The following is a 196,516-nucleotide window of genomic DNA, read 5'->3' on the forward strand; positions in this document are numbered from 1 at the left end:
GCAGGAATCGGTACCTGAGTGCGTGCCCAAGTTCAGTGCCTTCGATCCCTTCGATCCCGATGCCCTGGACACGATCGATGTGGCGTTCCCGTTCTGGGTGAAACCGATCAAATCCCACTCCTCGCAACTGGGGTTCGAGGTGTCCACGCCCGACGAGTTCGCCGCCGCGACCAAGCGCATCCGGGCCGAGATCGGCCGGATCGCTGACCCGTTCGATCAGGCCCTGGCCCATGTGGATGTGCCTGAGCAGGTCCGCGCGGCCGGCGGCCGAACCTGCCTGGCCGAACAGATCGTCACCGGTGTTCAGGCCGCCCCCGAGGGGTCGATGTTCGGCGGCGAGTTTCACGTGCACGGCGTCTTCGATATGCGCAAGGACGCCGCCGGCCACAGCTTCTCCCACCTCGACTATCCCGCCGCGACGGTGCCGGAGCCGGTGCAGCAGCAGATGATCGAGATCACCGAGCGCTATCTGCGTCACACCGGATACGACAACGGCTGCTTCAACTCCGAATTCATGTGGGACGAGGAAACGGGGAAACTGTGGTTGATCGAGATCAACACCCGTATCTCGCAGTCGCACAGTGACTTGTTCGCCAAGGTCGACGGCGTCTCCAACCACTCCGTCGCCATCGACGTCGCCCTGGGTCGCCGACCCGAAATGTCGCACCGTGAGGGCGAATTCGCGGTCGCGGCGCAGTGCATGGTGCCCCGATACGAGGACGGCGTAGTGACCCGAATCCCCGGACCGGAAGAGATCGCCGCCCTGCGGGAGCGCTTCCCGGGCACGGTGGTCCAGATCGATGTCGCGGTCGGTGACCGCCTCTCGGAACTGTCCGACCAGGACAGCTACCGATACAAACTCGCCACCCTGTACATCGGCGCCGCCGATCACGACGCCCTCGAGCAGCGCTACCAGGACTGTCTCGAGGCCCTGCCGTTCGAATTCGAGGAGGTCGCCTGAGTGCACACGGTCGAATCGTTCCCCTACGAGGTCCGAACCACCGAAAACGTCTTCATCCCGATGCGCGACGGCACGCGCCTGGCGGCTCGGCTGTGGCGGCCGGTGACCGACGAGGCCATGCCCGCCGTGTTCGAATACATCCCCTACCGCAAGCGCGACATCACCCGCGCGCGCGATTCGGTCAACCACCCGTACCTGGCCGGCCACGGCTACGTCTGCGTGCGCGTGGACCTGCGCGGCAGCGGTGACTCCGAGGGCGTACTGCGCGACGAATATCTCGAGGCCGAGCACGACGACGCCTGCGACGTCATCGAATGGCTGGCCGCGCAGCCGTGGTGTGACGGCAACGTGGGCATGATGGGCATCTCCTGGGGTGGCTTCAACAGTCTGCAGGTCGCGGCCCGCCGCCCGCCCGCGCTGAAGGCGATCGTGAGCGCTTCGGCCACCGAGGACCTCTACGTCGACAACATGCACTACATGGGCGGCTGCCTGCTCTCGGACAATCTGTCCGAGGCGACGGTGATGTTCGCGTTCAACAGCCTGCCGCCGGACCCCGCGATCGTGGGGGACCGGTGGCGCGAGATGTGGCGGGAACGCCTGGCGGGCAGCGGTTTGTGGATCGAGCAGTGGCTCGAGCATCAACATCGCGACGACTATTGGAAGCGAGCCTCGGTCAATGAGGACTACAGCGCCGTGCAATGCCCGGTACTGGCTGTCGGCGGTTGGGCCGACGGCTACACCAACGCGATCTTCCGACTGCTCGAGCATTTGCAGGTGCCGCGTCGCGGGTTGATCGGCCCGTGGGGTCACAAGTACCCGCATCTGGGTGTGCCCGGACCGGCGATCGGGTTCTTGCAGGAGATGGTCCGCTGGTGGGACCACTGGCTCAAGGGCCGCGAGACCGGAATCATGGACGAGCCGATGCTGCGCGCCTGGATGCAGGACAGCATCTCGCCACACCCGTCCTACGCCGACCGGCCCGGCCGCTGGGTCGGCGAAAAACAGTGGCCCGCACCGGATATCGCGCCGCGCCGATTCGGGCTCGGCCGACATTCCCTGTCCGAGGACCTCGGCGCGGAGGAACCGCGCACGTTGTCGGTGCAGTCGCCGCTGAGTGTCGGCATGTTCGCGGGCAAGTGGGCATCGTATGCGGCAACACCGGACCTGCCCTCGGATCAGCGGGAAGAGGACGGCGGTTCCCTGGTCTTCGAAACCGACGCGCTGGCGGAGACCTTCGAAGTCCTCGGCCTGCCGGCGCTCGACCTCGAGATCACCGCCGATCGGCCGAACGCGATGGTGGCGGCCCGGCTCTCCGATGTCGCGCCCAACGGCGAGGCGACCCGGGTGACCTATGGCCTGCTCAACCTGTCCCATCGGGACGGCAGCGCGGCGCCGGAGCCGCTCGAGCCGGGCCGGGTGTACCGGGTGCGCGTGCCGCTGAACGGCCTGGCACATTCCTTCCCGCCCGGGCATCGGATCCGGCTGTCGGTGTCCTCGTCGTACTGGCCGCTGGCATGGCCCTCACCGGAACCGGCGATGCTGACGATCACCACCGGGCGCAGCGCCCTGACCTTGCCGCACCGCCCGGCCCGAGCGGACGACGATCGGCTGCGCCCCTTCGATCCCCCCGAAGGCGCACCCGAAGCCGCCGCCGCCCAGATCGAACCCGGCAAGCACCACTGGAAGGTCGAACGCGACCTGGCCAGCGGCGTCTCCACCCTCGAGATCGAGAACGACCAAGGCACCCTCGCACTCGACGAGGTCGGAACCCTCGTGCGCGGCGCGACCACAGAGTGGTTCAGCTCGCGCCACAACGATGTCGGCTCGGTGCGCGGCGAAACCCGCACGGTGCGCCGGTTGGAGCGCGACGAGTGGCGCACCGAGGTCGTCACGAACACCGTATTGAGTTGTACCGCCGAAGAATTCGTGGTGGACGCCCAGTTGGATGCCTTCGAACTGGAAGCGCCGTCGGCCGATCCGCGGACGGCACGAAAGCGGGTGTACTCCCAGAACTGGCATCGACGAATACCCCGTGATCTGGTCTGATCGGCGACTTGCCGGCGGTGGCGGAGCTCGCGGGCTCGTTTGCCGGGACGCCTGAGGGGAATCTCGATCGCGGGCCCTTTGGACGACGTCATAGAGGAGCACGATGCGGTTGCGGCGAAGTACGCCCTACGGACCTGGTATCCGGCGCGTGGGTCGTGGTCGTGGCTTCAGCTATGCCACCGTCGCGGGCGAGCGGGTCACCGACGCGGAGACGCTCGATCGGATCCGCGCCCTGGTGATCCCGCCCGCCTGGCGCGAGGTGTGGATCTGCCCGCACCTCAACGGTCACATTCAAGCGGTGGGTGTCGATGCCGCTGGGCGTCGTCAGTATCTCTACCACGAGAGATGGCGTCATGATCGGGACGAGGAGAAGTTCGATCGCGTTCTGGAGCTGGCGGCGGGGTTGCCCGTGGTGCGCGAGCGGATTCACGCCGATCTGCGCCGCACCGGCCTGGACCGGGAGCGGGTGACCGCCGTCGCCCTGGGCTTGGTGGACCGAGGTGTGTTCCGGGTCGGCGGGGAGTCCTACGCCGAGGAGAACGGCACCCGTGGCGTGGCGACTCTACTGCGCGAACAGGTGCGCCTCTCGGGTGACGAGATGCAGTTCGATTACCTGGCAAAAGGCGGGATCCGGCGGCGGGTGCGCATCGCGGATCCGGATCTGGCCGGCGCCATTCGCTCGCTGCGTCGCAGCCGATCCGGTTCGCAGCGGCTGCTCGTCTACCGGCAGGGCGCGCGCTACGGCGAGCTGCACGCCGAGGACATCAACGACCGATTCCGGGAACTGGCCGAGTGCGACTGCAGTGCCAAAGATCTGCGGACCTGGCACGGCACCGTGCTCGCCGCTGCCGGTTTTGCCGCCGCCGACCGCCCGGACTCGCGCCGGGCGCGACAGGCTGTCGAACGCGAAGTGATCACTAATGTTGCAGCGGCGCTGGGCAATACGCCCGCTGTCGCGCGCGAATCCTACGTCGACCCGCGGGTGCTGGAAGCCTTCGAGCGGGGCTCGACGATTTCGGCGGCCGTGCGCAGAGCGGCGGCCGCGGACTCGGACCAGGAGAGTCAGCGCATCGTGGAGCGAGCGGTGATCCGGCTGCTGCGCGGCGCGCGCAAGGGCTGAGACGGCCCTGTCCCTATTGGTAGCTGACAGTTTGGAGCGAACATGAAGGCAGTGACGTGGCAAGGCAAGCGCAAGGTCGGCGTCGAGACCGTGCCCGATCCGCGGATCGAAGCGCCGACCGACGCGGTGATCCGGGTGACCTCCTCCGGCATCTGCGGGTCGGACCTGCACCTCTACGAGGTGCTCGGCGCCTACATGAGCCCGGGTGACATTCTCGGGCACGAGCCGATGGGTGTGGTCGAGGAGGTCGGCCCCGGCGTGCGCGAGCTGGCGGTGGGGGACCGGGTGGTGATCCCGTTCCAGATCGCGTGTGGTTCCTGTTTCATGTGCGGGCAGGGGTTGAGCACCCAGTGCGAGACCACCCAGGTGCGCGAACAAGGCAGCGGGGCTGCGCTTTTCGGCTATTCGAAGCTCTACGGCCAGGTTCCTGGCGGGCAAGCGGAATACTTGCGGGTCCCGCACGCCGACTTCACCCACATCAAGGTTCCCGAGGGCCCGCCCGACAGCCGTTTCCTCTATCTCTCGGATGTGCTGCCGACTGCGTGGCAGGCGGTCGAATACGCGGCGGTGCCCAAGGACGGCTCGCTGACCGTGCTGGGTCTAGGACCGATCGGTGACATGGCCTGCCGGGTGGCTGCCCACCGTGGGATTCGGGTCATCGGCGTCGATCTGGTGCCGGAACGGTTGCGCCGAGTCGCTGAACACGGGATCGAGACCATCGATCTGACCGCGATCGATCAGCCCGTCGGTGACGTGGTCCGGGCGCTGACCGAGGGGCGGGGGACCGACTCGGTCATCGACGCGGTGGGCATGGAGGCGCACGGTTCCCCGATCGCCTCGATCGCGCAACGCGCAGCCGGCTATCTACCGGATGTACTGGGGCAGAAGGTGACCGATGTCGCCGGCGTCGACCGATTGGCCGCGCTGCACAGCGCGATCGACATCGTGCGCCGCGGCGGCACGGTCTCGCTGATCGGTGTGTACGGCGGCATGCTCGACCCGATGCCGATGCGTGTGCTGTTCGACAAGCAGATTCAGTTACGGATGGGGCAGGCCAATGTGAAGCACTGGGTGGATGACATCCTGCCGCTGCTCGGGGATGATGACCCTTTGGGTGTGCAGACGTTCGCTACCCATCGGCTGCCGCTCGATGCCGCGCCCGAGGCCTACGATTTGTTCCAGCGCAAAGCCGACGGCGCGGTCAAGATCGTGCTCGACCCCGCCCTCTGACGAGTCTTCTACCGTCAGTGGCCTCGCTGATCGGTAAGAGCCAGGCCTTCCTTGGCTTCGACGCGCCGGTGCTCGAGCAATATCCGCGCGATCCCCGAGCGGTTTCGCCGCCGTCTACCGTCCGGACTCGCGCCGGGATCGACAGGTGGTCGAATGCGCGGTGATCGCGAATATAACTGCGGCGCTAGGCAATACGCCCGCTGTCGCCCGCGAATCCTGCGTCGGTCCGCGGGTGCGGGAGGCCTGCGATCGGTCCTGAGCCCGAGAGATGTTTACCTGCCATCACTTCGGGCACAGCGGATCTGCGTGACGTTCTATCGCGCATGCGATGGAGAAGTATCCGAGTGAGGCGAACCGAATGGCAGCAGACCGCGGCGGCCCAACCTCTGACGGGGTCGAGGGCAGCGAATTCCGGGCGACCCGTGATGAGGGTGTGGGGGTCACCCCCACCGGAGCGCGTCCCGATCTCGATCCGAACGAGCCGAGCAGCCCGGCCGAGTTGTCGAAGCCTTCGCTGCTGGCGGTGGTCAAGCGGGCCGCCAAGCAGTTCCAGCGCGACAACCTGACCGATCTGGCCGCCGCGCTGACCTACTATGCGGTGCTCTCGATCGTTCCCGGCCTCATTGTGCTGGTTTCGTTGCTGGGCTTGCTGGGTCCGAACGCCGCCGAGGACCTGATGAATCAGGCACAGCAGATCGCGCCCGGCTCGAGTGCCGAGTTCGTGCGCACATTGATCACCCAGGCGCAGTCCAACAAGGGTTCCGCCGGGCTCGGCGCGATAGTGGGTCTCGCGGTCGCGCTGTGGTCGGCGTCGGGCTATGTGGCGGCTTTCATGCGTGCCTCCAACGTCATCTACGGCATCGGCGAGGGACGCCCGTTCTGGAAGACCACTCCGATCCGGCTCGGTGTCACCGTTCTCGCGGTAGTCCTGCTGCTGATCAGCGCGGTGATCGTCGTCGCGAGCGGACCGGTCGCCCAGCAGATCGGGGAGTTCCTCGGTGTCGGGGAAACCACGGTGACGGTCTGGAATATCGCCAAGTGGCCGGTGCTGTTCATCCTGGTGTCGGTGCTGCTCGCGGTCCTGTTCTGGGCTAGTCCGAACGCCAAACAGGGTGGCGTGAAATGGATCAGTCCCGGCGGTGTCATCGCGGTTCTGATCTGGCTGGTCGTTTCGGTGCTGTTCGCGGTCTACGTCGCCAACTTCTCGTCCTATGACAAGACCTACGGCGCGCTCGCAGGTGTCGTGATCTTCCTGGTCTGGATGTGGCTGACCAACATCGCCCTGCTGCTGGGCGCCGAGATCAACGCCGAACTCGATCACGGCAAAGCCATCGCCGGGGGACTGCCCGAACACGTGGAGCCCTTCGCCGAGCCGCGCGACACCCGCAAACTCGATGACGCGGACAAGGGCGCGATCGAGGACGCGCAGTCCGCGCGGCGAGTGTGACACTGCACTCCTGGGGTCGCAGACCTGCCGCGAACGATCCACTTCTTCGTCCCGTATCTGCTCTTCGAGTGCGGCCGCCCGGGTCTTGCGCTCACCTGCTGTCGATGTTAAAAAATCATCTATGCCAGATGGCAGAGGTTATCTGTCGTCGCCAGGCACTGTTGCGAGAACTTATTCGACCGAGAACCGGAGAAGAATCGTGACCACATCTGTGCGGGCCCGCCGAGGCCACCATCCCTCCCATACGACCCCGCGCCAAAAGGCCGGCAACATAGCCGATTCCGAGGATTTTGCAGTGGTGCAGTGGCCTGAGCCCAGCCCGCTGGCCGAGTGGTGGAATGAGATCATGCAACCCGTCCGGTCCTGACTACGCACGTGGCATCGCTGCTCATGGCCGCGATGCTTATTGCTACCTCGTGACATCACACTCGAGGTGAGTTATCCCCATTCACGGTCAGGGCAACGTGTACCGATTGACGCCAACGACCGCGGGTATGCGGCCGATGTCAGGTGTTGTCGCCGTGCCGGAAGGTGAATGACTGTGTCAGAGCATGGAAGTGGACCCCGCGAGGGAGTCGAAGGTGTCGTCGAAGACGTGAAGGGCAAAGCCAAGGAGGCCGCCGGCGTCGTCACCGGAGACGAGAACCTCAAGGGTGAGGGGCAAGCCCAGCAAGACAAGGCCGAGTCTCAGCGAGAAGCCGCGGGCAAGGAAGCCGCAGCGGAGAAGGCGCGCGCCGAGGCCAATGTGGACGAGGCGCGGCAGGCCGGCCATCAGCATGATCGGTAGCCGGGAATAGCGTGAAGGTATCGGGTCGGACGGGACATGTCCGGCCCGACACCGCCGACCGGAAACCCTCTCCGGTGAGTGTCGAGCGGCGTGCCCGGGGCGGGGTTTGATCGGTTCATGACCGCATTCGCACCGAAATACCTCGCGGTGAGCGTCGCAGCCTCGGCGAGTTGCCTGCGATATCGAGTGCGGCACCCGGTAATTCGTGTCCGTGCCGGCCCATCTGTCGGCGCCACTCATCCAGCGCCGAGTAGACGAGCACGTTCGGGCTCGTGGTCATCAGCAGGTCGGCGCAGGCGCTGAGCCGGGCGGTCGATCAGGTGTGATTTCTAGCCGTGGGCGATAGCCGACGGTTGGCTCCCGGCCGCTGTCGATGCCACTTTCTCGACGAGTGACCGCTAACCAACGGTTGTCGGTCTCACGGCTGCGTGCACCGTACGAAAAGAGACGATCAACGAAACCTGGTAGGAGTGGCAGATGATCGATTGGACCGCGTTCGTTCCCGCGGCCTGCGCCCTCTCGCTGATACCCGGCCCGAACCAGTTGCTGAGCGCACGTAATGCGGTCTGCTACGGCGTTGCGGCGGCCGCGTTCGCGCTTCTCGCGCGGTTCGCCGTTTTCGCGATGATGGCGATTGCGGTGGCTTCCGGCTTGGGTACGGTTCTCACTCATTCGGCAGTAGCGTTCGTCATCGTCAAATGGGCAGGCGCCGTCTACCTGATCTATCTCGGTCTGAGACTGCTGTGGTGCGCCCGAGGCGAGCTCGGTACCAACGATCGCGCCATTGAACGGGAGGTTCTGCCTCTTCGAATTCGAGTGTGGCGGGCGATGCGTCAAGAAGTTGTGGTCGCCGCAACCAATCCCAAAGCGATGTTGCTGTTCGCCGCGTTCTTGCCGCAGTTTCTGACCTCCGACATCGACTGCGGCGGATTGCTGCTCATTCTGGCCGCCGCTTACATCGGCATCGAGGCCGTGTCTGCCGTCGGTTACACGGTTTTGGGTGGATTGTTGGGCACGCTCGCCATGACCGCTCGCGCTCACCGCTCTCTCGATAGACTCACCGGCACAGCGTTTATCGGCTTCGGCGGCTATCTCGCCACCGCGCAGCGGGCGTAGTCTCGCATCGACGCGATGCCACTCACGACTGGTCATACTCGATCGAATGAGACGGCCCACCAACATGTTTGACCGTGGACACCGGTGGCGGGGTAAGGGACGGGCGGTCGCCGCGATTGTGATCGTGTTCGCGGTCAACGGCCTCACCCTCGGGTCGTGGGTGTCGCGTGTACCCGCCGCGCGCGACACCCTCGACCTGACCACAGCCGAGATGGGCGTGCTACTGCTCGCCCCGGGAATCGGCACGCTGATCGGATTACCGCTGGGTGGACATCTTGTCGCCCGCGTGGGGCCTCGAAAGGCTTTGCTGCTCGGTGCGGTGGGCACGACGACAGCGTTGATCGCGATGATCAGTGGTCTGGTAGGCGCTACCGCACCCGTCGTCGCATTCGGACTCGGTCTCTACGGCGTAGGCATCGGGCTGTGGGACGTCGCCATGAACGTCGCGGGCGGGCGGCTGGAGAAACACAGCGGCCGGCCATTGCTGCCGATGCTGCACGCCAGCCTCAGCCTGGGCACGATCATCGGCAGCGGCGCCGGGGTGATCGCCTCCGCGACGTCGGTCTCGGTGGCGACACAGTTGATTCTCACCGCGGTACTCGCCGTCGCAGGCGTACTTTCTGCGGCTCCCTCTCTGCCCCGCGGTGGTCCAGAGGCGGATTTGTCGTCGCGGGCCGACGCGCAACACGGGAAAGTCTCGCTCATCGACGCGTGGAAAGAACCGCGCACCGTGTTCATCGGGCTGACGGTGCTGGCGTTCGCGCTCTGCGAAGGGATCGCGAGCAACTGGCTCGCGCTCGCGCTCGTCGACGGCCATCACCGGTCCGAAACGATCGGAGCGCTGGGATACGCGATCTTCATCGTCGCGCTCACTCTGGGACGTGGCGGGGGCAGCGTGATCATCGAGCGCCTGGGCCGTGCGGTCACGCTGCGGGTGCTCGCTGTAGTGGTCATCGGCGGCGCATTGTTGGTGATCTACAGCAACCATCTGGTGCTGATCATGTTCGGTTGTGCGCTGTGGGGTCTGGGGACCTCGCTCGGATTCCCGGTCGGTATGAGCGCCGCCGCTGACGAGACGGCCGATGCTGCGATACGGGTGTCGGTGGTTTCGTGGATCGGTTATGGCGCGTTCTTCTGCGCTCCGCCCGTCGTCGCCTATCTGATCGAGCGCTTCGGTCCGCTGCCGGCTTTGCTCAGTGTTGTCGTTGCCAGCCTCATCGCAGTGGTCACCGCCCACAGCACGCGCCCTCTCGCGCAGATCAAGGACGCCGACCAATCTGTTCGCTGACCGATTCGGCTCACCCCCTGACAGAGCTAATGGCGAGATGTCGAGTCGTTAAGCCTCGCTACTCGTGGCTTTCACGAGCCCTTATGACGCGGGAGCGCTCAGTGGATTCGGAACTGGGCTTTTGCCATAAACCTGGCCGGGGAGGGGGGATAGGGTAGATCGTCGTTGGCGCGGTAGGGACGTTTCGGTGCAGTTCGGCAAGCGCGAGAAGCCTTCTTCGACTTCACCTTCGCGCCGCGCCGAAGCGCCCCGAGCGCTGCCAGCTCGGCGGGCCCGAGGATTGCACCGCATCGGCCGAGATCAAGATCGCCGACTCGTGGGGCGACGCGGCCTGGGGCTGCGCCATCGATGTCGAGGAAGCGCTGCTCAACGTGCGGTCGGTGTTCATCGCCAGTGAAGAACTCGGTGGGTTGGCCGCCGACGTCAACCGCTGACCTGACGATTGGTCCGCTGGTGAGTTCGTCCGCGTCACCTCGTTCGAGGTATCAACGTCTCTGGGTTTGATCGCGGAGTTGCTGCAGCGTGCGCGACAGGATCCGGGAAACCTGCATCTGGGAAACGCCAAGGGCCGCACCGATTTCCGACTGCGATTTGTCTTGCCCGTAGCGCATTGCGAGCACTGCTATTTCGCGTTCGGCGAGAGCGCTCAGTAGCGGTGCGGCAGATAGTGCGTCATCGACCAGGGTGTATCCCTTTTCTTCCACGGGCAGCGTCTCGCCCAGGGGCGTCGAGGTGTCCCCGGTGCCGTCGGTGGGTAGCAAGGTGTCGAGGGAGTTGGTGCTGAAGCAGTTGCCGGCGATCAGCGCTTGGGTGATCTCGGTGATGTCGACATCCAGATGCGCGCTCAGCTCGCGGGCGGTGGGTTGGCGTCCGAACTGCTGGAACAGTTGCGGAACTGCGCCCGTGACGTGTTGTTGTAGTTCTTTCACCGCGCGCGGTACTCGCACTGCCCAGGCGTGGTCGCGGAAGTGTCGCTTGACCTCACCCATGATCGTGGGGATTGCAAACGACAGGAACGACGCACCGTTGTGCGGGTCGAACCGGTCTACCGCCAGGACCACGCCTACCGCCGCGACCTGGGACAGATCGTCGAACTCGACGCCACGACCGGAGTAGCGGCGGGCGATGTGTTCTCCGAGCGGCAGGCACTTGCCGATGATCACTTCCCGCAGTCGTGCTCGTTCGGGACAATTCAGGGAAAGTCCGGCGAGCTTGTCCAGCCACGGTTCGATGTCGTCGTAAGGATCTGCCGCGTTGCGTCGCGGGACTCGGGGCGTTGGCACTCGAGAACTGGACATGTCGATCCTCACTACTGCAATAGGTTGCGGCTATTGAAGGAGTGTCCGGCCCCGCAGGGCTGGCCTGATGGGTTGAGCGCATCGTGGCGCGCCGAGGCGACTTGCAGTGCTTCGGTGTGCGCCGCCGGGCTTGCCCATCCTGTCTCGGGGTGAAGGGGGAATTCCAGCAATGGCGGGATCCGCAATAACATCGTCCACTGATTTTGATACACCTGTGACCGCTACGCAGATGACGCTCGCAGGACGTGGTCGACTCGCGATATTGCTGGCGTGGCGCCCGGGCCACGGCAACTTCCGTAACGAAGCTCGCGCTGGACGATGCCGTCCCAACTACCATCGCGACTGTGACCATCCAGCCCGGGGACCGAGATAACGCCGCCGAGTTGCTCCCACCGCCGAGGCTTCTGGTGGCAGGCCTGACCATGGTCGAATCCGGGCGTTGGCACGAGGGCCGGCTGTGGTTCGCTCACTGGGGCAGCGGTGAGGTGGTCGCGGTCGATCTCGACGGGCGAACCGAGGTGGTCGCGCCCGGTCGCGCCACCATGGGCTGGTCGATCGACTGGCTCCCGGACGGCCGGCTCTTGGTGTCAGGAGAGACGCTGACCCGAGTCGAACCGGACGGGACGACCACGCAGTACAGCGCCCAGGGCGGCAACGAACTCGTCGTCGACTCGGCCGGTCATGTCTATGTCAACGGCGCTGATTTCGACTTCCTGGGCGGCGGGGCGCCCGAACCCGGCTGGATCCGGCTGATCGCTCCTGACGGCAGCTCGCGCGACGTCGCAGCCGACATCGAGTTCCCCAACGGCATGGTGATCACCCCCGACGGCTCACGGCTCGTGGTCGCGGAATCATTCGCCGGACGGCTCACCTCGTTCGACATCGATGCCGACGGGTCGTTGTCGGGTCGACGTACCTGGGCCGAAGGGTTGGGACCGGACGGGATCTGCATCGATGCCGACAACGGCATCTGGTGCCAAACCGCTGATATACCCGATCCGGACGATGACAGCGCCGTCGCGGGAGCGGTGGTTCGGGTGCTCGAGGGGGGAGAGATCACCCATCGCGTCGAGACCGACCTGCCGTGCTTCTCGTGCGCGCTCGGTGGCCCCGAGGGACGCCATCTGTTCTTGTTGTGCAACGAGTTCGAGGGAATCGACCAGCTCGAAGCTGTGCTTGCGCGCCGCAGCGCGCGGATATACGTAGTCGAGTTGGCGGGATGAACTAATCCACCGAGATCGGGCCGGTGGCGAGCTCCGCGGAGCAGTGTGCAGGGGACAACCAGCACCAATTCACGCGACGTGGCAGCATCGCAGGCTCCAGCGGCGGGTAGTAGCCAGTGGGTATGGCGGCTAGACAATCATGGCGATCAGTCCGACCGCGGCCGCCGCGAACAGTGTCACGATGACGATGATTCCGATGATCGCCCCGATGCCGGCCAGGGGGAAGCGATGGCGGGTGGCCGGTTCGGGTGCCGAGAGCCCCGAGGTCTGTGCGGTTTCCGGTGGTGTCGCCCCGGGCGCGACACCACCGCCGGGCTCCAGGTCCGGGGTCTTGGCGGGGTCGGGGTCCATCGAATTCATGTGTCCCTCCCGTCAGTGGTTGCGCAGCTGGTCGATCAACTCGTCTTTGCGTTTGCCGGAATAACCGCGCAAACCGAGTTCCTTGGCCCGCTTGCGGAGTTCTTCGACCGTGCGATCGTCATAGCTGCCCGCACGGCCACCCTTCTTGCCGACGCTCTTGCGACCTTGGGCCGCGGCGGCGTTGGAGATGCGCGCCGCCTTCTGTTTGGAGTCACCTTGCCGACGCAGATCCTCATAGAGTTCCTGGTCTTTGAGGTGGGGGTCCGATGCTGATTTGGGCATCTGCGCTCCTCGGGATCGTGGCTGACTCAGCCGGTCAGTTCTGGAGGTTTTCCGGGTCGGAACCGGGCAGGTCGGCCGGTTGTGGCGCGGCACCGGTGCCGCTCAGATCTGTCGTAGAGCCGCCCTCGGTCTCTTCGAGCGCCGCGTTCAGATCCGCGCGCAGGCGTTGGGCGGCGGCCTGATCGCCGGCGTCTTCGGCGGTGGTGATGTCCTGACGAAGCTGGGCGATGATGTCGGGGGAAACCATGATTCTCCTCGCTGTCCATGGGCCGTACAGTGACGCGCTACCCAAGACCGCCGCCGGCTAATCGCTCCTGACCGAAAAGGTCGCGCGACCGTTGTCGATGCGCTCTGCGGTGTCCTGGCCTCGCGTGGTGTGTTTGCCGGAGATGAATCGCGGTAGTCGGCCAAGAGTTGGCGTCGATCGGCGAGGAGGAGTCCACGATGGGTTTTCCCGAACAGCAGCAGCCGGTGCCGGGTGTCCAGGCCCGGATGAACCCGGTCCCGGATTGTGGTGAGAACAGCTATCGCGGGTCGGGCAAGCTGACCGGCAAGGCGGCGGTTATCACCGGCGCCGACAGCGGGATCGGACGGGCGGTGGCGATCGCGTTCGCCCGCGAAGGCGCCGACGTGCTGGTCTCCTACCTGAGCGAAGACGACGACGCCAAGGAAGTCGCCGCGCTGGTCGAGCAGGCCGGTCGCAAAGCGGTGCTCGTCCCTGGCGACCTGGCCGACGCGGGTCACTGCCGGGCCGTCATCGATCGCGCCGTCGAGGAGTTCGGCAAGATCGACGTGCTGGTCAGTAACGCCGCCTACCAGATGACTCACGAGACCATCGAGGAAATCAGCGACGAGGAGTTCGACCACACCTTCCAGGTGAACGTCGGCGCCTACTTCCGTCTGGTCAAGGCGGCGCTGCCGCACATGCCCGCCGGCGCCTCGATCATCGGCAGTTCTTCGGTCAATTCCGATATGCCATCGCCGACGCTGGCCCCGTACGCGGCGACGAAGGCGGCGATCGCGAACTTCTCCGCGAGCCTGGCCCAGTTGCTGGGCGAGCGCGGGATCCGGGTGAACAGTGTTGCGCCGGGCCCGATTTGGACACCTTTGATCCCCTCGACGATGCCGCAGGAGAAGGTGTCGAAGTTCGGTGACGACACTCCGCTGGGCCGGGCGGGTCAGCCCGCCGAACTCGCCGCGACCTACGTGCTGCTGGCCTCCGAGGACGGTAGCTACATCTCGGGCGCACGGGTCGCTGTCACGGGCGGACGACCGATTCTCTGACAAGACCCGCTTCTCCGATCGCTGACCACCAACCAGGAGGACGAACATCATGGCCGCTCCCACCGCACTCGCGCTGGTCTGCACCTTGCAGAAGTCCCCTTCCGAATCCAGCAGCGAACTCATCGCCCGCCACGTCTTGGACGCCTTGGCCGGAAGCGATGTCAAAGGCGAAATCGTGCGTGTAGTCGACTACGACGTACATCCCGGTGTCAGCATCGACGAGGGTTCCGGCGACCAATGGCCCACGATCCGGGAACGCATCCTGGCCGCGGATATCGTGCTCGTCGCGACACCGACCTGGGTCGGGCACATGTCCTCGGTCGCCCAGCGCGTGCTGGAACGGCTCGATGCGGAACTGTCCGAAACCGACGAGGACGGCCGCCCCTCCATGGTCGGGAAAGTCGGGATCGTCGCCGTCGTCGGCAACGAGGACGGCGCACACAAGATCACCGGCGACCTCTTCCAGGCCCTCAACGACATCGGATTCACCATTCCCGCCCAGGGCAGCACCTACTGGAACGGCGAGGCGATGGGCAGCGTCGACTACAAGGACCTCGATTCCGTCCCGGACGCCATCGCCTCGGCGACGAAGGCGACAGCGCGCAACGCGGCCCATCTCGCCGGCCTGCTCAACACGGGCGGGTACCCCGCTTACGAATAGCCGAGCGGTATGGCGGTGAGGCAGATTCTTGACGAAACATTCTGTTCGCGGGCGTCGGCGTCGACTTGGGCCGCGCCATGACCCGCGCGGTTCGAAGGGATCAGCAAGAGGCTGCGGGAGATCTACGGGCAGAGTTCATCGGCGTTCGCAGGAAACCAACACCAAACTGCGGGTGCTGGCTGCCAACTCCTGGCGGTGGTGGATGGCTTCGACGGTGCCCCGGTCAAGGTTCGTACGCAGTTCGACCATCTACTGCTGACTGTGCACGAACAGCCCGACCCGCCCGACCTTGCTCGGAAGCTGGGAATAGACAGCTCAACGGCAGGCTGATGAGCGTCCGCGCATGCCGCGCGCGACTCGAACCCGCCAAGAGTCGGTGCACGGAAGATCAACGGGCAGAGTGGTTGCCGGCCGCGGGCAGGGAGCCCATGCCTATTTCAGTTAGCATCGGCTTTCGCCGGATACTTCACTCCGGTCAGCCGCTCGGAGGCCTCCCACAACCGCCCTTGCAGCCGATCGTCACGTGAGGCGTGGCTCGATCGCACCAGAGCTGGATAACCTTGGATTTCGAAAAGTCCTGAGGGGCCGTAGTATTCGCTTCCCGCTGCGTTCGGGTCAGTGGCTGCGCGCAGTGTCGGCAGCGCGCCCATCGCGGGCGTCCGGCCGAAGAGTCGGGCGATCGCCAGATTCGGCAATCGGAACGCCGCCGGTGAGTAGCGGAAGACGTCTGTACTCGCACCACCGGGATGGGCGGCCAGGGCCATTGCGGAGGTATCGGCGAGCCGACGATCGAGTTCGTAGGTGAACAGAAGGTTCGCCAATTTCGATTTCCCGTAGGCGTTTCCGATCGGTGCCGCCGGATCGTCGGGATCGATACGACCGAACCGGTGGCCGATGCTGCTGACAGTGACCACCCGTGCTGCGCCAGCGGCTGTGATGCGGTCCAGTAGCAGTCCCGTCAGAGCGAAGTGCCCTAGGTGGTTGATGCCGAATTGCACCTCGAATCCGTCCTCGGTGGTTCCGGATAGCCCGGTCACGCCGGCGTTGTTGATCAGCAGATCGATATGGCTGTGCCGCGAGCTGATTGCTGTGGCCGCGTCGCGGATGGACGCCAGGGAACCGAGATCGAGTTCAGCGGTATCGATCGCTGCCCTGGATGCATTGGCTCGGATGCGGTCGGCAGCGGCCTCGGCTTTGCCGCGATCGCGACAGGCCAGCACGACCTCTGCGCCGCGTTCTGCCAGTGCTGAGGCGGTTTCGAAGCCCAGGCCGGTGTTTGCTCCGGTGATCACGGCAACCCTTCCGGTCAGGTCGGGCATGTCGGCGGTAGTCCACTTGCTCACGGAATCTCCTAATATGAACGGGAAGTTCACATTAAAGTGAACCAATAGTTCATGTTGTGCGCAAGGGCCAGGAGGAACCGATGAGGGGTAGACCCCAGCGCGCGGACGCGCTCCGCAATCGACAGGCGATCGTCACCGCCGCACGAGAACTGGTCATCAGTCATGGGCCCGGCGTCGGGATGGATCAACTCGCCGCTGCCGCAGGCGTCGCGGTGGGCACGCTGTATCGGCATTTCGCGACCAAGAAAGACCTGATGGATGCGATCGTGGACGAGCTCTCGACGACAATCGGCGAATCGCTGGCCGCCTCTCTAGCCCGGGCCGAAGCGAATCCGGGCTCGGCCTTCGAGGAGTTGATCGCACTCCTGCGCAGTGTGGTGCTCGACATGAGTCAGGAGCGTCTTTTCCGGTTCGCCGCCGCCGAGGTGGTCGAGGCGCCTTTTCTGGAGTTACAGACGCGCGGTCGCGCCGTCGTTGATCGATTGGTCGTGCTCGCACACGGTACCGGCGCGCTGTATTCCGACGTCACCAGCGACGATGTGATCCTGCTGCTGGCCACCGCGCCGGCCGAAGACGTCGAAGAGCGACAACAACTTCGGTGGTTGGTGCTGGCCCGCCGGGCACTCACGCCGAATGGAGAACCGGCAGAAGCTTGAGCGCCACGACGCCCCTCGGCCGAGCCGGTGGATCTGTGCTCCGAAGCTGCCACATCTTGGTCCGGTGCCGTACATCGCACTGAGCGCGAGATTTAGTGCAGGCGGTTGCACCTCGGTGTTGTCGTGGCTGCGAAGAACGCAATGGCGGGGTCTGCGGAATCGGTGCGCTACGGGGGAATCGGATTGCGTCGTTCGGTTGCGGACCGACCGGGACACGCCGTACCGGATCGTGAGCGAGTCACGCCTGGCAGGGGATCTGCCGCGGGCGTGCGCGTTCATGCCGCGACGCGCTATCCCGAGTGTCGCGGACAGGTGCCGATGAACGCACTCAAATGCCGATGTGCGGGCACTCCTAGCTGTGCCAGGCGCGCTATGCCCGCTGAACGGGCGGACCGCGGTATCGCTGGGTCCGCCTGTGCTACCTTGCGCACGAATCAGGTTGCGGCGGAGTATGTCCCACCTGGGAGGTTCCAAATGCGCACTGCGCGTGTCTTTTCACTCTTGTTGCTGATGCTGTTCGCCGCGGCGTGTGGGATTCTGTTCGAGGACCCCTTCGAGAAGGGGGACTGCCTGAGAACGCGTGGCAGCGGTAACTTCATCAAGGTGTCCTGCTCCGACGCCGCCGCGGACTATGTAGTGCTCGACCGTTTCCCTATCGATGAGAAACAGATGAGCTGCAGCGTCGCCGGCACCGAGAGGACATACTTCGACGGCGCCACCGGATACGAGTACTGCCTCGGCGATCTGAGTTCCCGCTCCGCGCCAGGTTGAGGAAAGCTCAGCCCACAGCGCCACCCGTCAACCGCTTACGGGTTGATTCGGACCGTGCGAGCCGCAGCCGACCGTATGCACGGTATCGCCGAATGCAGGACGCCGTGGGTAAGTCAGTCCCGGAACCCGCCCCGTCGCAGCACATCCCTGATCTCGTCGAGCCTGGCCATCGCCTCGGGGGGTGATTCCCGGGGCTGGGTAGATAGCCGCAAGGCCGTATCGATCTCGTCGAGCTTGGCCGTCGTCAACACCGTTGCCCGTGCAATAAGCGATTCCGCGGAGACGGTGGTCAGCCAAGTACAGAAGACGACGTCCGGATTCGGGAATGCGAGCCGTACCACGCCTTGATACGGAACCCCCTCAATCGCACCGATCTGCACCTCGATGCCCAATCCGCCGAGATCGATGCCCGATGGCGGCACGACCTGCAACGTCTGGAAGCCCGACGACTCGTCGCCGTCGAGCAACACCACAGGGCGCCGCTCGTCGAACTCGACCCACCAGACTTCTCCGCGTCGCATGCCGCCTCCTTTGAGAATCCCACCGCCAACCCTAGTGCCGTCCCGGACCACTTCCGGTAAGTCATTGAACTGCTCCCGGGGACATGGACGAGGAGTTGAGGCGGCCGAGCCTTTACCGAACGCACTGTCATGCCGCAGAGCGCGATCCTGAAGACCGCGGCGCCGGTCGACGAACGCACTGATCTGCCGAGATGCGTGCCTGCCAGCCCCGCGCAAGAAACCGATCATCGTCGCCATCGCGCCACGACCCGTTACCAGCCAGGGAAGACCTCGCGCGCGCATGTCTAACCGAAGCGAGTACCAGCAGAGCGTGTACTGAGGGAGAGTCCCGCTCCGCGAACCCCAGGAGGCGATCATGACCGTCCGATATTTCCATCACGCTACCGTCCTGCTTCTCGCCGCTCCCCTCGCGCTCGCCGCCGCCCCGGCACCGGCCCAGGCCGAGTCGGGATGTGGGGCCACGCTGCGGTCGTGGACCGGTCCAGCAGATACCGCCAGCTATGAGGGAACCATGGAGTACCAGGGCACCAACCGCTCCGAGAACCAGAAAGAGAACGAGGCCAAGTTCAAGATCGACTTCGTCAAGGGGATCGCGACCTGGAAGGTAGATGTGGAAGGTGACGACTCTGGCCCGACCTTCGAGTACGGCCCCGCCAGCCTGGAGGGACCGGACGTGCTGTATCTCCTTCGTCCGCCCGAAGACGAGCATGGTCTGCCCGAGCTCGAAAAGCAGATCTATGTCACTGCAGACAAATGCGATGGACAGAACAACGTTCAGACAGCCGCGTTCCGGATGGGCCTCTACAAGCGTGTTACAACGGGGGGTATGGAGCGCGTCTCCTAGCTTCCTGGATCGGTCGGTTCCGCGCAGGGCTGGGTCCGGGAAGACTCGAGGGCTGGAGATAGTCGAGCGGCGGTGCTGTCTGTGGCGCGTGGTCGACGACTCGGCCTGTGATCACCCGCCGGTCCTGAGCCGGTTAGTGCGCGTTCATGCGTGCCAAACGTCCGCATCTGCCGCTGGGCGCACCGAGCGAAGCGGTCACGAGGCTGTCCCGGGTAGATGCCCCGGCACCCGCACCAAGCCAAAAGTCATGCGCTGTTGTTCATCGGGCACGACGAATCACCAGCCGGACGTGTTTGCGGAGGTGGTGGTCGAATCCGGCTTAACGTCAGGAGCGCTATGACCCGGGAGGACCACTGTCGAACAGGAGCGAGTCAGCTATGCCCGAAACGTGGGTTCCGATCGATGCGCTCAGTGCCGACAACAGCGTGCTGTTGCTGATCGACTACCAGCCACACATGTACAACGGGATGAGCGGACGCGACCGCGACAACGTCCACCGTGCCGCGCTAGCGCTCGCCCACGCGGCCCGGATTCTCGAGGTGCCCGCGGTGCTGACAGCGCTGAATCCTGCCGGTAACGGTGAGTTCCGCGCCGATATCGCGGCTGCGCTACCCGGCAGTGGGGTCATTGTTCGCAAGGTTCCCGGCTTCGACGCCTTGGCCGACGCGGCGACGTTGGACGCGGTGCGTGCTGCCGGGCGACCCAAGCTGGTGTTGAGCGGGCTGTGGACCTCGATGTGTATGACCTTCAGTGCTCTGCACGCGTTGCGTGGGGGATTCGAGGTCTACGGTGTCCTCGACGCCGCGGGAGATATGTCTGCGCAAGCGCATGATTGTGCGGTGCGACGAATGGTTCAGGCCGGTGTGGTGCCGGTGACGTGGATGCAGGTGACCTCGGAATGGATGGACAATTGGGCCAATCCGAAGTCCGGTGAACTTATCGCGCAGGTCTATGCGGAGTACAACGTGACGATGGGGATGTGAGTCACGGTCGCCATCGACAACCAACCAGCTATGGGCGCTGCTAGCAGGATTCGTCAACCGGGCTGCTCGGCCGAACGAACTGTCATACCGCGGAGCGCGCGATCCTGAAGACCGCGGCGTCGGTCGACGAACGCACTGATCTGGCTCATGAGCGGGCACAAGTCCAGGTGTCACCAGATTTCGAGGACTGGGATGGAGGGTATGACGGCGAGACGGTGCGGCTCGAGCTGACCAGACCTGCGGGATACCATGGCCTGGTGCACGAGGACGATTTGCTCCGTCGCTGGGAAGAACACTGGCCGGCGTGCCCACCGATCGCCCATGCTTTGAAATCGGCCTATCCGGATCGATGGATACGTTTCCACAGTCTGCCGGAATCTAAGCGCTATCCCGATACCGCGAACGAGTATGCGATCGTGCTGGACCGATATAACACAATCCTGGATGAACTCTTCAGTGACCAAGTCATCTACGTCATAACAGCGGATTGGTCCCAAACCCCTCGTCCAGCACAACGTTCCCGCCCTCCCGCGCGCTGGCAACCGGGAGGAGCTCAGTACTGGACATCGATCTGCAACGATGATCCCGATCCTGAGTACATTACGTACACGCACTTGTACTTCGGCCAGACCCCATGGGAGCGTGGCTGTCTCGATGAACTGTTGCATGCCGTCACCGACGAGGTCACCGCTGGCGTTCTGATCACCGATATCGCCCTAGAGCGGATCCACCATCCCTACGACGGTGGATCAGACGTCATCCTGACCACAACTGACGAACGCGATCGGCTGCGTTCCCACCATGCCGAATGGCTCTCATCGCATCCATTAGGGCTCTGAATCGGAATCGAGCAGGCTCCCTTCCCCATCGAACGGGGATGCGGCTCCGGCATCCGCCTCATGCCGCTGTGCGCGCTGAGAGAACCGGCCAGGCCGCGGCCGGCTGAGTGCACTGTTCTGCCGAATTGAGGACTGTTCACGTCTGTGCGGTGAGGGCGGCTATGCACCCTGACCGCTCAGTGACCGGCCTGCGCTGCGGGATTGTTCCAGTCGATACAGACCACGACAGCATCATCGAGTAGATCGGTGCCCTCGTGGTAGTCGAGCAACTCGGTGATGATGGCGCGGGCGGCTTCTGAGGCCGGCAAGTTGCTCGAAGCGCTGATCGCGAGGTCGAGGTTGGTCGTGCCGTATTCGGTTCCGGTGGGCGCCTGCGCAGTGTGTACTCCATCGCTGACGATGACCAGCCGGTCACCGGGCTCGACATGGAAGGCTTGTTCGCGGTAGTTGGTGCCATCGAACATCCCCAAGGGCAGTTGGGCCTCGAACGAAATCAGTTCGACGACGCCCTCGCGCAACCGCAGCGCGCGCGGGGAACCGGCGTCGATCACCCCTACGCGGCCGGTGGCGACCTCGAAGCGCAGCAGCAGGGTCGATACATGCTGCGCGCCCCCGTATTGGGCGTAGAGGGCCTGGTCGGCCAAACAGGCTTGGTCGGCGATGTCGAGGCCGGCCCGGCGCGCGTTGCGCAGGGCGCTGATGGCCAAGTTGGTCAGCAGGGCGGCTCCGATGCCTTGACCCATGCCATTGGAGACGGTGACGGTGAGGTATTCCGCGGAGGTGCTCCAATCGAAGTTGTCTCCGCCGATGGTGTAGGCGGGCTCGAGCTGGCCGCCCAGAGAGTATTCCGTGCGGGCGCAGCCGCGCCCGGGCAGGAGTTGCCATTGCATTTCCGCGGCCAGGCTGAGGCGTTCGCGGCGGCGCGCTTGCAGGTAGAGGTCGGTGTCGCGTTCGGCGACGATCAACTCGTGTCCCAGCATGGTGGCCAGCCCGGCCAGGACTTCGCGTTGGCCGTCGGTGGGCGTGGCCGGGAGCTGCACTCGCAGGATGCCCAGCCGGTCGCCGCGCACGGCGACCGGTAAATGGATCACGACTCCTTCGGCGCCCGGGCCAGGTTCGAGGAGCACTTGCTGTGCGGTGAACGCCCGGCCGGCGGTCGTGGTCCTGATAGGCAGCGGTGTCGCGGTGCGGGGCAGCTCGGTGACCGGTTGCAGCACCGAGAGCCGGTAGTCGGCCAGCAGCAGGTCCACCGAGGTCGCCGCGAAATCGGATTGCAGCGTGGCGCGCATGACGTCGAGCAGTGCGTGGGGGGCGCTGGCGCGCAAGGCTTTCTCGGCGTGGCCGAGGGCGTCGTGGTTGCGGGACATCGGGCCTCCGAGGGTGGGCGAGCCCCCGGGGGCCTGCATTGCTGTGTGGTCGATCGCACCGACGATTGTCGTGCGACACGGGCCGGACGAGATTACCGCGTGCCTGGGGTGTCCCGGGCCGGGGCGACGTGTCACGATAGTGGCATGAGCAGCGCTTCGCGTCCGGATCGGCCCGGGTCCGATCTCGCCGCGACGGTCGAGCAGGCGGCGGCGCGCTTGGTGGCGCTGTGGGGTCAAGCCCAGCAGGATGTCGCGATTCGAGTGTCCCCGTCGCAATTGCAGGCCCTGACCATTGTGCAGCGCCACGGCCAGCTCAACCTCAACGGCCTTGCTGCCGAACTGGACGCGATGCCGTCCTCCGCGAGCCGGCTGTGCGATCGGCTGCAGGCAGCGGGATTGCTCGCCCGCACGGCCAGTCCGGCCAACCGCCGAGAAGTGATGCTCGCGTTGACCAGAGATGGGCAGCGGCTGCTCACCGAGGTCAGTAACACCCGTCGCAGAGCGCTGGCTCAGGTGCTCCAGGGCATGAGTGCCGCTGGGCGTGCAGCCCTGCTGTCGGGGCTGGCGGAGTTCACCGCAAGCGCCGAGCAGAACACCGACCTCGCTCAGCAGGAGCGGCGAGCCTGACAGCGCACTCGGCGCGAATTATTTCCATGCGACAATCGATGCGGTGGTCGCATGTTTGACCTGGTCGAAGCATCAGTGATCTGCCGGGAGCTGTCGCGACCGACTGTGGTCGCTGGTGCCGTCAGTCCGCGAGCTCGGGCGCGTAGTCGGCCCTCTGATGCTGCTCTGGACTTGCCAACCGGCGTGATGGCCGCGCCGAGGATGGCGAAGTCGCGGTTGGCTTATTGATATTTGTCATGCGACAATTATCTGGTGGGTCGCACCTAGTCGATCCCGTGGAGGTGAGATCGGTCGTGAGTTCATCCAGCGCCATCGCGGCGGGAGGCCCGATGTCTCAGCGGTATTCGAACCGCCCATCATGCGAGGTGTGGTGCTTTCCGGAGGAGCTGCCCCCGCGGGTCGTGCTGCGCGGCGATATCGACATCACTGCGAATCTGCAACTCGAGGCGGCCTATCAGAAACTCGAGCCGCTGGCCCCCAGCGACGTCGTGCTGGACTTGGCCGAGGTCACCTTCCTGGGATGCTCCGCATTGCGGCTCGTGGTCGCGTTGACCGCGCGGCTGTCACCGACCGGCCACAAGGTGACCCTTCGGTCGCCCAGCTTGCCCGCCCGGCGACTGCTCGAGCTCGCGGAATTTCTGTAGGCAGCGGTCGGCGTCGGTTTCGCTGTATCGACCAGGTCATCCGGAATTCGCCCGGGAGGTCAAGGATCTCGGTCGGTTCGCGGGGATCCGCGCCGGGCGTGCCCGCACCGGCTGCGATCCGCCTCGCCACTTCCACAGCGAGTTGGGCTGCTGCGGCAGGCGGGCGGAGCACCCGTAGGTCCTCTATCGGTCCGGTGCAGGCAACGCAGAATTCGGCAGGTGATCTTGCCGTATGCGGCGCCTTCGAAGGACTGTCGGCCGGCCCGGCTTCAGCGGTCGACCAGACCGGAGTTCTCGGTTGCTGTGTGGGTGGGCGCCGGTTGTAGTTCGGTGCGCAGCTCGACGGTGGTGCCGTGGCGGCTTGGCTGGATGTGAACCTGATGCATCAACGTGCGCATGAGGGACAGCCCCCGACCGCGATTGGTCTCGGGGACGGTAGTCGGAATCTTCCAACTGCCATCGTCGCTGACGGTAACGTGCAGCACGCCGTCTTCGGCCGAGACCTTTAGCCCTACGGTGCCGCCGGACTGGTGGCGGCACCCGTGTTCGATAGCGTTAGCGCACGCTTCGTCGGTGGCGGCCAGGATGTCAGCCGCCTGGTCGGTGTCGACAGCACAGTCGGCGAGCCATCGCCGCAGCGTCCTGCGCACCTGGACCAGCCGGGTCGGGTCAGCGGGGAAACTCAGGCTCAAGGGCGCTGAGGGGCGGGGATACATCATTGGTCACCTCCCTGGTTAAGGCGCGCATACCCGATTCCGTCACGGACACGCGTGAAACGGCGATCCAAATGCACTCAGCTGCCGCAGAGCGCGCGATCCCGAGAGGCTCTGCCCCGCCTGATGGCGTCGAGGAAGTCCTCTACGAGCCGGTTGTAGGTCGCTGGTTGCTCCATGTTCGGGTAGTGGCCCGCGTCATCGATCATGTCGCGACGGCCGTTGGGAACTGCGTCGAGGAGACGATCCACCGTCGCTATCAGGTCGGGTGAGTCGTATTTGCCGTCGACGGCCAGCACCGGGCATCGGATTGTCTGTGCGCGGATCACGACATCGGCCACGGAAATGTTGTGATCCGGTTCCGGAACAGTATGTTTGGCCAGGGTGCGTGCTGCCATCTGCCGGAGCTTCACCAGTACGCCTGGATCGACCTCGTCCAGCGCACGATCCGGGCCGGCGGCCCAGCACACGAAGGCATCCATCCAGGCGGCGACATCTCGCCGCGCCAGCGCGTCCGCCTGGGCCGTGGCGACCTTTTGCGACCATCGGTCCCGGTACTCGGGTTCTCCGATACCGCGCCCGCTGACGACGAGCCCATCGACCAGCTCCGGATACTCGACCGCAGCATCGATTGCGATCATCGCCCCCATCGAGACCCCTACCAGCACAGCCGAATTCACCTCGAGATGTCGCAATAACGCGACCAAGTCGTCGACCTGACGGAATGGCTTGGTCGCGTTGGCGGATGCGCCGTGCCCACGGGCGTCGGGAACGATCACCCGGCAGCACTGACGGAGCACCGACAGCTGCGGATCGAACATGCTGGAATCCGTGAAGCCCGCATGCAGCAACACCACCGGGGCGCCTTCGCCGCCGGAGTCGCGATAGGTCAAAGTGCCATCGGCGGAGTCGAATCCGAGCACATCAGCAGTGGTGAGCATGACAACCAAGGTGTCATAACCATAGGGGGTTTGACAACTGAGGTGTCACAATTGCGGGGTGGCCGATTCTCTGACACCCGATGAACTCGCCCGACGACTGCGGAAGGTCTTCGCGCAGGTCGGCGTCCTGTACCGGCATGTCTATCGCCGGGTCGAGCAGGAGGCGCTGTCGCAGGGCCTGTCGGTCGGCGTCCGCGCCGTCTGCGAATCGCTGGACGCGAGTGGACCTGCGACCGTTCCGCAGTTGGGACGAACTTTGGCGTTGAGTCGCCAGTTCGTGCAGCGCATGGTCAACGATGCGTGTGCGGCGGGACTGGTCGAGACACGCGAGAACCCGAGGCATCGACGCTCACCCCTGATCGCTCTGACCCCGCAAGGGCGGGCGGCGATCACCGCGACCATCGCCCGCGAGCACGCCGTCCTGCGCGATGTCGGCGGCGATCTCACCGCCGCCGACATAGACATCTGCCTGCGCGTCCTCTACCACCTGGGCCACCCCTTCGTCGAGGACGACCTCTAGGAGTCCACGCTTCCTGCATCGCACGTTCAGAGCTGACGTCTCCCGCGCTGACTTAGTCAGCACGAGTGAGCGATATGCCGCGGAGCGCGCGGCCTGAACCGGCCAGCGAAGGCGCGCGGAAGATCGGCGGGCCGAGGTCTTCTGGACCCGGCCGAACGCCCCCAACTGCCGATTACCGCTCGGTAGAACTCCGTCGGTCCGACATCGAACGACGCCATCGATCCGACGCGGTGTTCGCTCGGGCCTACGCAGGCTAGCCGAGGTCGGTGGTTCCGCTCCGTGCGGAACCGTCGTGCCGGCGGAGAAATTCGAGGATGCGGGGAACCACGATTTCGGTGTTCGCGAAGAACAATCCGTGTCCGAGCCCCGCGTAAACCTCTACCTCGGCCTGGGCCACATTGGTCCGGACACGTTGTCCTGCGACCTCGGCCGGATGGCAGATCTCCGATTCGCCACCGAATATCCACAGCGAGGGGATCGTGATCGATTGCAGGTCGGTGTCTTCGAATACCGTTCCCCACGGCAGATGTCGCTGGTAGCCCAGAGATGCTTTGGCGGCCCGCATCTCCACCTCGGAGATGGGGACGCCGGGCATTACCCACTTGTTCATCCGGGTCATATTTTTCGTGCTGGGCACGATCGCGAACTTCATGATCTGGAACAGGGCGCTCCAGCGCAGTTTGACGACCACGCCGCCTGGTTCGATCACCGTCAGGCTGGCCAGTCGCTTGGCGTTGTGGAAGCCCGCCATGGACGCGTGCCAGCCACCGTCGGAGTAGCCGAGGACATGCGCTCGGTTCGTGTCGAGCCCCGCGAGGACCTCATCGAGCCAGGTCCCGAATTGCGCCTGTTCGGTAATCGGGGCCGTCTGCACGCTCCGGCCCGCCGTGCCGATGGTGTCCAGGGTGTAGACCACCCGGTCGCGGCTCAGTTCCTCGATCACCGGATACCAGCACAGGCCATTGCCGCCGAGCGGATGCAACAAAACCAGCGGCGTTCCCGGTCCGGCGCCGAAGGTGTGGACATGGGTTGTCCCGAAAGACGTTTCGACATCGCACTCGGTGTACGGAATCGGTGAGAGCGCCGCCATCTCGTCGTAGGCGCTCATATAGGCGGCTCGCGCCCTATCGCTCTTGAACCGTCCGATCTTGGCCATCGGCCTCCCCTTCACGCACTTTGGTGATATGAACGTATCACATAGATGGTATGGGCGTACCATGAAGGATCGTGGTGCTCGGATGGGCGGAGGGTGGTGGAGGTGCCTCGGTTGGTGGATCACGAGCAGCGGCGACGGGAGATCACCGATGCCGTGCGCCGGGTCATTGTGGCGGGTGGGCTGCCGGCGGCAACGTTTCAGTCGGTCGCGGCGGAGGCCGGAATCTCGGTGCGTCTGGTGCAGTACTACTTCGGCAATAAGACGGCGTTCCTGCTCGCCACCCATCAGTCGGTGGTCGTGGAGGCGGGAGCGCGGTTCACGCACGCGCTCGAGAGACTCGGCGAAACGGCCGCACCACGCCAAACGGTGCGCGCGGTACTGACCGCGCTGCTGCCCCTGGACGAGGAGCGCCGACAGGAGACCGTCCTACTCGGGGCGTTCAATCAGGCGGCGATGAGCGGACAGGGCATCACCGGTGACGAGCTCGTCGGTGCCCCGATGTTCTTGGCGAATCTGATCACCGCGCAATTGGAGCGGGCCCGAGCGGCCGATCCCTCGCTGGCGGTCGATCCCGAACTCGATGGCGTACTGACGGTGGCCGCCGTGGGTGGACTGTCCCAGGGAGTCGCGGGCGGCTATCACAGTGCGGATCAGGCGGTGGCGCTGCTCGACCGGCTGCTGGACCGACTGTTCGGCCCGCAGGTGGCTGAGCGAATTTCCGTTGCGGCGATGACGGGCGTTCACGGGTAGGTCTTGCCCGCTTGTCGCACCTCCCAAGGGCCGCCGCGTCGACTGAGCGCACTGACATGCCGCAGAGCGCACGTCTCCAACCGGCCAACTGTCGTGCACGCAAGATCAACGGACCGGGCGACTCTCGACGCACGCCACCCGCTAGCTGGCAATTGCACGCCGTGCTGAACTCATGTTCCGGCCATCAATGCCGACATAGCCGAGGACTGCCGAACAGATTCACATTGTCTTCGACGCGGTCTACCTCGAAGGTCCTGAGGTTCTCAGGCCGGGGCGAGCGCTGCGGCGGTACAGGTCAGGGCCATGGACCGGTGCGGGTAGGTCGCGATGGTCGAATCGGTGTGGGTCAGTTGCAGAGGCCGCAGTGCGGCACCGGTGGCTACCACCGCGAACAGAGTGGTGGAACCCGCGAAGCGTTGGGCAGTAGTCAGTGCTTCGACTCCTGCCGATCCCATGTAGGACACGTCGCTCAAATCCACGACAAGGCGAGCCGGACGGGCTTGCAGAACTCGCTGCAGGGCTTGGGTCAGCCGCGGGGCGGTGTGCATGTCCACTTCGCCCGTGACGTCGAGGACTGGCCCGTGCTCGTGGTGGTTGTCGGTGGTGATCGTCAACTTTCTTGCTGTGTGAATCATGGTGGAACTCCTGGTCGCCGTGCCCCCGCCCTTCGCGCCGTTGCCGAATCTTTCCTATGGCGTTCCCGGTTGGGTCGGGTTTCACACCTAACGCCTAACCCCTGCCCGGTGACAGGATGGCTCAACTTCGGAGACGACCTCGGGCGAGGTCTCCCAGTTGAGTTATGTAAAGGCTGGTAGGAGCGGCGCGACGTTCGTAGCTGTGTGGCGGCGCTACGGCTGTGCTGCCCGCAGGTGGGGCCGGTGACCGCTCAGCAAGTCCGGCCATCACCGCGTGGCAGGCGGTGACAATGAGGACGGCCCAGGCCCTCTGGGGACCTGGAGCGCGGTATCGTCCTCGGGACGATGAGGTCGCGGGGTCCGGACGCCCCTCATCGTCACCGATGACGGTAGTTGCTGCGCCCGTGCCGCAAAGCCGATTTGCCGAGATCCGAACGCACTCATCTGCCGCGATCCGTGCGATCCTGAAGGCTGCGGTCCCTGGCCTACGAACGCCCTGATCTGCTGAATCTGGCCGGTTGCCCCCCCGCGATACGCCGTAGCGGTGGTGAGGGCTCCTGGCTGGTGCGGTCACTGTGCCGCGCGGTGCGGCGGTGGGCCTTCCGGCTGCGCTCGCATTGAAGGATGAGTGTCTCACTTTCCCTCTTTGGACAGGAGCGTGGACATGTCCATTTCCAAGATTGTCGGTGTGGTCGTTGCGGCCGGGGTGTTGGCCGCGCCCGCACAGGCAGCCGGTTTCGAACCCCCCGTAGCCGAGCAGGAGCTGTCCACGAAGAGTGCGCTCGCCCTGGACCCCGCGGACGAGCCTGGGCACAATCCGGCACCGCCTCCGGCGCCCGCCGCAGTGCCCGGCACAGGCAAAGCAGATCAAGGACTGGCCGTTCCCTCCAGGAGCAGTCTCACCGTCCCTGGTGAGGACGGCGACAAGGGTAAGGGCAAGGGCGGCAATGGGAAGGGCAAACATCGCACCCTGGGAACAGACTCCGGACTGGGAGAAGGCCAGCGCTAGTGCGGTCTATCGGCAGATCGCGGCCTTCATCGCGACCACCGATGGGGCGTGCGCGAAACTCTCCCGCGAACAGCGAGGCCGGTTCGTCGCGCTGTGCTGGACTGCGCAGATCTACAAGCACTTCCCCGACCCCAAGCCCAGTTACGTCGCTGACTGGGAACAGCTTCTGGACTGGCAGAAGCAGACAGACGCCGACATCTTCGATGCGGTGGAGCGCGCTGCTGCAACCCTGTCATAGAGACGTTGTTCGTGAGACACAGACATTTTTAGAGGCGCAACCGCCGCAGACGGGTCGCTCGGATCTCAGGGCCCGGCTTCGGTGGGTTCGGTCAGGGAGTTGAGGAACCGCTGGAATCGCGGGGTGATCGTCGAGTAGACGGTGTCGCCCTCGCGGTCCGTCGCCGCGGCTAGGGAGATGGTGCCGTGGTGCCAGTGGTAGAGCCACGGGGTGATCGGCCAGGGATCGCGCTCGTGGACCAGGTGGGCAAGGTGGGCCAAGACGGTAGCGGCGCGGATGACGTCGAGATCGGTGATCGGGTAGCAGTAGATGGTCTCTTTGGCAGGGACGATGAACAGTGCACCGGCCGGGCCGGTGACACCGTGAGCGTCGAGCCAACTGGCGTGGGTGGTGAGGTATTCCGGGCCGGTCAGAAGGAACAGTGGTAGGCCCGCTGCCATCGGTTCGATGTCGCCGAACTCCGCCCGGGTGATCTGTACCTGGCCGTCGGCGCGGACATGGTCCTCGGCGAGTGCGAACAGTTCGGTGTCGGTGAGTGCCGGCCAATATCGCAGCCAGTCCCGCCGCACCGGCACGACGGTCTGCACGCCGTCGAGCAGCAGCCGCTGGATCAGCCCCGGCGCCCAAGGGCGAGTCACGTGATCCTCGTCGTCGTCCTCTTCACCGTAGAGCCGAGTTCGGAGCAGGCCACCCACTGCGGCGTAGTCGCTGAGGTCCAGTGGCGCCTGGGTTTCAGCGTCGGCGGCGGTGATGGCGGTGGCGAGGTGGTCGGCCAGGACCGAGACCCAATCGCCGGGTGGTTCGCTGCTGAGGTGGCGGTGCAGGGTGTCCAAAGACACTCGGGCGGTGCTGTCGGGGCCCGAGACCAAGATGGTCGAAGCGCCGTCGGGTCGGTAAGTGTAGCCGAGGACGGTGGCGGCGGTAAACAGGACCGTGAAGAAGTGGCGTGGGTCCATCTCGTAGAGGGCCATCGGTTGTCGCCTCTCGCTCAGTCCAGGAGTGGGGCGTCCCAGCCGAACACCGAGGACCGGGTACCGCCTGCGATGTGACCGAGTGCTGTCCGGCAGTAGGCAATCATCTCCTCGGGCAGTGCGTTATTCGGAAACCATTGCAGCCCAGCACATTTGTCGGGCTCCTGGTTGCAGGGTCGGCCCTGCCAGCGTTCGGCGGTGAAGAAGAACGCGATCCGGCCGCCGGAGGCCGCACTGTGCATGACGTGTTCGAATCGCAGGTCCTCGTGGCCGATCCGGACACCGAGTTCTTCACCAGCTTCGCGTATCGCCGCATCGAGCATTGACTCCCCGGCTTCGAGGTGGCCGGCGGGCAGATGCCATGCGCCGTCGGCGAACCCGGTGCCTTGGCGTTGCCCGAACAACACCTTGTTGCCGCGATGTAGGAGCAGGTGAACATCACCGATCACCGTGTGTCGTTGCGATTGCAGTGGCGTGGTGTGACCCGATGCGGTGATCATGGGTTGTCTTTCCTGTGCGGGACAGAGTATTTCGACGGTGAAGCTGTTGCGATGCTATGGCTTGGGTTGTTGGCGCGGTGCTGGATTGGCCTCGAGCTTCTCGGGCGGTACCCACCCCGCTTGTTCCCATTGGCCCCGGGTCGGGCAGCCGAGTTCGCGCCAACGGCGCAGACAGTCGAGGTGGTGGTCCCACAGCATCGCCCAATACCGGTGGTAGGCGTTGTCGACCACGGCCACCAGTCGGCGCCGCGGGTCGGTCATCAGATCGGTGTAGGGATACCGGATCGACGGGCCGAGGCCATCGCCCCAATCCAGAGCACCGCGTGGAGCATTGATCCATTCGCCCCCGAAGTTGCGCCGCAGTACTTCGCCGAGAAACATGGCGATCCGGTCGGCGCGATCACGACCCTCTGGCAGCTCCAGCAACGTTGGGACCGGTATCCACCACCTCGCCGCGTCCTCGGCGTGGATAAGTCCCTCGCGAGACCATGGATCGGGCTGCGCCACGGCCAAGAGCCCGGACAGCAAGGCGTCGACTGTGGGGTCGACGTCTTCGCGCCATGCGATCCATTCGGCGGTTTGCTGGTCGGCGCGGAACCCCTCGAAGCGTGTTGGACCTTGCACCGGATGACCTCACTTTCCTTGTCGGGCCGGTAGTTTCGACGCTGTGCGCCTACGCGCCGCGTCGGCCCTCGAGGTCCTCGGGTGGCACCCATCCGGCTTGCTCCCACTCGGTCCGCGGCGGGCAACCGAGTTTGCGCCACTCACGCAGATATCGGAGTTGGTCGTCCCACAGCGCCGGCCAGTTCTGCCCGCCCCGGTCCTGGACCGCGCACACGAGGCTGTCACGGACCTCGGTGATCAGGTTGGTGAACGGGAACCGGATAGTCGGACCGAGTCCGTCACCCCAATCCGGGGTGCCGGGAAGGTTGATCCACTCGCCGCGGAACTTTCGACGCAAGACCTCACCGAGGTACATGCCGAACTGGTCGGCGAGCACCAGACGTTCGGGCAGCCACAACGATTTACGGGTCGGGAAAAACCGGGTCGCTGCGAGTTCAGCGTGAACAAGTCCGTCGCGCGACCACGGCTCGTTGCCGACCACCGCCAAGTGCTCGGCCACGAAGGCCGCGACCTCGAAGTCGAGGTTTGCCTGCCATGTAATCCATTGCGGGCTCTGCTGGTCGAGATGGAATTGCTCGCAGCCTTCGTATTCGTAATCGCGGTCGCTCACTGGATTGCCTCACCTTCCTTTGCCGCGTGCGCACGCTGGGCGGAGTTCTGGGTTGTGCAGGTCGAGGGGACGCAGTCGCCGTGCAGCTCGATGGCGCGGGCAGTGTCCCCGCCAACGAAGATCGCAGGGTCGGTGGTGTCGTGTCGGATGACCGCGAGCAGCCGCGCCAGCGCGGCTTCGCTGTCGAATTCCGGGCGACTGTCGTTGTGGTGTTCGAGGACTCGGTCGGCTCGGCGGCTGCCGGCAGCGGAGGAAGGTGCCGCGCGGCGGTCATCGCTGCTCATCTCCTGGAGTGCCGCGCGACTGCCCGGTGTCCAGCCCGCCAGACCGGCGGCGATGCGTCGCAGCAAATCCACTGTCCCAGCGTCTGGTTCGAACACATCCAGTCGCACGAAACGCAACTCCTCCAAGTGCGCGCCCGCGACCCGCTGACCGAGATCGAACGTCATGGCCACACCGCCGCTCTACGACGACCTGTCACAGCACAAGCGCGGATAGCCTTGATGACAGCCAGGCCCGAGGGCCGGAAGCTGTCGAGCGGGCGTTCGATCCATTGCCGGATCTCGTTCGAGCTGACGGTGGGCGAGGGCAGCGCGATGGTTCCGCCGTCCCGGATGACGGACACTTCGATGCGGTACATCTCCGCGAAAACCGCTGCTTCGTAAGGGATGTCAGGACGAACCAGGAACGTCCACCGGTTCGCGCGGAGCTGGGCAAGCACCGGGCCGATGCCTGTGCCGTCCTTGCCCATCCGATTCAGGACATCGCGACCGAGCATGGCTGGCATCGTCAACCCCCACACCTGCGAGGCACCGACCACGATGCGCCCGAGCTCTGGTGGGTCGATCCTGGCGGCGAGGTCGCAGACCTGCCGGTAATAGGTGCACTGGGACCGTGGAGTGTCCCGTCCGATTGGTTGGTCCATCTGAAGACCTCTTGATCGTGTCGGCGGACGAGGGGTGCGCCCGGGTGCCCCCAACTCCTCGGGTGTCATCGGGCAATACCAGATCGATTGGCCCGGGCGCATGACCAGAACACACCCACAGTCGAAAGGGCGCACCCCGAATCGGGTACACCGAATCAGGTTCACCAAAATGCCTGCGCGACTCCCACACCAGGTGGCACGATCTACCCGACGCGGGTATGAACACCCGCCCGAAACGGGGGAGTCAGAATGCCTGACACCGGATCGACCCTGCCGCGCCGCCAACTGGGGCGACATCTGATGGAGTGGAGATCACGAGCGGGACTGTCTCAAGCCAAGGCAGCCCAGCTGCTGGAGATCGGAGCCAGCAGCCTGCAACGGCTCGAGAAGGGACAGAACTCGCGCATCCGTTCCAGAGACATCGTTGCCGCGTGCGACTTGTACGGGGTTCCCGAAGACCTCGCCGATGCTTTGGTCGGTCTAGCGCGCCAAGCGAATGTGAAGAGTTGGTGGCACCAGTACGGCGACCTCATCCCGAAGGACTTCGACGTCTACGTTGGGTTGGAAGCCGCTGCGAACGAGCTGATCTCATACCAGCCTGAGCTGGTACCCGGCCTGCTCCAGACCCCGGAATACGATCTTGCCCTTGTCCGGCAGTTCTCGCCGGACGCATCTGTGGAGGACTGGAATCGGCGGGTGCAAATCAAACAGCAACGGCGGCACATCATTACACGGAAGACGCAACCGGTTCGATTGGATGTGGTGGTCGGAGAAGCAGCGCTTTGGCGGGTGGCTGGAGAGCCGGCAGTTATGGCGGCTCAGCTCAAGCATCTCGCCGATATGTCCACGCGCGACAACATCTCGATACGGGTTCTTCCGTTCCGCGCGGGGTTTCCTGGCGGTCTCTCGATGCCTCCATTCGTGATCCTTGGTTTCGGTGAGACTGCGCCTGGCGAACCCGCGGAGCCGCCGCTCATTTTCCTGGAAGGCGTGGTGGGGAACCTCTACTTGGAGAAGGGCGATGACCTGGAGAGCTTTGAGCGGTCGTACGATCGGATCAGTGAGGCGGCGTTGGACGCCGTTAGCAGTCGGAATCTGTTGCGGCAGGTAGCAAGGGAGCATGAGTCTCGTGAACGTTGACCTATCCATGGCTCACTGGTTCAAGAGTAGCCGCAGCCAACCCAACGGGGAGTGTGTGGAAGTCGCCTTCCTCGATGAGGGCATGGTCGGCGTGCGTGATTCCAAGAACCCGACCGGGCCTGCGCTCGTTTTTACCGCTGGTGAGTGGAGCGCGTTCCTGGCCGGCGCGCAGGACGGCGAGTTTCACCGCCCCTAGTAGGGATAACGAACGCCTGGTCGTCGGCGCTGGAGCGTCGCTGTCATCCGCGGCTGCTGAGGGCCGTTCACTGCGATGAGCTCCCTTCCGCTGATCGCCATACGATGATCTGCGTGCTCTGAGTCGCTCCAGCGACCCCCAGAAGCGAAGGATCCCTACTGTCTTGGCAAACATGGCGACGGGCGCTTTGTGGTTCAGGCGAGGTCCTGGTTCTGGTCTTGGACAGGTGCACCCTATTGTGGCCGGGCGCCTGGAGTGAGATCGACGGGAAGCGATTGCAAGTGCCGGAAGAACACGCTGTGGCGCCAGCTCAATTCACTCGGCGGGACCGCAAGCTCGATTTCGGGGTATCGGTCCAGCAGGTGGGTGAGTGCAGCGGTGGCTTCGACGCGAGCCAGGCGGGCGCCGAGGCAGTGGTGAATTCCGGTGCCGAACGATATGTGTCGGGCCGGGCGGTCGGGATCGAAAGTCTCTGGCAGAGAATTGAATTCGGGATCACGGTTGGCGGCCAGCAGCGAGACCATCAGAAGTTCTCCGCGGGTGATCCGCTGTCCGGACAGATCCAAAGTGGTGTGGGCTTGACGCAGAGTGGCCACCGGCAGTGGGGGATCGGTGCGCAATGCCTCGTCGATGACTGCGTTGAGCCTGGCGCGGTCTGATCGGACGCGCTGCAGCTCCTGAGGGTTGCGCAGGAGTGCGAGCATGGTGGCGAGAATGAGGTTGGATGTCGTTTCGTGTCCGGCGATCAGTAGTAGCGCGACGGTTGACAGGGCTTCCTTAGAGCTGATTTCCCCCGTTGACATCTGCCGGTTCAGAGAGCTGATGAGATCGTTGCGCGGTCGAAGCCGGCGAAGGACAAAGTACGGCACGATCAGACGGACGAAATCGATACTGGCTCTGCGCAGTTCACTGCCGCTCGCCACAGTAACGTCGGACAGGACCGCAGAGGAACGCTCGATACGACGCTGATGGCGGGCCGAGATTCCGAGGATCTCGCAGATCACCGCCACCGGCAATGGGCACGCCAGCGCCGGGACGAGATCGACCGTCGCAGTGGCGGGGTCGATCCTGTCTACGAATTCTTTTGCGAGGCTGTCGATTCGGGGTTGCAGCTCGGTGATAGCGCGGTGGCTGAAGGGATCAGCAGCGGCCTTGCGCAGGCGGGTGTGCTCGGGTGGGTCCGAGCCGAGCATGTGGGTGACGACCCACTCCGTTCCGGAGCGAAGTAGCCGCTGTCGCGGGCTGGGGTCGGTGTCGTCGGCAGATACGCCGAGCATCGTGTCACGCCCTTTGCCGATGCGAGGGTCGGTGAGCACGGCGCGCGCCAAGGCCTCGCTGGTGACCAGCCATCCGTGAACTCCGGACGGGGTGGTGAACCGGTGCAGCGGTCCCTGCTGTTGCACGCGTCGGTAGAAGGCGTGCGGGTCCAGGAAGTAGGTGTCGTCGAAGCGGACGTCGGTGACTGGCATGTGTTCCTTGGGGGCCGCAGTGGTGGGCAGGAAAGGAGCATCATTGGTTATGGCCGAGAAAAGCGTACGTCAGGAGGAACACGCGCGTTCGCCGCAATGGTTGCTTATCGAGGCATTCGGTGAACTGGACGGTAACTACACAATCGTCGATTGGGGTGGTCACCCCAAGGAATTCCTGTCGCTGGACAAGGCGATCAAAGGCGCAGCGCCCAAGATCCGCCAGGCGGTCACCATGGTCGCGCGTTCGCGTGAACCGTTGGTGGCGCGAGGCGGTGGTCGGCATGTGGAGGTGTATCCGCACTTCGCCAGCGGCCGCCTGCACGCGGTTCAGGTGTGGTCAGGCACCGAGGACGAGACCCCGCCGCCACGTCCGCAGGCTGGATCCTGGGACATCAATCTCTCGACTCTGACGGCCCTGGCGAGCCCTGAGTGGGCGGAGATGGCCGACATCCCGGAAGAAGAGCGCGGTCAGGAGCGATCGTTGGCGAATATGTTCGCGCAGGTTCAGACCGATGAGAAGGAACTGATCGCGATGAAGCGCATCATCGCTGCCGTTCCTGGAACCACCCATCAAGGCGTTTGGGCGGTGAATCGTCGTGACGGGAAGAGGTTCCGATCGCATTTCTCCTGCCGTATCTATGAGCAGATCAGCGACGGTGTTCAGCAGCGAATCGCCCGCGGGGTCAGCCAGGAAATCGGCACGGGAGAAGCCAAAGACCCGCAACCACTCGTCCTTCTCGAGCATCGGTTACTCGAGGCCGACACCCCAGCGGGGGAGTATCGAGCGCTCATCAACCTGCGCAATCTGCGTTTGATCCGGTGGGTGCATGGCTCGCCGATTCCCGAGGAAGTCGCCTGGCGCGGAGTCCTGGAGGAGCCAGCGCCTGAGGTCCACCCCGCGGACCGTCCGACGATGATCGAGATGGCCCGTGGACTGGCCAAAGCCAGCACAGCGGGCCGATTGCGGCTGCGCGGTGTGGACGGGAGCTGGATACCGATCGAGGCGTCCGCCAGCTTGGTCGCAATTGATCAGGAGACCACCGCCGCACTTCTGAAATTCAGGATAGATCGCTAGGTATTTGCAGGACTACAATAAGAAATACGCTCCCGTCCATGCGGGAATCCGGCGGTGGTCGGTCACATGTGGTCCACGCCAGGCAGCGGTTGCCGGGTTACACCGGTCGCGACTATTCGCGCTGCCTGGAAGGTCTTGGATCAATGAGCGAGCTATTCGATGAAGCGGTCCGGCATCCTGGATCGACAATGCGGAACCACGGCGGGCATTCGAAGCCAGCTGAAGCACGTACGCCGAGATGGTGGGTTGTCGTCGAGATACTCGACGACTGGAACGAGCCGACGGTGGTTGCCGACGGCAGATACCCGCGTAATTTCGCCACGTTGAAGCGGATGTCGATCGCTCCCGTCGCGCCGGTAGCGCAGAAGTTGAAGACTCTCATCGCGCGCTGTGCTTCCTCGAGACGGATTGTGACGGACAGAGCGGTATTGCAGTCCGGGGTGACGATCGAGATTGCTGCCCGCCCGATCCACGGTCCATATGGAGAGGTCCGGGCTGTCGCTGTGTGGGCGGGAGTCGAAGGTTCTGGGCAACCACCCCCACCGCGAGTCGGCGTCGTGGAGTGGGATGCCTCGATGGTGGTTGCAATGTCGGATGCGGCACGCTCGATGTTGCTAGGCGATCAGTCCTTCCATCGGTTGATGCTTCCGGAGTTGGTGGAGTGTTTCGATCGGCTCGAGGATCGGTCGGGCTTCCTCGAGCTGTTCAGTCTCGCGAAACCCGCCGACAAGTGGGCCGGTTCCGCGACCAGCGTCGGTGGCGGCACCTTGCGCCAGCTGCATCTTGCCGCGCGGACGTGTACCGCTGGCACCAGCCGTGTACGAGCGCTGGTTTGCGATCTGGCGGGCTCTGTCGCCGAGCCTGGATTGGAACTGTACGAGAGCGCGATGCGTCACGTTCCCGTTCCACGTGGCCACGCCTTCGCCTTGGTCGATCTCGACGCCATGGCGGTACACGATTGGCGTGCCAACGAGCATGAACCGATCGCCGGCTGGCGTCATCATCAGCCGCAGTTCCACCCAGAGGATTTGAACCTGATTGTGGCAATCGGGCGCGAGCTGCTTGACGGCACCCGCACGACAGCTCGCCTGCGAGGTCGGCTCCGCTTTCACGACGCCGACGATTGGATCGCAGTTGAGGGCACGTGGACCAGACTGTCCTCTGCGGATAAACGTCAAGCGTTTGTCGATGTCGCAGCGATTCCGCCCGTGCCGACCTCGGTGATCGACACCTGCCCACGTTGTTTGCGAATGCAGAAGGAAGCGTGTTGATCTCGCCAAATCCCTGACATGTATCTCCATGGCAAACCCCTTTGCGGTTCCATCTTTGCCTCCGAGGTGGTCTATTGGATTCGGTCATGTCGATATTTGATATGGGATTCGTGGTGACCGAGCATCTTTCGGAGAAATCTATTGCGCCAATGCGGCGTACGGATTACATTTGATATCAGGCCCCTCGATCTCGGAGGGCATCTCCCCGGCAACTGCCGCTGCGGAACCGGATGACGCGAACCGAACACTCCCCCGCATCGCCTCTTGGTGACGCGCGCATGGCTTGATGCCGGCCCCAATTGGGAGTTTTCGAGTGTGACTCATGTAGCCCTAGCGGGCACCGAAAGCCTTGGTGTTGACAGGTTTTCGGCGGTGCACGGTCGAACGGGAGATCAAGCCATGAAGCTTCTCGAAACACGTACCCGTCTTGCTCGGCTGGTTGGCCATTGCCAACCGGGCGTCGATTGGGACGAAGCGCTGAGCGAGCGATTTGAACGTCTCTACGACGAAATAATCGATGGCGAAAGGCGATTGCGTCGTCACGCCAGGCTGCGTCGCGAGTTCGGCGACGAATAGCAGCCAGCTCTGAGGTAGGAGCGGCAGACGCGCTCGCACTCGGCGTCATCGTCTCACTCACCCTAACAGCCAGCGCTCGGCGCAGTACGTCTGTAGCGCAATGCAATTCATTAAATCTGCCTGGAGGTGGCGCCATGCCGGAGAAGCCTTGTGAGCATTGTGGGCGTATACGCCGTGAAACGGTTCTGAATATTCGCCAGATCAGCGCGAGGACCGGACATTCGCCGGATCGGATCAGGCATCTACGGGTAGAAGGGCATCCGTTGTATTCGCAAGCGTGGAAGGCCGGTGATGCCCGGAATTCGCCATTGCTGCTCGAAGCCTCCGTGGTCGACGCCTGGCTCAAGCCGTACAAGGAACGGGGGTAATCACTATGAAAACCAGCACCTTTGCACAAACCACTACCTACTGGAGCCGCCGACGCGCCCTGGTTCTGCTGACCGCCAGCGCGGTGAGCGCCTCCGCCATCGCAGGGACCGGCGTCGCGGCAGCCAAGGCACCAACAATCACCTCGGCCGGGTGCCCGGCCGTCACCGGCGTGTTCGTCCCGGGCACCTGGGAAACGAACGCCCACGCCGACGACACCCGAGCGGTCGGATTGCTGGGGCCGGTAGCCACCGCATTGACCGAGCAGTTCGGGAAGCGCTTCGAGTTCCGGTTCCCGGCCTACGCGGCCGCAGCGTTCGACGGAATGGCCTACGGCGACAGCAAAGCCACCGGCATCGACGCCGCACGCACAACCATCAGCGACGTCGCCCAACGCTGCCCGGCGGCGAAATTTATCCTGGCCGGCTACAGCCAAGGCGCCGACGCCATCGGCGAAGTCGCGGCCTCGATCGGCTGCCACGCTGACCCTGTCGCGGCCGAGCGGATCCTGGCTGTCGGGCTGGTTGCCGATCCTCGCCATGGGACCGCCGGCGGGAAACTCGTCGGGCCGCCAGTCGAGGGTGAAGGCATCGCCGGACCGCGCCCCAGCGGGTTCTGCGGCCTGTCCGCAGTTACTGCCGAGATCTGCGCCCAGCAAGACAAATACTGCGCGACCTCGGCGGCATCGAATCCGATTCTGGCCACGCTGGGTCGGGTGCTGTCCCAGCCGACCGATAGAGGACAGACCAGCGACGCTCAGGGCGGCGACATCGACCTGACGAAATCGCTGGTTTCGGAACCGGATACGGCCGGGCTGGCCGGGCTGCCGTCGGCGATAGGGAAATTGGTCGGTCTGGCGTCACGCGGTCAGGGGGATCCTGAAGCCTTGTCGAAGTCGGCGACGGAGATCGCCGCCGTCCTCGGCTCCCTGGCGGGATCGGCTACGCGCTCGAACCTTCACGCCCCTCAGCAAACACCGCAAGCGAGAAACGCCCAGCAACTGCCGCCCGACCTGTTGACTGGGTTGTCGCAATCCGACCTGTCCGCGGCGACAGCCGCGCTGGCCGAACTCAGCGCGGGCGTTGGCACCGACCTTGCGGGCTCTGCCCAGCGCGTCACAGAGGCGACTGCGCCGCTGATGGATTCGCTGACCAAGGCCGCACCTGAGGTGTTGGGGCAGGCGAGTCGAGTGCTGGGCCTGGCCAAGCCCTCGGCCCTGCTCGGTCAGGTCACCACCGTGCTCACCCACGGGCTCGAGCTGGCCACGAACCTGCCTGCTGTCGCCGACACCCTCACCAAACTGGCCGCCGCGGTGGTCGACCTCAATATGGCTCTGCCGGAGAAGGTGTCGCTGCTACACCGGTTGTTCCGCGACCTCAACAACAGTTTCGCACCGCTGGTGGCGATGGCAGACGGAGTCGATCTCGGGCTGGTCTCAAAGTTCATCGCGCTGATCCCCGACGCCACTGGTACCGCGCAGATCGCCTCGGTGGTCGTGGGGTTGCTGGAAAATCTGGACTTGGTGGCTTTGGCCCGCCAAGCCGGGCGGCTCCAGGAAGACCTGTGGGCGATCGCGCAAACACTCACCACGACCGGCGATCCCGTCCAGATCACCGCCAAGGTCGCCGCACTGGCACCGACCATGCTCGGGTTCGCCACCCTCGCGCTGAATACCCTGACCGGACAGAAGACTGCGCCCTCGATGGCCGCTAGCACTGCACCGAGCCCGCAGATTCCCGCCGAGGCGGGCGACAGCCAAGCCATCGACGCGCTGGCGCAATTGACCACCGAAGGGCTTACCGCGGCGAACTTCCTGGCTTCGGGCGTGCACCAGGACTATCAGAACTACGTGATCGACGGGCAGCGCGATACTGTGCAGTGGCTGACCGACTGGTTCGCCGCGCGGATCCGGCACGTCACCGGAGGCGTCTGATGGGCGCGCCACTGATCGCGGTCCTGCTGACCGGAGTGGTGGTAGCCGCCGGGATCGTGTTCCTCGGCTCGGACAACACCACCGCGACAGAACCTGGTTGCCTGCCCAACATCCCCCGCACCGCACGACGCGACGCACCGGCCGAGGTGGCCATGCGCAGCCCGATCGCGCCGAGCTCGCTGCCCGGCTACACCGACAGCCAGATTGACATCGCCCGCACCGCGATCGAGGTCGGCCGCCAGCGCGGGGTGCCCGAGCTCGGCGTCACCGCCGCACTCCTGGCCGCCGCGGCGGAAAGCAACTTCCTGAACTACGCCAATTCCACTGTGCCCGAATCACTTCGCTACGCGCACGACGCCGTGGGCTCGGACTACGATTCGGTCGGGCCCTGGCAACTTCGCGCCTCGATCTGGGGATCGGTCGGGATGGCGCAGCTGATGAACCCGCGCTATCAGGCCGGCTGGTTCTATGACCAGCTGAACAAAATTACTGGCTGGCAGCAGATGCCGGCGGCCGAGATCGCCCAAGCCGTAGAACGATCCGCAGTCCCTGGTGCTTACAGCCGTCACGCCGAGCGTGTCACCCAACTGCTGGCAGCGCTCGGGCCCGCCACCGGTGCCGTGGCGGTGGGCTGTGACACCGCCACGGTGGTAACCGACGGGTTCGGCCAGCGAGTCCTCGACGCGGCACATCGATGGAAAGGCTGGCCGTATGTGTGGGGCGGAGGCAACGAAGCCGGCCCCACCTCAGGTGGATTCGACTGCTCCGGCTTGACCCTGTACGCGATCCATGCCGCCTCGAACGGGCGGATCACGCTGCCTCACTACACCCAGGACCAACTGAATCACCCTGAGGCGGTGGAGGTTCCGATTGGGCAACAACGACCGGGGGACTTGATCTTCTTCACCGCGCCCGGTCAAGGCGACTCCCATCATGTCGCGATCTATGCCGGAACTATCGATGGCGTCGAAAGCGTCTTCCACGCAGCGACATTCGGCGTCCCGGTCGACTATGCCCCGCTGGCGCAATGGACCGGAGAACGCTGGGACATCCGACGCTACGGGACAGCGGGTGACAGACAACCGGTAGTCGCTGCTGCGGCGACCCAGCGTGCGCCAACGCCGGCCCGATAGTCGAGGCGACGAGAGCGCGACTCATTCAACCGATTTCGAGGAGGCCGAGCAATGGACGAAGCGAATGTCAGGAATGCGGATGCCGGCGGTGTCGAGGACGAGGAGTACCACGCCGAACGGCCGGTCAACCTCCGTCGCCAACGTCTGCGACCTCAACTCGACACCGTATTGTCCGCGGCTGAGCCTGAACTCGAGCAGGCCATCGATGACTCGGCGATATCCGACCCGTACGGCGTCGGCGACCACGTAGCACCGGTGGTGTCGGAGCAGGAACTCGCCTCTGCTCGTGAGGTGCGCTTGGCGATGCTGCTCGAACCCGCGCCCGGGGTGGAGAACGACCCGGCCCGTTGGGGGTGGCGCGGCACCCTCAACACCCTCGGATTGCGACTCAAACCACCGCTGGCAGGTCCAGAAGTGGCATATCGGCTTGCGGTGCAACGGATTCGCCAGCCCCTGCCTGGCACGTCGGTGATCGCGGTGGCCAACCCGAAAGGCGGGTCGGGGGTGACACCGGCGACGATCGTGCTCTCCGGGCTGTTCGGCCAATTTCGGGGCGGGCAGGTTGTGGCCTGGGATGCCAACGAAGCCTGCGGCACCCTCGCCACTCGCGCGGCGGTCACCGAAGGACCGGAAACGGTATGGGATGTGCTGGCGCACGCCAGGGAACTCTGTTCCCCGAACCGCGATGCCTCCTCGCTCGGCAGAATGCTGCAACGCCAGCCGACTCTGGATGAGGTCCTGGCCTCCGACCAAGCCCCGGCCAGCACCGCGACCCTCGGGCGCGCGGAATGCGCCGCGATCATGGCCGTGCTGCGTCGACACCGGTCCATGATCCTCATCGACACCGGCAACAACGAACGCGCACCCGCCTTCGACTGGGCCATGGAACACGCCACCCAACTGGTGATACCAGTGACCGGTCGCCGCGACAGCGTCGTCGCCGCACTACGTCTGCTCGACGGCCTCGCTCAATCCGGGCGAACAGCGTTGGCGGCCCGCGCGGTCCTGATCTACGCCGACGAACCCGGCATCGCCCACGGGAGCCAAGCGCTGGCGGCGCTGGATCGGGCGGGCGTGCAGCGAGTCATGCGGGTGCCCTACGAGCCCATACTGGCCGACGGCGACCGGATCATGCTCTCGCGCCTGGGCCGCGCCGGGTTGCAGGCATGGGCTGATGTCGCGGCCGCCGTCGCCGACGGGCTCGCCGAAGCACTCGGCACGCAATTGGCACCGATGGAAACCGAATTCGTGCCCGACTCCCGCCTTGCGCTCGGCCAGCGCCACGCCTTCTCTCATCGTCAGCGCCTGGCTTACGCGATGCACGAACCCGTCGAACACCACGACAGCCGCAGGCCAATGCGCGGCTGGGAAAGCGGTGGCGCCTACACCGCGGACTGGTAAACGGCGTGGACGCACACAGTCACACGAGGAATTGCCAGAAGCTTCCCACGACCGATCGCGGGTCCAAACAGATCAGAGGTGCAGCGATGAGCAAACTGATTGCGCTCGAACACATCACCAGGCCGTTGCGCAGCGTCATCGTCATTGGCCTAGCCGCCCTGGGATTAGCGCTGGCGGCGATACCTAGTGCTTCCGCGCAAGACATCCAGAATCCTCTCGACGGGGTGAGCCCGGACTTCGGGTTGTTCTCCGGAACCCTCGACACCACCTGGAAGCGCATCGTGGCCTTCCTGTGGGCGCTGGTCATCATCGGCGCGGCGGTGCGTGTCATCGTCGGCGCGTTCAAGGTCAAACGAGCCAAATCCCGCGGCTACGCGAACGATCTGTCCGAGGGCTCCGAAGAACTACAAGACGCCCTGATCTCGGTGGGGTTGGTGGCCGCGGCATCCCCGTTGGTCGCCACGATCCTGTTCGTCGTCGGCGGATAGCCGCCACCAGGCCATACGACTCTCGCCAGCCTGGCTTTGAAACGCATATCCCGCCCAGCGCGGGTAAGGAGGCACCTGGTCATGAATTGGAACACAAAGGGATTCGGTGATCTGACCCCCGACAACACCGGTCGTTCTCCGGATGGAACACCGACCGGTCGCGGTTCCAAGATCTCGCGCCGAATCCTGATCGCGGGGGTCGTGATGGTCTCGTTGGCGGTGACCGGTCTGTTGATCCTCAACCAGTGCGACCAGGACAGTCCTGCCAGTTCCGGGACGAGCCAGTCGTTGCGCGTGCCCCACGGTCCCACCGCTGTGCGTGACGGTGTCCCGGTCGGCTACAGCCGCGACCGGGAAGGGGCGGCAACAGCGGCCGTGAACACTGTGCAGGCGTTGACGCAGGCACGGCAAGGACGCGTCGCTATGGGCGCGGTCGAATCAGCGCTGATAGCACGCGATCCCGCTCCACGCCTGCGGAAGTGGATCGAGAGCGGCCGAGATCGGAGTGAGGATCCGACCGTGCTCAACGTCGTGCCGGCCGCTGTCACGGTGAGCGGCTACAGCGAGTCTGCTGCTCGCGTGGCTGTGTGGGTGATGGTGGTCTCGCGCTCTCAGATCAATGCGCAAACGCCGATGTCGGTCAACACTGCGTGGGCGACCGACACCGTCGATCTGGTGTGGGAGGACGGCGACTGGAAGGCCAAGGAAGTCGCCTCCAAGACGGGACCCGATCCTGCCGAGTTGACCAACATCACGAAGGACTCGCCCCTCGGTCAGCCGCTCGAAGCCGGCCACTACTCGGTCTATATCAACTGAAAGGGGAGGGCAGCATGAGAATTAGAGAACCGATAGTCCGACTATCCATGGCGGCGCTGTGCGCTGTGTGGCTGGTCGCAACGCTGGGTGCTGGGTTCGCCTCGGCGCAGCCAGCGCAGCCGGTTCCCTCTGGCGCGTTGCCCCAGGGCTTCCCGTCCGACCTGCGCCGATTCGTCGACGGCACGGAGGAATTCCGTTCAGGGCGATGGTTCACCGGGGCGTGCGCGGACCGCGGTGGTGACGTCGGCGCCTACATCAACGAGGTCATGGCAGTCGAAGATCGCCTCATATACTGGGCCGCCACCCCGGAAAAGCGCGAGGAGCTGGTTGGCGGCGAGATTGAGCCTGGGTCCGAGCCGCCGGCACAATCGCTACCGCGGGTGTTCCCAGCAGGTGATACCGCGTTCGCGTTGCCGAGCGCGTGTGCGGACGACCTGAAGCAGTGGACTCAGCCCGCAGAGAACGCTTGGGGTTTCACTTGGGCGGCAACCCCTGATCAGACCTCGCTGCAAGCGATGCGCCGATCTGTCGGGGTTGAGGATTTCGCGTCCGTCCCTTTCGCGGCGTGGACCGACCCATGTGCTGAGCACGGGATGTACTGCAACCACGCCTTCTTCGTCGAATGCAACCGAGCTGACCTTCCGCCCGACGACCAGCAGCGGTGCCTGGACTGGAACCGCGCGGTGGGTCGGCTCTTCGTCGGCACGGCGAAGTGGATCGACCTCAACACCACCTTGGGTGACCGGTTGCGCGAATCGGTATTCGGTGACGTTGTAGCCGCCGGAGCCGCTGTGGTGGAGGCGTTTGCGTGGTTGTGGGATGTCGCGGTGGCGACCGTGCGATTCATCGATGACCCGCAAAGCGTGATCGATGATTGGGCCAACTCGTCAAAGGACAGCGCGGTGGACCTGACGGTGCGTGTGCTGGACGGGTTGTCGGCGACCGGTCGCTTCGACCCTGGCGCGGGCTGGTTTCAACGCTGGTACGCCCTGAGCGCCGGCATCGGGGTCATGGTGATGGGTTTGATGACGTTGCTGGCGCTGTGGCGGGCCGCGGCGAAAGGGCAAACGGTCAAAACCATCGCGGGTGACCTGTTCGCCTATCTGCCGGTGGGCCTGGTGCTGATGTTGTTCGCGCCGATGCTCGCGACCTGGCTCCTGGATGCCGCCAACGCGGCCACCGACGCCATCGTGGCTGCTTCAGGCCCCGAGCAGGGGGTCATGGTCAACAACCTTCAAGAGTTCACCAGCGACCTGACCGACAAGACCCTCGCGGGAGGTGTCTTGGTCGGGCTGCTGCTGTTCCTGCTGTTGATCGTGGCCGTGCTGTCGGTATTCTTCGGCCTGCTCGTGCACCAGGTCGCACTGCCGTGCCTGGCGATCGCGGCCGGCATCGGGTTCGGAATGTGGGTGCATCCGCAGTGGCGCCGCAAAGCGCTGCGTCCGGTGTTGGTGTTCCTGGCTGTCGTGATCTCGAAACCGCTGCTGTTTCTGCTGCTGGCAACCTTGAGCGGGTTGATGAACGCGGCACTGACCAACACCGCCGGACAGGAACAGCTCTCGACGTTGAGCCAATTGTGTTTGGTCATCGTGGCTTTCCTCGTCGTGGGGTTGGCACCGTGGTCACTGCTGAAGTACGCGCCGCTGCTGCCCTCGCGTGCGGACGCGGCGGGATTCGGACAGTCGGGGTCGCTGATGGCCGGTGCGGTCAGCGGAGCCGGGAGTGCGATGGCGTGGCGAGGCAGCAGCGGCCGCGGACTGGGCCATGCAGGCGCCACCGCCGGCCGATCCAGTGGTAGCGACGGTGGCGGTGAGAGCCGCACCAGCACAAGCGATCCCGGATGGCGGACCGCCGGAAGCGGCGACGGTCGCTCAGCGACCGAGAGCCAGCTGGGCAACCGGTTGGCCGCGAATACCAACACCACTACAAGTACGAATACCGCAGCCGCCGGGCGCAACGGCAGAGCTGAAGGCGGCAATCGCGGCGCCCGCACGCTGAAAACTATTGCCCAGGGCGGGAAGGCAGCTGTCGGCACCACCGCGAAAGCGGCGTTGGCGGGCGGCATGATCGCAGCGCCGATCGCCGCGCAAGCTGCGGGCGGTGCGTTGAACAAAGCCCGATCGGTCGCCGAATCCGCGCCTGGCGAAGCCGAGACCGAGCCGGAGGCGAAATGAGCAGCGAAGCACGAACCTTCATCCTCGGCGGCGAAATTGCCCGACGCTCCTGGCTCGGCGTCTCACGCCCAGTGCTGATCAGCTGGGCAATCACCCTGGCCGCCGCCGTCGTGCTCTATCTGCTGACCGGCGGCGCGAGCGGGTCGCTGGCGGTCGCCGCCGTAGTCCTGGCCGTGGTGTTTGCGGCCACGATGGAATGGCGCGACAAACCCTCCTGGGCTGCCCTCCGACTGCACGGCGCCCGCAACTGGTTACGGCGTCGTCGCGGCGAACACCTCTACCGCCACCATGACGATCCCAGCTTCGGTCACCCGCAACAGGATCCGGGATGGGAATTCCCGCCGCCGCTTGGCAACACCGCGCCGTTGCCGGTGGCCGGCACGGGTTTGGACGAGATGTTCATCCTGCGTACTGCCAATCCTGGTGAGCGCACGACCTATTGCACGATCCTCGCCGTCGAAGGCGTCGCCGACGGCCTGCGTGGTGACGCCGCCTACGCCGCGTCCTCGACGGCGTTCGGCATGTTCCTGGCACAGATGGCGCGCACCAGCTCCCATGTCCGCGGGCTACAGCTGCTGCACCGCAGCGTGCCCCACGATATGACCCAGCACACCCGCTGGGCCGAGGCCCGCGTCGCCGAACTCACCGACCTACGCCTTAGGCCCGCGGTCGAGAGCTACGGCGCGCTGATCGACCTCGCGGCCCCGCGCGCCGAGGAACACCGATCGGTAATCGTGCTCCGGATCCCGCAAACCGACGCGTTCATGGCAGAAACCGCCCGCATCGCCCGCACCAAACACGCCACCACCACCGCGGCCATCGCCCAGGTGGTTCGCGATGAAACCGAACGCGCCACAAGGCTTCTCGCCCTGGCCGGCATGGGGAGGGTGGATGTACTGGGGGAGCGGCGAGCATGTGCACTGATCCGCGCGTTCATCAACCCCAGCTTCAAAATCGACCGCCACCGCGACGCCGCCTGGTCCTCATGCTGGCCCACCTACATCGGCGGACGCGACAGCGTCGCCATCGGCATTGACGGAGAATGGCGCACCCGCGTCGGCTCCTTGCCGCCCCGCTCCATCGAACCCGTCCCGCTCGGCCCGCTGTGGCTGGCGCCGCTGCTGACCGGTGTCGAAGCCGACCCGGGCGATGATGAGACGGCGCCGATGCCGACCATTCGCACCGTGGCCGTGCGGATTGATTTCGTGCCCGCCCACCAGGCTCGCGCCGCCGCGCGTGGCGACTTCACCGCCGACCAAGCACGCCGCACGAAAGAGGCCCGCAAAGGCAAGCTCGACGACGGCTCCACCGAAGTCCTCGCTAGCGCCTCGGACCGGCGCCGCAACGACCTCGTGCCCGGCTCGGGACACCATGGCGCGATCTACTCCGCCGCGGTCGCGGTCACCGGCCGCGACCCCGACGACGTCGAACGCGCCTGCTTGCGCGTCACCGAAGCCGCCCAGGAATCCGCTATCGCCGAAATCGACTGGTTCACCGGCGATCACGACACCGCCCTGTTCCTCACCCTGCCCCTCGGCCGTGGCTTGGCCGCCACCCGATACAGCCGCTAGGAGGTGTCGACGATGCCGAAACGACTACACAACAGAATGATGCGTGCACGCCGTGCCGAGAAGCACTCAGCACACTCGGACCCGACCGCGCCGGCCGCGTCATCGGGGACGCTCGCCAGCACTGGCACTCTGATGACGGGTCGTCGTCGGCCGCCGCGGCGGCACCGGTCCCTCGACCGCTACGGCTGGTACGAGCCACGCCCGGAAGGAGCCTGGACCACCACCCGTCAGGCCGAAGCCTGGAACGTCGCCACCAGCCGCCGCCGCTCCCGCCACGACGGGGTGCTGGCTGGGCTGAACACCATCTCTCAAGAGCTCGAGATCGTCGACGCCTTCGCTGCATACGGCAACGAAACCAGCGGCATCAACGTCGTCGTCATCGGCGACATCGGCAACGGCAAGAGTTCCTGGATCAAGACTGTGTGCGTGCTGCGCCAGCTGGTCGCCAACCGCCAGGTCGTCATCCTGGACAAGAAGCCGCAGGCCGGTGTAGGGGAGTACACGCCACTCGCTGCGGCATTGGGTGCGGAAAGCATCCGGTTCCGTGTCGGCGGCAGCGGCGCCTGCCTGAACCTGCTCGACCCCGCCATCAGCGCCCACGGCGACCACACCGGCGGCATCGACGGTGTCGTCCCGGCCGGGCAGGAAGCACTTGTGGTCGCCGTGCTCACCGACGCCATGGGCCGAGAACTCGACGAACGCGAGAAGGCCGCCGTAGGTGCGGGCCTGTTCGCGGTGACCGCCGACGCCCACACCACCGGCCGTGACCCGGTCATCCGTGATCTCGCGATGCGACTGCTCGATCCGGATGCCGGCGACGGGGCCGGGTTCGGGCCGCGCTGGTCCGAGCGTGCGCTGGAGTGGGGTGTTGAGCCCGGTTTGGCGTTGCTGCGCTTAGCCGACCGGGACTTGTGCGGGCTCGTCGATGCACCCACCAGCCCCGCGGTCCGTGCGGCCCTCGACAACCATCCGCTCGTGCACTTCGACCTCAGCGCGCTGCCGACCGAGGGGCCGGCGCTGCGGGTGGTGATGACCACGGCCAACACCTGGCTGGCCAACAAACTCGCCGCCCGCTCCTCCCGCTACCAGCAGACCATCTTGGTGGTGGAGGAAGGCTGGCACATCGCAGCCGGCTCCACCGGCGAAGTGTTTCGCGGCAACGCCAAACTCTCACGCGGACTTGGCCTTTCGACGGTCGCGGCGTTTCACCACCCGGCCGACCAGCCGCCGGATTCCCCGGCACAAGCGTTGATGAGCGAAGCCAGCATCGTGGTCCTGTTCGGCCAAGCCCGCTTCGACGACGCCGCCGAAACCGTGCGCCTCTACCGACTACCTCCGGGCACCGAAGACACCCTGATGCGCCTGGGCCGAGGCCAAGCCTTGGTCAAGATCGGCAGCCGAGACCCGTTCCTGATCAACCACATCCGCTCACCTCAGGAAGTACTGCTCACCGACACTGACGCCGCCATCACCGGCCGACACCACACCGACACCACGCCCCCACTGCGCGCCGCCGATCTCATCGACGCACCCCGAACCGAGGACTTCACGACGGGAACCAACGCGGCAGGGGAGCCGTCGTGACCGGGCGCCGTCGACTTCCCAATCCGGTCCGCAGCGAACCTGTGCTCCCCGCGGGGATCACCCTCGCGGGATACGTGGCCACCACCCTCGCGGTCGGGCTCTGTCTCGGCGGCGGGCTCTCCGGGTTTCTCGCCGGGAACGGGTTCGCGGTTCTCGCGCCCTCGGACTTGACGGCCACGGTAGCGAAGTTGGTCGCGGATCCCGGTTCGCCGGCTGTGGCGTGGCCGGGCGAGCCTCGTCCCGGGCCCGCGTGGTTGACCTGGTTGTGCGTCGGTGTGGTCGCGATTGTGTGGTGCTCGACTGCGCTCATCGTCGTCGACCTCATCGACAGCCGATGGCGTAAACGTCACCGCCCCGGCATGGCCACCACAGCGGACCTGCGCCGCGTCGGACTGGACCGTCGCCGCGCCCGCGTCAAAGCCCGCCACGAGTACCCGGAACTCGGCCGACAGAGCAGATGGTGGCGGCGATGACCGCCCGCTGGCTCCGACGCGGAGTCCGCACCGGCGCGACGATGGAAGCCATCGACGTCGGCGCCCTGGTCGATCACCCCGCCAGCCACGTCTACCTCCAGCACCGCGACGGGGTGATCGTCCACGGCCCCACCGGCGCCGGCAAAACCTGGCGCGTGGCCTACCAACGCGTCTGTGATGCACCAGGATTCGCGCTCGTCACTAGCACCAAAGCCGACCTTGTCGCCGCCACCCTCACCCAGCGCGCCGCCCGCGGGCGAGTCGCGATCTTCGACCCTGAGGGGCTAACTGGCTGGCCTGCGTGCCTGCGCTGGTCACTGCTTTCGGGCTGCACCGACCCGGACACCGCGATCCGCCGTGCGGATGCCGCCGCTCGCGCGATGCCGCTGGAAGGCACCCGCAACGGAGCGTACTTCGAGCAGAAGGCATCCACGATGCTGCGCTGCTGTCTGCACGCCGCCGCTCTGGGCGGGCACGGCATCCGGGAGGTGCGGGTGTGGATCTCCTCTCGCAGCAATCGCACCCCCGTCGACATCCTCGCCGCACACCTGCCGGACTGGGCCAGCGAACTCGACCAAATCTTGTCCTCGGCCAGCGAATCCACCGATGACGTCTTGGCCGCCGCAGCCCGACTCCTCGAACCCCTGGCCTCCCCGAAACTCCTCGAAGCCGTTGACATCGATCCCGGCCTATCCTTCGACATCCAGGAGTTCGTGCTCTCCGGTGCGAACACCCTGTACCTGGTCTCACGCGGCAGCAGCCGCTCGATGGCCCCGTTCGTCGCCGCGCTCGCCGCCGAAGTCCACTACATCGCCGACCGCGCCTCCCAGCGCCAGCCCGGGAAACGTTTGGACCCGCCGGTGCGGCTGGTGCTCGACGAGGTCAACAATGTGGCCCCGATCCCAGATCTGCCTCAGATCATGACCGACTCCGGCGGTAAAGGCATTACCGTGTGGGCTTTCGCCCACAATCAGGATCAGAACGAATTGCGTTGGGGCACAGAAGGTGGACGTGTCCTCGCGCAATCGGCGCCGGCGATGTTGATCCTGCCTGGCCTGCGCGGCACCGATGAACTCGCCGGCCTCTCCCGCCTGATCGGCGAACGCCGCAGCTGGGAAGCGAGCCTGCACCAAGGCGGACGCAGCTACCAACTCCACGACGACACGGTGCTACGCCCCGACGAAATCCGCGAGCTCCCCACCGAGCAGGCACTGCTGCTCTACCGCAACGCCCCCGCCGCTTTGCTGCGACTACCCAGCGTCTGGGAAGTCCCGCACTGGCGCCAGCAAGTCCAGGCGTCGACGGCGCAGTTCGACCAGATCGTCAACACCGAAACAGTGCCGAAAGCGCTCCTCCCGCAACATGATTACGGAGAGACGTCATGAACGTCCGGAAACAGCGCTGGTCGGGCCTGCACCCGGGCCCGTATGTGTGGCGCGAGCTGGACCGGCCGGGAGCGGCGCGGCTGTGGCGAGAACTTACCGAGTGGGTGGATTGGCTGCGCGAGACCTATCAACTCGGCTCCCGCGTCCCCGGCTGCTGGTACCGGCACACGAGCGTGCGCGAAGAACTCACCGCGCTCATGGCCGCCCACTACGCCGCCTACTACTGCGACTGCGACAACCCCGAACTGCCCACCGAGGAACCCATCGCCTGGCACACCCAATGGCTGTGGCCCACCGTAGAACGCCTGGTCCGCAACTCCGACTTCTCCGGCTGCCGACCCGGACTCTGCCGCTTCACCGCACAACCCCAACCCACCCTCGACGGTCTCGACGACTACATCCACGCTGACCTCGACGAACGCGACAACCACGACCTCGACACTGCATAGCCCGTGACCGACCGCCACCAGCAAGGAGTCAAAACCCAGGAGGACCACATGAACGATCAAAACCAAACCCACTGCCGCACAACCGAATCTGAGATGCGCCGCGACTACGATACCGTCTACGCACTGCGTCAAGCCAGCCTGAACGCAGTGACCGCAGTCGAATACGACGAGCTGCGCGATGACGCCGAGCACCGTGAACGCCGCTGGTTGGCCCGCACCGACCGATGGGCAGCCGAGTGGCAATTCCTGGACAATGCTGTGCAAGGGTGGGCTGAGAATCCCGCCGCGATGCGCTGCACGCGCTACGAACTGCTCCGCAACGTCGTATTCGGGCGAACCCCCCTCGAGCAGGTCAAAACCCGAGTCGCGAGCCTGCTGCAAGCCGACCGCCTCACTGGCCGCGGCCGACGCTCCCTGCGCAGCACGCGGCGAACCTGCGGGCCGCTGGCCTATTTCGCCTTCTACCGAGAACTGTTCTGCCACGACGACGATTCCTTTACCGTGCACACCAGCTGGTGGCATGCCCGCCAATGGCTGGGTCAGCAGGCACAAACCCAGTCCAGCGACCGATACGTCGCAGCAGAAATCGTCGCTGTCGACTGCCTCAGCGGCAAGCGCTACCCGCTGATCGAGGCCAACGCAACAACCAACGCCGAACTGGCCGCGGAAATGACGTACTTGAACCGGCTCCTGAGCGACTTCCTCGCCGCGGAGGGCCCCATGCACGCCGAGGTGCGCTACGACGAACTCGCCGGCGCCTACCTCGAAGCGTTCATCGCCGCCAACCACCACGACGCGGGTCTGCACCGGATCGAACATCGTCTGCACGCCGACGACCTGCGTGACCAGGCCCTCGATCTCGCAGCCCGCCTCGGTGTTCCCGCCGCTGACCATCTGAGCGTGCTCGACCACGACACCGCTGAACGCGCTCGAACCACACCCGCACCGCCGACAGGATGGCTCGACGCCTGCACCCACAGGTTCCGCACAGACAGACAGCGTCCGGGGAGCGCGGGATTCTTCATCCGGTACCGCCTATCGACCGGGGCCCCCACGGCCATCCAGCTCGGATGGGACCCAACCAAGCCACAGCGCCCATGGCAGGGACAGGAGGTCCGGCTCGGGCGCGATGGCGCACCGAACGGCCGCCATCGTGCGATCGGTGAGTTCTCCAGTCTGGGCGAGCTGCTACAAAACGTCGAGAACTGGTGCCAACCAACCTATCCCGGCCAATCATCGGCTGTGCGCCTATACGCGGCGCGCCGGCTGAAGGAATGGAGCGACCACCTGGCTGAACTCGAACGCGCAACCACAACCAGCGCGGCGATTCGCGACGCCCTGCAGACCGGTAAACCCTACGAACTGATCCCGAGCCACTGGAGCACCGCCAACCAGCCCGAAGCCGACCCGACTCACCCGGTCGGTGGACCCGACGCAGCCGACTGAGCGGAAATCACACCCTCGTCGCGTCCTCGAGCTTCTGCCTTGTTGCTCGATTCCACTTCAGCACAACTCATTTCGGAGGAAACGCGCAACATCAAAGGAGGCGCAGCTATGGACATCAACGGCGATGCCGACCCTAGGCCCCTCGATGAGAACACGCTACGCGCGGCCTTCAGCCGCCACTACCAACTCTGCCAGAACAGCCTGCACGCACAATCCTTCGCCGAATACGCTCGCCTTCGTCAAGCGGCCGAAAACATCGAAAAACAGTGGGAGAAGGCACCCGGGGGCTGGGGAGCGCGGTGGCAGTTCCTCGCCCGCGAAGTCCAGCGATGCGCCGATCAGCCGGTCCAGGCCCGGGAGAAGCTACACCGATTAGTGCTGGGACAACCTGCGCCAGCATTGAACCTGGTCGAAATGAACAGCGTGTTGCAGGCGGCGAAGTTGACTAGCCGCGACCGTCTGCACGAACGTGAGGCATCAAGTGGCCTGGTCTATTTCGCCTTCTACTTCCAGCCCGACCTCAAAGAGGTCACCTTCGGTCAGCTGACCAGCTGGTGGCGAGCACGCAACTGGCTCGATGACCAGTCTGTTCAACACCCCGATGGCCTCGTCGACGTCGAGATCGTCGCACTGGACTGCGTCAGTGGCGTTGAATACCGGCTGTTGTCTGGGCAAGATATCGCCGAAGACGACCTACACGCCGAACTCGACCAGCTGACCGAGATCCTGGGTGGTGAACGCGAACCCGACGGCAAACCCTTCGTCGATGAACTGCACTACGACGTACTCACCGACCTCTACATCGACGCCGTCACTGCCGCCAACCACCCTCACGTCGGCCAGTACCGCTTGGAGCACAAACTCCACGCCGACGACCTGCGCGACCAGACCCTGGACTTCGCCACCCGGATCGGCCTCAACGCCACCGACCACCTCGCCACCCTCGACCACACCGCGCTGCGCCGGGCCGCGACCACCGCCACACCCGCCACCAGCTGGCTCGACACCGCGGTCCACGACGCACACATCGAACGGCAACGCCTCGATGAGCACGCCTTCAGCATTCAATACCCGGCTTGCACTGAACCGCGGTGCGCGGTCCGGGTCGGATGGAATCCTTCCGACCCGGAACGCCCTTGGCAGGCAGAAGAACTGCGCCAGACCGGAAGTAACGACCACACCGGCGAACTGACCCCGATCGGTCGCTACCGCACACCCGGCGAACTCGTCGACAACCTGGAGCGATGGTCGGCAGGACGCTACGACGATCACGATGGCGCCCACCTGCACTACGCGGCTCGCCGTCTCTACGACTGGCAACACCGCATCACCAAACACGACACACAGATCGACTCGAGCACGGGCATCCGCGACGCCATTCGCGCAGGCGCACCACACAAAATCCGCACCAGCCAATTACCCCGATCCGGCATGCATACCGAGACCGCGACGCCAGCCGAAGCCTCACTCCCGGTCCACGAGACACCAACCTCCTCTCCCGCATCACAAGCCGATCACCAGCAGGCCTCACGGCAGCGACGCAAGCGCGCCCCGCGCCAACCCGGTCGTAACCGACCCCACGGCCGTCGCACCTGACCCCATTGCTAGCTCACCGAGGAGGTAAACCCATGGCCGAACCGGCGAAACCGCCGCTGACCTCCGATGCCACCGCTCAAGCCATCGCAACAATCCGTGCACTCATCGACGCCAAGAAGTTCAGCGCCGCCAAGCAGCAACTGCGCCACGCTCAGAGCCGCGTCGACGAGCCGACCTGGGCAATGATCATCGAGATCGCCACCACCCTGCGCTTCAAAACCCACGAACTCGCACTCGAGAAGCTACGCACCCTGTGGGCGAACAACGAACAGCACCGCCCCCTGATCGAAGCCTGCGTACCGAAAACCGATGAGCACCAACATATCCCACAACCCGCACCCGGGCCGGTGAAGTCGGCCACTGCCTACAGGCTGCCCGCACCGGCCAACAACGCCGAAGCCTACGACGACGAACTCGGCAAAGACGAACGGTCCGACCCCGGAACCCCGCGTGAGGAACTCATCGTCGACCGACGCGACTACGACGAAGACGCAGCCGTCAAAGTACGCTTCGGCCTCTGTGTTTCATGCCGCCTCGAACGCGCCGGCATGGACCATCTCACCCCGCGCCTCGCGGCCGGTCAAGGTGACGACGGACTCTGCGGTCCCTGCCGCGAAGAGGACCGCCCCGGCGTGCCCGAACTACCTGTCGGCCACAGCATCGCAGACGCCGTCGCCGCCCGCATGCACTACCTGACCGAACATCATCCCAGCTCGGGGCTAGGTGTCTACCGCCAAGAATGGCGCACAACCGCGAACCCGCAGGCGCGCAACGCCATCACCACCTGGGTCAAAGCTCAAGGCCACAAGCCGGCACCCCCGGCGGCATCTCCATCGGAGCACGAGACGGCCGACCTCAACGGCCGATGCGTCAGCTGCGGTGAGAACCGCCAGGTCCGCACGAAACACGACCCGGCGTCCGATCGTGACCTCAGCTACTGCGTCGAGCACTACCCCGGACTAGACGGAAAACCCGTTGCAGCAGGAACCATCGGGTTCGATCGGACGTCGCGATTGCTGCGAGCCGACCGTGGCACGACCGGAGAAGGATCGCAGCAAGCCGATGCAGAGCCGGGCAACCGGCGTGCGCGACCGGGTTCTGGAACCCTCAACACCACCGTTTCGGCACCCACCCCTGAGGCGGCTTCGTCTGAGGTTTCGCAACCTGTCGAGACGAGTCGGTCGCGGGCTGACGCCAGTGAGCGTCGGCGTAAGACGCCGCGGCGTCCCGCAGCCAAACCAGTTAGCCGGCGCATTGGATGAGTGGTAGAGCTAGGCAGGATTTGAGAAGGATTCACGCACGGAGCTTGCGCTCAGTACGATCCTGTCTCGACACGGCCGCGACGGACGGTGATTGCAACACCCTCAGGATCGCGCGGGTCGCGGCATTACCGCTCACCCGTCCTGGCTGAAGTCAGCCTGGATGAGCGCGGCTAGGCTGACCAGTTCTACGGTGACCGGCACCATCGCGCCTGCAGAGGCTTGTCGATGAAAGCCGTTCTAACCTCCAGCGCCTTTCTGCGCCATACGAGTCGACCAACCCGCTAGGCCCGAGCCCGAGGACGCCGCCCGCCTTCGGGCGGCCGGTGCGGCGACCCGGCGGCGGGGCTAGGGGGTGTGCGGGATGACCGGCAGGATGATGTGCGAGGGTCGGCCGGTGTCGTGGAAGTTCGTCTGCTGGGTGGTGTACATGGTGACGGCGGTCTGGGCGGGTTCGCCGGTGTTGAGGTTGCGGTCCCAGCGGGGGAAGTTGCTGGAGGTGACGTGCACCCGGATGCGGTGGCCGGCGAGGAAGACGTTGCTGGTCGACCACAGGTCGATCTCGTACACACCGGGCTCACCCGGCGTGTCCTGGATGCGCTGGATGCCGTCGCAGAGGTTGCGCGAGACGCCGTAGGTGCTGACGTCGCACAGCCGCACGACCCAGTCGGTCGAGGGGGCGTCGGTGGCGGCGTGCAGCCGCATACGAACCCGGCCGGTCACCTCGAGGTCCTCGGTGAGCGGTTCGCTGGTGTAGATCAGCACGTCGGGACGTTGTTCGGTGGCGGCCTGGTCGAACTGTCCCGCGGGGTATTCGTTGGCCATGACGAGGTGGCCGCCGCGGGTGCGGACCGGGTCGGCGGGGTCGTAGAGGTAGTGGTCGGGGGTCTGCTCAGCGGTGGGTGGGGCCGGGGTGAGGGTGGCGTCGGCGCCGAGGTACCAGGGGGTGTCGACGGCGCGGGCGGGCGGCCATTCGGATTCGTTGCGCCACTGGTTGATGCCCATGACGAACATTTTCACGGGGGGTCCGGCGTCGGCGCCGTTGTCGATGCCTTTGAGCCAGCGGTCGTAGAAATCCAGTTGCAACTGGTCGAAGCCGATGCCCTGGTGGGTCGAGGCGAGACCGAAGTTCACCTCACCGGCGACGCTGCCCGATCCCCCGGCTCGGATCATGTGGGTCCACGGGCCCACGATCAACCGGGAAGGTTTGCCCAGCGCGGCCATGGCGGTGTGGTTGTCGAGGGTGCCCGCGATCGCCCGGCATGGCACCTTCGCCGCTCACGTCGTCGCGGTCGCTATCGACGCACTCCAATCCGGAGCCCTGCTCGACGCCGCCGGCATCTCCGCCGGAGACGCATTCACCGAACTCGGCGATCTTTTACTCGACGGACTCAGCCGATAGCACCGAACGGCTGTCCCAGTACTCGTGTGAGCTCATCCGGGCAGATCCGTCGTACCACCGTCCCAGTCGGATGAAGCCAGCAGATAGGCAAACGGTCGCGACGAAGATGTCGTCACGGCCTGCGAGGGCCACAGCTCGTCATGGATGCGGAGATCAAGCTCGGTTGGGTGCGGATCCTGCGTCGAGGCTGGCAGGGTGCGGACTGATTCAGCTGCCCGGCGATCGCCGATCACGCCCTGTCTACGCCCTCAATTCGGCAGAGGCGGCCGTTCTGAGCGCAGCGGTTCTGGCCCGTCCGCCACCGCCGCGTGACCGCTTCGCTCAGAAGCGCTCGATGAGCTGTTGCGTTGACCGCCTGAGCCCGCAGGCATTTGCGGACGATTCGGATCTTCCTCCAGATCCGGTCACCGCCCGCGGTTCGCTACTGTTCCGCAACGTGGGTGAAGCTATTCAGGGCATGGCACCGACGAGCCCTGAGTCAGCGGTTCGTCGGCGCTCGATATTCGTCTACGTGTTCAGCACCGGAGCGCTCATCGGAGTGCTCGGCGGCTTGATCGGTCTAGGCGGGGCCGAGTTCCGGCTCCCACTGCTGATCGGGGTATTCGGATTCGCCGCACTACCCGCGGTCATCCTCAACAAGACCATGAGCCTGGTCGTGGTGATCACCGCACTCCCGGCCAGACTGTTCGCGCTGCCCTACAGCGAGCTGGCCGCGCAGTGGAGTATCGCGGTCAACCTGCTCGCGGGCAGTTTGTTCGGCGCGTGGCTAGGCGCGGGCTGGGCGACCCGCATGCATTCACGGACCCTCTACCGAGTATTGGCCGCGCTCCTGGTTCTCATCGCCGCCGCTTTGGCCGCCAGCCACCTCACCGAGTTCGGGCAACTCGACCTCACGCCGTGGGTGCGGGTTGTCGTCACCGTGGCCGCCGGCGTCGGAATCGGCATCGTGGCCGCGCTGATGGGTGTCGCGGGCGGAGAACTGTTGATACCGACGATCGTGCTGCTGTTCGGGGTGGACATCAAACTCGCCGGCAGTCTCTCGCTGATGGTCTCACTACCCACGATGCTGGTCGCGTTCGCCCGGTACAGCCGCGACCAGAGCTTCCAGGTCCTGCACGCCAACATCGGATTCCTGCTCACGATGGCAGCGGGCACGATCGCCGGGACGATCCTGGGTGGGCTGCTGCTCGGCGTGATCCCCAGTGCCGCACTCATTCCCGCCTTGACAGCCCTGCTCTTGCTCTCCGCCCTCAAGGTCTGGCGGCACCGGTAACCGCACCCCGCTATTGCGGCTCGGTCAGCAGTGTCCCGGTGGTCCTGACCTCTCAGAGGACAGATCGTCTCGACCCCTGCGGGCATGAATGGGTGTCTTCTCGGGGTTGCATTCGGTACCTAGGTACAGGCTTAGCCTCGAAGGACAGAGCCCGGAAAGCGGCTCGCAGGCAGTTGGAGGTGCAGGTCATGACCGATGAAGCCGTGATTCGTGTGATCGGTGATGCCGAGTTCGAGACCGCGGTACTCGCCGCGCCAGGCCCGGTGGTGGTCGAGTTCTTCGCCCCGTGGTGCGGGTCGTGCCGCCGACTGGCCCCCATCCTGGATGCCGTCGCCGCCGAGTACAGCGACAGGGTGCGGTTCCTCGAAATCGACGCCGACATCAACCCCGAAACCGTCGCTCGCTACAGAATTACCTCCACCCCGACCCTGATCGGATTCCGCGACGGCACCGACCTCGCCATGCTGACCGGAGCCCAATCCGCGGAAACACTGCGCGGGTGGGTCGCCGAGTTGGCAGGTGCACCTGCTCGGGACGCGGCCGATCTGTTGGAGCCGTCGTGGGTGGCGGTGGATGCGTGCACCCTGCCGACCGAACTACAACCGCTGCGGGTCGCGGAGTTCGACGCGTTGTTCGGCGACGCGCTACGGGGTGTGGACCGGGTCTCACCGACCCGGTTGAGCTTGAACTTCGACGCCACCGCCGAGGACCGGGCACGGGAGCTGGCGGCGCAGGAGTCGGGATGCTGCTCGTTCTTCACCTTCGGATTCACCTCAGCGGGAACGAATCTGGTGCGTATGGACATCGACGTACCGCCTGCGCGAGTCGAGGTACTCGACGGGCTCGCGGCACGAGCGAGTGCGGGCAGGCCGGCATGAGCGGGTTGCGAACCGGGCAGCTCGCCGAGGCCGCCGGGGTCAATATTCAGACGCTGCGCTACTACGAACGCCGCGGACTACTGGCTGAGCCGGATCGTTCTCTGGGCGGGCATCGGCTCTACCCCGAACAGTCGCTCACGGTTCTGCGGGTGATCAAAGCCGCCCAGCGTCTCGGGTTCACCCTCGAAGAAGTCGCCGACCTACTCGAAGCGACCCAGCTCGGAACCAAGCAGCGCCCCGGCGCCGGGTTGCGGGCTCGCGCCGAAGCCAAGCTGGCCGAGGTCGACGCCAAACTCTCCGAACTCACCGCAGTGCGCGAGACCTTGCGCGCGACGCTGCAAGCCGGATGCGACGACCTGCTCGTATGTAGCGAATCACCGTGTTGCCCGGTGCCCTTCACCAGAGAGCCTGCCGCGCCCATCGCTGAAGGTGAGGGCCGTTGTGGCTGCTGAGAACCGTGCCCGCCGCTGGTGGGCCTCCCTCGGGACCGGTGCCGCGATCTGCCTCGCCTGCTGCCTGGCGCCGCTGCTGGCCGCACTCGGGATCGCGGGCGGTGGAGTTGCGCTGCTGAGCTTGTCGTGGCTGGAACCCCTCGGGTTCGCGTTGGTCATCGCCGGTATCAGCGGGCTGATCGGGACCAGGCGCCGCAGTCGTGCACGAGGCTGTGGGGCGGACTGCGGCAGCGCCACCAGCGCAGACGATCCCGCACAAGCCACCGTGACCGGTTGCGGTTGCGCCCGGGCTAACGCTGAGCGGTGATCTCGTAGGCTCACCGACCATGATCGTTCTACGTTCTGTCCTGTTGTTCGCGCTCGCTGCGGTCGCCGAGATCGGTGGCGCCTGGCTGATCTGGCAAGGCGTGCGCGAACACAAGGGCTGGGCATGGATCGGCGCCGGTATCATCGCCCTGGGGCTTTACGGGTTCGTCGCCACCCTGCAACCCGACGCCCACTTCGGGCGCATCCTCGCCGCTTACGGCGGAGTCTTCGTCGCCGGATCACTGCTGTGGGGAATGGCCCTGGACGGATTCCGCCCAGACCGCTGGGATGTCACCGGCGCGCTCATCTGCCTCATCGGCGTCGCCATCATCATGTACGCACCGCGCCCCGCCTGACGACACATAATCGGCAAGAGCGTGCGTTCGTCGGTCGGCGCCGCGGTCCTCAGGATCGCCCGGATCGCGGCTAGTAGAGACTGGTGTCAGGATCAGATCCCGGCCAGGATCTGATCCAGGTGCCCGGTGGGGTGCTCTCTCAGCGGCTGCCCACCGTGCGGTCCCGCCGCCGGCGCGCGTGGAACCGGTCTCGCGGGGCCGCCACTGCGCAGTGCCGTGCCTGGACCGCATCGGTCACCGCAACAGGCCCCGATCGGTCGGACGGGTCCCTAACTTTTCGTGGCACCAACTGGCGATATGTGCTGGGAAGCAGTGACCGGGAGGTCGGAAACGCTGCCATTTCCTCAACCCGAACCGATGAGGGTCGCGCGATTAGCGTTTTCCTTCCATCTCGCATCAACCGGAAAGGGAAGTGGCATGCGCATCGCAAGACTGTTTTCGGTGACCGGAGTGTTCACCGTCGCGGCGGTAGGTTTCCTGGCTGTGCCCGCGGCCGCCCACGCCGCACCACCCGCCTCCGACACCGCACCGTCCACGGTGGTCGAGGGCACCGGCTCTCCGCTCGATCAGCTGTTCTCCGTGATTCCCGGCATGCCGCAGCTGCCCGGCCTGGGTGCGGCCCAGCAGGACAAGCCCGAAGGCGCGCAGGCGCCCAAGAGTCGCAAGTCCGAATCCGAGCCCGCCGACCAGCAGACGCCGAAGTCGAACAAGACCCCGGACGAGCCGGGTGCCCAGAACAGTGCGACCTATGACAGCAGGCCGCGTTATCGCGAGCCGATCCCCGATGACGACGACGAATAAGGCGCTCGAGCTCAGCTAGCGCTAACAGCCGCAGATGCTGGGCCTCGTTCCTGAACGAGGCCCAGCATCTGCCCCTGTGGAGGCGGACCTCCGAACAGGGCTCACCCCGCCCCGGGGCGCAGTGGGCCCGAGAGTCGAGCGGGTAGGTCAGCCACCGATCACCGTAGGGTCGAAACCGCTTCAACGAACACGTGTTCCATGTTCGGTGTCCCCGGGTAACGACGCGCCCACCAGGTATGACTGATGCTGCGGGTGGGGTAGACGGCAGGATCCAACATCCACTCGAGGTAAGGGAGAGCACATGCGCACCACACCTCTGGCCATGGCTGCCGGCCTGGCAGGAATCGCCTCGATGATCGCACTGACCGGCCCGGCCACTGCCGCCCCCGGTGGCGGTGACTGGCCCCGAGTGAGGGGCGGTCAGTCCCTGGTCATCTGCTCGGCGGAGATCGCCACCGACTCCGACCTCGTCGGCCCCAACGGGGAGGGGTGCCGCCACGTGGCAGTCGACGAGAGCTTCGAGGGCCGGCCCGATGACAGCACCCTTTACGGGTGCTTCGACAAGGACCTGGAGGCCCGGAAAGAAAAGATTGCCGCAGAAACAGTCTGTGATTCCGTGTCTATCCTGCCAAATTAGGGCCGTTACCTGCGGGGGCGCAGGCGGGGGTGCGTACCGGTTGACTACGCGTTGCGCGGCTCATCCGATCCGCAGTGTCACCCTTCGGGGATGAATGACCCCTTCGCGAACCGCGGGACGGTGAGGTCGCGGGGGCCGGACGAAGCTCACCGTCGCCGACAGCGATAGGCGCGCTGGCGTCTCGACGTACGTGTTCGAAAAGCGGTTGGTGCCGTCACCGCCGTCTGTCGTGTGAGTGCGGCATCGGTTGTTCGACAGTGTCCTGCTCGGTAGCGAACGTCGGGTCGACCCACTCCGGCCGCTGTTCAACAAACGTGTCGCCACATAATCGGCAGAGTCGGACGTTCTGAGCCGTAGCGCCTCTGGTCCGCCGGCCACCGCGGCATGGCCGCTTCGCTCAGCGCGCACAGCGGCAGAATAGTATGTTCGAACCTCTTACCGACTGGCCGCGGCGCTTGCCGAATCGGTCGACGGGAACAGTCGACCGAGCACAAGATCGAAAGCCAACGGCGCTACCACGATTCGATCAGAGGGACCTCGTGCTCGCGGCGCTGCCATTGCTCAGTGAGGCGAGCGAGCCGATCCGGGTCGGTGATGCCGCGCACGCTCGCGATCTTGTCGTCGCGGACCTCCAGGATCGTGACGCCCAGAACCTGGTCGTCGAGGGTGACGAGCATGGCGGGGCAGCCGCTGACCATGGTGGCGTGGATCGAGGGTGACCCGCCGACGAGTGCGCGTTTGGCCGGAGACGGTTTGAAGGCTCGCAGTGCGTCGGCGAGGCGCTGCGGGGTGGAGTACCGGATCAGCTTGGCGGCCAGGCCCAGCCCGAGTCCGGCGCCGTCGGAGACGCCGGTCGCGTCGGCGGTCAGCAGCGCGATCAGTTGTTCGGTCCGGCCCGAGGAGGCCGCGACGATGAACGCCTCGACGATGCGACGCGCGGCCGCGGGGTCGATGTCGGTGCTGTTGCGGGCGACAGCGATTCGACGGCGGGCTCGGTGGGTGTGTTGCTGACTCCCGGACTCGGTGATGCCGAGAATCTCGGCGACCTCGGCGTGGCTGTAAGCGAAGACCTCACGAAGTACATAGGCGGCTCGTTCGAGGGGCGAGAGCCGCTCCATCATCGTCAGGACCGCGAAGGTCACCGATTCGCGTTGCTCGGCGGTCTCGGCCGGACCCAGCATCGGGTCGCCGTCCAGGAGCGGTTCGGGCATCCACGCACCGACCGCGCGTTCGCGTCGCATCTTGGCCGACCGGAGCCGGTCCAGGGCAAGGTTGGTGACAACTTTGGTCAGCCACGCCTCGGGTACCTCGATGTACTCGCGGTCCGCGTCCTGCCACCGCAGGAACGCATCCTGCACCGTGTCTTCGGCGTCGGCGGCCGAGCCGAGCAGACGGTAGGCAATCGCGGCCAGCCGATCGCGACTGGCTTCGAAACTCGCCACGGTGGCGGTGTCCATGAGCATAGCCATGACCTTATGCAGAGCGGGCGGCTCGGCTGGTGCGCAGGGCACCGACCAGACAGAGCGCCACACCGAACACGATCCAGCCGATCAGGACGGTGATGGCGTGGGTGGCACCGTGTCCGTCGAAGAAGGCGGTCGAGCGCAGCAGTCGCCCACCCGCGCCGGGGGGTAGGAGCTGGCCGAGCGTGCCGGACCAGCCGGGCAGCATTTCCGGCGCGGTCGCGGTGCCCGAGAGTGGGTTGCCGATGAGCATCATGGTGATAGCGCCGATCCCGATTCCGGCGATGCCGAGCAAGGATTCGAGCCCGAGAACGGTCAGGGAGATGGCCGCGACGGCCAGGGCGACCGCGCCGACGTTGGCCAGGTAGGACCCGCTCAGTGAGCCGAACCAGAACTGAAGAATCGCTGCCACAGTCAGGCCGCCAGTCACCGCGAAGGCCAGTGCCCCGGCGATTCGGCGGCCGGTGCCGCGAACAAGCCGGATCAGCAGCACCGCGGCCAGCAGACCACCCATGACCAGCGGCAGGGCACCGGCGGCCAAGCCCGCGCCGCGCGGATCCTCGGCCGGTAGGGCAGCGAGATCGCGCACAGCGACCGGGGTGCCGAGGCCGTCTGCCCGGCCGAGGCCGGTCGCCATGTTCTGCAGGGCCTGGGCGACCGCGGTGCTTGCGGCGGAGGCGAGAATGACTTGCGGTGTGCCGGTGCTCAGGTCGATAGCCCCGTACACCTGCCGATCACGGACGAGGCATTCGGCGGTGGCGGTGTCGGCGACTTCGGTGATCTCGAACCCGCCCGGCAGACGCTGTTCGAGCGCAGTGCGGATCTGCGCGACCGCGGGCGCGGGCCCGGCGACCGCGATCGGCACATCGTGCACCGACGACCGCACCGACGGCCACGCGAAAGCGACCAGTAGTACGCCGGTGATCGCCGTGAGCAGGGCGACTGCTCCGGCCACTGTCGGCCATCGGGTCGGCAGCGTGTTGTTGATGAGCGTCGGGGTCATATCTGCTCCTCGAACAGCCGGGTCGGTCCCGGAGTCGATAGGGGGTGAGTTTGTGCGCGTTGCGGGCGACGTGGCAGCCGGTGATACGGGGGCTTCGACCCGCATCACACTGGTTCGGTCAAGTGGCCTCGTCGGTGGCCGAGCGGCACGCTGAGGGTGTTCGAGGCCAGCCAAATCCGGTTGGCCTCGAACGTGCCCCCCGGTGGCGGCGCCGAGCGGGAGCCGCTATGCGGGAACGGCACTGCGGTCTCGGGTGGCCAAGCGGTAGTTGTGGCTCGGCTTTCCGAGGGTCGGGTGGAAAAGAGCCCACACCGAAATCCACAGGGTCGCGGACTTGACACGCACAGCTGTCCGCCCGGTCAAGGCGCCCGGCTTGGCGCGCGCCTCATCATCGACGATTTGGAACAGCGCGTCCTTGCGGCCGAGGCTGATGTGGTTGGCGTCGTAGGATTGCTTGGACATCGCGATCTTGCGCCCGGTCCTGTCTCCGATGATCGTGGCCGCCGCCTGCCTGCTGGTGGACCCCGCGGTGGCGCACGACATCGGCAACGGTAGACCGTTGTCGCCGATCACGTAGGCGCTGTCACCGGCGACGTAGACATCGCGGTGCGAGACCGACCGCATCTGATTGTCCACGGTGATCTGGCCGTTGGTTTCCACCGCGAGGCCGCTGGCGGCGGCGATCGGATGGACGGCGAAACCGCCCGCCCACACCGTCGCGTCGGAGGCGAACACGGTCCCGTCGACCGCGACCGCCGCGCTCTCCTCGATCCGCTCGATCGGTGTGTGCTCGTGGACGGTGATACCCAACCGATCGAACGTGCGCAGCAGGTGAGCGCGGGCCTTGCCGCCCAGCGAGCCCCCCAGCTCGCCTCGGGTCGCGAGAGTGATTCGAAGTCCTGGACGGGATTCGGCGAGCTCGGTGGCGGTCTCGATCGAGGTCAGATTGCCACCGACCACCAGCACCTGCCCACCTTCGCCCAGCTCGTCCAGGCGGGCGCGCAAGCGCAGCGCGGCGGGCCGCGCGGCCACGTGGAAGGCATACTCGGCAACGCCTGCCACGCCCGGGTCGGCGGCGGTGCTGCCGAGCGCGTACAGCAGCGTGTCGTACCCGATCCGGTCGATGCCCTCGCCGTCGAGCACCGTGACAGTCTTGTGCTCGACATCGATGTCGCTCACCCGGGCTACCCGAAGCCCAATATCGTTGCCCGCGAACACTTCTGCTAACGGCAGGTGGCGAAGTTCCTGCCCGGCGGCGAGTTGATGGTTGCGCAGCCGTTCGACGAAATCGGGTTCGGCGTTGATGACGGTGATCTCGAAGTCGTCGGCGTGGAGCTGGCGTGCCAGGTATGCGGCGGAGAAGGCTCCGGCGTATCCGGCCCCGAGGACGACGATGCGGTGCTTCATGATTCGCTCCTGTCTGGTTCGTGTGCCCCTTGAACGAGACAGCCCCCGAGTTCCTGACAGCCCCAGCCAGTGAGGTGGATCACCTTCTTCGCAGCGCCCGTTCGACTGCTACTTGAGTACGACCGCAACTCGGCATTATCGCTCACTCGTGCTGACTGAAGTCAGCATTGATGGGTGGGCTTTAGAACGTCCTACGCTGATGATCGTGCGTTTGAATCCCTGCTCGGATCAAGGTGGCGTGAGTTATCGGTGGGGTCTGCGTGGCTGACGTGGCGGTGTAGGCCTGCGTCGGTGGCGGCGTTGCGATTGAGCAGCCTGGGTGCGGGATTCCTGCCGCACGGGCTCCTGACTGCTGTCGGGTTTTGGTGGTGATTGCTCCTCTGACGGCTTCGTTGATTGTCTGCGCTGAGCGGAATCGGAGATGTTGAGCTGGCGCTCAGCGGTCTCGATACGGCGGTGCAGTTCGGCTACAAAGTCGATGAGGCTTGAGTCGCGACCGGGGTAGTCGGGGACGCGGTGATGGAGCAGCGATGGGTCGGGCTTTGCGAGACTCGCTGTGGTGCGGTTGAGCTGGCCGACCAGTCGTTGACTGACCTCGTCTGGGGCCGCGAAGTCTGGGTGGGGGAGCATGTGCGCTGTCCTGTAGGCGGCTTGGGCGTAGTCGTTGATCCAGGTTTTGGCACGTGTGCGGAGTTCGAGTGCTGGATCGCGAACCTCGGCCAGTGATTCGCCGTCGTCGGTGTAGTTGTTGGTGGCGATCGCGGTGAGCAGGGTTGCGGTGTCGAGATTTTCGGCGTGCGCGTGTTCGATCACCTCCAGAAGTGATCGCCAATGCCGCGAGTTGCTGGCCAGCCGATACAGGGCTGCGGGCAGTGCGCGGTACAGGTGGTGTTCGGTGTAGCCATCGAGGAGCTCTCGCAGATAGCACCGATAGTCGCCACGCATCCGTTCCAGTCGGGCGCGGCTCGGTAGCTCGGGTTCAGCAGCGACGGTGTCGGGTTCATCGGAGCCGGTCGCAGAGACCGCGGCAGCGACGGGGGGAGTGTCGAGTGCGACAGGGGCTTCGGGGTGCGGCAGAATCGCCTCCGCAGTGGGGCCGAGAATTCGGTGTCGGAGTTCGCGGGCGTAGGCATCGAGTTCCAGATCGGTGCCAGCACAAGTGCTCGGGACCGGCGGGCAGCTCGCACGGTGTGGGGCATCGCGCAGGGCCCGGAATCGTGCTGGGACAGCCCACGCGACATCGGTATTGGCGGCTGCGACCGCGTCCACCACGACGGAGGTTTCTGCCGTAGCGAGGGTGTCAGTGGCGGTGAGGACCAGCGGGTTCGGGGTCACTGGAAGGTGGTCGCGGATCCAGATGTCGGCCCGCGCGCGCAGAACCGCGGCGGTGTCGCGGGCGCCGGCCAGGCTCTGGCCGAGGTCTTGGTAGGTGTTGGTGGCGATCGAGGCTGTGAGTTCGGCGGTGTCGAGGTGGTGGGCATCGGCCAAGGCCAGGGTGTCGAGGAGCTCGCCATATTTCGGGGATTGTTGGGTGAGATGAAACAGATAGACCGGCAGGGTGCGCTCGAGGTGGAATCCGCTGTAGGTGTCGGCCAATAATTTGCGGGCCTGGCGGTAAGCGAGGTGAACTCGCTGATCGGCGCCGGCTTGTTCGGCGCGCATGACATCGTGGGCCGAGAGGTTGTCGTCGTCGCGGGCCAGGACGCGGGCGAAGCAGCGGAAGGGTTCGTGGGGGTCGTCGGGCTGTTGGTCACCGGAGATATCGACCAGGGCGTCGGTGGCCAGGAACATGTGGTTGTTTTCGGTCGCGCGGGTTAAACCGACGTACGCCAAGGCACGGCCGAGGGTTTCGTTGAGCAGAGTGTAGGCGCGGGTGACGGTGATGCCTTGAGCGCGATGGACGGTGGTGGCGTAGCCGAGTTCGACGTGGTCGCGAATGTAGTCCGCCGGCAGAACGACTCGCCCGCGGTGGCTGGTACCGGTCGCGGTGATCGAGCCGTTGTGATGGATGCGGTCGATGCGCCACAGGTCGCCGTTGTCGATCTGGGTGCCTTTCCGGCGTCCGCCCATGATCCGCAGTTCCGGGTTGTTGGCGCGGGTGACGATCAGATCGCCGCGATATCCACAATGGCTGTCCGACAACGCAACTCGGCCTCCGCGATCACTGACCGTGCCGGCGCCGAGGTGGGCGGCTTGGGCCGCGGCGTTGAGGACCGCGACGTCGGCGAGGGTGGCCGCGATCATGATCGCCGAGATTCCGGCACGGGTGTCGGTGAGGTAGCGGTCCAGGATTTCGGCGCGTAGCTGGTCGCTCATGCCGTGGGTGACGCGGCCGCTCGAGTCGTAGAACTCCCACGCTTTTTCGGCATTACCCGCGCGAACGGCGAGGGTGGCAGCGGCTTCCTCAGGGTCCTCGAAGCGCACCAACGCGGTGAGTGCGGGGGAGCGGTTGTCGGCCGCGATGGTGCGGATGATGCCGCCGGCCTCGACGGCGGCGAGCTGTTCAGGATCACCGACGCAGCGGATGACGGCCCCGTGTCGGGTGGCGAAGGTGAGTAGGTCGTCGAGGTCTGCGGTGGCGGCCATGGCGGCTTCGTCGACGAGCAGCATCGTGCCAGCAGCGGCGCCGGTGGGCCAGCCGTAGCGGGCTTGGACGAGGAGTTTGCGGATGGTGCGGGCGGGGGCGTCGATGGCTTTGCCCAATTCGCGTGCCGCGGAGGCGGAGGGTGCGAGGGCGATGACGTTGCGGTCGCTGCGTGCCCAGGCGTCGGCGACGGCTTTCATCATGGTCGTCTTACCGCTACCGGCCGGCCCGATGGCGACCGCCAATTGCGTTCCCGTCGTACACAGGTAGCGCACAATTGCCTGCTGCCCAGCGTTGAGTTCGCGCCCACTACGGCGGGAACGAGCGAACGCTTTGCGCACCGTACGGTCGGGCAAAATCTCGGCCGACGGTGTTCTGGCGGCGTCCATGAGTCGGGTCTCGGCGTCGAGCACGGCTTGGCTGGTCCAACGGGTAGCGCCGGTGACAGTGAAGACCGATTCCCCGTTCGAGCGTGCGAGCGCGGCCGGGATCGGGTCGGGGTCGATGCTGAGCTGCAGACTGTGCTCGTCCCGGATCGTCGCGGTCATGGCCTCGACCGCCTCGCGAAGGCCGGTGTCGTCGTCGAAGACGCAGACCGCGAGCCGGTCCTCGACCGCGGAACGAATGTTGGCCTCGGTCCAGGTGGCGCGTCGGCGCGAGATGATCTCGCAGACCTCGACCGCGATGACGTCCGGCTCATAGATTTCGCGCCGGCGCGCGGTGCAGGTCTGCTCGATCCGTGCCAGCACGGCGTCGTCGGGCCCGTTGGCCAGGGTGGCTCGCAGCGCGGTCACTGCCCGGGTACGCGCGTCCGGTGTGTCGAAGACGCAGTGGCGCAGTTGATGTGCGATGGCGTCGTCGAGCCCGGTCGGGGGAGCGGCCAGCAGCTGTTCGGCGCCACCGAGCGCCACACCGAGGGCGATCACGACCTCGTCATGGTCGAAGGGTCGTGGGGAATCAGGATCTGTGTGCAGGTGACGCAAATGCTCGACGAACTGGACTCCGCGGCGGCCGAAGACGGCACCGAATCGGGCCTCCCATTCGGCGAGCATCGCCCGCAACGTTTTCGGCAGTGGTTTCGCCGAGCGGGTCTCGAGGGTCGCTTGCTGGGCCAACCGGTACTGGGTGACGGTGCCCGGGTTGCGGCCGTGGTGGGTGGTGCGATAGTCGGCGACGAGTTGTTCGAGGCGCGCCACAATGGTTGGGCGGCGCGAGAATTCGTCAACCATCGCCTGGGTGACCCCGATGACTTCCAGGACAGGTTGCTTGCCGCGGCCACGGGCGCGTTCCTCGAATCGGAACCCGAGCCGGTGACCGATCTTCGCGGTGACGGTGGCGTTGTAGCGCGAGGACAGCGACACCGCCGCGGCATACAGCGAGCGCGCGTCCAGCGCCGACCAGGTGCCGTCGACTCCGCAGACCTTGCCCGAAATGACCGCGTGCGTGTGCGGATTCGGGTCCCCGGCCCGGTTGTCGAAGTGGTGGAACGCGGCGATGATCAGCCCGGTCGCGTCGATCTGCATGACGCCGTTGTGGCCGCGCCGGGTCACCGCATAGCGGGATTCGGCAAACGTGAGGACTTCGTGGATGGCTTCGAGATGACACGCCCAGATCTGTTCGCGGATCTCCGGCGAGGCCAATCCCCACAGGATCGAGATCGATTTCGCCGGGGTGAACACGCAATCGAAGCCCGCGACGGCTTTGCGGGAGTTGGCTTTCTCGGCATCGAGTGCGGCCTGGACTTCGGTGGAGTGCGGTGGTCGGGCGAGTTCGGTGGTGAGGTGCTGGTGGGCGGCGTCGGTGCGCAGGACGGTGCGTTCGTCCCAGCTCGGGCGGCGGTGCTCGGTGGCGACGAATCGATCGACCGCGAGGTTGTAGAGGGCGCCGATCGAGGAGGGTTTGCTGGAGAATTCATAGAACATGCGCCCTAGCTGCGCGTCCGCGATTGCCTGCTCGGCGGTTTTCCCCGATGCGATCGCGGCGGCGATTATCGCGTCGGCATTCGGATGTAATCCCTCGCCGAACAGTGCCTGCATTTGTGCTTCGGTGACGTTTCCGGATAAACCGAGTTGAGCCGCGCCGCGACCCATCCACATCCCGGGTGGGGTGCCGTGTTCGGTGTAGTAGGCGGTGAGGTCGCGGGTGCGGTCACGCAGTCGATCCCCGCTGGCCACCTGCATGGTCAGGTACTCATATCCGTCGCCGGCATGGAGACGGTGAAGGGTCATCACCCTTTCCGGAATAGCGCGGAAAACGCCGCTCGTAAATCATTACTCCCGAGTAGGCATGGTGATGCAAGAGGTGTGATCGGTAAAGGAAAGAAACGCCATATGGGGAGTGGGACAACCGATCCGAACAGGATTGCTCACGCGACGGAATGAATGCGATCGTGGAACGACAACGAAATGGAACCAGCAGAGCTGGGAACGGAATGAATTCCTGGCACACGCTCAGCGGCGCGAACGCGCGGCGATCGAGGAGGTGGCGGAATGGAGAAGGTAACCGCACGGAAATGGGCACGCGCGGCAGTGGCGCGACAGCTGGCCGAGGCAACCCAGGCCGCACGCGCCAACGAAGCCGACTTGGTGGAGTTCGGCAAGCATCAGGCGAAGCTGGAGCGGGCCGCCCAGCGCCGGGACACGATGATCGCCGCCGCGGCAACACGATACGAACACGCCGCAGCGGACGCGCGCGCCGCACAAGGTGCCGCGCTGGCGCGCCTGCGTGAGCGGGGGATGGCGGATCAGCAGATCTGCGAGATCACCGGCGTGGACCGAAAGCAGCTGCGTGCACTGCTCGAGGCGGAGACACCCACCCCGGACCGACGGGGTAGGTCAGGGGCGGGTGCGTTGTCGGCGGACGATGATGAGACTGCGGCGGGGTCGGGTCCAGCGCAGGCCGGGCAGGCTGAAGAACCGCAGCGCGATCACCGAGGCCCACGCCCGGTGTTTGAACGCCCACGCCCAATGCCCGGCCAGCCACACCACGACACCGAGACCTAACCAAGCCAGCTTGTCCGGCAGAGCACGCTCGGGCAGGAACGCGATCGCAGCCAGCGAGTCCACAGTCAGCAGGAAACCGCCGATGCGGGCCAGGACGGGGAACGCCCACCACAGCACCAGGCAGGCGAGCACAGCGAAAGCGATGGGGCTGAACAAACCCATGACCGAACTCCTCGGAGGCGTGGACCCTCATAAGGGAAAAAGGGAAGGCATCCGGGCGCGGGCCAGCGCCGTTGCTGGCCCTGCCGACCGCGTTGTCGGTGCCGGACGCTCGGGTGGACAGCCCCGCCGTGGACCCCGGGTCGCGGGGTGACAGCGAGGCCGTGGCCCCGAGACAAATGAGTGGAAGGCCGCGAGTGGCGCGCAGTCTCACTGAGGGTGGAGCGCGGGTGCCGGGCGTGACCTACACGCCCGGCACCACCGATGCCCTAAAACGGAGCCTTGGCCCCAGCCTCGGCGAGCGCGGGCTCGGACTTGGGGCTGCGGGTCCGCTTGCGGGCGCTGGTGCCGGTGGTCTTGTCGGGGGTCCGCTGCTTCTCTGGTGCGGAAGCAGCGGCGTTGGCGGCCTCGCCGATGGCCGCGGTGGCGTAGCGCAGCGAGGGCCCGATCTCATCGGCGATCACCTCGGTCGAGGTGCGGCGCACGTCCTCGCGGTCGGTGTACTCGCGCTGCTGCATCCGCCCGTACACGATCACTCGATCCCCGCGGTCGAGGGTGGCCGCCATGTTCGCGGCCAACTCGCCGAACGCGGTGCAGCGCATGAACACCGTGTTCCCGTCGCGCCATTCGCCGTTGCGGAATACGCGAGTGTTCTGGGCGACGGTGAAGGCGATGAATGCGGACTTCTCCGGGGTGCCCGCGTAGTAGTCGGGAGCCGCGGTGAGGTTGCCGATGACGGTGATGATGATTTCTCCGGCCATGACTGATCACTCCTTGAGGTGAAGGGTTTATTGGTCTCGACCGACAACCCCTCACACCCAGAACGGGTGGTTCTGTGGGGCTGTCGATCTGGGCACGGGTTATCGGGGGTGTGCCGGGCCCGTCAGGGCCGTCGGGGGTTCTGCGGCGCGGGGTGGGGCGGCCTGAGCGTCAGCGAAGGCGCGTCCCCACGCGGTGGCGCAGGTTCATCGGCGGTTCACCCGGCACACTCCTGATCCGCTGGCAACAGATCGACCGCCCCCACAGGAACGCCCAATCCTTTCTCTACCTGAACTGCATTGGGTAGAAACCGCAGGTCATCACAGATTTCCTGGGCTACTCGCTCGTCGGTACGTGAATGCTTATTGGGATTTCAGGTCGTCGGGGAAAGACGCGGAATCGAGATCGCCACCCCGGGGCGTGCTCAATAAACTGGAGTCGCATTCGCTGATTTCCTCAATGCAGTCGCCGACAAGCGGAGGTGGTCGATATGCGTTCACGGCACTATTTCGCGGCAATCGCGACAGCCATCACCTGCACAGTCCTCACGTTCTCGGGTGGCCCTGCACAGGCTCAGCCTCCGCCGGGTCCGGGACAGGCGTGCGCGGTCGAAGGTGCGACAACTCAGGACGCGGCAGGGCGCACGATGTGGTGCAACCCGATGATGACCGGAACCCATGATCTGGTCTGGCAGCTGCGACCCGCCACCGGCTAACGACCGAGCGCCACCGGACGATCGGGGATCTGAAGCCATGGTTTGCCCTAACCGGCCGATCGGGCCTCAGCTGATGGAGACCAATCGATGTGGCGGGGTCGGTCGGCTCCGAGCTTGAATCCGCTGGCGATGGTTCGGTCGGCCTCGGCGGCTGTGAACCCGTCGGTACCGACATGGGCGGCTGCGGCCGATGCCAGCGCCAGGTGAGTGTCGTATTCGTCCAGCTCGCCGCCGGCCACCAATCGGCCCAGCGTCAACGCGGCGCGAAACAGGCAGTTGTTGCGGGTACCGACCTGAGCGCTGGTGACGGCGTGGAGTTCTCTGGTGAGGATGGCCGTGAGGTAGCGGTCTGGCCGGTGCGTCGGCGCGGCCTGTGCAGGGGCAGGCGGTGGTGGGGGCTGGAGCTGTTGGCGCAGCCAACCGGGTAACTGGAGTGCGGGACGCGGGTCCAGGATCCGGTAGCTGCCCGCGGAGGTGCGGGATCCGGCTGCCACGATGTAGCCGCCTCTGCCACGAGAATCGATCCCCGCACCCAGGCGACCTACGGTGCAAGAGGGTGCGTCACCATTGGGGACTCGGTAATACAGGTGTCGGCCGCCCGAAGGGGTGGCCACGGTGTAGGTGAGCAGTGAGCGTGAGGCGTGGGCGGCGCTGGCCAGTTCGCAGAGCAACTGCCAGCTCGCGGGTTCCGCGCCGTGCGCGGTGCGGTGGGCGAGGGTGTCGAGGTCGATGACCAGGAGCCTGCTGGGCTCGGTCGCGATCGCTACGTTGCAGGCCGGGTTGCGTGCCCACCATGCCCGGATCTCGGTCGGATCGGTGCTCGCCTGCTGAGGCCAGTGCTCGACGGCGGGAGTCTTGGCACCGGGATGCAGCGGAAAGACGAACCAACCACGCGCGGCAGCGGCCAGCGCCGCCTCGCGGAGTTCATGAGTGGTCATGATCGAAACTTCTTCCCAGGACATTGGCCGCCGCCCGAGAACCAGCAGAGTGGCGGCGAGGAATTCGAGAAACCACAGACATCCCCGCGCCTCGGACGGCAGGTGATCACGCGCGATCACCTGCCGCCCGAGTACGGAGCTCGCCCTACTTCGGCGTGATGTCGATGCTGTCGGCGGAGATCTGACCGCAGGCCGCGCGTTCGACCTCGTGCAGCTCGTAGCCGAGCTCGGGCAGGAACTCCAGGTAGCGCTTGACTCGGCGGTCGACGTAGCCCCAGCAGTTCTTGCTGGTGGTCGACTCGTAGGCACCCAGGATCAGGCCGAGCAGCAGGACCTGGCAGCGCGCGGGTTTGGCCGATTCGATCGCCTTCTCGAACTCCGGGCGCCACCCTTTGATCCCCAGCAGAATCGTGCTGGCCTTGAACGCGTCGTGGGTGTCGAGCAACGCGGCATCGGCGCTGATCGATTGCAGCACGAATTTGATGGCCGCCGCGAACGAACTTTGCCGTGCCAGCCACTTGGTCAAGAACTCCATGCGCGCCGCCTTGGCAGCCGCCCCCTGCTTGTCGAGTTCCTCGCGCCGCTGCTCGGCCCGGCGAATCGCTTCCTTCTTGGCCGCAGCGGCTTCCTCGGCCAACCGCGCCGCCTCGATACGCCTGGCTTCGGCCTGGGCGCGCGCCGCCTCGGCCTCGACGCGGGCGGCCTCCGCGGCTTCCGGGTCGATCTCGGGCTCCGGGTTCTCGGGGACATTTTCGGGCTCCTGCGTCCCCTCCACGGTCCTCGCGCTGTCCGGCACGCTCACCTGGCCGGCACCCTCGTTGGCGTTGGCGTTGGCGTTGGCGTAAAAGGGGGGCTCGGGTTCCTCGGTAACCGGAGTGGGGATATGCAGTCCGGCGGCTTCGAGTTCGCTGGCGGGCAGGAAGAATTCGGGTTGCCACCGATCGCGGCGCTCGACCTCGCGGGCGTGGCGTTTGCCTTCGGCGGGGGTGCAGTCGGGCTTGCGCTCGGTGCTCCAGTCCACCGTGGCCTCGTCGACGGTTTCGCCGGTCTCACGATCGATGACCTCACCGTCTTCGGCCAGGTCGCAGAAGACGATCCACCGCGTCGGGTCGGCCATCACCTGCTCGATCCCGACGGGCTGATCGTCGGTAGTGAGCAGGTCCTCGTAGTGGAGGTATTCCGGTTCGGCGTCGTCGGGCCACTCGGTGAGCACACCGAGTCCCACGACCGCATACGGCAGTGCGGCGGTGAGCATGGCGCGGGCCGCTTCGCGGTCCTGGCTGATCCGGTGTGCTTGGAAGGAGAAGTCGCTGCGCTGGCAGCTGGTGAGCCGGTTGACGGCCTCGGTGTCGCCGACCGCGTCGTATTCGGCGATCAGCGCTGCCTGCTCGAGGTCGAGTTGCTGGGCATCGACCAGGTTCCGGGCGGTCCGGGACGCGCCGACCTTGCCGGCCAGCTTGATCGCGCCGGTCTTGGTTTGCAGCTCCTCGGCCAGCCGCGTCGCCGACGCGCCCAGATCGAGCGCGAGCGCGATGCCCGCGGCCCGGTCACCGTCGGTGAGCGCGATACGACGGTCGTTGATGGTGATCTGGGAGATCACGCGCTTGATCTCGGCTTCCTTTTTCGCCAATTCGGCGGCGGGCGCGATCCAGACCGGCACCTGCGCGCAATCCAGCGCCAACGCGGTCAGGGTGCGGACCTGGCCGTCGATGACGTAGATGCCGTCGGGTTTGCGTTCGGCCAGGATCGGGACCAGCACACCGTGGCGGCTGATGGAATCCAGGTATTCGGGGTAGTCACCGAGATCGAAGGACTCGCGGACATTGTCGTCCACCCGCAACTCGGCCGGGCTCAGAAACAGCGCCTCGACCGCAGCCGTGACACCCGAGGTGGGTGTCTCATTAGGAATGGGTTGGGTTGGTGTGGTGGATGATTCGAGGTCGGACACCGCGGTGGTGTCGGTAAGAGTCGACATGGGTTGCTCCTCAACGAAATTCGGGCAGGAACCGGGGCAGCCGAGACTGCTGGGTTCCTGCCCGAGAGGTGGGTAGGGGATCGCTGCCCGGACGAGCCGGACAGCATGAGGAAGAGATTGTTAGCGGGTCTTGCGGGGTCGGGGCGTGACGTTGATCGGGTTGAAGCGCAGCACGGCGTCGACGGTGAGCAGGGTCCAGTATTTGCCCTGCCAGTCGGGGCGGCGTTTACGCCAAGTCGTCAGCGCCTTTTTGTCCAGGCGGGTGGTCTCCCCGGCGCTGCCGAGATGGTGACGCCGGTCGAACTCGGCGCGGGTGATGGTGTCGGTGACGGGTTCGGACATGAGGGTGAGAATCCTTTCCTGCGAACGGAATCCGGGAGCGAAGACCCCGGGGGTTGGTCAGGCCAGGGCCATCGCGCTCAGCGCGAGGTCGTCGAGCACGTCGGCGCGGTCGGGGTCGGGCAGGGTCTGGCTGAAGCTGGTGACGGCGTTGGCGATCCCGGCACCGGTGAGCTGCCCGCCGGCCACGAAGTGCGCCAGGATCCCCGAGCGCTCGGACTCGCTGAATCCGAGATTCTTGGCGATGACCTCGATGGTCTTGTCCGGCTGGGTGACCGGTGTCGCGGCGGCGTCTTCGAGTTCGGCGACCCGCTCGCCCAGGAACTGCGGCGAGAGCCACTCGCGGACCTTGTCGCGAGTCTCGGCGGTGATCACCGCCAGCCGTTTGCGCAGCGTGTCCTGGGACCAGCCCACCGCGCCGACATCGAGCTTGTCACCGAGATGGCGCTTGGTGAACGCGAACATCGGCAACGTCAGCCCGTTGCCACAGATCTTGACAACGAGCTCCGGCTTCAACGTCAGCGCGTGATGGCCGGTTTCGCTGTTGGAGAACCGGAACCCGGCGAAGACCACCGGCTCGCTGCCCGGGGCGTAGCCCTGGCCTTCCCCCGCGGCCAACGACCGCAGCGACCCGATCCTGCCCGCGACCCGCTGACGTTCGGCCTCGAGGTCGGGATTGGCGAACGGGTTGCGGTAATCGCGCAGGAAATGCGGGGCCAGCGCCGCCACCCCGGGGGAGTAGACCTTGCACCGCAGCGCGGTGTCGCTGAGATCGCAGGACCGGAACTGGGCCTGCTCATCGGCCTGGCGGATACCGTCCATCACCGCAGTAAGCAGATCGAGATTGTCGACGATGCCGTAGCGGTCAGACAACAACGCCCGCAACACCCCCGGTTCACCAGGGGTGTTGGAGGTGAACAGGCGCAGCAGAAACTGACGCGAGTCCGGCTCGGCAGGGGTGTCCGGGCGCGGGCGGCCGTGCAGCCAGCCGTTGACGTTGGCGTCGTAGAGGTCGGAGCGGTCCTGCTCGCGCAGCTTGCGCAGGTAGCGGACCGGGATATCGAGTTTGGTGGCGATCTGGGAATCGGCCGCGGCGGTCGGCAGGTAGAGGCCGTCGATCGGGGTGACGCCGCGTTCGTCCACGGCGGGCTCGACACCGGACAACTCGATCAGCCCGTCGCGGGCGTGCACCGCCGTGGCCGGAGCGACGACATCGACCTTGGTGGCCTGCTGGGATTCGAGCAAGGTGAGCATGTCACGCAGCCCGACGTGGCGGACAGTCGTAGTGGGCATCGAAAATCCTTTCTGTGCAATGGATTACGAGCAGATGGCACCTGCTCGTGGTGGCGGTGTTATTTGCTGGTTCCGGCCTGATTACGCAGGGAGGTGAGCAGTGCGTAGGCGGCTTCCTCGGCCGCTTTGGCCGTGTGCAGCCGCTGGTAGTGAGCACTGCGGCGGATGGCCATCACCTGGTCGCGGTGGGTGAGCCGTTCGCTGTAGCGGCTCGCGCGCTCGTAGCGGTATTCGGCCACCCGCAGGTCGGTAAAGAACTCGGCCGCGATCGCCTGCACCAGGTCCGACACCGCTTCCCGGGTTTCCTGTGGTTTGCGGATGAGTTCGCGGCTGTAGTCGGTGATCAGATAGCCCGATTCACCGAGCAACTCGATCTGGTGGCCGAAGCGCATCCCGATCCATTCGGGGTAGAACGCGACCGCGCACTCCACCGTGCCCAGCCATTCGCGGTCCAGGGTGAGCCCGAAGCACCGGAACCGGACCGCCGGTCGCGCCTCGCGGTGCCCGTCGACCAGGATGTGGTGCTCGCGCAGATCGACGAACGCCTGGCCCTGCATCGGGACGTCCTCGGTGCGAAACAGCTGGTACGCCGCGCCGTGGTCGATGCAATGCTTGCGCGGAAACTCGGTAAAAGCGGGAACGGACATGAGAAGTCCTCTCTGAGAAGTGAATTCGGATGAACAGACCCCACGCCGCTGCGTCAAGGGCGCGGAAGCGGGATCGGCTGGAGCTCGATCCAGCACGTTCGAATGCGCTGTGGCCGGGGTCGGTGGGGCGCACCACGCACACTCCGGCGAAAGCGAGGACGGTCAAGCCGAAACCCGGACGCATCCCACCCCCGTGGTGCGGGGAAACACGAAACGAGCGGTACCGACAACGGCTTGACCGTGCGCGCCGCCGGGGTAGCGTGCGCCCGCCCCACCGACCCGGTCGCACGCGCCATCCCGCCTGCTTGGGCTATCCCTCGACAGCGATAGTCCTGGCGGGACCGTTGCGCCTGGCTGGCGTCAGTCCAGGTCCAGTGCCAGCTGGGCCGTGGCCCGCGAGTAGAGGCAGTGGACAGGTTCACCGTGATGCTTTCCGGCACAGGTGATCTCGGTGAGGCGGCGCTCGGTCACTTTGAGCTGGTTGCGGGCGAAGCGCTCATGGTCGTCGATTCGGGACTTCTCCAAGGCTTCGTGATTGGCGCTGGCCTCGGCGAGTTCAGGCCACTGCGGGAATCCGGCGACCTGCCACATCCGCAGATACAGCCCCACAGCCGCAGACCGCATCGGACTCATCTGACTCACGTGCAGCAGCGCGCAACAGATTTCAGCCGCCGTGCCCGGACGGGTGTCTTCTCCCGCAGCGACCCGATCGAGCAGTTCGCGGCAGTGCGAGCGATACACGAATTCGGTTTCCATCCGCTGCTGAGTCGGAGTCAGCAGCGAGAAGCTGTGGAAAAGGCGATCGGAGTGCTTGCGGTGCCGGGCGCGGACCTTCTCGATCTCGTCTTCGGCCCATTCCAAACTCTCGAAGATCTTGCCCAGAGCACTGCCGAAATTCTCGCCCAAAAGGGCAGAACAGCCGGCGATGCCCTGCGCGAAGGCCGGAGTGCCACCCAAGCACACGGCGGGGTCGGTCGTGGTCATCGAAAGATTTCCTTCCATGAGAGAAAGCCGCCGCCTCGACGTCGAACACCCACACACCCCGGACACACAGAAGGCCCGTCCGCCGCAACAGCGGCAGACGGGCCTCACCGGTCAAGGCCTGGGTTGGACGCCTAGACGGCGCTTCAGATGGCTGGTAAGTCAGCTGGTCACGGCGTGACGCAGGGCCAGAGCCGTATCGAGATCATCGGCGGTCGGCGTAGCTCCACCGCGCAGATCACATACTGTCCAAGCCACCGCCAGCAGTCCTGCGGCCTGGTGCTCGGCGCAGATCGCGTGCTCGATCAGGGAGGCGAGATAGCGCAGCGTTTCAGGATCGCGACCAACGGCCTCCCGCAGAACCGGTGCCGACACTTCGGCATTCGATACCGCGGCTAACCCCGACCAGCGTCGCCGCGCCGCCCCCCGCGCTCGCGCTACTCGGCCCCGGCCGGGCACCTCGCTGCCTTGGTAGGGCCTCACCGCACCGGGCTCGATCCACACCCGAAGCTCCACCCGGGCCTCGATCTCGGACGGCCACCCCCACCTGTTGCTACCGCAGCGGTGACCGATCCGGTCGCGCTGGCGCGGAGAACAGGTGCACACATGGTCGGTCATGACCAAGTTCAGCGAAGCGGGCCAGACCGGGCGCAGGGTCTGACCGCGATAGTCCTGACTGACCTCGATACTGCGGTGATCGATCAGGTGCGCCAGCACCGGGGTGGCTTTCACCGGGAAGTGGGCAAGCTCGGTGCACACGAGCACACCCCGGTGCGCTCGGATCATCGCCGCCCGCAGAGCTTTCGGTGAAATCGAGTGGTGAGCGTGCACCAGCGGCGCCACCGTCGGCAACGGCGCGACGCGAGTGACCTCCCGCTGCGCCCGCCACATCACCGCATCCAGTGCCTCCGGGGCCCACACCGGATCCAGCAGGGCGTGCACGTAGCCCGCGACCGCCAGCGTCGGCGCATCGACGCCACCGGACACAGCCAGCACGTGGCCACCGGCTGCCGCGACTACGGCCGCCTCACGGACCTTCGGATCGGCCGGAACCTGCACCCACCCGCTGCCTGCCGAGAAGTCCGGGCAGGAGCGGCGCAGCCACCGCACCACCGCGGCCAGGTTCGATGCCAGAAACACCTCGATATCGGTGAACGACGACAGGACACCGGCGTAGGCGGCCGGTACCACGACCCGGGTGAGTCCGGCCCGTTTGGCAGCCCACACGGCCTCGATCAGATCACCGCCGTGCAGGTGCCCATCGACATCGAATTGACCGATGAACACCGTCTCGGCCAACAGTTCCGATGGCACCAGTCCACCAGCGGCCAGGACAGCGACCGCCAGTGCGAGATCGTGCAGGCCGCTGCGCGCGCCGGCGGTGTTGAGCCCGGTCACCTGGATTCGCCGGTGCGGGTATTGCACCTCGCTGCCGATGATCGCCGCCCGGACGCGCTCACACTGCTCCGGCCCGATCGCGTTCGCCGACGGCTCGCGGTCATCGTCGGCGCGAGCGGTGATCACCGCGACGTCGTACTCCTCACCGGTGGCCGCGATCGTCCACGTCCACACCCGCGCACGGGCACCGCTCGGGGCGGTCATCGGCTCGCCTCCGCGACCTCGGCCGCCACACCCCGAAGGCAGGAAAGCTCCGGGGCCGCAACCCCTCCCAGAGCCTCAATGATGTCGTAGGCGCTGGTGACCAGTCGCGCGTCGCCCTCGGCGATGAATCGATGGCAACCCTTAGATGCCTCGGAAGTGACCGGGCCCGGTACCGCGAAGGTCAATCCACCGCAGCGCCCGGCCCACCGCAACGTGGACGCGGTACCCGACCGCAGCCCGGCCTCCACCGCCACAACCCCCGCGCTGAACGCGGCGATGAGCCGGTTGCGGTCCAAGGACTTGGAACGGGTCACCCGCACCCCCGGCGGATACTCACTGACCACCAGACCCTGCTCGGGGATCTGGTCCAGCAGGTCCGCGTGCTGATTCGGGTAAGGACGATCCAGCCCACAGGGCATCACCGCGATCGTCGGTCCGCCGGCCGCCATCGCGCCGTGATGAGCGCGCGCGTCGATGCCCAGCGCGGCACCGGAGACGACCGTCCATCCGCCCTCGGCCAGATCACCGGCGATCTCGGTGGCGACCCAGTTGCCGTACTCGGTACTGGCCCGCGCACCGACCACCCCGACCGCACTCGCGGTCAGAGGATGCAACGATCCGTTGCCACGGACCCACAACGCCAACGGCCTGACATCGCCGGGGTTGTCCGAACCTGACGGCAGGCACGCCAGCGCTTCACGCGGCCATTCCTCGTCGTCCGGCGTCACCAACCGGCCACCGAGACGCTCGACCTCGCCCACCGCGCGGGCCGCGGACTCGAAATCCGCTGCCGTGACCTGGGATTGGCCACCGACGGGTATCTGTCCCGTCGCGACCCGGGTGGCGGCGTTGATCACGCCGATTTCGGTGACGAGGTCGGCCAGCAAGACCGAGGGGCCGGCCGCCGCACACGACAGCAGCGCCCACGCCATCCGGCGATCATCCACGCAGGTCATGACTGTGCTCCCGTCGTATCGGAGTCCTCGAGTTCCAAATGCGCACCCAACTCTGCGGCCACTTCCACGCCGTCGCGGCAGATCTCGCGCATCTCCTCGGTCGTCATCGGCACCGACCAGGCGCGCTCGAGCAGCGGCGCGATCCTCAGATGTGGGTTGGCGAGTTGCGCGGTCCGCAAAGCACGCTGAGCCAGCTCCCGATCGCCACGCATGTAGGCGCTGACCGCCAGCAGGACCGCGGCCTCGGCGCGCGCTACATCCGGCAGCACCGGCACCAACTGTGCCCACAACCGCTCGGCGGCCTCGGCGTGAACGGTCAGCGGCATCGCCACCAGCGCATCCGAGACTTGCGGAACCAGCAGGGCCACACCGATCTCCGCCATCACCGTCATCTTCAACACCTGCTCGCCGGGCCCGGTGATGCTCTGGAGCACCCGGTCGAGTTCGGCGCGGCGGTGCTCAGTCACAGACTTGGTTGCCTCGACGTCCTGGGCGCGCTGGATCACCGCGTTGAGGGCGGTCAAAAAGGCTGCTCCGACCTGTGCCAGGGTGTCGGTGTCGGCGATCGCCAGCGCCTGCCCGGCGGGAGATTCCTGTGCCAGGCGCACCATGTGCACGTCGGCCATCTCGCAGTCTGCGGTCGGGGCCGGCTGGACCTGACCGCAACGCACGGGGCCGAGCAGGGTCCACCACTGGACGCCGGGCTCGATCCGCGGCACCGCCCATGCCCCGGACAAGTCCGTGTCGATGGTCTGGCAGTGTTGCTGGATCGAGGCCAGCAGCAGCCGGGGCCAGCCCTTCTCGTTGCCCGCCGCGGTGGACCAGATGGCGTATGGGTCGACCAGGACGGCGAGTGCGACCTTGACGTCATCTTCGGCGCAGGCCTGGCTGACGCAGCGGGCGATTTTGTTCTCGCACTGATAGATCGGGGTCGGCGGCAGCTCGACGGAGATTGCTTTGATCACCAGCCCGTCCAGCTTCGGCCGCTCCCGCAGTGTCACGATCAGCAGGGCTCGTTCAGGAATAGGATGGCCCAGCAACTCGGGAACCACGGCGATCAGGTGGCCAGGGCTCTGGAAATGCCTCGTCGGATCCATACGCTCTCACTCCTCGAAATAGGAACGAAACCCCGAGAACCCAACCGGCGCAGGGACGCCGTGTTCTCGGGGTGGTGGGCGCATCGCGTCGACATCGGCGGCGTGGTGGCCGGTCAACCGGTCCGCCGGTCCTCAGAGGCCGGATGGTGACTGGTGGTCGTGACCGAGTGGGTCTCGGGGCGGTTGACCGGTCGCGCCGCCGATGTAGCGTTGCGCCCGGCCACCGCCCCGAAAACACGACGACCTTCAATGTCGAATCATTTGTTGGTCAGTCGAATGCGTCGATCGCCCGGCCGTGACGCCAGTTGTCCCACGCCCGGCAGATGGCGGGCCGCGAACCCCCGGCTGCGACGAGAACGCCGTAGGCTTTCCCGAAATCTACCGCCTCGCTGGAACCGATTTCTGCGTGATCGCACCAGCCGCGCGCGTAACCGATTGCCTCCCAACACATCACCCGGGCATACAATGACGAACCGATCGCACGCGCCCATTCCTCGAAACTGGGGACACGATCACCTCTGGCCGCGACGCACGGAATACTCGTCATCGTGGGCTTGTCGCGATCGCTCATCACGACACCTCCGCGGCCCGGACCAACGGACCGAGATCGATCCCCAGATCGGCGGCCATCTCGTGAGCGCTGCGCGCTACGCGGCGCAGCGGTCCCGGGCGCATTCCCGCGCGCAGACCCGACTCCAACAGCCCAGTCATCTTGTGGCCGGGATCCACGAGCAGCGCCGCGTCGAACGCCATCCCCGCGTACGGGCCGTCACCGCGTGCGTACGCGCTGTAGCCCAGCAGGGCCGCGGCATCGGCACGCTCGACACCGGGCAACGCGCGCACCATCGAGAGCCACAGTCGTTCAGTGGCCTCGGCATGCTCGGTGTAGGCCAGGGCGAACAACGCTCCACGCACCACCGGTTCGCGCAGCGCGGGAACTAATTCGGCGATGGCACGGGCACCGGGCGGCTCACCGGCGGAGGTATGGGCGACCTGCCAGAGCACGTACTCCACCAGGGCACGGTGGTAGCCGGCGATCTCGCCGTGGCGTTGTGCTCGGTTGAACCTGTCCTGGCAGCGTGCGATCGCAGCGTCGAGTTCGACGGCCACCCGCGCCGACAGGTCGGGTTCGACATCGAGTCCGGCGCTCAGCTCAGCGCGCGATCGGTGAATCCGGCGCCCGTCGATCTCGGACGCTATAGCAAGCAACGACTCACCTGGGTCCGGCAGTACACCCCCGTCGGTACCGCCCAGAAGGGCCCACCAGAGTTCATTGCCTGCGATTGCCGCGACAGCCCAAGCACCGCCCAGCAATACCTCGTGGGTGGCCAGGGATTTATCGAGAGCTTTGATGAGAGCGGTGTAGCGGGCAGCCCACGGGCGGTGTGGCTCTTGGGGCTTGGGCCCGGCCAGGCGGTCATCGATGATGACCGCGAGTACCGATTCTGCGTGTTCGGCTGCACAGATTTGACCCAGGGACTGCGCGATTCGGGCGGCCAGGCGCTGGCGCCCGCCGGGAGGCTCCAGGTCGTATCGAGCGACCGCGTCGATGATGGGAGTTGTCTCGGGCGAAGTTCTGGTTCGTATTACGGCGATCACGAGTGAGCGCTGCGGGATGAACCCGAGCATTGCCGGTATCGCGGCGATGAGATCGCCTGTGTGATCAATTCGAGCACTGTCGGCCATGATGGCTACTCCTCGAAGAGAAGGAACCCAGAGCGCGGTCGGCGCGAAGCATCAAACGGAGACCGCGCCCGTGGGTTGGTGGGCGCCATCACGCCGACACCGGTGGCGCACAGCGGATGTCAAGCCGCACGCTCTTCGCGGCTTGACACCGCGCGTCCCCGGTGTAGCGTGCATGCCCGCCAACCCATGCGGCGCAGTCTCCAAAGGCGTGTTGACTTCTCGTTCGAACTACCCCGCATTTCGCATGTGCTTGGAAAATCTCTTTCCCGCCTTCGCGAGCGTTGCCAAGAGCTGCGGGGACTCAGCGAATCGGTAGGGCCTGGGCATCCGTGATTATGCGATTCTCCATATGGGACGTAGTTGGTTGTGTGTTCAAAGTATGGATATTCAGAAGCGCTTGGTTATTGTTGATTACCTGAAGCGGTAATCGGAGATTTTGAGTTATCGGAATGAGGTGCCGTACGCAGATCGGAAGGCGAGGTGAGATTATGAACAATGGGGATTTGGAGTCGTTCGGCGAGCATTTGCCAGCGAACCCGGAGGTAACTGACGATGTGGCCCTGCGGGCACGATTGTGCGGGCTGGCGACTCCTGCAGAAGCGGCTGAGTATCTGCGGACCAGCGTGGGCAAGCTTGCCAACGACCGGCATCTCGGAACCGGCCCGTGCTTTGTGAAATACGGTCGCAGGGTTCTCTATCCCTGGTGGTCTTTACGGGAGTTCGTGGAGGTTAATACGATTCGCGGTCGATAGCGCAACGAACCTTTCTGGTCGGGCAATCTCTTGGCTACTTTTGTTGTCTTCTGCTCTTCGCTCGGATTCCGTACTCTCCATATGCGCGGCACTGCCGGATGGCCGGCCGTAGCGGTCAAGCAATTATCGAGCAGGAAGGGAATTGGCGTATGTCTAGACGAGCGCTGCAGCCCGGCGAGCCGGGTGATCCAAGCGAGCCGGAGTGGAATGAAGCCCGGCAAGTTTTTGAAATCCATTGCCGGATCGGTGAACCGAAGCCGTTCAAGCCGACTCTTGTGCGGGCATCCGGCAAGACCAAAAGGCAAGCCAAGGACGCGCTGAAGCAGCGTATTGCCGAGTGGAAGCCCAAAGTAGCACTGGAAGGTAGCTACGACCCGGAGTCCACAGTGGTCGTGGCCGCTCGTGCGTGGCTCAATTCCTACGAGAGGCATCCGAGGAAGCGCCCGCAGAACGGTCGGCCATACCGGATCGAGATCGACCGATCGACCGGCGCCCGAGCCCAGAAAGACAAATTCGTAATCGCCGAGTCAGCGTTGGGGAAAATGAAGGCTGTCGACGTGAAGCCTTACCATGTCCGGCTTCACCTCGAGAAGCTGAACTGGGCACCATCTAAACAGGCGTTCCACAAGTCGATTCTGAGGATGACCTTTCAAATGCTCGTCGAGGATGGTCTGCTGGATTTCAACCCGGCGTTGATGGTGAAGAGCCAAGGTTCGGTACGGCGTCGGCGGAGAGCCGACGGCGAGGGCGCGGTCAATCCGTACTTTTCTGACGAGCCGTGTCCCTTCAAACCTGAGGAGATGCTTCGGTACCAGGCGTTGGAGGCGGCCCGCTTCGGAAAGCGTCAATGTCGGACATGGAAGGGATACCGGGACTACACACTGCTGTCGTATGAGCTGGCAGCGCGGCCCAGCGAAGGACTGGCGGTGCGATGGGACGATGTCAAACTCAGTGCCGGGACGGTGCGCATCGCGGGCACCATCATCGATCGTGAGCTGCGCGTGTGGCAGGTACGTAAGGTGATCGACGACTACCAACTCGCCGGACATGAGATGGTCGTGCGTGCTGACTGGCACGAACTCGACGATGAAGCCGTCGTCCGGATGGTGTTCCGCCAGCCATTCACCAAGACCCGTGATTCGATGCGAACGATCAAGGTCGCGCCGGACTGTCTGGCGATGCTGAAGCGTCGGAAGGTCGCGGCGGAGCCGGATCAAGCGCTGGTCTTTCCGAGCAGGGTGGGCAAGGTCCTGAGCGGCGTGAAGGTGGCTGCTGTGTGGCACTCCCTGGTGAAGGACACGGAGTTGTCATGGTCGACCTTGAAGACATTGCGTAGCACCCGGGCCACGCGGATCGCTGAAGTCCATGGAATCCCCGCAGCGCGGCTGATCCTGGGTCATGACGAGGACTCGGCAATCACGAAGCAGTCCTATGTGAACGTGGAACGACCTGTGGTCGACTTCGCCGACGTTGGGTGAAAACGTTCGCAAAACGTTCACGGGGCCGATTTCGGTGCCGCTCGGTCGAATCGTTGTCAACTTGAGCAGGGCGTGTTGCTCGCAGCCCCACGGAAGTACATGACATGGCTGTAATGTCGAAGAGGTGCAGCGACGAATCATGGGGATCGAGACCGAGTTCGGTGTGACATGCACCTTCCACGGTCACCGTCGGCTGTCCCCCGACGAGGTTGCCCGGTACCTTTTCCGCCGGGTGGTGTCCTGGGGCAGGAGCTCTAATGTGTTCCTGCGCAACGGGGCTCGGTTGTACCTCGATGTGGGTTCGCATCCGGAGTACGCCACGGCAGAGTGCGACAGCCTGCATCAGCTGGTCACCCATGACCGCGCTGGTGAGCGCGTGCTCGAGGAACTGCTGATCGACGCCGAGCAGCGGCTCGCCGAAGAAGGCATCGGCGGCGACATCTACCTGTTCAAGAACAACACCGACTCCGCGGGCAACTCCTACGGCTGCCACGAGAACTTCCTCGTGGTGCGCGCCGGCGAGTTCTCCCGGATCTCGGATGTGCTGCTGCCGTTCCTGGTGACGCGCCAATTGATCTGCGGCGCGGGCAAAGTGCTGCAGACGCCCAAGGCGGCCACGTTCTGCCTGTCGCAGCGTGCCGAGCACATCTGGGAGGGCGTCTCCTCGGCGACCACCCGTTCGCGCCCGATCATCAACACCCGCGACGAGCCGCACGCCGACGCGGAGAAGTACCGCCGCCTGCACGTCATCGTGGGCGACTCGAACATGGCCGAGACCACCACCATGCTGAAGGTCGGCACGGCGGCCCTGGTGCTCGAGATGATCGAGGCCGGCGTCTCGTTCCGGGATTTCGCGCTGGACAACCCGATCCGGGCGATCCGCGAGGTCAGCCACGATATGACCGGGCGCCGCCCGGTGCGGCTGGCGGGCGGCCGGCAGGCCAGCGCCCTGGACATCCAGCGCGAGTACTACACCCGCGCCGTCGAGCACCTGCGCAACCGGGACCGGGACCCGCAGATCGACCAGGTCGTGGACCTGTGGGGCCGCACCCTGGACGCGGTCGAGGCCCAGGATTTCGCCAAGGTCGACACCGAGATCGACTGGGTGATCAAGCGCAAGCTCTTCCAGCGCTACCAGGACCGCTACAGCATGGAGCTGTCCGATCCGAAGATCGCCCAGCTGGATCTGGCCTACCACGACATCAAGCGCGGCCGCGGCGTGTTCGACCTGCTGCAGCGCAAGGGCCTGGCCAAGCGGATCACCGAGGACGAGGCCGTGGACGCCGCGGTGGACACCCCGCCGCAGACCACCCGCGCCAAGCTCCGCGGCGATTTCATCACCGCCGCGCAGGAGGCGGGCCGCGACTTCACCGTCGACTGGGTGCACCTGAAGCTGAACGACCAGGCCCAGCGCACCGTGCTCTGCAAGGACCCGTTCCGCTCGGTCGACGAGCGTGTGGACCGGCTGATCGCCTCCATGTAGTGCAAACCGGGTGGGCGCGCTCGCGGGCGCGCCTACCGTGGTTTCCGTGGATGGTCGCCCGCGGCCAGCTGATGGCCGGAGCGCTTCGGCTCCGGCGGCGGCTCGTTGTCCACCGCGTAGCGCAGCAGCACCCGGCCGTGCGGCCGGGATTCGACGCCGAGACAACGCATTCGCGTGGGCCTGCGGGTGCGCTCCAGGTCGGGGGCGGTGAACATCATCGGCGTGCGCGTGCCGCCGACGGCGATCGGCACGATCTCGGTCTCGATCTCGTCGATCAGCCCCGCGCGCAGCAACGCCCCGCCCAGGCGCGCGCCGCCGGTGGCCACCACGGTGTCCACCGCGAATCGCGCCCGCAGCACTTTCAGCGCCGCCGTCAGATCGACGTGCCGCCGCCCGACCACCAGGTAGGGGATCTCCTCGCGCCGCAGATAGGCCAGGTAGCGCAGCGGCGTCGCCACCGCGACCAGCACCAGCAGATGCCAGCCGGCCATCTCCTCGCCCGGAAACTCCTTGTAGGTCCAGCGCACCCGGCCCCGGCTGTCGGGCACCACGAACCAGCCGGCGCTCGCCTTCGCGCGCACCTCGGCGGGCAGATAGTCCCGGCCCAGCACGTGCGCGGGGAGGTCGGTGGCCGGCAGGGGAGCGGGCGGCTGGTCGTCGGTCACCAAGGATCCGCTGCCCTCCAGCAGCACCTGGGGTTGGTGGCGGCGCAGCAGGTCGAGGTAACCCTCGCCGCCCGCGGGCCAGCGATCGTCCAGCATCAGCAGTGTGCGCGGCGAAACCGCGAGTCTTCCGTCCACCGAGACGACATTGTGGGTAATCAGTCGAGGCCGTTGCATCATCGCCTCCCATCCAGTCCTGGGATACCCGGCACCGGCGGGGCAAACCTGCAGGTGCGGCGGTGCCGCGGCACCTGCGGTCGCGCCCGATCCGTGCGCCGCCGCGCATGCCACCGCCCCGGGCTATTACGCTCTACCGGGTGGCGATATCCAAGGTCGAGCGGCTGATGAATCTGGTCATCGCGCTGTTGTCGACCCGGCAGTTCTTGACCGCGGAGCGGATTCGGGACAGCGTCGCGGGGTACGAGGAGTCCGCGAGCGACGAGGCGTTCAGCCGAATGTTCGAGCGGGACAAGAACGAACTGCGTGACCTGGGCATTCCGCTGGAAATCGGGCCGGTGAGCCGGTATTCGAGCCTTGAGGGGTATCGGATCAACCGTGACGCCTACGAGCTGCCCGAGATCGATCTCAGCGACGAGGAGGCGGCGGCGGTCGCGGTCGCGGTGCAGATGTGGGAGTCGCCCGAGCTCGCGGCGGCCGCCGACAGCGCGCTGCTGAAGCTGCGCGCGGCCGGTATCCACGTCGAAGCCGACGTCGCGGTGACGGCGCCCGCGGTGCCCGCCCGCACCCGCGGCTCGGAACCCGTGCTCGGCAAGTTGCTCGCCGCGGTCGACGCCGGGCAGGCGGTGCGGTTCGAGCACCGCGGCGCGGTCAACGCGCCCTATCTGATGCGTGACGTGGAGCCGTGGGGCGTGGTGACCCGGCACGGCCGCTGGTACCTGGTCGGGCACGACCGCGCCCGCGACGACGTGCGCAGCTTCCGGCTGTCCCGGATCGGCGACGAGGTCACCCCGTACGGCCCGGTCAACACCGTCCGCAAACCCGATGACGTGGATCTGCGCGACATCGTCGATCGCGTCACCAGCCACACCCCGGTCAGCGGATCGGCGACGGTGTGGGTGGCCGACGGTCGCGGCCAGGAGATCCGCCGGCTCGGCCAGGTGCTGGAGGAGCGCGTCATCGGCGAGCGCACCGGCATGGTCGTGCAGGTGCCGATCCGGTCGCGGGATTGGCTGGCGCGCTTGATCACCGGGCTCGGCCCGGACGCGCTGGTGCTCGCACCCGAGGATCTACGCGCCGATGTGGTCGGGCGGCTGCGCTCGGTCTTCGATCGGACGGAGGTCGCGCTGTCATGAGTAGCAGTTCCCGGCTCTCGGTGCGGCTTTCGCGCCTGCTCAACATGATTCCGTACTTCATCGCCAATCCCGGCATCAGCGCCGCCGACGCCGCCGCCGATCTCGGCGTCACCACCAAGCAGCTGATGAGCGACCTGAATCAGCTGTGGATGTGCGGTCTGCCCGGTTACGGCCCCGGCGACCTGATCGACCTGTCGTTCTCCGAGGAGAGCATCGAGGTCACCTTCTCCGCGGGCATCGACCGCCCGCTGCGCCTGACCTCCACCGAGGCGACCGCGCTGCTGGTGGCGTTGCGCTCGATCGAGGACATGCCCGGCATGGTCGATCCGACCGCGGCCCAGGCCGCCATCGCCAAGATCGAGGCGGCCATCACCGGCGGCCGCCCCGCGCCCGACCCCGCACCGCCCACGCCGCGGGCGCAGGGCGGCAAGGACGCCGTCGCGACCGTGCGCGCCGCGCTCGCCGACAAGCGCGCGGTCCAGATCGTCTACTACTCCGCCAGCCGCGACGTGGTCTCCGAGCGGGTCGTCGACCCGATCCGGATCGTGCTGGTGGACAACAACAGCTACCTGCAGGGCTGGTGCCGCCAGGCCGAGGGCGTGCGGCTGTTCCGCTTCGACCGGATCGAGGCGGCCACCGAACTGGACGAGGCGGCCCGCCCGCCCAGCCACGCCACCGCCGAGGCCGCGGCGCTGGACCTGTTCCAGGACGATCCCGCGGTTCCGCTGGCGCGCTTGCTTGTTCGGCCCGACTACGGGTGGGTACTCGACCAGTACCCGATGCACCGGATGGCGGTGCATCCCGACGGCAGCCTGGAGGCGACGATGCGATTCGCCACCCTGGACTGGATGGCGCGCCTGCTGCTCGGTTTCGGCGCCGGGGTGAGCGTGCTCGGTCCGCCCGAACTCGTCGCCGCCGTGCGGGAACGGTCCAACGCCGCGCTCGCCGCCTATGCCGCCGCGGGATACGAGGAGGCCGGCGCGTCGTGAGTTCGGATCGATTACCGCACCGCGTCCTGGTGCTCGGCGCGGGCAGCATCGGTGTGTTCGTCGGGGGCAAGCTGGCCGCGGCCGGCGCCGACGTCACCTTCGTCGGCCGGCCCCGGATCCTCGACGAGATCAGCGCGACCGGTTTGCGGCTCACCGACCTGGACGGCGGCGAGGTCGTGGTCGGCCGTGAGCGCTTCGAGGTCGCGACCGAACCGGACGAGGCGGGGTCCGCCGATCTGGTGCTGGTGACGGTGAAATCCGCGGCCACCGCCGACGCGGTGCGCGCGCTGACCGGCAAGATCCGGCCGGGCACCGTCGTGCTGAGCCTGCAGAACGGCATCGGCAACGACACGATCATCCGCGAGATTCTGCCCACCTGCGTGGTGCTGGCGGGCATGGTGATGTTCAACGTCGTGCAGCATGCCGGGGGCCGGTTCCATCGCGGCACCGCGGGCGACATCGCGATCCAGGACGATCCGGCGCTCGCCGAGTTCCGGGAGCTGTTCGCCCGGTCCGGCCTGGGCTGGCGGCGGTATCCGGACCTGCTGCCGGTGCAGTGGGCCAAACTGCTGCTGAATCTGAACAATCCCATCAACGCGCTGTCCGGACGGCCGCTGCGCGAGCAACTGGGCGACCGGAACTACCGCCGCTGTCTGGCGCTGACCCAGCGCGAGGCGCTGGCCGCGATGAACCGGGCCCGGATCCGGCCCGCGCGGCTCACCCCGCTGCCGCCCGCGTTGATGACGCGGCTGCTGAACGTGCGCGACGGCGTCTTCCGGCGGGTCGCGGCGAAGGTGCTGGCCATCGATCCGGTGGCGCGCTCCTCGATGGCCGACGACCTGGCGCTGGGCCGCAAGACCGAGATCTCGTGGCTGTGCGGCGAGATCGTCGGCCTGGGGGCGATGGTCGGGATACCGACGCCGGTGAACCAGCGGCTGATCGAGCTCGTGGTGGCGGCCGAGCAGGGCGACCGGCGCACCTGGACCGGCGCCGAATTGCTCGAGCAACTGCGGGCCGCGGCCGCGCGCGGACGATAGTGAACGCCTGGCAAACGCCGATTTACCGGGGCGTTCGGCCGGTGGGGCGGCCAAATCTGCCGCTCCGAGTCCGGTAGCATCAGAGGCACCAAAGTCTTCGGAGGTAAATCATGGGTGGTCTCAGTGTGTCCCACTGGGTGATCATTCTCGTTGTCGTCGTGCTGTTGTTCGGCGCGAAGCGGCTGCCCGACGCCGCTCGCGGTCTGGGCCGGTCACTGCGTATTTTCAAGAGTGAAGTCAGCCAGATGCAGAACGAGGGCAACTCCTCGGCGGACGCGCCCCAGCCGGCGCCCCAGCAACTGCCGCCCGCGCAGCCGGTGCACCCGGCCCCGCAGCCGCAGGCGCAGCCCGAGTCGAAGTCGCTGTAGAGCCGGATGCTCGACCCCGGGTGAGTCTCGCTCACCCGGTTCCGTGCTGTTCAGACACAGGGGCCTACTTCACCGATGCGAATCCCGTTCGATCCCCGGCACAGCAAACGCCGGACCAATCCCGACGGCACCATGTCGTTGGTCGAACATCTCCAGGAACTGCGCACCCGGCTGCTGCTCTCCATCGCGGCCGTGATGCTGACCACCATCCTGGGATTCCTCTGGTACTCGCATTCGTTCATGGGTGTGGAGAGCCTGGGTGAGCTGCTGCGCGGCCCCTACTGTGCGCTGCCGGAGTCGGCGCGCGCGGCGCTGAGCCCCGACGGCGCCTGCCGCCTGCTCGCGACCGGGCCGTTCGAGCAGTTCATGCTCCGGTTGAAGGTCGGCTTCACCGCCGGCGTCGTGCTCGCCGCGCCGATCTGGCTGTATCAGCTGTGGGCGTTCATCACCCCGGGCCTCTACGCCAAGGAACGCAAGTACGCGGTCGGGTTCGTCAGCTCCGGCACGGTGCTGTTCGCCGCCGGCGCCGTGCTCGCGTATGTCGTTGTCGCCCATGCCCTGGACTTCCTGCTCACCATCGGCGACAACGTCCAGATCACCGCGCTCAGTGGTACCCAGTACTTCGGCTTCATCATCCAGTTGCTGATCATTTTCGGAGTCAGCTTCGAGACGCCGCTGATCATCATCGGGCTGAACCTGATCGGCGTGCTCACCTACGTCCGCCTCAAGGCCTGGCGGCGCGGAATCATCTTCGGCCTCTTCGTCTTCGCGGCGATCGTCACCCCGCAGGACCCGTTCTCGATGCTCGCGCTGGCCCTCGCGCTGACCGTGTTGTTCGAGGTGGCAGTGCAGTTCGCGCGGGTCAACGATCGGCGCCGGGCGCGCAAGGAACAGGAGCTCGCCGACGACGAGGCCTCCTCGATCGCCGAGCCCGAGACGGTGGCCCCCGCGGAGCCGATCTCCGAACCCGCCGGAAAATCCACGCGACCAGTGTCGGACTACTCCGATACGCTCTGAAATGTGACAGATCACCGGGTGTTTTCAGGCGAGCTGGCAAAGTTTTCCGCCGAGCTGAGCTTCGCCCTCGATCCTTTCCAGCGGGACGCGTGCGCCGCGCTGGAAGGGGGGCACGGCGTCCTCGTGTGCGCGCCGACCGGCGCGGGTAAGACCATCGTCGGCGAATTCGCGGTGCACCTCGCGCTGGCCTCGGGCGGAAAGTGTTTCTACACCACACCGATCAAGGCGTTGTCGAACCAGAAGTTCGCCGACTTCACCGAGCGCTACGGGCGCGACAGCGTCGGTTTGCTCACCGGTGACCAATCGGTGAACCCGGACGCGTCGGTGGTCGTGATGACCACCGAGGTGCTGCGCAACATGATCTACGCCGGCTCCGACGCGCTGCGCGGGCTGTCCTATGTGGTCATGGACGAGGTGCACTACCTGGCCGACCGGTTCCGCGGCGCGGTGTGGGAGGAAGTGATCCTGCACCTGCCCGCCGACGTGCGGCTGGTCAGCCTGTCGGCCACCGTGAGCAACGCCGAGGAATTCGGCGCCTGGATGGAGACGGTGCGCGGCAACACCACCGTGGTGGTGGACGAGACCCGCCCGGTGCCGCTGTGGCAGCACGTCATGGTCGGCCGGCGCCTGTTCGATCTGTTCGACACCAGCTCCAGCGACCAGAAGGTCCTGGTCGACGAGGACCTGGTCCGCTATATCCGCCAGCGCGAGTCCGCCGACCGGGCGAACGGCTGGGCGCCGCGCCATCGCGGCGGCGGCCAGCGCCGCGATTTCCGGCCGCTGCCGCGCCCGGAGGTGCTGGCCAAGCTGGACGAAGAGGGCCTGCTGCCCGCGATCACGTTCATCTTCAGCCGCGCGGGCTGTGACGGCGCGCTGGCCCAGTGCCTGCGCTCGCGGCTGGATCTGAGCCGTCCCGGGGATGCCGCCGAGGTCGAGGCGATCATCGAGAAGCACACCGGCGATCTGCCCAAGGGCGATCTGGAGGTGCTCGGTTACTGGGAGTGGCGCGAGGCGCTGCGCCGCGGGCTGGCCGCGCATCACGCCGGCATGCTGCCCGCGTTCCGGCACACCGTCGAGGAATTGTTCGTGCGCGGCCTGGTGCGGGCCGTATTCGCCACGGAGACCTTGGCATTGGGTATCAACATGCCCGCCCGCACGGTGGTGCTGGAACGCCTGGTCAAGTACAACGGCGAAACGCACGCCGAGCTCACCCCCGGCGAGTACACCCAGCTCACCGGTCGTGCCGGTCGCCGCGGCATCGATATCGAGGGCCACGCGGTGGTGCTGTGGCAGCCCGAGGTGGACACCAGCAGTGTCGCGGGCCTGGCCTCCACCCGCACCTATCCGCTGCGCAGCTCGTTCAAGCCCGGCTACAACATGTCGATCAACCTGATCGACCGGATGGGCGCCGCCGAGGCGCGGGCGCTGCTGGAACGGTCCTTCGCGCAGTTCCAGGCCGACCGCTCGGTGGTCGGGCTGGTGCGCGGCATCGAGCGCAACGAGGGCCAGCTGCGCAAGCTGCGCGGTCAGCTCGGCACCGAGGACGGCGGTTTCCTGGAGTACATCTCGCTGCGCGAGCGGATCAAGCAGCGGGAACGGTCGCTGGAGCAGCAGAAGCGTTCCGATCGGCGCGGCGCGTCGGTGAACTCGCTGGTCCGGCTGCGCCGCGGTGACGTGGTAGCGATCCCGTCCGGGCGCCGGCAGGGGCTCGCGGTGATCCTGGAACCCGATGCGACACCGGGTGATCCGCGTCCGCTGGTGCTCACCGAGGACAAATGGGCCGGCCGGGTGTCGGTCGCCGATTTCCCGGTGCCCGCGGAAGCGCTGGGGCACATGCGGTTGCCGCGCCGGGTCGACCATCGCACCGCCAGCACCCGCCGCGATCTGGCCTCCGCGCTGCGCGGCACCGGTATCGAGGCGCCCGGCCGGCGGCGCTACGACAAGCGCGCCACCGCGGCCGAGGACCGCGAACTCGACACGCTGCGGCGCACCCTGCGCTCTCATCCCGCGCACGGGCGTTCCGATCGCGAGCAGATGGCGCGGATCGGCGAACGCTACAACCGGGTGCTGCGCGAAACCGAGACCATGCGCCAGAAGGTCTCCGCGACAACGAATTCCCTCGCCCGCACCTTCGACCGGATCCTCGGCCTGCTGGAGGAGCGCGGTTTCGTGCACGAGGGCGAGGTCACCGAGGACGGGCGCCGCCTGGCCCGGATCTACGCCGAAGCCGACCTGCTGGTGGCCGAATGCCTGCGCGAGGGCGTGTGGCGGGGCCTGGGTCCGGCCGAGCTGGCGGCCGTGGTGTCGGCGCTGGTCTACGAATCCCGGCAGGAGGGCGGCTATCTCGGTGTCACCGGCCCGACCGAGCCGATTCGGCGCGCGGTCGGCGAGACGGTCACCCTGTGGACCCAGCTGCGCGCCGACGAGTCCCGGCACAAACTGCCGCCGACCCGCGAACCCGATCTCGGTTTCCTGGCCGGGGTCTTCAAGTGGGCGCGCGGCGACGGTCTGGCCGAGTCGCTGCTGGCCAGTGGCGATCAGGGCAGCCCGCTCTCGGCCGGTGATTTCGTGCGCTGGTGCCGGCAGGTCATCGACCTGCTCGACCAGATCCGCAACACCGCCGACGACGTGGAAGTGGCGGGCACGGCGGCCAAGGCGGTGCGCGCGATTCGGCGCGGTGTGGTCGCGGTGGACGCGGCCTAGCCTGGTCGAGGTGGTAACGCGCGCGGCATCGGACACGGTGGATTCGATTGTGATTTGATTTCTTTCGCGTACCGACCGTGGAGTAGTCGCATGGCGACGAGTCTCGCGCGGGGGGCTACCGTATGTATAACGATGCGAGTGGAGGCAAGATGAGCGGCCCTTACGGACCGAACGATCCCGGGGAGGGACGCAACGATCCCACCCAGCACTGGGGAGCGGCGGATCAGAATCCCGGCCAGGCCGGCCCGACCCAGCAGTGGGGTGGCCAGCAGCCGGGTCAGGCACAGCCCACCCAGCACTGGGGCGAGCAGACACCGTCTCCGCAGCAGCAGTGGGGCCAGCAGCAGGGCCAGCAGCAGTGGGGCCAGCAGACCGGTGGCCAGCAGCAGTGGCAGCCGAACACCGGCGGCCAGCAGCAGCAGTCGTGGGGGCAACAGCCGCAACAGGATTGGGGCCAGCAGCAGCAGGGCCAGCAGCAGTGGGGTCAGCAGCAGCAGGGCCAGTGGGGTCAGCCCGCGCAGCCCGGCCAGCAGCTCCCGCAGCAGCAGGCTCCGGCCAAGAAGAAGGGCAAGGGCCTGATCATCGGCCTGGCGCTCGGCGCCGTGGTGCTGATCGGCATCGTCGTGGCCGGCGTGCTGCTGCTCACCGCCAAGGACAAGCTGGATCAGTCCGCGGTGCAGGAGGGTGTGCAGAAGGTGCTCACCGATTCCTACGGCATCTCCGACGTCACCGACGTCTCCTGCCCGTCCGGCCAGCAGGTCGAGGTCGACGCCACCTTCGAGTGCACGCTCAAGGTCAGCGGCGAGCAGAAGAAGGTCAACGTCAAGATCACCAAGGATGACGGCACCTACGAGGTCGGCCGCCCGAGCTGAGGCCACGCGACCGGGCAGCCCCCGCTCCGGCAGGGGCGCCCGGCGGACTGTCTAGGCGGTCCGCGCGCCCAGGGCCGTGATCAGCCGGTTGATCGGGCTTTCGGCGTTGTAGGCGGCGGCGAGCTCACGGAGCCGGTCCGGGTCGGCCGGGGTGGTGGGGAGTAGATCGGGGCGGGACAGCTCGACCTCGGCGTCGCAGACCACGCGGACGACCGGGGCGGCGGCCTTCAGGTACTCGTCGGCGGCACGGAGTTTGGCGCGGATGCCCGCGGCCAGCTCGGCGTCGGGATCCTCGACGGCGGCGACCAGGGCCTCCAGGGAGCCGAAGCGGCTGATCAGGGTGGCGGCCGACTTGTCGCCGATGCCGGCGACGCCCGGCAGACCATCGGAGGCGTCGCCGCGCAGGGTGGCCATATCGGCGTAGGCGCGGCCCGCGTTCGCCAGCGGCACACCGTATTTCGCGGAAACCTCGGCGGGACCGAACAGCTCGGCCTTGGCCAGCCCGCGGCCCGCGTAGAGCACGCGCACGGGCGGGGCCGGGGTGTCGCGGACCAGTTGCAGTAGATCGCGATCGCCGCTGACGACGACCACCTCGTCGGTGCCCTCCCGCGTGGCCAGGGTGCCCAGCACGTCGTCGGCCTCCAGGCCCGCCGCGCCGCCGGTGGCGATGCCCGCCGCGGCGAGTACCTCGAGAATCATCTCGACCTGCGGTGTGAGCAGATCCGGCACCTCCTCGGCGCCGTCGGCGGCCGCGGTGGAGGTATCCAGGCGGTGCGCCTTGTAGGACGGCACCAGATCGACGCGGAACTTCGGGCGCCAATCCAGATCCAGGCAGACCACCAGCCGGGCGGCCGAGTGCTTGGTGATCAGCGAGGCGACCATGTCGGTGAAACCGCGCAAGGCGTTCACCGAGCGCCCGTCCGGGGCGGTGATCTTGTCCGGGATTCCGTAGAAGGCACGGAACCACAGACTGGCGCCATCGAGCAGCAACAGAGGCCCACCGGTAGAAGTCACGGCGCTGAGGCTACTCGCCCGCCCCGACAACCTCAGCTCCAGAGATCCCGCAATTCCTTGCGCAGGATGTCGACCTGGACGGTCAGCGCGCCCAGCAGCTCCTCCCGGTTCAACCGGTTGGTCGTGCGGAACGCCCAGCTGGCGTTGCCCTGCGCGTCGATGAGTTTGACCAGGACGAACGCCTCGATGGCGGTGTCGCCCGGTTCCAGCGGGTGGATCTCCAGACCTCGCAGCACGTCGTGGATCGGAACCCGCGGCCCGCGCGCCCCAGAGTGTCTTTCCATCCACCCATGGAAACATCCCCGGCGCGCCGGGAGGTAGCGACTGTGCCTCGGTGCTGTGAAGGTTTGCGCTGTGGTGGCCGCTTCCGGCGACGGGTAACGTCGAAGGCTATGAGTTCGCAGACGAAGTCCAGGTTCGCGGCGGATGTATACCGGGACCGGTTGGAACGGGCAGTGGATTTGATGCGGGCGGCGTCGCTGGACGCCCTGCTCATCACCCCGGGGCCGGATCTCCAGTATCTGATCGGGTCCGACGCCGAATCGTTCGAGCGGTTGACCTGCCTGATCATCACCTCCGACAAGGCGACGCCCGCGGTGGTGATCCCGAAGCTCGAGCTGGCCTCGCTGTCCGGTTCAGCCGCAGGCGAACTCGGGCTGCGGGTGCTGGACTGGGTGGACGGCGTCGACCCGTACGAGCTGGTGCGCTCCACCTTGCACGCCGGGTCCCGGATCGCCGTCGCCGACGCGATGCCCGCGCTGCACCTGATCCCGCTCGCGCGCTCCACCAGCGGCATGCCGGTCTCGGCCACCCCGGTGCTGCGCGAACTGCGAATGACCAAGGGCGAGGCCGAGATCGACGCGCTGCGCCGGGCCGGCGCCGCCATCGACCGGGTGCACGCCCGGATGGGCGAGTTCCTGCGCGCCGGGCGCACCGAGGCCGAGGTGGGCGCGGACATCACGGCCGCCATCGTGCAGGAGGGGCACACCGAGGCGGCGTTCGTCATCGTCGGCAGCGGCCCGCACGGCGCCGATCCGCACCATCACGTCTCCGAGCGTCGCATCGAACCCGGCGATGTCGTGGTCATCGACATCGGCGGCCCGGTTGATCCGGGCTACTACTCCGACTCCACCCGCACCTACAGCCTGGGCGAGCCGGACGCCGACGTCGCCGCGCAGTTCGCCGTCCTGGAGCGGGCCCAGGCCGCCGCGGTGGCCGCGGTCCGGCCCGGCGTGAGCGCCGAGTCGGTGGACGCCGCCGCGCGAGATGTGCTGGTGGAGGCCGGTTTAGGCGAGGCGTTCGTGCATCGCACGGGCCACGGCATCGGCCTGTCGGTGCACGAGGACCCCTATATCGTCGCGGGCAACGACCTGATCCTGGGGGAGGGGATGGCCTTCAGCATCGAGCCCGGCATCTACTTCCGCGGCGTCTGGGGCGCGCGCATCGAGGACATCGTGGTGGTGACCGCGGACGGCTGCGAGTCGATGAACAACCGCCCGCACGGCCTCACCGTTCTCTAACCCAGCGAGTCGAGGAAGCCGAGCGCCAGCTGCCAGGTGCGCTCGGCCGCCTCGGCGTCCCAATCCGGCAGCTCGGGATCGGTGTAGAGGTGCCCGGCACCGCGATACCGGTACACCTCTACATCCGCGCCCGCCCGCTGCATGTCCAGATACCAGCTGTTGAGCCAGTCGTCGGGCTCGTACATGTCCGGGTCGGCCACATGCAGCTGGGTCGGCAACCCGTCGACCGAGACGTCCTCGGGCACATCGGAAGTGCCGTGCACCAGCAGCAGCCCCCGGGCCTTCACATCGGCCAGCGCGAGACTGCCCGCGAAGAACGCCCCCAGCGAGAACCCCGCGTACACCAGCCCGGTCTCGGAGTGCGGGGCCGCCGCGACCACCGCCCGCCGCAGCAGCTCGTCCAGCCCGATCTCGTCCCGGATCGCCATGCCCCCGTCCACGGTGTCGGCGGTCCGCCCGTCGTACAGATCCGGCACATGGACTTCATGACCCGCGGCCCGCATCCGTTCCGCGGCCGCCCGCACCGCGGGCCGCAGCCCGCACGCCGAGTGGAAAAGCATGATGTTCATGGTGGTCCATCGTGCCAGCGGGCGGTGCGGGCGCTTGCCGCGAGGTGGCCTCAGTCGACGGCGGTGCCCTCGAGCTCGATCAGCTGGCCGGGGACGGCCAGCCGGGTGACCCCGAGCATGGTGGTGGCCGGTGCCACCCCGGCCGCGCCCAGTCGCCCGGCCAGCACGCCGTAGTGCTGGAAGAGCAGGTCGACGTCGGTGGTGTACACATTGAGCCGCACCAGGTTCGACAGCGACATCCCGGCCTCTTTGAGGACCGCCTCGAGGTTGTCCAGGCTCAGCGCGACCTGCGCGGCCATGTCACCGTCGTGCTGCGGCTGGCCGTCCGCGCTCATCGCGGTCTGCCCGGAGCAGTACAGCGTCCGGGTCTGCCCCGTGACGACCTCACCCTGGTTGAATCCCATCGCCAACGACCAGGTCACCGGGTTGACAGCCGTACGTTCCGCTACCACATCAAACTCCATTCGATTCGCTGCACTGCGAACGTCCATCGACTGAACGTTCGCTGCTAAGCCTGCCAGCGAATCACGACACCCTGTGTCATGTATTTTCGCCGATCTCGAGGAGTTTTTCCTCCCGCGCTATCGCACCTTCACGCAGTAGTCCTGCCGGCCCCAAATGCTGCTGCAGCGTTTGGTTTTCGTGCCGATCCAGCCCCGCGGGCACCAGTCGGCGGGGGTGGCGGGCAGGCAGTGGGTCCAGTAGCCGTCGGGGTCGGCGGATTGGATCGGTGCGGGTTCGGGGGGAGTGGCGAGTGCTTGCGGGGTGCTGAGCAGAGCCGCGGCGATGCCGGCGATCATCGCCAGGCACAGGCGCTGGGAATCCATTTGTCCTCCTGCTGCTTTGCGAGCTCCGAACAAATGGTGCGGACTGTAACAAGGGTGCGGGCGGGTGACCGGCCAACACACCGAGCGCCCGGCGCCGGCGGCGTGACGACTGCCGCCGGTGCCGGGCGAGGCGCTGGTGACGCGCGCTCAGTACTTGTTGCAGCTGTCGACGACCTGGCTCATCTTGGGGGCGAAGTCCGCGTTGGCGTTCGCGCTGATGCCCATCTTCTGCTGCTGCTCGATCAGGGTCTGGAACGCGGCGCGGCGCTGCTCGACCGGCTGGTCGTAGGCGGTCTTGAGGGCGTCCTTCTGGGCCGGCGCGGCGTCGAGCTGGGCCGCGGTCTCCGGCGACACCTCGTGCAGGGCGGCGTCGATCTGGGTGAAGCTGCAATTCGAGCTCAGCAGCGGCTCGAGGTCGCTCATCGGATCGGCGTTCGCGGCGCCGATGCCGAAGGTCGAGGCCGCGGCACAGAGGCCGGTGATCATCGCGGTGGCTGCCAGGGACTTCCGGATGCTGATCGCCTTCATAGGGAACCGCCTTCGTGATAGCTGGATGAATAGCTGACAGAAGGGGTATCGGAGCCGAGGCGGCATCGGCTTGGTGGATCCGCGAAATTCGACGGCGCGGCGACCGGCGGGGGCCCGGCCGGTCCGGCAGGATCCCCGGGAATGAGCAGCCTGTACCAGCACATTCCGCATCCACGCATCCTGAATCGGCTGCGGGAGGGCCCGGTCCGGGTCAAGGATCAGCTCCGCCGGGACAACGCCGTCAATCGCTTCAATACCAAAATGGCGCTGCTCATTACGCGTGCCGTCGGCAGCATGTGGTGCGCCTACGCCTTCGCCGCGTTCGACTGCATCAGCCTGCCCGCAGCGATCCGCGGCGGCACCGCGACCTTCGTGGCCTGGGTGGCCCAGACCTTCCTGCAACTCGTGCTGCTCTCGATCATCATGGTTGGCCAGAACGTGCAGGCCGCCGCCGCCGACAAGCGCTCCGAGGCCACCTTCGAGGACGCCGGCGCGACGTTGCACGAGACCGCGCAGATCCAGGCGCACCTCGCGGCCCAGGATGTGCTGCTCACGCGGATCGCGGCGAAGATCGGGCTGGATCCGGCACCGGATACGCCGTAGACACCACTCTGTAGTCATTGTCACACTGCCCGACTTGCGCCGGGTATGCCGTTTCTGCTTCGCGATTGTGGGTAGCCAGCAGTTATCTCGGCATGCGGTGAAGGAGGTAAGACCGATGACAATGCCCGCGTGGCCGGTATCCGGCGGCAACGAGCAGGTCCTGGAGTTCGATCTCGACACCACATCCGATCGGTGGATTCGAGATACGGTTCGCGACCTGCTGGCTCCCGATACCGACGTGGTTGTGGTCGATGACGCGGTTCTGAGCGTCGACGAGATGGTCGTCAATGCCCGCGAGCACGGACGCTCGCCGTGGCGCTGCCGGCTTCGATTATTGGCGGATCCGGCGCGGTTGCGGGTGGAGGTCGACGACAGCAGCACCGAAGACCCCTTCGTGCGGGTCCCGGACGCGGCGGGCGGGCGGGGCATGCTCCTGCTCGAACGGATCGCCATCGAATGGGGCGTGATCCACTACGCCCGCTTCAAGACGGTGTGGGCCGAGGTACCCCTCGACCGCCCGCGTTTCCCCACCGCGGACTAGCCCGCGACCGGCCGGTCGAGCCGATAGACGTAGTGCGCCCGGTCGTCGGCCGGGTTGTCGGGCGCCATCTCGGCCTCGGCGACGCGGTGCATCCCGGCCTTCTCCAAGGCCCGCCAGGAGGCCCGGTTGGCGGCCGACACGGGGATCAGGATCGCCGGGGCGTGCGGATAGTCGGTCCAGGTGGCCGCGAGCATCCGCTGGATCATGCGCGGACCCAGCCCGACACCTATGTCGCCGGGATCGCCGATCAGATAGTCGACGGTGACGGCCTCCGCGGGCACGGCGGTGCAGGCGGCGAGTTCGGCGAAGTCCTCGGCGTAGTCGTCGAGGCGGGCCCGCTGGATCAGTCCCACCGGGCGGCCGTCGAGAAACATCAGCAGGTCCTCCGCGGGTTCCTCGCCCCGCGCGGTCGGGCCGAAATCGCGGGCCACGCCCGCCGGGGAACTGTCGTGGTGCCACCACCGGGCCACGTGCGGCTCGGCCAGCCACTGTCCCAGCAGCGGAAAATCCGATTCCATTACCGGCCGCCAGGTGATCATGAGTGCGCCTCCGGGGTGCGTCGTCGGCGGTAGTACCGGGCCTGCCGGTCGCGATGACCGCAGGAGGAGTGGCACCACCGGCGCCGGGAATGGTTCTTGAGGAAGAACAGCGTGCAGTCCGGTGCGGGACAACCGCGCACCGTGACGCCGCGCGGGCCGGTGACCAACTCGACGCACTCCGCGGCGATGCGGCCCAGCACCGCGGGCGGTCCGTCGACCGTGTACTGCCACCGGCTGTGCGCTGTCTCGTTTTCGGGCCAGTCCAGAACGGGGAAACTCGGTGCGGCGGCGGCGAATTCGTTGACCGTGTGCACGGCGGCCGGCTCCGGGGACCGGTTCTGCGCGACGGCGGACAACACCTCGCGGACGGCGTCACGCAGCGCGCGAGCCCGAGCGGCGTCCGGTTCGGACGCGATGCCCATGGCGGCGAACCATTGCGCGACCAACCGCGGCGTCTCCAGATAGTCGGTGCGCGCCGCGTCGAGTCCGTACCGGGTGTTCGCGAACTCGACCACGAGCGGTTCCGTCCCCAGGATCGGGAAATCCGGTTCTTCCACGATGCTGACGTTAGCATCGATTTCCAAACGTCAGCATTGCTTCGCGCCGGAGCCGACATCGCGGCGGTTAGCTGCGCAGAAGCCAGGAATCGCCCCGGCTTACTGCCAGGATGGTCCGGTGGCCGAACTGCTCGTGGTGATCGTGAGTGCGCTGGTGGTGATTGCCGTGTCGGCGATCGCCGGTCCGCGACTGGGGATCGCGGCGCCGTTGCTGCTGGTGTCGATCGGCGTCGCGGCGAGTTTCCTGCCGGTGTTCGACGCGACCCACATCGAGCCGGAATGGATTCTCGAGGGCGTGCTGCCGCCGCTGCTGTACTCCTCGGCGGTGTCGATGCCCGCGATGAACTTCCGCCGCGAGTTCGGGGCGATCGGCGGGCTGTCCGTGCTGCTGGTGGTGGGCACCGCGCTCGTGCTCGGGGTGTTCTTCATGCTCATCGTTCCCGACCTCGGGTTCGCCTGGGGTGTGGCGCTGGGCGCGATCGTCAGTCCGACCGATGCCGTGGCGACCTCGATCATCAAGAAGACACCGGTGTCGAAACGGGTGGTGGCGATCCTGGACGGGGAGAGCCTGCTCAACGACGCGACCGCGCTGGTGCTGCTGCGCACGGCCATCGTCGCGACGGCCGCGGCGTTCTCGTTCTGGGGCGCGGTCGGCACGTTCGTCTACTCGGTCGTGGTCGCGCTGGTGGTCGGCTGGGCGGTCGGGCGGCTGAACCTCATGGTCCGCAAGCGCATCACCGATCCGGCCGTCAATACCGTCCTCTCTTTCACGGTGCCGTTCCTGGCCTCGATTCCCGCCGAACTGCTGGGCGCGTCGGGCCTGGTCGCCGCGGTGGTGGCGGGCCTGGTCACCGGAGTCGGTGCGCCGCGGGTCCTTTCGCCGCAGAACCGGCTCTCGGATTCGCAGAACTGGCGCACCGTCGAGCTCGTGCTCGAGGGCGCGGTGTTCCTGACGATGGGGTTGCAGATCCACTCGATCATCGTCGACAGCGAGAACGACCACGCCGGGGTGGGTGTCGCGGTGCTGGTCGCGGCGGGCGCGCTGGCCTTGACGCTGCTCGTGCGCGCCGCCTACGTCGCGCCGCTGCTCGGTGTGCTCGCGCACCGCGCCCGGCGGGGCGAGAAGATGCAGGCCCATGTGCAGGACATGCAGGATCGTATGAACACGCCGGAAGGCAAGCAGGCGACCCTCGAACGGTTGCAGACCCGCAATCGGCGGGCCTCCGATCGCGATCTCGACCGGTTCTCACGCCGGCTCACCCAGGGCCTGGCCAATATCGAGTACTTCCTGCGCGAGCCGCTCGGATGGCGGGAAGGCACCGCCGTCGTGTGGGCGGGTATGCGTGGCGCGGTGACGGTGGCCGCGGCGCAGACCCTGCCCGAGGACACCCCGCAGCGGCCGCTGCTCGTGCTCATCGCGTTCACGGTCGCGCTGATGTCGCTGCTGGTGCAGGGCGGCACCATCGGCCCGGTGCTGCGGCTCATCACGCCCGAGTCCGGCGCCGAGACCGATCCCGAGGATCAAACCGTCACCGAGCAAGCCAGGATCTTCGATCTGTTCCGGACGACCGCGCAGGAAGTCGGCGAGCGGCCGGAACCCGAAGCCACCCAGGCCGGCTTCGACGCGATGAAGCGTCATCAGCTGGCGGTCATCGAGGCGCAGCGCGCGGCCCTGCTCGATGCCCGCGACAACGGCACCTTCGACGCCGACGTGCTGGCCGAGGCGCTGGAGAACCTGGACGCCTCGCAGATCGCCATCGAGATGCGCGCCACGCTCGTCGGCTGAGCCGGCTCAGTCCAGCAGCCGCCACAGGCCGATCAAGCCCAGCACCACGATCGCGGCACGCAACGCCCGGGGCGAGAGCCGACGACCGTAGCGCGCGCCGACCGCACCGCCGGCCAGTGATCCGACCGCGATCAAGCCCGCGGCGCCCCAGCTGATCCGGTCGAACGCGACGATCGTGTAGGTCAGGGCCGCAACGACATTGACGATCAGCGTCAGCAGATTCTTGACCGCGTTCATGCGCTGGAGCGGCTCGGAGACCAGCACACCCATGATGCCGATCAGCAGAACGCCCTGTGCGGCAGTGAAATAGCCGCCGTAGACGCCGACGGCGAAGGTGCCGACGGTCAGCCAGATCAGCTTCGTCCGGCCGAGCTGGTCGGCGGCGCGACCCGCCGCTTCGGAACGCCGCCGGGCCCAGGCCTGGATGCGGGGCTGGAAGACGACGAGGACCAGGGCGAGCACCATCAGGACCGGCACGACCGCGGCGAACACCGACGGCGGCAGGTGCAGCAGCAGCCACGCGCCGAGCAGCGCACCGGCCAGCGAGGCCGGGATCTGCCACTTCAACCTCGGCCACTGCCCGCGCAGTTCGCGCCGATATCCCCACGTCCCCGAGACGCTCCCGGCCACCAGCCCGACCGCGTTCGACATCGTCGCGATCTGCGGGGGATAACCGAACGCGACCAGGGTCGGAAAGGTGATGAGCGTTCCCGTTCCGACTACCGCGTTGATGGCCCCCGCACCGAATCCGGCGAGCAGGATGACGAGGATTTCGGTGAGCGGCACCGGTCCGACGGTACGGACCCGTCGGAATCGTTCGTCCGGCTACCCGACGGCGGCCAGGTACTCACCGTAGAAGAGCATCAGGCCGACCGCCGCGGAGATACCGGCCAGCAGCCAGAATCGGATGATCACCGTGGTTTCGGCCCAGTTGCTCAGCTCGAAATGGTGGTGGAAGGGCGCCATCTTGAACAGGCGGTTGCCGGTGGTGCGGAAAACGACGATCTGCAGGAGCACCGAGAGGATCTCGGCGAAGAACAGCGCGCCCACGACCGCCATCAGGAGTTCGGTGCGGGTGGTGATCGACAGGCCGGCCAGCAGGCCGCCCAGGGCCAGGGAACCGGTGTCGCCCATGAAGATCTTGGCGGGTGCGGCGTTCCACCAGAGGAATCCGGTGCAGGCGCCGACGCCGGCGGCGCAGACCACCGCCAGATCCAGCGGGTCGCGGACGTTGTAGCAGCCGATCTCCGGGGTGGTCGCGCAGGCGTTGGTGTACTGCCAGAACGTGATGATGATGTACGCGCCCAGGGCGAAGGCCATGGATCCGGCGGCCAGGCCGTCCAGGCCGTCGGTGATGTTGACCGCGTTGGACCAGGCGACCACGAGGAAGCAGACCAGCAGCAGGAAGACCACGATCCCGAAGGTCACCACGGTGTAGTCGCGCACGTAGGACAGGTAGCGCCCGCCCGGGGTGAGCCCGGTGCTGCTCGGGAACCGCAGCGCCAGGATGCCGAAGAGCACGGCGGCGCCGAACTGGCCGATGTATTTGCCGGTCGCGGACAAGCCGAGATTGCGCCGGTTGCGCAGCTTGATGGAGTCGTCCAGAAAACCGACGATGCCGAGCGCGGTGGCCAGCCCGAGCACCAGCAGACCCGAGGCGGACGGACCCTCGACGTCATAGCGCAGCCCCAGCAGATGCGAGCCGAGATACCCGGCCCAGATCCCCACCAGGATCGCGATCCCGCCCATGGTCGGCGTCCCGCGCTTGGCCTGATGGCTCTGGGGCCCGTCGACCCGGATCTCCTGCCCGATCCGTTTCGCGGCGAAGACCTTGATCAGCAAGGGCGTCAGCGTGATCGACACCCCCAGCGCGATCAACGCCGAAAACAAGATCTGCCTCATCTGCCACCCAACCCGCCGAACTCGCCGGCTACCACCGTCAACGTCGACGCGAGAACGCGCCCTGGACGATGCTATCTACCCGCGGGCCGCGCGGCAGAAGCGCCATGCGGCGCCGAGGACATGCGCTGGCTCGAATGTCCCGAAGCCGCCCGCCGAAACTCGGGGCACGTTCGTCGTCGGTCTGGACGGTGAACCGCTCGCCTACGCCGGCGCGCACGGTCAATCGCTGGACTGGTTCGGCAGCGCCTAGAGAATTCCGAAGGCCTGGCCGACCAGCTTCCAGACCGCGAGTGAACCGAAGGTCAGGAGATATTCGAGGCCGTAGAGGATTGCCATGTGGGGGAGGTCCTTTCGGGGGTCAGGTGAAGTGGCTGTCGATCTGGTCGATGGTCTGCATGCCGAAAAGGTCGGTGCCCCAGCCGTACAGGTCGGTGACGAAGCGCTGCATGCCGCAGTCGGTGGGCTGGTAGGACACGTCCGCGCCCTGGGCGCGGTAGGTGTCGGCGAGCTCACGGGCGTCGCGGGCGGGGACCAGCGACATGGGGGAGTCGTCCTTGGCGCAGGAGGCGATGATGACCTTGCCGCGCGGAGTGCCCGAGTGGCCCAGGACGTTGTCGTCGAAGGCGCGCTGGAAGGCGGGCTCCTCGGCGGGGCTCAGCCCCGAGGTGAACAGCGAGCGCAACGGCAGGTAGGGCGTGCCGAAGTAAGCCGGCACCTGGCATTGGGTGCGGAAGACGTCGGCGAGTTTGCGGCCCTCGGGCGTGAGCTTGGCGTTCACGTCCATCTCGGGATACCAGGGTTCCAGGCCGAGCAGGGTCGCCAGCGCGAACCCGGAACCGATCGAACCGTCGGCCACGCGCATGAATTCGCGCGGCTTGACCACCATGCCTTCCAGCACAGTCGATTTGATGTCCAGCTCGGGAGCGTATTCGGCGGCCATCTCGGTCGCGAACCCGGAACCCACACCGCCACCGGCGATTCCGAACAGCGCCACCTGCGCCTCGGGGTTCAGCCCGGCCTCGCGCAGGCCGAGCGCCGCACGCACACCGTCGAGCTGGGCGTGCGCGCCGAACTTGCCGGCGAACACACCGTGCGGCTTCTTGTCCGCGTCGTTGCCGACATCGGAGATCATGACCGCGTAACCCTTGTCGAACATCATCGCCAGCGGCCCCAGCGCCGACCAGGACGCACCGTCCAGCGGCGCGCCGCCGGTCCACTGGGTGCTCGGATGACAGTTCCAGCCGACGCTGTCGTTGGCTTCCTGATAGCCGATCACGTGGCGCTCGGAGTTCGGCTTCCCGTCGACCGGCATCAGCATGACGCCGGTGCTGATGAAGGGCTTGCCGTCGTTGCCGGTGGTCACGTACATGAGCTTGTAGCCCTCGACATTGCCGGGACTGACACCGCTGAAGATCACCTTGACCTTCTTGGATTTCAGGATGTCGCCGGGCTTTTCGGCGCCGGTCAGCGCCGGTTCGTCGTAGAACGGATCGTCGGCCAGCAGCGCCTCGAACGCTTCCTGCGCGGACGGCTGGGTGGCGCTGTTCATGGCGGCGAGGGCGAAGCCGTTGAAAATGCGTTCCGGGCCCGGGGTGGCGGGCCCGACCTCGTCGGCGGTGGCGACGCTCGCGGTGGCCGCGGTCAGCGCCAGTGCGCCGGCGATCAGCAAGAGTCGCTGGGCAATTCGTCTCATCTCAGCTCTCCTGGTCGATCGGTGTCACGCTGAGCTGTCGCGCGGCGGCGAGCAGCAGTTGCGGAATGTTGAGCAGCGGCCGCTTGGACTCCAGCTGCACCGGGTACGGCACACGCATGGCGGCTTCGAGTGCGGGCCAATTGGTTTCGACCTGGGTCTGGTATTTCGGCAGCAGTTCGGTGGTGATGTAGTCCCAGCGCGCGTCCAGCACCGACCAGTTCCAGTCCGGCAGCGGCAGGGTCAGCTGCCCGGGGCGGCCGTCGGCCAGGGTGACCGGCATGCGGATCGGATGGAATTCGCGCGGCGGCACGACACCGGCCACCGACGGCGATCCGGCGGCGCCGCTGAGGTAGGTGATGGCCTCGCCGACGCTGCCCTTGTAGCCGCGCACCTGATCCCACTGCGCGCTCACGGCCCACTGCTGTTCGCGGCGCAGCAGCGCGCGATTGCCGGTGGTGATCCGGGCTTCGTCACCGGAGGCGACATCGCGCCAGGCGCCCATGATGTCCGAGCCGAACAGCCCGGCGGCCTGGAACTCCTCGAGCGCCGGAAGTCCTTCCGAGACATAGGCATCGTGCATCGGCATCAGATCCGAGAAGATGTTCTTCTGCATCACCAGGATCATCCCGTTGATGTAGCGGAGGTCTTCCGGGGTGATATCGGGTCCGGCCTCGGCCAGGGCTTCGAGACCGGGCGGCAGCATGGCCACCGCCTGCGGGCCGGCCGCGTTCTGCACGGCGCCCAGCACGGTGCGCGCGGCCTCGGAGATGCCCGGCAGGTCGTAGAGCGTGCCCAGCAATTCGAAATCGATCAGCCCGCCGCCGAAGTCGGCGCCGACCTGGCCGCCCATGCCGGCCCACCGCAATTCGCGGTGACCGAGCTGGAGGTTCTCGTAGTACTGATACGACTTGATCAGGTTGTCCCGATTGGCCGCGACGCCGGTGCGCGGATTCCAGGATTGCAGGTCGATTCCCGCCTTGGCGGTCGCGTCGACCAGCCAGTACTGGGCCAGCAGCGCGGCGTAGCGGGTGGGCGCCACGCCCTCGCTCCGGGCGCGCTCCAGCAACTCGCGCAGGCGCGCGGCGTCGTAGGGCAGTTCGGGGTGCACCCCGCCCGGGCCGTTCGCGGCGTCGCGGTTGACCAGCGGCAAATCCAGGTAGCGGTCGAGCTCGGTGCTCGCGCCCGCCGGCGCGGTCGCCACGAGTCCGAAGCCGATCGCGGCCGCCACGATCAGCGCCGCCGATCGCAATGATGGGCCGATTCGCATCTACTCCAGCCTTTCTCTCCGCATCGCCCGGCCTGAAACCTGGAATGCCCGATGGATGGTCACAGCTGCTGCCGCCTGACGTTAGCCGAGGTAACAAGCAGGTAAACACGCAGATCAGGCCGGGTCGACGGAGCGATAGGCAATTCGTAGCATCGCCGTGAGCGATGAACTCCCTGGTGACTCCGCAATTCGGGGGCAACATTCCGGTGCGGTGGGTGAACCGGCATTCATGAGATAACTCACCCCGGTGTAACGCGAGATAGGAAGCCCGCGCGGTACCGCGCAGCCCTTCGTAGAGTGGAGGTCGTGTTCACCCCTCCCGCCTCCATCGGCGACGCGGCGATCGCCGCCGCGGTCACCGGCCAGTGGCTGGCCGCGGTCGACGAGATCGGTTATCTGCCTTGGGGATTCGGTGCGCATCATTGGCGGGTAAGTGGCGCGGGCACAGTGTTGTTCGTCACGCTGGATCAGCTGGAGCCCCGGCATACGGCGCGCTCGCTGGAGGCGGCCTACGCCGGGGCCGCGGCCTTGGCGGCCGGTGGTCTGGAGGTGGTGTGCGCGCCGGTGCCCGCCCGGTCCGGGCGTTTCACCGTGGATGTGGGCGCGGGTGTACTCAGCGTGACGCCATGGCTGGACGGGCACAGTCCGAGTGGTGCGGTGGCGAGCGAGCCCGGCCATGTCGCGACGGTGGTCGGGGCGCTGCACGCCCTGCACGCCGCCGCGCCGCCCGCCGGTCTGCGGTGCTGGACCCCGCAGGTCGGGTCCGATTTTCCCGCCGAGCTGCGCGAGTCCACCGCTGAACCCTGGACGAGCGGCCCGCTGGCCGAGTCCGCCCGCCGCGCCCTCGCTGAACGGCACGCGCACATCACGGGCTGGACCCACCGCTATCTGGAGCTGGCCGAAACAGCGGTGGCCCAGCGCGATTCATGGGTGCCGACGCACGGTGAGCCGCACGGCGACAATCAGGTCGTCACCGCCGCGGGCCTGCGGTTCGTCGATTGGGAGTCACTCGCGTTGGCGCCGCGGGAACGCGACTACGCGGACCTGCCCGCGAGCGCGCCCGTGCCGCGCGACCCCGCGATGGCCGAACTGTTCGCCTTGGACTGGCGGTTGTCCGAGATCGCCGAGTACGCACGATGGTTCGCCGCCCCGCACACCGGCTCCGCCGACGATCACACCGCGCTCACGGGTCTCTACGAGGAACTGGCCGCCGGCTGAGCGGACGCTACGGCGACGATGTCCGCGAGTCGGACGATCTCGCCGCGCGCGCCCCAATTGCCGTCGGGGATCTCGTTGATGTGCACCCACGCGGTGCCCGCCTCGGTGAAGCGGGCCGGGTGCTCGTCTGCGTCCGCCAGCACCCGGGTGACGCGGCGCACCATGTCGTGACGTTTGTCGTCGTTCAACGAGCCCGCCGGAACCCCGACGCGCACCACGTATTTCGGCTTCTCGCCGGTGGGGAGCTGGCGGCCGCCCACGAACCACGCGTCGATCTCGTTGACCACCAGCCAGGAGATGGACCGGGCCGCTTCGGTGTCCGGGGCGCCCTCGGCGAGCATCACCTCCGAAACCAGCCGGCTGCCGATCTTCTCCCGCTGTTCCTGATCGAGCGAGTCTTTGGGAACGAACAATTCCACGAACGGCATCAGTTAGTCCTTTCATTGAACTCTCTATGACTCGGCCACCGTAGCTCGAGTGAGTTCAATGAATCAACCCTCTACACTGAGGGCATGCACAGGACCAGCTTCGCGGAGATGCACTGCTCGATCGGGCAGTCGCTGGAACGGGTCGGCGAATGGTGGACGCCGCTGATCGTGCGGGATATCTATCTGGGCCTGCACCGATTCGACGACATCGCCGAGAACCTCGGCATCTCCCGCAACCTGCTCACCCGCCGGTTCGACACGCTGGTCGCCGACGGGATCGTGGAGCGCCGGGTGTACCAGCAGCGCCCGCTGCGGCACGAGTACCACCTCACCGCTGCCGGGCAGGAACTCGTCCCGGTGCTGATGGCGCTGATGGCCTGGGGTGACAAGTGGGCCACGCCCGCGGGCGGCCCACCGGTGCGGCTGGAGCACGACGAGTGCGGGCAGCAATTCACGCCGGAGGTCTGCTGCTCGGCCTGCGGGAAACCGGTGACCGCGGACGCCGTGACGGCGCTGTCCGGACCGGGTGCGGCCGCCGGCCCGGGAACCACGGTGCTCGCACGCCGCCACGACCTGCCGGCGTATCGGCCGGGGACGCCTACAGTGTGATCATGAGCGACGAGCGACCGGAACTTGCTGCCCAGCTCGACCTCGAACCGCATCCGGAAGGCGGCTGGTTCCGGGAAACCTGGCGCAGCCCCGTGGAATTCACGCCCCCGGGCTACTCCGGCCCCCGGGCGAGCGCCACCGCCATCTACTTCCTGCTGCTGCCCGGCGAACACTCCGCGCCGCACACCGTCGTCTCGGACGAGATCTGGATGTGGCATCGCGGCGGCCCGCTGCTGTTGAACATCGGCGGCGAGGAGGTCGTCCTCGGCCCCGATATCGGAAGCGGCCAGCGCCCGCAGATCGTGGTGCCGGGCGGCGTTTCGCAGTCGGCGCGCCCGGCGGGCGACGACTACGTCCTGGTGAGTTGCGTTGTTGCACCTGGTTTCGACTTCGCGGACTTCCGGCTCGACTGAGGGCCGCCGGAGGGCTGGGTCCGCTGCGGCCGCCGCAGGAGCAGCAGCGCGCTCAGCACGAGCAGCGTCACGACGCCCACGCTCACTCCGATCAGCAGCAGGCCGCGCGCCGGAAGGTACCAGCCGGGACCGTCCTGCTCGAGCATGCAGGCATCGGTGCGGCAGCGCGTCACCTGCAACGGGTTGACGAACGCGGCGAACAGCACATAGAACGCCAGGCCGAGTGCGGCCGCGAGGACCGGCACTGCGGCCAGCCGGGGCCGCCGCCGCGCCATGCCGGCCGCGGGGGCCAGCAGCGCGCCCGCGCCCAGTGCGACCGCGACGTCGAACCACAGGAGAACACTCGAATGGCCGGGTGTCTCCGGACCGCGCGGACGTCCGTCGACTCCGGTGGTCGCATAGGGCGAGCTGTCCCGGAATTGAAAGCCGATGAGGTCGAACAGGATCAGCGCCAGCAGGCCCGCGCCTATCGCGTAGGCCGCCCAGCGAGTCCAGCGAACAGTGGTGTGCCCCTCGGCTTCCATGCTTCCCCCTCCGGAATCCCCTTCGAGCTTAACGTGGACGTACAGAGCCACCAGATCCGTTGCAGCAACAAATAGGGGCAAATGTTGCGCACCCGGCCTCCTTTGGTAGCGTCGCGGATGTGGCTGCCGCGTCGAAATCCTCTGTGACCCCGCCCGATGTCGACGACAGCATCGAGTCGCGGATCCTGGACGCGGCGCTGGTCCAATTCGAGTCGGTGGGGTTCAAGAAGACGACCGTCGAGGACGTGGCGCGCAAGGCGGGGGTGGACCGGGTCACGGTGTACCGCCGGGTGGGTTCGCGCGACGATTTGGTGCAGGCGGTGGTCGGGCGCGAGGTCCAGGCGGTGCTCACCGAGCTGGCGGAGCTGCCCGAACGCCACGACGACGCCGGTGATCTGGTCGCCGACATGTTCGTCACGGTGCTCACGCGCTGGCGCGATCACCGGCTGGCCCAGCGCATGCTGACCCTGGAGCCCGCCCGGGTGATCGCGAGCCTCACCACCGAGGGCGCGCCCGCGTTCACCCTGTCGGTGGCGGCGGCCGCGGCGGCGGTGCGGCGCGCCACCGAACGCGGTGTGCTGCCCGAGATCCCGGACGCGATGACCCGGATGGAGGTCGCGTGCCGCGTGGTGCACTCCTTCATCCTGCTGCCGGACATCACGGTGCGCTTCGAATCCGACTCGGAGATGGCCGAATTCGCGCGCACCTACCTGCTGCCGCTCGTCACCGGCTGACTATCCGGCGGGTTCGTGCACCCCGGGCGCGAGCTCGGCGGCGTAGAGCTCGGCGATCGCCGCGGCGTACTTCGCCGCGATGACTTTCCGCTTGAGCTTCATGGTGAGCGTGATCTCGTCACCGCCCGGCTCCCAGAACACCGGCAGCACCCGGAACCGTTTGATCTGCTCGACCCGGGCGAGCCGCGAGTTCCCGGCGGCGACCGCGGCCCGGAGCGCGGCGACGACCTGCGGGGCGGTGGTCACCGTCGGCGCGGACGCGTCGGCCAGCCCATGCCGCTGCGCGAGCAATCCGGCGACTTCGGCGTCGAGCACGATCAGTGCCGTGTTGTAGGGCCGCCCGTCCCCGAGCGCCGTGATCACCCCGATCAGCGGCGTCGCCGCCTTGACGGCGTTCTCGATATTGGCCGGCGACATGTTCTTGCCGGCGGCGTTGATGATCATCTCCTTCTTGCGGTCCACCAACCGCAGGAAGCCGTCGGCATCGATGGTGACGATATCGCCGGTGCTCAGCCACCCGTCGGCATCGACGGCCTCGGCGGTCTTCGCGGGTTCGTCGCGATAGCCGCGCATGACCAGCGGCCCGCGCACGAGCAGTTCGCCGTCGTCGGTGTGCTTGGCGTCCATGCCCGGCAGCAGCCGCCCGACGGTGCCGGGGGTGGCCTCGGCCGGGCTGCTGACGCTGCAAATGCAGGTGAGTTCGGACATGCCCCAGATCTCGGCGATCGGAATACCCAGCCCGGCAAAGAATCCCAGCGTCTCGGCCGGAATCGGCGCGGCGCCGGACATGGCCCAGCGGACCCGGTCGAGACCCAGTTTCGCGCGCAGTTCGGACAGCACCAGCTCGTCGGCGCGCGCCCACTGGGCTTCCAGCTCCGCCGGCACGGGCGTGCCCGCCAGCTGGTGCGCGCTGCGCTGCGCGGCGACCGCCAGCGCGGCCGCCATGGCCTGGCGGCGCGGTTCCTCCGGTTCGTTCGCGACGCCGAATTCGATAGCGGCCTTCAGCTTTTCCCAGACCCGGGGCACCGCGCCCCAAATGGTCGGCCGCAGCTCGGCCAGCGCGGGCGCGATCTGCTTGGGGTCGGCGACGCAGGTCACCTGGGTGCCGAAGACCTCCTGGAAGTACAGCGCGGTGAGCCGGTCGGCGATGTGCGCGGAGGGCATGAACGAGGTGATGGTGTCGCCGAACCGGATGCCGAGGACCTGCTCCACCGCATAGGCCTCGAACATCAGGTTGGCGTGGGTGGTCTCGACGCCCTTGGGGTTACCGGTGGTGCCGGAGGTGTAGATCAGGGTCGCGATGTCGTCGGGTCGCACACTGCGCCACGTGGTTTCGAAGTCGAAGTCCGGCTGTCCGGCGGCGAACAGTTCGGTGGCCGACAGCAGCCCGGGTGGCGCCTCGTCGACGCACACGATGTGTTCGACGGCGACGCCGCTGGCCTGGATCCGCTCGGCGTACTGCGGCTCGCACAGCACGACCCGCGCCCGCGCGTTGCCGAGCACGTGCGCGAGCTGCTCGGCGGACAGCGTGTTGTACACCGAGAACGAGGTGGCGCCGAGATGCTGCGCGCCGATCTCCAAGGGATAGAAGTCGATTCGGTTCGACATCATCAACGCCACGGTGTCGCCCCGGCGCACGCCGAGCGCGGCCAGGCCCGCGGCGGCCTGCCGGACGCGACGCGCGTACTCGCGCCAGGTCAAGGTCTGCGCGTCGCCGGGTGTCCGCAGCGCGACGGCGTCCGGATCCAGCGCCGCGTTGTATTGGAATGCGGCGCAGAGGGTTTCGAAGGGCGGGTTCACGAGGCGTTCTCCAGAACTCGGATGAGGCGGGCGACCCGCTGGTCGCGGGTCAGCTGATGGTCCAGGGCGATGTTGACCAGGCCGCGCAGCAGCGCGTACGGCTCCCAGCCGACGGGGGCGATGGTGCGGGCGGCGCGGGCGGCGATGCCGTCGGCGATGGTGCGCGCCGCCTCGGTCGCGGTGATGCGCACGTTCAGCGGCCAGGGCAGCAGGTTGTCGATATCGCGGCCCAGGGCGTGCCGGTCCAGGGTGGCGTGCGTCATCTCGGTGTCGACGATGCCGAAGTAGGAGACGCCCGCCGTGGCGCCGTGCGGGGCGAGTTCGACGCGCAGCGCCCGGCCGAGCTGCTCGACGCCGGCCTTGCTGATCATGTACGGCGAGCCGCCCATGCCCGGCGCGAACGCCGCGCAGGAGGACACCACGACCACGTGCCCGCGCGCGGCGACGATGTGATCCAGCGCGGGCCGGACGGTATTGAACACGCCGGTGAGGTTGATCGCGAGGACGCGATCGAAGGTGCCGGGGTCCATGGTGCGCAGGGTGGCCGGTTCCGGCACCACCCCGGCGTTCGCGATCACGACGTCGAGGCCGCCGAAATGCTCGACGGTGCGCGCGACGGCCGCGGCCATGCCGGCACGATCGGCGACGTCGGCCCCGATCGGCAGCGCGCGCTCGCCGAGCATCGACGCGGCGGCGACGGCGCCGATCTCGTCGATGTCGACCAGGGCGACCGCGGCGCCCCGGCGATGCAGGATCCCGGCCAGTTCGTAGCCGATACCCTGGCCCGCGCCGGTGATGAGCACGGTTTTGCCGCGCACGTCGTACTGGGTACCGAGAATGCGGCGCAGTGCGCTGCCGATCATGCGCTCACCTCGTAGGCGTCGATATCGAATGTGCTGGTGCGCCTGCGGTATTCGAAACTCCAGTTCGGATACAGCCCGGCGTTGTGGCCGCCCGGCGTCTGGTAGTAGCCCACGCAGCCGCCGGTGACCCACACGGTGTCGGTGCTGCGCTGCCGCATCTCCTCCAGGAAGCCCTGCTGCGCTTCGGGTTTCACCGCGACGGTGCGCAGACCCCGGGTGCGCACCGTGGACAGCGCGTCGACGATGTAGGCGATCTGCGATTCGATCATGAACACGGCCGATTGATTGCCCGCGGCGCCGAACGGCCCGAGCGTGCAGAAGAAGTTCGGGAAGCCCGCCAGGGTGGCGCCGAGATAACTCTGCGGCCGGGTGCGGTAGAGCTGCGCCATCGAGACGCCGTCGCGACCGGTGACGCGCTCGAAGGCGCTGGGGGTGGACGTGAATCCGGTGCCGTAGATGAGGGTGTCGATCGCGCGTTCGGTGCCGTCGCGCAGCACGATCGAGTGCGGCCGCACCTCGGCGATGCCGTCGGTGACCACCTCGACGTTGGGCTGATCGAGGGCGGGGAGATAGGAATCGGAGAAGATCGCCCGCTTGCATCCGATCATGTAGTCGGGAGTGAGCCGGCGGCGCAGTGCCGGGTCGCGGACCTGGCGCAGCAGTTGCAGCCGGCCCAGCAGCTCGTAGGGGTGCCGGAAGCGTTTGTCGATGAAGCCGGGGAGCCCGAAACTCTCGATGGCGGTGAACCACCCGGCGCGAATCGCCTTGCCCACCAGCGGCACCTGCCGCAGCAGCCGCCGTTCCAGCAGGTGCGTGCTGTGGTCCAGACGCGGCACGATCCAGGGCGCGGAACGCTGGAACAGTACGAGTTCGGCGACCCGGGGCTGGATCTCCGGAACGAACTGCACGGCCGAGGCGCCGGTGCCGATGACCGCGACCCGCTTGCCGGTGAGGTCGTAGTCGTGATCCCAGTGCAGTGAGTGAAAAGCCTTGCCCGCGAAGGTGTCCAGGCCGGGCAGCGCCGGATACTTGGCCTCGGCGAACAGTCCGGTCGCCGAGATCAGGAAATCGGCGGTGAGGTCACCCGTGGACGTGGCGATCCGCCAGTGCGCGGCCGACTCGTCCCAGCGGGCGTCGAGTAGCTCGGTGCCGAACCGGATATGGCGCACCACATCGTGTTTCGTCGCGACCGCGCGCAGATACGCGAGGATCTCGGACTGCTTGCCGTACTTGCGCGACCAGTCCGGGTTCGGTGCGAACGAGTAGCTGTAGAGGTGGGAGGGCACATCGCAGGCGCAGCCGGGGTAGGTGTTGGCCTGCCAGGTGCCGCCGAGGTCGGCGGCGCGCTCGAGCAGCACCAGATCGTCGAATCCGGCCTGGCGCAACTTGATCGCCAAGCCGATACCGCTGAAACCCGCGCCGACGATCGCGATGCGCCGGTGGGGGGTGGAAGTAGCCATCTGGACGTCGTCGTCCCTTCGAATCGCTAGAGGTCGAGAACCAGTGCGTCCGCCGCCGCGCGGGAGACACAGGTGAGCATGTGATCGGCGCGTTCGGCGTCGGGCAGCGTGCGGTCGCGGTGGTCGACCGCCCCGGCCAGCACCCGGGTCTTGCAGGTGCCGCAGAAGCCTTGGCGGCAGGAGTAGACGGCGCCGGGCGCCGCCCGCCGGATCGCGGCCAGCGCGGTTTCGTCCGCGCCGACGCGGACGGTGCGACCGGTGCGCGCCAGGGTGATGTCGAACGCGCGGCCGTCGGTCACCGGCAGCGCGGAGAAGCGCTCGGTGTGCAGCGAACCGGTCGGGTTCGCGGTGAACATGGCCCGCTGCGCGGCGGCCAGCACCGGCGGCGGACCGCAGACATACACGGCCGCACCGGGTTCGGCGCGCGTGAGCAGCGCGGCGATGTCCGGTGTGCCGAATTCGTCGTCGGGGCGCAGCTCCGCGCCCGGTAGTTCGGCGCGGAACGGCATCGTCTCGCGGGACCGGCCCAGATAGATCAACCGCCCCCGGGCCCCGGCCGCCCGCACCATCGGCAGGATCGGGGTGATGCCGATCCCGGCCGCGACGAACAGGTAGGACGGCGCCTGGACGAAAGTGAACGCGTTGCGCGGGCCGCGCACCCGCAGCGGGTCACCGGAGCGCAGGTCACGGTGCATTTCGACCGAGCCGCCGGCACCGTCCGCGAGGCGCCGCACCGCGATCCGGTAGGTGGACAGATCGTCCGGGTCGCCGCACAGCGAGTACTGACGCTGAGCGCCCGAGGGCAGGAACACATCCAGGTGCGAACCCGGCCGCCAAGCGGGTAGCGCCGCGCCGTCGGCTGAGCGCAGCGTGAAGGACAGCACGTCGACCGCCTCGGCGGTGACGCGGTCGACGACGAGGTTCAAGTCGAAGCCGCTGCGGCGCACCGGATCCGGCCGCGACAGCAGCGGCGCGGCGGACCCGGCGACGAAGACCTGCTTGTAGAGGTCCATCGCGGACGCCAGCAGGCGCAGGCCCGGCGGTGGCGTGAATTCGGCGGGCACGGTGGCGAGTTCCATCAGTGCCCGGCCGCCCGGGCCGCGGGGGAGTGCGCCAGGTAGCGCAGCGCCTTGTCCATCGGGCCGAGCTGGGACGGATGGAAGCCGCTGCGCAGGTAGCGCGGCAGCTCGGTGAAAAACGTTGTCCAGCTGGGGATCACGCCGCGCCGGGTCGCGCTGGCGAACTGGAGCGCCCAGTGCCGGCCCTTGCCCGGTGTGGGGTCGCTGCGATAGAGGTACGCGGTCGAGACGATGAACAGCGGCAGCAGCGTCGCGGTCGCCAGCACGGCGGTGCGGGCCCGGCGGGCGTGACTGCCGTCCAGATGCATGTAGGCGTCGAAGACGACGCTGCGGTGCTCGACCTCTTCCGCGCCGTGCCAGCGCACCAGGTCCAGCATGGCCGGATGCATGCCGCGCTCCTCGAGGATGTCGGCGTTGAGCAGCCATTCCCCGATCACGGCGGTGAAATGCTCCATCCCGGCGAACAATCCGAGCCGCTCGCGCAGCCACTCCTGGCGGGCGCGACCGCCGAGCCCGTGATCGCCGAGCAGCCGGTCCACCATCCACCCGATCGCGGCGACATACCCCTCGACGTCGAGCCCGATCGATTGCAGATGCACCCGCGCCCGCTCGTGGCTGCTGGCGTGCATCGATTCCTGCCCGATGAACCCCTGCACCTCCTCGCGCAGCCGTTCGTCGTCGATCAGCGGCAGGGCCTCGGCCAGGCACTGGGCCATCGCCCGCTCACCCTCCGGCAGTACCAGGTGCATGACGTTGACGATGTGCGTCGCCAGCACCTCGCCGGGGATGTAGTGCATCGGCACCGAATCGAAGTCGAAGTGGACGTCGCGAGCGTGAATCGCGTGCGCTTCGTCGCGGTAGGGGCGCCTCGTCGCGCCGGCGTTCGCAGCCATGACCAGAATCTACAGTGCAACATAATCTATTGCAATGTTGCAGATGATGGGTGTCTGCCGGCCCGGCTACGCTGACCGGGCTGCCTGTCGTGCAGCCCGACCGGAGGGAGTGGACTTGCCGCTCGAAGAATCGACACCCGTCCTGTTCCTCAGTGGGGCAGGGCTTCCCGCGTGGATCTGGGACGACGTCCGGTCCGCGCTGTCGGCCGAATCGGTGGTCGCCGCCTATCCGAAGCAGGCCGGTGCGAGCCTGCGGGACTACGCCGAGGCCGCGCTGGCCCAGGCGCCGCAAGGGCGGTTCACCGTCGTCGCGCACTCGATCGGCGGTGTGGTGGCCGCCGAGCTCGTCGCGATCGCGCCGGATCGCGTCGCCGCGGTGCTCGGCGTCGCGGCCTCCGTGCCCGCGCCCGGCACCTCGTTCCTGGGCGCACTGCCGTTCCCGCAGCGCTACGTCGTCGGTCTCATCATGCGGCTGGCGGGAACCCGCCCGCCCGCCAAGGCGATTCGGGCAGGCGTGGGCTTCGGCGTCGAAGAGGTCGCGCTGCAACGGCTGATCGACGACTTCGCGCCGGAATCCCAGCGCCTGTACCGGGATCCGGTGTCGCAGCGGGTATTCCCCGCACGCACCGGCTATGTGGTGACGACCGAGGACCGGGAGTTCCCGCCCGCCCTGCAACGCGGGTACGCCGCCGAGCTCGGTTCCGCACCCGCGCGGGAGCTGGCCACCGGCCACCTGCCGATGCTGCAGGAACCGGCCCGGCTGGCCCGCCTCATCGAGGAGCTGTGACGGGCTCCGCCGGCCGCCGCATGAGTTCGTAAGCGGACACCGGCTTTCCGTCGGCCACCGAGGCGGCGACGGCCCGGCGCCAGAACGCCTGCGCGGTCCGGGACAGGGTCGCGTCGACGCCGACCTCGGTGCTGGCGTCGATGATGTGCTGGGCGCCCGCGTCCATCATGCGCAGACCTGCCTCGTCGGCCCAGCCGCCGGCCGCGTTCGCCACCGAGAACTCCGCCATGAAATAGGGGAAGGCGGCGTTGGACCGCACGGCGAACGGAACGAACTGCGCGACATCGTGACCGGAGCGCTCGATCATCGCGGTGGCCTGATCGAAGGCGAGCAGCCACGGATGGAAAATGGTGAGCAGGCCCTGATAGAAGACCTGGGCCAGGCCGTCGTCCAGGCCCAGGTACTCCTGCGGGCTGAGCGGGCCCAGCAGGTCGGCGTGCGCGTCGAAGACCTCCCGGGGGCCGCTGTAGAAGATGTAGGACGCCGGGTGCTCGATGTTGTTCCCGGCCGACATCACACCGCCGGAGAGGAATTCCGCGCCGTGCGAACGGATCCACGCCCCGCCCTTGCGCGCCTGCTCGGGTGAATCCGAGGACAGGTTGGCGATGACCTTGCCCGCCAGGTGCCCGGTGACCGGTTCGAGGACGTCGTACATGGCGGCGTAGTGCGTGAGGCTGAGCACGACCAGGTCGTTGGCTTCGAGCGCCGCGCGCAGGGACTCGGCGGGGATCGCGCCCACCTCGGCGGCGATCGCGGTGGCCTTGTCGGCGCTGCGATTCCACACCGTCACCTCGACGCCGTCCTTGCGGAAGGCCCGGACCATCGCCCGGCCCATCGGGCCCAGGCCGATAACGGTGACGGAGCGCTGTTGCTGAGACATGGTGTGCCCTTTTCGGTTGCGGTTGCTGAGGCACCGATAGTGGCCCGGGCCGATCGGGCGGCGTAAGTACGCACCTTCAGGTGTGGCTGATTACGTCGAAGTACGCGACCTGGTGAGAAGGCCGCGGCACGGCCGGGTCGTGACGTGGATCATGCGGTGCGCGACCCTGTTCGGCATCGGTATCCCCGCGGTAACCGGGTGACAAAAAGGTGCCGTCTTCCCAAGCGAACGATCTTGCTCGAAGCTCTCCTTGGTAACAAGAGGTAACCGACCCCACTGCGGGGAACCGATCGTTGGAGAGAATCCGATGTTGCACACCAGACCCACCGCGGTCTTCACCGAAATGTCCAGCCGGGCCTGGGCGGTACTCGCCGTGCTGTCCGGCGCCATCTTCCTCGAGGGCATCGATGTCGCGATGCTCAATGTGGCACTCCCGTCGATCCGCGCCGACCTGGCGCTGTCCACCGGCACGCTGTCCGGCGTCGTCTCCGCCTATGTCCTGGGCTACGGCGGCTTCATGCTGCTCGGCGGGCGGGTGGCCGACCTGTTCGGGCGGCGGCGGGTATTCCTGTTCTGGCTGGCGGTGTTCGTCGTGTTCTCCGGGCTCGGCGGCTTCGCGACCAGCGGGTGGATGCTGCTGACCGCGCGCTTCGTCACCGGCGTCGCCGCGGCGTTCATGGCCCCGGCCGGGCTGTCGCTGATCACCACCAACTTCGCCGAGGGGCCGGTGCGCAACCGCGCATTGCTGGTCTACTCCGGCGTGGCGGCGGGCGGCTTCTCGCTCGGCATGGTCGTCGGCGGACTGCTCACCGCGCTGGGCTGGCGCTGGGTGTTCTTCGCGCCCGTGGTGCTGTCGGCGCTGATCCTGGCCGCCGCGATTCCGCTGGTGCGCGATGCCGAAGGGCCGCAACAGGTTCGGGGCAAGCTGGATGTGACGGGCGCGCTGTCGGTGACGGGCGCGATGATGCTGCTGGTCTACGGTGTGGTCCGGCTCGAGCACGCCGGTGACCGTCCGGCGCTGACCGCCGCGGTGTTCGCCGTCGGCCTGCTGCTGCTGGCGCTGTTCGTGGTCAACGAGCGGCGGGTGGCCGAACCGCTGGTCCGGCTCGGTATCCTGCGCTCGGGAAATCTGGTGCGCACCAACGTGATCGCGCTGCTCTTCGTCGGATCGTTCGCGGGCTTCCAGTTCCTGGCCGCGCTCTACTTCCAGGAACTGCGAGGCTGGAGCACCGTGCAGACCGGCCTGGCGATGGCGGTGATCGGTATCGACGCGATCCTCGCGCCGCTGCTGACCCCGCGCCTGGTCGAGCGCTTCGGTAATGCCCGGGTGGTGTTCGGCGGCGTGGTCCTGGCCGCGCTCGCCTACCTGCTCCTGCTGCCGCTGGAGATCGACCGGGCCTACGCGGCGATGCTGCCCGCGCTGCTGCTGCTCGGCGTCTCCTTCGCCCTGGTCTACGGGCCGCTGACGATCGCGGGCACCGACGGCATCGACGAAGCCGAACACGGCCTGGCCGGTGGCCTGCTCTACACCGCCATCCAGTTCGGATTCGCCCTCGGTATCTCCGCCGTCACCGCGGTGCACGTGGCCGCCGAGGCCGCGGGCGCGACCGGCATCGAGGCGCTGCGCACGGCGCTGCTGGCACCGGTGATCGCGGCGGTGCTGGCGGCGGTCGTCGGCGCGGCCGGCCTACGCCGGAGCGCCCCGGTCGCCGAGCCCGTCCCGGCTGCCGTCGGCTGACCCGCCGGTTCGAATCCGCACCCCGGCACGCGTGCCGGGGTGCGGATTCGTTGGTGCCGGAGCTGATTCAGGCGGGGTCGAGGCGAAGGCTGCGGCTGCACAGGACGCGGGTGACCTGGATGGCGATGACGACGCGGGTGGGGTTCTCGCGGGGAGTCTTGTAGCGGGCGGCGTAGCGGTCCTCGGCCTCGTGGACGCTCGCAGCATCCTCCAGCACGGTGGCCGGGCCCTCCAGGGTGAGGTAGCGCGCACCGTCGACCTGGCTGACGGCCGCGTAGCCCGCACGCCGCACATTGTTGGCCTTGGTGGTCTTGGTATCGGTGATGACGCGGGCGACGCCGGCCTCCGGATCCCAGCTGAAACCGACCGCGACCACGTGCGGAGTGCCGTTGGGGCGCAGCGTGGTGAGGGTGGCGAGGTGGCGCTCGGTGAGGAAGTCCAGGGCGGCGGGCGCGAGCTGGTCGGCGGTGGTCGGCATGGGAGAACCGTAGCGTTTCGAGGATGACAGACTGAGCGCATGGGATTGCGAGGTGGACGCGGGATCGCCGCCGGGCCGGTGCTGGTGCTCGGCGGGCGCAGTGAGATCGGGCTCGAGGTGGCGCTCCGGCTGGCGCCGGGGCGGGTGGTGATCCTGGCGGCGCGCCGCCGGCGGGCCGGTGCGATCGCCGCGGAGTTGGGTGCGGAGATCGCCGCGGTCACCGCCGCCGGCGCCACCGCGGTGCACGCCGTCGAGTTCGACGCCGACGACACCGCGAGCCATCCGGCGCTGCTGGCGAAGATCGCCGCCGAGCACGGCGGCATCGGCGTCGCGGTGCTGGCGTTCGGCGTCCTCGGGGATCAGGCCCGCGCCGAACAGGATTCGGCGCACGCGGTCGCCGTGGTGCATACCGACTACGTCGCCCAGGTCAGCGTGCTGACGAACCTGGTGAACCTGATGCGCGGCCAGGACGACGGCCAGATCGTGGTGTTCGGCTCGATCGCCGGTGTCCGGGTCCGCCGCGCCAACTACGTCTACGGCTCCGCCAAGGCGGGGTTGTTCGGTTTCGCCAGCGGCCTCGCCGACGCGCTGCACGGCAGTTCCGTGCACCTGCTGCTGGTGCGTCCGGGGTTCGTCATCGGGCGTATGAGCGCGGGCATGGAACCCGCCCCGTTCTCCAGCACCCCGCCACAGGTCGCCGACGCGGTGGTCGACGGCCTGCGTCGACGCGCGGCTCGGATCGCCGTGCCGCGTGTCCTCAACCTGGTGTTCCTGGCAACTCGCTTTGTGCCGCAGTCGATCTGGCGACGGATGCCCCGGTGACCGACTGGGTGGGAGAGCCGATCGCGGTCGTGGGGATCGGGGCCGAAGGGTGGGAGGGGCTCGGACGCGGCGCGCGGGAAGCGGTACTGGCGGCGGAGGTGCTCTTCGGGTCGGGGCGGCAGTTGGGGCTGGTGCCCGAGGAGGTGAGTGCGGAGCGGGTGACGTGGCCCTCGCCGCTGCTGCCCGCGCTCGAGGGGTTGTTCGAGCAGTACGCGGGACGCACGGTCGCGGTGCTGGCCAGCGGGGATCCGATGTTCTACGGCATCGGCGTGAGTCTGGCGCGGTTGTTCGGGGCGGAAGCATTGCGGGTGCTGCCGCAGCCGTCGTCGGTGTCGCTGGCGTGTGCGCGGCTCGGCTGGGCGCTGGCGGAGGTGCCGGTGGTGAGCGTGGTGGGGCGCCCGCTCGCGACGGTGCTGCCGGAGCTGGCCGACCGGCGGCGGCTGCTGGTGCTGAGCGCCGACGCGGACAGCCCTGGGCAGCTCGCGGAATTGCTGGGGCGCAACGGGTTCGGTGCGTCCAGGCTGACCGTGCTGGAGCAACTCGGTGGCCCGCTGGAGCGGATCTACGGCGCGGACGCGCAGGAGTGGAAGCACGAACCGGGCGATCCGCTGAATATCGTCGCGATCGAAGGCGTCGCCGATCCGGCGTACCCGCGGTCGACCCGGGTTCCGGGTCTCGCGGATGCCCGCTACGACGGCGACGGTCAGCTCACCAAGCACGAGATCCGCGCGCTGACCCTGTCCGCGCTGGCGCCCGCGCCCGGGGAGATGCTGTGGGATGTCGGCGGCGGGTCGGGGACCATCGCGATCGAATGGTGCCGCACCCATCCGGAGTGCCGGGCCATCACCTTCGAGCGGCTCGAACCCAGGCGGCGGCAGATCGCCGGCAATGCCGCCGCACTGGGCGTCCCGCACCTCGATGTGCGTGGCGAGGTGCTGGTGGAACTGGAAATATCCACCGAGTTGACGCCTCCGGACGCTATTTTCGTCGGTGGCGGGCTGACCCAGGATGGCGTACTCGAGACGTGCTGGTCACATCTACGCCAGGGCGGGCGGCTGGTCGCCAATGTGGTCACGGCGGAATCCGAAGCGCTGCTACTGAATTGGGCCGCCGAGCACGGCGGTGAACTGCGGAAGTTTCAGATTTATCGGGGCGAGCCGCTGGGCGGATTCACGACCTGGCGGCCGCAGTTGCCGGTCACCCAGTGGTCGGTCACCAAGGCTGCCTCGCTGTGAAATCCCCGTTCTGCAGGTGATTCCCTCGCGCGGCCCCGGTAGGGTCGGCCCCGAGATCCGACCTTTGATCTTCGGGTCCGTAATCTTGATGGGAAACTAGATGAGATACAAGAAGTTCGCCGCTACCGCGATCATCGCCGCCGCCGCCACCGGCATCGCCGCAGGCACCTCGGGTGCGGCGCCCGCGGCTCCGGCTCCCGCCGTGCAGAACCAGGGCGCGCCGTCGGTCCAGGGCGCGGACCAGGGCGTGCAGTACGTGGTGCAGTTGCTCGACAAGTCGATCGTCGCCGACTTCACCGGCGCCGCGCTCAGCCTGGACGACGAGCAGAAGAACGTCGTCGTCAAGAACGCCGAGGGCGCCGTCGTCACCGCGATCCCGCTCAAGGCCCAGGTCGGCCAGAACCTGGTGCCGATCGCGGCCACCATCGAGGGCCAGAAGCTGACCCTCACCCCCGAGCTGAAGGACATCAAGCTCGACGCCGACGCGGCCAAGCTGCAGGCCGAGGCCATCTCCTCGCAGGACTGGTTCTTCTCCGAGTTGCAGCGCGCCTCGCTGGGTGCGCTCATCGGCGGCATCATCGGGTTCTTCTTCCTCGGTGTCGGCGTCTTCCCGGGCGCACTCATCGGCCTGCTCATCGCGGGCGGACCGAGCCTGATCAACGCGGGCATCGCCTACTTCAGCGGGCAGCCCTGAAAATTCTGATTCTGGGCGGTACCCGGGAAGCCCGGGACCTGGCCCACCTCGCTTCCGGCGAGCGCGGATTCGACATCGTCTCCTCGCTCGCCGGACGCGTTCGTGACCCGCGCCTGCCCGCCGGCGCGGTGCGCATCGGCGGCTTCGGTGGTGCCGACGGGTTACGAGAGTGGTTGACGGGCAACGGGATCGACGCCGTTGTCGACGCCACGCACCCGTTCGCGGGCACCATGAGCGCGCACGCCGCCACCGCCGCGACGGCACTCGGCCTGCCGCTGGTGCACGTGCGGCGGCCCGGCTGGCGGGAGCGGCCCGGTGATCGCTGGATCCGGGTGCCCGATCTGGCCGGAGCCGCCGCGGCGCTCGGCGGCCTGGGCGAGCGCGTCTTCTTGACGATCGGCCGCCAAGGGGTGGCCGCCTTCGCCGAGCTGTCCGCGCACTGGTTCCTGATCCGCGCCATCGATCCGCCGGAGGGCGCGGTGCCCACCCGGCATCACCTGCTGCTGGCCCGCGGGCCGTTCACGGTCGAGCAGGAAACCGAACTGCTGGCCGCGCACCGCGTCGAGGTGCTGGTGACCAAGGACAGCGGCGGCGCGCTCACCGAGGCCAAACTCGACGCCGCCCGCGCGGCGGGCCTGCCGGTCGTGGTGGTCGAACGGCCCGCGCTGCCCGCCGGGGGCGCGGTGGTGCACACCGCGGACGCGGCGTGGGAGTGGTTGCGGAGCGGCGGTCAGTCGGCCAGCAGTGCGGGCAGCTGCTCGAACCAGTCGATGACACCGCGCTCGTAGTTGATGCCGAAGGCGAGGGTGGCGCGCAGGTGCGGCGGCATGTCGGTGCCTTCCTCCTCGAGATACCCGTCCAGGCGTTTCTGGTGAATCTCCCGATTGGCGGCGATGATTCGATCGCGATGCGCGGGATCGAGGTGATCGCCGAAGGCCAGCGTCAACAGCAGTGGGACCCGGATGTTCTCGGCGCCGGGATCGCGAGAGATCCACTCGTGGAACACCGCCCGGCCCGGCTCGGTGATCTGATACGGTGTGCGATCACGAGCGCCGACAGCGCCCTTCTCGACCAGCCCGGCGGCATCCATCGCGGCGAGCTCCCGATAGACCTGGCTTTGCGTGATCGTCCAGAAGTCCCCGATCCGGTCCTGTGCGAGATTTGTCAGATCCCAGCCCGACATCGGGCCCTCGTGCAGGAACCCGAGCAGCGATGCCGCCGTGGAATTCAGCGGTTTGCGCCGAGTCGTGGTTTTGCTCACCGATGTGCCCCCTTCTCGATGTTCCATAGTGGAATATTAGACCAGGGCAGTTGCGCGCACTCCAGTACCCACACGGCCACCGCGATCACCAGCAGCACGATGCCCAGTGTGTGCAGCCCGGGGATGTCCAGCGCCGCGGCGGTGGACAGGGACGCGACCGCGGTCATGCCGAGCGGGAAGACCGTCGCCCAGCGCCGGATGTTGTAGCCGGGCCGCCGGTCGATCACCTCGGCAGCCAGCAGAATCACATAGCCCACCAGGCAGAGCCCGAGCAGGACCAGCGTCACCACGCGCAGCACCGTATGCGGGACGCCGGTCCAGTGCGGCCACGCGACGAGTTTCGACGCCGCGAGCGCGGAGATCGCCAGCGCCCCGGCCGCCACCCACTGATCGCCCGCGCCCCGCCAGATCTGGCCGAGGTCGAAGTGTGTGAACGCCGCCGCGTACAGCGGAATGCCGAGACAGAAGAAGACCAGCGCGACCGGCATCAGCCAGTCGCCCGCGCCCGCCTGCGCGAGAGTGGCGGTGAGCACCGCCAGACCCTGGGTCGAAACGCACACCAGGAAGGCGGCCCCGGGCATCCGCCGGTTCCACTGCCGAATCACCAGGACCAGCAGGACCGGCCAGGCCGCCAGCGCGATCACCAGCAGCAGCACGGCCAAGCCCTGCGCGCCCGCCAGGGACAAGCGGGTGCCGAGCACCGTGGTGGCGGCGACCCCGGTGAGCGCCGGCGCGGTCGCCGCCTCGGTCTCCCAACGCGAGCGATGCCACAGCAACCGGTCGGCGAAGTCGGCCGCCAGCACAACCCAGCCCGCGACCGCGATACCGAGGCCGACCCGGGACGCGAGATCAGCGTGCGCGAGATGCAGGCCGACCGAGATGATCCCGGTGGCCATGACGAACGACCCCGCCGCCGGAGGCAGCTCGCGCCACCACTGCTGTGTCATCCCGTCATCTCAGCCCGGCCACGCGGCGCGGTCAAGCAACACGACGGCAATCGAGAGCTACGCCTTGCCGATCTCCGGGCTCGGAGTCGGCGTGCCTAGGTGGCGTAGCGGCGCGAGGTGTAGACGCGGGGGCCCCGCTCGGTCTGGAAGACCGTGGTGGTCGAGGCGCCGACGATGAGCAGGGTGCGCATGTCGACCTCGGCGGGGTCGAGATCGGACAGGGTGACGACGCGGACGGATTCGGTGGGGCCGCCGACGTCGCGGCCCAGGACCACCGGGGTATCGGGTTTGCGGTGTTCGAGCAGGAGATCGCGCATCGCGGCGACCTGCCAGGTGCGCTGTGAGGAGGCGGGGTTGTAGATGGCGATCGCCATATCGGCGGCGGCCACCGCCGAAAGTCGTTGCGCGACAACTTCCCACGGCTTCAGGCGATCCGAGAGCGAGATCATGGCGTAGTCGTGGCCCAGCGGTGCGCCGATCCGGCTGGCCACCGCGTTGGCCGCGGTCAGGCCGGGCAGCACCCGCACCGGAACTCCGTGCCACTGCGGGTCGGCCGATTCCTCCAGCACCGCGGCCGCCATCGCGAAGACGCCCGGATCGCCGGAGGAGATCACCGCGACCCGCGCGCCCTGCTTGGCCAGATCCAATGCCATGGCGGCACGTTCGGATTCGACCCGGTTGTCGCTGGCGTGGCGGCGCTGGCCCGCGCGCTCCGGGACCCGGTTGATGTAGGTGGTGTAGCCGACCAGGTCGGTGGCCTCGGTCAGAGCCTGCTGTACCTCGGGGGTGGTCCAGTCCGGAGAGCCGGGGCCCAAGCCGACGACCACGACCTCGCCGACGGGGCGAGTGGCCGAATCGTCTTGTCGAGCAACCGCTTCGGTGGCGAGCGCTTGGCCGGCGGCCGCCTTCCGGGGCAGCGGTGTGGTCGGTTCCGGGCCGGGAACCAGCGTGATCGAGAAGTACGGGACGTCGGCGTCGTCCACCTCGGCGGCGGCGAGCACACGCTGGCGGGTGGAGCTGGCCCGCTCGATGTAGTAGGCGTCGGCCAGGCGGCCGGAATCCGAAAGAGCCTGGCGCACACCGGGATAGGTGCGGCCGAGCTTCATGATGGCGGCCGCGTCGGTGTCGCGCAGCCGGCGGGTGAGCTCCGCGGTCGGCAGGGTGCCGGGCAGCACGGTGAGCACCTGCTCGCCCTCCACCAGCGGGGTGCCCAGCGCCGCCGACGCCGCGCTGACCGAGGTGATGCCGGGAATGATCTCGGCCTCGAAGCGGTCCGCGAGGCGGCGGTGCATGTGCATGTAGGAGCTGTAGAACAGCGGATCGCCCGCGGCGAGCAGCGCCACGGTCCGGCCGGCCGCGAGGTGGGCGGCCAGGCGTTCGGCGGCCGCCTCGTAGAACTCGTCGATCGCGCCCTGGTAACCGCCGGCGTGATCGGTGGTCTCGGTGGTCACCGGATAGATCAGGTGCTCTTCGAGCTGGCCTTCGCGCATATACGGCGCGGCGATGCCCCGCGAGATGCTGCGGCCGTGCCGGGCGCTGTGGAACGCGATGACGTCGGCGTCCGCGATCACCTTGGCGGCCTTGACCGTCACCAGTTCCGGATCGCCCGGCCCCAGTCCGACACCCCAGAGTTTGCCGGGCATGATCTCGCTCATTCCTGTTCGCTCGCAATCGCGTTGAGCGCCGACGCGGTGATGGCGCTGCCGCCGCGGCGACCCCGCACGGTGAGATATTCGATCCCGCCGTACTCGATCAGCGCCTCCTTGGATTCGGCGGCGCCGATGAAACCGACGGGGATGCCGAGGATCGCGGCCGGGCGGGGCGCGCCCGCGTCCAGCAGATCGAGCAGATGGAACAGTGCGGTCGGCGCGTTGCCGATCGCCACGACCGCGCCGTCCAGGCGGTCCCGCCACAGTTCGAGGGCGGCGGCCGAACGGGTATTGCCCAGGGCCGCGGCCAGTTCGGGGACGCGCGGATCACCGAGGGTGCACAGCACCTCGTTGTCGGCGGGCAGCCGCTTGCGGGTGACGCCGGAGGCGACCATGTTCGCGTCGCACAGAATCGGCGCGCCCGCGCGCAGTGCCGCCCGCGCGGCCGCGACCACGCCGGGGGAGAACGCGATGTCGCCCGCGAGGTCGACTTGCCCGCTGCCGTGGATCATTCGCACCACGACCTGCGCGACGTCGGCCGGGAACCGGCTCAGATCCGCCTCCGCGCGGATCGTCGCGAACGAGCGCCGATAGATCTCGGCCCCGTCGGTGAGGTAGCTGGCACGCACGTCGGACATGCGCACCAGCCTATGAGGGGCCTCGCCGCGCCTCAGGTGCGGGGGCGCTCCAGGATGCGCGACATGACGATCGAGCTGCGGGTGCGGCCCACCCGGGTGTTCTCGCGAATGCGCTCCACGGTGGATTCGATCTCGGCCATGTCCTTGGCCATCACGTGCACGAGCGCGTCGGCTTCGCCCGCGATCGTCCACACGCCGACCACCTGCGGGATCGGTTCCAGGCTGCGGCGCAGCTCGGCGGGGGAGATGTTGTCGCGGTAGTAGACCTCGACGTAGGCCTCGGTGGTCCAGCCCAGCGCGGCCGGGTTGACCAGCGCGGTGAAACCGGTGATCTGGCCGCTGGCGACCATGCGATCGACCCGGCGCTTGACGGCGGGCGCGGACAGGCCGATCACCGAGCCGATCTCCTGGAACGAGGCGCGCGCCGATTTCAGGAGATGGCCCAGGATCCGGCGGTCGAGGTCGTCCACGTCACAACCCTTCGCTGGGTGCGCAACGAATCGCCGTTCAGACGATCATCTACGCAATACATTGATGTTCCTGACGCAATGGTAGGTCAATTACGTTCGTGGCAGCCTGCTACTCCGCGCGACTCCGGGAGCCACGATGACTTCTGTAGTGACCCTGCCTACCTCCGACCCGACCCCGGTGCGGCGGCCGTCCGCCCGCCGCTTCGTCATGTGCCGTCCGGACCATTTCGCCGTCTTCTACGCCATCAATCCGTGGATGAACCCGGCCGTCCCTGTCGATCGCGCCCTCGCGATCGCGCAGTGGGAGACCCTGCGCACGGCCTACGAACAGCACGGCCATCAGGTCGACCTGGTTCCCGGCGAACCGGGCCTGCCCGACATGGTCTTCGCCGCCAACAGCGGGCTGGCCTACGGCGGGCGCGTCATGTCGGCCCGCTTCACCCACGCCGAACGCGCCGCGGAGGGCCCGGCCTATCACCGGTGGTTCGCGCAGCGCGGTTTCGCCGAGGTGGTCGCGGCCGCGGAAACCAACGAGGGCGAGGGCGATTTCATCCGCGTCGGTCAGCGCATCCTGGCCGCCACCGGTTTCCGCAGCTCGGTCGCCGCGCACCGCGAAGTGGAGCACTACTTCGGTCGCCAGGTGGTGTCCCTGGAGCTGGTCGACCCGCGCTTCTACCACCTCGACACCGCGCTCATGGCTTTGGACGAGGACAACATCGCCTACTTCCCGGCCGCCTTCGCCCCCGACAGCCGCGCCATTCTCAGCGCGCTGTACCCCGACGCGATCCTCGCCACCGACGACGACGCCGTCGTGCTCGGCCTCAACGGCGTCTCCGACGGGTACCACGTCTTCGTCAGCGATCGCGCACACCACCTCCAGGAAGCGTTGCGCGCCAACGGGTATCACCCCGTCGGGCTGGACCTGTCGGAACTGCTCCGCGCGGGCGGCGGCGTGAAGTGCTGCACGCTGGAGCTGCACGACTAGAACTGCGTCGAATGGTTGAGGGGTATGCGGATCGTGCAGTTCTCCGGATGAAAGGCCGAAACCGGCCGTAGGACAAGAGAATTGCACGATCTGCGTACATCGACTAGGCGGTCAGGGCGATGTGCTGTTCCAGCACCTCGTCGACGGGGCCCGGGAGCATCGGCGGGTGGATGATCAGTTCGTCGACGCCGAGGTCCTCGTATCGGCGGACGGTTGCGGCGTCGAGCGGGCCGCTCGGGGCCACGTGGATGGCGAGTTTGCCGAGGTGTTCGGGGCGGGCGGTGGTGTGGGCGGCTTCGGCGAGGCGGGCGAGGTTGTCTTTCGTCTCGGCGACGGTGCCGATGCCGAACCAGCCGTGTGCGCGGGAGACGGCGCGGCGTAGCGCGCCCTTGCTGTGGCCGCCGACCACCACGCGCAACGTGGTCGGGCGCGGGTGGGCGTCGACGTTGCTGAACTGCACGTATTTTCCGGTGAAGGACGGTTGCGGGGAGTGCCAGAGTGCGGCCATGGCGTCGAGGTATTCGTCGGTGCGGGTGCCACGGTCGGCGAGCGGGACGCCGAGTGCGGTGAGCTCGGGTTCGAGGTAGCCGGCGCCGACGCCGAGGGTGAAGCGGCCGCGGCTGAGCAGGGACAGGCTCGCCGCCTGCTTGGCCAGGACCAGGGGGTTGCGCTGCGGCAGGATGATCACACCGGTCCCGAGCTCCAGGGTGCTGGTGAAAGCGGCGACGTAGGACAGGTGCACCAGCGGGTCCAGGATCGGCTCGGTCGGGTCCGCGGGGCTGGCATCGCTGCGCGGGGAGGGGAGTACGACGTGTTCCGAGGTCCACCAGGAGCGATAGCCGAGCCGCTCTACCAGTGTGGCCAGCCGGGCCGTCTCGTCGGGATCGATCGTGCTCTTGGTATTGAAGCCCTGCACACCCATGTCCATGCTGGAGCCCAACTCCGCGCCGGGACCACGTATTCCGGTCCGGGGCAAGGGAATACGGGGCCGGTCAGCTCGCCTTGCGGATCTGGGTCAGGAATTCGGTGTTGGAGTCGGTCTGCTTCAGGCCGGTCAGCAGCAGTTCGAGCGCTTGCTGCGGCTCGCGGCCGGCCAGCGTCTTGCGCAGCGAGGCGGTGGCGGTGAGCTCGTCGGGGGAGAGCATCAGCTCTTCCTTGCGGGTGCTGGAGCGGTCGATGTCGATCGCGGGGAAGATGCGGCGGCCGGCGATCTGGCGGTCGAGCTTCAGCTCGGCGTTGCCGGTGCCCTTGTACTCCTCGAAGATGACGGTGTCGGCGAGGGATCCGGTTTCGACGAGGGCGCTGGCGACGATGGTCAGCGAGCCGCCGTTCTCGATATTGCGCGCGGCGCCGAGGAACTTCTTCGGCGGGGCGAGGGCGCCGGCGTCCACACCGCCGGAGAGGATGCGGCCGGAACCGGCGGCGGCGAGGTTGTAGGCGCGGGCCAGGCGGGTGAGCGAGTCCAGCAGGACGACGACGTCCCGGCCCATTTCGACGCGCCGTTTGGCCTGTTCGATGGCCAGTTCGGCCAGGGCGATGTGCTCGTGTGCGGGCTGATCGAAGGTGGCGGCGGCGACCTGGGCCGGAACCGAGCGGGACAGATCGGTGACCTCTTCGGGGCGTTCGCCGACCAGGATCAGCATCAGCTCGCATTCGGGATGATTCTTGGCGATGCCGTGCGCGATCGCTTGCAGGACAGTGGTTTTGCCTGCCTTGGGCGGTGCGACGATCAGGGCGCGCTGGCCCTTGCCGAGCGGCATCACCAGATCGGTGGTGCGGGTGGTGAGTTGGTGCGATTCGGTCTCCAGGCGGAGCCGGTCCTGCGGGTAGATGGGGGTCAGGTCGGCGAAGTGCGGCCGGGACTTGGCACTGCCGGGCGGCAGGCCGTTGACGGTGTCGACGCTGACCAGCGGCGGGAGTTTGGCGCCCTCGCGTTTGGCGCCGAGGGTGCCGGTGAGGGTGTCGCCGCGGCGGAGTCCGAGTTCGCGGACCAGCCGGGGCGGTACGTGGGCGTCGCGCGGGCCGGGCAGGTAGCCGTCGACGCGCAGCGACGCGTGGTTGTCGGTGATGTCTAGGATGCCGGTGATCGGCTGTGTCTGAATAGTGTTGTCTTGCATGATGTTTCCCCTGAGGGTGAGTTCTTGGATGCGGCGGTTCGCCGTGGATTCCACCTGGTGGGTATGACGTCGCTGCCCGCGCCGAACCGGCAGGAGCCGGGGTCGTGGCATGCGATAGCGATCGTGGCGATCGAGGAGGCTTGCGGGAGGGAACCGTCACCTACGTCCACAAGATGGAGATGCGCTAACCATAGCGGCATCTACCGGAACATGCAACCGGCGATCAGCCGATGCGGTATCCGCCAGGCGTCGCGGTGACATCGGTGACGGCCCCGCGCGGGCGCCCGCAATGCCGTTCACAGCCGGACCAGTGCTGCCGTCCCGCGACCTCGCCGGCGGCGAGCGGCTCGGGACCGGCCGGCCGCACCCGCCCCGATGCGACCGCCGCGGCCACATCACCCCGCACGTCGGTCAGCGACTTCGCGCACCCGGGCTGCCCGGCGCAGGCGCTGACCAGCAGCCAGGGCGAATTCGAGTCGAAGATCAGGCCCATCGGGGCGAGTACGCGGACCACCTGCTCGGCGATCCCTTCCGCGAGATCGGTGACGACCAGGCTGCGCCACGGGGTCACGAAGATCGGGCGCTCGACGGCGGCGAGGAACTCGGCGAGCCGCGCCGGCAGCGTGCCGAGCCGCACGCCCGCGCCGAGGCCGACCAGACCGTCGTCCTGGTCCAGCCAGCCGATCGGAAGTTCGTGGACGCCGCCGAATTCCAGCGGTTCGGCACTGGGGGACAGGCCGAGGTGATCGATCACCCCGGTGACGCCGTCCGGCACCTCGTGCAACCGCCACTGCCCCGAACTCCGCGCGAGGAAGCCGTGCGCGGCGGCCAGCATGATGTCCACCGCGTCGGCGACCGACACCCGGATCCCGCTGTCGCGCCCGGCGAGCACCAGCGCGAACTCGTCCGCGCCGACGGCGTGCACGCCGATATCGCCGCCGAGGCCGCTGACGTCGCCGCGCCCGTCGTCCAGGGTGAACAGCACGCGGCCGGGCAACTCGGCCAGTCGTGGCGTGGCGCGCAATCCGGCATCGAGTGCAGGAACGAGGGGGTGGATGTCGATCCAGCCGCCGATCCGCCCGGCCAGCGGCGAGGCCACGATATTGCGGACGCGCTCGTGGGTGTGGCTGGGCAGCAGGCCGGCGGCTTCCAGGCGCGTGGTCAGCTCGCCGGCGTCGCGGACCTGCCGCAGCTGGAGGTTGCCGCGCGAGGTGAGTTCGATGTTCCCGTCGCCGAGTTCGGTGGCGGCCTCGGCGAGCACCTGCCACTGCGCGGGTTCCACCCGGCCGCCCGGCACCCGGATGCGCGCCAGCGGCCCGTCGGCGGCCTGATGCAGCCGCAGCACACCGGGGCAGGAATCGGGAACCTCGCGCGTCACCCCTCGAGCCTACGAGCTCCCGGCGGTCAGCTCGAGGCCGGCTTCGCGGCGGCGACGGGCTCGGCCTCGGCGGCCGGCGCGGCGAGCGCGGTCTTGCGCCGCCCCGGCGCCCACGCCGCGACCAGCACGGCCGCGACCAAGGTCAGGCAGCCCACCACCAGTGCCGCCTGTTGCACACCGTGCATGAATGCGTCCTGCGCGAAATCGACGAGCGGTTGTGCCTGCGGCCCAGCGCGTTCGGCGACCTGCAGCGCCGCGGCCAGCGAATTGCCGACGGGTTCGCGCGCGGCCTCGGGCAGGCTGGGCAGGGCGGGCGCGATGCGCGCGCTGTACCCGGCCGCGAGCAGGCTGCCCATGATGGCGATGCCGACGGCCGCGCCGATCTCGCGGGCCGCGTCGTTGACCGCGGCGGCGACACCGTGCTTCTCCGGCGGGGTCCCGGCGATGATCGCGGTGGTGGCGGGCGCGGTGCACAGGCCGAGCCCGGTGCTCATGATCAGCAGCGGCCACAGCGCCGCCAGGTATCCGGAGTCGGCGTCCAGGCGCGACATCACCAGCATCGCCGCGCCGAGGATGACCAGCCCGGCCAGCGTCGTCCAGCGCAGCCCGATCCGGTCGGCCAGCCGGGGCGCGACCGCGGACAGCGCGACCATCGGCACCACCATCGGGGCGATCGCGAGCGCCGAGGCGAGCGGTGAGTAACCGAGGATCAGTTGCAGGAACTGCACCAGCAGCATGAAGGTGCCGAACGAGATCAGGAACTGCACGGTGATCGAGGCGGTGCCGCTGCCGAAGCCGCGGTCGGCGAACAGCCGCACGTCCAGCATCGGGTGCGCGGCGCGCAGCTCGACCAGGGTGAACAGCGCGGCCGAGAGCAGTCCGCCCGCGAACAAGCCGAGGACCAGCGGGTCCAGCCAGCCGCGTTCGGGCGCCTCGATGGCCGCGATGACGATCAGCCCGATCGCGAGCGCGGCGGTCAGCGCGCCGAGCGGGTCCAGCGCGGGCCGCGCCTGATCCACCGATTCGGGGACGGTGAACGACCCCACGCTCAGGGCGGCCCCGGCCGCGGTCATGGCGACGAAGATCGACACCCAGGACCACTGGGACAGCAGCAGACCGGAGCCGAGGATGCCGAGCACCGCGCCCGCACCGGCTATTCCGGCCCACAGGCCGACCGCAATGCCCCGCCGCTCCTCGGGAAAACCGGCGGTGAGCAGGGATAGTGTCGAGGGCATGACGAGCGCGGCGCCCACCCCGGCCAGTGCGCGGGCGGCGATCAGCCAGACCGGATCGTCGATCAGCAGCGGCAGCGCCGAGGCGAGCGAGAAGACGATCAGGCCGCCGATGAGCATCTTCCGGCGGCCGAAGCGGTCGCCGAGCGCGCCCGCGGGCAGCACCAGGCAGGCCAGGGTGAGGGTGTAGCCGTCCACGATCCAGGTCAGCTGGCGCTGGCTGGCGCCGGTGGCGGCGGCGATCTCGGGCAGCGCGGTGTAGAGCGCCGCCATCGAGGCGATGACGAGGGCGATCGCGCAGCAGGACAGGACGAGCAGCCGGCGTTGCGCCGCCGAGAGCCGGGCTCCGGAAGCTCGGGTGGATTTCATCAGGTCTCCGCTACTATCCGTATCGTTACGCTACTAGTGGTAGCACAAGTAGCGAAGGTGGCGATAGCCCTCGACGAGAGGAATGCTTCCGGTATGAGTTCGACCCCTGCCGAGCACAGCGATATCGACCCGCGCCGACTACGGTCCCGGGCGCGGCTGCTCGACGCCGCCGCCGCGCTGCTGCAATCCGGTGGGCTGGAAGCGATTACCGTCGAAGCGGTCACCAAGCACTCGAAGGTCGCCAAGACCACGCTGTACCGGCACTTCGACAACATCGTGCAATTGCGGGCCGCGACCGTCGAGCGCATGCTGCCGCCGGTCATCGCCGCGCCGGCCCCCGGCCCGCTGCGCGAGCGGTTGATCGAACTCCTGGAACGCCAGGCCGCGGCCATTCGCGCGGCCTCGCTCCAGGTCGCCGTGCTGGCCTGGCTGGCCACCGGCACCGAGCACACCGATGCCGCCGACGCACCCGCCCTGACGGCCTTGCGGCTGCGCCTGATCGATCGCTACCGCATCCCCTTCGACCGTGTCCTGGACACCCCCGAGGCCCGCGCGGTGCTGGGCGATCTCGATGTCATCGCCGCGATGTCCCAGCTGCTCGGCCCCGTGATCTTCACCGAACTCATCGGCATCGGCCTGGTCACCCCGGCCGAGACCGCCCGCATCGTCGACGATTTCCTCTTCGCCCGCACCGGCGAGCGCTCGGCCTAGGCGGCGGCGATCACTTCGATTTCGAGCAGCCAAGCGGTGTCGTAGATCTCGGCGATGACGACGGTCAGCGCCGGCTGGTGCTCGCCGAGCACGTCCTGGCGGATCTTGGTGTTGACCTCGGCCAGGGACCGATCGCTCAGGAAGGTGGTGACCTTGACGATATTGGTGCTGGCCATGCCCGCCTGGGACAGCGTGGCCACGATATTGGCCCAGATGAGGCGGCACTGCTCGGCCGGGTCGGGTGGGACGGCGCCGGTGCGGTCCTCCGGGATCTGGCCGCTGACGAACAGCAGCCGGGTGGCGTCGGCCACCTCCAAGCCGTTGGTGTAGCCGCCGATCGGCGCCGGTACCGAATCCGAGTCGTGCGCAATCAATTCCACCTCGCGGAGCCTAGGCGGCACCGGCCGATCTCGAGGCGAACTCGGCAGACCCGCACCTCCGGAATCGGCCCGTCCCGCGCAGGTGGGTAGCATCTGGTTGCTCGACGGGCGACGAGGAAACCGGTGCAATCCCGGTGCGGTCGCGCCACTGAAACAGCCAGACCCTCTCCGGCGAGCAGCCACCCCACCGATGGGCGCGTAACCCGAGGAAGGCCGTTTCCTGTGATTCTGCTGTTGTCCACGTCCGACACCGACCTGCTGAGCGCGCGCGCCAGCGGCGCCGAGTACCGCTGGGGCAACCCGGCGCGGTTGCTCGTCGACGACCTGCCCGCGCTGCTGGCCGACGCCGATCTGGTCATCGTGCGCATCCTCGGCGGCAAGCGGGCCTGGGAAGAAGGTCTGGAAGCGGTACGCGCCAGCGGGGTTCCGCTGGTGGCGCTCGGCGGCGAGATCGCCCCGGACGCGGAACTGATGGAGTGCTCGACGGTGCCCGGCGGCGTCGCCGCGGACGCGCACAACTACCTGGCCGCCGGCGGCGCGGCGAATCTGCGCCAGCTGCACAACTTCCTGTCCGACACGGTGCTGCTCACCGGCCACGGTTTCGAACCACCGGTGCACCTGCCGAACTGGGGCGTGCTGGAGCGCGCGGCCGCGCCGGTCGAGGGCCCGACGGTGGCGGTGGTCTACTACCGCGCCCAGCATCTGGCCGGGAACACCGGCTACATCGACGCCCTGTGCGGCGCGATCGAGCGCGCGGGCGCGAAAGCCCTTCCGCTGTACTGCGCCTCGCTGCGCACCGCCGAGCCGGAGCTGCTCGACACCCTGCGCACCGCCGACGCCCTGGTGGTCACCGTGCTCGCGGCGGGCGGCACCAAGCCCGCGACCGCCTCGGCCGGTGGCGACGACGAGGCCTGGGATGTCACCGCGCTCGCCGAACTGGACGTGCCGATCCTGCAGGGCCTGTGCCTGACCAGCGGCCGCGACCAGTGGCTGGCCAACGACGACGGCCTGTCCCCGCTCGACGTCGCGACCCAGGTGGCGGTGCCGGAGTTCGACGGCCGCATCATCACGGTGCCGTTCTCGTTCAAGGAATTCGACGCGGACGGCCTGGCCACCTACGTGCCCGACGCCGAGCGCGCGGCCCGGGTGGCCGGCATCGCCGTGCGCTACGCCCGGCTGCGCCACATCCCGAACGCGGACAAGCGCGTCGCGCTGATGCTGTCGGCCTACCCGACCAAGCACGCCCGCATCGGCAATGCCGTCGGCCTGGACACTCCGGCCAGCGCGATCCGCATGCTCCTCGAAATGCGCAGCGCGGGTTACCAACTCGGCGCGCCCGGGGAAATCCCGGGTCTGGAGGAGCAGGACGGCGACGCGCTGATCCACGCCCTGATCGCCGCGGGCGGCCAGGATCCGGACTGGCTGACCGCCGAACAGCTGGAGGGCAACCCGATTCGCATCGGCGCCGCCGTCTACACCACCTGGTTCGAGACGCTGCCCGAGGATCTGCGCACCGCCGTCATCGAGGCGTGGGGCCCGCCGCCCGGTGAGCTGTACGTCGACCGGTCGCAGGACCCGAAGGGCGAGATCGTCATCGCCGCACTGCGTTTCGGCAATGTCGTGCTGATGGTGCAGCCGCCTCGCGGTTTCGGCGAGAACCCGGTCGCCATTTATCACGATCCCGACCTGCCGCCCAGCCACCACTACCTGGCCGCCTACCGCTGGCTCTCGGCCCCCGAGGGTTTCGGCGCGGACGCCATGGTGCACCTGGGCAAGCACGGCAACCTGGAGTGGCTGCCCGGCAAGACGCTCGGCATGTCCGCCTCCTGCGGCACCGACGCCGCGCTGGGTGAACTGCCGCTGATCTATCCGTTCCTGGTCAACGATCCCGGCGAGGGCACCCAGGCCAAGCGCCGCGCGCACGCCACGCTGGTCGACCACCTGATCCCGCCGATGGCCCGCGCCGAGAGCTACGGCGACATCTCCCGGCTCGAGCAGCTGCTCGACGAGCACTCCAACATCTCCACCCTGGACCCGGCCAAGCTGCCCGCGATCCGCCAGCAGATCTGGACGCTGATGCGCGCGGCGAAGATGGACCACGATCTGGGCCTGACCGATCGACCCGACGAGGACGTCTTCGACGACATGCTGTTGCACGTCGACGGCTGGCTGTGCGAGATCAAGGACGTGCAGATCCGCGACGGGCTGCACATCCTCGGGCAGGCGCCGGTGGGGGAGACCGAGCTGGATCTGGTGCTGGCCATGCTGCGCGCCCGCCAGCTGTGGGGCGGTGAGCAGAACGTGCCCGGGCTGCGGGAAGCGCTGGGGCTCAGCGAATCCGGCGACGAGGTGCGCGGCCGGGTCGACGTGGTCGAGGGGCGGGCCCGCGAGATCCTGGGCGCGCTGCAGGCGCAGGACTGGTCGGCCGCGGCGGTCGACGGGATCGTCGCCGATTTCGAGACCGCGATCCTGGACGGCGCCCCGGATTCGGCGCGGCCGGCGGCGGTGGCCACGGTCCTGCGCTTCGCCGCCACCGAGGTGGTGCCGCGCCTGCGCCAGACCGGCATCGAGATCGACCGGGTGCTGCACGCGCTCGACGGCGGCTTCATTCCGGCCGGCCCCAGCGGTTCCCCGCTGCGCGGCCTGATCAACGTGCTGCCCACCGGCCGCAATTTCTACTCGGTCGACCCGAAGGCCGTGCCCTCGCGCCTGGCCTGGGAGACCGGCCAGGCGATGGCCGACTCGCTGCTGGAGCGCTACCACGCCGATCACGGCGAATACCCGCGCTCGGTGGGTCTTTCGGTGTGGGGCACCTCCGCGATGCGCACCTCCGGCGACGATATCGCCGAGGTGCTGGCCCTGCTGGGCGTGCGGCCGGTGTGGGACGAGGCGAGCCGCCGCGTCACCACCCTCGAGCTGATCTCCCTGGCGGAGCTGAACCGCCCGCGCATCGATGTCACCGTGCGCATCAGCGGCTTCTTCCGCGACGCCTTCCCGCACGTGCTGGCCCTGCTGGACGACGCGGTCCGGCTGGTCGCCGAGCTGGACGAGCCCGCCGAGTCGAACTACGTGCGCGCGCACGCCCAGGCGGATCTGGCCGAGCACGGCGACGAGCGCCGCGCCACCACGCGGATCTTCGGGTCCAAGCCCGGCACCTACGGCGCGGGCCTGCTGCAACTCATCGATTCCAAGAGCTGGCGCACCGACGACGATCTCGCGCAGGTCTACACCGCCTGGGGCGGTTTCGCCTACGGCCGCGACCTGGACGGCGCCCCGGCGGCCGACGACATGCGCACCGCCTACAAGCGGATCGCGGTGGCGGCCAAGAACACCGACACCCGCGAGCACGACATCGCCGACTCCGACGACTACTTCCAGTACCACGGTGGCATGGTCGCGACCGTGCGTGCGCTGACCGGTAAGAATCCCGAGGCCTACATCGGCGACAGCACCCGCCCCGACGCGGTGCGCACCCGCACGCTCTCCGAGGAGACCTCGCGGGTCTTCCGGGCGCGCGTGGTGAACCCGCGCTGGCTGGAAGCGATGCGCCGGCACGGCTACAAGGGCGCGTTCGAGATGGCCGCCACCGTCGACTATCTGTTCGGCTACGACGCCACCACCGACGTGGTCGCCGACTGGATGTACGAGAAGCTCACCGAGAGCTACGTTTTCGACGACGTGAACCGCAAGTTCATGGAGCAGTCGAATCCGTGGGCGCTGCACGGGATCACCGAGCGGCTGCTGGAGGCGGCCGAGCGCGGCATGTGGGCGGCGCCGGAGCAGGAGACCCTGGACCGGTTGCGTCAGGTGTACCTGGAGACCGAGGGCGAGCTCGAATAGGCCTTTCCCGGGCGCGAGTACCTCCTCGCGCCCGGGGAAAGCGCGCTACTCTGAGTCCGACCCGGCTGCTCCGGGCCACGGCTCCCGAATGCATTCCAGAAGAAATCAATCCCCCAATTCTGGGGTCGCTATTGGATCTTGAAGCCGCAATTAGTTGCCGCATTCCCCACACATCCAATGCCGTGAAGGCGCATGATTATTGGGTCCCAGCTCCGTATCTCGGGGAACAACAATCGATTCGGCTGGATGATTGGATATCTTATGAAGATCAGAAAATTGGTAGCGGCAGCGGTATTGACCGCCGCCGCGACCGGCGTCACCGCGGTCACCGCGCAGGGCGCGCCCGTCCAGAGCTTCACCGGCACCGACCGCGGCGTCTCGTACGTGGCCGCCGTCGCGCCGGACAACTCGGCGGCCACGCTGACGCTGGCCTCGGGGAAGTTCGAGCTCAGGCCCGACGGTTTCAGTGTGATCGCGCCCGACGGCGCGGTGCTGGCGTCGGTGCCCACCGCCTTGCGGACCGTGGCAGGCCAGCAGGTTCAGGTGATTCCGGAAGTCGACGCCGCCGCAAGCACATTGACGCTCACACCGGTCAACGCGCCTGCGCCGCAGGCGAATCTGCAGAACATCGGTGACGCGGGCACGACGGTCGCGGGCGTCCTGATCGGGTGTGCCGTGGGCGCGCTCATCGGCGCGCTGTTCTTCCTCGTGGGGCTGCCGGTGGGCTGTGTGATCGGTGGCATCATCGGCGGTATCGCCGGCGCCAATCAATGACGACCCCGCAGTGACCAATCCGTAGTGGATATCCCCGGCCCGGCGGCCGAACCATTTCACGAAATGGCCGCTCGACCGGGGATCGCTGTTATCCGGTATTAGGCGCACGCGCCTTTCAATTCGATCTCACGTTTATGGCCGGGCCGCCGCGGGGCATGATGGGGTGACAGGCTCCGATCGCTGTGAGGAGGGCCGGCATGGTCAACGACGTGGAAAAGCGATTCACCGACGACGGCACGTTCCGCCGTGCGGCGAGCTATGTGGTCGCGGTGCTCGGTATCGCGGCCGTGGTCGCCGCGGCTACCGCGCTGTGGGCGGCGCGGGCGGCGGTCGTCTTCGCCCCGGGCGCGGTGCTGCTGCTCGGTGGCCTCGGCGCCTTCGTCATCACCTATCTGCGGTGGCGCGATGGGAAGAACTGGGTGATCTGGCAGGGCGCGGGCTGGTTCCTGTTCGTTCTGATGACCGTCTACTTCGCCATCGGCGGCGGTACCGCGGGCACCTGATACGCCGCGCTAGGCGGATTCGGCCAGGCCCACCGCGCGGCAGGTGTCGGCGAGCTGCTGCAACGGCAGCTCCAGTACCTGGCTCAGCGCCACCACGGTCCCGAACGCGGGGGAGGGCAGCCGGCCGGTCTCGATCTTGCGCAGAGTCTCCGGGGAGATGCCCGCCGCCCGCGCGACCTCGGTGAGGTCGCGCTCGCCGCGGGCCGTGCGCAGCAGCCCGCCGAGGCGGCGGCCCGCCGCGATCTGGGCGGGGGACAGCGGAAGACGAACCATGCGCCCAGGCTACCGCACCGATCGGTATAAAAATACCGGGGTGGCGCGCGCGACGATCCCGGCGGCGGCCGCGATGGCAACGGCGGCGAGGACCGCGGTGGCGGGCCACCCGAACCGTTCCACCGCGGCCGCGCCGGACGCAGTGCCGAGGCTGCCGCCGACGAAGTAGACGAGCATGTAGGCGCTGTTGAAGCGGGCCGGGGCCGCGGGATCGAGCGCGAGCACCGTGCTCTGGTTCGCGACCTGCGCGGCGAACAGCCCGGCGTCGAACAGGGCCAGGCAGACCAGGGTCACCGGGGTGCTGGTGAGCGTGAATCCGGCGAGCACGGCGGCGGTGGCGGCCAGCGCGAGGCCGGTCAGGATGACCGGGCGGGCGCCGACGCGGTCGGTCCAGGCGCCCGCGACCTGGGTCGCCAGCACCCCGGAGAGCCCGGCCAGGGCGTACAGGCCGATGCGCTCCGCAGAGTAGGCGAACGGCGGCTCGGACAGCGCGACCGCGAGTCCGGCCCAGACCGCGCAGAACGCGAAGAACCACAGCGCGCCCGCGGCGGCCGCGGCCCGGAGTGCGGCGTATCGGCCGAACAGCCCGGGCAGGGAACGCAGGGTCGCGAGGTAGCCGCGCTCGCCCGCGCCCCGGGTGGCGGGCAGTGCGGGCAAGCAGCAGATCGAGACGGCCGCGGCCGCGGCGGCGAAGGTCAAAAGTGTGCCACGCCAGCCGATTTCGTCGGCCAGCCAGCCGCCGGCGATCCGCCCGGCGAGGATTCCGACCGAGATCCCGGCCGTGACCAGGCCCAGGGTTGTCGCCCGCCGATGCGGCGCGGCCAAGCGGCTCGCGACCGAACTGAGGCCCGCGCCGACGGCCGAGCATGCGCCGACCACGGTCATGATCAACCCCAGCTGCCAGGCGTTCTGCACCGTGGCGCACACCGCCAAAGCGACTGCGAGCACGGCGAACTGGGCGGCCAGCACGCGCGCGGGCGGGAACCGATCGACGAGGGGGACCAGCAGGGCCAGGCCCATCAGGTAGCCGATCGGCCCGCAGGCCAGCGCGAGCCCCGCCACCGTCATCCGGAGGCCGAGGCCGTCCGCGACCTCGGCGATCGCGGGTTGCAGTGGATAGATCGCCGAGGTGCCGAGTGCCGCCGCGAGCGACAGGAACAGCACCACCGATCCCCGCAGGTGGGCGTCGGCGCGGATCGGGGCAACAGGGTCAGTGGTCATGTCGACCGACGGTAGGAAGTGCCGGGTCGCGGTGCTGGCGGCATCCGGACGCGACCGTCGCGGCGAGCGATTGGTATAAAAATACCGGGCACGCTACGGTGGTATTAAAATACCAACGAGAGGTGGAGTGCACGTGGTGGAATTGAAGTCGCCCGAGGAGATCGCGCGGATGCGGGTGACGGGGCGGTTCGTGGCGGAGGTGCTGGGCGATCTGCGGGCGCGCGCCCGGGTGGGAGTCAATCTGCTGGACCTGGAAGCCCATGTGCGCGAACGGATCCGGGAGCGGGGCGCGCAGTCCTGCTACTGGGATTACACGCCGTCCTTCGGGCGCGGGCCGTTCCGCAACACCGTCTGCCTGTCGGTCAACGACGCGGTCCTGCACGGACTTCCGCACGACTACACCCTCGCCGACGGCGACGTCCTGACCATGGATCTCGCCGTCGGCATCGACGGCTGGGTCGCGGACGCGGCTACCACCGTGATCGTCGGCAATGCGGCGGCCGCGGACCTGAAACTGGTCCGCGCCACCGAGGAGGCCCTGGCCGCCGCCATCGCGGTAGCGCTGCCCGGCAACCGGATCGGTGATCTCTCGGCCGCCATCGGCGCGGTCGCGAAGGCGCACGGCTACCCGGTGAATCTGGAATTCGGCGGGCACGGCCTGGGGCGCACCATGCACGAGGACCCGCACGTGCCCAACGCCGGCCGGCCCGGCCGCGGCCACCCCCTGCGCCCCGGCCTGACCATTGCCATCGAACCGTGGTTCGCCCGCACCACCGACCGCATCTACACCGACGCCGACGGCTGGACGATCCGCTCCGCCGACGGCTCCCGGACCGCGCACTCCGAGCACACCATCGCCATCACCGAGGACGGCCCGCAGGTGCTCACGGCGGCCTGAGCGCCACCTCTACTGCGACGACCACCCCTCCAAATCGACGCCCGCCTGGAGTTCCTCGGCCACCAGGTCGCGATCGGCGGCGGAGAGATCGAGCTCACGGACCTGCGCGCGGTATTTCGCCGCACCCTCCGGGTCGTCCATGGCGATGGCCAGTTCCGCGAGCATGGCCAGCGCGCGGCCGCGTTCGACGGGTTCGGATTCGAGGGCGAAGCGCCGCAGCCCGACCTCGAGCACCCGGGCGGCGGCCTTGTCGTCGTTCTTGAAGTCGCGCAGGATGCGGGCGTTGTCGAGCACCCTGGCCAGGTTCTCCAGGTCGGCGGAGCCGCCGTACTCCGGTTCCTCCGGTTGGTCGCGCTGGATGAACAGCAGCCAGTTGCCGGTCGGGTCGACCAGGGTGAATCGGCTCTGGCCCGGTCGGAACCGGGTGATGCGCGGGTATCCCTTCGCGGGAATCTTCCCGTAGCGCGCCCGCAGCCGCTCGGTGAAATCGCGGTGCCGGGCGGCCAGGTCGGAGACGATCATCAGGCAGCCGGCGCCCTCGAACGGGCTGGTCAAACCGTCCGGCATCCCGGTGAAGTGCAGCGGGCAGCCCTCGCGATCGAGCGCGATGTAGACGTAGGGCCGGGTCTGGGCCGAGACCACGGTGTATCCGAGGGTTTTGTAGAAGTCGAGGGTTTGCTCGCCGTCGCCGCTCCACAGCACCGGAACTGGACTGTCGGCCATGATCACTCCTCTGAGCTGCACTAATCAATTTTGACTAGCCGAGCGTAGCGCCGTGAAAATCCGGAAGTCAAGTTTGAGTAGTATGGCCGTCGAGCAAAGGAGCCGATCATGTCCGCAGTGCGTCTGCTGGTGCTGGGCGTCGTCCGGCGGCAGCAACCGACCCACGGGTACGCCGTACGTCGCGAGCTGCTGTCCTGGCGGGCCGAAACCTGGACCAATGTCAAACCCGGCTCCATCTATCACGCGCTCAAGCAGCTCACGGCCGAGGGGAAACTCGAGACGGCCGGCACCGAGGCCAGCGCCGAGGGGCCGGGCCGCACCCTGTTCACCGTGACCGAGGCGGGCGAGGCCGAGTTCCGCGTGCTGATGGACCTCGCCCTGGTGAGCGTCGACATGGAAGAGCTCGGCGCCGCCATCGCGTTCATGGACGCGCTGCCCCGCGCCCACATCCTGGCGAAACTGCGGGAGCAGCAGCGCAACAGCGCCGCGGTGCGCGACGCTCTGACCGCGATGATCCCGGAATTCCCCGGCCGCCACGAGCCGCCGCACGCCACGGATCTGCTGGAACTCTGGACCGGGGTGTTCGCGAACCTCGCCGGCTGGACCGGCGGGCTGATCGCGCGGCTGGAGGCCGGGGAATATCGAACAACCGACTGAGGCAACAAGATCCGGTGACCAGTAGGCTGACGCCATGACCAACACCCTCGGGGCCGTCGGCAAGGCCGACTACGTACTGCTGACGACCTTCCGGAAAGACGGCAGCCCGGTCGCCACCCCGCTGTGGGCGGCCGCCGCCGAGGGCAAGCTCTACGTGTGGACGGTCACCGACAGCTGGAAGGTCAAGCGGCTGCGCCGCAATCCCGCTGTCACCGTGCAGCCCTGCGATGTCAAGGGCAAGCCGCGCGGCGAGGTCGTCCAGGGCACCGGCCGGGTGCTGGACGCGGACGGCTCGGACATGGTGCGCAAACTGATCAAGAAGAAGTACTTCCTCATGGGCCCGCTCGTCATTCTGGGCAGTAACCTGCGCCGCGGTAAGGCGGGCACGATCGGCCTCGAGATCACTCCCGCCCCTTAGCTACTCGCGGTTCGTTTCGCCCCGGCATGTCGGGGCGAACGAATCGTCACGACTCGCGGCACGCCCGCACCAGCTCGGCTATCCTTCCTCGGGCACGGGGGTGGTTGACAGCCGAACACCATTGTTTCGACTCTGCCCCAGTAGAGGGAGGGACTGAATGACTGCACCGACGAGACGGCCGAACACCGCTCGCCCGTACCCGATCGCCGAACCGAGCCACGAGCCCGAACGCGGCAGCGACCCCAACGGCTGGGTCCCCGTCATCATCGCCGGGGTGATCGCCGCCGTCGTAATCGCCGTTGCCGGTGTGATCGCCGGGCTGGTGGTGGTGAATATTCGCGAAAACGACACTCCCGCACCGAAACCCACGCCCGCGGCCTCCGCTCCGGTCGCGGCCGCGCCGATCGGCGCGCTGCCGACCGAGCCGGTCGGCCGGGCCACCGCCGCCACCGTGCCGGACAATCTCGACCCGGTCGCCGTGCAGCGCGGCGTCACCCAGGTGCTGAGCGAGTCCTACGGCCTGACGGCCGTCCGGGACGTGAAGTGCCCGGCGGAACTGCCCGTCGTGGTGGGCAGCAGCTACGAGTGCAGCGCCCGGATCGACGGTGTGAAGAAGGCCGTCACCGTCACCGTGACCGACGCCGACGGCACCTACGAGGTGTCGCGCCCGCAGTGAGCTAGGTCGCCTGGCTCACCGAGGACATGTGGAAGTCGGGAATCCGCAACGGCGGCATGGCCGTTCGGGAGAACCAGTCCTTCCACTCGCGCGGCAGCGTGATCTCGGTGCGGCCCGCCTCGGCGACCCGGCGCAGCAGATCCAGCGGGCTCTCGTTGAACCGGAAGTTGTTCACCGCCGCGGTGACCCGGCCGTTCTCCACCAGGTAGACCCCGTCGCGGGTGAGGCCGGTCAGCAGCAGCGTGGCCGGGTCGACCTCACGGATGTACCACAGGCAGGTCAGCAGCAGGCCACGCTCGGTGGCCGCGATCATGTCCTCCAGCGACTTGTCGGCCCCGCCGGTCATGAGCAGGTTCTCGCCCAGCACCGTGACGGGAGCGCCGAATTCGGCGGCCGTCGCCCGCGGATAGACCAGTGACTGGATGACACCCTCGTGCAACCAGTCGACCCGCTCGGCGGTCAGGCCGTTGTCGAAGACCGAGACCGCCTCCGAGGACGAGGTGGCCGCGACGAACGGCATGTACTCGAGGCCGGGGGCTGCGGGATCGGAATACAGGGTGAGCGGAATATCGGTGAGCCGCTCGCCGATTCGGGTACCGCCCGCCCGGGAGAACGCGGTGTGGCCCTCGTGCGCCCCGCGGCCCTCCATGCTCCAGTTCAGGTAGATCATCAGATCGGCGACCGCCGAGGGCGGCAGCAGCGTTTCGTAGCGCCCGGCGGGCAGCTCCACCCGGCGCGCGGACCAGTCCAGACGCCGCGAGAGTTCGCGCAGCAGCCCGGGGACGTCGACGTCGGTGAAATCCTGGGTGCCCGCGCCGACCCAGGCGCTGGCCAGCTCCGCGCCCGTGCCGCGCTTTCCGTTGATCTCGATCGACCCGGTCGGCTGGATCCAGCGGCGGCGGATCGAGTTGGAGGTGCCCAGCCAGGTGGAATGCGCCTGGTGGTGGGCGAAGCCGTAGAGCTTGTCTGTGCCGTCGAAACCGGCGGCCAGGTCGCGGGCCACGCCCTCGAAGACGGTGATGTCGGTGCTGAGGGGCGAGCCGTCCCAGGGCAGGTCGGCGTCCAGCGCGGGCTGGGTCAGCGCCTCCGGATCCAGCAGCGGCATGGCGTCTTTCGCGGGCTCGGCGGTGCGGGCCGCCGCCTCGCTGGCCCGGACCACGGCCTCGACATCGGCGGCGTTCACACTGGTCGAGCTGATGCTGCCGACCCGGGCCGAATTCGGCCCGTCCCGGAAGATCGAGACCACCGACCAGGTCCGCGAGACCGAGGAACCGTTGGTGGTCATGGAATTACCGGCCCACCGCAGCGACGCCTCGTGCGCGTCGGTGACCAGGACGATCGCCTCGTCCGCCCGGGACAGGCCCAGTGCCAGCTCCACGACCTCGGGAGCGGCCAAAACCGTTGTGGCAGTCACTGCCCCGCCTCGTTTCGGGTGTTGAGAATATTGACGCCGCGCACCAGCACCGACGGGCAGCCGTGACTCACGGCCGCCACCTGCCCGGGCTGGGCCTTACCGCAATTGAACGCACCGCCCAGCTGCCAGGTGGAGGGGCCGCCGACCGCCTCCATCGAGCCCCAGAAGTCGGTGGTGGTCGCCTGGTAGGCGACATCGCGCAGCTGACCGTCCAGCTTGCCGTCGCGGATCCGGAAGAAGCGCTGCCCGGTGAACTGGAAGTTGTAGCGCTGCATATCGATCGACCAGGACTTGTCGCCGACGATGTAGATGCCGTCCTGGACCCGGGAGATCAGCTCCGCGGTGCTGGTGTCGCGGTCCGGATCCGGTTGCAGCGAGACGTTGGCCATGCGCTGGATCGGCACGTGATGCGCCGAATCCGCGTAGGAGCAGCCGTTGGAGCGCTCCAGGCCCAGGCGCGGCGCGAAGACCCGATCCAGCTGGTAGCCCACGAGCACGCCGTCGCGCACCAGATCCCAGCGCTGCCCGGCCACGCCCTCGTCGTCGAAACCGACGGTGGCCAGGCCGTGCGTCTCGGTGCGATCGCCGGTGACCTGCATGATCGGGGTGCCGTAGCGCAGCGTGCCGAGCTGATCCGGGGTGGCGAAGGAGGTGCCGGCGTAGGCCGACTCGTAGCCGATGGCGCGGTCGTATTCGGTGGCGTGGCCGATGGACTCGTGGATGGTCAGCCACAGGTTGGACGGATCGATGACGAGATCGGTCGGCCCCGCGACGACGGAGGGCGCCTTCACCTTCTCGGCCAGCCAGGCCGGGATCTGGGCGAGTTCGCTGTTCCAGTCCCAGATCCCGTCGGCGCCGGTGACGTACTCCCAGCCGCGCCCGGCCGGTGGCGCCAGGGTGCGCATGGATTCGAAGCCGCCCGCGGCGGAGTCGACGGTGATCGCCTCCAGCACCGGATGCAGGCGCACCCGCTGCTGGGTGATCGAGGACCCGGCGGTGTCGGAGTAGAAGGTCTGCTCCTTGACCTGCAGGACCGAGGCGGACACGTGGTCGACGCCGTCGGCGGCGCTCAAACGGCCCGAATAATCCTGCAGCACATCGACTTTGTCGGTGGTGGGGATCGCGAACGGATCCACCGCGTAGGCCGAGACCCACTGCGCGTTGTCGTAGCGCGGTTCGGCGGCGAGCTCGACGCGTTCGCGGTTGAGCGCGCGCAGCGTCTTCGCGACCGTCACCGCGCGCTGCGCGACCTCGGCGGCGGTATCGGGGGTGAGTGCGGCGGCGGAGGCGAAACCCCAAGTTCCGTCCACGATCACGCGGACCGCGAGACCGAGATCGGTGGCGTTGCTGATCGCTTCCACGCGGCCGTCACGCACCCGGATCGACTGTGTCACCAGTCGATGCACCCGCAGATCGGCGTGCTCGGCGCCCAAAACCCGTGCGGTGGACAGCGCGGCATCGGCAAGCGTCGACAGCGGTAGCGCAAGAAATTCGGCGTCTACTCCGGAGGTCACCCCGGCTACGCTACACGCCCGGGTGAATTGCGCTGAGCGACTGCGGGACCGGTAGATCAAGATCACGCGGCGCGCGGGAAACCCGTGGTTACACCACTATGCGCGCCAAAAGAAGTACTGTGCCCGCGTGCCACCATCCGCCCTCCGCGACCGTAAACGGGAACGCACCCGCCGCGCTCTGCTCGAGTCCGCTGTCGAGCTGTTCGAGGAAAGAGGTTACGAGGAAACGACGGTGGCCGACGTGGCCGCCGCCGCCGAGGTGGGTACCCGGACCTTCTTCAACTACTTCGCGAGCAAGGAAGAGCTGCTTTTCCCGGAATCCGACGAACGGATCCGGGCCGCGGTCGCCGCCATCGGCTCCCGCCGGCCCGGGGAACGGCCCGTCGAGGTGCTGCTGCGCGCGTTGCGCGCCGCCGGCGACAATCCCGGCGAACACCTCGTCGACGATCTCAATGCCCGGATCGCCGCTGTGCGCGCGCAGGTTTCGCGCACGGTGCCCGCGGTGAGCGGGCGGGCCGCGCACGCGCAACTCGTCGCGCAGCGCGAGATCGGCCGCCAGTTGCACGCCGCGTTCCCCGACGAACTCGACGAGGTCGGCGCCGCCGCGCTCGTCGGTGCGGTCGTGGGGGCGGTCTCGGGTGCGCTGACAGTGCTGTTCCAGCAACCACAGTCGGCCACCGAGGACGGCGAGCGCCTGACCCGGCGGATCCACGAGACCACCTCGCGGGTCCTGCAGCCCTGGCTCAACTCCTCGCGCGCGGCGAAGTCTCCGGAACCCGTCAGCTGAAAACCGATGGGGCTCAGCTGAACTGCTGCCAGCCCAGCCGGGCCACCATCGCCACGACCACCACCAGCAGTACGACGCGCACGAACTTCGCGCCGTTGCGCAGCGCCATGTGCGAGCCGAGCACCGCGCCCACGATATTGGCCACCGCCATGGCCGCGCCCAGCGCGACCAGGATGTGGCCGGTGAGCCCGAAATAGATCAGCGCGCCGACATTGGACCCGCAGTTGATCACCTTCGCCATGGCCGCGGCCCGGACGAACTCGGTGCCGAGCAGGGTGGCGAAAGTGATGATCAGGAAGGTGCCGGTGCCCGGCCCGATCAGGCCGTCGTAGAGGCCGATCAGGCCCGCCGCGAGCGCGACCACCAGGATCACCTTGCGCCGGGTCGGGCGATGGGTCGCCATCGTCACCCCGATCGAGGGCCGGAAGGTGACGAACACCGCCACCCCGACCAGCACCACCAGCACGATCGGGATGAACAGGTCGCGATCGATCAGCGACACCGCCGCCGCGCCCACCGCGGCCGCGACCGCGGCGATCAGGGCCGCGGGCAGCAGGAGCCGCCACTGCATCGGCACCTTGCGGGCGAAGGTCGCCACCGAGGCGGCAGTGCCCGCGACCGCGGCCATCTTGTTGGTGCCCAGGGCGGTTTGCGGGGCGATGGTCGGCGCCACCAGCAACAGCGTCGGCAAGATGATCAAACCGCCGCCGCCGACCACCGCGTCCACCCAGCCCGCGGCGGTCGCGGCCGTCAGCAGTACCGCCCAGTCTCCGAAATCCACGCCGCAAGACAACCAGACATCCTATGTTTGCGCGCGCATCGGGTCCGCCGTCCCACCGGGAATCGGCGGCAGCGCGCGGCTATTCGATGCGGCGGCGGGCGCGCCCTAGGGTGAACGCCATGCGCCGGTTCAGTCTGTGGCTTCGTGGCAAGCCGGTCGTCGCCGACTGCATGCTGGCCTTCGGGCTGCTGCTGGTCGACATCTTCGTCGGCGTGGGGGAGAGCACGCAGCCGGTCGTCTATCTGGTGCTCAGCGGGCTGCTGCCGCTACCGGTCGCGCTGCGGCGCACCTATCCGCGGGCGATGGCGGGCGCCATGCTGATCCTGTCGCTGTGCACGACCATGGTCAGCTATCTGCTCGACGACATGGCCGTCCATCCGGCGCTGCTGGCGCTGGGCATCATGCTCTACACGCTGGTCGCCTACGTCGGGCGGCGTGAAGGCCTGCTGCTGGTGGTGGGATTGATCCTGGACACCACCCTCTCGATCTGGCTGCTGCGCCAACCCGTGCTGACCACCGTGTGGGTGATCGGCATGTACTACGCGCTGTGCTGGACCCTCGCCGAGTTCAACGGCGCCCGCCACGCCTACGACGCCGAGGTGGCCGCGCGGCTCGCCGTCGCCGACGACGCCGGGGAACGCCGCACGCACGAGGCGGTGTCGCGGGAACGCACCCGCATCGCCCGCGAACTGCACGATGTCGTCGCGCACGCGGTGAGCGTGATCATCGTGCAAGCCGACGGCGCGAAGTACGCGCTGCGCCGCGACCCCGACACCGCCGAACAGGCCCTGTCCATCATCTCCGGCACCGGGCGCGAGGCGCTGCGCGAACTGCGCCGCACCGTGGCGCTGCTGCGCACCGAGCACGCGCCGGATCAACTGCCGCAGCACGGCACCGCCGGCCTGGCCGCCATGGCCGCGATGATGCGCGGCACCGGATTGGCCGTCGACCTGGAGCTGACCGGTGAACTCGACGACATCACCCCCGAGGTCAGTCTCGGCGTGCACCGCATCATCCAGGAGTCGCTGACCAACACCCTGCGGCACGCGGGCGCCAGCCCCAAGGCCTGGGTCCGGGTGCAGCGGCGCGACACCGACGTCGTGGTCGACGTCACCGACTCCGGCGGCACCCCCGTGCACGGCCCGCCCGCGCATCCGATCCAGGGCAGCGGGCTCGGACTGCTCGGCATGCGCGAACGGATCGCGGTGCTCGGCGGCACGCTGACGGCCGGGCGTCGCGCCGACGGCACCTGGCGCGTGCACGCCACCATTCCGCTCACCCCCGGCCTCACCGAATAGCTCTGCTCTGCCGATAGATTGGGAGCGTGCCGATCACCGTTCTCGTCGTCGACGACCAGGAATTGATGCGCATGGGCCTGAAGATGGTGCTCGGCGCGCATCCCGACCTCGAAGTGGTGGGCGAGGCGGAGAACGGGGCCGTCGCGGTGTCGCGAGCCCGGGAGCTACGGCCCGACGTGGTGCTGATGGACGTGCGGATGCCGGTGGTCGACGGCGTCACCGCGACCGGTCGGATCGTCGAGTCGGGCCACAGCAAAGTGCTCGTGATGACCACCTTCGACCTCGACGAGCACGCGCTCGGCGCGCTGCGAGCCGGCGCCAGCGGGTTCCTGCTCAAGGACACCCCGCCCGAAGACCTGATCTCCGCGATCCGCAGCGTCGCCGCCGGCGACGCCGTGGTCTCGCCGAAGGTGACCAAGCGCCTGCTGGATCGCCTCATCGCCGAGGAACCCGGCGGCATGCGCGACCCCGCGGTGCTCGACGTGCTCACCGCCCGCGAACGCGAGGTGCTCGAGCAGATCGCCGCGGGCCGGTCCAACGCCGAGATCGCCGAGCAGCTGTTCCTGTCCGAGGCCACCGTCAAGACGCACGTCGGCCGGGTGCTCACCAAGCTCGGGCTGCGCGATCGCGTGCAGGCGGTGGTGCTGGCCTACGAGACCGGGCTGGTCCGGCCCGGCGGCTGAGGGTGCCGGAAATCTCAGCGGGTTCCCAGCCTCCAGCGGGAGCTTTCCGGTCGATCTGGACGTTGGAACAGATAGGCCCGCCCGAAAGGATCGCCATGCCCGCCCTGATCTTCGTCCTCTACGCCGTCACCGAGCTCGCCGCCCTCGTCGCCGTCGGGCACTTCTTCGGCATCATCCCCGCGGTGCTGTCCCTGATCGCGGTCTCCGCCATCGGCATGCTGCTGATCGGCCCGCAGGCGCGCAGCGTGATGGAGCAGTTCCGCCGCGCCCGCCGCGGTGAGGTCACCCCCGGCACCGCCGTCGCCGACGCCACCCTGGTCGCCGCCGGCGGTTTCCTGATGTTCATCCCCGGCCTGGTCACCGGCCTCATCGGCCTGCTCTTCCTGCTTCCCCCGACCCGCTTCCTGGTCCGCCCCCTCGTCCGCTCCTTCGCCGACCGCCGCGTCAGCAAGCTGCGCGCGCAGATGCCCTACCGCGGCATCGTCATCGACGGCGAAGAGGTCGTCGACCGGGGCGAGGTCATCGACGGCGTCGTCGTCCAGCAGTGGTACGACGACGGCAAGAGCGCACACCGCGCCATCCGCTCGGTCTGAGACATCGACCGCTCCAGGCCCTGCCGAGTCCGACAGGAACGTTCGTCGGCATTGTGGGGTGCGGCATATCGGTGTGTGGGGTGTGCGGAGGTGTGGGGGCGGTACGGCAGACTGGTCTCTCGTGGGTACCCAGTTGCTGATCGGTGGTCGGATCTACAGTTCCAGTGCTCCTGACGCGACCGCGATGGCGGTCACCGACGGGATGGTGGTGTGGTTGGGGGCCGACAAGCCGGGGCTGGCGTTGCATCCGGATGCGGAGATCATCGAGTTGGACGGGGCGTTCGTCGCGCCGGGGTTCGTCGATCCGCATGTGCATGTGACCGCGCTCGGGTTGCGGTTGACCGGGCTGGATCTGTCCGGGGCGGAGTCGCTCGAGCAGTGTTTGGCGGCGGTGCGGGAGTTCGCGGCGGCGCATCCCGAGGGCACGATCCTGGGTGACGGGTGGGACGAGACGCGCTGGGCCGAGGGGCGGGCGCCGACCGTCGCCGAGATCGACGCGGCGGCCGGTGCCGGGCGGGCGGTGTATCTGGTTCGGGTGGACGCGCATTCGGCGATCGCCTCGTCGGCGCTGCTGGACGCGGTGCCCGAGGTTACCGCCGCGGCCGGATATGTCGCCGATGCGCCGGTCCGAGCCGACGCCCATCATCTGGTGCGGGCCGCGGCCCTCGCGGGATTGACTCGCGCGCAACGGGATTCGGCGCGCAAAGCCACTTTGGACGCCGCTGCCGCGCAAGGCGTCGTGGCGGTGCACGAGTGCGGCGGCCCGGATATCGCCGGGCGCACCGACATCCAGGAGCTGCTGGAGTTCGAGCACGGTGTCGAGGTGCGCGCGTACTGGGGTGCGGCCGTGCAGACCGCCGAAGAGGCGAAGGCATTGGTCCAGGAGCTCGGGGTGCACGGGCTTGGCGGTGACCTGTTCGTCGACGGGTCGATCGGCTCGCACACCGCGTGGCTGCGCGAACCGTACGCCGACGCCGACGAGACCGGCCGCTCCTACCTCGACGCCGACGCGATCGCCGCGCACGTGCGGGCGTGCACCGAGGCCGGGATCCAGGCCGGGTTCCACGTCATCGGCGATGCCGCGATGGACGCGGTGGTCACCGGATTCGAACGGGTCGTGGCGGCCCTCGGCGGACCCGCGGTGGCCGCGCGCGGCCACCGCGTCGAACACGCCGAGATGCTCGACGCCGATCAGATCGCCAAGCTGGGCGCCTGGGGCGTGATCGCCAGTGTGCAACCGGTATTCGACGCCACCTGGGGCGGCCCCGACGGCATGTACGCCACCCGCCTCGGCGCCGGCCGCGCCGCCACCCTGAACCCGTTCGCCGCCATGGCCGCCGCGGGCATCTCCCTCGCCATCGGCTCCGACGCCCCGGTCACACCCCTGAACCCCTGGTCCGCGATCCGTGCCGCCACCCAGCACCGCACCCCGGGCAACGGCATCTCCCCGCGCGCCGCCTTCGCCGCCACCACCCGCGGCGCCTGGCGCGCCGGCGGCGTCCGCGACGGCCTCGCCGGCACCCTGGTCCCCGGCGCCCCCGCCTCCTACGCCATCTGGGACGCCGCCGACCTCGTCGTCGCCGCGGCCGCCGACACCGTCCAGCGCTGGTCCACCGACCCCCGCTCCCGAGTCCCCGGCCTGCCCCCACTCACCCCGGACGCTCCTTTGCCTCGCTGCCTCCGCACCGTCCACCGCGGAGCCACCATCTATGAAGCCTGACTTCAACACCCCACCCACGCGATTCGGGTGCTGTGCCGAGAGCCCCTGTGCCACTGCGTTTCCCGATATGAGGTGCGCAGGCGATGGGTAAACCGCAGAACCAAGCGCGCCGCGCTGTGCTCACCCGCCATTGGCCGAAGTCGCCTATGCGATCGCTCGGGCACAGTGACCAGAAGGCTTGTACCGTCGCGTTTTCTGATGTGGAGTGCGCAGAAGATGTGTGATCTGAACAAAGCTCCGAGTCGTGCCGTGTTCAGCCGCGCGACGTCTCTTGTGCGATCGCCCGGGTGGAGTGACGAGAAAGTCTGTGCTGTGGCGGTTGTCGATGTGGAGTGTGCAGGGCGATGAGTGAGGGGCGCGGCTCGGTGGTGCGGCGGGTTACGGATGTGGTCGGGCGGTATCCGGTGCTGGTGCGGGCCGTGGGGGCCGTGGTCGCCGGGTTGCTGGTGTTCGGGAGTTTTCCGCCGCGGCCATTCTGGTTTCTGGCGCCGGTCGGGATCGCGCTGCTGACCCTGGTGCTGCGCGGGGGTGGCAGGCTGCGTGGGGGATTCGGGTACGGGGTGCTGGCGGGGCTCGGGTTCTTTCTGCCGTTGTTGCCGTGGACCGGGATCTATGTCGGGCCGGTGCCGTGGCTGGCGCTGTCGGCGGTGTGCGCGGTGTATGTCGGGCTGTTCGGGGTGCTGGTTCGGCTGGTAGGGGCACTGCGGGGGTGGCCCGTGTGGGTCGCGCTGGCGTGGGTGACGACCGAGTGGGTGCGGTCCAGTTTTCCGTTCGGCGGATTTCCGTGGGGGCGGCTGGCTTTCGGGCAGGCCGATGGCTGGTTTCTGCCGTTGGCGGTGGTCGGCGGCGCACCGCTGGTCGGCTTCGCGGTGGCGCTCACCGGAACCGGAGCCGCGGCGCTGATCAGTCGGCTGTGGCAGATTTCGGCGCACACCGCGGACGACGGCTCGGCAAAGATCGTGGACTCGGCTGGCGCGGCAGATCGCGCTGGGACAGGGGACTCGGCCGACGCAACGGACCCGGCAAGCGCTCCGGAACACCCCATCCCAGCACAAAAACCCCAGATCACCCGCAGTACCAAGGCCGGAATTATCACTGCGGCAGCAACTCTGGCTATCATGCCTATCACCGGAGTGATCCTCCGGACCGCGCTGCCCGGCCCGGAAGAGGGCGACCGGATGATCACGGTCGCCGCGATCCAGGGCAGCGTGCCGCGGCTCGGGCTGGATTTCAACGAGCAGCGGCGCGCGGTGCTGGACAACCATGTCCGGCGCACCGAGGAATTGGCCCGGGCAGTCGCGGTGGGGGCAGCGAAGCAGCCGGATGTCGTGATCTGGCCGGAGAATTCGTCCGATATCGATCCGCTGCGGAATGCGGACGCGCGGGAATTGATTTCCCGGGCCTCGGTGGATATCAAGGCCCCGATCCTGGTCGGCGCGGTGCTGGTGAACTCCGATCGCACCACCACGAACTCGGTAATGGTGTGGAACGGCGCGGCCGGCCCGGGGGAGCGGCACGACAAGAAGATCATCCAGCCGTTCGGCGAATATCTGCCGATGCGCTCGTTCTTCCGCCTGTTCTCCGATTACGCCGACCGCGCGGGCTATTTCGTGCCCGGCGACGGTGATGGCGCGGTGCGCGCGAACGGCATCGATATCGGCGTGGCCACCTGTTATGAGGTCGCCTTCGATCGCGCTTTCCGCGATTCCCTGAACGCCGGCGCGCAACTGCTGACGGTGCCCACCAACAACGCCACCTTCGGCGACAGCGAGATGACCTACCAGCAGCTGGCGATGTCCCGGGTGCGCGCGGTGGAGCACGGGCGGGCGCTGGTCGTCGCCGCCACCTCGGGGGTCAGCGCGATCATCACCGCCGACGGCGCGGTGCGCCAGCAGACGCCGCTGTTCGTCCCCGCGGCGCTCGTCGCCGACCTGCCGTTGCGCGACAGCACCACACTCGCAACCCGATTCGGCCCCGTACCCGAACTGCTGTCCGTTATTCTCACCGTTGCGGCTGTGGTAGCGGCGCTGCGCTCCCGTCGCCGGGCGCGTGGCCCGGGCACCACCGCGGCCGAGGTTCTCGTCGAACGCTGAGGCCGCCGCGCGGCCGGACACCCCCAATAACCGAACACTCGGTATCTTCCGGGGCCGGTGTGACTGTCAAGCACCCGCCCTGGGCTTTTGCGTGCTATTCGCCGGTTCTTAGCTGATGGATCAGAAGTGTCCGCATCCCGCACTCCTGGTGCTGGTGTTTCGTGTGAGAGACCCGATATTCAGCAATATTAGCTAAATATTAGCCGATGAATCAGGTGGTCTACCACCGCACTTCGATGTGAAACAAATCCACATCGCCGACCATCCGTTGGTCTTGATGCTCCGAATCATAGGTCGTGGATCACGTCCTACGGCTGGCGCGTGCGCGCGGGTCGTGGTGGTGCTCGGGGAGTTGCGTCAACTGCGCCCACCCGTCGCCCGACCGTCACCCCTTCCGGGGGCGCCGAGGCGACGCTGGTTTCTACTGCGGCAGAAGAACGGAGTGATTTGATGAGGTCATTGGCCACCGAACGTGTCGACCAATGCTCTTCTGGCGAATTCTCGGCACAACCCTTTCCGCTGACGCCCGCGCAGACAGCCCTGTGGTACGCGCAGCGGATCAGTCCGGAAGTGCCGCTCACCATCGCCCAGTATGTCGAGATCCACGGTGATCTGGACGAGGGCCGCCTGCTGTACGCGATCGAGCGGTTCGGTGCCGAGACCGAGGTCGGCCGGGTGCGCCTGCTGGAGATCGACGGCATCCCGCATCAGCTGATCGATCCGGAGCGCCGCCCCGGCTGGGCCCGCGTCGACCTGCGCGCCGAGGCCGATCCGAAGGCCGCCGCGCTGCGCTGGATGGACGCGCACGCGGCCTCGCCCATGGACTTGGAGCGGGATACGTTGACCACCAACGTAATTCTGCGCGTCGGCGAGGCCGACTACATCTGGTACGCGCGCGCCCACCACATCGTGATCGACGGCTACGGCGCCATGAACGCGACCACCCGCACCGCCGAGATCTACTCCGCTCTCGAGCACCAGACCGAGCCCGCCGTCTCCCGCGCGACCCCCCTGGCCACCATCTACGCCGACGAGCAGACCTACCGCGATTCCACCCGCTTCCGCAGCGACCGCGACTACTGGACCGAGCAGCTCGCGGGGGCGGGCGCCACGGTGTCGCTGTCCACGGCCGGCGCCGGAACGGGCACCGAGGTGGGCCGCCGCACCGCCACCGCGCAGCTCGACGCCGGCACCGATGCCGCGATGAACGCCGCGATGGCCGCCTTCGGCACGCACAGCTCCACCCTGTTCGCCGCCGCGCTGGCCTGCTACGTGCGCTCGGTCACCGGGAATTCCGATGTGGTCCTGAGCCTTCCGGTCTCCGCGCGCACCACCGTCGCGCTGCGCCGCTCCGCGGGTGTGGTCTCCAACGTGGTCCCCATCCGCCTGCGTTTCGGCGCCGAGACGACGATCGCCGACGCGGTCCGCGCCGCCGAACTCCAGATCACCGGCGCGCTGCGGCACCAGCGCTACCGGCACGACGACATCCGCCGCGACTGCGGTTACTCCCGGGACTCGCGTGGCTTCTTCGGCCCGATGGTCAACATCATGCTGTTCCACAACGAGCTGAAGTTCGGCGACCTGCCCGGCTCGATGCACGTGCTCTCCACCGGCCCGGTGGAAGATCTGTCGGTCAACCTCTACAACGGCGAAAGCGGCCGCATCCACGTCGACTTCGAGGCCAACCCGCGGCTGTACACCGAGGCCGAGAACGGCGCGCAGCACGCCCGCTTCCTGGATTTCCTGGGCCGCTTCCTCGCGGCCGGACCGGCCACCCGCACCGAGACGCTCGTGGCGATCACCGAGGCCGAACGCGATCTGGTCCTCTACGACTGGAACGCCACCGAGGCGCCGGTGCAGCAGGGCACCCTGGCCGGGCTGTTCGCCATCCAGGCCGGGCTGTGCCCGGACAGCGTCGCGCTCGAATTCGATGACGAGACACTGACTTACGCCGAGTTCGACGACCGGGCCAACCGCCTGGCCCGGCTGCTCATCGCCCGCGGCGCGGGCCCGGACACCCTGGTCGGGCTGTGCCAGCGCCGCGGCCTGGACCTCGTCGTCGGCATGTACGCGATCGTCAAGGCGGGCGCGGCCTACCTCCCGCTGGATCCGGAGCATCCGGCCGAGCGGATCGAGGAGATCGCCCGGCAGGCCCGGCCGGTGTGCGTGCTGACCGCCGAGCGGGACGGGCTCACTCTGCCCGCATCCGTGCCGGTGCTGGCCATCGACACCCTCGACCTGGCCGAGTTCGACGGCGCGCCGGTCACCGACGCCGATCGGCTCGCGCCGCTGCGCGCCGACGACCTGGCCTACGTCATCTTCACCTCCGGGTCGACCGGCAAGCCCAAGGGCGTCGGCGTCCCGCACGGTGCCATCGTGAACCGGCTGCGCTGGATGCAGCACGAGTATCCGCTGGACGCCACCGACGCCGTCTTGCAGAAGACCCCCGCCACTTTCGACGTGTCGGTGTGGGAGTTCTTCTGGCCCTTGCAGATCGGCGCGCGCCTGGTCGTCGCCGCGCCGGACGGGCACCGCGACCCGGTCTACCTGTCCCGGCTCATCGTCGACAAGCGCATCACCACCGCGCATTTCGTGCCGTCCATGCTGTCGGTGTTCGTCACCGACGCCGACGTGCGCGGCTGCACCGGCCTGCGCTACGTGTTCTGCAGTGGCGAGGCGCTGCCCGCCGCCACCGTCGCGGCGTTCCGGGCCGCGTTGCCGCACACCGGATTACACAATCTCTACGGCCCCACCGAGGCCGCGGTCGACGTCACCTACTGGCCGTGCCCGGCCGTTCCGGAGAGCGTGCCGATCGGCAGCCCGGTCTGGAACACCCAGACCTACGTGCTCGACGCCCAGCTGCGGCCGGTGCCGCCGGGCGCGGTCGGTGAGCTGTATCTGGCGGGTGTGCAGCTGGCCCGCGGTTACCTGGGCCAGCCGCGGCTGACGGCCGATCGGTTCGTCGCCAATCCGTTCACCTCCGGTGCGCGCATGTACCGCACCGGCGATCTGGCGCGCTGGCAGGTCGCCCCCGACCACGGCGCGGCGCCCGCCGACGACGCCCGGGGTGTGCTGGATTACCTGGGCCGCACCGACTTCCAGGTCAAGATCCGCGGCCTGCGCATCGAACTCGGTGAGATCGAGTCCGCGCTGCTGGCCGAGCCGTCGGTGACGCGCGCGGTCTGCGTGGCCCGGGCCGGGCGCACCGGTGACGAGCTGGTCGGCTACGTCGTCGCGGCCCCCGGCCACACCGCCGACACCGTCGAGCTGCTCACCGCGCTGCGTCAGAGCCTGCCCGGCTACATGGTGCCCGCGATGCTGGTGGTGCTCGACGAACTACCGCTCAGCGCCAACGGCAAGATCGACCGCAAAGCCCTGCCCACGCCCACCGCCCCCGCGCGCCCGCAGCGCGTCAGCGCCGCGCCGAGCACCGAGGTGGAACGCACCCTGGCCGCGATCTTCGCCGAGGTGCTCGAGCTGGACGTCGCCGACATCGGCACCACCGACAACTTCTTCGACCTCGGCGGCAACTCCCTGGTCGCGGCCCGCGCCGTGGCCCGGATCAATGCCGCCCTGGACGCCGGGCTCACCATCCGCGACCTGTTCGAGGCCGCGTCCATCGCCGCGCTCACCGTCCGCTTCGCCACCCACACCCCGGCCACGACGCCGAAACTCGTTGCCACCCAGCGCCCGGAGCGGATCCCGCTCTCGCTGGCCCAGCAGCGGCTGTGGATCCTGAACCGGTTCGCCGAGCACGCCGCCGCCTACAACATGTCGCTGGCGGTGCGGGTGGACGGCCCGCTGGATCTGGACGCGCTGCGCGCGGGCCTGATCGATGTCATCCAGCGGCACGAGAGCCTGCGCAGCACCTTCCCCGAATCGGGCGACGGGCCGTACCAGGTGGTGCACCCGGCCTCGGAGATCCCGCTCACGCTGGATCCGATCGAGGCCACCGATGCCGACGTCGCTGGCCTGGCCGCCGAATTCGCCGGCTACGGCTTCGATCTGCGCAGCCAGGCTCCGATCCGGGTGGCGCTGTGGTCGACCGGTCCCGACGCGCATGTGTTCCTGCTCGTGCTGCACCACATCTGCGGTGACGGCTGGTCGGTGGCGCCGCTGGCGCGCGACCTGATGTCCGCGGTCGCGGCCCGGGCCCACGGCACCGCGCCCACCTGGTCGCCGCTGCCGGTGCAGTACGCCGACTTCGCGCTGTGGCAGCGCGAGCTGCTCGGCGACGAGGACGACGAGACCAGCGCGCTGAGCCGGCAGCTCGGCTTCTGGCGCAGCACGCTGGCGGGCCTGCCCGATCAGCTCGACCTGCCGCTGGATCGCCCGCGCCCGCTGCGCCGCGGCACCGGCGGCAGCCGGGTGGAGTTCACCATCTCGGCCGAAACCCGCCGCGCCGCGAGCGAACTCGCCGCCGCTCGGGGCGTCAGCATGTTCATGGTGCTGCACGCCGCGCTGGCGACCCTGCTGGCCCGGCTGTGCGGCACCGGCGACATCGCGATCGGCACGCCGATCGCGGGCCGCTCCGATCCGGCGCTGGACGACCTGGTCGGCATGTTCGTCAACACACTGGTGCTGCGCACCGAGGTCGACCCCGCCGCGGGCTTCGACCGCATGCTGGACCTGGTCCGCGAAACCGACCTGAACGCGTTCGCCAACGCCGACGTGCCGTTCGAGCGGCTGGTCGAGGTGGTCAACCCGGACCGCACGGCCTCGCGGCACCCGCTGTTCCAGGTGATGCTGTCCTACGATCGCGCCCCCGAACTGCGCGTCGAACTGCCCGGCATCGACGGCGCCCCGGTGCGCGCCGAGATCCTGCCGCTGGACGCGGGCATCGCCAAGTTCGACCTGCAACTCGAGGTGCGCGACGGGCTGGGTGACGGCCCGTTGAAGGCCGAATTCGGTTACGCCACCGACGTGTTCGATCAGCGCACCGTGACCGCGTTCGCGCGCCGGTTCGTCGCGGTGCTCGACGCCGTGGTCGCCACGCCGGAGCTCCCGGTCGGCGACATCGACATCCTGGATCGTCGCGAGGCCGCCAAGCTGGTGCCGATCGCCGGCTCGCCCGCCGAACCGTCGGTCACCCTGGCCCGGATGCTCACCGAGATCGCCGAGCGCCTGCCCGAGGCGGTCGCGGTGCGCTACCAGGGCACCGACACCACCTACGGCGAACTCGACGAGCTGTCCAATCGCCTGGCGCGCGTGCTGATCGAGCACGGCGCCGGCCCGGAGGTCGTGGTCGCCATCGCGCTGCCGCGCGGGCTGGATTCCATCGCCGCGGTCTGGGCCGTCGCGAAAACCGGTGCGGCCTATGTGCCGATCGATCCGGGCTACCCGGCCGAGCGGATCGGGCACATGATCGCCGATTCCGGCGCGATGCTCGGGCTGACCGTGGCCGAGAGCCTGGCCACCATGCCCGCGATGCCCGCCAAGGGCAAGCACCGCAAGCAGTCGGTGGACTGGCTGGTGCTCGGTTCCGACGCGCTCGTCGCGGAATCCGCGCGCCACACCACCGATCCGATCACCGACGCCGAACGGCACCACCCGCTGCGGATCTCCCATCCCGCCTACCTGATCTACACCTCCGGGTCGACCGGCAAGCCGAAGGCCGTCGTGGTCACCCACGCCGGTCTGGCCTCGCTGGCGCACGAGCAGATGCACCTGTTCGGCGTCACCGACACCGCGCGCACCCTGCACTTCTCCTCGCCGAGCTTCGACGCCTCGGTGCTCGAGCTGCTGCTCGGTTTCGCGGCGGGCGCCACCATCGTGGTCGCCCCGGCCGGCCTGTACGGCGGCGCGGAACTCGCCGATCTGCTGCGCACGGAACGGATCACGCACGCCTTCATCACCCCGGCCGCCCTGGCGACCGTGCCCGACGAGGACCTCGGCGACCTCGACGCCGTCATCGTCGGCGGCGAGGCCTGCTCCACCGAGCTCGTCGCGACCTGGTCGCGGCGGCACCGGATCCACAACATGTACGGCCCGTCCGAGGCCACCGTCGCCGCCACCGCCTCGGCGGCGATGCGCGCGAATCAGCCGGTGCCGCTGGGTCTTCCGGTGCGCGGCATGCGGTTGTTCGTGCTCGACGGCCGGCTGCACCCGGTGCCGCCGGGTACCCCGGGTGAGCTGTATCTGTCGGGGCCCGGCGTGGCCCGCGGCTATCTGGGCCGCCTGGGCCTGACCGCACAGCGTTTCCCGGCCAACCCGCACGGGCGGCGCGGCGAACGCATGTATCGCACCGGCGATCTCGTGGTCGCCGACGCCACCGGGCTGCTCCGGTTCCTCGGTCGCGCCGACGACCAGATCAAGATCCGTGGCTTCCGCATCGAACTGAGCGAGATCGACCACGTGCTGCGCGCCCACCCGGGCGTCACCTTCGCGCTGACGGTCGTGCACACCGACGAGTACGGGCAGCCCCGCTTGGCCGCCTACGTGACGGCCGCCCAACCGGTCACCGGGGCCGAGGTCGCCGAGACCGCGCGGCAGCGGCTGCCCGGCTACATGGTGCCCGCCGCGGTCATCGTCCTGGACGAGGTACCGGTCACCCAGGCCGGCAAGCTGGATCGAAAGGCGTTGCCGGAGCCGGTTTTCGCCGCGCTCGGCAGCTCGCGCGCACTCGCCGGGGACAGCGAGTTGCGGGTCGCGGAGGTGTTCGGGCAGATCCTCGGGCACGCCGTCACCGGAGCCGAGGACAGCTTCTTCGACATCGGCGGCAACTCGCTGCTGGCGACCCGGCTGGCCGCGGCGCTGCACGCGGAGTTCGGTGTCGACCTGCCGGTGCGGGCGATCTTCGAGACGCCGACCGTGGCCGGGGTGGCCGAGCGGATTTCGGAAGCGCCCCGGACGCAGCGACTGGCGCTGGCTGTGCACACACCGCGTCCGGAACGCATTCCATTGTCGCTGCCGCAGCAGCGACTCTGGTTCCTGAATCGATTCTCACCCGAATCCAGCGCCTACAACATCGCATTCGTCATACGGATCGACGGCGATCTGGACGTGCCCGCCCTGCGGACCGCGCTCACCGACCTGGTGGAGCGGCACGAAGTGCTGCGCACGCTCTTCCCGGAGGACGGCCAGGGCCCGCTGCAACGGGTGCTGCCCACCGCCGCCGCGATGCCGGAGGTGACCCCGGTCGACACCGACGCCGCGGGCGCCGAGCGGGCATTGCGGGCGATGGCGCGCAACGGATTCGATCTCACCAACGAGACGCCGCTGCGAATCACGCTGCTGCGCACCACCTCCGAGCAGCACCTGCTCGGTATCGCGCTGCATCACATCGCGGCGGACGGCTGGTCGCTGGGCCCGCTGACCCGGGATCTGGCCGCCGCCTACGTGGCCCGGCACGCCGGCACGCAGCCGGCGTGGCAGCCGCTGCCGGTGCAGTACTCCGATTTCGGGCTGTGGCAGCGCGCCGTGCTCGGCGACGAGAGCGACCCGGAGAGCCTGGCGGGCCGCCAGCTCGAGTACTGGCGCACCACCCTGGCCGGTATCCCCGAGGAACTGCCGCTGCCCTACGACCGTCAACGCCCCGCGACACCCGGTCACGAGGCGGGCAAGGTCGTGTTCACGGTGCCCGAGACGATGCAGCAGGCCCTCGCCGCGCTCGCCCGCGAGCAGGGCATCAGCCTGTTCATGGTGCTGCGCTCCGCGCTGGCCGTGCTGCTGCGCGGCGTCACCGGCGGTCGCGACATCGTGATCGGCACCCCGATTGCGGGCCGCACCGACGCCAAGCTCGACGAACTCGTCGGCATGTTCGTCAACACGCTGGTGCTGCGCTCCGATGTCGATCCGGACGCGACGTTCGCCGCGCTGCTGCGCGCCGACCGCGACACCGAACTGGCCGCCATGGAGCACTCCGACATCCCGTTCGAGCGGGTCGTGGAGGAGCTCGGCAAGAAGGTGCGCGCCACCAACCGGCCGCCGCTGTTCCAGGTCGCGCTGACCGTGCAGGAGGGCCCCGTGCCCAGCCTGGAGCTGCCGGACCTGGCGCTGCGCGCGGACGAACTGGACATCGCGCTGGCCAAGTTCGATCTCGAGCTGCGGGTCGCCACCATCGCCTGCGACGGCCCCGGCCAGCCCGGCCAGGCCTTCGAATTCGTCTACGCCGCCGAGCTTTTCGACGCCACGACGATCCAGGCCCTGGCCGACCGGATGGTCCGGGTGCTGGCCGCGGTCACCGCCGACCCGCGGGTGCTGATCCGCGATATCGACGTCCGCGACGACACCGAGCGACGGCTGCTGACCCCGGCCGTCGGCTCGCCGCCCAACCCGCCGTGCACGCTCGCCGCCTGCTTCACCGCGACCGCGCACATCCACCCGGACCGGATGGCGCTCAGCTCGCGTCCCGACCCGGCCGCCGAGCCGATCACCCTCACCTACGCCGAGACCGACCGGGTCTCCAACCGGCTGGCGCGCGCCCTCATCGAACGCGGCATCGGCCCCGGCGACCGGGTCGCGCTCGGCCTGACCCGCTCCATCGAATCGGTGGTCGCGGTGCTGGCAGTCACCAAGGCCGGCGCGGCGTTCGTGCCGATCGATCCGAAGTACCCGGCCGACCGGGTCCGGCACATGCTCACCGACTCCGGCTGCTGGACCGGCATCACGCTGGCGGCGCACGCCGACCGGCTGCGCGCCGCCGGCGACCCGCAGGACGGGGACGCGGCCACCGACTGGCTGCTGCTCGACGACGAGGACCTGGTCGCCGAACTGGCCGAGCACGACGACGACCTGATCGACGACTGGGAGCGCACCCGCGGCACCCAGATCTCCGACCTCGCCTACCTGATCTACACCTCCGGCTCGACCGGCAAGCCCAAGGGCGTGGCCGTCACGCACGCCGGCATGTCCAACTTCGCCGACGAACTGCGCGACCGGATGCGGGTGGACCGCGACTCGCGGGTGTTCCACTTCTCCACGCCCAGCTTCGACGCCGCCCTGTTCGACGTCCTGCTGGCCTGGGGATCCGGTGCGGCACTGGTCATCTGCCCGCCCGAGGTCTACGGCGGCGACGAACTCGCCACGCTGATGGAACGCGAGCGCGTCAGCCACACCTTCCTCACCCCGGCCGCGCTGGCCACCCTGGACCCGGACCGCTTCACGCTGCCCGACCTGCGCGCGATCTGCGTCGGCGGCGAGGCGCTCGACCCGAACCTGGTGGCCCGCTGGGCGCCGGGCCGGGCCCTGTTCAACGGGTACGGGCCGACCGAGACCACGGTGGTCGTCACCGTGGCCGGCCCGCTCACCGCGGGTGCGCCGGTCACCATCGGCGTTCCGGTGCGCGGCGCCCGCGTGGTCGTGCTCGACGAGCGGATGCGCCCGGTGCCCGCGGGGGTCCCCGGCGATCTGTATGTCGGCGGACTCGGCGTGGCGCGTGGTTATTTCGATCGTCCCGGGTTGAGCGCCGCGCGCTTCCTGGCCGACCCGCACGGCCCCGCCGGTGCGCGGATGTACCGCACCGGTGACGTGGTGCGCTGGGACAAGGCGGGCGAGCTCGTCTACCTGGGCCGCAGCGATCACCAGGTGAAGGTGCGCGGTTTCCGCATCGAACTCGGCGAGATCACCAACGCGCTGACCGGGCATCCGAGCGTGCGCTACGCGCACACCGAGGTGCGCCGCGTCGCGGGCATGGACCGGATCGTCTCCTTCGTCCAGCCCGCCGGCGCGTCCGGCGTCGACGTCGAGGCGGTGCGCGCGCACGTCGCCGAACTGCTTCCGGCGCACATGGTTCCGGCGGCGATCACGGTGCTGACCGAGGTTCCGCTGACCCCGGTCGGCAAGCTCGACACCGCCGCGCTGCCCGAACCGCAGTTCAGCGCGAGCGCGGCCGCCCGGGTCCCGGAGACCGACACGGAGAAGCTGGTCGCTCGCGTGATGGGCGAGCTGCTGGGCGCCGAGACCGTCTCGGCCGACGACAGCTTCTTCGAGATCGGCGGAAACTCGCTGCTGGCCACGCAATTGGTGGCCCGGCTGGCCGCCGCCGGCGCGGCCCGGCTCGCGGTGCGCAGCGTGTTCGCCGCGCCGACCGTCGCCGAACTGGCCGCGCTGCTGGACGCGGGTTCCGGCGACGACACCGCCCGGCCCGAGCTGGTGCGCCGCGAACGCCCGCACCACATCCCGCTCTCGGCCGCTCAGCAGCGGCTGTGGTTCCTCAACCGGTTCAACGAGGTCGGCGCGGAATCCGGCAGCTCGGCCGGCGCCTACAACATCCCCGTCGTGCTGCGGCTCTCCGGCCGGCTCGACGTGGACGCGCTGGTGCGGGCACTGCACGAGGTGCAGCGCCGGCACGAGACGCTGCGCACCGTCTTCCCGGAGGTCGACGGGATGCCCGAGCAACTGGTGCTCGACCCGGCCGAGGCGGCGACGACCCTGTTCGTCGCCACGGTGACACCGGGCGAGATCGCCGACGCGGTACGCAGTTTCGCCGCACCGGGCTTCGACCTCGGCGATCAGGTGCCGCTGCGCGCCGCGCTGATCACCGTCTCCGATCAGCCCGAGCTGGACGGCCCGCTGACGCCGTCCGCGTCCGCCGAGAACGTGCTCGTGCTCGTCGTGCACCACATCGCGATGGACGGCTGGTCGCTGGAACCGCTGGCCGCCGAGGTCGCCCTGGCCTACCGGGCGGCCTGCACGGGCGCGGAGTTCGGCTGGCCCGAACCGGAGGTGCAGTACGCGGATTACACGCTGTGGCAGCGCGAGGTGCTCGGCACCGAGGACGACCCGGGCTCGGTGGCCAGCAGTCAGCTGACCTACTGGCGCGAGCGGCTGCAAGGGATCCCCGAACTGCTCAGCGTGCCCGCCGATCGGCCCCGCCCGCCGGTGCCGTCCTACCGCGGCGGCCTGGTGGAATGCCCGATCGACGCGTTCACCCACCGCGAGCTGCACGCCATCGCGGGCAGCAACAACGCCAGCATGTTCATGGTGCTGCACACCGCGCTCGCGGTGCTGCTGCACCGGATGACGGGCACCGGCGACATCACCGTCGGCACCCCGATCGCCGGGCGCGGACACCCCGCGCTGGACCGGATGATCGGCATGTTCGTCAACACGCTGGTGCTGCGCGCCGAGGTCGACCCGGCGGCCGGTTTCACCGACCTGCTGCACCGGGTGCGCGACGCCGACCTGGACGCGTTCGCCCACGCCGACCTGCCGTTCGAGCGCCTCGTCGAGGTGCTCAACCCGGCGCGGTCGCAGGCGCACCATCCGCTGTTCCAGGTGATGCTCTCGGTGCAGAACCACCCGGTCCGGGTGCTCGAGCTGCCCGGGCTGCGGATCACGGCCGAGGACGCCGACGCCGGCATCGCCAAGTTCGACCTGCAGTTCACGCTGACCGAAAGCCAGACGGCGGCAAAGCAACCCGACGGCATCACGTTGTCGGTGAACTACGCGAGCGATCTGTTCGACGAGCAGACCGCGCTGCGGCTGGGCAAGCGCCTGACCCGGTTGCTGTCGGCCGTCGCCGCCAACCCGACCGCCCCGGTCGGGGATCTGGAGATCCTGGACCAGGCCGAGTGGACCGGGCTGGCCCCGGTGCGCGGGGCCGAGCCGGACCGTCCGGTCACCTTCCCGGAGGTGTTCGCCGCGGCCGCCGCGGTCGACCGCGACGCGATCGCGTTGCGCTCGGGCGACACCCAGGTCAGCTACGACGCGCTGGACCGCTGGACCAACAAGCTGGCCCGGGTTCTGATGCAGTGCGGTGTCGGGCCGGAAACCCTGGTGGCCCTGGGCATTCCGCGCTCGGTGGAGTCGGTGGCCTCGATGCTCGCGGTGGCCAAGGCCGGCGCGGCATTCGTGCCGGTCGACCCGCTGTACCCGCCGCAGCGCATCGCCCACATGCTCACCGATTCCGGTGCGCGCCTGGGCGTCACGCTGGGCGAGTACCACGAGGAACTGCGTGGCGCCGCGGCCGTGACCAGCTGGCTGACCCTGGACGACCCGGCGCTGCGCGCCGAGGTGCTCGCCGCCTCGGACGAGCCGATCCTCGAGGCGGAGCGCGAGGTGCCGCTGCGCGTGGACAACCCGGCCTATGTCATCTACACCTCGGGTTCGACCGGCACGCCCAAGGGTGTGGTGGTCACGCACGGCGGCCTGTCCAACTTCGCCGACGAGACCGCCGAGCGCTTCGACGTCCGGCCCGGCAGCCGGGTGCTGCACTTCGCGACGCCGAGCTTCGACGCCGCGATGCTGGACCTGCTGCTGGCCCTGGGCGGCGCGGCCACCCTGGTGATCACCCCGCCCGGCGTGGTCGGCGGCGCCGACCTGCGGGAGGTGTTCATCGAGGAGCGGATCACGCACGCCTTCATCACCACCTCCGCACTCGGCACGGTCGACCCGGCCGGGGTCATCGACCTGGCGCACGTGCTGGTCGGCGGCGAGGCGCTGCCGCCGGACCTGGTCACCCGCTGGGCGCCCGGCCGCAACCTCTACAACGTGTACGGGCCGACCGAGACCACCATCGTCACGGTCATCTCCGCGCCCATGGTGCCGAGCGGGCCGATCACCATCGGCGGCCCGATCCGCGGTGTCGGCGCCACCATCCTGGACGCCCGCCTGCACCCGGCGCCGGTCGGCGTCACCGGCGAATTGCAGCTGGCCGGCAACGCGCTGGCCCGCGGCTACCTGAACCGGCCCGGCCTGACCGCGCAGCGGTTCATCGCGAACCCGTACGGCAAACCCGGCGAACGCATGTACCGCACCGGTGACCTGGTGCGCTGGTTCGGCGGCGACGCCGAGCGGGGGACCGGGCAGCGCACCGTCGCCCCGCGGGCGATCGAGTACGTCGGCCGCAGCGACCACCAGGTCAAGATCCGCGGCTTCCGGATCGAACTCGGCGAGATCGACGCCGCGCTGACCCGGCACCCGGCGGTGGAGTTCGCGACCACGATCGGCCATCGCACCCCGGCCGGCGTCACCGCGCTGGTCTCGTATGTGAAGCCGCGCGCGGGCGCCGTGCCCACCGTGGCCGACCTGCTGCGGCACGTGTCCGGCCAGGTGCCGAATTACATGGTCCCGCAATCGATCATGCTGATCGACCGGGTCCCGCTCAGCCCCGTGGGCAAGCTGGATCGCAAGGCGCTGCCGGAACCGGTGTTCACCGCCGCCGTCGGCTACCGCGCGCCGGCCACCCCGATGGAGTCGGCGCTGTGCGCGGCCTTCGCGGCCGTGCTCGGCACCGAGACGGTGGGCGCCGACGACGGATTCTTCGAGCTCGGCGGCAATTCGCTGCTGGCCACGAAGGTCGTCGCGCAGCTGCGCGGCAACGGCATCGACATGCCGGTGCAGCTGATGTTCGGCGCGGCCACCCCGGCGGCCATCGCGGCCCGGCTGGAAACCGGCGGCGGCGCCGACGCGGCCATGGCGGCGGCGCTGGCTCCGGTGCTCCCGATCCGGCCGGTGGTCTCGGCCGCCGGTCCGGCCCCGCTGTTCTGCGTGCACCCGGCGATCGGGTTGTCCTGGTGCTACTCCGGGCTGCTGGCGCACCTGTCGCCGGACCGCCCGGTGTACGGTCTGCAGGCGCCGCACGTGGCCGGCCAGGACGGCTTCGACTCGATCGCGCGGGCCGCGGAACACTATGTGGCCCAGATCAAGTCGGTCCAGCCGTCCGGGCCGTACCACCTGCTCGGGTGGTCGCTGGGCGGGCTGATCGCGCACGAGATCGCGGTGCAGTTGCAGGAGGCGGGCGAGCGGGTCGAGTTGCTGTCGATGATGGACAGCTACCGGCTCTCCGACGCCTGGCTGGAACACGCGATCCCGAGCGTCTCGGAGATCATCGAGGAGTTCGGCAGCGACAGCCTCGGCGACGTCGCGGCCGAACTGGATCCGGCGATGACCCTGCGCGACGCGGCCGAGCTGCTGCGTTCGCGGCCGGGCCCGTTCGCGGCGCTGACCGTGGACCACCTGGAGCGGTTGTACGCGGGCTACGCCAACGGCACGGTGCTGGCCCACGGCTTCCGGCCCCGCACCTTCGACGGCGACCTGGTGTTCTTCAGCGCCGCCGCCGACGAGATCAACCGCGCCGACCCGGACCGCCGCGCGGCGGCCTGGGAACCGTTCGTCACCGGCGAAATTCACGACCACCGGTTGCCGTGCCGGCACTCGGCGATGACCACGCCGGAATCGCTCGCATCGATCGGCCCGGTCCTGCACCGGCATCTGGAATTCACGTCACGTCGCACCGAACAGAAGGAGACCGTCTAGTGAGTGAGGGCAGCGGGGTGACCGCGGACGCACCGGCACATGGTGCCGTGCGTTCGGACACGAGTGAGAACACAACGGAGACCGGCCTGTACGTCCTAACCGAGTTGAACGCCCTGCTGGCCACGAAGATCTCGCAGAGCCGGCTCACGCCGCGCCTGCGGGGAGGAGTCTCATGAGTCTGGCCGTGGAAGTGCAGGGTCTGGTCAAGACCTACGGCAAGTTCCGGGTGCTCGACAATATCGACCTGCAGATCCCGTCGGGCACCGTGATGGGGTTGCTCGGGCCCAACGGCGCGGGCAAGACCACGACCGTGCGCATCGTCACCACGCTGCTGCGGCCCGACGCCGGATCGGTGCGGGTGGCCGGGGTGGACGTGCTGCGCGACCCGGCCGGGGCGCGCCACCGCATCGGCCTGTCGGGCCAGTACGCCGCGGTCGACGCGAACCTGTCCGGGTACGAGAACCTGCGCATGGTGGCCCGCCTCTACGGCATGTCCCCGCGCCAGTCCGCCGCCCGGGCCGCCGAACTGCTCGACGCGCTGGGCCTGGACCACGCCGCGCATCGGCGCGCGGGCACCTACTCCGGCGGCATGGCCCGCCGCCTCGACCTGGCCGGCGCGCTGGTGGCCCGGCCCGCCGTGGTCGTGCTCGACGAACCCACCACCGGCCTGGATCCCCGTGGCCGCCTGGACATGTGGCGCGTCATCGGCGATCTGGTCGACGACGGCACCACCGTGCTGCTCACCACCCAGTACCTGGAGGAAGCCGATCTGCTCGCGGATCGGATCACCGTCATCGACCGCGGGCGGGTCATCGCGCGCGGCTCGGCCGACGAGCTGAAAGCCTCCATCGGTGGCGACCGGCTCACCGTCACCCTGGCCGCCGGCCAGGAGATGAAGCCCGCGCTCGCGGTGCTGGCCCAGGTCGGCATCGGCGAACCCAGCCACGAGGCCGGCACCGAAGAGGCGTCGGTGGTGGTCAGTGACGGCACCCGGACCATGGTCGAGGCGCTGCGCCGCCTGGACGACGCCGGAGTGTGCGTGCTCGACGCGAGCGTGCACCGCCCCAGCCTGGACGACGTGTTCCTGTCCCTGACCGGAACCATGGCAAAGCCCGAGCCGGACCCGGCGAACGAAACCGACGATGTAGAAGAGGAGGTCATGTCGTGACCGCCGGTGCTGTACTCCGCGGTCCGGAGATGGATCCGGACACCCCGCCCAAGCCCGACAAGCCGGCGGTGTCGCCGCAGTTCAGCGATCCGCCGCTGCGGCTGTTCCGGGACAGCGCGATCGTCGCGTACCGGAACCTGCTGACCATCCTGCGGGTGCCGACGCTGCTGGTGACCGCCACCGTCCAGCCGCTGATGTTCGTGTTCCTGTTCGCCTACATCTTCGGCGCCTCGCTCGGCGGCGGGCAGTACCGCGAGTTCCTGCTCGCCGGCATCTTCGCCCAGACCGTCGCGTTCAACGCGGCCTTCACCACGGTGGGCCTGGCAGGCGACTTGCAGAAGGGCATCATCGACCGGATGCGCACGCTGCCGATGTCGCGGATGGCCGTGCTGATGGGCCGGACGCTGTCGGATCTGGTGGTCAACGTGCTGAGCGTGGCCGTGATGGCCGGCTGCGGTTACGTGGTGGGCTGGCGCATCAACGGCGGCATCGCCGACGCCGCGCTGGCCTTCGGCGTGATCCTGCTCTTCGCCTTCGCCATGTCCTGGGTGGGCGCGCTGACCGGCCTGCTCTCGCCGAACGTCGAGGTCGCCCAGAGCGCCGGCCTGATCTGGCTGTTCCCGCTCAGCTTCGTGTCCTCGGCGTTCATCTCCGCGGAGACGCTGCCCGGCCCGCTGCGCACCATCGCGGCCTGGAATCCGATCACCGCGGTCGCGGCCGCCGGGCGCAAGCTCTTCGAGAACGGCGCGCCGCCGAGTTTCACCCCGGCCACCGGCTGGGCCGCCGAGCACTGCGTCGAGTACGCCATCATGTGCTCGGTCGCGATCCTGCTCGTCGCCGCCCCGCTGGCGCTGCTGCGCTACCGCAAGGTCGCCAGCCACTGAGCCGGTCCGGATACGCGAAAGGCCGCTTCCCCAGGGGAAGCGGCCTTTTCGTTTGGTGCGACCTTACGCGCGGCGGCGGGTCTTCAGCAGGTCGAGGCGCTCCTTGAGCAGCTCCTCGAGCTCTTCCTTGCTGCGACGTTCCAGCAGCATGTCCCAGTGTGTGCGCGGCGGCTTGACCTTCTTGGTCTCCTGGGTGGTCCCCTCCATGAGGGTGCCCTCCTGGCCGTTACGGCACAACCAGGTCGGCGGGATCTCGGCATCGTCGGCGAACGGCACGTCGAACTCTTCGCCGTTGTCGGTGCGATACCGGGCGATCCGACGCGGAGCCAGGTCGTGGTCGCGATCGGTTTCGTAGCTCACCGCTCCGAGCCGACTGCCCCGGAGTACGCGATCTGCCATGGTGTGCCTCTCCCTGTGTGCTCGGGTCTTCGCTGGACCATCAGTACAACGGCCAGCCGGTGACTATTAGTTCCCGGCACGGCTGGCGGCGACGTGAACCTAAGCATTGTAGTTGTTGGCGTGTCGTGGTTTTCCCACGCCTCACCCGAGGCGTTACTGTTCTGCCTCATGTCGCGCCGCTTGCTGTCGTCCTGCCTGTGGTGTGGGCGGGAGATCGTCGATTCGGAGGCCGGCCGCCGACGCCGGTACTGCCGTCAATCCTGTCGGCAACGCGCCTACGAGCATCGCAACAGTTTGAAGGGGACCGGCATCCCCGACGACTCGGTGGTGCTCAGCGCGCAGGAGGCCGCCGACCTGGCGGATCGCTGGTTCGCCGCCCGCTGCGCCGCCGAGGACGTGGCGACCGCGATCAGCGAGGGCGCGGGCGCCGAGGAGCTGGCGATGCTGAGCAAGACCCTGGTCGAGCTCACGCGGGACGCCGAACGGCTGCGCTAGCTCTCCGGTAGACGGCGTAACCGAGCAGCCCGGTGCCCGCCACGATGCTGCCGAAGCAGGCCAGGGTGATGCCGTCCGGATGGATCAGCGACTGCGCCCGCATCGCCTGGAAGAACACCAGCGCGAACAGCCCGGTGTAGCCCAGGGCCAGCACGCCGATCAGGGCGGCGCGGGTGCCTTCGGCGCGCAGCCAGGGGTAGCGCGGCGCGAACCGGGCCAGCACCACCACCGCGAGCAGCAGCACCTGGATCCCGTGCAGGCCGAAGAAGTGCGCGATGCGCAGATCACCGCCGATGGTGCTCCAGCCCAGGATCGGCAGGCCCGCGCCGTCGCGGGCGGCGTCGGTGCGGGTCGCGGCATCGAGCACGGTGTGCCCGGCGACCAGCTCCACGCTGTTGCCCGCGGCGTCGAGCACCCGCTGTTTACCGGTGAAGCCCATCAGATAGGCCTGCGCCATGCCGAGCACGGCCAGGGCCAGTCCGGCGTGGATGGCCCGGGTGGTCGGCCGGTCCACCAGGCGCTGCCACGAAAGAATCAGCACGATAACCAGATTCGCGAGGAACAGGCCCGGCACGCCGGACATGAACACCTGCTGGCCGATCGCGTTGACCGGGTCGGTGTCGAGGTTGTTGAAGTGGCTGTAGGTGCCGCGCGCCGCCTGGGCGGCTATGAAACCGACGTCGGCGAACCCGGTGACCGCGAACGCGGTGCCCAGCCACCAGGTGGCCCCGGAACCCCGGTGCGGCAAGGCCAGCAGCCAGGCCAGGGTCAGGCCGTAGAGCGCGAACGCGAAGCCGAACTTCAGCGGCTTCACCCACACCGATTCGCCCAGCAGCACCCGGTCGTCGAAGAGCAGCCCACCGATCGAGCACACCACCAGCGCGCTCATCGCGACCACCATGTACAGCAGCGGGCGATGTAGCGGGCCGCCGCGGCGGGTGCGCTCCGGTGCGGCGCGGCGATGCCGGGGAAGTGGGGAATCCGGTGCTGCCGAAGCGATCTCGATCGTGGACATACACCGACGGTAGGAATCGGGAGCGCCTGCTCACCTCCCGCTGCGGCGCCATTCGCCGGTCATACCGGAGTGCTAGAAAATGCCGAGGGCCCCGCGGACAATGTCCGCGGGGCCCTCGGGGTATCCGCCGGTCCCTCATCGACCGGCGCACACGGGGTGGCTATCCGCCGCCCAGGCTCTCGACGGCGACGCCGCGCCCGCCGAGCCAGGGCGCCGGGTCGATCGGGCCGAACTCGGGGTGGTGCACCTCGTAATGCAGGTGCGGTCCGGTGGACTGGCCGCGGTTGCCGACGGTGGCGATGATGTCACCGGCGTGCACCTGCTGGCCGACCTGCGCGAGGATCTCGTTGACATGCCCGTAGACGCCGACGGTGCCGTCGTCCTGCTGCACCCGGACCCACATGCCGAAGCCGGAGGCGGGGCCGGCCTCGATGACGACGCCGTCGGTGACGGCGGCGATCGGGGCGCCGAGCGCGTCGCCGAAGTCGATGCCGTTGTGCATCGCGCCCCAGCGGCTACCGTAGTTGGAGGTCAGTGCGCCCGCGACCGGCCGGACGGTGTGCGGCCGGGTCTCGATGGCCGGCTTGTTCGTCTCCCACGGCAGTTCGATCGGGGGCAGCTGCGGCAGGCCGGGGATGGTGTACGCGACGGCCTGGGCGGACTGCTGGGCCTCGGTGCCGAGGTCGACGGTCTTGCCGGCGTTCAGGCGGCCGGTGTTGTCGGCCATGTGCTGATCGGCGCCGGCCAGCACCGCGAGGGAGGCGGTGACCACCGCGGACACGGTGGCCACTTTGGTGGCGGTGCGGCGGCGGGTAGACGTGGTACCGCCGGTCCGCCGCGAAGATAACGGATCGGTTACGGGCATGACTTGAACGTACGGGAGCGTTATCCGGCCCCCGTAATCATGTGGCAACCGTCACAGACGGCTAAAAGTCCTGTTCGAAGATCACGAAGGGGTAACGAGAAAACCGCGACCCGGAAACGACCTGGGAAAACAGACTCCATCCCCGAATTCGCCAAAAGTATGCTGATCGATCACACTACTTAAGTGCCGACTAACGGAGTGCGGGCCCTGACGGCGCTCGCCGACCCCACCCGGCGTGCCCTGTTCGAGGCCCTGCCGCAGGCGCCCCGCGCGGTCGGAGAACTGGCCGAGACTCTGGGAATCAGCAGCTCAGCGGTATCGCAGCACCTGAAAGTGCTGCGCGAGGCCCGGCTGGTGATGATGCGTCCCGAGGGCAATCGGCGGCTCTACTCCCTGGATCCGCGCGGTCTCGCCGACGCCCGTGACTACCTGGAGCAGTTCTGGCCCAGCGCCCTGGCCGCCTACTCGGCGGCCTTGAGCGCGGCCGAGGATCAGATCTAGCCGACCTGGCGGTACGGGGCGCGGCCGCGATCGGTGCCCGGCCAGTGCCGCTGGTTCAGCTGCTTGTCGACGGCGGCGATCACCTCGGTGACGCCGATCCGCAGCAGCCCGGCATCGGGGGTGTCGGCGTCCGGATCGCCGAGTTGCCCGGCCCAGAGCACCACGTGCCGGCTCAGTAGATGCGGCGGCGGGCCGCCCCAGCGCGGCGGCGTCGGGCCGAACAGCTGCACGGTGCGGGTGCCGAAGGCGGTCGCCAGGTGCGCGGCACCGGTGTCGCCGCTGATCATCAGCGCGGCCTCGGCGACGGTCGCGCCGAACTCCAGCAGGCTCTGATCGCCGGCCAGCACCCGGCTGGTCGGCAGCCCGGCCCGCGCGGCCACGCTCAACGCGATGTCGCGTTCGGACTCGTCGCCGGTGAGCACCACTTCCCGGCCCAGCACCAGCAGATGCCGGATCACGGCCGCGAACCGCTCGGGCGGCCAGCGCCGCGCCTTCTTGCCGGCGCCCACGTGCACCACCACGCTGTCGCGGCGGCTGGTCGTCGAAACCGGCGGCACCAGGCCGAGATTGCGGCGGTCGGCGGTGATCCCGTCGGACTCCAGCAGCCGGCACCAGCGCTCCACCGGGTGGGTGTCGGTCTGCCACACCGGGCCGTCCAGGTCGGGGAAGGCGGGATTGCGGTAGCTCAGGATCCGGGCCGCGTCGGTCTTGGTCAGCTCGACGATGCTCTCGGTGCTCGGCCAGTGCAGATTCACCGCGAGCTGCGGCGGCGGCTCGTCCCAGCGCAGCGCGGCCAGCTCCGGTGTCGGCAGGATCGCGTCGACGGACGCGGTGAGGTCGATGAGTGGTTTGAGACGGTGCGGAGCGGCTAAGACGATATGGTCGCGCGGCTTGGCCCGGCGTAGCGCACGAAGCGCCGGGACCGCGGTGAGCAGATCGCCCATCCCGCGTGCCTGCAGCACGAGTACTACCGCCACCCTCTTCTCCTAGCCACCGATAGACGCACCGAACCCGGCCCCGCACAGAGCCACTGCGAGATGACTTCCCCAGGGGCTCAGGCGATAAACCACGGGGTAGGTAGGCGTTACCCATCGCACACTTCCGGGACCGCGCCGACGTCGCGCGGTGACCTACGGCGGCGAGCGTTTTCGCGGTCTCCCGTTTGCCTCGGTCCCGGCGCGTTGCCCAGCAAATCTTCAGCGAACATGACGTCTTCCGCCTACCATCGCGGCATGACGACGACAAACACTGCGAACGAAGGGCCACTGCAGACGCTCGCCCGTGGGGCCTGGCAAACGATTCTGCTGATGGGCATTCTCTCGGCCGGACTCGGCGTGCTGATCCTGGCCTGGCCGGGTCAGACGGCCGTGGTCGCCGGTGTCATCTTCGGCGTCTACCTACTGATCAGCGGCGTGCTGCAGCTGATCGCGGCGTTCGGCGCACCGGCCCGGGCCGGGCTGCGCGTGCTCGCCTTCATCAGCGGCGTGCTGTCGATCATCATCGGGCTCTTCTGCTTCCGTGACGAATTCACCGCGGTGTGGCTGCTCGGCCTGTGGATCGGCATCGGCTGGCTGTTCCGCGGCATCGGCTCGCTGATGTCGGCCATCTCCGAGCCGCGACTACCGGGCCGGGGCTGGATGGGCGTGTTCGGCGCGCTCACCACGATCGCCGGCATCGTGCTGATCATCTGGCCGTTCGCCTCGGCGGTCACGCTGGCCTGGGTGGCGGGTATCTGCCTGGTGGTGCTGGGCATCATGGAGATCATCACCGCGTTCCGGGTGCGCTCGGACGCCCGCCGCTGGCAGGTCGGCGCGATGGACTACCGGCCCGGCCAGTACCGCGTCGCCGAGTACCGCGGCGGCGAGACGCGGCCGGCGAGTTACGACGCCACGATCTACCGCTCCGGGGACAACGAGCCCGCTCCGCGCCGGGATCAGCAAACCCACGACGCTATGTAGTAGACGGGCTCGAGATCTACTAGCGTGTGCTCATGGATTTCGTTTACAAGCTGGTGGTCGTCACCCACCTGCTCGGCATGGCCGCGGTGGTCGGCGGTTACGCGGCCGGGCAACCCAGGGTCAATGAGGTCATGGTGTGGGGCGCGCGGGCGCAGCTGATCACCGGAGTGATCCTGGTCGGGCTGGCCGAATCGATCGACTCGCTCGGCAAGGACCCGAACATGACGAAGATCGGCGTCAAACTGGTCGTCTCCGTGCTCGTCGCGGCTTTCGCCGAGATGGGACGCGCGGATGCCAAGCGCGGCAAGGACATTCCCTGGATGACCCACGCCGCGGGCGGTCTGGCCGTCGCGAACGTCCTCGTCGCGACGCTGTGGACCTAGTTCCGCGCTGACGCTCAGGATGACAGCACAGCTCCTGTCATCCTGAGCGCCGCGCAGGACCTCAGGCCTCGAACAGCGACTGTCCGATATACCCGCCGGGTGCCGTGATCCCCGGCGGGATCACGAACACCGACGACCCCACGGGTGTGGTCCACACGTTGAGGGCGTCGAAATCCGCCAGCCGTTGCTGCACCGGTAGATACTGCGCGTCCACATCCCGCTGGAACGCCGCGAACAACAACCCCGAGTTGGAGACCTGCCCCGGCTCGGGCGCGTCGTCGTAGTTGTAGCCGCGGCGCAGGAACCGCTCCCCGTCGTGGGTGTGGTGGGCCCGCGCGATATGCGAGGACGGCGGGATCACCGGAATTCCGAGCCGGTCGACGGCCTCGAAATCCGGCGCGTCGAACTCGGCGCCGCCGGTCAGCGGCGCACCGCTGTCGATCTTGCGCCCGACGCTGAGTTCCCTGCCGTCCGGGTCGATCTCGTCCCAGGTTTCCAGGTTCATCGCGATCCGCCGCAGCACCAGCGAGGTGCCCCCGGCCAGCCACGGCTGGGCGGCGCCGTCGTCCCAGACCAGCCGATCGAGGTCGGCGCCGCCGAGGTTCTCGGTGCCGTCGACCTGGCCCATCAGATTGCGCGGTGTCTGCCCGGGCGCCGCGTCCCGGAAACCGCGCTGCACCCAGCGCACCGTGGTCAGCGTGGTGACGCTGCGGCACAGCACCCGCACCGCGTGCGCCACCGTGGTCACCTCGTCCGCGCCGACCTGGAGCACCAGATCGCCGTCGCTCCACCGGGATTCGAGCTTGTCGATGCGGAACGACGGCAGCGGGCGCAGCCAGGCGGGCCTGCGGTCCGCCAGCCCGGCGTGTGCGAACACCGCGGGCCCGAATCCGATGGTGACGGTGAGCCGGGCCGGACGCGCGGTCAGCTGCGGTTCGGTGTCGGCGAGCGCGGGCGTGCCCTGGGTCAGGCGGGCCGCGTCGCCGGACCAGATCCGCAGGATGCCGATGAGGTCCTCGCGGGTGCTGCCGGGCCGCAGATCGAGGCCGACGAAAGCCACGTGACGCTGCGGCGCGGTCGCGATCCCGGCTTGACGCGGACCGTAGAACGGTTCCGTCGCGGTCGGCGCGGGCTGCCCCAGGCCGGAGTCGCCGCGCTGGAGCGCGACCGCGCCCAGTCCGAGCCCGGCCGCGCCCGCCGCGGCGGCGCTGCCGCCGAGCAGCCGCCGCCGGGTGAACCCGCTCGCCCGCGATTCCGGCTCAGGCACCGGGCGCGTGGGTCGGCTGCGGGCCGTGCTCGCCCTCGGTGCCGTAGTCCTCCTGGTTGCCCGGGAAGTCGCGCACCTGCGCGGTGAAGGTCTCCGACGAGCCGTCGCCGAAGACGATCGTGATCGGGGTGTCCGATCCGGTGCGCAGCGCCTGGTGCAGGCCGATGAACATGATGTGGTCGGCGCCCGGCTTCAGGGTGAGGCTGGAGTGCGCGGGGATGGTGTAGCCGCCGGGCTTGGGCTGCATCAGCTTGGTGCCGTCGGCCTTGGTGATCATTTCGTGCAGCTCGATGCTGCTCGAGGCCGGGCTCGAGCCCGACACCACGGTGATCGCCTGGTCGCTGTCGTTGGTGAGGGTGCCGAAGGCGGCCGACATCCCGCTGGGCGCGGCCTTGACCCACTGGTCGCTGAGGGAGACCTGCTCGGCGGCGGTCCGGGTGGCGGTGTCCTCGGTCGAGGAACACGCGACGAGCAGGAACGGCACCGTGGCCAGGGCGGCGGCGCCGCGCGCCAGGCGCGAACAGGTCGTGGTCGGGACAGACATGCGGATACTCCGAATCGTTGTGGGGGACCGGCGGGCGCGGGCAGCGCTCCTCGCCGGGTACATGCCGGCGCAGCCCGAGCCGGGCCGCGGCGGCTTTCCACCGTGCGCGGCACCAGGTTTCGGCGAACGTCTCGCCGGGGATCGGGCTGTGCGGAGAGGTCCCGGCGGCAGGCCGGGAACTGGTCAGCAGTACGCGGGTGGTCCCCGGCTCCCGATTCCGGAGCTGAGAAGTAGTCGGCGCGCGGTGCGCACCGGTCCGGCCGCCGCGCTCGCGCGGGCGGCAGGCAGCCGGGCGGGCCGGGTGACGAGGGCGCGCAAGGCTTTCCGCACGCTGGCCGCGGCCCGGGTGAGCCCGAGTTCGGCGGCCCGGATCAGCAGCGCGCCCACCGGGACGGCGACCAGGTGCGCCAGCAGCATGACCGCGCCGGCGTGGGAGCCGTGCTGGTGGGCGGGCGCGAGCGTCAGCGCGGTGTGCCCGATCGCCTGGCCGGCCATGAGCAACAGCACGAGTTCGGCGAGCCCGGAGCGCCGGGCGCCGGTGCCGGAATGTCGCGGCGCGCCGACCGTGACGCCGATCAGCCCGCACGCGGCGAGCAGCAGGGCGATCGAGGAATCTCCGGGTGCGACCACGCCGCCGCCGAGGGCGTGCGCCGCGATACTCACTGCGCCGGAGGCGGATCCGATGAACGCGCCGCGCAGCGGCCGATACGGCGTGGCCGAGCGCAGTCGCGCCGCTGCCTCCGCCGGATGTCGCACCGGCACATACTACTGCCGGTCGTAGTCGGTGGTCGACCCCGGACCGAGCGGACGGCGCCGCCCGCTCAGACCGGGCGGAACCCGGCGCCGACCGCGCCGTTCTGCTCGATATCGGCCAGGATCATCCCGATCTGCGTGGCCACCGCCGAGTGCACGGCCGGCATCCGCCCCGGCGGCCCGCTGACCGCCACCGCCAGCGGCGCTTCCGCCAGATGCCCGACGTTCATGCCGACCAGCCGATCGCCCAGCGTGACCGGCGCGCCGGAATCGCCGGACCGCGAACCGGTTTCGTTGCGGAACCACCACGGGTGCGCGTCCCAGACGACGCCGCAACCGTATCCGGTGGTGCGGCCGTTCTTGCACACCAGATCGCCGGGCCGGGGCCCGGCGCCGATGCCGTCGATCCGGGTCGCGGCGACCTGCCGGACCGGGACCACCTTCCCCGGATCGAATTCGATGACCGCGTAGTCGTCGTCGGGGTCCACCAGCGCGACCGTGCCGATGGGCCCCGCCTCGCTCGCCCGCTCGGCCCGCACCGGCGTGCCCAGCTCGGCGCAGTGCCCGGCGGTCAGCCCGACCAGGCGTTGCGCGCGGTCGTAGCCGATGGTGGTCAGGGTGCAGGCGGCCTGCTCGCCCAGGGTGATGCCGGAGCCGCCGCCCAGGACGGCGGTCGGTAGCGCCGAGCCCGGCCCCGCGGCGAGCGCGGTGCCGGACACCGCGGCGAGCGCGGCCAGCAGCAGGGCGAACCGGGTCCGCGCGAGGGCAAACATACTGTTAACTGTGCCTGCGCCGACGAGCCGCCGGGCTACCCTTCCGTTGCAGGTAGGACACGGTTCGGCTGGATTTCGAAGGGCCGGTCGGCGCTCAGATCACGACTTCGCGGGGCACACGCAGCCGCGGTCGAGTTGCCCGGCGCTGGTGGCCTCGCAGAAGCGCTGGGAGATCCGGTCGTGCGAGTCCCGGGGATGCGTACATGCCGGGCAGGCATCGTCGTCGGTGGCGGTGGGATTCGGATCGATCGCTACGTCGGTGGCAGACATTCCGCTCCTGCGTCCTGTGCGTGCACTGATCCAGCGGCGTCGGACACACCGAAAGACTGCGAAGAAACTCCGCACCCCGACGCTACACGCACCACGGCCCCATGGATTTCGAGGTCCATGGGGCCGTGGGCGGTAGCGGGTTCAGCGGACGAAGATCGACGCCCGCTCGGCCAGATCCAGCAGTGGCTGGGGGAACACACCGAGGATCAGGGTCGCCGCGGCGGTCGTGACGACGATGGTCCAGGTGAGCACCGGTGTCACGACAACCGGTGCGTCCGTGGGCGGTTCGGTGAAGAACATCAGCACGATCACCCGGACATAGAAGAACGCCGCGATCGCGCTGCACAGGACGCCGACGATGACCAGGTAGGGGGCGTGGTCGGCGGCGGCGGCCTGGAACACCGCGAACTTGCCGACGAAGCCGGAGGTCAGCGGGAGCCCGGCGAAGGACAGCAGGAACAGCGCGAAGATCGAGGCCAGCCACGGTGCGCGCCGGCCGAGTCCGGCCCACTGTGACAGCGCGGTCGCCTCCTCGCCGTCGGCCGTGCGGACCAGGCTGACGACCGCGAACGCGCCGACGGTGCCCAGGCTGTAGGCGACCAGATAGAACAGGATCGCGGCGGTGCCCGCGTCGGTGGCGGCGACCAGACCGATCATCAGGAACCCGGCGTGGGCCACCGAGGAGTAGGCCAGCATCCGCTTGACGTCGGTCTGGGTGATGGCCAGGACCGCGCCGGCGACCATGGTGGCGATGGCGACCGCGGCCAGCACGGGCCGCCAGTCGTCGCGCAGGCTGGGCACCCCGATCTGGATGACGCGCAGCAGCGCGCCCACCGCCGCGATCTTGGTGGCGGCGGCCATGAACGCGGTGACCGCAGTCGGCGCGCCCTGGTAGACGTCGGGCACCCAGGACTGGAACGGCACCGCGCCGATCTTGAACAGCAGCCCGACCGCGAGCATCGCCACCCCGAGCAGCGCCAGCAGGGCGTTGGAGGGGTGGGCGATGAGGGCATCGGAGATCCCGGCCAGCTTCACGGTGCCGGCCTGGCCGTAGAGCAGGGCCACGCCGTAGAGGAAGAACGCCGACGAGAACGCGCCCAGCAGAAAGTATTTGAGCGCCGCCTCCTGGGAGAGCAGCCGTTGCCGGCGGGCCAGCCCGCACAGCAGATACAGCGGCAGCGACAGCACTTCCAGCGCGATGAACATGGTGAGCAGATCGTTGGCGGCGGGGAACAGCAGCAGGCCGCCGATCGCCAGCATGGTCAGCGGGAACACCTCGGTGGTGGCGATGCCCGCTTTCTCGGCGGTCCGCTCCAGGGCGCTGCCGGGCACGGCCGACGCCTGCGGGGTGAACGCGTCGACGACGCGCGGGCGGGCGGCGTTCAGCGCCCAGGTGCCCGGGCCGGAACGCCGTTCGGCCACCGGCTGGGCGTGCCGCTCGGCCATGAACACGATGCCGAGCAGCGAGACCACCAGGATGATCCCCTGCAGGAACAGGCTGACACCGTCGATCGCCACCGCGCCGACGACGGCGGTCGCCGAGGTGCCCGCCAGCCCGATCACCGCGGCCAGCGCCGCGCCCAGGCTCAGGATCGCGAGCAGCACGTGGGTGACATAGCGCGCCCGGCGCGGCACGAACGCCTCGACGAGCACGCCGGTCACGGCCGCGCCGAAGACGATCAGCATCGGCAGGATCAGGCTGTATTCGATACTCGGCGCGGGCACGGTGGCCGCGAGAACTGCGCTGTTCACTTGTGCGTACCTCCGTGGCTGGTGGCCGGTCCGGCCTCGGTGACGGCGGGGACGGCCGGCTCGGGGTCTTGGCGCCCGATCGTGGTCAGCGTCTGGCTCACCGCGGGATTGATGAAGTCCAGCACCGGTTTCGGATACACCCCGAGGAAGATCAGCGCGGCGATCAGCGGCACCACCACGGCGAGCTCACGCGGGACCAGATCGTGAATCCGCTCGTTGTCCTTGGTCACCGGCCCGGTCATCATCCGCTGGTAGAGCCACAGCACGTAGAGCGCGGCCAGCACCAGCGCGGAGGAGGCGACCACCGCGGCGACCTGGTATCGGCTGAAGGTGCCGACCAGGACCAGGAATTCGCTGACGAACGGCGCCAGTCCCGGCAGCGACAGCGTCGCCAGGCCGGCGATGAAGAAGGAGCCCGCCAGGATCGGCGCCACCTTCTGCACCCCGCCGTAGTCGGCGATGACGCGAGTTCCCCGGCGCGACACCAGGAATCCGGCGACCAGGAACAGCGCGGCGGTGGAGATGCCGTGGTTGACCATGTACAGCGTGGCGCCGGTCTGGGCCTGGCTGGTCATGGCGAAGATGCCCAGGATGATGAACCCGAAGTGCGAGATCGAGGTGTAGGCGATCAGGCGCATCACGTCGGTCTGGCCGATGGCGACGACCGCGCCGTAGACGATGCCGACCACCGCGAGCGTGATCACCAGCGGCGCGTAGGTGCCCGCGGAGTCGGGGAACAGCGTCAGGCAGTAGCGCAGCATGCCGAAGGTGCCGACCTTGTCGACGATCGCCATCATCAGCACCGCGCTCGACGGTGTCGCGGCGACGGCGGCGTCGGGCAGCCAGGTGTGCAGCGGCCACAGCGGCGCCTTCACCGCGAAGGCGAACATGAACCCGAGGAACAGCGCGTTCAGCACGGCCGGTGTGGCGCCGAGCTGGCCGGAGTTGGCGGCGGCGACCACGACTCGCAGGTCGAAGCTGCCGGTGCCGTCCGGGCCCAGGGATTCGCGGGCGGTGAGCACGTAGAGGCCGATCACCGCGGCGAGCATGACGAGTCCGCCGAACAGGTTGTACAGCAGGAACTTCACCGCCGCGCGGGATCGCTGCTGGCGCAGCGCGAGGTCACCGCCGCGCGGGCCGAAGCCGCCGATGAGGAAGTACATCGGGATGAGCATGGCCTCGAAGAAGACATAGAACAGCAGGATGTCCAGCGACAGGAACGACACCAGCACCATGGCCTCGACCAGCAGGGTGAGCGCCATGTAGGTGTGGGTGACCCGCTTGCCGCCGCCGACCTCGCGGTCGTCGTGCCACCCCGCCAGCACCAGGATCGGCACCAGCGCCGCGGTGAGCAGCACCAGCACGATCGCGATCCCGTCGAGCCCGAGCGTGTACCCGGCCCCGAAAGCCGGTATCCACTCGTGGGATTCGACGAACTGGTACTGATCGCCGCCGGGTTCGAACCGCACGGCCAGGACGACGGCGAGGACCAGGGTCGCCAGCGCCACCGTGAACGCGACCGAGCGCGCCAGGGTGCGCTGGGCCGCGGGCAGCACCAGCACCAGGCCGGCGCCGATGACGGGCAGCAGCCACAGTGTGGTCAGCCAGGGATAGTTGCTCACCAAATCCTCACAGCCAGCAGGGCTGCGGCCACCAGGGCCGCGCCGGTGAACATGGACAGGGCGTAGGAGCGCACGAATCCGGTTTGGACGCGGCGGACGCGGCCGGAGAGGCCGCCGATGAGCGCGGCGGTCCCGTTGACGACGCCGTCGACGCCGCGGTTGTCGAGGAAGACCAGCGCGCGGGTGGCGTGGCGGCCGGGGCGCATGAGCACGCCCTCGTTGAAGGCGTCGCCGTAGAGGTCGCGGCGCGCCGCGACGGTGAGCACGCCCGCGGGAACCGGTGCGGTCTCCGGGATTTCCTTCGCCGCGTATTCGCGGTAGGCGACGCCGACACCGATCGCGACGACGAGCAGGGCCAGCACGGTGACGACCCAGGCGGGCAGCAGGTGCTCGCCGTGGTGTTCACCGACGACCGGCGCCAGCCAGTTCTGCAGCGCGGAACCCATGACCAGCAGCACACCGGAGAACACCGAACCGACGGCCAGCAGGATCATCGGCCCGCCCATGGAGACCGGGGCCTCGTGCGGGTGCGCGCCTTCGCGCCACCGGCGTTTGCCGAAGAAGGTCATCAGCATCACCCGCGTCATATAGAACGCGGTGAGCCCGGCGCCGATCAGCGCGGCGGTCCCGAGCGTCCAGCCCTTGGCGCCGCCGGCGTTGAAGGCCGTCTCGATGATCTTGTCCTTGGAGAAGAACCCGGCGAACGGCGGCACCCCGATGATCGCGAGGTAACCGAGTCCGAAGGTGGCGAAGGTGACCGGCAGCAGCTTGCGCAGCCCGCCGTAGCGCCGCATATCGGTTTCGTCGTCCATCGCGTGCATCACCGAGCCGGCGCCGAGGAACAGCCCGGCCTTGAAGAAGCCGTGCGTGAGCAGATGCATGATCGCGAAGGCGTACCCGGCCGGTCCGAGTCCGGCGGCCAGGAACATGTACCCGATCTGGCTCATGGTGGAGGCGGCCAGCGCCTTCTTGATGTCGTCCTTGGCGCAGCCGATGATCGCACCGAACAGCAGCGTCACCGCGCCGACGATCACCACGCCCAGCTGGGCGTCGGGGGCCAGGTCGAAGATCGGCCCGGAGCGGGCGATCAGGTAGACGCCGGCGGTGACCATGGTGGCCGCGTGGATCAGCGCCGACACCGGGGTCGGGCCCTCCATCGCGTCCCCGAGCCAGGATTGCAGCGGCACCTGCGCGGACTTGCCGCACGCGCCGAGCAGCAGCAGCAACCCGATCGCGGTGAGCGTGCCCTCGCTCGCCTGTGGCGCGGCCGCGAAGACCTCGCCGAAGCCGATGCTGCCGAAGGTGGCGAACATGGTGAACAGCGCGATCGCCAGGCCCATGTCGCCGACCCGGTTGACCACGAACGCCTTCTTGGCCGCGGTGGCCGCCGAGGGCTTGTCGTGCCAGAACCCGATCAGCAGGTAGGAGGCCAGGCCGACGCCTTCCCAGCCGAGGAACAGCACCAGGTAGTTGCTCGCCAGCACCAGCAGCAGCATGGCCGCGAGGAACAGGTTGAGGTAGGCGAAGAACCGCCGCCGGTTCGGGTCGTGCGCCATGTAGCCGATCGAGTAGATGTGGATCAGCGAACCCACACCGGTGATCAGCAGCGCGAAACACATGGACAGCTGGTCGAGTTGGAGCCCCATCGGGACTTCCAGGCCCGGCACCGGCACCCATTCGAACAACTCGACGTCCACGGCCCGGGCCGCGGTGTCGCGGCCGAGCATGCCGAAGAACGCGACGGCGGCGAAGCCGAAGGAGACCAGCGCGGCGAGCGTGCCGAGCAGATGGCCCCACTTGTCGCTGAAACGACCGGACAGCAGCAGGATTACGGCGCCTGCCAGGGGCAGGGCGGGCATGAGCCAGAGCGTTGCCGTCTCCATGTCAGAACTTCAGCAGGTTGGCGTCGTCGACCGAGGTCGAGCGACGGGCGCGGAAGATGGTCATGATGATCGCGAGGCCGACGACGACTTCGGCCGCGGCGACCACCATCGTGAAGAACGCGAAGACCTGACCGTCCAGGTTGGCGTGCAGCCGGGCGAAGGTGACGAACGCCAGGTTCACCGCGTTCAGCATCAGCTCGATGCACATGAACACCACGATGGCGTTGCGCCGCAACAGCACTCCCGCCGCGCCGATGGTGAACAGCAGGGCGGACAGGAACAGGTAGTTCTCAGGGTTCACCGCTTGCCTTCCTCGTCTGCCTGGGTATCGGCCGGAGCTGTCTCGGAGCCGACCGAGATGACGGCCGCCTCGGTCAGGGCTTGATTGCGGCGGTGCCGCAGGATGGTGCTCACCGAGTGTTCTTCGAAGGTGCCGTCGGGCAGTCGCGCCGGAATGTCGACGGCGTTGTGCCGCGCGTAGACGCCCGGGGTGGGCAGCGGGGTGGCGCGGCTCTTGCCGTCGCGGAACCGCGCCCGCGACATCTCGCGCTGGCCCAGCTTCGGTTCCAGCTGATCGCGGTGCGCGAGCACCATGGCGCCGATGGTGGCGGCGATGAGCAGCGCGCCGGTGAGTTCGAACGCCCAGACGTATTTCACGAAGATCAGCTCGGCGAGTTCGCCGATCACGTCACGCCCGGCGAAACCCGTGGCGGGGAAGGTGATTTCGGAGTCCCGGATGCCGTTGGCGATCCCGCTCATGAACAGGAAACCGAAGCCGATGCCGACCGCGCCGGCGGCGGCGCGCTGCCCGCGGATCGTCTCCTTCAGCGATTCCGCGGAGTCGACGCCGACGAGCATGAGCACGAACAGGAACAGCATCATGACCGCGCCGGTGTAGACCACGATCTGCACCACGCCCAGGAACAGCGCGTCCTGGGCGATGTACATGACGGCGAGCGAGATCATGGTGGCGGCCAGGCAGATCGCCGAGTGCACGGCCTTGGCGGAGAACACCATGCCCAGCGCGCCGGCCACGGCCAGCGGGGCCAGGATCCAGAACTGCACCGCCTCGCCGCCGCCGGTGCGGGTCAACGGCTCGGCGGCCAAGAGGAATTCGTTCACCGTGCCACTCCTTCGGTTCCGACCGCGGTGGGCTCGAGGTCCCGGCCGACCGGTTCCTCGGAGATCGGATCGGCCCCGGCGACACCGCCGGGAACCGTGCCGCGGTAGTAATCGCCTTCGGTCGCACCGGGATACATGGCGTGCGGAGCCGCTTGCATGCCGGGCTGCATCGGCGCGAGCAGGTTCTGCTTCTCGTAGATCAGGTCGGCCCGGTTGTCGTCGGTCATCTCGTACTCGTTGGTCATCGTCAGCGCCCGGGTCGGGCAGGCCTCGATGCACAGGCCGCAGCCGATGCAGCGCAGGTAGTTGATCTGGTAGACCCGCCCGTAGCGCTCACCGGGGGAGAAGCGTTCGGCCTCGGTGTTGTCCGCGCCCTCGACGAAGATCGCGTCGGCGGGGCAGGCCCAGGCGCACAGTTCGCAGCCGATGCACTTCTCCAGGCCGTCCGGATGCCGGTTGAGCTGGTGCCGCCCGTGGTAGCGCGGCGCCGTCGGCACCTTCTGCTCGGGGTAGGACTCGGTGTTGGGCTTCTTGAACATGGTCGCGGCGGTGACCGCGAAGCCGGACAGCGGTTCCAGGAAGCTGGTCTTGGCGACATCGCGCTGCGCGGCGTCCGCGGGCAGCGGTGGCGTCGGGAACCCCAGGAAGACACCGGATTCCGCCACGGTGACGGGTTCCTCGGCCAGCGGCGGCAGACCGGGTTTGCGCCCGGCCCGCAGGAACATGCCGACCATCAGCCCGGTGAGCGCGAGCCCGCCGAGGACCAGTACCGGGGTCTCGATGTGCAGGCCCTCGGCCTCCGCGACCCGCGCACCCGCCACCAGCATCACCCAGAGCAGCGACATCGGGATCAGCAGTTTCCAGCCCAGACCCATGAACTGGTCGTAGCGCAGGCGCGGCAGCGTGCCGCGCAGCCAGATGAACACGAACAGGAACGTCCACACCTTGGCGACGAACCAGATCAGACCCAGCCAGCCGGCGTCCGCGCCCGGAATCATGTTGAACGGCCACGGCGCGTGGAAACCACCCAGGAACAGGGTGGTCGCGAGCGCGGAGACGGTGACCATGTTGACGTACTCGGCGAGCATGAACATGGCGAACTTGAGCGAGGAGTACTCGGTGTGGAAGCCGCCGACCAGTTCGCCCTCGGCCTCGGGGAGGTCGAAGGGCGCGCGGTTGGTCTCGCCGACCATGGCTACGCAGTAGATCAGGAACGAGGGCAGCAGCAGGAACACGAACCAGGTCGGATGCTGCGCGGAGACGATGCCCGAGGTGGACATGGTGCCCGAGTGCAGGAACACCGCGGCGAAGCACAGTGCCATCGCGATCTCGTAGGAGATCACCTGCGCGGTCGAGCGCAAGCCGCCGAGCAGCGGGTAGGTCGACCCGGAGGCCCAGCCGGCCAGCACGATGCCGTACACGCCGATGGAGGTGATGGCCAGGATGTAGAGCACCGCCACCGGCATATCGGTGAGCTGCAACGCGGTGCGCTCCCCGGCCAGGGAGACCTCGCCGCCCATCGGGATCACCGCGAACGCCATGAAGGCCGGGATCACGGCGATGATCGGCGCCATGATGTAGATGGGCTTGTCGACGATGGCGGGAATGATGTCCTCTTTGAGGGCCATCTTCACGCCGTCGGCGACCGCCTGCAGTGAACCCTTGGGCCCGACCCGGTTGGGGCCGAGGCGCATCTGCATGCGCGCCACGATCTTTCGTTCCGCGACCACCGCCACCATCAGGGTGAGCAGCAGGAAGACGAAGATACCCAGGGATTTCGCGATGATCAGCCACAGCGGATCGTGGCCGAAGAGGGACAGATCACTCATGACGGTGTTCCTTATTCCTCTCGTCGGCGCGCCGGATCTCGACGACGCCGCCGGGTGCGGTGGCGAGCTGTTCGGTGACCGAGCAGCCCGGCGAGTTCTGCGGCAGCCACACCACCCGGTCGGGCATCTCGGTGATCATCAGCGGCAGCGTGACCAGGCCGCGCGGGGTGCCGACGGTGACCGGATCGTCTTCGGCCGCACCGATTTCCGCGGCGGTGGCGGGGGAGAGCCGGACCACGGCCGGGCGGGCGATTCCGGCCAGGTTGGGTTCGCCGTCCTGCATGCGGCCCTGATCGAGCAGCATGTGCCAGGAGGCCAGCACGGCCGTCCCGGCGGTGGGCTGGGTGACCGGGTGCGGCCGGTGCGCGGGCGCCGGCACGGGCTGGCCGTCCCACACGCCGAGTTCGGCGAGTTCGGCGCGCGCCGCCGCGGCGTCGGGCAGATCGAGCCGGACTCGCATTTCGTCGGCGATGGCGTGCAGTACCCGGCCGTCGGACAGTGGTGCGGGCGTGCGGGTCACCATGGATTCGCCCAGGGCGGCGTCGAAGCGGCGCGGGCGGCCCTCCCAGGTGCGGAAGGTGCCGGTCTTCTCCATCGCGGTGGCGACCGGGAAGACCACGTCGGCCCGGTCGGTGACCGGGCTGTGCCGCAGTTCCAGGCTGACCACGAAGCGGGCGGCGTCGATGGCGGCGAGCGCGGCGCTGGGGTCGGGCAGGTCGGTGATGTCGACGCCGCCGATGACCAGTGCGCCCAGGCCCGAGGCCGCGTCGAGAATGCCCGCGGTGTCGCGGCCCGGGGTGGCGGGCAGTTCGCCGACATTCCAGGCGGCCCGAACCTGCTGGCGCGCGGCCGGATCCGCGACCGGTCGACCGCCCGGCAGCAGGCCGGGCAGGGCGCCGGCCTCGACCGCGCCGCGTTCACCGGCCCGGCGCGGCACCCAGGCCAGCGCGGCCCCGGTCTCCTCGGCCAGGTGCACCGCGGCCGAGAGCGCGCCGGGAATCCCGGCGAGCCGCTCACCGGCCAGGATGACCGCGCCCGGCTGGCGCAGCAGCCGGGCGGCGGTGTCGGCGATTTCGGCCGCGCCGGTCCGGAGTGCTTCCAGCACATGGGGTTCCGCGCCGGGCACGGTGGACAGCAGGGTGCCCGACATGCGCTCGAGACCACGCGAGGCGTAGGGCGCCAGCGCGTAGACCGGCAGCCCGCGCTTGCGGGCCGCCTTGCGCAGACGCAAGTAGATGATCGGCGATTCCTCTTCCGGTTCGAAACCGGCGAGCAGCACGATCGGCGCGCGCTCGAGGCTGTCGTAGTCGACGGTCACGCCCTGCCCGGCAACGCGGGCGGCCAGGAAGTCCGC

Annotated in this window: 181 protein-coding genes (1 of these 181 running past the window's edge); 90 read left to right on the forward strand and 91 right to left on the reverse strand. The window is 68.1% G+C overall.

The window, feature by feature from the left end:
* The 8 genes from AB0H76_RS09515 to AB0H76_RS09550 all read left to right on the forward strand — a co-directional run.
* Positions 1-961, forward strand: partial view of a hypothetical protein gene (locus AB0H76_RS09515; protein WP_357319750.1) — the 3' portion only. Its footprint begins 326 nt before the window's first position; the window shows 961 of its 1,287 coding nt (coding positions 327-1,287); its start codon lies beyond the left edge, outside the window; its stop codon occupies positions 959-961.
* Entirely contained in the window at positions 962-3,007 is a 2,046-nt protein-coding gene (locus tag AB0H76_RS09520; RefSeq protein ID WP_357319752.1) for a CocE/NonD family hydrolase, read from the forward strand. It begins immediately after the preceding gene.
* Positions 3,008-3,110: 103 nt separating this feature from the next.
* Positions 3,111-4,127: a DNA topoisomerase IB gene (locus tag AB0H76_RS09525; RefSeq protein WP_357319755.1), complete on the forward strand. Its 1,017-nt coding sequence runs from the start codon at positions 3,111-3,113 to the stop codon at positions 4,125-4,127.
* Between the two features lie 42 nt (positions 4,128-4,169).
* On the forward strand, positions 4,170-5,357 hold the full coding sequence (locus AB0H76_RS09530; RefSeq protein WP_357319758.1) for a zinc-dependent alcohol dehydrogenase: 1,188 nt from the start codon (positions 4,170-4,172) through the stop codon (positions 5,355-5,357).
* A gap of 358 nt (positions 5,358-5,715) precedes the next feature.
* Positions 5,716-6,804: a YihY/virulence factor BrkB family protein gene (locus AB0H76_RS09535; RefSeq protein ID WP_357319761.1), complete on the forward strand. Its 1,089-nt coding sequence runs from the start codon at positions 5,716-5,718 to the stop codon at positions 6,802-6,804.
* A gap of 541 nt (positions 6,805-7,345) precedes the next feature.
* Positions 7,346-7,591 carry a CsbD family protein gene (locus tag AB0H76_RS09540; RefSeq protein ID WP_357319763.1) on the forward strand — a complete coding sequence of 82 codons (246 nt, stop codon included), beginning with the start codon at positions 7,346-7,348 and terminating at the stop codon, positions 7,589-7,591.
* A gap of 477 nt (positions 7,592-8,068) precedes the next feature.
* The gene (locus tag AB0H76_RS09545) at positions 8,069-8,707 is read left to right on the forward strand and encodes a LysE family translocator (RefSeq protein ID WP_357319766.1); all 639 of its coding nucleotides are present in this window, start codon (positions 8,069-8,071) and stop codon (positions 8,705-8,707) included.
* 46 nt (positions 8,708-8,753) lie between these two features.
* Positions 8,754-9,995, forward strand: a complete 1,242-nt coding sequence (locus AB0H76_RS09550; protein WP_357319769.1) for an MFS transporter — start codon at positions 8,754-8,756, stop codon at positions 9,993-9,995.
* A 485-nt stretch (positions 9,996-10,480) separates the two neighbouring features.
* Here the strand turns inward: AB0H76_RS09550 and AB0H76_RS09555 are convergent, their stop codons facing one another.
* On the reverse strand, positions 10,481-11,293 hold the full coding sequence (locus AB0H76_RS09555; protein WP_357319771.1) for a SigB/SigF/SigG family RNA polymerase sigma factor: 813 nt from the start codon (positions 11,291-11,293) through the stop codon (positions 10,481-10,483).
* A gap of 344 nt (positions 11,294-11,637) precedes the next feature.
* Between AB0H76_RS09555 and AB0H76_RS09560 the strand changes: the two genes are divergently transcribed.
* Positions 11,638-12,516 (forward strand): SMP-30/gluconolactonase/LRE family protein, encoded by an 879-nt coding sequence (locus AB0H76_RS09560; protein WP_357319774.1) that lies wholly within the window; start codon positions 11,638-11,640, stop codon positions 12,514-12,516.
* A gap of 129 nt (positions 12,517-12,645) precedes the next feature.
* On the opposite strand, the gene AB0H76_RS09565 is transcribed toward AB0H76_RS09560, so the two are convergent.
* From AB0H76_RS09565 to AB0H76_RS09575, 3 genes are read right to left on the reverse strand one after another with little or no spacing between them, the layout of a single operon-like run.
* The gene (locus tag AB0H76_RS09565; RefSeq protein ID WP_357319777.1) at positions 12,646-12,876 is read right to left on the reverse strand and encodes a DUF6480 family protein; all 231 of its coding nucleotides are present in this window, start codon (positions 12,874-12,876) and stop codon (positions 12,646-12,648) included.
* A gap of 12 nt (positions 12,877-12,888) precedes the next feature.
* Positions 12,889-13,158 carry a Rho termination factor N-terminal domain-containing protein gene (locus AB0H76_RS09570; protein ID WP_357319780.1) on the reverse strand — a complete coding sequence of 90 codons (270 nt, stop codon included), beginning with the start codon at positions 13,156-13,158 and terminating at the stop codon, positions 12,889-12,891.
* A gap of 34 nt (positions 13,159-13,192) precedes the next feature.
* The gene (locus tag AB0H76_RS09575) at positions 13,193-13,405 is read right to left on the reverse strand and encodes a hypothetical protein (protein ID WP_357319782.1); all 213 of its coding nucleotides are present in this window, start codon (positions 13,403-13,405) and stop codon (positions 13,193-13,195) included.
* 197 nt (positions 13,406-13,602) lie between these two features.
* Between AB0H76_RS09575 and AB0H76_RS09580 the strand changes: the two genes are divergently transcribed.
* Positions 13,603-14,442 (forward strand): SDR family oxidoreductase, encoded by an 840-nt coding sequence (locus AB0H76_RS09580; protein WP_357319785.1) that lies wholly within the window; start codon positions 13,603-13,605, stop codon positions 14,440-14,442.
* Positions 14,443-14,491: 49 nt separating this feature from the next.
* Positions 14,492-15,103 carry an NAD(P)H-dependent oxidoreductase gene (locus AB0H76_RS09585; protein ID WP_357319788.1) on the forward strand — a complete coding sequence of 204 codons (612 nt, stop codon included), beginning with the start codon at positions 14,492-14,494 and terminating at the stop codon, positions 15,101-15,103.
* 437 nt (positions 15,104-15,540) lie between these two features.
* Here AB0H76_RS09585 and AB0H76_RS09590 read toward each other — a convergent pair whose 3' ends face one another.
* Entirely contained in the window at positions 15,541-16,446 is a 906-nt protein-coding gene (locus AB0H76_RS09590; RefSeq protein WP_357319791.1) for an oxidoreductase, read from the reverse strand.
* A 56-nt stretch (positions 16,447-16,502) separates the two neighbouring features.
* Here AB0H76_RS09590 and AB0H76_RS09595 point away from each other — a divergent pair, with 56 nt between their 5' ends.
* Together AB0H76_RS09595 and AB0H76_RS09600 are read left to right on the forward strand one after the other, a co-directional pair.
* Positions 16,503-17,102 carry a TetR/AcrR family transcriptional regulator gene (locus AB0H76_RS09595; protein ID WP_357319794.1) on the forward strand — a complete coding sequence of 200 codons (600 nt, stop codon included), beginning with the start codon at positions 16,503-16,505 and terminating at the stop codon, positions 17,100-17,102.
* Positions 17,103-17,576: 474 nt separating this feature from the next.
* Positions 17,577-17,873 carry a hypothetical protein gene (locus AB0H76_RS09600; RefSeq protein WP_357319797.1) on the forward strand — a complete coding sequence of 99 codons (297 nt, stop codon included), beginning with the start codon at positions 17,577-17,579 and terminating at the stop codon, positions 17,871-17,873.
* A gap of 113 nt (positions 17,874-17,986) precedes the next feature.
* Here AB0H76_RS09600 and AB0H76_RS09605 read toward each other — a convergent pair whose 3' ends face one another.
* Complete coding sequence (locus tag AB0H76_RS09605; protein WP_357319800.1) at positions 17,987-18,394, reverse strand: type II toxin-antitoxin system PemK/MazF family toxin; 408 nt, start codon at positions 18,392-18,394, stop codon at positions 17,987-17,989.
* A gap of 355 nt (positions 18,395-18,749) precedes the next feature.
* Between AB0H76_RS09605 and AB0H76_RS09610 the strand changes: the two genes are divergently transcribed.
* The 3 genes from AB0H76_RS09610 to AB0H76_RS09620 all read left to right on the forward strand — a co-directional run bounded on the left by AB0H76_RS09610 (position 18,750) and on the right by AB0H76_RS09620 (position 21,060).
* Complete coding sequence (locus AB0H76_RS09610; protein ID WP_357319803.1) at positions 18,750-19,238, forward strand: hypothetical protein; 489 nt, start codon at positions 18,750-18,752, stop codon at positions 19,236-19,238.
* A gap of 377 nt (positions 19,239-19,615) precedes the next feature.
* Positions 19,616-20,221 carry an isochorismatase family protein gene (locus AB0H76_RS09615; RefSeq protein ID WP_357319806.1) on the forward strand — a complete coding sequence of 202 codons (606 nt, stop codon included), beginning with the start codon at positions 19,616-19,618 and terminating at the stop codon, positions 20,219-20,221.
* A 257-nt stretch (positions 20,222-20,478) separates the two neighbouring features.
* Positions 20,479-21,060 carry a hypothetical protein gene (locus AB0H76_RS09620; protein WP_357319809.1) on the forward strand — a complete coding sequence of 194 codons (582 nt, stop codon included), beginning with the start codon at positions 20,479-20,481 and terminating at the stop codon, positions 21,058-21,060.
* 176 nt (positions 21,061-21,236) lie between these two features.
* On the opposite strand, the gene AB0H76_RS09625 is transcribed toward AB0H76_RS09620, so the two are convergent.
* Positions 21,237-22,427: a PP2C family protein-serine/threonine phosphatase gene (locus AB0H76_RS09625; RefSeq protein WP_357319812.1), complete on the reverse strand. Its 1,191-nt coding sequence runs from the start codon at positions 22,425-22,427 to the stop codon at positions 21,237-21,239.
* Between the two features lie 144 nt (positions 22,428-22,571).
* On the opposite strand from AB0H76_RS09625, the gene AB0H76_RS09630 reads away from it, so the two are divergent.
* Positions 22,572-23,054 carry a MarR family transcriptional regulator gene (locus tag AB0H76_RS09630; protein WP_357319815.1) on the forward strand — a complete coding sequence of 161 codons (483 nt, stop codon included), beginning with the start codon at positions 22,572-22,574 and terminating at the stop codon, positions 23,052-23,054.
* Positions 23,055-23,383: 329 nt separating this feature from the next.
* Entirely contained in the window at positions 23,384-23,698 is a 315-nt protein-coding gene (locus AB0H76_RS09635) for an STAS domain-containing protein (RefSeq protein ID WP_357319818.1), read from the forward strand.
* 269 nt (positions 23,699-23,967) lie between these two features.
* Here the strand turns inward: AB0H76_RS09635 and AB0H76_RS09640 are convergent, their stop codons facing one another.
* Both AB0H76_RS09640 and AB0H76_RS09645 read right to left on the reverse strand, forming a co-directional pair.
* Complete coding sequence (locus AB0H76_RS09640) at positions 23,968-24,417, reverse strand: ATP-binding protein (RefSeq protein WP_357319821.1); 450 nt, start codon at positions 24,415-24,417, stop codon at positions 23,968-23,970.
* A 74-nt stretch (positions 24,418-24,491) separates the two neighbouring features.
* Positions 24,492-25,352 (reverse strand): alpha/beta hydrolase, encoded by an 861-nt coding sequence (locus AB0H76_RS09645; RefSeq protein ID WP_357319824.1) that lies wholly within the window; start codon positions 25,350-25,352, stop codon positions 24,492-24,494.
* Positions 25,353-25,410: 58 nt separating this feature from the next.
* Between AB0H76_RS09645 and AB0H76_RS09650 the strand changes: the two genes are divergently transcribed.
* On the forward strand, positions 25,411-25,872 hold the full coding sequence (locus AB0H76_RS09650; protein ID WP_357319827.1) for a MarR family winged helix-turn-helix transcriptional regulator: 462 nt from the start codon (positions 25,411-25,413) through the stop codon (positions 25,870-25,872).
* Between the two features lie 253 nt (positions 25,873-26,125).
* Here AB0H76_RS09650 and AB0H76_RS09655 read toward each other — a convergent pair whose 3' ends face one another.
* Complete coding sequence (locus AB0H76_RS09655) at positions 26,126-27,028, reverse strand: alpha/beta hydrolase (protein WP_357319828.1); 903 nt, start codon at positions 27,026-27,028, stop codon at positions 26,126-26,128.
* Between the two features lie 102 nt (positions 27,029-27,130).
* On the opposite strand from AB0H76_RS09655, the gene AB0H76_RS09660 reads away from it, so the two are divergent.
* Positions 27,131-27,778, forward strand: a complete 648-nt coding sequence (locus AB0H76_RS09660; protein WP_357319831.1) for a TetR/AcrR family transcriptional regulator — start codon at positions 27,131-27,133, stop codon at positions 27,776-27,778.
* A 263-nt stretch (positions 27,779-28,041) separates the two neighbouring features.
* Here the strand turns inward: AB0H76_RS09660 and AB0H76_RS09665 are convergent, their stop codons facing one another.
* Positions 28,042-28,392 carry an STAS domain-containing protein gene (locus AB0H76_RS09665; protein ID WP_357319834.1) on the reverse strand — a complete coding sequence of 117 codons (351 nt, stop codon included), beginning with the start codon at positions 28,390-28,392 and terminating at the stop codon, positions 28,042-28,044.
* Between the two features lie 968 nt (positions 28,393-29,360).
* Here AB0H76_RS09665 and AB0H76_RS09670 point away from each other — a divergent pair.
* Positions 29,361-29,660, forward strand: a complete 300-nt coding sequence (locus AB0H76_RS09670; protein ID WP_357319836.1) for a hypothetical protein — start codon at positions 29,361-29,363, stop codon at positions 29,658-29,660.
* A gap of 65 nt (positions 29,661-29,725) precedes the next feature.
* Here AB0H76_RS09670 and AB0H76_RS09675 read toward each other — a convergent pair whose 3' ends face one another.
* Genes AB0H76_RS09675 through AB0H76_RS09700 form a run of 6 tightly spaced genes read right to left on the reverse strand, consistent with a single transcriptional unit; the run spans position 29,726 to position 33,290 of the window.
* Entirely contained in the window at positions 29,726-30,631 is a 906-nt protein-coding gene (locus AB0H76_RS09675) for a hypothetical protein (RefSeq protein WP_357319839.1), read from the reverse strand.
* A gap of 17 nt (positions 30,632-30,648) precedes the next feature.
* Positions 30,649-31,131 carry an NUDIX domain-containing protein gene (locus AB0H76_RS09680; protein WP_357319841.1) on the reverse strand — a complete coding sequence of 161 codons (483 nt, stop codon included), beginning with the start codon at positions 31,129-31,131 and terminating at the stop codon, positions 30,649-30,651.
* 54 nt (positions 31,132-31,185) lie between these two features.
* A complete protein-coding gene (locus tag AB0H76_RS09685) occupies positions 31,186-31,755 on the reverse strand; it encodes a hypothetical protein (protein WP_357319844.1) in 570 nt (189 codons plus the stop codon).
* Between the two features lie 49 nt (positions 31,756-31,804).
* A complete protein-coding gene (locus AB0H76_RS09690) occupies positions 31,805-32,365 on the reverse strand; it encodes a hypothetical protein (protein ID WP_357319847.1) in 561 nt (186 codons plus the stop codon).
* Positions 32,362-32,814: a hypothetical protein gene (locus AB0H76_RS09695; RefSeq protein WP_357319850.1), complete on the reverse strand. Its 453-nt coding sequence runs from the start codon at positions 32,812-32,814 to the stop codon at positions 32,362-32,364. Before AB0H76_RS09695 ends, AB0H76_RS09690 begins: the two co-directional genes overlap by 4 nt.
* Complete coding sequence (locus tag AB0H76_RS09700) at positions 32,811-33,290, reverse strand: DNA-directed RNA polymerase subunit beta (RefSeq protein WP_357319853.1); 480 nt, start codon at positions 33,288-33,290, stop codon at positions 32,811-32,813. Before AB0H76_RS09700 ends, AB0H76_RS09695 begins: the two co-directional genes overlap by 4 nt.
* Positions 33,291-33,539: 249 nt before the next feature.
* Between AB0H76_RS09700 and AB0H76_RS09705 the strand changes: the two genes are divergently transcribed.
* Positions 33,540-34,430 carry a helix-turn-helix transcriptional regulator gene (locus tag AB0H76_RS09705; RefSeq protein ID WP_357319856.1) on the forward strand — a complete coding sequence of 297 codons (891 nt, stop codon included), beginning with the start codon at positions 33,540-33,542 and terminating at the stop codon, positions 34,428-34,430.
* Positions 34,420-34,626, forward strand: a complete 207-nt coding sequence (locus tag AB0H76_RS09710; RefSeq protein ID WP_357320556.1) for a DUF397 domain-containing protein — start codon at positions 34,420-34,422, stop codon at positions 34,624-34,626. Before AB0H76_RS09705 ends, AB0H76_RS09710 begins: the two co-directional genes overlap by 11 nt.
* Before the next feature lie 233 nt (positions 34,627-34,859).
* Here the strand turns inward: AB0H76_RS09710 and AB0H76_RS09715 are convergent, their stop codons facing one another.
* On the reverse strand, positions 34,860-36,095 hold the full coding sequence (locus tag AB0H76_RS09715; RefSeq protein ID WP_357319859.1) for a cytochrome P450: 1,236 nt from the start codon (positions 36,093-36,095) through the stop codon (positions 34,860-34,862).
* Positions 36,096-36,144: 49 nt separating this feature from the next.
* Between AB0H76_RS09715 and AB0H76_RS09720 the strand changes: the two genes are divergently transcribed.
* The gene (locus AB0H76_RS09720) at positions 36,145-37,170 is read left to right on the forward strand and encodes a GAF domain-containing protein (RefSeq protein WP_357319862.1); all 1,026 of its coding nucleotides are present in this window, start codon (positions 36,145-36,147) and stop codon (positions 37,168-37,170) included.
* Positions 37,171-37,208: 38 nt separating this feature from the next.
* Complete coding sequence (locus AB0H76_RS09725; protein WP_357319864.1) at positions 37,209-38,441, forward strand: GAF domain-containing protein; 1,233 nt, start codon at positions 37,209-37,211, stop codon at positions 38,439-38,441.
* A gap of 330 nt (positions 38,442-38,771) precedes the next feature.
* On the opposite strand, the gene AB0H76_RS09730 is transcribed toward AB0H76_RS09725, so the two are convergent.
* A complete protein-coding gene (locus tag AB0H76_RS09730; protein WP_357319867.1) occupies positions 38,772-39,056 on the reverse strand; it encodes a hypothetical protein in 285 nt (94 codons plus the stop codon).
* Between the two features lie 334 nt (positions 39,057-39,390).
* Here AB0H76_RS09730 and AB0H76_RS09735 point away from each other — a divergent pair, with 334 nt between their 5' ends.
* The 14 genes from AB0H76_RS09735 (at position 39,391) to AB0H76_RS09800 (ending at position 57,094) form a co-directional block, all read left to right on the forward strand.
* Positions 39,391-41,316 (forward strand): cutinase family protein, encoded by a 1,926-nt coding sequence (locus AB0H76_RS09735; protein WP_357319869.1) that lies wholly within the window; start codon positions 39,391-39,393, stop codon positions 41,314-41,316.
* The gene (locus tag AB0H76_RS09740; RefSeq protein ID WP_357319871.1) at positions 41,316-42,449 is read left to right on the forward strand and encodes an NlpC/P60 family protein; all 1,134 of its coding nucleotides are present in this window, start codon (positions 41,316-41,318) and stop codon (positions 42,447-42,449) included. Before AB0H76_RS09735 ends, AB0H76_RS09740 begins: the two co-directional genes overlap by 1 nt.
* A gap of 51 nt (positions 42,450-42,500) precedes the next feature.
* The gene (locus AB0H76_RS09745) at positions 42,501-43,850 is read left to right on the forward strand and encodes a hypothetical protein (RefSeq protein ID WP_357319874.1); all 1,350 of its coding nucleotides are present in this window, start codon (positions 42,501-42,503) and stop codon (positions 43,848-43,850) included.
* Between the two features lie 86 nt (positions 43,851-43,936).
* Positions 43,937-44,338 carry a hypothetical protein gene (locus AB0H76_RS09750; protein WP_357319877.1) on the forward strand — a complete coding sequence of 134 codons (402 nt, stop codon included), beginning with the start codon at positions 43,937-43,939 and terminating at the stop codon, positions 44,336-44,338.
* 81 nt (positions 44,339-44,419) lie between these two features.
* Positions 44,420-45,154 (forward strand): hypothetical protein, encoded by a 735-nt coding sequence (locus tag AB0H76_RS09755; RefSeq protein ID WP_357319880.1) that lies wholly within the window; start codon positions 44,420-44,422, stop codon positions 45,152-45,154.
* A 47-nt stretch (positions 45,155-45,201) separates the two neighbouring features.
* Complete coding sequence (locus tag AB0H76_RS09760) at positions 45,202-47,328, forward strand: hypothetical protein (protein ID WP_357319883.1); 2,127 nt, start codon at positions 45,202-45,204, stop codon at positions 47,326-47,328.
* Positions 47,325-48,899 (forward strand): hypothetical protein, encoded by a 1,575-nt coding sequence (locus tag AB0H76_RS09765; RefSeq protein ID WP_357319886.1) that lies wholly within the window; start codon positions 47,325-47,327, stop codon positions 48,897-48,899. The genes AB0H76_RS09760 and AB0H76_RS09765 overlap by 4 nt, the downstream gene beginning before the upstream one ends.
* A gap of 12 nt (positions 48,900-48,911) precedes the next feature.
* Positions 48,912-50,483, forward strand: coding sequence for an ATP/GTP-binding protein (locus tag AB0H76_RS09770; protein WP_357320559.1), 1,572 nt, complete (start codon positions 48,912-48,914; stop codon positions 50,481-50,483).
* Complete coding sequence (locus AB0H76_RS09775; protein WP_357319889.1) at positions 50,480-50,956, forward strand: hypothetical protein; 477 nt, start codon at positions 50,480-50,482, stop codon at positions 50,954-50,956. The genes AB0H76_RS09770 and AB0H76_RS09775 overlap by 4 nt, the downstream gene beginning before the upstream one ends.
* On the forward strand, positions 50,953-52,341 hold the full coding sequence (locus AB0H76_RS09780; protein ID WP_357319892.1) for a TraM recognition domain-containing protein: 1,389 nt from the start codon (positions 50,953-50,955) through the stop codon (positions 52,339-52,341). The genes AB0H76_RS09775 and AB0H76_RS09780 overlap by 4 nt, the downstream gene beginning before the upstream one ends.
* Positions 52,338-52,790: a hypothetical protein gene (locus tag AB0H76_RS09785; RefSeq protein WP_357319894.1), complete on the forward strand. Its 453-nt coding sequence runs from the start codon at positions 52,338-52,340 to the stop codon at positions 52,788-52,790. The genes AB0H76_RS09780 and AB0H76_RS09785 overlap by 4 nt, the downstream gene beginning before the upstream one ends.
* 48 nt (positions 52,791-52,838) lie before the next feature.
* A complete protein-coding gene (locus AB0H76_RS09790; protein ID WP_357319897.1) occupies positions 52,839-54,236 on the forward strand; it encodes a hypothetical protein in 1,398 nt (465 codons plus the stop codon).
* 108 nt (positions 54,237-54,344) lie between these two features.
* Positions 54,345-55,832: a hypothetical protein gene (locus AB0H76_RS09795; RefSeq protein WP_357319900.1), complete on the forward strand. Its 1,488-nt coding sequence runs from the start codon at positions 54,345-54,347 to the stop codon at positions 55,830-55,832.
* Positions 55,833-55,864: 32 nt separating this feature from the next.
* On the forward strand, positions 55,865-57,094 hold the full coding sequence (locus AB0H76_RS09800; RefSeq protein WP_357319903.1) for a hypothetical protein: 1,230 nt from the start codon (positions 55,865-55,867) through the stop codon (positions 57,092-57,094).
* 345 nt (positions 57,095-57,439) lie between these two features.
* Here the strand turns inward: AB0H76_RS09800 and AB0H76_RS09805 are convergent, their stop codons facing one another.
* Positions 57,440-58,360: a CocE/NonD family hydrolase gene (locus AB0H76_RS09805; protein WP_357319906.1), complete on the reverse strand. Its 921-nt coding sequence runs from the start codon at positions 58,358-58,360 to the stop codon at positions 57,440-57,442.
* A 590-nt stretch (positions 58,361-58,950) separates the two neighbouring features.
* On the opposite strand from AB0H76_RS09805, the gene AB0H76_RS09810 reads away from it, so the two are divergent.
* From AB0H76_RS09810 to AB0H76_RS09835, 6 genes are all read left to right on the forward strand, one after another.
* Positions 58,951-59,766, forward strand: a complete 816-nt coding sequence (locus AB0H76_RS09810) for a sulfite exporter TauE/SafE family protein (protein ID WP_357320562.1) — start codon at positions 58,951-58,953, stop codon at positions 59,764-59,766.
* A 188-nt stretch (positions 59,767-59,954) separates the two neighbouring features.
* Positions 59,955-60,644 (forward strand): thioredoxin domain-containing protein, encoded by a 690-nt coding sequence (locus tag AB0H76_RS09815; protein ID WP_357319909.1) that lies wholly within the window; start codon positions 59,955-59,957, stop codon positions 60,642-60,644.
* The gene (locus AB0H76_RS09820) at positions 60,641-61,096 is read left to right on the forward strand and encodes a MerR family transcriptional regulator (RefSeq protein ID WP_357319912.1); all 456 of its coding nucleotides are present in this window, start codon (positions 60,641-60,643) and stop codon (positions 61,094-61,096) included. The genes AB0H76_RS09815 and AB0H76_RS09820 overlap by 4 nt, the downstream gene beginning before the upstream one ends.
* 326 nt (positions 61,097-61,422) lie before the next feature.
* Positions 61,423-61,758 (forward strand): YnfA family protein, encoded by a 336-nt coding sequence (locus AB0H76_RS09825; RefSeq protein ID WP_357319915.1) that lies wholly within the window; start codon positions 61,423-61,425, stop codon positions 61,756-61,758.
* A 417-nt stretch (positions 61,759-62,175) separates the two neighbouring features.
* A complete protein-coding gene (locus tag AB0H76_RS09830; RefSeq protein WP_357319917.1) occupies positions 62,176-62,559 on the forward strand; it encodes a hypothetical protein in 384 nt (127 codons plus the stop codon).
* A 301-nt stretch (positions 62,560-62,860) separates the two neighbouring features.
* Positions 62,861-63,196 (forward strand): hypothetical protein, encoded by a 336-nt coding sequence (locus tag AB0H76_RS09835; protein ID WP_357319920.1) that lies wholly within the window; start codon positions 62,861-62,863, stop codon positions 63,194-63,196.
* A 512-nt stretch (positions 63,197-63,708) separates the two neighbouring features.
* On the opposite strand, the gene AB0H76_RS09840 is transcribed toward AB0H76_RS09835, so the two are convergent.
* The 17 genes from AB0H76_RS09840 to AB0H76_RS09920 all read right to left on the reverse strand — a co-directional run bounded on the left by AB0H76_RS09840 (position 63,709) and on the right by AB0H76_RS09920 (position 85,802).
* Positions 63,709-64,659 (reverse strand): sigma-70 family RNA polymerase sigma factor, encoded by a 951-nt coding sequence (locus tag AB0H76_RS09840; protein WP_357319923.1) that lies wholly within the window; start codon positions 64,657-64,659, stop codon positions 63,709-63,711.
* 10 nt (positions 64,660-64,669) lie between these two features.
* A complete protein-coding gene (locus AB0H76_RS09845; protein ID WP_357319926.1) occupies positions 64,670-65,662 on the reverse strand; it encodes a hypothetical protein in 993 nt (330 codons plus the stop codon).
* A 225-nt stretch (positions 65,663-65,887) separates the two neighbouring features.
* Positions 65,888-67,069, reverse strand: a complete 1,182-nt coding sequence (locus AB0H76_RS09850) for an FAD-dependent oxidoreductase (protein ID WP_357319929.1) — start codon at positions 67,067-67,069, stop codon at positions 65,888-65,890.
* A 243-nt stretch (positions 67,070-67,312) separates the two neighbouring features.
* Positions 67,313-71,881 (reverse strand): MobF family relaxase, encoded by a 4,569-nt coding sequence (mobF, locus tag AB0H76_RS09855; RefSeq protein ID WP_357319932.1) that lies wholly within the window; start codon positions 71,879-71,881, stop codon positions 67,313-67,315.
* 606 nt (positions 71,882-72,487) lie between these two features.
* Positions 72,488-72,817: a hypothetical protein gene (locus AB0H76_RS09860; protein WP_357319935.1), complete on the reverse strand. Its 330-nt coding sequence runs from the start codon at positions 72,815-72,817 to the stop codon at positions 72,488-72,490.
* 266 nt (positions 72,818-73,083) lie between these two features.
* The gene (gene ssb, locus AB0H76_RS09865; protein WP_357319938.1) at positions 73,084-73,575 is read right to left on the reverse strand and encodes a single-stranded DNA-binding protein; all 492 of its coding nucleotides are present in this window, start codon (positions 73,573-73,575) and stop codon (positions 73,084-73,086) included.
* A 760-nt stretch (positions 73,576-74,335) separates the two neighbouring features.
* On the reverse strand, positions 74,336-75,226 hold the full coding sequence (locus AB0H76_RS09870; RefSeq protein ID WP_357319941.1) for a bifunctional DNA primase/polymerase: 891 nt from the start codon (positions 75,224-75,226) through the stop codon (positions 74,336-74,338).
* 145 nt (positions 75,227-75,371) lie between these two features.
* On the reverse strand, positions 75,372-77,201 hold the full coding sequence (locus tag AB0H76_RS09875; RefSeq protein WP_357319944.1) for a ParB/RepB/Spo0J family partition protein: 1,830 nt from the start codon (positions 77,199-77,201) through the stop codon (positions 75,372-75,374).
* A 120-nt stretch (positions 77,202-77,321) separates the two neighbouring features.
* Positions 77,322-77,543 carry a hypothetical protein gene (locus AB0H76_RS09880; protein WP_357319947.1) on the reverse strand — a complete coding sequence of 74 codons (222 nt, stop codon included), beginning with the start codon at positions 77,541-77,543 and terminating at the stop codon, positions 77,322-77,324.
* Between the two features lie 57 nt (positions 77,544-77,600).
* Positions 77,601-78,833: a hypothetical protein gene (locus AB0H76_RS09885; RefSeq protein WP_357319950.1), complete on the reverse strand. Its 1,233-nt coding sequence runs from the start codon at positions 78,831-78,833 to the stop codon at positions 77,601-77,603.
* Positions 78,834-78,892: 59 nt separating this feature from the next.
* On the reverse strand, positions 78,893-79,480 hold the full coding sequence (locus AB0H76_RS09890) for a hypothetical protein (RefSeq protein WP_357319953.1): 588 nt from the start codon (positions 79,478-79,480) through the stop codon (positions 78,893-78,895).
* Positions 79,481-79,840: 360 nt separating this feature from the next.
* Positions 79,841-80,464, reverse strand: coding sequence for a hypothetical protein (locus tag AB0H76_RS09895; protein WP_357319955.1), 624 nt, complete (start codon positions 80,462-80,464; stop codon positions 79,841-79,843).
* Between the two features lie 159 nt (positions 80,465-80,623).
* Positions 80,624-82,063, reverse strand: coding sequence for an ATP-binding protein (locus tag AB0H76_RS09900; RefSeq protein ID WP_357319958.1), 1,440 nt, complete (start codon positions 82,061-82,063; stop codon positions 80,624-80,626).
* Positions 82,060-83,019 (reverse strand): DNA-processing protein DprA, encoded by a 960-nt coding sequence (dprA, locus tag AB0H76_RS09905; protein ID WP_357319961.1) that lies wholly within the window; start codon positions 83,017-83,019, stop codon positions 82,060-82,062. Before dprA ends, AB0H76_RS09900 begins: the two co-directional genes overlap by 4 nt.
* Positions 83,016-84,116 carry a DUF4192 domain-containing protein gene (locus AB0H76_RS09910; RefSeq protein ID WP_357319964.1) on the reverse strand — a complete coding sequence of 367 codons (1,101 nt, stop codon included), beginning with the start codon at positions 84,114-84,116 and terminating at the stop codon, positions 83,016-83,018. The genes dprA and AB0H76_RS09910 overlap by 4 nt, the downstream gene beginning before the upstream one ends.
* Before the next feature lie 268 nt (positions 84,117-84,384).
* The gene (locus tag AB0H76_RS09915) at positions 84,385-84,687 is read right to left on the reverse strand and encodes a hypothetical protein (RefSeq protein ID WP_357319967.1); all 303 of its coding nucleotides are present in this window, start codon (positions 84,685-84,687) and stop codon (positions 84,385-84,387) included.
* Positions 84,687-85,802 carry a DUF4192 domain-containing protein gene (locus tag AB0H76_RS09920; protein ID WP_357319969.1) on the reverse strand — a complete coding sequence of 372 codons (1,116 nt, stop codon included), beginning with the start codon at positions 85,800-85,802 and terminating at the stop codon, positions 84,687-84,689. Before AB0H76_RS09920 ends, AB0H76_RS09915 begins: the two co-directional genes overlap by 1 nt.
* Before the next feature lie 901 nt (positions 85,803-86,703).
* Here AB0H76_RS09920 and AB0H76_RS09925 point away from each other — a divergent pair.
* Positions 86,704-88,032: a hypothetical protein gene (locus AB0H76_RS09925; protein ID WP_357319972.1), complete on the forward strand. Its 1,329-nt coding sequence runs from the start codon at positions 86,704-86,706 to the stop codon at positions 88,030-88,032.
* Positions 88,033-88,156: 124 nt separating this feature from the next.
* Positions 88,157-89,515 (forward strand): Pup--protein ligase, encoded by a 1,359-nt coding sequence (gene pafA / locus AB0H76_RS09930; RefSeq protein ID WP_357319975.1) that lies wholly within the window; start codon positions 88,157-88,159, stop codon positions 89,513-89,515.
* Positions 89,516-89,547: 32 nt separating this feature from the next.
* Here the strand turns inward: pafA and AB0H76_RS09935 are convergent, their stop codons facing one another.
* A complete protein-coding gene (locus tag AB0H76_RS09935) occupies positions 89,548-90,357 on the reverse strand; it encodes a dihydrofolate reductase family protein (RefSeq protein ID WP_357319977.1) in 810 nt (269 codons plus the stop codon).
* Between the two features lie 137 nt (positions 90,358-90,494).
* Here AB0H76_RS09935 and AB0H76_RS09940 point away from each other — a divergent pair, with 137 nt between their 5' ends.
* The 7 genes from AB0H76_RS09940 to AB0H76_RS09970 all read left to right on the forward strand — a co-directional run bounded on the left by AB0H76_RS09940 (position 90,495) and on the right by AB0H76_RS09970 (position 98,476).
* Complete coding sequence (locus AB0H76_RS09940; protein WP_357319980.1) at positions 90,495-91,490, forward strand: YafY family protein; 996 nt, start codon at positions 90,495-90,497, stop codon at positions 91,488-91,490.
* Entirely contained in the window at positions 91,487-92,479 is a 993-nt protein-coding gene (locus AB0H76_RS09945) for a YafY family protein (protein ID WP_357319983.1), read from the forward strand. The genes AB0H76_RS09940 and AB0H76_RS09945 overlap by 4 nt, the downstream gene beginning before the upstream one ends.
* Entirely contained in the window at positions 92,476-93,516 is a 1,041-nt protein-coding gene (locus AB0H76_RS09950) for a 2-dehydropantoate 2-reductase (protein ID WP_357319986.1), read from the forward strand. The genes AB0H76_RS09945 and AB0H76_RS09950 overlap by 4 nt, the downstream gene beginning before the upstream one ends.
* A gap of 110 nt (positions 93,517-93,626) precedes the next feature.
* Positions 93,627-93,884: a Sec-independent protein translocase subunit TatA gene (tatA, locus tag AB0H76_RS09955; protein ID WP_357319989.1), complete on the forward strand. Its 258-nt coding sequence runs from the start codon at positions 93,627-93,629 to the stop codon at positions 93,882-93,884.
* A 75-nt stretch (positions 93,885-93,959) separates the two neighbouring features.
* Positions 93,960-94,901, forward strand: a complete 942-nt coding sequence (gene tatC / locus AB0H76_RS09960; protein WP_357319992.1) for a twin-arginine translocase subunit TatC — start codon at positions 93,960-93,962, stop codon at positions 94,899-94,901.
* A gap of 3 nt (positions 94,902-94,904) precedes the next feature.
* Complete coding sequence (locus tag AB0H76_RS09965) at positions 94,905-97,604, forward strand: RNA helicase (RefSeq protein ID WP_357319995.1); 2,700 nt, start codon at positions 94,905-94,907, stop codon at positions 97,602-97,604.
* Positions 97,605-97,753: 149 nt separating this feature from the next.
* Positions 97,754-98,476 carry a DUF4333 domain-containing protein gene (locus AB0H76_RS09970; protein WP_357319998.1) on the forward strand — a complete coding sequence of 241 codons (723 nt, stop codon included), beginning with the start codon at positions 97,754-97,756 and terminating at the stop codon, positions 98,474-98,476.
* A 51-nt stretch (positions 98,477-98,527) separates the two neighbouring features.
* Here the strand turns inward: AB0H76_RS09970 and AB0H76_RS09975 are convergent, their stop codons facing one another.
* Together AB0H76_RS09975 and AB0H76_RS09980 are read right to left on the reverse strand one after the other, a co-directional pair.
* A complete protein-coding gene (locus AB0H76_RS09975) occupies positions 98,528-99,490 on the reverse strand; it encodes a 5'-3' exonuclease (protein WP_357320000.1) in 963 nt (320 codons plus the stop codon).
* Between the two features lie 32 nt (positions 99,491-99,522).
* A complete protein-coding gene (locus AB0H76_RS09980) occupies positions 99,523-99,774 on the reverse strand; it encodes a hypothetical protein (RefSeq protein WP_357320003.1) in 252 nt (83 codons plus the stop codon).
* A gap of 108 nt (positions 99,775-99,882) precedes the next feature.
* Here AB0H76_RS09980 and AB0H76_RS09985 point away from each other — a divergent pair, with 108 nt between their 5' ends.
* Entirely contained in the window at positions 99,883-101,010 is a 1,128-nt protein-coding gene (locus AB0H76_RS09985) for a Xaa-Pro peptidase family protein (RefSeq protein WP_357320005.1), read from the forward strand.
* On the opposite strand, the gene AB0H76_RS09990 is transcribed toward AB0H76_RS09985, so the two are convergent.
* The 4 genes from AB0H76_RS09990 to AB0H76_RS10005 all read right to left on the reverse strand — a co-directional run bounded on the left by AB0H76_RS09990 (position 101,007) and on the right by AB0H76_RS10005 (position 102,934).
* Positions 101,007-101,579, reverse strand: coding sequence for a dienelactone hydrolase family protein (locus AB0H76_RS09990; RefSeq protein WP_357320007.1), 573 nt, complete (start codon positions 101,577-101,579; stop codon positions 101,007-101,009). The two genes, AB0H76_RS09985 and AB0H76_RS09990, sit on opposite strands and share 4 nt — an antisense overlap.
* Positions 101,580-101,629: 50 nt before the next feature.
* A complete protein-coding gene (locus AB0H76_RS09995; protein WP_357320564.1) occupies positions 101,630-101,983 on the reverse strand; it encodes a RidA family protein in 354 nt (117 codons plus the stop codon).
* Between the two features lie 177 nt (positions 101,984-102,160).
* Positions 102,161-102,406 (reverse strand): hypothetical protein, encoded by a 246-nt coding sequence (locus AB0H76_RS10000; RefSeq protein ID WP_357320010.1) that lies wholly within the window; start codon positions 102,404-102,406, stop codon positions 102,161-102,163.
* A 147-nt stretch (positions 102,407-102,553) separates the two neighbouring features.
* A complete protein-coding gene (locus AB0H76_RS10005; protein WP_357320013.1) occupies positions 102,554-102,934 on the reverse strand; it encodes a hemophore-related protein in 381 nt (126 codons plus the stop codon).
* Positions 102,935-103,075: 141 nt separating this feature from the next.
* Here AB0H76_RS10005 and AB0H76_RS10010 point away from each other — a divergent pair, with 141 nt between their 5' ends.
* Both AB0H76_RS10010 and AB0H76_RS10015 read left to right on the forward strand, forming a co-directional pair.
* Positions 103,076-103,537 (forward strand): hypothetical protein, encoded by a 462-nt coding sequence (locus AB0H76_RS10010; RefSeq protein ID WP_357320016.1) that lies wholly within the window; start codon positions 103,076-103,078, stop codon positions 103,535-103,537.
* 115 nt (positions 103,538-103,652) lie between these two features.
* Positions 103,653-104,078 carry an ATP-binding protein gene (locus tag AB0H76_RS10015; RefSeq protein ID WP_357320018.1) on the forward strand — a complete coding sequence of 142 codons (426 nt, stop codon included), beginning with the start codon at positions 103,653-103,655 and terminating at the stop codon, positions 104,076-104,078.
* Here AB0H76_RS10015 and AB0H76_RS10020 read toward each other — a convergent pair.
* Together AB0H76_RS10020 and AB0H76_RS10025 are read right to left on the reverse strand one after the other, a co-directional pair.
* Positions 104,075-104,617, reverse strand: a complete 543-nt coding sequence (locus AB0H76_RS10020) for a GNAT family N-acetyltransferase (protein ID WP_357320021.1) — start codon at positions 104,615-104,617, stop codon at positions 104,075-104,077. The two genes, AB0H76_RS10015 and AB0H76_RS10020, sit on opposite strands and share 4 nt — an antisense overlap.
* Positions 104,614-105,174, reverse strand: a complete 561-nt coding sequence (locus tag AB0H76_RS10025) for a CGNR zinc finger domain-containing protein (protein ID WP_357320023.1) — start codon at positions 105,172-105,174, stop codon at positions 104,614-104,616. Before AB0H76_RS10025 ends, AB0H76_RS10020 begins: the two co-directional genes overlap by 4 nt.
* Positions 105,175-105,292: 118 nt before the next feature.
* Here AB0H76_RS10025 and AB0H76_RS10030 point away from each other — a divergent pair, with 118 nt between their 5' ends.
* Positions 105,293-106,960: a cation:proton antiporter gene (locus AB0H76_RS10030; protein ID WP_357320026.1), complete on the forward strand. Its 1,668-nt coding sequence runs from the start codon at positions 105,293-105,295 to the stop codon at positions 106,958-106,960.
* 6 nt (positions 106,961-106,966) lie between these two features.
* Here the strand turns inward: AB0H76_RS10030 and AB0H76_RS10035 are convergent, their stop codons facing one another.
* The 4 genes from AB0H76_RS10035 to AB0H76_RS10050 all read right to left on the reverse strand — a co-directional run bounded on the left by AB0H76_RS10035 (position 106,967) and on the right by AB0H76_RS10050 (position 111,822).
* The gene (locus AB0H76_RS10035; protein ID WP_357320029.1) at positions 106,967-107,746 is read right to left on the reverse strand and encodes a sulfite exporter TauE/SafE family protein; all 780 of its coding nucleotides are present in this window, start codon (positions 107,744-107,746) and stop codon (positions 106,967-106,969) included.
* A gap of 39 nt (positions 107,747-107,785) precedes the next feature.
* A complete protein-coding gene (gene mraY, locus AB0H76_RS10040) occupies positions 107,786-108,862 on the reverse strand; it encodes a phospho-N-acetylmuramoyl-pentapeptide-transferase (protein WP_357320032.1) in 1,077 nt (358 codons plus the stop codon).
* Positions 108,863-109,220: 358 nt separating this feature from the next.
* Positions 109,221-110,555, reverse strand: coding sequence for a lipase family protein (locus AB0H76_RS10045; protein WP_357320035.1), 1,335 nt, complete (start codon positions 110,553-110,555; stop codon positions 109,221-109,223).
* A 1-nt stretch (position 110,556) separates the two neighbouring features.
* A complete protein-coding gene (locus AB0H76_RS10050; RefSeq protein ID WP_357320038.1) occupies positions 110,557-111,822 on the reverse strand; it encodes a hypothetical protein in 1,266 nt (421 codons plus the stop codon).
* 306 nt (positions 111,823-112,128) lie between these two features.
* Between AB0H76_RS10050 and AB0H76_RS10055 the strand changes: the two genes are divergently transcribed.
* Entirely contained in the window at positions 112,129-113,040 is a 912-nt protein-coding gene (locus AB0H76_RS10055) for an aminoglycoside phosphotransferase (protein ID WP_357320040.1), read from the forward strand.
* Here AB0H76_RS10055 and AB0H76_RS10060 read toward each other — a convergent pair.
* Entirely contained in the window at positions 113,016-113,468 is a 453-nt protein-coding gene (locus AB0H76_RS10060) for a hypothetical protein (protein ID WP_357320043.1), read from the reverse strand. The genes AB0H76_RS10055 and AB0H76_RS10060 overlap by 25 nt on opposite strands.
* 84 nt (positions 113,469-113,552) lie before the next feature.
* Here AB0H76_RS10060 and AB0H76_RS10065 point away from each other — a divergent pair, with 84 nt between their 5' ends.
* Both AB0H76_RS10065 and AB0H76_RS10070 read left to right on the forward strand, forming a co-directional pair.
* Positions 113,553-114,077 carry a helix-turn-helix domain-containing protein gene (locus AB0H76_RS10065; protein WP_357320046.1) on the forward strand — a complete coding sequence of 175 codons (525 nt, stop codon included), beginning with the start codon at positions 113,553-113,555 and terminating at the stop codon, positions 114,075-114,077.
* Positions 114,078-114,079: 2 nt separating this feature from the next.
* Entirely contained in the window at positions 114,080-114,490 is a 411-nt protein-coding gene (locus AB0H76_RS10070) for a cupin domain-containing protein (protein ID WP_357320048.1), read from the forward strand.
* Here the strand turns inward: AB0H76_RS10070 and AB0H76_RS10075 are convergent.
* On the reverse strand, positions 114,427-115,014 hold the full coding sequence (locus AB0H76_RS10075) for a hypothetical protein (RefSeq protein WP_357320051.1): 588 nt from the start codon (positions 115,012-115,014) through the stop codon (positions 114,427-114,429). The two genes, AB0H76_RS10070 and AB0H76_RS10075, sit on opposite strands and share 64 nt — an antisense overlap.
* Before the next feature lie 119 nt (positions 115,015-115,133).
* Between AB0H76_RS10075 and AB0H76_RS10080 the strand changes: the two genes are divergently transcribed.
* Positions 115,134-115,748, forward strand: coding sequence for a helix-turn-helix domain-containing protein (locus AB0H76_RS10080; protein ID WP_357320054.1), 615 nt, complete (start codon positions 115,134-115,136; stop codon positions 115,746-115,748).
* Here the strand turns inward: AB0H76_RS10080 and fadD11 are convergent, their stop codons facing one another.
* The 5 genes from fadD11 to AB0H76_RS10105 are packed head-to-tail and all read right to left on the reverse strand — an operon-like array spanning position 115,749 to position 121,843.
* Positions 115,749-117,548 (reverse strand): fatty acid--CoA ligase FadD11, encoded by a 1,800-nt coding sequence (gene fadD11, locus AB0H76_RS10085; protein ID WP_357320057.1) that lies wholly within the window; start codon positions 117,546-117,548, stop codon positions 115,749-115,751.
* On the reverse strand, positions 117,545-118,411 hold the full coding sequence (locus AB0H76_RS10090) for a short-chain dehydrogenase/reductase (RefSeq protein ID WP_357320060.1): 867 nt from the start codon (positions 118,409-118,411) through the stop codon (positions 117,545-117,547). Before AB0H76_RS10090 ends, fadD11 begins: the two co-directional genes overlap by 4 nt.
* Positions 118,408-119,871, reverse strand: coding sequence for an NAD(P)/FAD-dependent oxidoreductase (locus AB0H76_RS10095; protein WP_357320062.1), 1,464 nt, complete (start codon positions 119,869-119,871; stop codon positions 118,408-118,410). Before AB0H76_RS10095 ends, AB0H76_RS10090 begins: the two co-directional genes overlap by 4 nt.
* A gap of 26 nt (positions 119,872-119,897) precedes the next feature.
* Positions 119,898-120,950 carry a PDR/VanB family oxidoreductase gene (locus AB0H76_RS10100; protein ID WP_357320065.1) on the reverse strand — a complete coding sequence of 351 codons (1,053 nt, stop codon included), beginning with the start codon at positions 120,948-120,950 and terminating at the stop codon, positions 119,898-119,900.
* A complete protein-coding gene (locus AB0H76_RS10105) occupies positions 120,950-121,843 on the reverse strand; it encodes a metal-dependent hydrolase (RefSeq protein WP_357320067.1) in 894 nt (297 codons plus the stop codon). Before AB0H76_RS10105 ends, AB0H76_RS10100 begins: the two co-directional genes overlap by 1 nt.
* A 115-nt stretch (positions 121,844-121,958) precedes the next feature.
* Here AB0H76_RS10105 and AB0H76_RS10110 point away from each other — a divergent pair, with 115 nt between their 5' ends.
* Entirely contained in the window at positions 121,959-122,630 is a 672-nt protein-coding gene (locus AB0H76_RS10110) for an alpha/beta hydrolase (RefSeq protein WP_357320070.1), read from the forward strand.
* Here the strand turns inward: AB0H76_RS10110 and AB0H76_RS10115 are convergent.
* Complete coding sequence (locus tag AB0H76_RS10115; RefSeq protein WP_357320567.1) at positions 122,614-123,564, reverse strand: NAD(P)-binding domain-containing protein; 951 nt, start codon at positions 123,562-123,564, stop codon at positions 122,614-122,616. The genes AB0H76_RS10110 and AB0H76_RS10115 overlap by 17 nt on opposite strands.
* Positions 123,565-123,817: 253 nt before the next feature.
* Here AB0H76_RS10115 and AB0H76_RS10120 point away from each other — a divergent pair, with 253 nt between their 5' ends.
* Positions 123,818-125,248 carry an MFS transporter gene (locus AB0H76_RS10120; protein WP_357320073.1) on the forward strand — a complete coding sequence of 477 codons (1,431 nt, stop codon included), beginning with the start codon at positions 123,818-123,820 and terminating at the stop codon, positions 125,246-125,248.
* Between the two features lie 67 nt (positions 125,249-125,315).
* On the opposite strand, the gene AB0H76_RS10125 is transcribed toward AB0H76_RS10120, so the two are convergent.
* Complete coding sequence (locus AB0H76_RS10125; protein WP_357320076.1) at positions 125,316-125,726, reverse strand: PPOX class F420-dependent oxidoreductase; 411 nt, start codon at positions 125,724-125,726, stop codon at positions 125,316-125,318.
* Between the two features lie 39 nt (positions 125,727-125,765).
* Here AB0H76_RS10125 and AB0H76_RS10130 point away from each other — a divergent pair, with 39 nt between their 5' ends.
* The 4 genes from AB0H76_RS10130 (at position 125,766) to AB0H76_RS10145 (ending at position 129,265) form a co-directional block, all read left to right on the forward strand.
* Positions 125,766-126,548, forward strand: coding sequence for an SDR family NAD(P)-dependent oxidoreductase (locus tag AB0H76_RS10130; RefSeq protein WP_357320079.1), 783 nt, complete (start codon positions 125,766-125,768; stop codon positions 126,546-126,548).
* Positions 126,549-126,556: 8 nt separating this feature from the next.
* Entirely contained in the window at positions 126,557-127,783 is a 1,227-nt protein-coding gene (gene cbiE, locus AB0H76_RS10135) for a precorrin-6y C5,15-methyltransferase (decarboxylating) subunit CbiE (protein ID WP_357320570.1), read from the forward strand.
* Between the two features lie 100 nt (positions 127,784-127,883).
* Entirely contained in the window at positions 127,884-128,477 is a 594-nt protein-coding gene (locus AB0H76_RS10140; protein ID WP_357320082.1) for a hypothetical protein, read from the forward strand.
* Complete coding sequence (locus AB0H76_RS10145) at positions 128,474-129,265, forward strand: cobalt-precorrin-6A reductase (protein ID WP_357320573.1); 792 nt, start codon at positions 128,474-128,476, stop codon at positions 129,263-129,265. The genes AB0H76_RS10140 and AB0H76_RS10145 overlap by 4 nt, the downstream gene beginning before the upstream one ends.
* Here the strand turns inward: AB0H76_RS10145 and AB0H76_RS10150 are convergent.
* The 5 genes from AB0H76_RS10150 to AB0H76_RS10170 form a co-directional block, all read right to left on the reverse strand.
* The gene (locus tag AB0H76_RS10150; protein ID WP_357320085.1) at positions 129,208-129,738 is read right to left on the reverse strand and encodes a PadR family transcriptional regulator; all 531 of its coding nucleotides are present in this window, start codon (positions 129,736-129,738) and stop codon (positions 129,208-129,210) included. The genes AB0H76_RS10145 and AB0H76_RS10150 overlap by 58 nt on opposite strands.
* Positions 129,735-130,685 carry a tellurite resistance/C4-dicarboxylate transporter family protein gene (locus tag AB0H76_RS10155; protein ID WP_357320088.1) on the reverse strand — a complete coding sequence of 317 codons (951 nt, stop codon included), beginning with the start codon at positions 130,683-130,685 and terminating at the stop codon, positions 129,735-129,737. Before AB0H76_RS10155 ends, AB0H76_RS10150 begins: the two co-directional genes overlap by 4 nt.
* Positions 130,686-130,780: 95 nt before the next feature.
* The gene (gene cobJ, locus AB0H76_RS10160; protein WP_357320089.1) at positions 130,781-132,340 is read right to left on the reverse strand and encodes a precorrin-3B C(17)-methyltransferase; all 1,560 of its coding nucleotides are present in this window, start codon (positions 132,338-132,340) and stop codon (positions 130,781-130,783) included.
* Positions 132,337-132,972, reverse strand: a complete 636-nt coding sequence (locus AB0H76_RS10165; protein ID WP_357320091.1) for a precorrin-8X methylmutase — start codon at positions 132,970-132,972, stop codon at positions 132,337-132,339. Before AB0H76_RS10165 ends, cobJ begins: the two co-directional genes overlap by 4 nt.
* A gap of 32 nt (positions 132,973-133,004) precedes the next feature.
* Positions 133,005-133,442 (reverse strand): Lrp/AsnC family transcriptional regulator, encoded by a 438-nt coding sequence (locus AB0H76_RS10170; protein ID WP_357320093.1) that lies wholly within the window; start codon positions 133,440-133,442, stop codon positions 133,005-133,007.
* 136 nt (positions 133,443-133,578) lie between these two features.
* Here AB0H76_RS10170 and ddaH point away from each other — a divergent pair, with 136 nt between their 5' ends.
* On the forward strand, positions 133,579-134,427 hold the full coding sequence (gene ddaH, locus AB0H76_RS10175; RefSeq protein ID WP_357320095.1) for a dimethylargininase: 849 nt from the start codon (positions 133,579-133,581) through the stop codon (positions 134,425-134,427).
* Between the two features lie 103 nt (positions 134,428-134,530).
* Here ddaH and AB0H76_RS10180 read toward each other — a convergent pair whose 3' ends face one another.
* The 4 genes from AB0H76_RS10180 to AB0H76_RS10195 form a co-directional block, all read right to left on the reverse strand.
* On the reverse strand, positions 134,531-135,355 hold the full coding sequence (locus AB0H76_RS10180; protein ID WP_357320097.1) for a TIGR03619 family F420-dependent LLM class oxidoreductase: 825 nt from the start codon (positions 135,353-135,355) through the stop codon (positions 134,531-134,533).
* A 64-nt stretch (positions 135,356-135,419) separates the two neighbouring features.
* Positions 135,420-136,655 (reverse strand): transcription termination factor Rho, short form, encoded by a 1,236-nt coding sequence (locus AB0H76_RS10185; protein WP_357320099.1) that lies wholly within the window; start codon positions 136,653-136,655, stop codon positions 135,420-135,422.
* Between the two features lie 112 nt (positions 136,656-136,767).
* A complete protein-coding gene (cobG, locus tag AB0H76_RS10190; RefSeq protein ID WP_357320102.1) occupies positions 136,768-137,922 on the reverse strand; it encodes a precorrin-3B synthase in 1,155 nt (384 codons plus the stop codon).
* A gap of 26 nt (positions 137,923-137,948) precedes the next feature.
* Positions 137,949-139,523, reverse strand: coding sequence for an MFS transporter (locus tag AB0H76_RS10195; protein ID WP_357320104.1), 1,575 nt, complete (start codon positions 139,521-139,523; stop codon positions 137,949-137,951).
* Positions 139,524-139,616: 93 nt separating this feature from the next.
* On the opposite strand from AB0H76_RS10195, the gene AB0H76_RS10200 reads away from it, so the two are divergent.
* A complete protein-coding gene (locus AB0H76_RS10200) occupies positions 139,617-140,234 on the forward strand; it encodes a TetR family transcriptional regulator (RefSeq protein ID WP_357320107.1) in 618 nt (205 codons plus the stop codon).
* On the opposite strand, the gene AB0H76_RS10205 is transcribed toward AB0H76_RS10200, so the two are convergent.
* Positions 140,231-140,614: a RidA family protein gene (locus AB0H76_RS10205; RefSeq protein WP_357320109.1), complete on the reverse strand. Its 384-nt coding sequence runs from the start codon at positions 140,612-140,614 to the stop codon at positions 140,231-140,233. The two genes, AB0H76_RS10200 and AB0H76_RS10205, sit on opposite strands and share 4 nt — an antisense overlap.
* A gap of 222 nt (positions 140,615-140,836) precedes the next feature.
* Here AB0H76_RS10205 and cobN point away from each other — a divergent pair, with 222 nt between their 5' ends.
* From cobN to AB0H76_RS10220, 3 genes are all read left to right on the forward strand, one after another.
* Entirely contained in the window at positions 140,837-144,454 is a 3,618-nt protein-coding gene (cobN, locus tag AB0H76_RS10210; RefSeq protein WP_357320112.1) for a cobaltochelatase subunit CobN, read from the forward strand.
* Between the two features lie 261 nt (positions 144,455-144,715).
* The gene (locus AB0H76_RS10215) at positions 144,716-145,228 is read left to right on the forward strand and encodes a hypothetical protein (RefSeq protein WP_357320115.1); all 513 of its coding nucleotides are present in this window, start codon (positions 144,716-144,718) and stop codon (positions 145,226-145,228) included.
* Positions 145,229-145,425: 197 nt separating this feature from the next.
* Positions 145,426-145,731, forward strand: coding sequence for a hypothetical protein (locus tag AB0H76_RS10220; protein ID WP_357320117.1), 306 nt, complete (start codon positions 145,426-145,428; stop codon positions 145,729-145,731).
* A gap of 9 nt (positions 145,732-145,740) precedes the next feature.
* Here the strand turns inward: AB0H76_RS10220 and AB0H76_RS10225 are convergent, their stop codons facing one another.
* Together AB0H76_RS10225 and AB0H76_RS10230 are read right to left on the reverse strand one after the other, a co-directional pair.
* Positions 145,741-146,004, reverse strand: a complete 264-nt coding sequence (locus AB0H76_RS10225) for a helix-turn-helix transcriptional regulator (protein ID WP_357320120.1) — start codon at positions 146,002-146,004, stop codon at positions 145,741-145,743.
* A gap of 9 nt (positions 146,005-146,013) precedes the next feature.
* Entirely contained in the window at positions 146,014-147,225 is a 1,212-nt protein-coding gene (locus tag AB0H76_RS10230; protein WP_357320123.1) for an MFS transporter, read from the reverse strand.
* A 133-nt stretch (positions 147,226-147,358) separates the two neighbouring features.
* Here AB0H76_RS10230 and map point away from each other — a divergent pair, with 133 nt between their 5' ends.
* Entirely contained in the window at positions 147,359-148,123 is a 765-nt protein-coding gene (gene map, locus AB0H76_RS10235; protein WP_357320126.1) for a type I methionyl aminopeptidase, read from the forward strand.
* 9 nt (positions 148,124-148,132) lie between these two features.
* Here the strand turns inward: map and AB0H76_RS10240 are convergent, their stop codons facing one another.
* Entirely contained in the window at positions 148,133-148,846 is a 714-nt protein-coding gene (locus AB0H76_RS10240; protein WP_357320129.1) for a glyoxalase, read from the reverse strand.
* A 108-nt stretch (positions 148,847-148,954) separates the two neighbouring features.
* Here AB0H76_RS10240 and AB0H76_RS10245 point away from each other — a divergent pair, with 108 nt between their 5' ends.
* The 3 genes from AB0H76_RS10245 (at position 148,955) to AB0H76_RS10255 (ending at position 150,597) form a co-directional block, all read left to right on the forward strand.
* Entirely contained in the window at positions 148,955-149,503 is a 549-nt protein-coding gene (locus AB0H76_RS10245) for a PadR family transcriptional regulator (RefSeq protein ID WP_357320132.1), read from the forward strand.
* 34 nt (positions 149,504-149,537) lie between these two features.
* On the forward strand, positions 149,538-149,921 hold the full coding sequence (locus tag AB0H76_RS10250; RefSeq protein WP_357320135.1) for a PPOX class F420-dependent oxidoreductase: 384 nt from the start codon (positions 149,538-149,540) through the stop codon (positions 149,919-149,921).
* A 157-nt stretch (positions 149,922-150,078) separates the two neighbouring features.
* On the forward strand, positions 150,079-150,597 hold the full coding sequence (locus tag AB0H76_RS10255; protein ID WP_357320138.1) for a DUF4333 domain-containing protein: 519 nt from the start codon (positions 150,079-150,081) through the stop codon (positions 150,595-150,597).
* A 1-nt stretch (position 150,598) separates the two neighbouring features.
* On the opposite strand, the gene AB0H76_RS10260 is transcribed toward AB0H76_RS10255, so the two are convergent.
* Positions 150,599-152,011, reverse strand: coding sequence for a TldD/PmbA family protein (locus tag AB0H76_RS10260; protein WP_357320141.1), 1,413 nt, complete (start codon positions 152,009-152,011; stop codon positions 150,599-150,601).
* The gene (locus AB0H76_RS10265; protein WP_357320144.1) at positions 152,008-153,525 is read right to left on the reverse strand and encodes a TldD/PmbA family protein; all 1,518 of its coding nucleotides are present in this window, start codon (positions 153,523-153,525) and stop codon (positions 152,008-152,010) included. Before AB0H76_RS10265 ends, AB0H76_RS10260 begins: the two co-directional genes overlap by 4 nt.
* A 127-nt stretch (positions 153,526-153,652) precedes the next feature.
* On the opposite strand from AB0H76_RS10265, the gene AB0H76_RS10270 reads away from it, so the two are divergent.
* Entirely contained in the window at positions 153,653-154,312 is a 660-nt protein-coding gene (locus tag AB0H76_RS10270) for a helix-turn-helix domain-containing protein (protein ID WP_357320147.1), read from the forward strand.
* A 13-nt stretch (positions 154,313-154,325) separates the two neighbouring features.
* On the opposite strand, the gene AB0H76_RS10275 is transcribed toward AB0H76_RS10270, so the two are convergent.
* Positions 154,326-155,093: a TSUP family transporter gene (locus AB0H76_RS10275; protein ID WP_357320150.1), complete on the reverse strand. Its 768-nt coding sequence runs from the start codon at positions 155,091-155,093 to the stop codon at positions 154,326-154,328.
* Positions 155,094-155,212: 119 nt separating this feature from the next.
* Here AB0H76_RS10275 and AB0H76_RS10280 point away from each other — a divergent pair, with 119 nt between their 5' ends.
* From AB0H76_RS10280 to AB0H76_RS10315, 8 genes are all read left to right on the forward strand, one after another.
* Complete coding sequence (locus AB0H76_RS10280; RefSeq protein ID WP_357320153.1) at positions 155,213-156,391, forward strand: histidine kinase; 1,179 nt, start codon at positions 155,213-155,215, stop codon at positions 156,389-156,391.
* A gap of 26 nt (positions 156,392-156,417) precedes the next feature.
* Positions 156,418-157,074 carry a response regulator transcription factor gene (locus AB0H76_RS10285; RefSeq protein WP_357320156.1) on the forward strand — a complete coding sequence of 219 codons (657 nt, stop codon included), beginning with the start codon at positions 156,418-156,420 and terminating at the stop codon, positions 157,072-157,074.
* Positions 157,075-157,169: 95 nt separating this feature from the next.
* The gene (locus tag AB0H76_RS10290) at positions 157,170-157,667 is read left to right on the forward strand and encodes an FxsA family protein (RefSeq protein ID WP_357320158.1); all 498 of its coding nucleotides are present in this window, start codon (positions 157,170-157,172) and stop codon (positions 157,665-157,667) included.
* Between the two features lie 121 nt (positions 157,668-157,788).
* The gene (locus AB0H76_RS10295) at positions 157,789-159,387 is read left to right on the forward strand and encodes an amidohydrolase (RefSeq protein WP_357320160.1); all 1,599 of its coding nucleotides are present in this window, start codon (positions 157,789-157,791) and stop codon (positions 159,385-159,387) included.
* 344 nt (positions 159,388-159,731) lie between these two features.
* Entirely contained in the window at positions 159,732-161,480 is a 1,749-nt protein-coding gene (lnt, locus tag AB0H76_RS10300) for an apolipoprotein N-acyltransferase (RefSeq protein WP_357320163.1), read from the forward strand.
* A gap of 450 nt (positions 161,481-161,930) precedes the next feature.
* Entirely contained in the window at positions 161,931-175,679 is a 13,749-nt protein-coding gene (locus AB0H76_RS10305) for an amino acid adenylation domain-containing protein (RefSeq protein ID WP_357320166.1), read from the forward strand.
* 172 nt (positions 175,680-175,851) lie between these two features.
* Entirely contained in the window at positions 175,852-176,847 is a 996-nt protein-coding gene (locus tag AB0H76_RS10310; protein WP_357320168.1) for an ATP-binding cassette domain-containing protein, read from the forward strand.
* Between the two features lie 101 nt (positions 176,848-176,948).
* The gene (locus tag AB0H76_RS10315; protein WP_357320576.1) at positions 176,949-177,731 is read left to right on the forward strand and encodes an ABC transporter permease; all 783 of its coding nucleotides are present in this window, start codon (positions 176,949-176,951) and stop codon (positions 177,729-177,731) included.
* A gap of 63 nt (positions 177,732-177,794) precedes the next feature.
* Here the strand turns inward: AB0H76_RS10315 and AB0H76_RS10320 are convergent, their stop codons facing one another.
* Positions 177,795-178,130: an RNA polymerase-binding protein RbpA gene (locus AB0H76_RS10320; protein ID WP_194813673.1), complete on the reverse strand. Its 336-nt coding sequence runs from the start codon at positions 178,128-178,130 to the stop codon at positions 177,795-177,797.
* A gap of 168 nt (positions 178,131-178,298) precedes the next feature.
* Between AB0H76_RS10320 and AB0H76_RS10325 the strand changes: the two genes are divergently transcribed.
* Positions 178,299-178,625, forward strand: coding sequence for a hypothetical protein (locus AB0H76_RS10325; protein ID WP_357320171.1), 327 nt, complete (start codon positions 178,299-178,301; stop codon positions 178,623-178,625).
* Here AB0H76_RS10325 and AB0H76_RS10330 read toward each other — a convergent pair.
* Both AB0H76_RS10330 and AB0H76_RS10335 read right to left on the reverse strand, forming a co-directional pair.
* Complete coding sequence (locus tag AB0H76_RS10330; RefSeq protein ID WP_357320174.1) at positions 178,597-179,640, reverse strand: hypothetical protein; 1,044 nt, start codon at positions 179,638-179,640, stop codon at positions 178,597-178,599. The two genes, AB0H76_RS10325 and AB0H76_RS10330, sit on opposite strands and share 29 nt — an antisense overlap.
* Positions 179,641-179,800: 160 nt before the next feature.
* A complete protein-coding gene (locus AB0H76_RS10335) occupies positions 179,801-180,505 on the reverse strand; it encodes a M23 family metallopeptidase (RefSeq protein ID WP_357320177.1) in 705 nt (234 codons plus the stop codon).
* Positions 180,506-180,688: 183 nt separating this feature from the next.
* Here AB0H76_RS10335 and AB0H76_RS10340 point away from each other — a divergent pair, with 183 nt between their 5' ends.
* The gene (locus AB0H76_RS10340) at positions 180,689-181,006 is read left to right on the forward strand and encodes a metalloregulator ArsR/SmtB family transcription factor (RefSeq protein WP_357320180.1); all 318 of its coding nucleotides are present in this window, start codon (positions 180,689-180,691) and stop codon (positions 181,004-181,006) included.
* Here the strand turns inward: AB0H76_RS10340 and AB0H76_RS10345 are convergent.
* Positions 181,003-181,983, reverse strand: a complete 981-nt coding sequence (locus AB0H76_RS10345) for a glycosyltransferase family 9 protein (RefSeq protein ID WP_357320182.1) — start codon at positions 181,981-181,983, stop codon at positions 181,003-181,005. The genes AB0H76_RS10340 and AB0H76_RS10345 overlap by 4 nt on opposite strands.
* 255 nt (positions 181,984-182,238) lie before the next feature.
* Here AB0H76_RS10345 and AB0H76_RS10350 point away from each other — a divergent pair, with 255 nt between their 5' ends.
* Positions 182,239-182,964: an HdeD family acid-resistance protein gene (locus tag AB0H76_RS10350; protein ID WP_357320185.1), complete on the forward strand. Its 726-nt coding sequence runs from the start codon at positions 182,239-182,241 to the stop codon at positions 182,962-182,964.
* Between the two features lie 32 nt (positions 182,965-182,996).
* The gene (locus AB0H76_RS10355; protein ID WP_357320188.1) at positions 182,997-183,347 is read left to right on the forward strand and encodes a hypothetical protein; all 351 of its coding nucleotides are present in this window, start codon (positions 182,997-182,999) and stop codon (positions 183,345-183,347) included.
* Positions 183,348-183,408: 61 nt separating this feature from the next.
* On the opposite strand, the gene AB0H76_RS10360 is transcribed toward AB0H76_RS10355, so the two are convergent.
* The 12 genes from AB0H76_RS10360 to AB0H76_RS10415 all read right to left on the reverse strand — a co-directional run.
* Positions 183,409-184,614 carry a Dyp-type peroxidase gene (locus AB0H76_RS10360; protein WP_357320191.1) on the reverse strand — a complete coding sequence of 402 codons (1,206 nt, stop codon included), beginning with the start codon at positions 184,612-184,614 and terminating at the stop codon, positions 183,409-183,411.
* On the reverse strand, positions 184,607-185,158 hold the full coding sequence (locus AB0H76_RS10365; RefSeq protein ID WP_357320194.1) for a copper chaperone PCu(A)C: 552 nt from the start codon (positions 185,156-185,158) through the stop codon (positions 184,607-184,609). The genes AB0H76_RS10360 and AB0H76_RS10365 overlap by 8 nt, the downstream gene beginning before the upstream one ends.
* A 183-nt stretch (positions 185,159-185,341) precedes the next feature.
* Positions 185,342-185,914, reverse strand: coding sequence for a hypothetical protein (locus AB0H76_RS10370; RefSeq protein WP_357320196.1), 573 nt, complete (start codon positions 185,912-185,914; stop codon positions 185,342-185,344).
* A 65-nt stretch (positions 185,915-185,979) separates the two neighbouring features.
* Positions 185,980-186,684, reverse strand: coding sequence for a hypothetical protein (locus tag AB0H76_RS10375; RefSeq protein ID WP_357320199.1), 705 nt, complete (start codon positions 186,682-186,684; stop codon positions 185,980-185,982).
* A 99-nt stretch (positions 186,685-186,783) separates the two neighbouring features.
* The gene (locus AB0H76_RS10380; protein WP_357320202.1) at positions 186,784-186,954 is read right to left on the reverse strand and encodes an RGCVC family protein; all 171 of its coding nucleotides are present in this window, start codon (positions 186,952-186,954) and stop codon (positions 186,784-186,786) included.
* Between the two features lie 141 nt (positions 186,955-187,095).
* Positions 187,096-188,706, reverse strand: a complete 1,611-nt coding sequence (nuoN, locus tag AB0H76_RS10385) for an NADH-quinone oxidoreductase subunit NuoN (protein ID WP_357320206.1) — start codon at positions 188,704-188,706, stop codon at positions 187,096-187,098.
* Positions 188,703-190,328 (reverse strand): NADH-quinone oxidoreductase subunit M, encoded by a 1,626-nt coding sequence (locus tag AB0H76_RS10390; protein ID WP_357320208.1) that lies wholly within the window; start codon positions 190,326-190,328, stop codon positions 188,703-188,705. Before AB0H76_RS10390 ends, nuoN begins: the two co-directional genes overlap by 4 nt.
* Positions 190,325-192,211 carry an NADH-quinone oxidoreductase subunit L gene (gene nuoL / locus AB0H76_RS10395; protein ID WP_357320211.1) on the reverse strand — a complete coding sequence of 629 codons (1,887 nt, stop codon included), beginning with the start codon at positions 192,209-192,211 and terminating at the stop codon, positions 190,325-190,327. The genes AB0H76_RS10390 and nuoL overlap by 4 nt, the downstream gene beginning before the upstream one ends.
* A gap of 1 nt (position 192,212) precedes the next feature.
* Complete coding sequence (gene nuoK / locus AB0H76_RS10400) at positions 192,213-192,512, reverse strand: NADH-quinone oxidoreductase subunit NuoK (protein WP_029892786.1); 300 nt, start codon at positions 192,510-192,512, stop codon at positions 192,213-192,215.
* Positions 192,509-193,333 carry an NADH-quinone oxidoreductase subunit J gene (locus tag AB0H76_RS10405; RefSeq protein WP_357320214.1) on the reverse strand — a complete coding sequence of 275 codons (825 nt, stop codon included), beginning with the start codon at positions 193,331-193,333 and terminating at the stop codon, positions 192,509-192,511. Before AB0H76_RS10405 ends, nuoK begins: the two co-directional genes overlap by 4 nt.
* A complete protein-coding gene (gene nuoH, locus AB0H76_RS10410; RefSeq protein ID WP_357320217.1) occupies positions 193,330-195,162 on the reverse strand; it encodes an NADH-quinone oxidoreductase subunit NuoH in 1,833 nt (610 codons plus the stop codon). The genes AB0H76_RS10405 and nuoH overlap by 4 nt, the downstream gene beginning before the upstream one ends.
* The coding region (locus AB0H76_RS10415) for a molybdopterin-dependent oxidoreductase (RefSeq protein ID WP_357320220.1) at positions 195,155-196,516 on the reverse strand (1,362 nt) is incomplete at its 5' end. The genes nuoH and AB0H76_RS10415, both read right to left, overlap by 8 nt.

The organism is Nocardia sp. NPDC050712 (assembly GCF_040654295.1).
GTDB lineage: Bacteria > Actinomycetota > Actinomycetes > Mycobacteriales > Mycobacteriaceae > Nocardia.

What these genes read in the sequence shown, in the direction of transcription:
- AB0H76_RS10070 (WP_357320048.1), top strand. Translation starts at nt 114,080, where the DNA reads ATGAGCGACGAGCGACCGGAACTTGCTGCCCAGCTCGACCTCGAACCG.
- AB0H76_RS10330 (WP_357320174.1), bottom strand. Translation starts at nt 179,640, where the DNA reads ATGTCCACGATCGAGATCGCTTCGGCAGCACCGGATTCCCCACTTCCC.
- AB0H76_RS09835 (WP_357319920.1), top strand. Translation starts at nt 62,861, where the DNA reads ATGCGCACCACACCTCTGGCCATGGCTGCCGGCCTGGCAGGAATCGCC.
- AB0H76_RS09890 (WP_357319953.1), bottom strand. Translation starts at nt 79,480, where the DNA reads ATGTCCGTTCCCGCTTTTACCGAGTTTCCGCGCAAGCATTGCATCGAC.
- AB0H76_RS10220 (WP_357320117.1), top strand. Translation starts at nt 145,426, where the DNA reads ATGGTCAACGACGTGGAAAAGCGATTCACCGACGACGGCACGTTCCGC.
- AB0H76_RS09755 (WP_357319880.1), top strand. Translation starts at nt 44,420, where the DNA reads ATGAATTGGAACACAAAGGGATTCGGTGATCTGACCCCCGACAACACC.
- AB0H76_RS09600 (WP_357319797.1), top strand. Translation starts at nt 17,577, where the DNA reads ATGCGCACTGCGCGTGTCTTTTCACTCTTGTTGCTGATGCTGTTCGCC.
- AB0H76_RS09765 (WP_357319886.1), top strand. Translation starts at nt 47,325, where the DNA reads ATGAGCAGCGAAGCACGAACCTTCATCCTCGGCGGCGAAATTGCCCGA.
- AB0H76_RS10230 (WP_357320123.1), bottom strand. Translation starts at nt 147,225, where the DNA reads ATGACCACTGACCCTGTTGCCCCGATCCGCGCCGACGCCCACCTGCGG.
- AB0H76_RS10075 (WP_357320051.1), bottom strand. Translation starts at nt 115,014, where the DNA reads ATGGAAGCCGAGGGGCACACCACTGTTCGCTGGACTCGCTGGGCGGCC.
- AB0H76_RS10290 (WP_357320158.1), top strand. Translation starts at nt 157,170, where the DNA reads ATGCCCGCCCTGATCTTCGTCCTCTACGCCGTCACCGAGCTCGCCGCC.
- AB0H76_RS10155 (WP_357320088.1), bottom strand. Translation starts at nt 130,685, where the DNA reads ATGACACAGCAGTGGTGGCGCGAGCTGCCTCCGGCGGCGGGGTCGTTC.
- AB0H76_RS09895 (WP_357319955.1), bottom strand. Translation starts at nt 80,464, where the DNA reads ATGACCACGACCGACCCCGCCGTGTGCTTGGGTGGCACTCCGGCCTTC.
- AB0H76_RS09680 (WP_357319841.1), bottom strand. Translation starts at nt 31,131, where the DNA reads ATGATCACCGCATCGGGTCACACCACGCCACTGCAATCGCAACGACAC.
- AB0H76_RS09945 (WP_357319983.1), top strand. Translation starts at nt 91,487, where the DNA reads ATGAGTAGCAGTTCCCGGCTCTCGGTGCGGCTTTCGCGCCTGCTCAAC.
- AB0H76_RS09580 (WP_357319785.1), top strand. Translation starts at nt 13,603, where the DNA reads ATGGGTTTTCCCGAACAGCAGCAGCCGGTGCCGGGTGTCCAGGCCCGG.
- AB0H76_RS10050 (WP_357320038.1), bottom strand. Translation starts at nt 111,822, where the DNA reads ATGCGAATCGGCCCATCATTGCGATCGGCGGCGCTGATCGTGGCGGCC.
- AB0H76_RS10195 (WP_357320104.1), bottom strand. Translation starts at nt 139,523, where the DNA reads ATGAAATCCACCCGAGCTTCCGGAGCCCGGCTCTCGGCGGCGCAACGC.
- AB0H76_RS09910 (WP_357319964.1), bottom strand. Translation starts at nt 84,116, where the DNA reads ATGGATCCGACGAGGCATTTCCAGAGCCCTGGCCACCTGATCGCCGTG.
- AB0H76_RS09785 (WP_357319894.1), top strand. Translation starts at nt 52,338, where the DNA reads ATGAACGTCCGGAAACAGCGCTGGTCGGGCCTGCACCCGGGCCCGTAT.
- AB0H76_RS10215 (WP_357320115.1), top strand. Translation starts at nt 144,716, where the DNA reads ATGAAGATCAGAAAATTGGTAGCGGCAGCGGTATTGACCGCCGCCGCG.
- AB0H76_RS09725 (WP_357319864.1), top strand. Translation starts at nt 37,209, where the DNA reads ATGCGGGAATCCGGCGGTGGTCGGTCACATGTGGTCCACGCCAGGCAG.
- AB0H76_RS10335 (WP_357320177.1), bottom strand. Translation starts at nt 180,505, where the DNA reads ATGCCCGTAACCGATCCGTTATCTTCGCGGCGGACCGGCGGTACCACG.
- dprA (WP_357319961.1), bottom strand. Translation starts at nt 83,019, where the DNA reads ATGACCTGCGTGGATGATCGCCGGATGGCGTGGGCGCTGCTGTCGTGT.
- AB0H76_RS09745 (WP_357319874.1), top strand. Translation starts at nt 42,501, where the DNA reads ATGGACGAAGCGAATGTCAGGAATGCGGATGCCGGCGGTGTCGAGGAC.
- lnt (WP_357320163.1), top strand. Translation starts at nt 159,732, where the DNA reads ATGAGTGAGGGGCGCGGCTCGGTGGTGCGGCGGGTTACGGATGTGGTC.
- AB0H76_RS09880 (WP_357319947.1), bottom strand. Translation starts at nt 77,543, where the DNA reads ATGTCCGAACCCGTCACCGACACCATCACCCGCGCCGAGTTCGACCGG.
- AB0H76_RS10060 (WP_357320043.1), bottom strand. Translation starts at nt 113,468, where the DNA reads ATGCCGTTCGTGGAATTGTTCGTTCCCAAAGACTCGCTCGATCAGGAA.
- AB0H76_RS10325 (WP_357320171.1), top strand. Translation starts at nt 178,299, where the DNA reads ATGTCGCGCCGCTTGCTGTCGTCCTGCCTGTGGTGTGGGCGGGAGATC.
- cobJ (WP_357320089.1), bottom strand. Translation starts at nt 132,340, where the DNA reads ATGAGCGAGATCATGCCCGGCAAACTCTGGGGTGTCGGACTGGGGCCG.
- AB0H76_RS09750 (WP_357319877.1), top strand. Translation starts at nt 43,937, where the DNA reads ATGAGCAAACTGATTGCGCTCGAACACATCACCAGGCCGTTGCGCAGC.
- AB0H76_RS10355 (WP_357320188.1), top strand. Translation starts at nt 182,997, where the DNA reads ATGGATTTCGTTTACAAGCTGGTGGTCGTCACCCACCTGCTCGGCATG.
- AB0H76_RS09655 (WP_357319828.1), bottom strand. Translation starts at nt 27,028, where the DNA reads ATGGCCAAGATCGGACGGTTCAAGAGCGATAGGGCGCGAGCCGCCTAT.
- AB0H76_RS09610 (WP_357319803.1), top strand. Translation starts at nt 18,750, where the DNA reads ATGACCGTCCGATATTTCCATCACGCTACCGTCCTGCTTCTCGCCGCT.
- tatA (WP_357319989.1), top strand. Translation starts at nt 93,627, where the DNA reads ATGGGTGGTCTCAGTGTGTCCCACTGGGTGATCATTCTCGTTGTCGTC.
- AB0H76_RS09550 (WP_357319769.1), top strand. Translation starts at nt 8,754, where the DNA reads ATGAGACGGCCCACCAACATGTTTGACCGTGGACACCGGTGGCGGGGT.
- AB0H76_RS10365 (WP_357320194.1), bottom strand. Translation starts at nt 185,158, where the DNA reads ATGTCTGTCCCGACCACGACCTGTTCGCGCCTGGCGCGCGGCGCCGCC.
- AB0H76_RS10000 (WP_357320010.1), bottom strand. Translation starts at nt 102,406, where the DNA reads ATGGATTCCCAGCGCCTGTGCCTGGCGATGATCGCCGGCATCGCCGCG.
- AB0H76_RS09795 (WP_357319900.1), top strand. Translation starts at nt 54,345, where the DNA reads ATGGACATCAACGGCGATGCCGACCCTAGGCCCCTCGATGAGAACACG.
- AB0H76_RS10180 (WP_357320097.1), bottom strand. Translation starts at nt 135,355, where the DNA reads ATGGACATGGGTGTGCAGGGCTTCAATACCAAGAGCACGATCGATCCC.
- AB0H76_RS10130 (WP_357320079.1), top strand. Translation starts at nt 125,766, where the DNA reads ATGGGATTGCGAGGTGGACGCGGGATCGCCGCCGGGCCGGTGCTGGTG.
- AB0H76_RS10375 (WP_357320199.1), bottom strand. Translation starts at nt 186,684, where the DNA reads ATGTTTGCCCTCGCGCGGACCCGGTTCGCCCTGCTGCTGGCCGCGCTC.
- AB0H76_RS10240 (WP_357320129.1), bottom strand. Translation starts at nt 148,846, where the DNA reads ATGGCCGACAGTCCAGTTCCGGTGCTGTGGAGCGGCGACGGCGAGCAA.
- AB0H76_RS10125 (WP_357320076.1), bottom strand. Translation starts at nt 125,726, where the DNA reads ATGCCGACCACCGCCGACCAGCTCGCGCCCGCCGCCCTGGACTTCCTC.
- AB0H76_RS09925 (WP_357319972.1), top strand. Translation starts at nt 86,704, where the DNA reads ATGTCTAGACGAGCGCTGCAGCCCGGCGAGCCGGGTGATCCAAGCGAG.
- AB0H76_RS09815 (WP_357319909.1), top strand. Translation starts at nt 59,955, where the DNA reads ATGACCGATGAAGCCGTGATTCGTGTGATCGGTGATGCCGAGTTCGAG.
- AB0H76_RS09900 (WP_357319958.1), bottom strand. Translation starts at nt 82,063, where the DNA reads ATGACCGCCCCGAGCGGTGCCCGTGCGCGGGTGTGGACGTGGACGATC.
- AB0H76_RS09525 (WP_357319755.1), top strand. Translation starts at nt 3,111, where the DNA reads ATGCGGTTGCGGCGAAGTACGCCCTACGGACCTGGTATCCGGCGCGTG.
- AB0H76_RS09575 (WP_357319782.1), bottom strand. Translation starts at nt 13,405, where the DNA reads ATGGTTTCCCCCGACATCATCGCCCAGCTTCGTCAGGACATCACCACC.
- AB0H76_RS09850 (WP_357319929.1), bottom strand. Translation starts at nt 67,069, where the DNA reads ATGAAGCACCGCATCGTCGTCCTCGGGGCCGGATACGCCGGAGCCTTC.
- AB0H76_RS09825 (WP_357319915.1), top strand. Translation starts at nt 61,423, where the DNA reads ATGATCGTTCTACGTTCTGTCCTGTTGTTCGCGCTCGCTGCGGTCGCC.
- AB0H76_RS09555 (WP_357319771.1), bottom strand. Translation starts at nt 11,293, where the DNA reads ATGTCCAGTTCTCGAGTGCCAACGCCCCGAGTCCCGCGACGCAACGCG.
- AB0H76_RS10225 (WP_357320120.1), bottom strand. Translation starts at nt 146,004, where the DNA reads ATGGTTCGTCTTCCGCTGTCCCCCGCCCAGATCGCGGCGGGCCGCCGC.
- AB0H76_RS09635 (WP_357319818.1), top strand. Translation starts at nt 23,384, where the DNA reads ATGTCTCAGCGGTATTCGAACCGCCCATCATGCGAGGTGTGGTGCTTT.
- AB0H76_RS09720 (WP_357319862.1), top strand. Translation starts at nt 36,145, where the DNA reads ATGGCCGAGAAAAGCGTACGTCAGGAGGAACACGCGCGTTCGCCGCAA.
- AB0H76_RS09970 (WP_357319998.1), top strand. Translation starts at nt 97,754, where the DNA reads ATGAGCGGCCCTTACGGACCGAACGATCCCGGGGAGGGACGCAACGAT.
- AB0H76_RS09860 (WP_357319935.1), bottom strand. Translation starts at nt 72,817, where the DNA reads ATGGGTTTGTTCAGCCCCATCGCTTTCGCTGTGCTCGCCTGCCTGGTG.
- AB0H76_RS09990 (WP_357320007.1), bottom strand. Translation starts at nt 101,579, where the DNA reads ATGAACATCATGCTTTTCCACTCGGCGTGCGGGCTGCGGCCCGCGGTG.
- AB0H76_RS09875 (WP_357319944.1), bottom strand. Translation starts at nt 77,201, where the DNA reads ATGTCGACTCTTACCGACACCACCGCGGTGTCCGACCTCGAATCATCC.
- AB0H76_RS09715 (WP_357319859.1), bottom strand. Translation starts at nt 36,095, where the DNA reads ATGCCAGTCACCGACGTCCGCTTCGACGACACCTACTTCCTGGACCCG.
- AB0H76_RS09705 (WP_357319856.1), top strand. Translation starts at nt 33,540, where the DNA reads ATGCCTGACACCGGATCGACCCTGCCGCGCCGCCAACTGGGGCGACAT.
- AB0H76_RS09545 (WP_357319766.1), top strand. Translation starts at nt 8,069, where the DNA reads ATGATCGATTGGACCGCGTTCGTTCCCGCGGCCTGCGCCCTCTCGCTG.
- AB0H76_RS09640 (WP_357319821.1), bottom strand. Translation starts at nt 24,417, where the DNA reads ATGATGTATCCCCGCCCCTCAGCGCCCTTGAGCCTGAGTTTCCCCGCT.
- AB0H76_RS09830 (WP_357319917.1), top strand. Translation starts at nt 62,176, where the DNA reads ATGCGCATCGCAAGACTGTTTTCGGTGACCGGAGTGTTCACCGTCGCG.
- AB0H76_RS09605 (WP_357319800.1), bottom strand. Translation starts at nt 18,394, where the DNA reads ATGCGACGCGGAGAAGTCTGGTGGGTCGAGTTCGACGAGCGGCGCCCT.
- AB0H76_RS09770 (WP_357320559.1), top strand. Translation starts at nt 48,912, where the DNA reads ATGCCGAAACGACTACACAACAGAATGATGCGTGCACGCCGTGCCGAG.
- AB0H76_RS09675 (WP_357319839.1), bottom strand. Translation starts at nt 30,631, where the DNA reads ATGGCCCTCTACGAGATGGACCCACGCCACTTCTTCACGGTCCTGTTT.
- AB0H76_RS10350 (WP_357320185.1), top strand. Translation starts at nt 182,239, where the DNA reads ATGACGACGACAAACACTGCGAACGAAGGGCCACTGCAGACGCTCGCC.
- AB0H76_RS09920 (WP_357319969.1), bottom strand. Translation starts at nt 85,802, where the DNA reads ATGGCCGACAGTGCTCGAATTGATCACACAGGCGATCTCATCGCCGCG.
- nuoH (WP_357320217.1), bottom strand. Translation starts at nt 195,162, where the DNA reads ATGAGTGATCTGTCCCTCTTCGGCCACGATCCGCTGTGGCTGATCATC.
- AB0H76_RS09700 (WP_357319853.1), bottom strand. Translation starts at nt 33,290, where the DNA reads ATGGACCAACCAATCGGACGGGACACTCCACGGTCCCAGTGCACCTAT.
- AB0H76_RS09790 (WP_357319897.1), top strand. Translation starts at nt 52,839, where the DNA reads ATGAACGATCAAAACCAAACCCACTGCCGCACAACCGAATCTGAGATG.
- AB0H76_RS09565 (WP_357319777.1), bottom strand. Translation starts at nt 12,876, where the DNA reads ATGAATTCGATGGACCCCGACCCCGCCAAGACCCCGGACCTGGAGCCC.
- AB0H76_RS09995 (WP_357320564.1), bottom strand. Translation starts at nt 101,983, where the DNA reads ATGGGATTCAACCAGGGTGAGGTCGTCACGGGGCAGACCCGGACGCTG.
- AB0H76_RS09735 (WP_357319869.1), top strand. Translation starts at nt 39,391, where the DNA reads ATGAAAACCAGCACCTTTGCACAAACCACTACCTACTGGAGCCGCCGA.
- AB0H76_RS09870 (WP_357319941.1), bottom strand. Translation starts at nt 75,226, where the DNA reads ATGACCACTCATGAACTCCGCGAGGCGGCGCTGGCCGCTGCCGCGCGT.
- AB0H76_RS09615 (WP_357319806.1), top strand. Translation starts at nt 19,616, where the DNA reads ATGCCCGAAACGTGGGTTCCGATCGATGCGCTCAGTGCCGACAACAGC.
- AB0H76_RS10380 (WP_357320202.1), bottom strand. Translation starts at nt 186,954, where the DNA reads ATGTCTGCCACCGACGTAGCGATCGATCCGAATCCCACCGCCACCGAC.
- AB0H76_RS10310 (WP_357320168.1), top strand. Translation starts at nt 175,852, where the DNA reads ATGAGTCTGGCCGTGGAAGTGCAGGGTCTGGTCAAGACCTACGGCAAG.
- AB0H76_RS09760 (WP_357319883.1), top strand. Translation starts at nt 45,202, where the DNA reads ATGGCGGCGCTGTGCGCTGTGTGGCTGGTCGCAACGCTGGGTGCTGGG.
- AB0H76_RS10095 (WP_357320062.1), bottom strand. Translation starts at nt 119,871, where the DNA reads ATGGCTACTTCCACCCCCCACCGGCGCATCGCGATCGTCGGCGCGGGT.
- AB0H76_RS10065 (WP_357320046.1), top strand. Translation starts at nt 113,553, where the DNA reads ATGCACAGGACCAGCTTCGCGGAGATGCACTGCTCGATCGGGCAGTCG.
- AB0H76_RS09915 (WP_357319967.1), bottom strand. Translation starts at nt 84,687, where the DNA reads ATGAGCGATCGCGACAAGCCCACGATGACGAGTATTCCGTGCGTCGCG.
- AB0H76_RS09645 (WP_357319824.1), bottom strand. Translation starts at nt 25,352, where the DNA reads ATGCTCACCACTGCTGATGTGCTCGGATTCGACTCCGCCGATGGCACT.
- AB0H76_RS09980 (WP_357320003.1), bottom strand. Translation starts at nt 99,774, where the DNA reads ATGGAAAGACACTCTGGGGCGCGCGGGCCGCGGGTTCCGATCCACGAC.
- AB0H76_RS09695 (WP_357319850.1), bottom strand. Translation starts at nt 32,814, where the DNA reads ATGACGTTCGATCTCGGTCAGCGGGTCGCGGGCGCGCACTTGGAGGAG.
- AB0H76_RS09585 (WP_357319788.1), top strand. Translation starts at nt 14,492, where the DNA reads ATGGCCGCTCCCACCGCACTCGCGCTGGTCTGCACCTTGCAGAAGTCC.
- AB0H76_RS09740 (WP_357319871.1), top strand. Translation starts at nt 41,316, where the DNA reads ATGGGCGCGCCACTGATCGCGGTCCTGCTGACCGGAGTGGTGGTAGCC.
- AB0H76_RS09840 (WP_357319923.1), bottom strand. Translation starts at nt 64,659, where the DNA reads ATGCTCATGGACACCGCCACCGTGGCGAGTTTCGAAGCCAGTCGCGAT.
- AB0H76_RS10140 (WP_357320082.1), top strand. Translation starts at nt 127,884, where the DNA reads ATGAGATACAAGAAGTTCGCCGCTACCGCGATCATCGCCGCCGCCGCC.
- AB0H76_RS10020 (WP_357320021.1), bottom strand. Translation starts at nt 104,617, where the DNA reads ATGATCACCTGGCGGCCGGTAATGGAATCGGATTTTCCGCTGCTGGGA.
- AB0H76_RS09570 (WP_357319780.1), bottom strand. Translation starts at nt 13,158, where the DNA reads ATGCCCAAATCAGCATCGGACCCCCACCTCAAAGACCAGGAACTCTAT.
- AB0H76_RS09625 (WP_357319812.1), bottom strand. Translation starts at nt 22,427, where the DNA reads ATGTCCCGCAACCACGACGCCCTCGGCCACGCCGAGAAAGCCTTGCGC.
- AB0H76_RS09810 (WP_357320562.1), top strand. Translation starts at nt 58,951, where the DNA reads ATGGCACCGACGAGCCCTGAGTCAGCGGTTCGTCGGCGCTCGATATTC.
- AB0H76_RS10090 (WP_357320060.1), bottom strand. Translation starts at nt 118,411, where the DNA reads ATGATCGGCAGCGCACTGCGCCGCATTCTCGGTACCCAGTACGACGTG.
- AB0H76_RS10185 (WP_357320099.1), bottom strand. Translation starts at nt 136,655, where the DNA reads ATGCCACGACCCCGGCTCCTGCCGGTTCGGCGCGGGCAGCGACGTCAT.
- AB0H76_RS10005 (WP_357320013.1), bottom strand. Translation starts at nt 102,934, where the DNA reads ATGAAGGCGATCAGCATCCGGAAGTCCCTGGCAGCCACCGCGATGATC.
- AB0H76_RS10320 (WP_194813673.1), bottom strand. Translation starts at nt 178,130, where the DNA reads ATGGCAGATCGCGTACTCCGGGGCAGTCGGCTCGGAGCGGTGAGCTAC.
- AB0H76_RS10200 (WP_357320107.1), top strand. Translation starts at nt 139,617, where the DNA reads ATGAGTTCGACCCCTGCCGAGCACAGCGATATCGACCCGCGCCGACTA.
- AB0H76_RS10255 (WP_357320138.1), top strand. Translation starts at nt 150,079, where the DNA reads ATGACTGCACCGACGAGACGGCCGAACACCGCTCGCCCGTACCCGATC.
- AB0H76_RS10100 (WP_357320065.1), bottom strand. Translation starts at nt 120,950, where the DNA reads ATGGAACTCGCCACCGTGCCCGCCGAATTCACGCCACCGCCGGGCCTG.
- AB0H76_RS09845 (WP_357319926.1), bottom strand. Translation starts at nt 65,662, where the DNA reads ATGACCCCGACGCTCATCAACAACACGCTGCCGACCCGATGGCCGACA.
- AB0H76_RS10010 (WP_357320016.1), top strand. Translation starts at nt 103,076, where the DNA reads ATGAGCAGCCTGTACCAGCACATTCCGCATCCACGCATCCTGAATCGG.
- AB0H76_RS09780 (WP_357319892.1), top strand. Translation starts at nt 50,953, where the DNA reads ATGACCGCCCGCTGGCTCCGACGCGGAGTCCGCACCGGCGCGACGATG.
- AB0H76_RS09885 (WP_357319950.1), bottom strand. Translation starts at nt 78,833, where the DNA reads ATGCCCACTACGACTGTCCGCCACGTCGGGCTGCGTGACATGCTCACC.
- AB0H76_RS09670 (WP_357319836.1), top strand. Translation starts at nt 29,361, where the DNA reads ATGGGAAGGGCAAACATCGCACCCTGGGAACAGACTCCGGACTGGGAG.
- AB0H76_RS10165 (WP_357320091.1), bottom strand. Translation starts at nt 132,972, where the DNA reads ATGTCCGACGTGCGTGCCAGCTACCTCACCGACGGGGCCGAGATCTAT.
- AB0H76_RS10250 (WP_357320135.1), top strand. Translation starts at nt 149,538, where the DNA reads ATGACCAACACCCTCGGGGCCGTCGGCAAGGCCGACTACGTACTGCTG.
- AB0H76_RS10120 (WP_357320073.1), top strand. Translation starts at nt 123,818, where the DNA reads ATGTTGCACACCAGACCCACCGCGGTCTTCACCGAAATGTCCAGCCGG.
- mobF (WP_357319932.1), bottom strand. Translation starts at nt 71,881, where the DNA reads ATGACCCTTCACCGTCTCCATGCCGGCGACGGATATGAGTACCTGACC.
- AB0H76_RS09530 (WP_357319758.1), top strand. Translation starts at nt 4,170, where the DNA reads ATGAAGGCAGTGACGTGGCAAGGCAAGCGCAAGGTCGGCGTCGAGACC.
- AB0H76_RS10045 (WP_357320035.1), bottom strand. Translation starts at nt 110,555, where the DNA reads ATGAGACGAATTGCCCAGCGACTCTTGCTGATCGCCGGCGCACTGGCG.
- AB0H76_RS09800 (WP_357319903.1), top strand. Translation starts at nt 55,865, where the DNA reads ATGGCCGAACCGGCGAAACCGCCGCTGACCTCCGATGCCACCGCTCAA.
- nuoL (WP_357320211.1), bottom strand. Translation starts at nt 192,211, where the DNA reads ATGGAGACGGCAACGCTCTGGCTCATGCCCGCCCTGCCCCTGGCAGGC.
- AB0H76_RS09935 (WP_357319977.1), bottom strand. Translation starts at nt 90,357, where the DNA reads ATGATGCAACGGCCTCGACTGATTACCCACAATGTCGTCTCGGTGGAC.
- AB0H76_RS10305 (WP_357320166.1), top strand. Translation starts at nt 161,931, where the DNA reads ATGAGGTCATTGGCCACCGAACGTGTCGACCAATGCTCTTCTGGCGAA.
- AB0H76_RS10015 (WP_357320018.1), top strand. Translation starts at nt 103,653, where the DNA reads ATGACAATGCCCGCGTGGCCGGTATCCGGCGGCAACGAGCAGGTCCTG.
- mraY (WP_357320032.1), bottom strand. Translation starts at nt 108,862, where the DNA reads ATGAGGCAGATCTTGTTTTCGGCGTTGATCGCGCTGGGGGTGTCGATC.
- AB0H76_RS10105 (WP_357320067.1), bottom strand. Translation starts at nt 121,843, where the DNA reads ATGGCTGCGAACGCCGGCGCGACGAGGCGCCCCTACCGCGACGAAGCG.
- AB0H76_RS10245 (WP_357320132.1), top strand. Translation starts at nt 148,955, where the DNA reads ATGTCCGCAGTGCGTCTGCTGGTGCTGGGCGTCGTCCGGCGGCAGCAA.
- AB0H76_RS09985 (WP_357320005.1), top strand. Translation starts at nt 99,883, where the DNA reads ATGAGTTCGCAGACGAAGTCCAGGTTCGCGGCGGATGTATACCGGGAC.
- ddaH (WP_357320095.1), top strand. Translation starts at nt 133,579, where the DNA reads ATGACTTCTGTAGTGACCCTGCCTACCTCCGACCCGACCCCGGTGCGG.
- tatC (WP_357319992.1), top strand. Translation starts at nt 93,960, where the DNA reads ATGCGAATCCCGTTCGATCCCCGGCACAGCAAACGCCGGACCAATCCC.
- AB0H76_RS09630 (WP_357319815.1), top strand. Translation starts at nt 22,572, where the DNA reads ATGAGCAGCGCTTCGCGTCCGGATCGGCCCGGGTCCGATCTCGCCGCG.
- AB0H76_RS09535 (WP_357319761.1), top strand. Translation starts at nt 5,716, where the DNA reads ATGGCAGCAGACCGCGGCGGCCCAACCTCTGACGGGGTCGAGGGCAGC.
- ssb (WP_357319938.1), bottom strand. Translation starts at nt 73,575, where the DNA reads ATGGCCGGAGAAATCATCATCACCGTCATCGGCAACCTCACCGCGGCT.
- AB0H76_RS10280 (WP_357320153.1), top strand. Translation starts at nt 155,213, where the DNA reads ATGCGCCGGTTCAGTCTGTGGCTTCGTGGCAAGCCGGTCGTCGCCGAC.
- AB0H76_RS09820 (WP_357319912.1), top strand. Translation starts at nt 60,641, where the DNA reads ATGAGCGGGTTGCGAACCGGGCAGCTCGCCGAGGCCGCCGGGGTCAAT.